This is a genomic window from Natrialba aegyptia DSM 13077 (assembly GCF_000337535.1).
GTDB lineage: Archaea > Halobacteriota > Halobacteria > Halobacteriales > Natrialbaceae > Natrialba > Natrialba aegyptia.
On record NZ_AOIP01000031.1, the window covers coordinates 168971 to 391675 of the forward strand.

The window sequence follows — 222705 nt, forward strand, 5'->3', positions numbered from 1 at the left end:
CGACGAGTTCGGGGACGCCGCCGCCGCGGTAGGCTTCGCCGATGCCGGTGACGCCGGCGTCGGTTTCGATCTTGACGAGGTTCCACTCGAAGTTGCCCTCGACGACGCAGGTGTCGATGGCGGTGATTTCGACGGTGCGGCTGTCGGCTCGGTTCGCGATCTGGTTGGAGAAGTCTTTCATGGTGTCTGTAAGTCGGTCGGCGACGGGGCGGAGTTCGGTTCGCCGGGAAGGTCGGGTGTCGATTCGGTCAGCTGTGTTCTCCGCGCGGTGTCGGTGCTTTCGGGCGGGCGCGTTCGTCTCATCGCTCGTATCGGAACCGCTCGATCGCATTCTCGTCCAATCGGATGCCGTGTCCCGGCTCGTCCGGCAGGGAAATCGTGCCGTCGTCGTCCGGGCGCAGCGGCGCTTCGACGATGTCGTCGAAGACCTTCACGTCCATGTCGCGGTAGAAGTACTCCACCCAGAGGGCGTTCTCGATCGAGCCGACCAGCGAGGCGTGGAGGTTCCAGTTGTAGTGAGGCGCGATCGGCACGTCGAGCGCCGCCGCGTAGTGGGCGATCTTGAGCCACTCCGTGATGCCGCCACAGACCGTCGCGTCCGGCTGGAGGATGGTCGCCGCGCCGTCGCTGTACAGGCGCTCGAAGTCGTAGCGTGGACCCTCGAGTTCACCCGTCGCGACCGGGTACGAGATCGCGTCGTTGACCGCGGTCATCGCCTCGGTGCTGTCGATCATGACCGGTTCTTCGATGAAGTACGGGTCGTAGGGTTCGAACGCGCGACAGTTGCGGACGGCTTCCGTCGCGCTCGACCAGGCCCCGTTGGCGTCGAGCAACAGGGTCCGCTTGTCGCCGATCTCCTCGCGGACGGCCGCGACGCGGTCGGCTTCCGCTTCGGGGGACCGCCGACCGACCTTCATCTTGACGACGTCGTGGCCCTCGTCGACGTAGCGGCGCATCTCCTCGCGCAGCCCCTCGTGACCCTTGTCGTCGCGGTAGTAGCCGCCGCTGGCGTAGGCGGGGACCGCGTCGGCGTGGCCGCCGAGGAGTTTGTACAGCGGCTGCTCGGCGATCTTCGCTTTCAGGTCCCACAGCGCGATGTCGACGGTCGAAATCGCCCGCAGGAGGAGTCCGGAGCGGCCGATCTGCACGGTCCCGTCGTACATCTCTCGCCACAGCCGTTCGGTGTCCCGGGGGTCCTCGCCGACGAGCATCGGCTCGAGGAGCGACTCCACCGCCCGCGAGATCAGGTGCGCGCCCTCGTACCCGAGCGAGTAGCCGACGCCCTCGCGGCCGTCCGCGGTGCGAACGAACGTGATCGCGTGGTCGCGGGCGGTCAGCGTCCGATTCGAGAAGGATACCGGCTCCGCCAGCGGGATCTCTACCGGAACGCTCTCGATTGCTGTGATCTCCACAGTCGGTGCACGTCAAACGGTACCAAAAACCATCCACCATCCGGCAAGTGTCGCCTGTGGTTACGGTTCAGATTCAACCCTCCCGGCACCGATCCCGTTTCACGACGCGAAACCCAGCATGTAGCCGATAGTATATATGCCAGGATCGAGACAAGCCGCTATGGAGTTCCCCGATCGGCGCGACCTCCAGGACCTGCTCGACCCGCAGCCGCTCCCGTCGTTCGCACGCGTTCGCTACGACCCGGCCACCGAGACGCTCGACGCACCGCTCGAAACGGTCCGCGACGAACTGGGGCGACTCCCGCTCGACGAACTCGAACCGGGCGCAACCGTGGCGGTCGGCCTCGGCAGTAGAGGGATTCACCGGATCGCGGACATCGCCGCCGAGACGGTTACCATGCTCGACGAGCGGGGATTCGAGCCGATAATTATCCCCGCGATGGGGAGCCACGGCGGCGCGACGCCCGAGGGCCAGCGCGAAATCCTCGCCGCGCTCGGGATCAGCGAGGAGCGCGTCGGTGCTCCCGTCGAAGCCACGATGGCCGTCGAGCAGGTCGACGAGGTCGCCGTCGGCGACACGGCCACACCGGTCTACTTCTCCGCCGCCGCACTCGAGGCGGACGCGGTGCTGGTGATCAACCGGATCAAACCGCACACGAACTTCACCGGTCGGATCGAAAGCGGATGCTGCAAGATGCTCGCCGTCGGCCTCGGAAAACAGCGAGGCGCGCAGGCGTTTCACTCGACGGCACTCGCGGAAGGCTACGTCCCCACCATCGAGGCGCTAACCGCCGCCATCCGTAACGCCACCCCGCTGCTCGGCGGCCTCGCGCTCGTCGAAAACTTCCGCGAGGAACTCGGTCACATCGAGGCGATTCCGGCGTCCGAACTCGAAACGCGCGAACCCGAACTGCTCGAGCGGGCGACCGCAGAGATGGCGACGCTTCCAGTCGACGACATCGACCTCCTCGTCGTCGACGAACTCGGGAAGGAGATCTCCGGCGCGGGCATGGACACGAACGTGATCGGCCGGTATCGCGTCATCAACGCGCCCGATCCCGACGAGCCCTCGATCGATCTCATCTACGCGCGCGGACTTACCGAGGAGACGAAGGGCAACGGCAACGGCATCGGCCTCGCGGACATCACGCGCCGGCGAGCGATCGAGCAACTCGACCTTCAGAAAGTGTACGCGAACGCCTTGACCAGCGGCTCGCTCGCCAAGGCGAAACTCCCGCCCGTCGCGCCGGACGACGAACTCGCGCTTCGAATCGCGCTGCCCGCCCTCGGCGGCTACGATCCCGCCACCGCCCGTATCGTCTGGATCGAGAACACGACCGACCTCGCCGAGTTCCGCGTCTCCGAGACGCTCGCCGCTGCACTCGAGAGCGATGACAACGTTACCGTGCTCGAACGGGAACGGTTGCGGTTCGAGGACGGCACCGCGACGTTCGAGGCTTGACAGGCTACTCTACAATGTGGTCAGTTGAACTCGCGTCCGAGGCGTAGGTCACGTTCAGTTCGAGTTCGTTCGCGGCGGCGAGCATCATGCTCGGGACCTCGTCTTCGAACCACTCGCCGGTGAGGCGGTGTGAGGGGCCGGCGACGGCGAGTGCGCCGACGGCCCGGCCGTCGCGTTTGACCGGGACCGCGGTGCCGTTGAGGCCGTCGACGTGTTCCTCGCGATTGAACGCGACGCCGCGCTCGCGAACGGTCTCGAGTTCGTCGTAGAGCGCGTCGCGGTCGGTGATCGTGTTCGTCGCGTGGGCAGGTAGGCCCCACTGATCGAGGATGTCGTCGACGCGCTCGCGGGGGGAGTGTGCGAGGATCGCCTTGCCGGCGGAGGAGGAGTGGAGGTGGATCTGTCGGCCGACGCCGAAGCCAACGCGGACGGCCCGGCTACCGGTTTCGACGTGCAGGTAGATACCGAGCCCGTGGTCTTCGACGACGAACTGGGCGCGTTCGCCGGTCTCCTCGGCGAGTTCCTGGACGTGGGGCTTGGCCATCTCGTAGGCCGGATCGCGCGTCTGGGCGGCCCGGCCCAACCGCGCAAAGCGCAGGCCGATCTGGTAGCGGTCGCCGTCGCGAGAGACGTATCGCAGGTCCGAAAGCGTCTGCAAGTGCCTGTGTGTCGTGCTTTCTGCCAGTCCGAGTCGATCCGCAATTTCGGAGAGGCGGGCGGGACCGAGCTCCTGCAGCGCGTGAATGATTTCGAAACTGGTGTTCGTGGTCTGGATCGCGTCGTTGTCGTTCCGGTCCGCCATAGTGACTGTCGGTCGGACCGCTACTTAGTAGTTCCGCTCTGTGGAATTCACCGCTACCGAGGCATACTGTTGCCAATTCACCCCGGCAGGAAAGATCCGTCGGCAGCGCGCCTGGTGCAGCAGTTATCCGGACCCGCGACCGCAGACAGCGTTCCGGAACGCTTCTACGGGCCGGAATTCAAGAAGCGGGCGAGGCGTTCCGGCCGTCGAACTACCCTGTCACATTACAGATGTACATGTGTAATCCATGGTCGGTGCCAAGCGAACGAAAACCGCACATACTGTGGAAAAGTCGGTCGCTAGACGTTGAAAATCCCGATACGTTCAGTCTCCGGATAATTCCGCAGTCCGGAATCCGGCGGTCGCCGACGGCATCTCGTCCGCCGTTGGGATTTCCGCAACGGCAACCTTTTTCGTGCTCTCCTTTGGCTTTACGGACGATATGGACCTACAGATCGACGGCAACACGGCGCTGGTGACGGCCTCCTCGAGCGGCCTCGGAAAGGCGTCTGCGCGGGCGCTCGCCCGGGAGGGCGCAAACGTCGTCATCAACGGCCGCGACGCGGACCGACTCGCGGACGCGAAAGCCGACATCGAAGCGGACGCGACCGGCGAGGTCGTCACCCAGCAGGGCGATCTGACCGACGAGGACGACATCGAAGCGCTGGTCGAGACGACCGTCGACGAGTTCGGCGGCGTCGACCACCTCGTGACGAGCGCCGGCGGCCCGCCGTCCGGTCCGTTCCTCGACACCGACGACGAGGACTGGTACCAGGCCTACGACCTGCTCGTCATGAGCGTCGTTCGCCTCGCGCGCGAGGCGGAACCGCACCTGCGCGAGAGCGACGCGGGGACCATCGTCAATATCACCTCCCGGAGCGTCAAGGAGGCGATCGACAGCCTCGTCCTGTCGAACTCGGTTCGGATGAGCGTCATCGGCCTGGAGAAGACCCTCTCGCAGGAGTTCGCGCCCGACGTGCGGACGAACGCGGTGCTTCCCGGGCCCCACGAGACCGAGCGCATCGAAGAACTCGTCAATCAGGCCGTCGACCGCGGCGAGTACGACTCCTACGAAGCGGGGCTCGACGACTGGGCGAGTAACCCGCTCGAGCGCGTCGGCGATCCGATGGAACTGGGCAACACCGTCGCGTTCCTCTCTTCGCCGCTGTCGGGCTACATCAACGGCGAGAGCGTCCTCATCGACGGGGGGTCGACCGGAGCGAACCTATGAAGCCGGTCCCGTTCGACGAGGCCGAGACCTACGAGCCCGATGAGGGCTGGCGGCGGGTCTCGATGGCCGGCAGCGACGCGTTCTCCTTCGAGTGGTTCGAAAAGCCGCCGGGCCACAGCTCGCCGATGCACGACCACGAGAACGAGCAGGTCTGCCTCTGTCTCGAGGGCGAGTTGACGGTCGCGACCGAGGACGACGAAATCACGCTCGAACGGTACGACTCCGCCTGGCTCGACGCCTGGGAGTCCCACCGCGTCGAGAACACCGGCGACGAACTCGCGGTCGGGCTGGACGTGTTCGCGCCCGGGCGCTCGTTCGACTTCTGGACGGATCGGGACGACTGACGGCCTGCCGCGATACCACGTCTTCATACTCATACCCACCACCAATGAAGTACCTCGCACGCACCACCGACGGGACGCCGCTTCTCGGCGACGACGCCGGCTACGTACCACTGGCGTCGGCGACGCCCGAACTGGCGATCGTCAGGGACGCCCTGGCGCGCGCCGCCGACGGCACGCTGCCCGCCCTCGATACCGTTCCGACCGCGCGAATCGACCCGGCGCACATCCAGTTCGGCCCGCCGCTCGACGAGTTCGGCAAACTCTGGGGGATCGGCCTCAACTACGCCGACCACGCCGGCGACCTGGACGAACAGCGACCCGACGAACCGGCGAGTTTCATGAAACCAGAAAGCGCGCTTACCGGCCCCGGCGGCCCGATCAAACTGCCGCCGGTCGAGCGGACGGACGGCGTCACCGCCGAAGCCGAACTCGCCGTGCTCATCGGCCGCGGGTGTCGAGCCGTCGACGAGGACACGGTCGAGGACGTAATCGCGGGCTACCTCCCGGTCATCGACATGACCGCGGAGGACATCCTCCGGCGCAACCCGCGATTTCTCACCCGCGCCAAGAGCTTCGACTCGTTCCTCGTCGTCGGCCCGGCGATCGCCGTCCCCGAGGAACCGCTCGCACTCGAGGAACTGACAGTCCGCACCATCGTCAACGACGAGGTTGCAGCCGAAAACGAGATCCGAAACATGCTGTTCCCGCCGGCTGAACTCGTCTCGTTCCACAGCGACGTGATGACGCTCGAACCGGGCGATCTGATCAGCACGGGGACGCCCGGCGCGGAGCCGATCTCGCCCGGCGACCACGTCAGCGCCACAGTAGAATCGATTGGCACCGTCGATGCCCCAGTCGTTCGCTGACGGCGGCGGGGAATCCGAACACCGGACGCTCGTCTGCCGTCAGAAACTGCGGGTGCGGAGCCGCTGAGGACTCAGTCTTCGGTCTGCATCTGGGTGATGACGGGTCGATCCGCCGAAAGCAGGACCGACTGTGTGACGCTGCCGAACAGTACCTTCCCGGTCGGACTCCGCTCGCGGCCGCACAGCACGATACTGTCGGCGTCGATCTCCGAGGCGACCTCGAGGATCGTCTCGGCCGGATCGCCGTGTTCTCGCCGCATTTCGACCGACATTCCCTCCTCTTCGAGTTCAGCGAGTGCGGTCTCGGCGTGCTGTGGGAAGGCCGTTTCGTCGTAGAGGTTTTCCGAATTGACGCGGCCGCTGACGCCGGTCACGTCGAATTTCTCGAAGACGTTCAGGGCGACGACCTCGATGTCCGATGGATCGCCGGGGAGCGAGCGAACAATCGAAATCGCCTGGTCCGTTCGTCGTTCGTTCCGGTTGACCGACAGTAAGACGCGATACATATCGTATCCCTCTTCGAGCGGCCCCTTAAGTGTCCTGGCGAGCGGTCGTTTCTCCTCGGCGACTGATCGGTATCGGGACTGGTGGCGATAGTGGTAGCAACATGGTGGGCAGCGACGGCGGAACCGGGTCCCGTCCGACGCAAGGGTATCGATATCGAGACCACGATGAACGTTTCACGATCAATGAGTACACCAAATTTGATGTGTTTTGAGTCAGGGGTGTACTTAAATACCCCATATATCTTACTGGTATGCCTCTTCTATCGTCTTCCTTCCGGAAATCAGAATATTCGCCGTTTTAGGTCCAGAAAGCCCTCATTGGTGTATCTGCATTCTGTTTCGACGAATATCAGCCCACTATTGCGAAGCGGAGTATGTGGGCATACGAGCCCCTCTAAATTGGATTCGGAGTTTATATTCCTAATCGCTATTCGAGTATTGTCTGAGTATTGTCTATTATTCTATTTTGGTAGTTCTCGCCGATCTCGAATACACAACCAGTCACTCGTCGGGACCGAGTTCACCGGAGCCGAACTCGTGGTCGTGGGCGGTGAGTTCGAGCGTCGCCGGATCGAGCGTGTAGTAGCGTTCCCAGGCGGGTGCGAGACTCACGACCCTGGTGCCCGCAATTTCGGCTTCGCGGTGAGTATGGTGGTGGCCGACTAGACAGAGGGTCGGCGAGAGCGCCTCGAGCAGGTCGGTCACGTGCTCACAGCCCGGATCGTAGCCGTAGTACAGCAGGCCAGTCGGGGCCTCGTGAGTGAGCAGCACGTCGATATCCGACAGGTCGGCAGCCCGTTCGATATCTTCGTGGGTGAAGTGACGGCGGCGGTCGTCCTCGAGTTCAGCCCGTGAACAGTCGTACTTCGTCGGCGCGTAGTTGCCCGAAAGGCCGGCGACACGGCGACCCTCGAGCGCCGCGGCTGAACTCGCGAGGAGGTTGACGTTGGTCGTCTCAGCCGGTCGATTTTCGGTCCGGAGCGCCTCGATCACGTCGAAGTCCTCGTTGTTGCCGGCGACGAACCAGGTCGGTGCCGGCAGGTCGTAGTGTTCGAGGTCGCCGACCTGCAGGACGCGGTCGGGGTTGACGGTCCGATAGCATTCGAGCAGGATCTCGCGGCGGGCCGGGTCGGACGCGTGGGCGTCACCGAGGACGAGCATGGTGGAGCGACGACCGCTGGGACTATAGTGTCCGCGACGGCAGTCGTCTGGGGGTTCTCGGGGTGTCGGTCGTTCAAGTCACCGACGAGAGCGATTCGTCGCGGGCCGTCATCGGACGGCCGTGGCCGCTTCGAGCCCCTAGTCGTCTTCTAGCTGAACGAGTTCGTCGACGGCCGGAATGTCGGCTGCGGCGTCCGTGATCTGTTGCATTCGATCCGTGTGCTTCTCGAGTGCGTAGGCGGCCAGCCTTCCGTTTTCGAGACCCATCTGCTCGCTCTCGTCGTCGGGCTGGAACCGCTCGTCCTCGGTGATCCCCTGGACGAGCGGCACGAGTTCGTCGACCGTCTCCTGGATGAGCGACGGGTCGACGCCGTCGGCGATGAGTTTCTTGAGCTGGTTCATCCCGAAGCCGACGTGTCGGCCCTCGTCGCTACGGATCTTGCTGAATCCTTTGACCAGTCCCGGAAGGTGCGGCAGCGCGTCGAACTCGCCGCCGTAGGACGTTTGCATCCCGTAGTAGCCCGTCTGGGCGAGAATCCCCTCGACGGTGAGGTGGTAGTGACAGTACGCCTTCGCACGGTTTTCGGGCGTGTCGTCCTCGAGTAGCCGGTACTGGGCCGCCCGGTTGCGGTCGAACAGTTCGACGTAGGGGTCGTTGAACCACTTGTCCGCGCGGGGATTCGACCGGTCCCAGCCGAGTTCGTCTTCGACGGTCCAGAGGACCTCGCGCCAGTAGCGGTCGAAGAAGTCGGCGTGTTTGGCCTCCTCGTACAACTGCGTCGTCAGAAACAGCTGTTCGTCGAGGTCGTCGAGTACCGTTGCAAGCGGCGCGAGATCCTCCGTGACGGCGTCCTCGCCCGCCCCGAACTTCGCGATGCCGTTTAGCGTTCGCTCCCAGTCCGCCCGAGTGAACTCGTCTGCAGCGTCGACGTATGCGAGGAGATTGTCGACGTCTTCCTCGAGTTCGATTTCGCCGGGGTCCCAGTGGCGTTCGACCGCGTTCCGATAGTAGCGGTTCGCTCGGGAATCTCGATCCATCAGCTCGGTAGGTGTGTACTCAGTTGCCATAGGACACGGTATTCCGTACAACTATTAAAGACGAGTTCACGAGAAACTGATACCAACTGACTGGGTGTGGTTCGCGGTGTGCGGTGGGAGAAACGGTCCGGTGAGACGAGCGGGGAGCGGACGGCGGCTACGCGCGCCGGGATGGCGAGCCGATTTCGAAGATTTCCTCGTAGAGGCTGGCTGCGAGTTGGTCCATGTTCGCCGCCGCCTCGCTGGCGTCCATCGTATCGCCGACGCCCTGCCATTCAATCGAGAGGCGAGAGAGCGGGACGAGTGCGATACCGCCGATCGTGATGGTGCCGTCGGAGGTGTGAACGGTCCACTCGGTTCGCATGCCGGTAGCGGATTTCGTGACGGTTTCGATCTCGCCGCCGGCGTCGGCCCAGCGTTCGACGAGGCCGTCGGTGATCCGTCGCAGTTTTCGTTCGCCGAGGACGTGCACGACGACACCGGTGCCTGCGAGAAGGACGAACGCGACAGCTGCGAACGGGATGCCGCCGTAGGGGACGTTCACCGACGCTGCGAGCCCCGCCGTCACGACGACGAGGCCGAGTACGCGAGCGTCGAGTGCGCTGGGGACCGTCCCGCTCCAGGCGGTCTCCTGAGTCGGCTGATCGAGTTGCATCTGTCGGGATTGGGAACGACGAACGGGTAGCCGTTCCCCTGTTCTATTGCTCTCTTTAAAGGCTGTGCCGGACAACGGATCGCTGTTCCAGCACTAGAGCAGCAACCGGTGAACCGATACGACTGGTTGAGACACGTATCGTGACATACGCGTCCGACCGGTATCGTCGAACTACTCGCTGCGAACGGTCTGGTGGCCCCCATAATCGACAGCTATCGTCGCTACTGCAAGTCAATACATGCCCGATCGTATGACGACTAGACGGTCGGTATGCAAATCGTTGCAGCCGTTACTAGAGACGGGCCAAGTCCCGAACGCTTGGCAGAAAATAACATGATTTAATATACAGTAGAAATGCATACATTGGTGCATCATATGTGTACCTATTGGCGAGTATTAGAATGGAATTGGGCCAAATATGGGTCAAGAGGAGACTTATTAAAGAACAGGATCTCACTCTCCGTTCTGAGGACGATCCAACGCCGAGAGCCGGCATCTCGACCGAATCACACTCGCGTGGTTCACTCCGTAACCCGACGATCGCAGCGGAGGGACGATGATGAACTCGAACGATCTCGTTGAAGCGTTCGTTCGCCGACCGGTGCTGCGGCAGTTGCTACGGCCTGTGGTCGCATTTATTGCCGTCATTGTCGCCGGAATCGTGGGCTTTCGTACGGTTGATGGGATCGGAATCATCGATTCGCTCTTCTGGTTGATCGACCCCACGAGCATCGAACTCCACTTCCAGACTCACGAGGGCCCTGCAACGCTCGTCAAAGCATACGCTATCGTCGTGCTTTCCGGCTTGGTCGTCGCTAGTTTATGGATCGGTGAAACGCTGTTTTCAGCGGCGTTTGGCGGACAAATACAGGAAGAGTTCAAACATATGAAGATCGAACAAGACATCAGCGCCCTTTCAGACCACGTCGTTATCTGTGGCTACGGGACGTTCGGAAAGACCATCGCGGCGCGGCTCCGGGAGGCAGACCGCGAGGTGGTAGTTATCGAACAACAGGACGCACAGTACCAGCAGGCAATCGAAGACGGAATTCTCGCGGTAAACGGTGATGCGCGCCGTGAGGAGACGCTCGCTGATTCGGGTGTCAAGCGGGCGGCTACTGTCGTCGGAGCGATCGACGATTCGAACGCGAACATCCAAATCGCTATCGCGGCGAGTCAGCTCGCGCCGACGGTGACGCTCGTCGTCCGCGCTGGCGACCAACGCGATGAAGCGCTCGCCCGTCGTGCCGGTGCGGACGAGGTCGTGATTCCGGAAGTCGTGAGTGGCGAACACGTTTGTACGTCGCTGTAACGCCAGCGCACTGCGCGGTCGCTACACTGTTTGGGGTTGTGAGCCGATGCTGCGGTCTCCGCACTCTATCTCTCCCTCTCTTTCTCGCTCGAAACGTCATATCCGGGGACGCAAACGATGGATAAAACAGAAACCAGTGCAGTCGAGTTCTTATCCGGCCGGCGGCCCTGTTCCGTATCGAGCGTATGTCACGGTCACGAGAGTTCGCCGCCGATACGCGGTGGGGATGGTGCTGTCCGCGCTGCGAGTCTGACGTGTCGGTGTGCAAGGATCCACGGTCAGAGACGTTCCGGTGGGAGTGTCCGGACGAGTCGTGTCCGGCCGTCGGGTTCGGGTTCACGTCGCGACGACGGGCGCGGATCGCACTCCGAGAGTATCGAGAGCGGTATCAAGGGATCTATCGGTAATCGGTTCGGTCTTAGCCGACGAGCGTCGCCCTCGCACCGTGGTTCGAATCGGCAGTGATCGCAGCCGACGGTTCGGCGGGTTCGGTATCGGCTTCGGTCCCACCACCCCCGTCGTCCGCCGATTCCTCGATCACGTACCGCTGTCCCAGCATCGGGTCGAGCAGGCTATCGACCTCGCCGCGGTCGTCGCGGAGGACCGGCGCGTCGTCCGTGTTCGGCTCGTCCAGCCTGTTATCGATCGCACTGCCGAGATCGACCCCCATCGTCTCGGCTCGCGCGTCGTTCCTGGCTTCGAGTTCAGCCTCGTCGAACGCGGTGTCGTCGTTCGTCGCCACGATTTCGATGTTCTGGACGTTGTTCGAGTCCGATGTGCGGAAACTGTAGGCGTCGGGGAAGGCTTCCTGTACCGTTCGGTACTGGGCGCGATAGAACTCGGCGGCCGGTCCGTTCGGAGCCGAAATGACGTTCGCGTGGAAGCGGCCGTCGTCGGCCAGCCGATCCGAAACGAGTTCCATGAACTCGACGGTGGTCAGGTGGAAGGGGACCTGTTCTTTCTTGTAGGCGTCGAGGACGATCACGTCGTAGGTTTCGTCGGTTCGCTGGAGGAACTGTCGCCCGTCGGTCGCGTGGACGTTGATATCGTCGGACTGCTCGGGGTCTTCGAGGCCGAAGTACTCCTCCGCGGCGTCGGTGACGGACGGATCGATTTCGACCACGTCGACCGTCGCGTTGTACTGGTCGGCGAAGTCCTGCGGCCCGGTGTAGCCGCCACCGCCGATGAACAGGACGCGGTCGACGTCCTCGATATCGTCGCTCATGAGCATCGGCAGGTGGAAGTACTTCGTGTAGGTGAAGACGTGTCGGTCCGGTTGGTCGAGATCGAGCGCGCTGTGTTGTGCGCCGTCGAGGTACATCGTCCGTTCGCCGCCGTTATCGATGACCTCGAGTTGTTGGTACGGCGTCTGGGTCTCGTAGACGACCTCGCCCCGGTGGTCGATGTCGAAGAGGGCGGGGCCGCCGGCGGCAGCGCCGACGAGCGCGAGCGCGACGAGTACGCTGGCGGCGGTCGGCCTGCGCGGCAGTTCCGGAACGATGAGGATGAGTGCGGTGCCAACGAGCATGAGTCCGAACAGGAGACCGATCCCGTCGATGCTCAGTGCCGGAATGAAAACGAACGTCGTCGCCCCCGAACCGACGATGCTGCCGATCGTGCCGAGGGCGTAGACGTGGCCGGAAGCTTCCCCGGTGCCCTCCTTCTTCGAGAGTTCAGCCGCGTAGGGGCTGATGAATCCGAGGAGGTAGGTCGGGGGGCCGAAGAGGACGATGACGGCCGGCAGGGACGCGTATCGCGCCGGGAGCGCGAGCGTCGAGGTGTACGTGAGCAGAATGTCGCTCGCGAAGACGACGACGCCGACGTACGCCGCAGTCGCGAGCATGAGCCAACTCATCTGGCGGTTCGTCGCGACCGCCGCGCGCTTGCCGCCCTGCCAGTAGCCGAGGCTCAACGCGGCGAGCAAGACGGTCAGGATTCCACCAACCGTGTAGATGTGATTTCCGAACTCGGGCGCGAGCGTCCGCATGGCGAGCATCTCGAGACCCATGCTGGTGACGCCCGAGATGAAGACGGCGAGGTCGGGTTTGCTCGGCCGAACCGAGGCGAACGCGGGGACAGCCATTGCTGGGATTGTCGCGGTCGATCCGTGAGTACCTGTTGGCTTCGGCAGATCGATACGGCGGTCCAGTCGCTCGATTTCAGCGCCGATCGACCGCCCCGATGCGATCGCTCACTCTCGCTCGTTTCGCTGGGAGCCGTCACCGGCGAGTTCAGACGCCCCACAAGTGAAACAGAAGTGATGTGTAAGTGCGCCCCTCCGTTGGTTCTGTTATCCGTCTCTACCTACTTAACACGAATTTCACGAATTCATACCAAAAAGGACTAACTAGTGTAGCCGTGTTGCATCGGTATGACCAATTCGGGTGAACTGCCGCCGGTTGACGATCTCGATAACGTGATCCTCCTTTCGGCGGACTCACTGCGCGCCGACCGCGTGCACGCGACCCGCAACGGCGAGTCGCTCACACCGACGCTGGACGAACTCGCGGCCGAGGCGCTCGAGTTCGAACCCGGCATCGCGCCCGGTCCGTCGACGCGCGACACGATTCCGTCGATGCTCACCGGGAAGTATCCGTCCCAGTTCGACGAATACGGGTTGCCAACGGGCGGTTCACCGACGACGATCGCGGAGGAACTGTCGGACCGCGGCTTTGCGACCGCCGGACTCAGCCAGAACAACTTCACGGGGCGACGGTACAATATCGACCGCGGGTTCGATTACTTCGACGACGTGAGTGCGGAAGCACGAAAGGAAAACGACAGCGGCGCGTGGCGGCTATACGTCCGTGATCTGATCGAAGACACGCCGCTCATGGAGGCCGCTTCGCACGCGAACAATCTCGCGATGGAACACCTCGGAAAAAGTCTCTTTCACAGGGACGACGGCGCTGACGTCATCACCGATAGAGCGCTCGATTGGATGAGGGAAACGGACGGCAAACGGTTCCTGTGGGTCCATTATATGGACACCCATCATCCGTACCTCTCGCCGGAACGGATCCAGAAACGGTACGGACGCGTCTTTCCGCCGAAGAAGATCAAACAACTCTCGCAGAAAACACGGAGTGCGCAGGACGAAATCACCGACGCGGACGTACCCGATATGGAGTACGTCTACGACTGCTCGGTCCGCTACGTCGACGAGCAAATCGGCCGTCTTTTCGACCACCTTCGTTCGGAAGGCGAGTTCGAGAACTCGCTTATCATCGTCACCGGCGATCACGGCGAAGGGTTCGGCGAGTTCGGGAAATTCGGTCACGCTCACGAACTGTGGGACACGCTCGTTGCTGTCCCACTCATCGTCCGTCACCCCCACGGACCGACCCGAACCGTCGATGGCCAAGCACCACTTCGGCTACTGAAAGAATCTATCGTGGACGGAAGCGGACTGTTCGAACTTTCGGACGGGGGTGTCGACTACGTCTACACGGAAGTGCCGAATTACCGGGAAGATATCAAGGGCGTCCGCGGAACGGAGTACAAGTTGATCGATACCGGGGACGAGCGGATCGCGACTCGGATCACCGACGGCGACGAAGAGGTGATTCCCGTCTCGGAAATACCCGAGTCGAAACGCGAGCAGTTAGCCGCGGAATTGGATCGCGAGTTCGAATCCGTCCAGGTCGCGTCGGACGTTGAACGGCGCGAGTTCAAGAAGGACCTGGCCGCGTTAGGCTATCTCGACGAGTGAGACGATCTGTTGTACCGATTTCTCGGCGAATCCGCAGGATGGGTCGCGGGTGCGCCGGCACTGACTTCCAGCGATTCGTCTGAGGCGACGCTCGTCGCTGCATTCAGTACTCTTGTCGTACTCGTACTGCTGTTCTCTCGAGATGAACCAATTTCGGGCATCGCTTCGACTGTCGGCAGCAGACGGACGGGTTGCAGCCTACGGGCGCGTCATCACGTGCGTGAGAACGAACAGTCCGACCGCGACGACGGCAACAGTAGTGAGACTGAACTCGATCATCCCGACCGCGTCTGCACCCCAGACGAGCCACCAGGCGAACAGACCCGAGAGGACGGCGTTCAACACAACGAGCAGGCGCGGATCGCCGCTCGAGGATTTGAGTCCGTCGCGGAATCCGTCACGCCTGTTCTCCGAGTCGGGATCGCTACCCATAGCGCGATAGGGGGACGACACTCACTTAGCCGTTTCCGTGCCGACGATTCGGATTCGGGTCCGAGTCCGGGTCCGCCGCGTTCGGACGGGGTGTCCGATCACTGACTTCGCCGACGGTCGGTGGCCTGTTGAATCGCAAGCGGGTGGTCGGCACACGCAACGGTGGTCAGGACGAACAGGGCCGTGACGATGGTGCCGAGAGCGAGTCCGGAGATCGGGAGGAAGCCGAACGCGGCCGCAAGTAACAGGCCAACGCTCGCCGTCGCGGTGGCGACGTAGTACGTTTCGTCAGTTATGGCCGGACTGCCGAAACGACCGAGCAGCGATTGGTCGGTTTCGTCATCGGCAGCCATCGGATCGGGTGTCGTGACTTCGAGGTACGGTCTGAATATCTCGAGGTGGTCCCCGGGGCTGACGATACCGCGTGACTTGTTGTAGTCGATAACGCCGGCCTTATCGAGTTTCGGCAGGTGCGACTGGTAAAGCGGGATGTAGACCCGTTGGCGCTGTGTCGAGGACAGTTTGGCAACCGTTGTCTCGTGCTCGCGAGCGGCGACGTGCTCCGCAAGATTCCCCATCTTGACGGATCCGTTCGCAGCGAGCATATACCGAATCGCCTCGCGTCTTCGCGAGGTTTGAAGGATATGAAAGACATCGTCATCGGAGAGTGTCGTCGATTCGTCGCGCGAGCGGTCGCTCGCTGATGCATTCGCTGTGGCCGCGGAGGGGGTCGGGCGGTCGGTGGTGCTCATACTACTCACTCAGGTGAGTGAACTACGCCCTCCTAAACGTTATTGTATATCGTGTCGGCATAAACAGTAAAATAGCCATTACGTTTCAATTCGGGAACTGTCTCCATTAAGCACTCATTAGGCAGTTAGTAGCCTTTTACCGGATGATCTCGGCATCTAATAACCACATAATAGCGTTCTAATACGCCACTATATATCGCGCAAAATATTACATTCGTCATAAAATGAAAGTCAGTTTCTGGAGTCTTTCTGCTCTCTCTAGGAGATCGGCTATTCCCGCCTGAAAACGGTTTCTTCGCCGGGTTCTACTGGAAACGAGTTCGTGGGCGCGAATGCGTCACGGTCCCACTCGGTCTCGGTGACGAGACCGTCCGTTAGCCGCGCGCGCAGTCGCGACTCGACGCCGTCGATTTCAGTGTCGAAATCGTTGTGCTCACCGGTATCGTCGCGCGCCGTCGCGATAACCACGAGTTCGGTCCGCCGGTCGCCGAACTCGTCGTGCCACTCGAGGTCGGGACGGTTAGAACGGTAGAGGTCGCGTTCGAGTGCCGGAAGGGTGGCGACCCAGGGGCCGGTTGCAGTCAGCCGAACGGACGGGCCGGCCTGGGAGAGTGAGAGTTGCATGTCAGTGCCGGCGACCCAGGCGGTGCCTTTGGAGCGAACGACAGCGGCGGGCAGATCGCGGAGGATGTCGGCGAATCGGTCGGGGTGGAAGGGCCGGCGTGCGCGGAAGACGAACGAGTCGACGCCGTAGGCTTCGGATGGATGGCGATGGGTGTGGTCGGCCTCATGGTCGTGATCGGAGTTCTGATCGGACGGTTGACCCTGTCCTCGATCCTGGTCCCGACGGCCCCGACTCTGCTGTGCATCAGTTGCCGGATCGAATCGGTCCACGCCGAGCACTCGATCGGGATCGACCGCGCTGAACTCGGTGTGAATCGTCTCGGCGGTCGGCCGAAGCGCATCGAGGAGCGCATCCGTTTCGGCGAGTTCAGCCGGTTCACAGCGGTCGGTCTTGTTGCAAAGAATCAGGTCGGCGGCCTCGAGTTGCTCGATCAGGAGGTCCGAGAGCGGGCGATCGGATTCTGCGGCCGGATCGGTCCGGCGTTCCGGTACCGCTTCCCCCGCGAAGGTGTCGATGAACAGCGGCGTATCGAGGACGGTAACGATCGCATCGACGTCGTAGCGAGCGGCGACGCGCGAGGTCGTGGTAAAGAGGCGAGCAACGGGTTCCGGCTCGGAGATGCCGGAGGACTCGACGACGAGGTGATCGAACTCGTAGGAACGGGCCAGCCGGACGACGGCGGTTTCGAGGTCGTCTTGCAGTTCACAGCAGAGACAGCCGTTCGAGAGTTCGGCGATGCCGTCGTCGACGTCGAGTTCGGATCCCTCGGCGACGAGTTCGGCGTCGACGTTCACCTCGCCCATATCGTTGATCAGGACGGCGAGATCGCGGCCGTCGGCGTGTTGGAGCAGGTGATTGAGCAGCGTCGTCTTGCCGGCTCCGAGGCTGCCGGCGAGAATCGTGACGGGAATCGTCGCGGTCATATCGAAAGTGAGTGTCTTGCACGGATTAAGCCTCGTCGCCTCGGGCCGTCTTTGACCGTGAAAGTCTGCGAATAGATCGTTTTCGGTGAAAGTAATGATAACCTACTTGTATGTGAAGAATCAAATCGAGCCTGTATGCAACAACGTCCCCGCCGCGCAGTTCTTGGTGGAATCGGTGCGACGATGATTACTGCCCTCTCCGGTTCGACCGTTGCGACGACGGAGTCCGAACGCACGCCCGTTGCCTCCACGACGACCGAGTCGTCGTTCGACGACGTGCTCGCGTACCTTCCAGCAGCGGTCGCGGACGACTCGATGGTCGTAACCGCGGTCGACTACGACCGCCTGCTCGAGGCCGACCAGCCCCACGATCCCCGTCCGTCTATTGGCTCGCTCGATATCGATGCGGAGTCGGTCTCAAAGAGCGCCTTCGTGACCTCCTACACCGACGAGTTCTCCCAGCCGCTCAGGGTCCTCGTCACCGATAGTGAACTCGAAGCCGAGACCGAGACCCGCGAGAGCGACGCCGGTATTGAGTACGAGTTCACCGCACACGACAGCCGGGAAGAGACCGTCGTCGGAACGGACGGCGACGTTCTCGTCGTCGCAACGGACGCCGAGACAGTCGACGCGGCGTTCGACGCGAAGGCGGGCGAGGGAGATCGACTTCTCGAATCGGCGTCGACGGTCGAGGACGGATTGACGGTCTTCGACGGCAGCGACGCACGAACCGTTCAGGTCGGCGACGAGCAAATGGCGCCACGCGATGTCGAGGACGCAGCCGTTGAGTACGTCGTCCGCGCACAGACCGTTCTCGATCGAGACACGATGGAAGTCTCGATTGGCATCCAGTTCGAGGACGAGTCGGCTGTTACCGACGAACTGATCGAAACCCTCGAAGCGGAGTTCGCCTACACTGCAACGGCGGACGAACCCGCGGTCGAGGTTGATGGGGCGTTCGTCAGCACCACGGTCGAACGCGACCTCGCCGCCGAACGAGCCGTTCGGGAACACGACAGTCCCGGTAGCCTTCACGTCGACCGTGAGATAGATCTCGACGACGAGTACCTCGAGATCGAACTCCTCCGCGGCGATCCGACGCCGATCGAGGACGTTACCTTCGAGGTCGACGGTGAAGAGTACGACCGCGACATCTGGACCAACGGCCACGGCAAACTCGAGGCCGGCGATACGATCGTCATGGACATGGACGACGTCGAACCGAACCTGTCGATCAGCCTCAGTCACGATCACGCCCTCGGCAGTTCCTCGAGCGGAACGTCGATCCTCTCTCACTTCCGTTTCGAGTCCGAGTTCGACGTCGATACCGGCGAACTCGTCGTCACGTACGACGACGACTTCCCGCTCGACGGCGATCGAGTTCACCTCGCGGTTTACGAGGACCGGCCGTATTACCGGCCCGACGAGGAGGCACCTGAACCGCGAACGTCCGCCCAGCCGTGGACGGGTGAGACGCTGTCCGAAGGAGACAGAGCGACGCTCGACGGTGTCGAATCCGGTGATACGGTCCTCGTCGGCTGGGACGGTACCGCGTACGACGACAGCATCAGCCGAGTGCAGGCTCGTCCTCCGGGACACGTCTCCTTCGAGTACGACTACGACAGCGAGCGGCTCGAGGCGGTTCTCGAGTTCGACAGTCGCCGACCCGCCTCGGAGACGGATGAAGCCGAGGCGAGCGACATCGAGCGATCGGCGTCGGAGTACGAACTCCTGATCGACGGCGAGCCCGCCGACACGCAGTGGACGGACGAGTTCGAGACGGTCAGTTCGGGTGCCACGATCGAACTCACGGACGTGCCGATCGGTGTGGATGTCGAGGCCGTCTGGGCCGCCACGGAGACACAAATCGGCTGGACCCAGCCGCAGCCGTCGGTCGAACTCGAGTACGATGCTGGGACGATCGAACACGTCGGCGGCGACGAACTGTCCGCCGCCGAACTGACGGCTGAGGTCTGGACGGACGAGGACAGATTTGAAATCGAACTCGGCGACGAGATCGACGGCGATTTCGAGGAGGGAGAAACGTTCACGGTCGACGCCGGTACCGAAGCCGATAGCGACGACGAGCTCGGCGAGGTCTACCACGTGTCGATTCGCTATGCCGGCGAGTATCAGGTTGGATACGCGTATCCGAACCGATAATCGATCGTTTCGCTCTCTGGTCTTCGCTCTTCGTCGCTCTCCGTTCTTCACGCGACCGCCGGCGCGCTGGTCTCTGCGACCAGAGCGTCATCAGCGTCCTGCCCTCGAACGCGCCGGTGATCGAAGCTGTAGTCGCTAACGGGGGCAGTGGACGCGCGATCGCGCGACAGGTATTCGGTGTGTAACCTGGGTGCGACTATAGCGCGCATGTTTCTGTTCTGTTCTGTTTAGGCGCGGCGGCTGCCACCGAATAACGCCGCAGGCGAGGGCGGCGAAAGGGTGATACCTTTTAGTCTCCGGCCTCGAGTATGACCGACGATGACACTTGCCGATCGAATCGCGTCGTACCAGGCAACGCTCGAGGAGTGGCTTCGCGGGCTCTTTCACGGACTGTTCACGCATCCGGCCTACGAGAAGATCGAGCAGGAGGCCGAGGACACGGAGGATGCGTTCATGTTGGCGTGTTTCCCCGACGCCTTCGGCATCCCGAGTCCGGTCTCGTACTACACCGCTGAACTCCTCCCGTACCTGGAAGACGAGTTCAGCGCGTGGGAGCGTCGGATGTGGGATCGGCAGTCGGTTATCGAACGAAAGGGACACCAGTATCACTTCTGAGAGCAGACAACGCAATGCATTCCACGACGGTGATTCCACGTCCGCGCCCGCATTCGCGTTCACTGGTAGCGCCGACGCTGCCCCGTGGGACGACCCTGCTGATTGATGTGGTGATTCGATTCAACCGATGACCGAGTTCGTCTTTTTCGGCGGCAAGGGAGGGGTCGGCAAGACGACGGTTTCGTGCGCACACGCACTCGAGTGCGCCAGTTCGAGTCACGAGACGCTCGTCGTGTCGACCGATCCGGCCCACAGCACGACCGACGTGTTCGAGCAGGACTTCGGTGATGAGCCCCGGGAAGTCGAGGGGTATACCGGCCTCTCGGCGATGGAAATCGACCCGGAGCGAGAGGTACAGGACCATCTGCAGGATCTCAAGCGGCAGTTAAATGCGCAGCTCTCTGCGGCGATGGTCAACGAGGTGGACATCCAACTGGAGATGGCACATCAGACGCCGGGTGCCTACGAGGCGGCCCTGTTCGATCGATTCGTCGATGTGATGCAGACCGCCGAGGACTACGACACGGTGATCTTCGATACCTCGCCGACCGGATCGACGCTGCGACTGCTCGCGCTACCGGATCTCCTCGAACAGTGGATCGATCGACTGGTGGCCAAACGCAAGCGGAGTATCGACCGCTACGAGAAGGCTGCGATCGGCAACCGGGAGCCCCGACGGGTGATGGATGGCGACCCCGTCCTCGCTCGCCTCCAGCAACGCAAGGAGCGATTCGAGTTCGCCGGCGAGGTGCTGCGGGAAAGCGCCTCGTTTTACCTCGTGTTGAACCCGGACGAACTCTCGATCCGGGAGACGCGCCGCTCGGTCGAGACGCTTTCCGAGGCGGAGCTCCCTGTTCGCGGGCTCGTCGTCAATCGATTGACGCCGGAACCCGACCCCGACGAGGACGGCCGGGGCGCACGCTATCTCCGCGAGCGGGTCGCAACTGAGCGTGACCGCCTCGACCAAATCGAGCGCGAGTTCGACGTGCCGGTCGTCGCAACCATCGAAACGCGCGTCGAGGAGGTTCGCGGCAGTCTCCTCGAAGACGTCGCAGCTGAACTCGATATGGGGAGCACAGACGAACAGTCGCGGCTGGAGTAGATTGAACTCGCGAGGTTTTGAGGTGCCCATTTGTTTCCGACTTGTCGCATAACCACTGATTTCTTCCATTTGATAGCGAAAAGAGGTGTTTTCTCGAAGGGAATGCGGACCTCAATAAATAATATTTATAGTGTCTCCGTCCAACAACCGGCACGTGATATAATACCATGGCTGGTGTAATCTGGATCGTCGCACTGGTACTGGCGACGTTTAGCGTGGCATACGTCACGTATGGGCGGTATCTCTCGCGGTTCGTCAATTTGGACGATAGTCGAGAGACGCCGGCCCACAAGTATCAGGATGGGCAGGAGTACGTCCCGGCGAAGAAGTCGGTCTTGCTGGGGCATCACTATTCGAGTATCGCGGGGGGCGCACCCGTCGTCGGGCCGATCACGGCCGCGCTGGTCTGGGGATGGTTGCCGGCCGCGCTGTGGGTTGCGATCGGGAACCCGCTGATCGGGGCGGTCCACGACTTCGTGTCGCTGTCGAGCAGCGTTCGACACGAGGGGAAGTCGATCGGCTACATCATCGGGGAGTACGTCGGCGAGCGCGGCAAGAACATGCTGCTGTGGTTCGCGTTCTTGCTGACGATCCTCGTCGTGGCGGTGTTCGCGCTCGTCATCGGGGTCGTTTTCAACGCGTATCCGCAGGCGGCGACCGCGAGTTTGATCTACGTCACGCTCGCGTTCCTGTTCGGGTTCTGGCTCTACCAGCTCGGACTCCCCTTCTCTCTCGGGACGGTCGTCTTCGTCGCTGGGGTATTCGGCTCGGTCTGGGCCGGTATCCAGTACCCGCTCGCGCTCGTTCCGGCCGCCGAAGGCGCCACGTACCCCGCGGGAACGATCGTGTTGCTCGACTCGGCACCGTGGTTCATTCCCGCGCTGCTCGAGAGCGTCAACATCGGAGCGTGGGTGCTCGTCATCCTCCTCTACGGAGCGCTTGCGAGCGTGCTGCCGGTGTGGATGCTTCTCCAACCGCGCGACTACCTCTCGTCGTTCCTCCTGTACACGGGCGTCGGCGGGGGCCTCCTTGCAGTTATCGTCGGTACGTTCATCACCGGGATGGGGAGCGACGCGGTCCACCCGGAAACCGGCGAGGCGCTGAATCTCGACATCGCGACCGGCGCCTGGTACGGCTTCTTCGGCCAAAGCGGGCCGCTCGCGGACCTCATCCCGCTCATGCCGCTGTTCCCGCTCCTGTTCGTCACCATCGCCTGCGGGACCGTCAGCGGCTTCCACGCGCTGGTGTCCTCGGGGACGACGGCGAAGCAACTGAACAAGGAGAGCGACGCCCAGCTCATCGGGTACGGCGGCATGCTCGCCGAAGGACTGCTCGCGGCGGTCGCGCTCTGTTCCGTGACGATCATCGCGATCACACCGGCAGATACCTCCGGCGGTATCGGGCTCGCACTGCCGAACTTCGCGACCGGTGGCGGTGCAATCCTCACTACCCTCGGTATTCCGATGGATTACGCAGCGCCGTTCATGGCGCTCGTGCTCGCGAGCTTCCTGCTGACCAGCATGGACACGGCCGTTCGGCTCGGTCGCTACATGCTCGAGGAACTCGTCGGCACTCCCGAAACGACCGTTCAAGGGTACGCAGCCAATCGCTATGTCAACACCTCGATCATCGCTGCCGTTGCGTTCTTCCTGCTCGGGAGCGGCCGGTGGGAGGATCTCTGGACGCTGTTCGGCGGCGCGAACCAGTTGCTAGCGTCGCTCGCGCTGCTCACCGGAACGGTCTGGCTGGCCAACTGGAGCAAGACGAAACAGCTCGTCTCCACCGGTGCTCCGACGGTCCTGATGGCCGTCATCACGCTCTGCGGACTGACGTGGGTCGGCGGCTATCAGATCGTCGGGGGTCGACTCCTCGGAATCACCGCGGAGGCGGAGACCTCGTTTATCGGACTGGCCTCGGCTATCGTTCAGGTCATCATTATCGCGACGCTGCTCGGGTTGGCGCTTTCGCTGTTCAAGATCGGCTACGACAACATGCAGATGGCCCGCGACAGTAGCTCGGGAGTCTCCGCCGAGGTCGGACAGGACGACGACTAACCCGGCGTTACTCCGAGTTCAGCGATTTCTTCGTGGCACTACAACTGTAATCGACGCGAAAGCAATCCGAGCAGTCCCGGTTCCTCCCGCTCGATCGGCTCCCAGAGGCGAAACGCCGACGCCACGTCAGCATTCTCGCTCGCGACCAGCGCCTCCGACGCCGGCGCGACGACGACGATATTGATCTCGTAGTGACCGTGATAGCCGTACTTCAATAGCGTCCGCCCGTCGACGGCCTCGATGCGACGCCGCACGTCCGTTGGGTCCGGAATCGACGGCGTAACGAGGACGAACGTGAACTCCGTGGCAAAGTGCTCTTCGTCCGCCTCGATCCACTCGTCCGCGAGTTCGGAGCCGAGGTCGGCAAAGCGCCCCAGCGTTCGGTCGTCAACAGCGTCGACGTGCGTGACGAACAGGTGCTCGGTCGACTCGTGTTCGGCGAACGAGAGCGCGGGATGGAAGACGTGCTTCTGGTTGACGACCGAAAGCGTCCCGTAGAGCGTGAACTCCTCGCCGGCGACCCGGTAGTCTTTCTCGAGATCGTAGTTGTGCATGAGCCGATCGCTGACTCGGTCGATGAACTCGTCGTCCCAGTCGGGGACGGCAAGGTCGCGGTCGCCGGCTGCATCCTCGCCGGCCGGATCGAGACCCGTTTCGGTTGGCCTGTCCGCTGGACGTTCCATGTGAAGTGATGCCACGTCGACCTCAAAAGTCCGTCGGGTACCCGTCCGGGGGCGAGCGGCTGGCAACGGCGGTCAGCGCTCGACCGGTGAAGTCCCCCGGCGAACCATGTGTTTACATACCACGGTAGCGAACGGTGGACACGAGAACAACGCATGGCACGAGATCGGGAAGCGTGCGGACGGTGTTCGACCTCCATCGTCGTTGATACCGCACAGAGCGACCAGCACGACGACGAGCGTGGAGCCCGCAATCCCTACGCCGAAGCGCGTATCGAAGTCGACGACACACAACTGCGGCGGTTCTCCCCCGACGGCTGGATCACCCGCGTCGCGAGTGAACTCGATGCCGTCGTGCGTCGATTTACCTGGGGCGAGTAAACGGTTCACACCATCCGAGACCATCGTCGCCAGTACCGCCCCCACCGTATACGTACCGGCGATTTTGCTATCGACGGTGAACTCGTCGAGGCGTCCGCGGCGATGCGTATCCGGTTACGTTTCGGTAGTGTCGACCGAGCGGTAGATCTCCGAGCGGAGTTCGGCCGCCCGTTCTTCGTCGATGACGGCTTCGTCCTCGAGTTCGTCGAGAATCCCGAGGATCGCGTCGCAGAGTCGCTCCGGGTGGTCGATACGGACCTCTGAGTCGTCCATACGACCTCAACCACGCCGAGGGTATTCAACGACCGGGGCAGAAACCAGCGGTTCTCGTCCGGTTTCGATAGTCGGAAAGAGCCTTGTTTAGACGCGGAGCAACAGCCCGTTCCTTTCGTTAATGACGCTACAAATCAGCCGCTCAGTTAAACTGCGGATGTAACCCCCTACAAAAGGATACAAGTGGCTGATAGTGCTACAAAATGGCATGGTTTCTGAGCAATTCGACGCGTTCTTGCTTGACCTTGACGGGGTAGTGTATCTCGGGGACGAGGCCCTACCGGAGGCGGTCGAGTCGGTGAATCGCCTCGATGAGAGGGACAAGGAACTACGATTCCTGACGAACGACCCACGCCCTCAGCGTCAGACTGTCGCGAACAATCTTCGCAAACTGGGGATCGACGCGGAAGAAGACGAGATCATCACGTCGGGCTGGGCGACCGCCCACTACCTCTCCCAACAGGATGTGACCACCGCTGCTGTCGTCGGTAGCGAAGGGCTGGAAATCGAACTCCAAGAGGAGGGCATCGAGGTCACGGACGACGATCCCAATGCGATGGTCGTCGGCGCGGACGAGAAGACGTCATATCAAGACATCCAGCGGGCGGCGAGACACATCCACCGGGGAGCGACGTTCGTGGGGACGAACCCGGATGGGTCGTTCCCGACCCCAGACGGGCCCGCACCCGGGGCTGGAGCCATTGTCCGAGCAGTCGAAGCTGCGGCGGGGACAGAGCCGACGGTCGTTGGCAAACCCGAGCCGCTTATGTTCGAGATGGCTCTCGACGGGCTGGCCGACGACGTGCAAGCGGTTGTGATTGGCGATAATCCTGCCACGGACGTTCTCGGCGCCCACCGTGCGGGGCTCACCGGGATTCTGGTAGCCGAGGACGAACCGACTGCCGCATCCGCTCGTGATCTTCAGCAACCAGATTTGACGATCTCGACGCTTGCAAACCTCTTCACAGACACAACCGACACGTGGGAGGCACCTCCCTATTCGTGGCCGGATGAGATACGTCCAGGTGTCGCTGCTGTCGTAGTAAATGACGCAGATGAGGTGCTGTTGCTGAAACGCGCCGACAAAGAGCAGTGGGCCCTCCCGACTGGCACGGTCGAACGGTGCGAACCAGTCGGGGACGCTATCACACGGGAGGTTGAGGAGGAAACGGGACTGCAAATAGCGGTTGAGCGGTTGATGGGCGTCTATTCATACCCGGAACAGCAGGTGTTTTCGTATCCCTCAGGCAAGGCAGTTCACTTCGTCACGAGTTGCTTTCGGTGTACCATCGAGGGGGGGACACCCGAGGCCGACGAAGAGGAAGCCCTCGAGGTCGGATTCTTCGACATGAACGATTTGCCGTCGGACATTCTCCCGATGCAACCGCAGTGGATAGCCGATGCAAATGATACGGATGGCTCTCCTGCAATTCGATAAATACACATGCTGTACTGACCGAAATTACGGGGAAAGTTCGACATTTCTCACAGCCGCTTTCAGAACGAGTTCACGGAACTTCCCGAACCACGTCCGCGCCCGAAGCATGTCGCCGTACCGCTGCTTGAGCGCGAAAAACACAGCCTCGACGATTGACCGTCGATGATAGGTATCGTCGTCATGGCGAGCGTTATGCGCCATATCTAGCGGGGAGAACTCTCGGTGTTTGATCACTGGCCGAACGTCGGCCTCCCGAAGTTCTTCGCGGAGGTCGTCCCAATCATAGCCCTTGTCAGCGGTCACGGTCTGTAGCCGGTCGAGGTTCCGTGTGAGTACCTGCCGCCCAACACGGGTGTCATGTGTGCTTCATCGAACAATGAATGTCTAACACGGTGCTGGTTTCGCAGTCGACCAACGCTGTCGCCTTTACCGATCTGAAGGTGTAGTCTGTCCGATTTTCGTAGTGGCGACTAGCAGAGTGTCGGTCGAAGCCAGTCGCGTCGATAGCCTGTACGTCACCGGTATCGTGGAGATCAGCGGAGAGTCGAAGGAGGGTTCGCCAGACTGCCATCTTGAGCTGCTGCTTCCGTGCGTAGACGGTCGTAAAGTCTGGCAGCTCGCTCATTTCGAGATTCAGTTTCTCGACGATGCCATGCATCTCGTGAAGGACATCGAGGAGCCGTCGATACGGCAGATCAAGGTATTCGCGGAGACCGTGGATCACAACGATCACCCAGTCAGCGTAGCCACCGTCGCCCTTCTTGACCGGTGGTGAAGCATCGCCAGAGACAGCGCGTTTTGCCAACGTTACGAGGCGATCCGTAAATTGAGAGAGACGAGAGGGCACATTGCTCAGTTCTGGCTTTGAAATAGGTTAGTTTGCCGAAGTAAGTCGTCTCTTTGGCGTCTAAACAAGGCCGTCGGAAAGTAATACGTCGATTCGTGAGTTCAGGTGCGGGTCTCGCCCGGTAATCGGAGCGACCTCCTGCCCACTCAGTTCGTCGTGATGACCTCGATCACGTCCCGCGACTCGACCGTGTAATCCTTGCCGAGTTGGCGGTTCGTCCGGCAGTCGATCGCGTGGAGGAAGCCGTCGCCGATGTCGGAGTGGAGGCTGTAGGCGAAGTCCTCGGCGGTCGAGTTCGGCGGGATGAGATAGCAATCGGGCAGGACCTCGCCGCGTTCGTTGCCAAGGCCGTTCGCGCCGCCGGGGAAGACGGGCGTGACGCCGAGCACGTCGAACAGGGCGGTTTCGATCGCGGCCTGCACGCCGGTCGCGCCGAACTCGGTGAGGAACTCGCGGATCTGCTCGAGGCCCTGTTCTTGCTCGCCGGAGACCTCACCTGTAATCTCGAACTCGGCGTCGCCGGGCCGGTAGTCGACGACGCCGGCCTTGTCGGCGGACTTCAGGGCCTTTTCGGCGTGGGCGCTGCAGGGGACGATCGTCAGGTGTTCGTAGTCAGGATCGGTCGTGATTTCCTCGTAGTTGTCCTGCGCTTCGGGGGTGTCCATCTTGTTCGCCGCGATGACCATCGGCTTGGTCTCCTTGCGGATTTCGCGGGCGAGTTCGAGTTCGTCGTCGGCGTCCCAGTCTTCGGGCTCGAAGCCGACGTCGACGCGGCGGATGAGCCGCTTGATCTCGTCCGCGTTGGTCTTGAACGCGCTCATCTGCTCGGCGAGTTCGTCCTCGATGGCGTCGTCCTCTGTGGTGTAGCCGGACTCGTAGCGCTCGATGCCTTTCTCGAGGACGCCGAGATACCACTGGTCGAGTTCTTCCTCCAGGAAGGCGATGTCCTCGCGAGGGTCGTGGCCCTCGGTCGGTTCGCCTTCAAGGTCGGTTTCGCCGGAGAAGTCGACGACGTGGACGAGTACGTCCGTCTCGTTCAAGTCGGTGAGGAACTGGTTGCCGAGGCCGTTGCCCTCGTGTGCGCCGGGGATCAGGCCGGCGACGTCGACGAGTTTCGTCGGCACGAAGCGGGTGCCGTGGTCGCAGTAGCCGACGTTCGGGGTGCACTCCTCGTCGAACTCGGGGGCGGCGCAGTCGACGCGGACGTAGGCCTCGCCGACGCTCGGGTCGATGGTCGTGAACGGGTAGGCCCCTTCGGGCACGTCGTTCATCGTCGCGGCATTGAAGAAGGATGACTTGCCGACGGAGGGTTTGCCGACGAGTCCGATCCGGTAACTCCTACTCATTACCTGTCCCTGACGCGGCCGACCTAAACGGGTTTCTGTCTCGGCGGCGGGTGATATGGTTATTCCTGGCACGCGGACGGGAGACGGGGAAATACGAGAGGACGAAACGGAGAAACAGAACAGAATAGAACAGAACAGAACAACTGAACTCGAAGGGATCGCAGCGCGGAGAGGACTGTCACCGGACCAGCGTCGTCCAACTCCAGCCGGCGAGCGCGACGACGATCAGCGCGAGAACGGCGAAGACGGCCCACTGCTGCGTCTGGGTCTCCGCGATCGGCCCGAACACGTCGACGAGCCCGGTCGCCTGCATCAGTCCGACGACGATCAACAGGAGCAAGAAGATCGACACGACGCCGACTGCGATCCAGTTGCGAGCCATCTGCTCTCCCTCTTGCTTTGCCTCCTCGGCGTCCCGAGTCGGTTTCTCCGTCGGATCCCGATCGGTCCCGGCGTCGGGATCGAGGTTGGAGTCGCGATCGGACATATCAATCGGTAGACCGGGAGCACGGGAAACGGTTCTACCTGCAGATTCCGGTGGCGTTTGAAGTACGTGACCGCCGCTCCCGACGCCGTCGCTCGCTATTCGAGCACCGCCGCCAGCGCGTCCATCGTCCGCTCGACGCGTTCCGGCCGTGCGTTGTGGCCCATGTGACCGATCCGGACGATATCGTCTTCGAGTTCACCGAGACCGGTCGCGACGACGATGTCGTGCTCGGTCCGCAGCCGCTCCTGCAGGTCGGTCGCACTGCCGCTGAACTCGAGTGCGGTCACGGTTGGCGAACAGTCCGCGGGGGAGGCGGGGTACGGATCGAGCCCGAGTTCAGTTGCACGGTTGCGACAGCGGGCTGCGGCCTCGCGATGGCGTTCGAAGACCGATTCGAGGCCCTCCTCAAGCAGCAGGTCGGCGGCGGCGTCCAGTCCCAGGACGTTCGAGGCGAGGTGGGTGTAGGGGAACCACTCTTCGTCCTCGTCGGCGGCGGTGCGCCAGGGTTCGAGATCGGTGTACAGCGAGGCGGTCTCGACGCGCTCGATGCGCTCCCAGGCTCGATCGCTGATCGTGCAGGTGGCGAGCCCCGGCGGGGCGCTGAAGCACTTCTGGCTCGCGCCGAGACAGACGTCGATCCGATCGGTCGGAACGGGCGCGCCGCCGAGCGAGGAGACGGCGTCGACGACGCTGATGATGTCGCGGGCCTCGAGCACGTCGAGGATCGGCTCGAGGTCGTTCAGCGTGCCGGTGGGAGTTTCGCAGTGGACCATGGTCGCCACGTCGAACGGCTCGTCCGCGCTCTCGATCGCCGCCTCGACGGGGTCCGGGTCGAGCGTTTCGTCCCAGGGGACCCCACAGCGGACCGGCTCGCCGCCGTACTGCTCGACGAAATCGGCGAAGCCGTCGCCGTACAGGCCGTTGGAGAGGCAGAGCACGCGGTCCCCGGGAGAGACGAGCGAGGCGATCGCGGCTTCGAGTCCCAGGATTCCCTCGCCGCCGAGAACGACGGTGTCCCGATCTGTCGCGGCGTCGGCCGAACCTGCCGGTCCCGCCGTGTGAATCCGCGTGAGTTTGTCCGTCAGGTTTCGGTAGCACGCGAAGAACTCGGGTTCGAGGTCGGGATTCGGCGCTGGCTCGGCCAGCCGCTCTCTAACCGGGGCCGGAATCTCGGTCGGGCCGGGAGTCATCCGCAGTCGATCTGCGGCGAGACAATCGGTAGTGTCGGTCATGGATGCGTGAGACTATCGCTGGCGAGGACTAAAGTCGTCGGTATCGTCGGTATCGTCGGTGGCGAGGGCTTCTCACACCGCTGTCCCGACGGAACGCTCGACTGGAAGGGGCTATCCTTATCGGTCGGGCCGCCACACTGTCGCGTATGCACGTCACGTTTCTCGGCACCGGTAGCGCGATGCCGACCGGCGAGCGCTTTCAGGCTGGTATCCTCGTTCAGAACGACGACCGAACGCTCCTGGTCGACTGCGGCTCCGGCGTCCTCCACCGCCTGCAGCAGTCGGGCGTCGGCTACGAGAGCGTCTCGACGGTCCTGCTGACCCACCACCACCTGGACCACGTCGCCGACCTCCTGCCGCTGATGAAAGCCCGCTGGCTCGCCGGCGAGGAACACCTGGAGGTCGTCGGCCCCCAGGGAACCAAAGCGCTGCTGGACGACCTCCTCTCGGTCCACGAGTACATGCAGGACAAACTCGACTTGCAGGTTCGCGAGGTCGTCCCCGGCGAGTTCAGCGTCGCCGGCTTCGACGTGACGGCCTACGAAACGCGCCACTCCCTGCCGTGTCTGGCCTACCGCTTCGGCGATCTGTTCACCTTCAGCGGCGACACCGAGGCGTTCGCGGGACTGGCGAACTTCGCCGAGGGCTCAGCGATCCTGGCCCACGACTGTTCGTTCCCCGACGACGTCGACGTCTCGAATCACCCGACGCCCGAGGCCCTCGGTCGTGAACTCGCGGGCCGTGACATTGGCCGCGTCTACCTGACACATCTCTATCCGCATACGGAGGGCCGCCACGAGGAAATGCTCGAATCGATCGGCACGCACTACGACGGCGACGTGCGGTTCGCGGAGGACTTGATGACGATTTCGGTCGAGTAAGCGCTTCTCCCTGCCCGTTTCCATCCGATCGAGGAGACAACTGGACAGCGTTGCATATCCAAATACGTATAACCGATCCGTTTGTAGGATCATAACAACAGTATGATTCAGGACGAACGGGAGCAACGGCTAGTCCCCGGGAGGGGAACCGAATGAGCGCGCCCGAACGGCTCGCAGCGATCGTCACGCAACACTCGCGCGTCGTGCTCGTCGTCCTCCTGCTCACGACCGCGGTCGTCGGTGCAGGCGCGACGATGGTCGACGACGACTCGTCGCTCGACCAGTTCGAGACGGACTCGGACGAGGCACAGGCGCTCGAAGATATCGAGGGTAACTTTACGAGCGACCAACAGGAGAACACGACGAGTTTGCAGGTGATAACCCGCACCGGCGAGGGCGGTGACGGCGGGGACAACGTGCTGACGAAATCGTCGCTCATCTCGTCGCTCGAGTTTCAGCAGGACATTCGAGCGAACGAATCGATAAACGAGACGCTGGCCGAGGAACAGCCGATCACCGGCGTCGAGAACATCATCGCCATCTCGGCGATCCGAAGCGAGGAGGCGGACGCGCTGAACGAGACCAGCGCACGGCTCGAACGCGGGCTCAACGAGACGGTCGCGATTCAGCGCCAGTACGAGCAACTAAACGCGACGTACGACGAATCCGATCCGGAGTACGAGACCCGCGCGGCCGAACTCGACGCTGAACTCGATGCCACCGTCGAGAACGCGACGGCACCGCTGACCGACGCACAGACCGCCGAGTACGAATCGGCCGTCCAGCAGGCTCGCGAGATCGAATCCCAGCGCTACCAACTCGAGCAGACCACGGACGATCCCAGCGAATCCCCCGAGTACCAGGAACTCACCGAGCAACTCGAGGGCGTCTATCAGGCCGGAACCATGGGCGTGCTCGAAGAAGAGTACGCCGCGCTCGAAGGCGGCGGAGATGGGGAGACCGGCGGCGACCAGCCGTCGCTCGACGAACAGATCGACGCGCTCGAAGACCTCGACGACGACGAGTTCAGCGAACTCGTTGCGGAGACGCTCTCGGACGGCGAGGGCGAGGACAACCCGGCGATTTCGCTGATGCCGACGTCGTACGATCCGGGGAGTACGGAGGCCGACGCGCGATTGACATCGATCACGCAGTCGGCCGGCAGTGACGGCATGTCCGAGATGGGCGGGGTCGACGATTCGGTCGTCGACAGCCAACTCGAGATTCGCGACATGGCGAACGCACACGATGGCGACTACCTCGTCTTCGGGTCCGGCCTCATCACCGACGAGATCGACCGGTCGATGGGCGATAGCCTCGCGATCGTCGGACCGCTCGCCTTGCTGTTCGTCGTCGTGGCGCTGTTGGTCGCCTACCGCGACCTGCTCGATATCGTCCTCGGTATCGTCGGGATCGGCGCGGTCCTCGTCTGGACGTTCGGCTTCATGGGCTGGGCCGGAATCGCGTTCAACCAGATGTTCGTCGCGGTGCCCGTGCTCTTGATCGGGTTATCGATCGACTACGCGATCCACGTCTTCATGCGCCACCGGGAGCAACGCGAGACCGAGCGGTCCGCGGACGCCGACGATCACGCCGGCTCGGTTCGCGGCTCGATGTCGGTCGCGCTCGCCGGCGTCGGCGTCGCGCTCGTCTGGGTGACGGCGACGACCGTCATCGGCTTCCTCTCGAACCTCGTCAGCCCGATCGGCCCGATCCGCGAGTTCGGCATCGTCAGTTCGGTCGGCATCGTCGCCGCGCTGATCGTCTTCGGCGCGCTGATCCCGGCCGCCAAAGTCGAACTCGACGCGTTCCTCGAGGGTCGCGGCCTCGATCGACACAAGCGCGCGTTCGGGACCGGCGGCGGCCGCTTCAGCGAGGTGCTGACACTCGGGTCGATCGCAGCCCGAAAGATCCCGCTGGTCGTCCTCGTCCTCGTGCTGGTCCTCTCCGCCGGGGGCGTCTACGGCGCGACGCAGGTCGACACCAGCTTCCAGGAGGAGGACTTCCTCGCGGAGGATCCGCCGGCCTGGACCGAGAGCCTGCCCGGCGGGATGAGCCCCGGCGAGTACCAGGCGAAAGACGACCTCGACTACGTCAACCAGGAGTTCCAGCGCGCGGACAGCCAGGCGCAGCTCCTCGTCGAAGGTAACGTCGCCGATCCGGCCCTGTTGGAACAGATCAATGCGACCCGCGAAGAGGCCGCATCGAGCGATGTCGCCTACGAGTTGGCGACGGGCGAGGCGGACGTACAGGACCCGCTCTCGACCATGGAATCCGTCGCCGCGCAGAACGAGTCGTTCAACGAGTCGTTCACCGCGGCCGATACGAACGGCGATGGCGTGCCCGACGAGAACGTCTCGGCGCTCTACGACGAACTCTTCGAGGTCGACGAGGAGACAGCGGGGCAGGTGCTCCACCAAACCGACGACGGGGAGTACAATATGACGCGACTGGTCATCGGCACCGACGGCGGTGCAACGACGAGCGAGACGACCGACGAGATGCGCGCCATCGCAGGAACCCTCGAAGACGACGGTGATGGCGACTGGACCGTCACCGCAACCGGCGATCCGATCGTGAGCTACATCGTCGAGCAGGACCTGCTCGACACGGTCCTCGAGAGCCTGCTGATCACGCTCGTGGCGGTGTTCGTCTTCCTCACGGCGGCCTACTGGCTGACCGGAAACAGCGCGATGCTCGGCACCGTCACGCTGTTGCCCGTCGCGTTCTCCGTCAGCTGGATTCTGGGGACGATGTACCTCCTCGGTATGCCGTTCAACGTGCTGACGGGGATGATTACGAGCCTCACGATCGGGCTCGGCGTCGCCTACAGTATCCACGTTAGCGCCCGCTACTCGCTCGAGTTAGAACGCCAGGGGAACGTCTGGTCGGCGCTTCGGACGACGGTGACCGGCACCGGCGGCGCACTGCTTGGCAGCGCGGCGACGACCGTCGGCGGCTTCGGCGTCCTCGCGTTCGCCATCCTGCCCGCCCTTCAGCAGTTCGGGATCATCACCGCGCTGACGATCACGTACGCGTTCCTCGCGAGCGTCGTCGTCCTGCCGACGCTGCTGGTCCTCTGGACGCGGTACTTCGGCCCGGACGTGTCGTTCGACTTCGATCCGACCGCCGAACCGACCCCCGCGAGTGACGGCGGCGCACCGGCGGAGGCTGGAACCGACGAGGACGGTGACGACCGATGACCACCGACGAATCCGAGGCGCTCGACGCCTTCGAACACCTCGGACTCACCAGCTACGAGGCCAAGGTCTTCATCGCCCTCCAGCGACTCGGCTCCGGCACCGCCCGCGACGTCGCCCGAACCACCGACGTTCCCCGCTCGCAGGTCTACAGCGTCGCCGAAAGCCTCGCCGAGCACGGCCTCCTCGACGTCCAACAGGCCAGCCCGATCCGGTACCGGCCGGTCGACATCGAGGACGCCCGCACGATCCTCCGCGACCGATTCGAACGCGAACAGGACCGCGCCTTCGAGTTCGTCGATCAGGTCTCGCAAGAAGTCGCCGACGAGGAGACACAGGAGGACATCTGGACCGTCCGCGGTCGCGACCGGATCGACGACCGCACCGTCGACCTGCTCTCGAGCGCCGACGAGCGTCTCGTCTTCGCGACGCGCCTCCCCGAACTCTTCACGGACGCGATCGGACACGTCCTCGAAGAGCAGGCGCGCGCCGGCGTCGAGACGATCGCAGTTAGCCGCACCGAAACCGTCTGCGATCGCTTCGCTGAACTCGAGGGCGTCTCCGTCGAGTCCCCGACGAGGCCCCATACGGATGACCACCGATCCGGGCGGATCGCCATCGTCGACGACGACGGAATCCTGCTCAGCGTCGTCGACGACGCCGGCGAAGAGACCGCCATCTGGAGTTCGGAATCGCTGTTTGCCACCGTCCTCATCCAGCTCATCGAGGCGAATCAACACGTTCGCTGACGGCCCGGGCGGACGAGTTCGTCCGGGTTCGGTTTCAGGCTCCGTCTGGCTGCAACACCGATCAGCGGATACGTTGAATCGCACGCAGGTTGTTGCCCACCGCAACGATTCCGATACCGGTGATCACGGCCGGGATAAGAATCCGAACGGGGTATCCGTCGAGAACGAGATAGCCGCCGTAGAACGCCGCAAACAACACGACCTTGAACGCCCCGAACCGGACGAGTCCGCCCGGCGTCGGCGGCTCGCCGAGCAGTCTGCGGACGAACGCCGACCCCTCCTCGAGTTCAGCGTACCGGAGTCCGGCGGCGGTTGTAACGAGGTCACCGAGCCCGTACGAGCACACTGCGAGGAGCCACAGCGTGGCGTGTTCGATCATGTGCGGGCGAGTCAGCCGTGACGGACGGCGCGAGCCGTCATTCGAGCCGGTAGCGCAACAGCGCCGCGATACCGCCGAGGTTCGAGAGCTGCTGTCCCGGCGGGAACTCGCTCGAGAAGACGGTTACGTCGCCGCCTTTCTGTTCGGTCGTGCGGACGATATCGTCAACGTCGATGGCCCACTCGCCTTCCGGACCGCGCTCCTTGCGGAGCCGGTCGTCGAGAATCAGGAGTCGCTCGATCGCGCCGAACTCGGCCGCTTGCTTGACTTCTTCGGGACCGTAGGCCGCCTTCGCACCCTGGGCGATGCGCTCGGTGAGTTCGTCGATGAACTCGGCCTCGCGCTCGATGCGAGTCTCCTGTTGGACGTCCGCGACCGCGCCGCGCTTTAGCACCTCGTGGACGCCCCGATCGCCGACGCTCGCCGTATCGACCATCGTGAGCCGCTCTGCGACTTCGGGCTCGTTGTCCTCGATGTACTTTCGGGCGTCCTGTTTCGTAAAGCCGGGGCCGGCGAGGATGATCGCGTCCGCGTCCTGGCGTTTGAGTACGTCGCCGAGTTCGGCGAACAGTTCCGAGCGCTCGCGTGCGTACTCGCCTTTGCCGGTGGGACCGGTGATCGCCGCTCGCTCTTCGGTGCCGTACTGGGCGACGGTGTGGACGTGGGCCTGTCCCTCCTCGACGGTGGCGATGGCCACGTCGGGATTCTCGGTGGCTTCCTCGGCCTCTTCGAGGCGGGCCTCCTGATCCGGCTTGAAACGTTTCTCGATCGAGATCTCTTCGCGCCCCTCGACGTTCAGGGTGTGGTGAAACCCGAGTTGGTCCTCGCGCGAGCAGGCGACGATTTCGCCGCCGACGCGAAGCCGGTTCGCGAACTTGTGGAACTCGATGTCCTCGACGGCGATGGCGACCCACATGGGTTCGCGCTCGCCGCCGGTATCGCGCATCTGATCGTCGTTGCGCTGGATGCGGCGGGTCGTATCGCCCGCGACGCGGTCGCCGGGCTCTAGGACGTACTGGAGATGCCAGAGGTCGTCGACGCTCTCGGGGACGACGGTAACCCGCTCGCGCCCGCCGTCGAGCGGTTCCCGGTCTTTGATCTGCATACCCGTCAGTCCGGGCGGACCGGTAAAAGGTGCTGTTGTTCGCGACCCGCCGACAGGAGGCGGGTGGCGGTCTCAGGCGTGGACCAGGTAGTTCTCCGAGCACCAGACCCACTCGTTGTACGCCGGGACGTGCAGTCCCCACCAGGTGATGCCGTCGCAGTCCTCGGGGCCGTTCATGACCTCTCCCTGGGTTCCCTCCGGCAGCGTCAACACGACGTCGTCGTTGAGACACGGCTGCTCGCGGCCGTTGAGAGCCGTCGTCGTGACGACCTGATCGCCGTCCTGGAACTTGTCACCGCCTCCGCCTCCCCCACCGCCGCCGTCTCGAACCAGACTCGCGAAGTGATCCATATCCCAGTCCGGATACGGGCAGGTCCGCCCGCCGTGAGAGAAACTGCTACAGTCGCCGTCCGGCACGTGCGTATGCCCGATAATTCCGCCCGGTTCGTTCTGGATGCAGGTGTTGCTCGTGTAGAACTCGAGCGGGATGTCGTGCATGTCGGCGATACAGCGAACGAGTTCAGCCGAGGATTCATAGCAGGCGTCGGTGATGCCGTTGTCGTTGAACCACTCGTGTTCGATGCCGATCGAGCGGTGGTTGGCGATGTACCTGGCGTGCCAGGCCGCCCGATCGTGGTGGACCAGTTGGTCGACGTGGCCCGCCGACGGCCCCTCGGTCCAATCGTAGTTCTTCACGAGGTAGTGCGAACTCACGCCCGAACTCGAACTCGTCAGCGTACTGAGCGCGCCCTGGTACGCACCCGCCGTGACGTGGATGACGATCCAGTTGATCCCGTAGTTTCGCGCGCTGTGATTCGCCGCTTCGACCCAGCGATCCGCCGCGCTACACTCGGTATGCGAGGCCGCGACGCGCTCACCTTGCGCGGCGAGCACCGTTCCCGAGCCGGCGGCGACACCCGTCGCCCGGAGAAACGACCGGCGGTTCCAGTCGCCCCCATCGCGTTCCGTCTCGTCGGACTCGTCGGCTGAACTCGAATCCCGCTCCGATCCGTGGCTTGTGCACTCAAGACACATGGAACAACAGTACACTGCGAGACACAATAATAGTTATTGGAAATTATCGGTAGAGGAAACATCAAACACGATATTTTGAGGGCGGTCGCAATCATCGGGTGGCGGATAGATTTAAGTAGGTGTGTAAAGCATGTTTTACTGTAAAGGCTGCTTTACAGAACTCGGGTGCCATCGATCCATGACAGAAACGACGCTCCCGTTGATTCGGAACGATAGTCCAGCGACGTACAAACGACTGATGGGAATCTGCGGCGTCGCCGCCGGTCTCGCCCTCGGTGTCGGGACGGCGTTGAACCGCCCCGTTATCGCAGTTGTGCTCTACGCCGTCGGGCTGACCGCAGCGGCGGTGATTCCGTACGGGGCGGCGAGGCCGCTGTTCGACGAGCGCGACGACGCGATCCACCAGCGGGCCAGCGGAACCACGCTGGCGCTGTTCGGCTGGCTATCGGCGCTCGTGTACCCGTCGCTGGTCGTCCTCTCGGGGACGGAACTCTTTTCGTGGGGGCCGGCCAGCGCGGCAATTGCGTGGACGACCGTCGTCGTCTACGGAACCTACGCCGTCGCACTCGGGTACTTTCGGCATACCTCGGGGTGACACCGACGAACGCGGCGTCGCGAGAAAAGCGGTGACGGCGTGAACGCGGCGTCGAATCTGCTCTCCGGATCAGCGACGGGGCCGACCGCCCCTAATGGACTGTTGTCAGCCATTTCCGGCGCAACCGCGATCGTCCTGCGATTGCATCGAGAAACCGGGACAGCAGACCGCCTCAGTCCTCGGAAATCCGGCTGCCGCCCGGCGGCATGAAGTGTTGAATGCGGTCCGGGCTGGCGATCTTCCGGACGAACGTCTCGTCTTCGAATCGCTCGCGGAAGCGCCGGTAGAGTCGCTTCGCCGCGTCGGCCTGGGCGTACCGGCCGGGCTCGAGTTCAATTGTCGTCTCCGCGGTCCCTTCGATGGCCGCCGGTGGGCCGCCGATGACGCGGGTGTACGGCTCACACTGGATCCCGACGGCGGCACCGACCGGGGTGTCGCGGTAGTAGGTTCGGTCGCCGCGGACGGCGAAGCCGCCTTTTTCCAGATATTCCCCGCTTTCGGGGGTCTTCGTCACCTGGTCGGAGTCGACGGCGTAGACGTCGCCGGCGTAGCGGCCGTCCTTCCAGACCGAGGCGTAGGAAACGGCGAACTGGGCGGCTTCCTCGATGCTCGACTCCGGGAGTTCGATGTCCGACGAGGAGGCCTCGCTCGGGTCGGTCGCCTTTAGGACCGTGACGGGGCCGCCGTGGGCCTGGGTGTGCAGGACTTTGTCGCCCGGTTCCAGGTACTTCTTTACCAGTTCCTCGTTCTGGTCGGCGTCGCGGCCGCCGATCACGAGGTAGCCGTCGCTGGTGTGGAACCAGCGGAACCGGTCGAACCAGGGTTCGTTCTCGCGGATCGGGATCGACGGATCCGCGAGCCAGTCGTGGTCTTCGCCCTCATCCTCGGCAGCCTCGTCGTCCGCCTCCTCGCCGTCGGCGGCCTCCCACTCGTCGCGGCGGCGCTTTGCCTCTTCGAGGTCCTCGCGGGTGTTCTCGATCGCGGCCAGCGCGCCCTCTTTCTTCTCCGCGACGCGCTTTGCCTCGGTGTAGAGGCGATCCGCGTTCTGCTCGACGCCGTCGTGAGCCACGAGTTCGATGTACTCCCCGTCGACGTCGACCGTGACGAGGCCCTCACTGCCGTCGACGGCGACGACCGCCTCGGCGGCGTCGATGCCCTGCTCGGCACCTTCCTCGAACCGGGCCTCGATCTCGTCCCAGGGGCGGTCCTGTTCGCGGGCCTCCTGAATCGTCGAGAGGATCTCGTCGACGAGGCCGTACTCGGCGTACAGCGACTCGGCGTTCTCGCGGAGGTTCTGGGCTTCCTGTTCGAATCCCTCGATCGCGCCCTGTTGCTGTTCGATGATCCGCTCGTGTTTGGCGATCTCCTCCTCGAAATCGGGACGCTGATCCGTCGGATCCGGCTCCTCCTCGTCCTCGAGTTCGAGCCGGAAGAAGTAGTCGTCGAGCGCTTCGAGGAAGGTATCGTAGGGTTCGCCGTCGAGGTCGTCCCGTTCGTGCTCCTCGAGCGGGAAGGGCGTCACGTCGACGACGCGGGCGGCGCTCCCGTCGTCCCCGTCTCTGTCGCCGTCCCCGGCTCGGTCCTCGTCGCCGGTGTCGAGATACAGTCGCGAGTCGAAATTCCCGTTTCGGATATCGAGCGCGAGCCGTTCGATCGCCTCGTAGAGCCCGTCGTAGGTCTCCTCGTCGGCGTCCGCGATGTCCATCGCCTTCTCGACGCCCGCGCGGGTGCAGAGTTCTTCCGCGTAGAGGCCGCCGAAGTTGAGCTGCGTCGCGAGCGTGCGGACCACGTCGGTATCCGAGTCCTCCATCTCGTGGCCGAAGGCCTCGCGCGAGATCGTCAGCGGGTTCGTCCGCGTGTCGGGGAACTCGTAGCGCGAGCCCGGCACCACGGTTCGGGACTTCAGGCGAACCGTCTCGAGACAGTCGATCACCTCGTACTCGCCGTCCGTCACCGCGACGTTGCCCTGGCCGAACAGTTCGACGATGATCCGGGTCGTCCCGTCGTCGCGCTCGAAGACGAACTCGAGGATGCGGTCGAACTCGTACTGCTCGACGCCGGCGAAGTCCGCGCCGGAGAGTCGATTGCGCAGCATCATCGCGAACTGCGGCGGCCGACCGGGGGCGTCGGGCACCCGCTCTGGGGTAACTGTGTGGGCGCGTTTCACCTCGCCGACCTCGAGCAGCAATTCGATGCGCCCGCGGTCGAAGTCGCGCAGCTTGAGGCGGACGAGATCGTCCCCGTAGAGATAGGCTTTGTCGAGCTTCGCGCCCTCGTAGGCTCCGAACTCGCGGACGAGGGCGGCGAGGTCGACGCTCGTAAGCTCCCGCTTTGGATCCATACAACAGAGTGCCCGGCGCGGTCAAAAAGGCGTGTCGCTCCGTTCGCGGGGCCGGTTGGCGTCCACGTCGAGAACCCGACCGACAGTCGGAAAGGCTAATCCCGCCCGACCCACTGGTACCTGGTATGAACGCCGCGCTCGACCCCCTCACCGGCGTCGAACCGCCGTCCGTCGGAAACCGGAGGCGTACCGCCACCTGCGGCACGCGCAGGGCAACTACCGTCGCGTCCGTCGATTCCATCCCACCCGAAACCGGAGGCAGCCCGCAGCTATGAGCGCGCCGGAAGACCAGCGCACCTGGCAGGCCATCCTCGAACTCCCGCCGGTTCTCGACCGGCTCGAGGACGCCGGCGGCATCCCCGTCCTCGAACTCGTCGACGAACTCGCCGAGCGCAACGACCTCGCCGTCGAGGCCGACGGCGTCGTCTACCACGACCGCGGCATTCGCGTTCCCGGACACGACGCAACCTTCGTCCACGAACCGACCGGCTCGCGGGGCCGGCCCGCCTTCAGCGTCGAGGTGAACTCCGTCGGGCCGCGAAACACCTGGGCCGTCTTCGACAAGACGCTCTCCTGGGACGTGTATCTCCTCCAGACGCCCGAAGTCGCCGCTCTCGCCTGGCTCAGCGACGAGGAGTACCGCGTCGAGGACGCGGAACACTTCGAGACGAAACAAGACGCTGTGGCCGCCGGGAGGTTCTCCTTTGGCATCTTCCTGCACAGCGGCGAGGACTGGCAGGAACAGGTCGAGTACATTCGCCAGACGGACGCGCCGGCGTTCCTCCAGCGCGAAGACGGCTCGACGATGCACCCCGCGACCCAAACCGAGTTCTACCAGCTCGTCGACTCGACGCCCACCGAGTTCAGAACGAGCGGGAACGCGCCCTCGTATCTGGGCCTGCTCGAACTCGAGATCACGATCGATTGACACAGACGCCGACGCCTATCGTCTCGCTCGCTCTCTCAGCTCACGCGACCGCCGGTCACAGCTCCCACCCTTCCCGCGTATAGGCCATCTCCCAGAACCGGTACTCCAACTTCGCGCTCGTCAGGAACGCCTCGCACATTGCCTCGCGTTCGCCGGGATAACGCTCGCCGCAGCGATCGACGAACTCGCGACACCACGCCGTCGCCTCGCGGAACTCCTCGCCGGTGTACATCTCGATGAACGGGGTGTAGCGGTGCTCCTCGTCGGCGAGCTCGGCCATGTGCTCGGCCACGTCGAGGTAGCCCTGCATGCACGGATAGAGTGCACCTGCGATTTCCGCGAGCGAGCCCTCGTAGGCCGTCCGAACGAGGAAGTTCGTGTAGGCGACGCAGGTCGGGGCCTTCTCGACCGACTCGAGTTCGGCGCTCGAAATCCCGTAGTCCGCGGCGAACTCGCGGTGGAGGTCGAGTTCGTGCTCCAGCACGTTGTGAGCGACGCCGAGAAGGTGGGTCATCGTCGCCTCGTCGCGCGCTTTCGTCCCGGCGATCGAGAACAGGCGCGCGTAATCGAGCAGGTACCGGTAGTCCTGTTTCACCCAGTGGCGAAACGAGGCTTCCTCGAGCGTGCCGGCGGCGAGTTCGGTGACGAACGGATGGCGCTTCTGTGCGTCCCAGATGTCCGCGCCGGCGTCGAGGAGGTGGTCGCTGAATGCCATAGACGAGTTCGGTGGTTGCGCGGTATTATATGTTGGTGGTACAATCGAGTTATCCAACGCCGGACGCCCCCGTGTCATCTGCCGCTGTCCGCGGCCGAAGTCGGGCGGTACACGCCGGCGACCCGGATAGTCATTTTTGCCTCGACGGCGAACGAACGGTATGGTCTCGCTCGCGGAAGTCGTTCTCGTCGCTGCCGTTGCGGGCGGACTCACCGGCGTCGGGGCGCTCCCGCTGTTACTAACAGAGCGGGTGAGCCACCGGCTCTACGACGGCGCGCTGGGACTCGCCGCCGGGATCATGGTCGGCGCGGCCGTCTTCGCGCTCGTCCTCCCCGGTCTCGAGTTCGGAACGCCGCTCGAGGTCGTCGTCGGAATCGTCGCCGGGGGCGCGTTCCTGCTCGTCGGGAACGCCGCGCTCCCGCACCTCCATCTGCGATTTCGAGGCAGCAAGCGTCTCGAGGGGACCGCACTGCTGGCTCGCTCGCTCGACGCCGAGCCGGCGGTGAACGCGCCGGGAGCGGGCGAACGCGGTCCCGTCGAGTTCACGGGCGACGGGTTGCGCCGGGCGACGCTCGTCGGCGGGGCCGTGACGATCCACAACGTCCCCGAGGGTCTCGCGGTCGGCATCGCGTTCGCGAGCGGCGAGTCCGCCGTCGGCTTCGCCATCGCGGCCGCCATCGCCGTCCAGAACGTTCCCGACGGGTTCGCGATGGCGGTTCCCGCAGTCCGGGCGGGCGTCTCTCGCGGTCGAACGATCCTCTATACGACCCTTTCCGGCGGAATCCCGGAACCGATCGCTGCGGCCGTCGGTTTCTCGCTCGTCACGGTCGTCTCCGGGCTCTTCCCGGTCTCCGCCGGCTTCGCCGCGGGCGCGATGATCGCCGTCGTCTTCCGCGAACTCGTGCCCTCGAGCCACGGCCACGGCTACGCCGACACCGCGACGGCGGCGTTCATCCTCGGCTTCGCGCTGATGCTGATCGTGGATACAGTACTCGCGGTCTGAGAGGGGGCTGTGCACAGTCTGAGAGGGATCTGAGCGCGGTCAGAAGTGCGGAGCCGGCGCGGCCATCCCGCAGGCCGTAGTCGTATTCAGGCCGGGCGTTGATCCGGATCGACTCCCAACCGTTGTCACGTCACCGACCATGGCCTCTGACTATCACACGAAAGACGACTTCGACGACGAACTCGACATCGACGAGGAGCGGTTCGACGACCGACCGGACGAGGAGACGCTCGAAACGGTCGTCTCGAACGTCGAGGATCGAAACATTGCGGTCGACGTATTCGATGACGGGGACGCAGCCCGGGAGTTCCTCGCCGATCAAATCCCCGACGGTGCGGCGGTAATGGACGGCCACTCGACGACCCTAGAAGAGATCGGCTTCGCCGATACCCTCGAGGAAGCCGACGGCTTCGACTACGTCGGCAACGCACTCGCCGAAATCGAGGACGACGACGAGCGCTCGACCCGCCGCCGCGAGGCGACCACCGCCGACGTCTTCTTCGACGGCGTCAACGCTGTCGCGGAAAGCGGCGAACTCGTCGGCGCGAACGCGCTCGGGAACGCCGTCGGGGCCTGGCCGTTCGGGGCCGAATCGCTCGTCCTCGTCGCGGGGACGAACAAGATCGAACCGGACTGGGAGACGGCCGTCGAGCGCGTCCGCGAGTTCGCGCTCCCGCTCGAGGACGCCCGCGCACGGGAGGTCTACGACCAGGGCAGCCTCGTCGGCAAACTCGTCTCCCTCGAGTACGAGCGGGTCGACGACCGCACGCAACTCGTGTTGATCGACGACGAACTCGGGTTCTAAGCGGCCGCGGTCGAACCGCCCGTTTCCGCCACCGGTGACCTTTTCTCGCTGATCGGCCAACGCTTCGCCATGACGTTCGTCTCGAACCTCCGCAATCGCGAGCGACTCGTCGGTACCTGGGTCGCACTGAGCGATCCGGCGATCGGCGAGATCAGCGCCCACCTCGAGTTCGACGCCGTCGTCATCGACGGCGAGCACTCGACGAACTCGATCGAGACGGTCACGGAAATCGCGCGTGCGGTCGACGCGGCAGACGCCGCGGGGGCCGACGAATCCGAGACCCAAACCGATACCGGAACCATCGTCCGACTCTCGGAGAACGATTCGACGGAGATCAAGCGCGTCCTCGACGCGGGCGTCGACGGCGTGATGGCACCGATGATCGACACGCCCGAGGACGCGCGCGCACTCGTCGAGGCGACCCGCTACCCGCCCGACGGCGTCCGCGGCGTCGGCTTCGGCCGCGCCAACGAGTTCGGACTGGCGTTTCCCGAGTACGTCGACCGGGCGAACGATGAACTCGTCACGATCGCCCAGACCGAGACCGAATCCGGCCTCGAAAACGTAGAGGAAATCGTCGCCGTCGACGGCCTCGACGGGCTGTTCGTCGGCCCGGCGGATCTCTCGGCCGCGCTCGGGCGCTTCGGCGAGACCGAGAGCGACGAGTTCCTCGCGGCCGTCGATCGGATCCTCGAAGCGGGCCACGAAGTCGACAAGCCGGTCGCGACGCTGGCGTTCGAGGACGAGGAGATCGAACGGTGGGTCGATCGCGGCTTCGACTTCGTCTTGGCCGGCGTCGACATCGATTACGTGAAATCGGGCGGGCGGCGGGCGAAGGCGGCGTTCGACGATGCGATAGCGGAGCGAGACGAGTAATCCGCACGTCTCGGTCCATACTGCCGGAGAAAACCTTTGACTCATCGAACGTACTCGAACGACTCCCACGAGCGACGGTTCGCGGGACGCGATCGAGCGTTCGCCGATTTTCGTCCAGTAGTCTCGGGAGCACCGATCGTAGCGCGGGTTCCGTTCTTTTTCGCGACGTTACCCTCCGCCCGTGTCGGCGTCCGTATTCGTTGGCGCATCCCCGGTGTCGCCAGCCGAGGCAACGGCCGGGTCGACGAGCACGACTTCCGGCGGCGCGCGACAGCCGCAGGGAGCGGCAACTGCCGTCGTCGGACCGAGGATCGTCACGGTCACGACCGCCTGGCCGCAGAGCGGACAGTCGGGCAACGAGGGACCGGTCGGTTCGTCGATCGACTTCGGGTTCTCATCCCTCATCGTCGCCTCCGGCGGGCAGTCGCGATGGTGACTGTCTCCGTGAGCGATGGCGATGAGACTCGAAGCGAGCGATACGTCGGTCGTGCGGGATGTTTATGTCCCGGTAGAATGAATCCGAACATGGCTGCAAACCCTCCACGGGGTTTGGAAGCCACGTCTCGGGTGTGTCCGCACCCGGGGCATTTTGCGTCTGCCCGTTGTGGCTTCCGTTCTAATCGTTGATGTGTGGTGTCTTATATCTACTGTTACTTGACGCGAACGGAGGGGTGAGTACCGGCGTTCTTGCGGGATGCTGCTGCGACGTGCCGTGTCCTCACTGGTGCGAAACGAAGCAGTAACCGGACGGTCTCGGACACCGGTACCAAACCGATGAGTCAGTCAAAATAGCGTTCGCAGCGGCCGTTATAGGCGCTTGCTTACGTACGGGCCGTCCTGGTGATAACCCAGCTTGTTCCGGTAGTACTCCCGCGCGCCGATACCCGAGATGACGCTGACCTTGTCGTAGCCCGCGTCGGCCGCGAGTTCTTCCGCGCGGTTCATCAGGCGGCGACCGTAGCCCTGGTGTTGGTGCTGGTCCGACTCGCCTGCCTCACCCATCGTAACTTCGGAGCCGTAGACGTGGAGTTCGCGAATGAGGGCAGTGTTTTCGAGTTCCGGCCGAACGGGGTCGTTCGGGAACCGGAGCCGACAGAAGCCGATCAGCAGATCCTGGTCGAAGTCCTCGAAGGAGATGAAGTGCTCCGTGCCGCCGCAGGCGTCGTAGGTCATCACGTCGAGGTCGACCTCGTTCGGCTCGGCGTCGTTCATGCCGACCTCCCGACAGCGGATGCACTCGCAGTTCCAGTCGTGGTCGTCCATTCGCTTTCGGGCTAACTGGCGGAGGTTCGACTTCCAGACGCCCGCGTCGATGTAGTCCGCCGGGATATCCCGCTGGACGCGCTGGAGCCGCGTGTAGCGCGGGATCATGTCCTTGATCTCGGCGACCAGTTCGGCGGCCTCGTCGTTGTCGAGCGGCTCGTACTCGCCCTCGTGCCACCAGTCGTAGGTCGCCGTGCCGCGGACGATCAGCGTCGGGTAGATCTTCAGGTAGTCGGGTTTCCATTGGTCCTGCTCGAAGAGCCGGCGGAAGTCCTCCAGACACATCTCCTTGCTCATGCCCGGCTGGCCGGGCATCATGTGGAAGCCGACCTTGAACGCCGAATCGCGCAGGCGCTGGTTGGCCTCGATCGAGGCCTGCACGCCGTGGCCGCGGTGCATCTCGCGGTTGATCCGCTCGTAGGTCGTCTGCACCCCGACCTCGACTTTCGTGCCGCCCAGATCGAGCATCCGGTCGATCTGCTCGGGATCGCACCAGTCGGGCTTGGTCTCGAACGTCGTCCCGATGTTCCGAACGTCTCCCGTCTCGTTCTCGGCGATCACGTCTTCTAAATACTTGAACTCGTACTCGGCGGGGTCCTCGGCGAAGCTTTCGCCCTCCGCGGGTTCGGGCTCCTTGTCGACGTCGTAGTCGTTCATCGCTTCCAGGGCGCGCTTGACGAACCACTCCTGGTAATCGTGGCTCCGGGCGGTCATCGTCCCGCCCATCAGGATGAGTTCGACCTTGTCGATCGGGTGGCCGATTTCGCGGAGCTGTTCGAGGCGCAGCGTCACCTGGCCGTAGGGATCGTAGTCGTTCTGCACGCCGCGGGCGGCGGCGGGTTCGTTGCCGGTGTAGCTCTGGGACGAAGAGAACTCCGAGTCGGGGCCGCCGGGGCAGTAGAGACACTTCCCGTGCGGGCAGCGCTCGGGAGAGGTCATGATCGCGACCGGCGAGACGCCAGAGGCGGTGCGGACGGGTTTGCGCTGAAGCACCGTTTCGAGGTCCTCGCGGTGCTCTTTTGGCGCGTAATCGAGGAGTTCCGAGTTCTTCGGAACCTTCGGTGCGGAGTGCTCCGAACAGGCCTCGAGTTTGGCCTTCTCGACTTCGTCGCGTTCGACGTCGCCTGCGAGAATCCGCTCGACGAGCGTCTCGCAGACTCGCTCGAACGCCTCGGTTTCGGTCGGCTCGCGGTCGGGCGTCTCGGTACTCACTATCCACCGTTCATCGGGCGGCGCGAATAAGCGTGTCGGACTCGCTACCGCTCGCTCGCGGCCGTCACTCTGCGTTCGGCTGTGGCGGAAATTCCTCGTCTTCGTCGTCGAGTTCGACGAACGATGTCGCGCCGCACTGACAGCCGGTCCGCTGCCCGATCAGAAGAATCTTGCCGTCGGGCCATTTTTCGGCCGCGTAGGCCGTTCCGCATTCCGAACAGACGGCAGCAACCTTCTGTGTTCCTGATTCGTGGTCCTCGGCATCACCCGACGAGTTCGGTGACGACTCCTTCGACATAGCAGTACTATCGGTTAGAACGTGGAAACGAATACCGCTGTGAGTTCGAGGCTGCTTATAACGGGGCGCTCAGTCTGCGTCGTCGATTTCGCGTTTTGCTTGCTCCGAGGAGACGACCAGCGTGTTTTCCGTCAAGTTCTTGGTTGCTCGGCGAAGGCGTTCCGAAACCGCGTTCGTGGAGATGTCGAGTTCGACTGCGAGATCGCCGATCTGGGCGTCGCGGGGCACGTCGAAGTACCCCATTTCGAGCGCCGTAACGAGAACTGCGCGTTGGGCGCTCGTCAGGTCGTACTCGCGTTCTTTCGGTGCGGACCCGTCGTAGATCCGTTGCAGTTCGAACGCGTACTCCTTGCGCTGAAAGTACTGGTGGAACTCCTCGAGAGACGCCTGATCCACGAACTTGAGTTTGAAAAACCAGTGGCCATCCACCGCGGTCGCCTCCTGAACGATGCCGTGTTGATCGACGATCTCGTCGACCCGCTCTTGGACCGCCTCGTCCCAGTGAACGTTGAAATAGCCGATGCCGTCCTCGCTGTCGAGGAACTCGTACCCGACGATGCTCTGGTCAGCTGCCAGTGCCGTCGTGATGGGGTCGATTTCGGCGTTCGTGAACCACAGAAACGGCATGACCCACTCTCGGCTGTGCGTCGCGAGCCGTTCGACCTCGATCGTCACGTCGGGAACCCGGTCGAACGTTTCCCCGAGCGCGAACGCACCCGCTGGGATCGTGAACTCGGCGATGACACTCATGGGAGAGCAAGCGGACGATGCGGGATAAGCCGCGTGGTTGAGATGGCAATAGCTCCCTCGGGTGCGGGATGCTCCGATTGGTGTGGGTCAATCCGGATCGAATCGTTCGCGAGCGCGCCCCTGACGTCGGTCGAAAACCGCGAATTCCGGGTGAATCGTTAAGTTGGCGCTGCTGGTAGTCAAAACAGACTGAATGCCCCCGGAGCTGTCGGTCGTGCTCGCCGTAGTCACAGCGCCGTTTGCAGTTGCGGGTGTGACGCCGCTGCTGATCCGATCGCTCGGCGAGAAGACGGGCTATGCCGGGGCGGCGGTCGCCGCGTTCTGTTTCGCCCTCCTCGGAACGCAGTACGGCTCCGAGGGAACCGTCGAACTGGCCTGGATTCCGTCGCTCGAGGTCGCGCTCCGGTTTTACGTCGACGGCTGGGCGTTGTTGTTCGCACTCCTCGCGAGCGGCATCGGCGCGCTCGTATTCTTGTACTCGCCGGCGTACATGCACGGCGAGTCCGGACTCGCCAGATACTACGCTGCACTGCTCGCGTTCATGGGCTCGATCATCGGAATCGCACTCGCCGCCGACCTCATCGCAATCTTCCTCTTCTGGGAACTCACCAGCCTCTGTTCGTTCGTGCTGATCGGCTTTCACACCGACGACGCGTCCTCGCAGTACGCCGCCCGAATGGCGATGCTCGTGACGGTCGGCGGCGGGCTGTTCGTGCTCGTCGGCTTTCTCCTGCTCGCGTTCGTCGCGGGTGACATCGTCGGTCCCGGAACGTCCGCCTTCGACCTCGCCGCGATGCTCGACCGACCCGACGAGATGCAGACCGCGCTGCGGGAGGCGGGCCTGTTCGTTCCGGTGCTGGGGCTACTCGCAGTCGGCGCGGCAACCAAATCCGCACAGGTGCCGCTTCACTTCTGGCTCCCCAACGCGATGGCCGCGCCCACGCCCGTTTCGGCCTTTCTCCACTCCGCGACGATGGTCAAAGTCGGCGTCTACTTCGTCGGCCGCGTTCGCCCGCTGTTTGCGAGCCTCGAGTGGGTGGTGCTGTTCGCAACGCTCGGCTTAGCGACGATGACGATCTGCGCCCTTCTCGCCGTCGCCGCGACGGACATCAAAGAACTGCTCGCCTACTCGACGGCGAGTCACCTCGGGCTCATGATCGCCGGCTTCGGATTCACCTCGATCCTCGGCGCGGAAACCGGCGTCTTCCACCTGTTCAACCACGCGCTCTTCAAGGCCGCCCTGTTCCTGATCGCCGGTATCATCGCTCACGAGACGGGGACGCGGCGTCTCGATGAACTCGGCGGACTCCGACACGACCTCCCCGTGACGGCATTTCTCACCGCTATCGTCGCCCTCAGTATGGGCGGTATCCCGCCGTTCAGCGGCTTCTACTCGAAGGAACTCCTCTTCGAGGCGACCGTCGAAGCGAGCCACCACCACGACCTCGGCCCGCTCGACTGGCTCTACCCGGCCGTCGCCGTCTTCGGAAGCATCTTCACCGTCCTGTACTCGCTTCGATTCCTCGCGCTCTTCTTCGGCCGCCAACCCGACTCGCTCGACCACGTTCATCGGCCGCCGGTTATACTGCTCGTCTCCCCCGCCGTCCTGGCCGCACTGACGGCCGTCGTCAGCATCGATCCCGAACTCGCGGTTCGGGCGATCGTGCAGGCCGGCGTCGACGCGACCGCCGTCGATCCCGGGGCCCACGAGATGCACGTCGGGCTCCCGACGTCATATTCGCCGGCCGTCGGGATGAGCGCCGTCGCGATCGGTAGCGGCGTCCTCGCGTACCCGTTCTACGACTCCATTCACCGCAGCATCCGATCGATCCCCCGAGCGGTCCCGCCGATCGGCGCGAACTGGTGGTACGACGCGATCACCGAGCGTCTCACCGACGACGGCGCGTGGCTCGCATCACGCGTTCACAACGGCCTGCTCCGGACGTACGCGACCTGGACGCTCACCGCCACCTGCGTTCTCGCACTTGCCGGCTTCGTCGCGACCGATGCCGCCGTCCCTCCCGTCGGGTTCGACCCCGCTTCCCTCACCGGTCTCGACGTTCCGATTGCGGCCGCACTCGTCCTCTCCCTCGCAGTCGTCGCGGGCCTCGCGGTCGTCACCGCCGACTCGCACGTCGCCGGCATCCTCACGCTCTCGATCCTCGGATTCATGATCGCCATCTTCTACATCCTCGCCAGCGCGCCCGACCTCGCACTGACCCAACTCGTCGTCGAAACGCTCGTGCTGGTGATCTTCCTGCTCGTCGTCGAAGAGATCCCGGAGTACTACGAAGTCAGTCTCGGCAGGGTCGCTCGGGACGCCGCCCTCTCCGTCCTGGTCGGCGCAACCGCGTTCATCACCGTCCTCCTCACGACCGACGCCCGACCCGCCGGCGAGAGCGCGATCGCGCGCTACTACACCGAACACGCCGTTCCCGAGGGCGGCGGACAGAACATCGTCAACGTGATCCTGGTCGACTTTCGCAGCTTCGACACGCTCGGTGAACTCGTCGTGATCGCCGTCGCCGCGATTTCGATCCTCACGCTCATCGTCATGCGCTCACGCGGTGACGAGAGTTCAGTCGCAATCGAGGATGCGGAGGGCGGGAGTGCGAACGAATCGCACGAAAGCCACGAGACCCGAGGTGAATCCGAATGACGACCGTCATCATGCGAACGACAGCTCGCATCGTCGTCCCAATCGTTCTGATCGTCGCCATCTCGCTGCTTATCGAGGGGCACAACCTCCCCGGTGGCGGCTTCATCGCCGGCGTCCTCACGTCGACCGCGTTCGTGATCGTCTACATCGCGTTCGGCCTCGATTTCTTGGAACGGGGCGTCCTCGGCCGCGATGTCGATCCCGGAAAGACACCCTCGCGCGATCGCGTCGTCGTCGCCTACCGCCGGCTGTTTACGGTCGGCCTCGCGATCGCCGTCGTCAGCGGGCTAGTCCCGCTTGCGCTCGATCACCCCTTCCTGTCGCAGTCGTACATCGTTCTCGAGGGCGTGCCGCTCTACCATCACCTCGAAATCGCGAGCGCGCTGGCGTTCGATCTGGGGGTCTACTGCGTCGTCGTCGGCGGCCTGCTGACGATTATTTCGGTGGTGGGTGCCGAATGAGTGCGTTCGTCCTCGCGCTCGTCGTCGGCGCACTGTTTGCACTCGGGACGTTCCTCCTCCTTCGACGCGACCTGATCCGCGTCGTCTGGGGACTCGCCATCGTCAGCCAGGCGGCAAACGTCTACCTGCTGGCGATGGGTGGGATCGAACTCGGCGGCTTCGAGACCGTCCCGATCCTCGCCGGCCACGGCGAGGGCGTCCCCGAGACGACCGATCCGGTCGTGCAAGCACTCGTCCTCACGGCCATCGTCATCGGCTTTGGCATGACCGCCTTCGCGCTCGTGCTCTCCTACCGCGTCTACGAGGAACACGACACGCTCGACGCCTCCGAACTGGGTGATCGCGAGTGAACGGGATGGCGCTACAGACGCTGTCTCCCGGCGCGGAATCGACGCTGGTGATCGCTCCCATGCTGATCGTCCTCGTCGCAGCCGTCGGCACGTTGCTCCTCGGAACTCGCCCCCGCGCCCGAGCGGGCGTCAGCCTCGCGGGCGGCGCGGCCTACCTCGTCGCCGTCGCAGCGATCGACTGGTACGTCGTTCTCGCGCCCGACGCACCGGGCGCTGCAACCTATCAGGTCGGCGGGCTTCCGGCCCCCTTCGGAATCACGCTCGTCGCCGACGGACTCTCGGCGTTTATGCTGACGATGGTCGGCGTGATCGGCGTCGCCTCGCTCGTCTTCTCGATCCGAGTCCTCCCTGAACTCGACCGGCGCAGCTACTACTTTCCGCTGTTTCACTTCCTGGCGCTCGGCGTCACCGGCGCGTTCCTTACGGGCGATCTGTTCAACCTGTTCGTCTGGTTCGAGGTGATGTTGATGGTGAGTTACATTTTCGTCGCCTACTACGGCGGCCCCCAGCACACCCGCGCCGCGTTCTGGTACGTCGCGCTCAACCTGCTCGCCAGCGCCGTCTTCCTGCTCGGCGTCGGCGGCATCTACGCGACGACGGGGACGCTCAACATGGCCGATCTCGCGCGTCGACTCGCCGCGCCCGCGGCGTACGGAATCGATCCTGGCCCGGTCGTCGGCCTCCTCGGCCTCCTCCTGTCGGTGTTCGCGATCAAAGCGGGGCTCGTCCCCTTCCAGTTCTGGATCCCGACCGCCTATCGGGCCGCTCCGCCTCCGATCACCGCACTACTCGCGGGCGCGACCAAGAAGGTCGGCATCTATGCTATCATTCGGCTCTCGTTCACCGTCTTCGCGGACGCCCAGATCGGTGTCGACCTCGCCATTCCGGCCGTCGGCACGATACTCGCGGGCGACTCGCCGCTCGCGTTCATCGGTGCCGTCCTGTTCGTCATGGGCACCGCAAGCATCCTCGTCGGCGGACTCGGTGCCGTCGGCCGAGACTCCCTCGAGGGCGTCCTCGCGTACTCGAGCATCGGCCAGGTCGGCTTCATCGCGGTTCCGGTCGCGATCGCCGCAACGACGACAGTTCCAGACGTTCGCCACATTGCGATCGTCGCCGCACTGGTGTACGCCCTCAATCACGCCCTGGCGAAGGGCATGCTCTTTCTCGCGGTCGGGGCGGTCCGAACGGCGACCGGAACGAGCCGTCTCGCCGACCTCGGCGGCCTGGCAAGCCGTTCGCCACCCCTCGCCGGGGCGTTTTTCATCGGCTCGCTCGCGCTCGTCGGCATCCCCCCGCTATCGGGCTTTTTCGGTAAATTCCTCGTCTTCGACGCCGCCGCCCAGGCGGGATCGATGTCGGTGCTCGTGCTCCTCCTCGCCGGCTCGCTGTTGACGATCGCGTACGTAACGCGGGCCTGGAACCGAAGCTTCTGGGGACAACGAACACCCGCGGTCGACGACGCGGTTACCGACCCGGTTCAGGTGGCCGTTCTCCTCGCGCTCGCCGTGACGATCGTCGCCGTCGGCATCGGATTCGAGCCGATCTACCGATTCGCGGACGCCGCCGCGACGGCCGCCCTCGATACCGACGGCTATATCGACGCCGTCGATCCGAACCAGACGGTCTCCGGCGCGGACGGCGGCAATGTGGACGCGGGTGCAGGCGCAGGCGAAGGTGGAGGCGGAGGCGAAACTGGAATGGGTACTGAACCTGAAACGGAACCCGGAACTGGAACGATCAACACCAGTAATGGAGGTGACACCCCATGACCGTCCGCACCTGGCCCGTCGCCGGCATCGTCTTCGCCGTGCTCTGGATCTTCGTCCGCGGCATCGAACTCGCACCCGCAGCGCTCGTCGGACAGTTCCTCGCCGGCATCGTCGTCGGCCTCCCGATCGCGTTCCTCTTCCGGCGTCTGTACGGAAAGTACACCGATCTCGGTCGGCTGGGCCACGCCTCACCGTACGCCGGCCGCTACCTCGCGGCCTTCTCGTGGGAACTCGTCCGTGCAAACCTCGATGTCGCCTACCGAGTTCTCTCTCCCCGGGTGAAGATCGAACCCGAAGTAATCCTGGTCCCGCTTCGCGTCCAGACCGTCGCCGGAATCACGCTCATCGCCAACAGTATCACCCTCACGCCAGGCACCGTCGCCCTGGATCACGACCCGGACGAAAACGCGCTGTACGTCCACGCGATCGACGGTCGCGATCCCGAATCGATCGCCGCCCCCATCAGAACCTGGGAAACCTATGCACTGGAGATGTTCGACGAGGAACTGTCTCCGTCCGATCCGCCACCCGCAATCATCACCGGACGCGAGGACGACGACACGAACGCTGCACGCGAACGAACCCACCACGACCGAGGCGAAGACGACCATCACAACGGAATGCCCAACGGAGAGCCGAACTCCGACGACCAGCACAGCCAGACGGAGGCCGACGAGGATGAGTGACGATCCAGCCGTCCTCGAATGGACCGTTCGTACAGCACTGATCCTCGTCAGCGGACTCTGTCTGCTCTGTGGCTATCGCGTCGTTCAGGGACCGACGACGCCCGACCGCGTCGTCGCACTGGACGCTATCGCCACGAACGTCGTCGCAATTGCCGTCCTGTTCGCACTTCAAACCGGCCGCGGGCTCTTCATTACGGTGAGTCTCGTCCTCGCCATCATCGGCTTTATCGCCACGGTCGCCGTCGCCAAATTCGTCACGGAGGGCGAGATCATCGAATGATCCGATCCGCACTCATCATCGCCCTGATCGTCGTCGGCGTCTTCTTCCTCACCGTCGGCACGATCGGACTGCTCCGCCTCCCGAACGTCTACAACCGCATGCACGCAACGAGCAAGCCCACGACGCTCGGCACCGCCGCAATCTTCCTCGCCGGCTTCGTCTCCTTCGGCCCCGGAAACGAAGGCCTCACCTCGCTCATCGGCATCGCATTCCTCTTCCTGACCGTCCCGACCGGCGCACACATGATCGCCCGCTCCGCACACCGCAGCGGCGTTCCCTTCGAGGACAGCGTCGTCTGGCCCGACGAGTCGACGAGTGAAGACGACGGTGAACAGAGAGGTGAACTCGAGCAGTCCGAAACCGCCGACGACTCGAGTTCAGATGCGTAACGCTGTGCCGTTCTGTTGCGTGCGGGTCCGCTCGCCGTCGGTCCGATTCGTCGCCGAACGGCACCGCGACGCCGTCGCTATCGGCCGATAGTGTCCGGAGGACGAGACTGCGTTGTGACGCGCCGTCTGGCGGTCGACGTAGTGTTACGCGAGCGTTGCGTCGAGTGCGTCGAGTGCCGCCTGGCGAACGGCGTCGCGCTCGCCGGGGAGGAACTCGATATGACCGTCCTGGCCGCCGACGACGTGGACGCCGGCGTCGGGGGCTGCTTCGGCGATGGCGTCGCCGAGGTCGCGAACGTTCAGCGACTCGGTTGCGCGGACGTGGAGTTCGTCGTCGCCGAGACCGAGGGTGACGAACGAGTCGTCCTCGCGTTCGCGTCGGTGCAGCGCATCGAGCAGGAGCGTTGTCGTCGGGAAGTTGTAGCGGTGGGTGAACGCCGCCGTATCGAGGACGGCGACGCTGATCCCGTCGACGGATTCGGTCGTCAGGTTCTCCCGGGCGGTTTCGAGACCGGTATCGAGTTTCGCGCGGAACTGTTCGGAGACGTGGGCAGCGAGGTCGCCGTCGACCGGCCGGTCGGTCTCCTCGTCGTCGCCGAAGAGGAGGTCGGCGACGAGTTCGCGTTTGTCCTTGTAGGACTGGTAGTAGGCCTCGAGCGCGATGGCTTCGCGGCGCTCGGAGATGCCGGTCTCGTCGTAGCCGGCGTCGGCGGCGAGTTCGCGGTAGGCCTCGGGGGTGTTCTCCCAGTAGCTGACGGCGGGGAGGTGTTCGAGGTCGGCGCGAACGTCGTCGTTGACGTGGGCGGCGACGGTTGCGGAGAGTGCGGTCGAGGTCACGTCCGAAACGTCCGCGTCCGCGAGCGACGGTGCGACGGCGATCGAGACGGCGTCGGTGATCGCCGCGTCAGCGTTGCTGTCGTCGATGACGAGTGCGTCGGCGTCGTACAGCGAGAGCAGGTCGTAACCGTCGACGGATTCGACGGTCGAACCGGCATCGACGAGGACGACGAGCGGGAGTTGCTCGCCGTGGCGTTCGCGGGCCTCGAGCATCGAGGTGACGTCGTCGGTTGCAGCGTCCATGTCGTAGACGCGACCGTCGAGCGGTCGGCGCTCGAAGTAGTGGTATTCGGCGTCGTCGCGGGTGTGCTTCTCGCGGATAAGCGGGAGCACGGCGCGCTCGATGGCGGCACCGGCAACGTAGCCGTCGGCGGTGGCGGCGTGGCGAACGACGATCGGTCGGGCCTCCATGACGGCGCGACGGATCGCGGTCGCGGCGTCGACGAGCCCGTCTTCGACGGCGGCGACTGCGTCGTGGTCGGCAAGCAGCGAGACATCGTCGGGGCTCGCCTCGCGTTCGAGTGCGGTTTCGAGGCGCTCCGTGACGGTCGCGCGCTCGTCGCCGTCGAGTCGGTCGAGGGTTTCGGTCTCGACCTGCAGGTCGCCGTGGTGGCGCTCGATTTCGCCTTCCAGTGCGACGACGTCGTCGACCGTCACGTCGGGGTAGGCACGAACGCCAGCTTCTTCGAAGGCGGCGCACTCGACGGTGCCGGTCTCGTCGCGCAGTTCGAAGACCGTCGGGCCGCTGGTCTGGCGGGCACCCGTGATTTCACCCTCGAGTCGGACGACGCTGCCGACCTGGTTCTCGATGGCGTCGACGGTGGTTCGCTTGAGCGCCGGTTCCTCGTCGACATCGCTCTCTTCGTCTGCAGACTCCGCAGCGAGCGTCTCGTCCGTCTCTTCGGCTTCAGTTTCCGCATCGGCGTCGGTCGCGGGAGCCGAGGCCGCCGCGGACTCGGTCGCAACGGAGCCGCTGCCGCCGGCGACGGTATCCGTCGCGTTCGGCGTCCCCGGCGTCGGCTGGTCATCGCTCGACTCAGCCGAGTCGTCGGTGGTCTCGGCGGCGTCCGCGCCGGTATCGGTCTGCGTGCCGCTCCCGGTCTCGTCCTCGAACTCCTCGGGACGGAACTCGTCGTCGGCCGTCTCGATCAGTTTGCCGCGGAACTCGCGTTCGCGCTGGCGGATCGACCAGCCCAGATCGACGTTGCCGTTGTCCCGCACGTCGAGCACTTGGACATAGACATCGTCGCCGGGGTCCCAGTCGAGGCTTTCGAGTCGTTGGTCGAGTTCGCTTCTGTGCAACAGGCCAGTAACGTGTGATCCGATGTCGATGAAGACACCGAAGTCGGCGTAGCCGTCGACGGTGCCCCGGTAGTACCGACCGGGGGAGAGCTGGGAGGCGGCTGTGCCTTCGAATTCGAAGACAGCATCCTCCTCGTGACTCTCGCAGATTTCACCGTCAACGGGTACACCACAGATGATACAGTTACCCATCTACTCGTATCAAGCAGTTTCGTCCTAAAACGGTTGTCGAAATGAGTCCGGGTTGTCAGGGTGACCAGCAGCGGTTTCGTCCACTCCTGTTCCCGCCTGCCCGCCGGGGACAGTACAGTTGCTCATCCTCCGGAGAACGGCCAGTACCGACCGATCGTGGTGATTCCTGATTCTGAACTCGTCCCGTCGTTCGGCCGCTGCTCTCGCTGGAGGGACACAGGGACAGGCAGAAATGGCACAACACGCGACAATGCGTCCGACCCGGACGAGTTCAAGCGTGACATCGAGGCCGAAAACGAACTTCGTCCGATCGACGGCCCGGAACCGGTCGAATGACTCCGTTGGTTGTAGAATGCGAGCAGTAGCGTTCGAGTCGCAGTTACGGCCCGGATTCCGGTCGATGCGGGGTTTCGAATGGTGGTAGATGGTGGTGGTCGGTGAGGGCTCCGATGGCGATCGTCTCCGCTCACCGGGCACACCGACCGGAACCCGATATCCCGCCGCGACCCGACGACGGGCGTGCAACGGCCACGGGACGTTGCACGCGGCGCTCGCGTTACGCCTCGTCGGATCGGTCGGGTACGGGCGGCGCAACGCGACACCCACACGGCCCCGCAACCGCGTCCGTCGGCCCGATCATCGTCGTTCGCGTGATCGGCTCCCCGCATCGCGGGCACGTTCTGAACTCGTGGTCGGTCTCGCGATCGGGATTTTCGTGTGCGTCACCGGGGTGTTCGTGCGTTTCGCCCGGATTCTTGTGTGCGTTACCGGGGTTCTCGTGTGCGTCGGTCCGGGTTTCGGTCGGTTCGGTATCCGGTTCGCCGACTCCGTCGTCGTCACTCCGGGTCATTCCTGATACCTCGTGACTCCGCCGAATTCGGACGGTAGAGACGGCAGTACGCGGACGATTCGACTCGTCAATCGTGCGGGATGTTTATATCCCGTGAGAATGTACGCAAACATGGCTTCAAACCGCACGGGTTGGAAGCCACGCCTTGGGTGTTGGTGCACCCGGGGCACTTTCGTACCCCACGTTGTGGCTTCCGTTCTAATTGGTAACTGGTAGTGACTTATATCTATCGCTGACTGTCGGGAAGGATCGCTGCGATCACTCTCGCCGACGAGATAGAACTCGAACCACAATTCCGTAATACAAGAGGGTGTCATAGAACAGTTTTCATCCCCTCTCTCTGTGACTACCCGACAAACGGTAAGTCCAGGGCAAGCAGTTACCGAAGCGGCTATCGATCTATCCGAACTATGCCAAAAGCTACCTGCTGAATATAGAGGTTGTAGGCAGCAGCCGATTAGCGTTTGTTTCCATGCTGATCAAGTGAATGTACCGGTCACGCGAACTGCTCACTGGTTGATAAGCTCAGCCTGTTCGTCAAGTATATCTTTGTGTTCCTCAGTCGCATCTTCGTGAGCATCCACATCGCCTTCGGCACGGTCAGAGAGTTCCTGCAACCTGCCTTCCTTTCCGTATAGGACGACAGTGTCGCCAGGATGTATCTCCGTATCTGATCCTGGGGCACCGATGTAGTCGCCATTTCGCCGAAGGCCGAGCAAGAGCACACCCTCTTCAGCGAGGTTCATTTCGTCGGCGCTATTGTTCGAAAGCCAGTCGTCCTGGTTCACGTCTACTTCAGCGACCTGATACTCGCTTTGGAGTCCGAGCATCCGGGTATAGTCGTTGATCGCCAGGTCTGTCGTCCTCTCGAGAACCCGTTCAATGAGTGGTGTAACGGCTTCATTAAGCAACTGACTCTTCGCGGTGGCAATAATCAGAAGCAAGCCACCAAGAACGTAGACGAGCGTAAGCGAATTTTCGCCACCAGAGTTGATGAACGACAGGAGAAGCGACGTGAGTGCACCCACGACACCGATACTCCCGATGCGAATTAACCATAAGATAGTGGATCGTCTGATGGGTTCGGAAACCGCGAATTCGGCCTCTTCAGTTGTAAAACCGGCCCCAGAGAACGCCGATGCGGCCTGAAATGTGGAGACATCGGGCGACAGTCCGGTCATCCGAAGCGCGACTGAGCCGATCCGGATGACTAGTAGAGAGAGTGCGAAGATGATGAAGACCGAGAAAATTTGGGTTGTTGCAACCATGTGCGTCACCACCATGGTGCTGTAAAAGAGTCCTCGTACGTTTCACAGTGCACTGATAGTACCCTATACTGAGCGACTACCACCTTCTCAAACCGAACTGAATCTTGTGCTGCGTTTGCGCTGTGTATTCAGCACGGATCTGCCAACATCACCAATAGATGATAGAAGTACTAGCGTTCGATTCACAAATGTAGTGAACGGATAGTTCGCTCCAGATTGGGTGAAAAGAACGCCATGCGGATCGTTCTATGACACCCTCTAATACAATGCTATTCGCTCGGCAGAGATTTTTATATACTGATAAATAAAATACTTATATTTTCTCCTGTATGTGATTGTTATGGTGACTCGCCGGTCCTTGCTCGCCTCGACGACAGCCCCGCCAGCGCAACCGTCGCCGGCTGTTCGGCCGTCCTCGGTGAAGAAACCGATCACCACTACGTGGATATGCTCAACGGAAGCGAGGAATCCCACGTCTTTGCGGTCACCATAACCAACGACGCCGGTGAGACGCTCTTCCATCGGACATACGATCTTCCAGCCTGGAACGGCGACGAAAACAGGGTCATCGACGGTTCCCCTGCGTCGGTTGCCGTCGCCGTTGACGACGGTGAACCCACACAATTCCCGTGGGCTCCCCGAGAGGGTCGTCATGCTAATTCAGAAGAGTGCTCCCAGGGAACGTCTGCAAGTCTGAGCATCTACTATGATCCACAGTCGGGCGACGGAGTAACCCCGATCTACGGGTGCGAAATCGCTCAAGATCAGTAGTTCGTCATTAGTACGACTACGAGTACGAGTACGAGCACAAGCACTGTTCGGATGAGACAAGAGTCACCCCGAAGTAGCGCACCGAACTCGGATACTACGTCCGGGCGATTCCGCCGAAAATCAATTTTTGTCGTCGATTCCGCACACCGAGCGCACTACTCGAAGACCGCCGAGTTCTCCTCGAGTTCGTCGAGATCGGCGAGGAGTTCTTCGATGTCTTCGGGGAACAGCGAGACCTGAATCTCGTTGCCGTCGGCGTCGTCGAAGACGAGTTTGACGCGCTTGTCGCCGAACTCGCGGGCCTCGGCGGATTCGACGTCGAACAGTTTGATCGTGGCTTCCTTGTTGTTGGGGCCGACGTTCTTGATCGCGCCGTCGTTGAGCTCTACCATGAAGTCCTCGAGCGTCAGTGAGAGCATACCCTCCGTACGGGGGCCGGATAAAAAACGCCACGGCATTGCGGTCGCCCGGTGAACTCGTCCCAGTCTGTTCATCTCGTGGGATAAAACGCGGTCAGCCCCGTGCAATCGTGGGACACAAACCGGAACCGAGGCCGCCCCAAAATGGGGCCACCACGGACAGTTCCCGCCGGATCGGTTCCGGATGCCGGATCGCATCGGCCCGCTTCGAGTCGTGGTCCGCACCGTGCGGAGCACTCCGAGGGCCGAACCGCATGCAGGGTGTGTCAGCGTGCGTGCGGCCGGTTATAATTTCGATCGGTGACGAATAAATACTGGTGATCGTTCACAGCATCGAACCGCGGCCCGGCACCGGGCCACAATTCGTTCGGGTATCCGTCGCCTTCGGGCACTCGCTCGAACCCGTTCCGGCGACCACTCGCCGCCGGCGGGCCCTGCCCCACCCAACTTTAAGTCGCTCACGACGAACCAACCGAACGCTATGGAACTCATCTGGCACGGTCACTCGACCTGGCACGTCACCGTCGGTGAGACCGACCTACTGATCGATCCGTTCTTCGACAACCCGAAGACCGATCTTGAGCCGTCGGACGTCGAGACGCCCGACTACGTGCTTCTCACCCACGGCCACGCCGACCACATCGCCCACGCCGGCGAGTTCAGCGAGGCGACGCTCGTCGCGACACCTGAACTCGTCTCCTACTGCGAGGACGAGTTCGGCTTCGAGGACGCGGTCGGCGGGATGGGGATGAACCTCGGGGGCACCGTCGAGTGCGGAGACGCGTTCGTGACGATGGTCCGTGCCGATCACACGAACGGGATCATGACCGAAAATGATGCGAGCGGCGGGATGCCGGCCGGATTCGTTATTTCGGATACGAAGCCGACGCAGGTCTCGGATGCAGAATCGACGACGTTCTACCACGCCGGCGACACCTCGCTCATGACCGAGATGCGCGAGGTCATCGGCCCCTATCTCGAACCGGACGCCGCCGCCGTACCGATCGGCGATCACTTCACGATGGGGCCGTGGCAGGCCGCCGTCGCCGTCGACTGGCTCGACGTCGACCACGCCTTCCCGCAGCACTACGATACCTTCCCGCCGATCGAACAGGACACGGACGACTTCGAGCGCGAAGTCCGGGCGACGGGCAGCGACGCGGACGTTCACGCGCTCGAGGCCGGCGAGCCGTTCGAACTCGAAGGGTAACCGCGTTCTTCTTTCTTCGCGCTCCTTTTGTCACGCTATCGAACGCTACTGCGTACGAGAACAACGTTTACAGCGCCGGCTGTGGATGGCACGAGTGCTATGTCGAAACAGGCGACGACGATCTCCGAAGAGGGCTACAGCGCGACGAACGAGGTCCGCGAGTTCGAGACGACGATCGATTCGAACGGCGAGGAGGCTCCCGACACGCTCGAATCGCTGCTCGCGGCCTACGGGTCCTGTTACGTCCCCGCACTGCGAGTCGGCGGCCAACAGCGCGGGGTGGAGGACCTCGGACGGATCGAGATCGATTCGGAGGGCGAACTCAACGACGACGACAAACTCGAGTCAATCACGTTCGATATTCGCGTCGAGGCCGAGGTCGACGACGAGACGGGCGAGGAGATCATCGAGCGCGCGTTCGAACTCTGCAAGGTCCACGACGCCCTGAAAGAGAGCCTGCACGCGGACGCGAGTCTCGAGGGCGACGCGTTCTGAGCACGGATCGACTTGTGAGCCGAGTCTGTCCTTGTCGATCGGCGGGTCCGAAGTGAACGGTGGGAACTGGCCGCCGGTCGTCACCCGTCGTTGCTCGTTGCACGGCGTTTCAGGCACCGATACTCGAATTCGCAGCCCGCGTGACTTCCCCAAATACCCATGTCACTGGATCTCATTGGGTGGCCCGTGAAACGAGTGGTGGTAGTGATCGCCGTGGCTACGATCGTCACGCTCGCAGGCTGTGGCGGTGGCTTCGGTCTCGGCGACACCGACCAAGAGCAGGACGACGGCGAGCGCGATTCGGACACCGCTCCGACGGCCGTCGAGGGTGAACTCGAGATCCATCACATCGATGTCGGGCAGGGGGATTCGACGCTGCTGGTCACTCCCGAAAACGAGACCGTGCTGATCGATACGGGCGACTGGCCGGCGGACGGTCGGGACGTCATCGATTACCTCGATGAACGCGGAATCGACCGTATCGACCACCTCGTCGCGACGCACGCCCATTCCGACCACATCGGCGGTCACGCGGGCGTCATCGAACACCTCGAGGAAAACGGCGACGGCGTCGGCGCGGCCTACGACTCCGGAGTCGCTCACACGAGCGCGACGTACGACAACTATCTCGACGCGATCGAGGAATACGATGTCGACCTGTTCGAGGTCGTCGAAGGCGACACGCTCCCGCTCGAAAACGGGACGACCGAGATAACCGTGTTGAACCCGCCGGCGGGTGACTCTGGTGACGATCTCGACCGAAATGCGGTCGTCCTCGCCGTCGAGTTCGGCGAGTTCAGCTATCTGACGACCGGCGATATCGGGGAGGCGACGGAAGCGCGGTTGATCGACGCACACGGTGGTGTTCTCGACGCCGACGTTTACCAGGCGGGCCATCACGGATCGTCGACCTCCTCGACCGATCCGTTCCTCGACGCCGTCGACCCCGACACGGCGATCGTCTCGAGCGCGCTCGACTCGCAGTACGGGCACCCGCACGACGAGGTGCTCGAAGCCTTCGCCGACCGGGGTATCGAAACCTACTGGACGGGCGTCCACGACTCGGTCGTACTCAGGACCGACGGCGAGGAGCAGTCGGTCACGCCGGAGACGGAAGCCTCGACCGATCCGTTGGTGTTGCTCGATCGGAAGCACGAGGCGAACGAGCAGGCGGCCCTCGAACGCCGGCCTGATGCGGCCTCGACGCGAGTTCAGTCCGCCGCGGCGGGACCCGGTGCGATCGGGTCGACCGCGGCCGGGTTCCAGCCGACACCGCCGATTGATAGGCTCTCGGTTCCTACGTCACACCAGCCATGAACTCTCGAGCGACCTACACCGCCGTCCTTGACCGACTCGTCGACGGCGGAACGGCCGTCCTGCTGCTCGAAGACGGCGGCGATCCCGTCGCCGAAGTCACACTTCCCGTCGACCGGATTCCGGCGGCCGGTCGGCACGAGGGGGCCGTTTTCGAGGCGACCGTCGACGAGACGGCCAACGAGGAGACGACCAATGAGGTGAACTCGGTAGTCGATCTCGAGTACCGCGAGGACGAGGAGGACGTTCGACGCGAGCGGACACAGGATCGGTTCGATCGGCTGTCGGAGCGCCTTTCGGAGGAGTAGCTGCGTGCAGATGGGCGGACGCTGAATCGACGATAGTATCAAAGCCGACGCTCTACGGGACGCGGACATCGGTTACAGCCATCGAAAAGCCGGGTAGGGGTAGAGTGGGTGTGGTGGGTGGTGGGTGCCGGGTGCCGGGTATGCGGGAGTCGTGAATCCACTTGGCCCGTAACGGGAGGGCAGGGATCTCACAGCAGCGGTGCACTGGCAGTGGGGGCCAGTTCGCCCGCTGTATTTCATACATCTCGTGCCGCCATCTTAGCCGTGATGCCAAACTACATTGGAGCGGATACCGTCACCAAGACACACATTCAAGACCGTTCGCGAGACACCCTCGCACATGTTACGCTCGTTCAACGGGATGGCCCCGCGCGTTGCTGACTCGGCCTACGTCGATGACACCGCGGTCGTCATCGGCGATGTCGTCATCAAAGCCGACGCGAGCGTCTGGCCGAACACCACGCTTCGCGGCGATCACGGCACGATCGTCGTCGGCGAACGCGCGAACGTGCAGGATAACGCCGTCCTTCACGAGGAAGCCGAACTCGAACCCGCCGTCACGGTCGGCCACAGCGCGATCGTCCACGACGCCACCGTCGCCGAGGGCGCACTGATCGGCATGAATGCGGTCGTTCTCGATGACGCACACGTCGGCGAGGGAGCTGTCGTTGCCGCCGGTAGCGTCGTCACCGAAGGAACCGACGTTCCCCCAGCCACGCTCGTCGCCGGAACGCCCGCCGAACCGAAGGGCGAGGTCGACGATCCTGAACTCGAGGCCACGGCGACCCACTACGCAACGCTCGCGACGCAGTACGCCGACACCGCCGAGCGAATCGACTGAACGCCCTCGAAATCGGAGGGAAACGCTGATACAACTACCGTCCGAACCCTCGCGCATGAGCAATACGTCCTGGACCGACCGCATCGTCGGCGAGCGGATGGCCGTCGATCAGGAGTTCTCCTCGCAGATCGCGAGTTCGCGATTCTCGAACCAGCAGTGGAGTCTGATCATGACCGCGACGGAGTTCGAGATCGAACACCCCGACGACCCAGACCGGGCGCAGATCGTCGCAGATACGGACAAGCTCGAACAGATCATTCCCGAACTCGAAAACGTCCAGTCGGGGATGGGGGCGATGGCTGGGGCGGGTGGCTCCGGTGCCGGCGGTAGCGGCGGTTCGGGTTCCGGGGGACTCGTCGACTCGATCAAGGGCGCACTCGGGATGGGTGGCGGAGGCGCGAACGATCACGCCGAGAAACGCGAGGCGGCCGAACGGTTGACCCAGACCTACGCCGACGAGTTGCAGTCCCACCTCGAATCGAAGGGGCGCTGGGAGTCCGTTCGTGAGGCCGCTGTCGTAACGAGCGAGGACGATACCGAAACGAATAGCTAACGGCCCGTTCACTGCTCGCTCAGTCGTTTTTCTGATCCCGTCGTCGTTCCACCGCCCGTCCGGACGTGCACCGTCCGCCGATACCGTCGCGCCCGAACGTTCATACGGACATACGGACTGCTGTCAGCCGTTCCGGCGCAACCGCTAACCGCCTCGCGGCGGTTGCGTCGGGAAATCGGTACAGCGGACCGTCTCAGTCGCCCGCGTGGAACAGCGTATACTCGCTCGTCTCGTAGATGTTGATGAGTTCCATGATCAACTCGTCGTTCGACTCGTCCTCGATGCGCAGTTCGTCCAACCGTTCGATCGTTTCCTCGTCGAGTTCAATCTGTGGCATATGTCCACGCACGGCATCAGCGGGCAAAAACATCGCGGGCTACTGGATGAACGCTCGGCAAACGCACCAGAATCCCACAGCACCTTTACGGACGCTCCTCGACGTATGAGTATGGCAGATACAACCGACGTGGAGACGACGACCATCTCGATCAGCGCCGACGACGACACCACGGACGAGGTCACAGTCCCCGCCGGACTCCTCGATCTCGTCGCGGAGGGCGACCAGACCGCAGCCGAAACGGTCGGCGACGTAACGCTGCTCTCGTTCGCCAGCCGCGCCCACCACATCGTCCACCACGGCGAGGAAACCGATCCCGAACTCGACGCCCAGGAAGAACGCATCATGGAACTCTTCGAGGAGCGCTTCGGCGTGACCTTCGGGGAGGCGACCGGCCACCAGCACTAACTCGGCGCGATTTCGTTGCGCTTCGAACCGTTGTGAGGTAATATCACCAGTAGCTAGGTCCCCGTCTCGTTCGGAGCAGCACCGTTCGTCTCCTGCTGAGCACCGGGCTCGATCGATTCGGAATCGGGAATGGCCGTGTCGGCTATCGCGTTATCTTCCGTCGTGTCGTCCCCCGGTGAAGCTTCAGCAGCCGACTCGTCGGCGGACTCCGCCTCAGTTCCGTTCGTCGGCGGCGATCCATCGGTAGCGTCCTCGGTGGTCGACTCGTCCGGCGACGCTCCGGCGGGCGATCCGCCGTCGCCGTTCTCCGTCGGGGCCTCTTCGATCGGCTCGTCAGCCGGCGACTCGTCGGCCGGGACCGCAATGCCTTCGATCGTCACCGACGCCTGTTCGTCCGCCGTCGCGACGGTGTGCGTCGACTCACCCTCCGGAATCGTCGACGAGAACGTCAGCACCGTCGTTTCACCCGGATCGAGTTCAGTTTCGTCCTCGGCGATCGTCGTTCCGTCGACGCTGTAGGTAACCGGCTGGCTACCCGGTCGATCACCCGTGTTCGTGATCGTCGCGGCGACGGTCACGTCCTGCCCGGCGACGAAGGACGAGGGTGCCGAGAGATCGACGATACTGAACTCGGCGGGATCGGCCGGCTCCGCGACGGTGACGGTCGTCTCAGCGGTTTCGTTCTCGGTCGCGACCGTCGCCGCGTACTCGCCGGGCTCGAGTTCACTCGTCTCCGCACTCAGCGAGACCGTTTCGGTGGCAGCGGGGTCGAGCGCGACGCTCGTCGAATCGACGACGGTGCCGTCGAGCGCGAGTTCCACGTCCTGCTCGCCAGCTTCGTCCCCGACGTTTTCGATCAGCGCGTCGACCTCGAGCGGATCGCCTTGCTCGACCGGCGAGTTCGTCCCGTCGATTTCGACGGCGAACGCGGCGGGATCGGGCGGCTCTTCGATCGTCACCGTCGTCTCTGCGGTCTCGTTCTCGGTTGCGACCGTCGCCGTGTACTCGCCGGGCTCGATCTCGGATGTCTCCGCACTCAGCGAGACCGTTTCAGAGCTATTGGCATCGAGTTCGAGAGCGGTTGCATTGACGACGGTACCGTCGAGAGCGAATTCCACGTCCTGCTCGCCGGTTTCGCCGCCGACGTTCTCGACGAGCGCCTCGACCTCGAGCGGGTCGCCCTGCTCGACCGGCGAGTTCGTCTCGGTGATCTCGACCGCGAACGCGGCGGGGTCGGTCTCCCCGAGGATCTCTCCTGCCGTCGGCGTCTCGGCGATCAGCGGCTCCTCGTACCCGAAGTGAGCGAGGTCGAACTGCCAGACCAGCCGTTCGTCCTCGTCCGCGGGCGTCCACTCGACGGTGAACTCGTCCTCGCCGGGCTCGAGCGCGTCGATCGGTTCCTCGTCGGTCGTCCCGTCGATGAACTCGCTGATTCCCGGCAGCGCGACGTCGTTCGGGTTCTCGGAACCGAACGTCACATCGATGACGGGCGCATCCGGATCGGCGTCGACGACGGTCGTCTCCTCGACGGCGATTGCGGGCTCCGCCGGCCGAACCTCCTCGTTGCACGCCTGCGCCTGCGGATTCGGATGGTCGATGCCGGCGAACGGAATCGCCTCCGGCGAGCTGATGCCGGAGATGTAGGTGCCGAAGGTGCCGTACTCGGGCACGCCGACGGTGACGGTCTCGCCGTCGAACTCGTCTTCCGCGCCGACCTCGAAGACGATCGTTCCCGTGAACGGCGCTTCGGTGTCCTCGCCGATCCTGACGAAGTCCTCGATGATCGTGTTCCCGAACCCGCCGGCGGCGTAAAAGCCCGTGCTCGCGGCGATCCGCTCGCCCTCCTCGAACGTCCCCGTCACCTCGGCCCGCGTGCAGTTGGTGAACTCGACCTGGAACGACTCGTCGACCGTGTACTCGAGCAGCTCCGTTTCCAGCGTCCGGTTCTCCTCGACGGCGACGAGCGACACCTCGAGCAGCGAACTCGATTCGAGCGGCGTCTCGAGGTCGATCGTTTCGTTCTCGATCGCCTCGCCGGCGTCGAACGGTTCCGTCTCAGCGAGTTGCGTCCCGTTCTCGTCGGCGACCGTCAGCGCGTAGTCGACCGACGCGTTGGCCGTCTCGATCGTCAGCGACTCGCCGTCGCCGGTCTGGTCGCCGACGGACAGGACGGCCTCGGGATCGATCGGCTCGTCGATCGTGAACTCGATCGTCTCGTTCGCGAGCGCCTCGTCGTCGTCCGCCGCTCGAACCGAGACCGCGATGGGGCTATCCTCCGTGATCGGCGGCTCGAGTTCGAGTTCGAACGCCGAGACGGCGTCGCCCGCATCGATGGTGTCGCTGTCGACGCGCTCGCCGTCGTAGGTGGCGCTCACCAGGTAGTCGACGGAGGCGTTCGCCTCGTCGACGAGTAGCGTCTCTCCGTCGCCGGTTTGGTCGCTCACCGAGAGGGAGGCCTCGCGCCCGTCGGGAGCGTCGGATTCATCGACGGTGACGAACGCCGTATCGAGTACCGGCGCGCCGCCCTCGGTGACGTACGGGTCGTCGTCGCCGCCGGCTCGCTCGACGTAGCGGAACGTCTCGTCGCCGGTCGTATCATGGTGGACGGCCGCGGTGAGCGCCTGGTCGGCCTCGAGCGGTTCCTCGAGTTCGATTGCGACGTTTTCGTGGTCGCCGGGCTCGAGGTATGATGAGACGCCGATCACGTCGTCGGGGTCGAGAGCCGCGGTCGTATCGTTGTAGATCGCGACGAAGCCGCCTTCCGAAAGGGACACCGCGTCGATTTCGACGGTCTCGCCCGTCGTGTTCTGGTTCGAGAACGAGATCGAGGCGTTGCCCTCGAGTTCGTCGATCTCCTCGATACGCTGGGTGACCTCGATCTCGACGTACTGGACGAGCCGAGTCTCGTCGTCGATCCCTTGCTGGACGGCGTAACTCGTCGTCTCGGCTGCGGTTTCGGCGGTCAGCGTCTGAAGTTGCGTGAGGGAGATCCGCTGGGACTGGATCGCCCGTGCCGTCTCCTGACTCGCGCTCGTGGCCGCCACCTGTAGCTGGGTGACGGTCGCCTCCTGGTACTGGGTCAGTGCTCCCTGCGCACTCCCCGCGGCGAGGCGCTGGACCTGCGTAACGGTGACGACCTGCGTCTGAATCACGGCCCCCTCGCCGGCACCGCGGGCGACGGCCTGAATTTGCTCGATCTCGACGACCTGGTACTGGATCGCCGACTCGACCGCCCCCTTCGACGCACCCGTCGCGGCGGCCTGGATCTGCGTGATCGACACCTCCTGGTGCTGGACGAGCACGCCCTGCGCACCGCCGTCAGCCGCCGCCTGAATCTGCTCGACGGTGGCCTCCTGCGACTGGGTGATCGCCCCCGTCGCCGCGCCGTGTGCGGCCTCTTCGATCTTCGCCGTCGACAGCCGCTGGACCTGCTCGACGCGGACCGACTGCACCTGCTTGATCGCACCCGCACCCGCACCCCGCGCTGCGGATTGGGTCTGCTCGACCGAGACGGTCTGTTGCTGGACGAGCGCGCCCGCAGCCGCCCCCTTCGCCGCCGTCTGGATCTCCTTGATCGTCGCCCGCTGGCGCTGGTCGGCCTCGATCTGCTGGTCTTGCTCGAGCGCCGTCTCCGTGCTCCCCTCGAGCGTCCCCGCCGCAGCACCCGCCGCCGCGTGCTGTGCGTGCTCGACCGGTATCGCCTGGCGCTGCTCCGCGGTGAGTTGCTGGTACTGTGCCAGCGCACCATAGGCAGCCCCCTGTGCCGCCTCCTGAACCGTCGGCTGGTCGTCCACCTCGTGCTCGCCGGCCGAACTCGCGGCACCCGTCGCAGCTCCGTACGTTGCGACCTGGAGCTGTTCGACCGTCACGCGCTGTCCCTGGGCGAGCGCTCCGTGTGTCGCGCCCCAGGCCGCACTCTGCAACTGACTCGCAGTCGCCGTCTGGTGCTGTGCGAGCGCACCGTCCGTCGCCCCGGCGATGGCGGCCTGAATCTGCGTCGCGTTCACTCGCTGTTCCTGAATCAGCGTCCCGTGTACCGCACCCGTTGTCGCCGCCTGTACCTGCTGCGCGTCGGCTTCCTGGTACTGTGCGGCGGTTGCGTTGGCAGCGTCCATCGCAGCCACGCGCTGGTCCTGTGTCACCTCGACGCCCTGAGCCTGTACGAGTTCAACCCCGCGATCGACACCCTCCTCGACGGCGGTTTCGAGCTCCTGAGTGAGGATGGCCTGGTCCGGTTGCGGGTGCGTGCCATCGGCGGTGACGCCGTCACGATCCGTCGCCGTCGAATCGACCGTCGCAAGCGGTGTCGGCGACGATTCCGCGCCGCCTCCGTCGCTAGCAACGCCGGGCGTCGAAGCGGAGGGCGAAGACGCGGGTGCGTCGCCGAACTCGGTGTTCGGCTCGTCGCTCCCCACGCCGGGACGGTCAGTTCCGAGCAGCGCGACTGCGGCCATGCTCGTGATCAGCAGACCCGCGACCGCGACGACTGTGACTGTTCGTGTGCGCGCCCGCGTCATCGCCGACCACCGCGACGCCGGCCGCCATCACCGTCGCATCCGCCATCCCGCCGTGACCGCCGCGAGTACCTGTCCCTCGAACGCGAACGCCGACAGGATACGCCCCGTCTCGCGCCTCGAGTAGAGCACCGGTATCGCCGTCCCGCTGTGCGATTCTCCCGATCCAAATGGTATGCAGTACCACCCCACATCGTTTTCCATCACCCGACCGAATCCGCGCATAAGCTCGCCGGTCGTTTCAGCACCCGCGCTGACACAATCACTTGTTACGCTATGGCAGAGACAAGCGAGATGCGACTCGCCGGCGGACAACGCGAGTTCAGCGGCGACTGGCAGCACTACGCAGCGACGGTGACGGTAACGGACTGCGACAGGAAGCGACCGCTTTCGAACCCGCGCTGTCTCGAAGCGGGCGAGAATGAGGCTATGAGTGGGTGTAAACCGGCTTCCGCTCCCGCCGATCGTCGCGGTCGGTCCCACCTCGAAAACCGAAGTTTTGATCACGGTTTACGAACGAGGCGGTGGCATGGAAACAGATCAGCGTGAGGTTGAACTCGTCGGCGACGCCGCCGTGCATCGATTCGCTCGCGCGGCGTTGCTCGCGGCGCTTCTCGGTGCGGTTGCACCGGTTGCGATTCCGCTGCCGTTCTCGCCGGCTCCGATCACGCTGCAAGTTCTGTTCGTCTTCCTCGCCGGACTCGTTCTCGGACCGGTCTGGAGCGCGTTTTCGATGGTCCTCTATCTTATCGCCGGTGCCGTCGGAGTACCTGTCTTTGCCGGGTTTAACGCGGGCCTCGGCGTTCTGTTCGGCCAGAGCGGCGGCTACCTCTGGTCGTACCCGTTCGCGGCGGCGCTTATCGGGCTCTTCGTTCATCGCGGAACCGACGTTCGAGACCCGGCGAACGTCTCGCTGCCCGTCGTCGTCACCGCACTCGTTGCCGCAACGACTCTCATCTACGGGATGGGGTCGGCGTACATGAGCCTGATACTGGAACTGAACGCCTGGGAGGCGGTTACCGCCGGTGCACTGCCGTTCATCCCCGGTGAAATCGTAAAGATCGCCGCCGCGATCGCCATCGTCAGAAGCGGCCGCCTCTCGCCGACCCGAGTTCGATGATCGAGTTCAGATCCGTCACGTACGGCTTCGACGACGTGTCCGTCCTCGAGGACCTGTCGCTGACGATCGAAAACGGAGAGTTCGTCGTTCTCGTCGGCCCGAACGGCAGCGGGAAGACGACCCTGCTGCGCCACTGCAACGGGCTTCTCACGCCCGACAGCGGCACCGTGCTGGTCGACGGCACGCGGGTCGAAGCGGACCTGATCGCCGCACGCTCGACCGTCGGCATGGTCTTTCAGCACCCGCGCGACCAGTTCGTCGCCGCGACCGTCGGCGCGGACGTGGCGTTCGGCCCGGAGAACCTTGGACTCGATCGCCCGGAGATCGACAGCCGCGTCACGGCCGCCCTCGAGGCGGTGAACATGGCCGACCGAGAGGACGACCGCATCGAAACCCTCTCGGGCGGCGAGCAGGCCCGCGTCGCCATCGCGGGCGCGCTCGCGATGAAACCATCGTACCTCGTCCTCGACGAACCCTTCACCGGTCTCGATACGCCCGCCCGCCGCTCCGTCCGCTCGCGACTCGAATCGCTCTCCGACCGCGGGACGGGCGTTCTGCTGGCGACCCACGACCTGCGCGAGATCCGCGACCTCGCAGACCGCGTGATCGGTATGCAGGACGGCCAGATCATCATCGACGAGCCACCCGAACAGGCACTCGACGACTGTGCTGAACTCGCGATCCTGTGATCCGTCGCCTCCGTCCAGAGTATGCTCACCTACGTTCCCGACGATACGCTCGCCCACCGACTCGACCCGCGGTCGAAGCTCGCCGTCCAGCTCGGATTCGCCGCGGCTGCACTGACACACACCGGTCCGCGTGCAATCCTCGTACTCTCGGCGCTCGCAATCGGAATGCTGGCCGCTGCCGGCGTCTCACCGATCCGGGCGGTCATCGCCGCCCGCTACGCGCTCGTCATCCTGTCACTGGCACCGCTGCTCGCCGCCCTCACGCTCGGCCCACCATGGATCGAGACCGACGCCGGACTCACCACCGCTCTCGCGAGCTATCGAGTGTTGCTCGTGCTCCTCGTCAGCACGGCTGCCGTCCGCTCGACGCGCGTCCGCGACTCCCGAGCCGCCATCCAGCGGACGATCCCCGGCCGTCCCGGCCACCTTCTCGGTATCGGCGTCGCGCTTCTCTTTCGATTCCTCCCCGTTCTTCGGGCGGACATCCAAACGATTCGAGACGCCATGGCCGCCCGACTCGGCGCCCAGCGACACGCCCACGAACGCGCCGGAACGATCGCACTGCTCGGACTCTCGCGCGCGTTCGATCGAGCCGACCGCCTCTCGCTCGCTCTCCGAGCGCGCTGTTTCGCCTGGAACCCGACGCTGCCTCCACTCTCGTTCTCTCGCCTCGATATACCCGCATTACTACTCGCGACGACACTGTTGTGCTCGACGCTACTGACAACGATTCCGTTGTAAGACGACCAGAAGGGGGAGCGGCGAGCGCACGGCGAAGTTCGCCGCGCTCGCAGGCCGCAAACCCAGCCGCGTGCTTGCTCACTGGATGGGGGGGATGGATTGACAAGCGGATGGGGGGGATGCCTCCAGACGAACTCGCCTGGATGGGCATTCGATTATTATTGGTGATTACTAATAACTGTTTGGCAGACGGGCGTCTGACGATCCCGGGCCAGTGTCGAACGAACTGATTGGTCGGCTTGTGAATAGGACCGGATCTTTGTTTCCCGATATCTCTCCTGAACTCTTCAGCGCCGATTATGAACTCGAGGTTCAGAACAGGGTCTAAGCACCTGTATAGCTGGTATACGCCATCGAAATAAGCGGTAAAGACAGTAACGGCTAGTGGTGTAGTATACTCACAGATCAGTCACTGAGAAAGATTGTCGAGAAGAAACTTGTTACAGATCCTCTAAAATTCTCGGCTATCCCTACCCGGAGGCTGAGTGAACGCAGTATGCGATTGTGCCGGGCGATTCCGCGCTGCTGAACGAAGGCTTACCTCTCCATGAGAGTGTACGATGAAACAAAACATATTTATATCCTAATAGAGATTGAATTTATAGACAGAAAAGATTATATTATTTGAGTAGTCGGAATAGTTTCATCACGTCATCATTGCTATTGGCCAGAGTGTCATAGAACTGTTCCCATACTCTCTCTGTGACTACCCGACAAACGGTAAGTACAGAGGATCCACTTTCTAGAAAACCCATCACATATGTGGCTGTAATCAGCCTCCGCACCGTGGAGGATTTCTATGACATCCTCCGCTTAACGAATCACCGCCTTCACTTGCTTCGGAACGTTTTTACCAATGGTTATTGTCGTCTGACTACATGAAGAGAGTGACATATATTGTCACTCCACGGGAGAGGTACTTCGATCCGACGGAACTTCGGTTTCGGGCGAACGGGGTGACACTCGAGGCGATCCACGAGGTAGACATCCTTACGGACGGGACGATAACGGTGTTTCTCGAGGTGACGGGCGAAGTACCGGCAGTTCGGCGGTCCTTCGACGAGGACCTGCCGCGCCTGGTGGACTGCGAGATTCTCGACACCGATCAAACGACGATGGTCCAGCTTCGCTACCACCCGACCGAGTTCAACCGAGCGATTCTCGAAATCCATCGGAGTTACGGGGTGTTGGTGCAGTATCCCATGGTGTTCGTCGACCCTGCACAGTCGTCCCTGCGGGTGACGGTCGCGGGGCCGAGCAAGGACATCCAGCAACTCGTCGCCGAGACGCGCGATCTCGCCGAGCTCACCGTCGAAGCCGTTATGGAGTACGATCACACCGCCAGTCGGCAGTTTCACGAACTCACGACCCGCCAGCGCGAGGTCTTGCTCACCGCCTACGAGTGCGGCTATTACGAGGTTCCACGAGAGGCGACCTACGAAGATATCGCGGCGGAACTGGACTGTTCTGCGAGTTCAGTCGGGCAGACGCTGCGGCGGATCGAATCTAGACTTGTCACCGTGACCGTCTCGAATCGAACGGGGGCTCGGACGGAAACCTGAGACGTGTGATAGCAGTAACAAAACCGCCCCTAGGGCCACAATGTGGCTCGAATCCGCAACGTTATACTCCCCGAGTCGCAAGGGTCGCCAATGCGCGAGGAGGCGACGGCGTTCGTACCAGGGCACATAACGGGCTTTTTCAGCGCGCACCCGGCGGACGATCCGACGAAAGCGGGATCGCGCGGTGCCGGACTGACGCTGACCGATGGCGTTACGGTCACGGTCGAATCGGTATCCGACGAGGCATCAGAGTCGATCGTCATCCTCGACGGCGAAATGATCGATATCGAACCGGTCGAGACCGTTCTCGAGACGCTCGGCGTCGTCGCTCGCATCGAAGCCGAGTCCGACCTCCCGCTGGGTGCCGGCTTCGGCGTCTCGGGTGCGATGGCGCTTGGCACCGCACTCGCAGCGAATCGCGTTTTCGAGTGCAAACTCTCGCGAAACGAACTCGTGGCGGTCGCCCACGGTGCGGAGGTCCAGGCCGGCACCGGGTTGGGCGATGTCGTCGCACAGGCTCACGGCGGCATTCCGATCCGTCTCGAACCGGGGAGCCCGCAGGAGAACGAACTCGACGCCATCCCCACGCGAGCGCGCGTCGAATACGTGTCGTTCGGTGAACTCTCGACGGCGGACGTGCTCGCGGGCGAAACGGAGCAGCTGACAACGGCCGGCAAGGAGGCGCTTTCGCGGGTCGTCGAGGAACCGACGCTCCTCTCGTTTATGTACGCCTCGCGGCTGTTCGCCCGCGAAGCGGAGTTGCTGACCGACCAGGTCGCAAAGACGATCGGCGACGTGACCGACGAGAACGGCCAGGCGTCGATGGCGATGCTCGGCGAGACGGTCTTTGCGCTCGGGACGGGGCTCTCGGCGGCGGGGTACGAGCCGTCAGTTTGTGCGACCCATCCCGCGGGAGCGTTACTGAAGTAGCGCGTCGCTGCCGGGGCGCGACGAGCCCTCGTCGCTGGCCGGTCATACGCAGTTCGAAGCCTGAAACCTCGCCCGCTCGTTGCCGGCCCCAACCGGCGATCGACCGTCTGCGGATCCGTTCTCGACGCTTTCGTAAGCGTGTCGACAGTCTCGCTGCCGCGCCCGCCACGAGTTCATCCTCGAAACAGGGTCGAGTACTGCCGTCGATGCACGGCGAAGACGAGTCGTCTCATTGACAGTCGTTCCAGAAGAATGCAGGGTGTTAACACGATAGTGGTGACTATCATAGTCACAAAGTTGGGGTGTTCGAGGGCAAGCCGGAGTGGGAGTGTTTCAAGCGGCCCATTCGAATCACAGACGCGGCTAAAAACGCCGATAATCGGGGGTCTGGTGTCCCGTTCTAAAAATCAAAGTTGAAACCGTTGTCGGCCAAACAGTATCTGATGTTATATGTCTAAAATATGTCTGATGGCCAGAGGTTTATTATGGTGGGTTTCCGTGTTCCGGTCACATTTCGAATGTCTTCGATCAGTGACCTTCACCACAAACTGTATCGGTTGTACGAACGCTACGTCGGGGAGCCCGACTCGACGAAGGACGTGTACGGCTACTGGGTATTCATCGTCGGCTACGTCGTCGCGATTGCGGGCGTCACGACGTTTATCGCCGGCTACGCGGCCGAGATCGATGCGTACGGGATTATCCGCGCCTCCGGCGTCATCGCCGCGACGGGGCTTGCCCTCTGTCTCTTCGGCATCGTCCTGATGCTTCCCGTTCGAAAACGGGGGATTCAGGCGAGCGGTGTCGGACTGATTATCGCGTTCATCGGCGTCGGATTCTTCGGTTGGGCGTATCCCTACAACTGGCGGAATCTCGGCACTGACTACAGCGTGCAGGTCATTCTGGTTTACACGCTCGGTATCGGGATCATCGCGGGCGTCACCGCGCTCGTTCCGGTGCTGACCGGTCGCAAGGGCATGTTCGTCACGGAGGAAGGCGAAACGGAGGAACCGCCGATACTCACCGGCGACGCGCTCGAAGGTGCACAGTTCGCGGTTTTCCGCGACGAAAACGGGGACTGGAAGTGGCACGTGCTCCACCTCGAAGCGCTGGCGAAGAGCAACGAGAGCGCCGTCACCCGACCAAAGGCGACGGAGGGAATCGAACGCGTTCAGTCCCAGATCAGCTCGGCCGGGCTGATGGAACTGACGACCTCCGCGTTCCGACTGTACGAGGACCGCGACGGCTCCTGGCAGTGGACGCTCGCTCGCGACGACGGCAGCGTCGTCGGCACCTGCGCCGGCGAGTTCAGCGAGCGCGACGGTGCCGAGGAGTCGGTGAGTTTCCTCAAGGATCGCGGTCCGGCGGCGGACGTGATCGAGATCGAAGGGGCGGCGTTTACCTACGCCGAAGAGCGCGATCAGTGGTACTGGCAACTGGTCGACGACGAGCGCGCGCCGCTTGCCGCCGGCGAGGACGGCTACGGCACCCAGGAGCGCGCCGAACAGGCCGCACGGACGTTCGCCGAGCAGTTCGACCAGGCGCGACTGCTCGACATCGAACACGTCGGCGCCGAACTCTACGAGCGAAACGGCGACTGGACGTGGCGGTTCGTCGACGACCAGGATACGGCGCTGGCCGCCTGCACCGACGAGTTCGACGCGCGGCGGGATGCGGAGGAGGCGGCCGGTGCGTTGCTCTCGACGCTCGATTCGGCGTCGGTAACGGTGGCCGGCGAGCCGACTTACGAACGCTACCAGACGGGCGAGCAGTGGCGCTGGCGGCTCGTCGACGAGGCCGAACACATCGTCGCACAGAGTCCGGCGGCCTCCGAGACGGAGGCGGACGCCGCACACGAGACCGATACGTTCGGCGAGCACGCCCGCGACGCCGACGTCGTCGAGATCGACGACGCGGAGTACGAAATCTACCCCGCTCCCGACCGCGAGCTCACGTACGACGAGGACGACAGTCTGCCCGCGACGGCGAGCGAGGGGAGTACACTCGTATCCACGGATGGCGGAACGACGACAGCCGACGGCGAGACCGACGCCGACGCGGATCCGACCGACGGTCCGGACTGGAACTGGCGGCTCGTCACCGAGGATCGCGACGTGATCGCCGCAAGCACCGAACGCCACCGCGACACCGAAACGGCGACCGAGGCGATCGAGCGCGTTCGCGATCAAGCGAGCGAAGCCGATCTCATCGAGTTCGACGAGGCGGCGTTCCAGGTCTACGAAGCGGACTCCGGTGAGTGGCGCTGGCGGCTGATCGACGAGGACGGGAACGTGCTCGCCGACAGCGGCGCGGAACACACCTCGCGCGGCGAGGCCGCCGAGGCGATGATGACGCTCAAAGAACAGGCTCCCGACGCCGAACTCTTAGAGATCGAAACCGCCGCGTTCGAACTCTTCGTCAACGAGGACGACGAGTGGGGCTGGCGGCTGATCGACGAGGCCGGTAAACTCGTCGCCGAGGACCCGGAAACCCATCCGACCCGTGCCGCCGCCCGAGAGGCGATGAACCGCCTGCTCGAGCACCTCGATTCGGACGTGCGGACGATGGACGAGGCCATCTTCCAGACCTACGCATCCGAGGACTGGCACTGGCGATTCGTGCTTCCGTCCGGCGAAACCGTCGCCGTCGCCGGCGACACCGCCGCGACGCGAGACGAACTCGTCGACACGCTTCCCGACGTTCGCGAGTCGGCGGCATCCGCACAGGCCTACACGATCGGCGACGTGACGGTCCAGCTCTACGAGAACGGCGACTGGAGCTTCCGGCTGCTCGATCGCGACCGCAACGAAATCGCCGACGCGACGGGTACCTACGCGAAGCGCGAGGCCGTGCTTGCGACCGTCGACACGCTCACGGCCAACGCCGCCGATGCGCCGATCTTTACGATCGAGGACGCGGCGATCCGACTCACCGACGAGGACGGCTGGTCCTGGGAGCTGGTCGACCGCGAGCGCACCGTCTTCGCGAGTTCGACCGACACCGCGTCGAGTCGGGACGAGCTTTACTCCCAGGTCGAGACGGTGCGCCAGCTCGCGCCGATGGCCGGCCGCGTCGACTTCGACGTCGCGTCGTTCGAACTCGTCGCGGACGAGGACGACCGCTGGCAGTGGCGGCTGATCGACGAGGACGGGCGCACGGTTGCGACCGGCTCCGAAATGCACGAATCGAGCGAGTTGGCGCGCGAGGCGCTCGAGAACGTACGCGAGCTGATCGAGGCGGCGAGCATCCTCGAGATCGACAGCGTTTCCTTCGAGTTGCACACGGCGGACGACGAAGACGGAGAAACGGACGGGTGGGTCTGGCGGCTGGTCGACGAGTTCGGGTCGACGATGGCCGAGAGCACCCAGACCTACGAGTCTCGGACCGACGCTCGCGAGGCGATGAACGACGTGAAAGCGGAGGCTCCGGAGGGCTGGATCACCTTCACGGAGTAGCGAGCGAGAGCGACGCGGGGAAGAATCGGTCGGTGCGGACGGATCGGGCCGCTTTTTATCGATGCAATCGGATGGTCGATCGTGAGCGATTACGATACCGTTTCGGCTGATGTCGAACACGAGGAGGAGATCCCGGCGGACCATCCCAGATACCAGGATCTACTCACTCGCCACCGGATCGAAACCGGCATCGAGAAGGGCATCACCCACCTCCAGGGGATGCACGCCGAGGGTCGTGGCAGCGCCTTCGATTACCTGCTCGGCGAGGAGACGATTCCGAGCGCCGATGGGGCAGAGCGGGCGGCGGCCGCACACCTCCTGCTCGCCGACCAGCCCGTCCTCTCGATCAACGGGAACGTCGCCGCGCTCGTCCCCGAGGAGATGGTCGACCTCGCGTCGGCGGTCGACGCCGATCTCGAGGTGAACCTCTTCAATCGAACCCCGGAGCGAGTCGAGGCCATCGCCGAGCACCTGCGCGAGCACGGGGCTGACGAGGTGAAAGGACTGACGGCGGACGCTCGCATCCCGAAGCTCGACCACCAGCGCGCGAAGGTGGACGCCGACGGTATCCACGCTGCTGACGTGGTTCTCGTTCCCCTCGAAGACGGCGACCGCGCGGAAGCCCTGCAGGAGATGGACAAAACCGAGATCGTGATCGACCTCAACCCCCTCTCGCGCTCGCCCCAGGTCGCGGCGGTGCCGATCGTCGACAACATCATCAGAGCCGTGCCGAACATGACCGAGCACGCGCGTGACCTGGCAGACGCTGACGAGGCCGAACTCCGGTCGATCGTCGACGAGTTCGACCGCGAACAGGCACTCGAGGACGCCGAAGCTCGCATTCGAAACGGGCTCTGACCCGTCGGTTGGATCGGGCTACTCTGGCTGTCTCCGAGACCGGCATCGAGCGGGAGCGAGAATACGACGGACACCGCACGAACGCGAGAAGAGCGCGAAAGTGTCGCCTCAACTGGACATGCAATGGCCAGTCAAACGGTTACAGTCGCGGCCCAAAATGGCACGGGTACCGATGACCGAAATTATCGGGTCCCCGGGAAACTCCGACGAGATACTCACGAGACGAACGCTCGACACCGAGCAGGACGCCCCCGCAACCCAGATCGTTGAAACGATCGCTGAACTCGAAAATACCGGCCCGACTGAGCTCTCGCCGATATACAACTGTATCGACGACCTGATCGCGAACCTCTTTTCATCGCCACCGCCCGGAGAAGCCGACGCAAACATCACGTTCACGTACCGAGGGTACCGGATCCATGTACAACAAAACGGGAGAATGACGATTTTGCAGTCAACATCGTAATTCGGTTCCGCGGGGTTGTTGGTCGAACAATACTGGCTCCAGCAGGCGTCACCATGCGAATCACGGGAGACGGTATCGGTGACAGTCACCACAACGATTATTATTGGAAATGATGAACGGTTTCTGGGATTCAACCGATGACGAACGACCAGCCCTCACGCGGAGTCGAGACCGGCGAAGATCGAGACAGCGCCACAGCGGACGGTATCGACCGACAGGCGACGCGGCGCGGCTCGCTCAGTCGCCGGTCGCTACTGGCCCAGACCGGTATCGCTGCCGGAGCGCTCGCGGCCGGTCCGGCGGCGATCCCGGCGGCCGCCGACACGCAGCAAGTTACCGACGTTCCGGGATTCAGCTGCGACAAGCGCCACTTCCGGTGCGGACAGCAGGTCACCGCGGCGGGCGGCATGGTCTCGAGCGTCGATCCGATCGCCTCGGGCGTTGCAGCGACGATCCTCCGGGAGGGCGGGAACGCGGTCGACGCGGCCATCGCGCTGCAGTACGTACTGACTGTCACGCAGCCACATGGATCAGGAATCGGCGGCGGCGGATTCATGGTCATCTACGACGCGGCGGACGACGAGTTCAGCGTCGTCAACAGTCGCGAGCGCGCGCCACACGGCGCGACATCGGACATGTTCCTCGACGAGGACGGCGATCCGATCCCGTTCGACACGCGGATTCAGATGGGAGAGGCAGTCGGCGTGCCGGGGACCGTGTCGGGGCTCGAGACGGCGCGCGAACGACACGGCTCGCGCCCGCGCCAGCGGCTGATCACGCCCGCGATCAAGTTGGCGTGGAACGGGTTTTCCATAGACGAGTTCCTGGCGGCGCAGATCCAGTCGAACTGGGAGAAGTTCAACGACGCGGCGCGGGAGGCCTACTCGGACGAGAACGGAGAGCCGCTTTCGGCGGGCGACACGTACGTCAATAAGGATCTAGCGGAGACGCTCCTCTGGATCAAGCACCTCGGTACGGCGGGCTTCTACAGTGGCCCCGTCGCGGCCGATCTCGCGGCGACGGTGCAGGAAGCGGGCGGGAGTATGACGACGGACGACCTCGCCGCGTACGACGCCGTGGTCGACGACCCGGTGCGAGCGGAGTGGGGCGACGTGGAGATCGTCGGCCAGCCCCTCCCGAGTTCGGGGCCAAGCGCGGTGATCATGATACTCAAACTGCTCGAAGAACTCGATTTCGAGGCGTACGACCGGGATTCACCCGAGGCGTACCATCTCGTCGCCGAGGCGATACGGTTGGCCTGGGCCGATCGGAACGAGTACATGGGCGATCCGGAGTTCGTCGACGTTCCGATCGACGGACTACTCGACGACGACTACCTGTCGGGGCGCGCCGCGCAGGTGTCGATCGGGGAGACGCTCGCGGACTACGGGGCCGGCGAGTGCGTCGAACCCGGCGTTCCGCCGGGAGCGGGAGACCAGCCCGCCGCACCCGCCTCCCCCTATTTCCCGGGGTCGACGACGCACTTCTCGGTCGTCGACGCGGACGGAAACGCCGTCTCGTACACGTCGACGATCGAGCAGTTCATGGGCTCCGGGATGATGGTGCCGGGTCGGGGATTCATGCTCAACAACGAACTGACGGACTTCGATGCCGTCCCCGGCGGCCCGAACGAGGTCGAGCCCTGGAAGCGGCCGCTGAGCAGCATGAGTCCGACGATGGTGGTCCGCGACGGCGTCCCCGAGTTCACCGTCGGCTCGCCGGGCGGGTGGACGATCGTCTCCGCGACGGTGCAGACGATCCTGCACCGCTACGTCTACGGGCTCGACCCGCTCGAGTCGATCACCGAGCCGACGATCTACACCGGCGAGTGTCTCGACATCTCGTGGGACGCGGGCGTGCCGGATCACGTCCGCGAGACGACCGCGGACTGGGGACAGGTCTGGGAGAACTCGTCCGAGGCGCTGGGGAACGTCCAGGCGATCGATATCGACGCCGATAGCGACGACCTGACGGGCGCGGCCGATCCGAACCGCAACGGGCAGGCGGTCGGGCTCGTGGAGATGGGGCCCTGGAATGGCGCTGCGGGTGGGAAGGACGAAGGCGGGAAGCCGGAGTAGCGACTGCCCGTCCGAACAGGCGCCCGCGTTCTGCGCTCTTTTCGGTGCTGTCTGCTCCGCATTCCATCTCCCCTCCGTATCCTACACTCTCCCCCACCGTCTCCTCTACTCTTCCCCGCCCCACACCTCACACTCCGCTCCACCCACCCCGCGCACCGACCGCCGTGCGAACATCGTTCAAGAACGCATAAATCCGTCCGTTGATTCCACTGAGACAAGCCATGGAGACGTACGATCTGATCACGCGAAACGCCGAGGAAGTCGTGACCGACGAGGAGGTGCGCGAACTCGCCGCAGACCCCGACGGAAAGCGCGCCTACGTCGGCTACGAGCCCTCGGGCGTGCTCCACCTCGGGCACCTGCTCACCGCGAACAAACTCATCGACCTCCAGGAGGCCGGCATGGAGGTCGTCATCCTCCTCGCCGACGTTCACGCCTACTTGAACGGGAAGGGCACCTTCGAGGAGATCCGCGAGACCGCAGAGCAAATGAAAGCCCAGTTCGTCGCCTACGGGCTCGACGAGGACAACACCGAGTTCGTCTACGGCTCCGCGTTCCAACTCGACGAGGAGTACACCCTCGACCTGCACGAACTCGAACTCTCGACGACGCTCAACCGCTCCCAGCGCGCGATGGCCGAGATTCAGGGCGGCGAGACCGCGAAAGTGAGCCACGTCGTCTACCCGCTGATGCAGACGCTCGACATCGAGTACCTCGACTTAGACCTCGCCGTCGGCGGCTTAGACCAGCGCAAGGTCCACATGCTCGCCCGCGAGGAACTGCCCGAACTCGGCTACGACGTGCGACCGGCCCTGCACACCCCCATCGTCGCCGACCTCACCAGCGGCGAGGGCAAGATGTCCTCGAGCGACGGCGTGACCATCTCGATGGAGGACTCGACCGACGATCTCGAAGAGAAGGTGAACTCGGCGTTCTGCCCGCCGACGCGCGATCCCGAGGGCGACCTCGAGAACCCCGTGCTCGAACTGTTCGAGTACCACGTCTTCCCGCGGTTCGACGAAATCGTCGTCGAGCGCCCCGACGAGTACGGCGGCGACCTGACCTACGACGACTACGAGTCGCTGGCCGCCGATCTCGAATCCGGCGAACTCCACCCCGCCGACGCGAAGGGGACGCTCGCGACGTACCTCGACGAACTCATCGCGCCGGGCCGCGAGAAGCTTCGCGAAATCCGGAACTGAAACCCGCTGCTAACACCGTTTCGCGCGCACCCGCTGTCGATCCCGCCGATTGAAGTACAAGCGCCACCCGCTTGCGTTCATGAACGAAACGCGACGCGCAATCGTCGACGCCCTCGCCGACGGCCCCGTCTCCGGTCCCGAACTGGCGGACTCGCTCGCCGTCTCGCGGGCCGCCGTCTGGAAGCACGTCGACGCCCTCCGCGAGGCCGGCTTCGACATCGAGAGCGGCCCGTCCGGCTACGAACTCGTCGACGTCGACGCCTACAGCGGCCCGGCCGTCGAGTTCGGTCTCGACGCGCCGTTCACCGTCGAGTTCCACGACGCGGTCGAGAGCACGAACGCGGTGGCGCGAGAGCGGGCGACCGACGGCGCGTCGGATCTGGTCGTCCTCGCTGACGAACAGACCGGCGGCCGCGGTCGTCTGGACCGCGAGTGGTCTTCGCCGTCGGGTGGTATCTGGCTGAGTATCGTCACCCGGCCGTCGATTACGCCGGCTCGGGCTCCGCTCTACACACTCGCGGCCGCGGTCGCGACAGCCCGAACGGCTCGCGAGGCCGGCGTCGACGCGCGGATCAAGTGGCCGAACGATGTCGTCGTCCCCGCCGGAGAAAACGGCGACTACCGAAAGCTCGCGGGCATCCTCACCGAGATGGAGGGGGAGACGGACCGCGTCGCGTGGCTCACCGTCGGCATCGGCGTCAACGCGAACATAGACGCCGACACCCTCCCGGCGGGAGCCACGGCGGTTCGCGACGAGGCTGCCGACGTGGATCGACGGCGATTCGTCCAGCGACTCCTGGAAGCGTTCGACGACGCCAGAACCGATCTCGAAGCGGTCGTGCCGGCCTGGCGCGAACTCGCGCTGACGCTCGGCCAGCGCGTGCGGGTCGAGCGCCCGGCGGGCGAAGTCGTCGGCGAAGCGATCGACATCACGGCGGCGGGGGCGCTCGTCATCGAAACGGACGCCGGAGAAGAACGGACGACGGTGACGGTCTCGGCGGGCGACTGCGAGCACCTCCGTCCCGTCTAAGGTCTGGGGTCCTCGTTACTCGACGATAGCGCGCGATTCGTTCGGTTGCTCCGGAACGTCGGACGGGTCGACCTGTACCGTCAGCACGGGAACGGGGGCCTGCCGGACGACGCGTTCGGTGACGCTACCGAGCAGTAGCCGGTCGATACCGCCGCGCCCGTGGGTTCCCATCACGATCAGGTCGCAATCCTCGGTCGCCGCCTGCTCGACGATGACGCGACTCGGCGACCCCTCGAAGATCGCCGTTTCGACCTCGATATCGTCGGGTGCGAGTTCTTCGACGCGATCGACGGCCGTCTCTCCCTCGCCGCGCAGTGCGTTGTTGATCCCTTCCCAGGCAGTTTCCATCGGCAGTCCCCCGTAGCCACTGATGTTGACGACGTAGAGCGCTCTGATCGTCGCGTCGTGCGTGCGTGCGAGGTCGAACGCGTACTCGAGCGCGCGCTCGACCTCGGGCGAGCCGTCGGTCGGAACGAGGATGCAGTCGTACATTGGTTGTGTTACACAATGGCACGGATGCTATAAGAACGTTTTCGTGACCATCGTGACCGTCAATCCGTCTTACGTCGGAACAGGACTCACCCGTCGGGCTCCGGAGCCGCGATGACTTCGCGGACGTCGTCGACGCCCGCCCGACGAACGACGGCACGGACGAGTTCGCGCGCGCCGTCGAGATTGGCCGATCCGCCGTCGAGGACGAGCAGTCGGGCCTCCCGTCCCGGTTCGATCACGCCGTAATCGAGGCCGGCGAGTTCGGCCCCGTTGATCGTCGCCATCCGCAGAATTTCGGTCGCGGAGAGTTCCGAAAGTTTGGCCAGAAACTCCATCTCCCGGAACATCGACGGCGAGTTCAGCATGACGTTGTCGGTGCCGAGCGCGAGCGTCGTTCGCTCGGCGAGTTCGGCGTAGGGGGAGAGTCCGACGCCGGTGACGAGGTTCGAGCGCGGGCAGACCGCGACGGGGACGTTCCGGTCGTCGATGCGCTCCAGGTGGTCCGGTTCGGGATGGACCATGTGAACGAGGAAGTCCGGTTCGAGATCGAGCGCGGGGTCGATGTCGCTCGCGTCGACCTCGCCGGCGTGGATACCGAAGGGTTTGCCCGCCTCGCGGGTCGCCTGGCGTTCCTTACCGAACTCGGCGTCGTTGGCCCCGCTCGCGCCGAAGCCGTCGCCCGCGTCCATCGCGTCGACGGAGCCGCGGGCGAACGAAAGCGCGTCGACAGCGCCGTCCGCGGCGGCGACAGCCGCTTCGAGCATCTCCACGCCGGCAACGTCGCCCTCGCGGAAGTCGAGACAGGCCGCGGTGCCGCTCCGATGCATGAACTCGAGCGAGGTCGCCATCGCCGCGACGAGTTCGTCCCGCGAGGCGGCCCGGAGCAATCGGTGTTTCAGCCCGTCCGGCGGCGCGACGAGTTCCTCGAGCGAGAGGCCGCCGCCGGCCTCCTTGGCAATTGAGTCGCCGATGTGGGTGTGGGCGTTGACGAACGCCGGGAGGATGATGTCGTCGGAGTCGACCGACTCCTCTTCGATCGCCTCGATCCGTCCCTCGTCGTCGATAACGACGCGACCCTCGACCGGAGTGAACTCGCGGCCGCGAAGGATGATCCCTGTACGTTCCATACGCGTGTGTTCGCGGGCAGTTCCATCAACGGTTCGCCTCGGGACCGTCGCTACGCCTGGTCCGTGAACTGATCGAGCGTCGCGTCGAGTCCGTTTCGCACCTCGCTGACCAGCGCGCCGTCGATATCCAGCCCGAGGACCGAAACCGCCGCGTGGCCGACCGCTTCCCGAACCGTCGACGGCGAGTACACGCCGAGTCGCCACTGGGAGTACTGGGCACCGCGCAGCGCCTCGACCAGCGGCGACTGCTGCCCGAGCCGCCGCATATCCCCGTTTACCATCACGCGCGAGGAGGACTCGGTCATCGACGGCCGGCTCGGCACGTCGAGAATCACGTGTTCCGGATCGACACCCGCTCGGTCGGCGATCTCTCGCTCGAACTCGCGGATCGACTCGTGGTCGGCCTCGATGACGCCGCCGGGAACGTCGTCGATCTCCGCCCAGACGGCCCGCTTGAACAGGTCGCGCTCGTCGAGTCGGCAAGAGAACTCGCTGGTGGCCGCACACGAGCGCAGGGCGACGATCAGGTCGTAGTCGTCCATGCGCTGGAGCGCCGCGGCGTCGGTGTCGGTCGTTGGCGTGTCGAGCAACCGTTCGGCCGCGCGGCGAAGCATCGCCTTGCCGATTCGGGCCACGCTGTGGCTGTAGACGGTCGGGTTCATCAGCGCACGGGCGACGAGCAGGCTCTCTGCGGTCTGGACGTTGCCCTCGTCGAGAACGAGTTCGTCGTCGACGAAGACGAGTTCGCGGATCAGTCGACCGTGGTCGATGGTGCCGTAGGGGACGCCGGTGTGGTGGGCGTCGCGCACGAGGTAGTCCATGCGATCGACGTCGAGTTCGCCGGAGACGAGTTGGCCGAAGCGGCCGTCGCCGGCGACGAGGTCGGCGATCGTGTCGGGATCGAGGTCGTGGCCGCGGAGTACGTCGCCGACTGCGCCGTCGGTAAGGAGATCGTGGACGTCGTCGTGGTAGCGGCCGGTACGGCGGTGGGTCAGCGATTCGAGGTTGTGGCTGAACGGACCGTGACCGACGTCGTGGAGGAGGGCCGCGGCCTGGACGCGCTGGCTCTGTACGCCCTCGATGCCGAGGTGGTCGAGGGCTTCGCAGGCGATGTGGTAGACGCCGAGGCTGTGCTCGAAACGAGTGTGGTTTGCGGAGGGGTAGACGAGCGAGACCGTGCCGAGTTGGGAGATGCGCCGCAGTCGTTGCACTGCCGGCGTATCGACGAGATCGCGGGCGACGCCGTCCACGGCGATGTGATCGTGGACGCTGTCCTTGATGATCTTCATAGCCGTCATTCCGGCGCTATGGTAGAAAAACTGTCGCGACAACCGGGAAATGAGATTGAAACGGGCGTGGAGGGGCGCGTACGGGGCAGCGGAATGGATTACAGCGGCTAGTTCCTACAGTTCTACAGGAGGTATCGCAGCGCGAGGAGTCCGAGCAACGCGAGCGGAGTGAGGATGTCGGTGACGAGAATCCCGCCCGCGTTCGCGGGATTGAGATTCCCCCGCTCGCGGATATCGCGGATGTGGACGGACGCGGCACCGAGCAGAAAGATCGAGATGCCGATCGCGGTTGCAATCCAGAACTCGCCGCGATAGACCACACAGAGGAGACCAAGGATCCCGAACGCGAGGTTCGCGAACGCGATTTCGGTCTGGAACGGATTGCCGGCCGGCCAGCCGATGAGTGCAGCGACCATGTCGGCTTTGAAGTAGTGGCCGAGAAACGCCCAGATTCCCTGGAGCCCGACCGTGACGACCAGAAACGAGAGCAAGAACGCGTCGACGGGAGCCATGTTCCAGACGGTACTCAGGGCGAGTGCAAGTACGATCGCACCAGCGGGAAACGCAAGCGGTTGGATGTAGTCCTGAACTCGATAGTCGCGGTCCTGTTCTACTGGTTTCTGATCGCCGCTCCCGGAAGCCGCATCATCGGACGGAGATCGAGTCGAATGTGCAGTCATCGTGTGGTTCACCGTACACGTGTTGTCCTACCGTACGCCTCACACGGAGATAAAGCAGTTACCGGCTGCCGCTGAGTGTCGCGCCGAGAGACACATTCCGGCCGTTCCGGACACACGAAAGACGGCGACAAATCGGACGGACACAGCACGGTCGTTCATCGAGGTCGTCGTGCAATCTCCGCCGACGAGTTCGTAACTATCCCTCGGGCCGCATCAGTGCGTACACACCAACAGTTTCTCGTCGGTCCGTGCGAGACAGAACGGCCGCTCTACCGGCGTCTCGAACGACGCCGTTTGCTCCTCGGTGACGAACAGTCGATCGAACTCGCGTTCGCAGGCCGGACACAGCAACCCCTCGCGGTTTTCGAGCGTTCGGGTCGTGCCGGAGTCCTTCAAGAGCTTCAGTTTCGTCCGGTAGTCGTGGATGCTAAAGCCGCCCGCGAGTTCAATTGTCGAACCCTGTTGTGTACGCGTCCGGTCCTGCTCGCCCGCTCCGTTTTGTGGCCCCGTCATGGCGACAGTACTGTACCGACTCGCGTCCTCGCACATAACGATTCTCGCCGGCGCGTCGCGGTCCTGCGAGAGCGAACTCGATCGACACGAGTACAAAAGCTCCCGTCGCTTGACGTGTGTGCGTTTACCCGTCTCGCCGCCGGAGTACTCATACCCATTCATGACCGAACTTACGATTCCGCGGGACGCCAGCACCGAGGAAGCGTCTCGACTCGTCGAGGAACACGTTACGGTCGGTGACTCCGTCGAAGTTCGAGAGGCCGATCGGACGGGGGCTGATGACGTCTCGGCCACGGGAGAGGTGACCGGCATCGAACCCGGCTACCTCGAACTCGACGGCCGGTCGCCCGGTGAGGGAAGTCCCCGGTACGATCAGATTCGGACCGTGATCAGGATCGAGGCTGGGACTGAGACCGAGACGGACGCTGGGACTCCCACTGACACTGGTGCTCACTCTGGCGCTGATACCGATACTGATACTGATACTGATACCGATTCCAATACTTGATCGACGCGTCCCCAGTACCGTCCGTGAGGCGATTCTCTCACTATCCGAACCGTCTCTACTGGCGGTATAGAGCTATATCCGCCCGTAGCACCTGTTCTCAACTGGTGGTGAACTCCATGGTAGAAGCGTACGTCCTGCTTATGACCGCCGCCGGAACCGCCCGCCCCGTCCTCGCGTCGCTCCGCGAACTCGACGCGGTCACTCGGGCGAGTATCATCGCCGGCGAGTTCGACATCATCGCCGAAGTCGAAGCCGACTCGAATCAGGAACTCCTGTCGCTGGTCACCGAGCAGATTCAGTCCGACGAGAACGTGGGCCGAACGCGAACCTGCATCGTTCTCGAATAGGCGGATTTCGACGGGCTACCGAACAGCACTTTCGTTCTTCGGACCGTGTGACGCCGTATGTCGGCCGACGAAACGACGATTCCATGGCGTTCGCCCACGCTACAGGCGATTCTCGTCAGTACGCTCGTCCTGCCGCTTGGCGTCCCGCTGCTCAGTCCAGTGCTCCCCGCCATTCGAGACTCGTTCGGGATTACGGACGCCCGGACGAGCCTCCTCATCACGGCGTACTTCGTGCCGGGAATCGTGCTGTCGCCCGTCATCGGCATGCTCGCCGACCAGGTCGGTCGCAAGCGAGTCATGATCCCGAGCCTGCTCGCGTTCGGCGTCACCGGCGTCCTCGCCGCGTTCGTGAACTCGTTTTCGATCGTGCTCGCACTTCGCTTGCTGCAGGGGACCGCCTCGGCCGGCGTGTTCATCCTGACGGTGACGTTCATCAGCGACGTCTTCGACGGCGTCCAGCGAAACGCCGTCCTCGGTGTCAACGCCGCCGCGTTGTTTGCGGGTGCGGCGATCTATCCGTTCGTCGGCGGTGCGCTCGGCTCGATCGACTGGCACGTTCCGTTTTTGGTGTACGCGGTCGCGATTCCGGCCGGTCTCTTCGCGATTCGGGCACTCGAAGAGCCGCCAACCGGCGAGCCGCGGACCGGCCTGCGATACCTTCGCGGGGCAGTCGACGCCTTACCCGCCGGCGAGGCGAGCGCCCTCTACGGCGCGACCTTCCTGCTCGAATCGGTCGCGTTCGGGACGATTTTGACCGCGCTCCCGTTCATCCTGACGGCCGACTTCGACGCATCGTCGGTCGTCATCGGTGCCGTGCTAACGATTCAAACGATCGCGTCGGCCGCCGTCGCGCTGAAGAACGGCGACCTCGCCAAACGCTGGTCGAACCACCGGCTGGTGGCGTGTAGCTTCCTCTGTTACGGTATCGGGTTGCTCGTCGTCTGGGTGGGACAGTCGGTACGCTTGCTCACCGTCGGTGCCGTCGTCGTCGGCGTGGGGTTTGGACTCGCGCTTCCGTCGATCGACGCCGCGATCGGCCGGATCGCCCTCCCGGAATACCGGGCCGGCGCGCTGAGCATTCGAAATGCAACGACCTTCCTCGGTCGCTCCGCCGGCCCCGTCGTCTACACCGGGTTGACGGTGCTCGCCAGTTACGCCGCACTCATCGCTCTCTCGGGAATCGCCATGCTCCTCCTCGGAATCGGCGCACTCCTGGTTACGAGTTCGGAGCCGCGAGTGCAGTCCTCCGAGAGTCCCCGCTCCCAGTGACGGGCACGCGCCCGCGTTCCGTTACAGCGCTGAACGCCCCGTTCTCGTCGCGCGAGCCACAACTCAGCCGAGAGTCACCCACTCGCCGCGCTCGTCGCTCTCCTCGATCGCCGCCAGGACCCGCTGGGCGGCCAGTCCGTCGTCGAAGTTCGGCGCGAACGATCGCCCGTCTGCGACCGCGCTCAGGAACTCGTAGTTCTCGTGGACGAACGTGTGCTCCCAGCCGAGGACGTGGCCCGGCGGCCACCAGTGGTCGAGGTACGGATCGTCCTCGTCGGTCACGAGAATCGTCTCGTAGCCCCGGTCGCCGTCGCGCAGGACCTCGAGTTCGTTCAGTCGCTCGAGGGAGAAGCGCAGGCTCCCCTCGGAGCCGTGAATCTCGATCGTGTGGTCGTTCTTGTGCCCCGTCGCGTACCGGGTTGCTTCGAGCGCCCCCATCGCGCCGTTTGTGAACTCGAGTTGGGCGGAGTAGGCGTCGTCGACGGTGACGGGTCTCGTTTCGTCGCCGTCGTCGACGGGGCGCTCGTCGATGAACGTCTGTAAGTGCCCGCTGAGGCGTTCGATGTCGCCGGCGAGGTCGTCGCCGCCGACGAGGAATCGCACGAGGTCGACCGTGTGCGCGCCCAGATCGCCCAGTACGCCGGCACCCGCGAGATCTTCGTCGAGTCGCCACTCCCAGGGTGCCTCGGGATCGACGAGCCAGTCCTGGAGGTAGCGACCACGAACGTGACGGATTTCGCCGAGTTCACCCGCGTCGAGCAGCCCCTTCGCGTACTGGATGGCGGGCACGAACCGGTAGTTGAAGGCGGCGCCGGCGGGCACGTCGTCGCCGGCGTCGGCCGCCGCCTCGGCCATCCGTTCTGCCTCTTCGAGCGTCGGCGCGAGGGGTTTCTCGCAGAAGACGGGCGTGCCGGCTTCGAGCGCGGCGATCGAGGGCTCGGGGTGGACGTGGTTCGGGCCGAGGTTGTAGAAGACGTCGACGTCGTCGACGACGGCTTCCCAGTCCGTCGAGATCGAGTCGAATCCGAGTCGGTCGGCGGCCTCGCGCAGCGTCTCTTCGTTGCGGCCGACCAGGACGGAGCGCTCGATCGACGGCGCGTCCGGGAAGAACATCGGCAGCCGCGCCATGGCGTTTGCGTGTGCTTTGCCCATGAATCGATAGCCGAGAACGCCGACGTCGAGGGTCATGGTTACCCTTTCAGCGGTGTCCGGGTTAGATGTTTGTATCGCAGAAGCGCGCCGGCGTACCGAGGCGGATCGTCACGTCGCGCTCGCAGCCGATTCGTCGCCGACGAAACCGGATCTCACCGGTTCAGTCGTCACAGCGATCGCCGGCGGAACCGTCCCGACCGGGGGCCGGCTTCGGATCGGTGATCGACGCCGTCTTCCCGATCGTCAACGTCGCCGTCTCCTCGCCGACCGAGAGTTCGTACTCGCCGGCCTCGACGACCGTCGGCTTCCAGCCGGGCACGTCACCGGGGACGACCTCGAGCGCCGAGAGATCGAGTTCAACTGCGACGGTCTCGCTCTCGCCGGCCGCGACGTGAACTCGTTCGAAGCCGAGCAGCCGGCGGTGGGGCTGGAGGACCGACCCGTAGGATTCGGTGTTGTACACCTCGACGATGTGCTCGCCGTCCATCTCGCCCGCGTTTTCGACGGTGACCTGAGCTGTAATCGTCGGATTTGATGCGGGGTTCTCGATGGTCGACGACGACAGTGTCAGATCGGCGTACGACCAGTCGGTGTAGGAGAGCCCGTGGCCGAACTCGAACTGGACCGTCTGCGCGCCCGCGTCGACGGATTGTCGGGGCGGATAGTCGTCGTAGCACTGGGGGACGTGGCCGACGTTGGCCTCCCACGTGAACGGGAGTCTCCCCGACGGGTTGTAGTCGCCGAACAGCGCGTCGGCGATCGCGACGCCGGCGTCACTGCCGGGTTGACCGGCGAACAGGACGCCGTCGAGGCGGTCGAACGTCTCCGCGGTCCCGCGCGGACTGCCGGCGAGGACGACGCCGATGAGCGGAACGTCGTCACCGGTCGCCGCGTCGACGAGCGCTACGAGTTCGCGCTGGGCCTCGGGGAAGCGCATCTTGTCGCGATCGCCGAAGCCCTCGTTGTGCGGGCCTTCGCCGAGGACGACGACGACCGCATCTGTAGCGGACGCCGCCTCGCGGATTGCGCGCTCCTGCTCGTCGGTCACGTCGAAAAAGCCGTTGTCGAAGTTCTCGTAGATGCTCTCGTAGGGCGCGGCCTCGAATTCGGTCGGGACGTGCGTCAGTCGGTCGCCGAGTCGCTCTTTCATCGCACCCTCGACAGTTGTCTGGCGCGGGCGCGGGCCGTCCGCGGTCAGGTCGCCGTCTTCGACGCCCTGCCAGCCGAGCGTCCAGCCGCCGTGTTGCATCAGGAACCGGTTCGGCGTTCCGTCCTCGACTCCCGGTCCGGTCAGCAACACCCGTTCGGTCCCCTCGAGCGGCAGTACATCGCCCTCGTTCTTGAGGAGCACCAGCGATTCCTTCGCCAGTTTCGCGGACACGTCCCGTGCGCCGCCGACGAGGGGGCCGATCCGATCCTCCGGAACGAGCGGCCGCTCGAACAGTCCGAGCTCCCGCTTGAGTTCGAGGATGCGACGCACCGACTCGTCGATGCGGTCCTCGGGGATCTCGCCGCTCTCGACGAGGTCGACCGCCGTCTCGATGAACTCGGCCGGCGACACCTCGCCGCCGCACATGTGCATGTCGACGCCGGCCGTGATGCCCTCCTTGACCGCCCGTCGCCACCCCTCGTCCGTGTTCGGACGGTACTCGTGATTGGTGAGCAAGCGGAGGAAGTCGTCCCAGTCGCTGACGATCACGCCGTCGAATTCGTATCGCTCGCGCAACACCGTCGTCAGGAGCCATTCGGAGACGTGTGCCGGTTTCCCGTTGACCGCGCCGCTGTTGACCATCACCGTCTTGGCTTCCTCGAGCGCCCGCGCGTACGCCGGTAACTGCCTGGTCCGGAGGTCTCGCATCGACGTACGAGCGTGTGCACGGTCGCTACCCGTGTTCGGCGTTCCGTAGCCGGCGAAGTGTTTGACCGTCGCCGCGACGCGACCGTTTCGTTCGAACCCGCGCGCACGTGCCCTGGCCAACTTCCCGAGAAGCATCGGATCTTCGCTGTGCCCTTCGAAGTACCGACCCCAGCGCATGTCCCGCAGGACGTCGACCGTCGGTCCGAAGTTCCAGTGACCGCCCATCGCCGCGATCTCCGACCCGGTCTGGACCGCTGCCGCTTCGACCAGGTCGATGTCGCGCGTCGCACCCATGTTGAGCCGCTGGGGAAAACTCGTACAGCCGTCGAGCAGGCCGTTCCCGTGGAGCGCATCGCCGCCCCAGAGGAACGGAACGCCGTGCTCCGTCTGCTCGATGGCGTACCGCTGTAACCCGTTCAGTCCCGCGACGAACTCCTCGCCGTCGAACGTCGGCCCCGACGCGCCGCCGCTGAGGATCGACCCGACGTGCAGGTCCGTAAACAGGGCTCCGACCGTCTCGGGTTCGTCGTGCGTTTCGAACGGATCGTCCGGGTCGAACCCTTCGCCCGCTTCGCCGAGTGCAACCTGGGTCATCTGTCCGACCTTCTGTCTGACCGTCATCGACTCGAGAAGACGCCCGATATCGTCCGTCGTCTCCGGATCGGCGTCCGTCTTCGACTCACCCGCACCGACCACGGCACTGTTCGCGCCGGTTCCGATTGCCATCGCGCTCGTCGCCTTGACGAACGTCCGTCGTGATGCACCACTGCCACTGCGATCGAATGCTCGTTCCGGTGGCATGCTCGGAGACGGCAACTCTCTCCCGAATAACTATTTCCGGACTATCGGCGCTGTATCAGTAGCGTTCTTCGAGCAATAGCAACGTATTTCGGGAATTACCAACCCTAACTAAAGCGGCGTCTGGGCTACCAGTCGAACACCGACGGGTCGATCCCAGTTACAATCGAAGGGAACGGACGACACACGGCACACAGCACCCGGCAACGGACTCGTCTGCGTGTTTCGACTCTCGTGCGAGTTCAGCTGTCGGCGCGACTTACTCGAACTCGCCGCGGAAGGCGATCTCGTCGACCGGCTTGCGGTCGCTCGGCTGTTCGCGCTCCTGGTAGTCCTCGGGAAGCGTCTCGACCGGTGCCCGCTCGCCGACGGCGAACATCGCTTCGACGGCGAACTCCTCGGGTACGTCGAGTTCGGTCGCGGCGCGTTCGTAGTCGAAGCCGGCCATGCCGTGGACGGCGAGGTCGCGGCGCGCGCCTTCGAGCGCGAGGTTCTGCCAGGCGGCACCGGTGTCGAAGGAGTGGACCGGCGCGGGTTCGCCGTTGTGGTCGAAGGTCGTCTTCGAGACGATGACGGCGAGAACGGCGGCGTCGCTCGCCCAGGCTCGGTTGCCCTCGCTCAGCAGGTCGACGAACGTGTCCCACTCGTCGTCCTCGCGGGTGGCGTAGACGAATCGCCAGTGCTGGTTGTTGAACGCGGAGGGGGCCCAGCGGGCGGCCTCGAACAGCGGGAGGAACTCCGATTCGTCGAGCGACTCGCCGGTCATCGCGCGCGGCGACCAGCGGTTGACGAACAGCGGGTCGATCTCGTGATCCGGATCGCGGTATTCGGCGACTTCGTCGTCGAGTTCGTGAGAGACTGAAAGAGACTCTTGCATCGATTCGACCTTGGAACGCCACACACGTATACATTTCCTGATATACGGGTTACCAGGTGACGACCGTGTCGTCGGTTCGTGGTTCCATCCCGCATACGCGCTTCGATACCCGAGGTCCGAAGACGGCTCCCTCGGAAACCCGCCGTCCACACGTTTGCCAATTGAGGCACGTATATGCGTCCCCTCCGCCAGTGTTCCGTATGGAGTTACCCCCCTTCGAACTAGAGCGATGGCTCGACGAGTACGAATCCGATGCCGACGTGATGCTCGCCGAAAGCGGCGTTCGAAGCCTTCCCGCCGATCGGTTCGACCTCGACGTGGGTGAACTCGGCTACGTCATCCCGACCGACGGATCGCCGGCGTTCCGCGCCGAGATCGCCGAGCGCTACGGACGCGACGCCGAGGAAGTCGTCCTCACCTGCGGCACGCAGGAGGCGGACTACCTCACGTTCATGGCGCTCTTGGACGAGGGGGATCACAGCGTCGTCGTCTCGCCGACCTACCAGTCGCTCGCGAGCGTGCCGGCCGCCGTCGGCGACGTGACCGAAGTCCGAACCGAGCCGCCGAACTGGGACCTCTCCGTCGACGCAGTCGCGGACGCGATACGCCCCGATACCCGGCTCGTCGTCCTCACGAATCCGAGCAATCCGACCGGCAAGTACCTCGGACCGGAGACGTTGCAGGCGCTGTACGACCTCGTCGAGGAGAACGACGCACATCTCCTGGTCGACGAGGTGTACCGGATGCTCGCCGACGATCCGCATCCCCCGGCCGCGGCGCTCGGGCCGCGAGCGATCTCGACCGCCGGCGTCTCGAAATCCTACGGCCTCGCCGGCGCGCGTCTCGGCTGGGTCGTCGCGAACACTGAACTCGCGGACGCGGTCCGAAAGTGGAAGGACTACACGACGATTTCGCCCCCGATTCTGGGACAGCACATCGCTCAGCAGGCACTCGGCGCGGCGGAGGACGACATCCTCGATGCGAACCGCGCCCACGCGAACGCCAACCGGGACCGCGTCGCCGAGTTCGTCTCCCGCTACGATCTAGAGTGGTTCGAACCGACGGGCGTCAACGGGTTCCCGACCGTTCCGGACGGGTTCGAGAACGGAACCGAGTTCTGCCGGTCGCTGTTCGAGGCCGAGCACGTCGTCCTCGCCCCCGGCGACGTCTTCGGCTACCCCGGTCGATTCCGAATCGGCTTCGGCCTCCACACCGACGAACTCGAGGCGGGACTCGAGCGGGTCGGACGGCACATCGAAACCCACGGCTGACGAGTCGTGCACACGTCGGATTCGCGTCGTGCTGGGGCCGCCGCGGTCACCGCCGAGGAACAGCTGAGGAACAGCTGAGGAACAGCCGAGAAATAGCCGGAAAACGCCGTGAAACCGCCGGCTCAGTCGTCGGCGGGCGTCGGCGCGCCGCGCTCGATATCGAGTTCACCCGCGTCGAGGGCGGCTTCGACGTTGCGCGCGGCCTCGACCATGTTCGCCATCTTGCCGTAGGCGACCTCGCGGGGCAGCAGTTTCACGCCGCAGTCCGGCGAGACGACCAGTTGTTCCGGCGGGACGACCTCCAGTCCCTTCTTGATATTCTCCTCGATCTGCTCGACCGACTCGACCTCGGCGACGTGGGCGTCGGTGACGCCGAGTGCAAGATCCTTCGTGAACGCGGGATCTTTGAAGACGTCGAGCTGTTCGTAGTCGCCGTTCGCGAGTTCGAGGTCGAACTCGTCGACGGGGAACTCGAGAATTTCGGGGTAGATGCGCGAGTAATCGCCGTAACAGACGTGCAGGCCGATCCGGACCTCCTCCGGGATGTCGGCGACGATACGCTCTAGGGCTTCGCCGACGATGGCGTGATCGTCCGGCGTCGTCGCGAGCGCCGGCTCGTCGATCTGGATGTAGCGCGCGCCGGCTTCGACGAGCTTTTCGATCTCTTCGTTCACGAGGTCCGCCAGATCGTAGGCGAGTTCCTCGTCGTCGTCGTAGGCCTCGTTGAACGACCAGTTGGCGAGGGTGTACGGACCGGTGATCGGAACCTTCACCGGACGGTCGCTTGCCGCCGCGGTGAACTCGTACTCGTCGACCAGCCAAGAATCGTCGTACTCGACTTCCGAGACGACGGAGGGCTTGTCGAAGTAGTTGTGTCCCCAGACCTTGACCGGGCCGTTGAACTCGTAGCCCTCGATCCGGTGGGCGAAGAACTCGACCATCTCGTTCCGGCGCATCTCGCCGTCGACGACGGCATCGAGACCCGCGCGCTCGTGTTCGGCGGTGATGAGTCGGGCGGCGTCGTCCTTAGCTTCCTGCCAGTCCTCGGCGTCGAACTCGTGGTCGTCGTCCTGGTAGAGTTCTTTCGCGCGGTTGAGCCACTTGGGCTTTGGATAGCTGCCGACGACGGTCGTCAGCAGGAAGTGGTCGGTGTCGTGGTCGTCCGGTCGGAACTGGTCTTTGTTTTCGTTGACGGGCGTGTCTGGGCTCATGCGGCTTTCACCTCGGCGAGTTCGGCGGCTTCGGCAAGGGCGGCGAGTTTCTCCTCGAATTTGGCGTAGGGAAGGTAGAACGTCTCGGTGTTCGTCGTCAGGTAGACCGTCTCGAACGCGGAGACGGGCAGTTGGTCGTAGATCCAGTCGACGCGCTCGCGGATCGCTTCGGGGTCCTCGACGAGCGTGTTCTGGCCGTCGACCAGCCCGAGAGAAATGTCGTCGGTCGTGTCGTACTCCTGGATGTTGTACAGATTGTCCTCCCGGTTCGCGACGAAGTCGAAGCCGACTGCATCGATATCGGCGTCGAGGAGGTGGGCGTAGACCTTCTCCTCGAGTGCGCCCCAGTAGGGTTGAACGACGACGTCGGCGTCGACCGCGCCGGCAACCCGATCGATCGCCTGGCTCGCGCGCTCGTCGACCCCGTCTTCGGGTGCGTGTTCGACCAGCGAGGGTTCGAGCAGAAACAGCGTCTCGTGCTCGGGAAAGGCCGACGCCTCGGCTTCGAGGAAGTCCGCGATCGCATCCAGGAACGCGGCCTCGTCGCCGTAGTGTTCGTCGGTCGCCAGATCGGCGAGCGAGTAGGGGCCGGGCAGGACGGCCTGCAGGTCGTCGCCGTCCGCGAGTTCAGCGGCCGTTTCGAGTTCGGTTGCCACGTCGCCGGAGAAGTCCAGGTCGTCGGTGACGACGGGTTCGCGGTAGAAGTTGTTGTTGTCGTAGTAGCGGACGATGCCGCGGGTTTCGACGGCGTCGTGGACGGCGAGGGGGTGGGCGAGCATGTCGTCCCAGCGGAGTTGGCCCTCGACGGTGCGGTCGAGGTCCGCGTCTTGCTGTCCCTCGACCACCTCTTTGCGAGCGTCCTCGTAGGTGGCGGCGATCTCGCCGCTTTCGTCACCGCTGATGAGGTCGTGCTTCTGGTGGCCCTTGAGATCCGAGAGGTCGTCTTTCGCCCAATCCGGGAGCGGAAAGAGCCCCGGTGTGGTCGAAACGTACTCAGTCATCGTGATGCTGGATAGGCTATACCGACGCTTAATATTTTCCATCCACATTAATACACGGTAGTAATTGTCCGGATGCACGTGGGGGAGTTTACATGGGTGACGAGACGGGCAGGGACGGGGTGGCTGGTAACGAGGTGAGAGAAGAAAGAGATTCAGACGAATTCAAGTAGCAGTACTCCACACCCGACGATGAGCGCTGCGCCGAACGCGCCGGCGAACGGCACGTCCTCGTTTGCTGCATCGACACCCTGCGTGAGGATATACACACTCCAGAGGACGACGGTAAGCGGGAGAACCACGTTGATGAGCGTCGACGATGTCTGTGAGAGGAACTCGGTTCCGGTTGCGAGTTCAGCGGGTTCGAGGTTCGTAAACGTATTCGTCGTGGCTCCCTCAGCGGTGACGAGTGCGAGGGTCACCAACTGTGCGATCGCGTTTGGGGCGTACGACCAGCAGGCAACTGCGAAGGTCGCCACGATGTTTCCGTTCTTCCAGAGCGCGCCACTCAGAACGTAGAGCACGGCGGCGACGATGAACAGTCGACTGCCGAGGTTGATGACGATGGTGAACAATACGTGGATGACGGCTTCGAACAGGACGAACGGATCGGATGCGTACTGCCAGCGTGTTCCGATCAAGGCGATGACGGAACTTGCCACAATGATGCTCGTCAGGAGAGATAGGGCAAAGACGCCCAGCGCAAGCGGCAGCGGGTCGTCAGTTTCGGCGAAGTATTGACCGGGAAACAGGAGGGGTGTTCTCGGTGGCACGGGTTCCAATCGTTAGTGACACGACAAGTGAATTTCGAATGACTACAACCTGTAACCAATCTCATATATTATAGTTTCGGTGTTTAGAGGATGACCCGACTCGGAACAGTAGTGCCATCCAGTGGCGATCCGGGCGGTCGGCTACTGGAGTAATGTGAGAACCGTCAGCGTCTCGAAGGGGAACGACTCGTCGGCGATCGCAACGGCGCTGAATCCCGCTTCGCCCGCGTGCTCGACCACCTCGTCGACGCCGGTGAGGCTGCTGACGAGCAGGTAGACGACACCGTCCGGGTCGAGTACCCGTCCGACCGAGGCGAGAAACGGATCGATGACAGCCCGGCCGTCCTCCCCGCCCGAGAGCGCGTATTCCATCCAGTCGTCCCACTCGTTGTCGGGGTCCGTCGGCAGGTACGGCGGGTTGAACAACACGGCGTCGAACGCGCCGTCGGCGAACGGCGAGACGAGGTCGGCTCGGACCGCCTCGACGCCCTCGCGTCGCGCCTGTCCCACGGCGTGGGGGTTCAGATCCGATGCGATTACGCGCGCGTTGGTCTCGTCGGCGACGCGGCTGGCAACGTACCCCGATCCGGTCCCGACCTCGAGCACGGTCGTGTCGGGTCGATCCCGCGTCCGCTTCCCGAGGTGATCACACGCCGATTCAGCGAGGAGTTCGGAATCCTCGGCGGGCTGATAGACGTCAGTTTCGACGCCTCGTTGGTCTTTCAAATCCATGGTCACTGCTCCTCCGGCGAGGTCATCTGATACTCCCGCGATGCCGTGTCGGTCGTATTCGCCGTGTTATCGCCGCTTTCGCCTTCGCCGATCCGAACGGCGGTCTGTTCGCGACTCGAGAGTTCGCGCTGGGGGTACGGAATCCCGATGTCTTCGTCGTCGAAGGCTTGCTTGATGGCGTTGATTGCGGCCGTCTGTGCCTGCCAGCGGCGTCTGGCACTCGGCTTGTCGATCCAGAAGCGAACGCCGAGGACGATCGACGAGTCGCCGAATCGCTTGGTGACGACCTGCGGGCCGGGTGCAGAGAGGGTCAACTCGAGTTCGTCGACGGTCGATTCGGCGAGTTCGGTGGCGCGTTCGATGTCGGTTTCGTAGTCGACGCCGACCTCGACCTCGATGCGGAGGCGGCCGCGTCGCGAGCGGTTCGTCACCGTCCCCGCGGAGATGACGTCGTTAGGGATCATGATGTACTCGCCGTCGAACGACCGAATGCGGGTGTTGACGATGGAGATATCGGTGACGATCCCTTCCTCGTTCTCGACTTCGATCCAGTCGCCGATCTCGAAGGGGCGGGCGAACATCAGGACGAATCCGGCCAGGACGGTCCCGAGGGTCTGTCTGGCGGCCATACCGACGACGATGCCGAGGAAGCCGGCACCGACGAGGAGGCTGCCGAGATCGTCGACCCAGACGCCGAGGATCACGATGAGCGCGATCGACCAGACGATCACCTGCGTGAGTCGGCGGGTGATCTCCCGCTGGTGGTCGGTCACGGCCGAAGCGGAGTCGAGGACCTCCTCCAGGACGCGTCTGAGAAACCGGACGACGATGAACGTGCTGACGAGGAGGATAAACGACACGATGAGCTGTGCGACGACTTCGCCGCCGATATCGAGTTCGCTGTAGAGTCTGTGGACCTCGCTCGTCTGGCCCCAGACGCCGAGGACGACCGATAGCGACAACACACAGGTCCCTGTCAGGACGACGGTTGACGCAATATCCCCGTAGAGCGGCCGACTCCGCTCGCAGATCCACTGCTGGAGTCGCCGGTAGGAGAGTAACACGGACAGCAACAGGCCGGCCGCGACGACCGTCACGAGGACCTTGAGTTCGGTCGCCTCGAACGTGTCCGCGAGCCAGTCGAATCCAGGCCCCGATCCGATTCCGAGAAGCCCCACATCTACAACCATAGGATGCTCGTCTCTGATCCTCTCGTCACCGAAGGTTTGAGTATCCGTCGGTCAGTTCGTTTCGCGCCCGATTCGGACACAACTCGTGACTATCCGTTCGGCCTACTCGTCCCCGCCCTCGGGCGCGCCAACGTCGCTCGCGAGTTCGGCGAGCGCCGCGAACTCGGCGGGTGCCATCGCGTCGGCGCGTTTTTGCAGCAGGTCCTCGTCGGCCGCGTCGACGACCGCCTCGGGGGCGTCGAGTCCGGAGATGTGGGCCGTGTTCCGGATCGCGTTTCGAATCGTCTTTCGGCGCTGGGTGAACAGCGCCTTGACGAACCGGAGGAAGAAGTCCTCGTCGGCGACTTCGTAGTCGGGCTCACGGGGACACAATCGCACGACTGCACTTTGGACCGCCGGCGGCGGCGAGAACGCCTCCTTCGGAATCGACTCGACGAGTTCGGCGTCGGCGTAGTGTTGAGTCGATACCGAGAGTCGACCGTACTCGGACGTGCCGGGCTCGGCCACCATCCGTTCGGCGAACTCCTGTTGGAACATCAAAACGAGCGGCCGTCCCTCCGGAAGCAAGCGAAACGTGATCTCGCTCGAGACGCCGTAGGGCAGATTCGACACCGACGCCGTGAACTCGGGGAGGTCGACCTCGAGCGCGTCGCCTTCGATCACGGTCAGTCGCCCGGCGTCGATCTCGTCGCTGAACTCGGTGCGGAGGAAGGATGCGAGTTCGCTGTCGCGTTCGACGACGGTGACCCGGTCGGTTTCGGTGCCGAGTTCGAGGAGGCGGTCGGTGAGTGCGCCGGTGCCGCCGCCGATTTCGAGGAGGTGGCTGGTGTCGATGGTGTCGGGGGCGGTCTCGGTGTCGGGGGCGGTCTCGGTCTCGGGAGCGGTCGTGGTTTCAGTGGGAGTTGTGTCGGCCTCGGTACCGGTGGTTTTCTCGGGATCACAGTCCGTCAGATAGGTTGGCAGTCGGTCGAGGACGCGGTCGTCGACGAGAAAGTGTTGATCGCGGTCCGGATCGCCGCGGACGCCTGCGCGGGCGATCAGTCCGTCTGGATCTCTCATTGCTGGCGCTATGGGGAGAGATGGTGTAAACGCACCGTCTCGAGGTCGGGTCGGTTTCCGTTCGCCGATGTGATCGGCAGTGAGAATGAATCCTCGTTGTTTTACCCTCCCGCGAAAATGTAGGTGTATGAGTTTGGATGTGGAGGATGAGCCGATCGAAATTTTACTCGTTGAGCCCAGTCCTGGTGACACTCGGCTCTTCACGGAATCGTTCAAGGACGCGAGCCTGACGAACAGCGTGCATACGGTTTCGGACGGAGAAGAGGCATTGGATTTCGTTCATCAGCGCAATGCCTACAGCGACAAGCCACAACCCGATCTTATTCTACTCGAACCGCAATTACCCGGGACGAGCGGGTTCGATGTTTTGTCGGAACTGAAAAACGAGGAGGCGTTGTGCGACATTCCGGTCGTCGTTCTGACGAGTTCAGATGTGGGGGAGAAGATCGTCAAGTCACACGATCTCGACGCGGAACACTATCTCCAGAAGCCGGTCGAGTCGGACGACTTCATCGAGTTCGTTCAGTCGGTCGAGAATTTCTGGTTGACAATCGTACAGCAGACGACGCCGACGCAGGAGCAGGGGTGAGATGACGTCCCGAGAGGTTGCTTTCAGGGTGAGAGAGGGTGAGTGGGGAAGGTGAAGGGTGGAGAGGTCGTCAGTGGTTCGTCAATGGTCCTGTTCCTGTTCGTGGCGACCGACGAACGTCTGGTATTTGAGGTCCTCGTCGCGCAGTTCCTGGATGATGCGTTCGACGATGATCTCGTCGGGGTCGTGGAGGCCGGAGACGCGTTCTGAAAGTTCTTCGAAGCTCTCGAAGGGTTTGCGCTTTCGTTCGTCGAGGATGCCGTTGCGGAGTTTCTTCCCGATCCCGGGCAACAGGTTGAGTTGGTGGAGTCGGAGCGTAATCGGTTGGGCGTCGTTGTAGAAATCGACGAAGCGCTGTTCGTCTTCCTCGACGAGGTCGGCGACGACGTATTCGAGTTCGGACTGTGCGCCGGAGGAGAGGGCATCGTACTCGACGCGGTTGGCTTCGGTGACGATATCGCGTTCGGCCGGGGGTTCGATGGCGACTTCGCTGCCGATGGTGAGGCGTTCGTCCTCGTCGAAGGCGACTTCGTAGAGGCGAAAGTCAGTGGTGTCGAGTGCGTACCCGGCGGGTGACTTCGCGTACTGCGGTCGGCCGTCATCGGAGAGCCCGTGTGCGAGGTAGTCCAACACGACTGCGCGCCGAACGTCCGTCCCGTCGCTATCGACTTCGCTCATTGTCATGTGATACGGGGACGGCGTACTTAAAGAGTCGGCCCGCTTTCAGGCGTATTGTGCGACGACATTCAGAATGTCGTCGAGTTCGTCTCCGGACAGCGAGTATCGTTGCTGTGCGTACACCGATCGGAGTTCGTCCCGGTTGCGCGGGAGGAGGTTGGCGATTTTGTACGCCGTGGCTTCGTCGACTTTCTCCAGGTCCTGGAGGTCGTCGACGAGGGTCTGTGCCTCCTCTGGTTCGAGGACGGTGAACTGGTTGACGTGGTCGATCGCCCGAGCGAGTTCGTAGGGCAGTTCGCGGTCCTCGTCCAGTGCGCGGTCGGCTTCGATGTCGGCGAGCAGCTCCTTCGTTTCCGAAACCGTCAGGAACTCCTCGTCGACGATCTCTTTGAAGATCGTCATTGTACGTGTACGTTGTACCGACGGTTCAGACGCGCTCTTCGGAGCGATCCTGGGCGCGCATGTGCGCTGCGGTGACGATGAGCGTCTTGTTCTTGCCACCGTCGTTGATCTCGACTTTGAAGGCGTCGCCCTGCGTCCCGACGACTTCGCCGGTGTGACCGTCGAAGCGCGGGTGGAAACGACCCTTGTGGATGCTTGGGTCGATCTTCAGGTGGACTTTCTCGCCGACCTCGTAGTCCTGAATCGCTCGCTGTGGCGGCGACGCACCGCGGTCTCGCGGATCGTTGGATAATTTGTTCCGGGTTCCCTGACGAGGGCCATTAGATTTCGGCATAGTCGTACGACCGTCTTGACCGGTGATGGTTATAAAACGCACGTCTTCCGCTCCGCTCGGTCGTCACTGACACGGGCCACCGATGGCGGCGCGAACCGGTCGTCACCGGCGCGGGTCCGCAACAATAATCCGCGCAGGCAACACGTACCGCAGTATGGATACCGACGACGATCAGTTCCGGATCGAAACGCGGTCGATTCACGCCGGCCAGGACCCCGACGAGGAGACGGGCGCGCTGATGACGCCCATCCACGCGAACTCGACGTACGAGCAGGACGCGCCCGGCGACCACCGGGGCTACGAGTACTCCCGGACCGGCAACCCGACGCGAACCGATCTCGAAGCCAACCTCGCGAGCCTCGAAAACGCCGAGTACGGCCGCGCGTTCGCGAGCGGAATGGCCTCGATCAACACCGTCCTCAACCTGCTTTCGGCGGGCGACCACGTCGTGACGGGCAACGACGTCTACGGTGGTACCCACCGCATCTTCACGCAGGTGTACGAGGACTACGACATCGAGTTCAGCTTCGTCGATATGACTGACCTGGACGCGATCGACGCTGCGTTCCGGGACGAGACGGAACTACTGTGGCTCGAGACGCCGACGAACCCGCTCCTGTCGATCGTCGATATCGAGGGCGCGGCCGAGATCGCCCACGACCACGACGCGCTCTGTGCGATCGACAACACCTTCGCCACGCCGTATCTCCAGCAGCCGCTCGACCTCGGGGCGGATATCGTTTCGCACTCGCTGACCAAGTATCTCGGCGGCCACTCGGACGTGGTCGGCGGCGCGCTGCTGACCGACGACGAAGCACTCGACGAGCGCTTTGGCTTCTACCAGAACTCCGTGGGCGCGACGCCCGGCCCCTTCGAATCGTTCCTCGTCCTCCGAGGGACCAAGACGCTCCCCGTCCGGATGGAACGCCACTGCGAGAACGCCCGTGCCGTCGCCGAGTGGCTCGACGAGCAGCCGGCTGTCGAACGCGTCTACTACCCGGGTCTCGAATCCCATCCCGGCCACGAAATCGCCAGCGAACAGATGCGCGACTTCGGCGGCATGCTGAGCTTCGAACTCGACGCGAGCTTAGAGGAGACGAGCGAAGTCGTCTCGAACACCGAGGTGTTCACGCTCGCGGAGAGCTTAGGCGGCGTCGAGAGCCTGATCGAACAGCCCGCCCCGATGACCCACGCCACCATTCCGCGCGAGGAGCGCATCGAGGCCGGACTCACTGATGGACTCGTCCGCGTTTCGGTCGGAATCGAACACGTCGACGATCTGATCGCCGATCTCGACCAGGCGATCGAGTCGGCGCTCCGATAACTCGCGGTCGACGCAGGTGCATTCGCCTCAGGTCGCGTTTCGAGTCGCGATATGTGACCGCAGGATCGTCTCGAATCCATCGAGATAGCCAGCCAGATCAACGCTTTCGAGTGACTTCTCGAACCGCGCTGCGTCGGCACACTCCACGCGCCACTGATCGAGGAAATACTCTTCGACGGTCGAGCTCTCGATTGCGCGAACGACCGCGCGGAGCGCGTCGGGATTCGGATCGGTACCGAGAGCCCGCAGTTCGGTCGCGGGGACGACGTTCGTTTCGACGGCGCGAACGACGACACCGGAGCTGTAGTCGCCCTCGCCCAGTTCGCGTTTCCAGGTGGCCAACCAGTTGCCGATCCGGGCCATCCGCTGGGTTCTGTCGAGGGCCTGCCGGAGCGCAGACAACTCCTGGACATCGAACGCCGGCGCGTTCGCGAGATCGGTGTCGGCGTGGACGAACACCATCATGTTGTAGGCATCGTACCGCCAGAGTTCGTGTTCCGAGACGAGTTCAGGGCTGTGGTTTGTGAGGGCGGAGTACTCGATCGCGGCGAGAACCTGGCGCACGTCGAAACGGAGTTGCTCGCTGAACTCGTGTGCGCGCGGGCTGTCATCGTATACCCCCCGAAAGCAATTCCAGACATCGATTCCGAACCGGACGATATCTCCGTCGACATCGGGGTGGGACGGGTCCGCGTGCTGGTGATCGAAGGGGACGTTCGCCAGTTCGGCGAACGTTTCGCGGTCGCCGTGGCGTTCGGCGACGTCGTCTGCGACGGTGATGAACAGCGTCGAGAGGAGTTTTGCGATCCGAACCTGTCGCGTCCGATCGGTGTCGACACAGGAGAGCCGAAAGGCCGGGAAAGCGTTGTAGAGCCAGTCCCACTGTGCTTGGTCACGATCTGCGACGACGTCGTCGTATCGCTCGAGTAACTCGGAAAGGGAGTCGGGAAGCGACTGCCGAGCGACGTCGATGGGGTCAGTTTCGATATCGAGTGTCGGGAACTCGTGGTCGTCGTCACGGTCGGGTTTGGTTCCGATGGCAGCTGTGTAGCGCTCGCCGTCCTGATCGCCCATGGTATCTCCACTAAGAATACCCGTAAATTGGTTGTGTTTCTGTCGTTTCGTTCGCCGCCCCGACCCCGTATCCATATCATCTGGGAGCGAGTAGTTCCGCGAACGATGACGAACGATCCCGGGTTGCATGCACTCCCGAGCACGGTCGAGTTCGGCGGACGCGAACTGACGATTACCCCTGCGGTCGTCGAGACCGAACGCGGGTTGGTCCTGTTCGATGTCGGTCCTGCCGATTCCGGGGCTGTGAACGCGCTCGAAACGCATTTGCGGTCGCTCGAGTACGATCTGGCGGATATCTGGCTGGTCGTCCTCACGCACCACGACGGGGACCACGCCGGCGCGCTCGCGACGCTGCTCGACCGAACCGATGCGGTCGTTGCGGCCCACCGCGAGGAAGTCCCCTACATCACCGGTGATCGGGCTCCGATCAAGAGCAGCGGCGACCGGTATCCACCGGTTACGGTCGACATCGCGCTCTCTGACGGCGTCCGGATCCCGACGCTCGCCGGGCCGATGGACGTGCTCGAGACGCCAGGTCACACGCCCGGCCACATCTCGCTTTACTTCCCCGAAAGCGCATTGCTCGTTGCCGGTGACGCCCTCGTCGCAGACCGCGAGGCTCCCCTTTCGGGTCCCAAGCCGCGGTTCACGGCCGACATGGACCGGGCGCTCGAGTCAGTCGCTGAACTCGGGACACTCGAAATCGACCACACGCTGTGCTATCACGGCGGCTACGTCGAACGGGGTGCCGAACGCATTCGAGAAATCGCAGCTGCGGCGCGCGAGTAGTCAGTAGTCGCTGCTACAGCGCTGCACTTCGTTACTCCGTGACGACGTGGCCCTCGAGATAGTTCCGAGCCGTGTCGTTCGTCGCGGGCGTTCGCTTGCGAAACGTCAGTACTCGATCCCCGTCCTCGCGACGGTCGTCCTCGATGTCTATCTCGAGTCCCTGGCCGCGAAGGTGGGCGAGAAGGACGTCGATCGTCTCGGTACTGGCACGAACCGTGTGGCGCTCACCCACCGTCCCGCCCGCATCGATCGTCGTGATGGTTTCTCGCATCGATAGCAGTATCGCCTCCCCGAGTTCGTGTGCGCGTTTCCGGGCGGCCTCGTCCGACTCGTCCCGCTCGACGGTCTGGAACCCCTCCCGGATGAGTCGTCGGAACATGAACGGCCGCCCGTAATCGAACGGCAGCGAGAACGCGTACGCGAGGTCAGATTTCGTCGACGCCGAGGTCGTGTACTTCAACTGGGTCCGCCCGTCGGGCGATTTCATCACGACGCCCTCGCGGTGCTCGGCATCCAAATTGCGGATACACGCATCGACCGTCTCGGCCGCATCGTCGACCGCGACGAACTCGAACAGCGGCGTCTGCGGGATTTCGAAGCGCTCGTAGCGCGTCCGCCGTTCCTGGACCGGTAGCGGGTCACCCGTTTCGCGGTCGCGCCAGTCGAACGCGCGAAACGCGATGGAGTCGACGCCCGGGTAATTGTGTGCGGTGTAGGGGTTTTCGGGGCCGATCATCTCGCCACAGACCATCGCCATCGGGTACGCATCGAACAGGTCGGCGAGATCGACCAGTCGGTCGAGCATTCGCGTCGTGAACGGACAGACCATCCCGCTCCTGGAGAACGCGAGCACGTCGCCGTCGATTCGTGCGACGCGGACGTTATAGCCGTTTAACTTCTCTTCGACTGCGATCCGATCGTACTCGTCGAACTGCGTCGGAACTCCGCTCGAGAGGACGAGCGCTCGCGGCACCTTCGGAAACCCGCGGACGATTTCGCCGTCGATCAACACCGTCCCGCGTTCGATCCCGCGACGGGCATCCGGGAGGTGACGGTACTCCCAGCCGTCGTAGTTTCGCTCCTCGAGGTGCGGTTCGAGGCCCTCGAAGGCGGCTTCACCGATCCCGAGCGCTCGATGATACTGAGACGCGAACTCGTCCATCGGTACTGCTACGTGGCGAACCCAAATAGAAGCGTGCGAACCGTTCGGATCGGCCGAACTACCACTGTGGTAGAAAATCACTCACGAACGACGGCGTCGAACCGGCGACCCGTTGCAGTTCTCTTTTCACCCTCGTTTCGTTCGTTCCCGCTCCACCTCTCCAGAAGCGACGAGTTCAGGTGGTGTCGATGAGAGTGTGACCAGCGTCCGACGAAAGACTGATTAGAGGAACCGGAACGTCTCCAGATTCTTCGGTGCGAAGGTCCGCATGTTGTAGTCGTGGTAGAGCGCCGAGGAGAGATCCTGTGCCGACCGTTCGTCGCCGTGGACACACAGCACCTTCTCGGGGCGCGGATTCATCGTCTTGACGAAGTTCTCGAGCCCCGCGCGGTCGGCGTGGCCGGAGAACCCGTCAACGGTGTCGACGTCCATGTTCAGCGTGAGCGTCCCGCGACTGTTGTCAGAGCCCATCGCGCCGACTTCGCTGGTCGGGATCTCGTCCCAGCCGTTCTGGATGCGTCGGCCGAGCGTTCCCTGTGCCTGGTAGCCGACGAAGACGAGCGTCGAATCCGGATCGGGACCGATGTGGCCGAGCCAGGACATGATCGGCCCGCCGGTGACCATCCCCGACGTCGAGAGGATGATACAGGAGTCGCCGTCGGCGACGTCCTGGCGCTCCTCCTCGCCGCCGTCGATGTGGTTGAACTCGTCGGCGAGGAAGGGATTCTCGTCGTCGTGGAAGATGCGGTCCCGAAGATCGTCTCGCAGGTATTCGGGATAGGTCGTGTGGATCGCCGTCGCCTCCCAGATCATGCCGTCGAGGTGGACCGGCATGGAGGGGATGTCGCCCTCGCGCATGGCCTCTTCGAGGACGAGCATGAGCTCCTGGGACCGGCCCACCGCGAAGGCGGGGATGACGACCTTGCCGCCCTGCTCGTAGGTCTCGTTGATGACCTCCTTGAGTTTCTCCTCGGAGTCCGCCTGGTCGGTCTGGTAGTCGTTCCGACCGCCGTAGGTCGACTCGAGGACGAGCGTTTCGACGCGCGGGAAGTCGTTGACCGCGCCGTTGAACAGGCGGGTGTCCTCGTAGTGAATGTCGCCGGAGAACGCGACGTTGTACAGTCCGTCGCCGATGTGGAAGTGCGAGACGGCGGAGCCGAGAATGTGGCCGGCGTTGTGCAGCGTGAGTTTGATGTCCGGCGCGATGTCGGTCACGTCTCCGTATTCGAGAGGGATACAGTGTTTGATCGCCTCGCGAACCATCTCGGAGTCGTACGGCGGCGTGCGCCCCTCTTTTGCGGCGACATCGAGGTAGTCGAGAGTGAGCAGCCCCATCATATCCCGCGTGGGTTCGGTACAGTAGATCGGGCCGTCGTAGCCGTACTTGAACAACAGCGGGATGAACGCGGAGTGGTCGAGGTGGGCGTGCGTGAGCACGACTGCGTCGATCGTCTCCGGACCAGCGCCGAACGCCTCGGGCGCGTGCAGGTACGGTACCTCGCCTTCCGCACCCGGCTTGTCACCGCAGTCGACGAGGATGCGCGTCTCCGGCGTCGAGAGAATAAAGGACGCGCGACCGACCTCGCGACAGCAACCGAGCGTCGAGATGCGGACGTACTCGTCGTCGGACATCTCCTCGCGGTGGATCTGTCGGCCGACCTTCTCTAAGATGTCCCGGCGCTCGTCGCGCTCCTGCTTGAGGAAGCTTCGAACGTTCGAGACCGTCGAGGACTCGATCGGCGGCGTCCGAACGACCTCGGGCGTCCAGCCGACGTTTTTCGTAATGTCGCGCAACGTCGACCCGTGGCGGCCGATCACCATCCCCGGCTTTTCGGCCTCGATGACGACCTCGCCGGTATCGGCGTGGAAGTCGAGATCCGTGACGCCCGCGTCCTCCGGGATAACCTGCATGATCTCCTCGCGGGCCTCGTCCGGCCGCGAGAGGACGCTCGGGTCCGGTCGAACGGTGATCCGCTTGCGAAGCTTGCTCGCAAGCTTCCGGATGAGATCACCCTGCTGGGCGAACTTCTTCGGATCGCGCGTATAGACGACCAGTTCCGGTCCTTCGTACTTCACCGAGGAGACCGAGATATCACTCGGTAACTCGCTCGTGATCTCTGCTTGCAAATCGTCGAGTTGCTGCTCTACAGTACTCATAATCGCCAGATGTGGCTTGCGTGAACTCGTCGCCCGGGAGTATGAGCCGGGAAATCGCTGTCACAGCCGTCCGATCCACCCCACGCCACTGTCGAACTCGTGTGGGTGAGTAGTGAGACCGATACCGACAGAGACGTCGACGACGGAACCGCCGACACCGCCGCCGTCGATACCGACACCACGGTCCGCTCCCGTGAGACAACGCAGTCTGCGTCGTATCTCGGATCATTCGCTGTGACATCGTCCCATGACGAACATACTCCCAGGTCGGTTATCCTGGTCACTGCGGGAAGATTCCAGGGAGAACCCGCTTACCCGAGGCTATTCTTTGCGTGGTATAAAAGCCTTCGCAAAATCCAGGATGACGCCACCCGTAGTGGGCGTATGCGCCTGACACCGGCCCGCGTCGCCGACGAACGAGACTGGATTCGCACCCGCGCCGATACCGTCGTCCCGCTCATCAACGACATCCGCGACGACCTCGGTACCCACTTTGACACCGATGTCGATCACGTCACGACGGCCCAGTACCAGCAGGCCGTCGACACCGTCTTCGCCGACGGCGACCTCGCTGTCAACGTCGCCGCCATGGTCGCACTGCTTCGTGAACTCGACGTTCAGGACGACTACCCCGGCTTCGTCGTCGACGAACTCCTCGGTCGCGAACTCGCTGCAACCATCGCCGGCACGCAGCCCTTGCGGACGCTCGGCGAGGCGACCTTCCACTACGCGGATATTCACGTTCACGGCGACCCGGACCAAAACGCGGGCCTCGACGACCTCGACGCTGCCCTCGCGGCCGGCTTTCAGGAGCGGCTCCCCGGTTGGGACTGGACCGACCGTGAGAGCCCGTTTCGCGTCGAGTGAGGCGACTTACTCGCTCGAGTTCGTCTCGCCGTCCGAGTCGGACCCCTCGTCCGTCTCCGATTCCGCGTCCGTCGTCGATTCGTTCTCGCCGCCGCTTTCGCCGTCGTTCCCGCTCTCGCCGTCCGAGTCGCCATCGGACGCGGACTCGTTTCCAGTCCCGTTCGCGCCCTGTCCCTGGGCCTGCTGGAGGACGAGTTCGTATTCCGAGCCGGGAAGCAGCGCGTCAACCTCCTCGGCGCGGAGCAACTCGACGAGGCGGTCGTCGGGGCCGTCGACGAGGAACGCGCCCTGTTCGGCGACGGCCGCCTCGAGCGAGACGTCGTCGTCTTCGAGCATCGCCGACTCGAACTCGGCGGAGCGTTCCTGAAACAGCTCGGTTTGTCGCTCTTCGTACATCGTCGCCAGCTCCTGTCGGGTCGCGTCCTCGCCGGCTTCGTCCCTGACCTCCTGCTCGAGCGCTACGAGGTCCTCTCGGGCGGGCTGAACGGAGGCGGTGATTCCGTCGGCCGGATCGATAGCAGGCTCCACGTCGGTTTCGAGTTCGAACTCGTCGCCGCCGTCGGACTCGTTTTGTAGCATATCGAACTGGCTACAGCCCGCGAGCGATGTCGTCGCGCCGACGCCGGTCAGTTGCAGGACACGGCGTCGCGTTGTGAAATCGGTCACGGGTCAGTAATGGGCGAACGAACGGAAGAACCCCTCGCAACTGTCCGGCGTTGTGCGGGTGCCGCTCGGTTGAACTGCACCTAGCGCTCGCCTCGGAGTCGGTCGCGGCGCTTTTATCCGCCGCTTCGCTAGATATCGGCAGTGACCCACAGCCAGCAGGACCAGGAGTTACACGCTGTGACGCTCGAACAGCCCACGCTCGCGGCCGCTTGCGACGCCATCGCGGACGGAATCGACCGCGAGGCGCTCGTGACGGTCTTCGGTCGCTGCACCGTCGAATACGACGGCCGGGCCTCGAGCACGCTCGACGCCGGCGACCGCCACGTCATGCTCAAACCGGACGGTGCGGCGCTCGTCCACACCGACGAGGGCCAACAGCCGGTCAACTGGCAGCCGCCGGGCTGCGACCACGAGGTCTTCTGCGAGCGGCGAGACGCCGATGCCGACCGGAGCGACGCCGCCGAGACTGCGGGAGGGACAGCGACGGAGACGGAGACGGAAACCGAGACAGAAACGACGGAGACGCTCACCCTCGAAAGCGTCCGTTCCACGCCCGGCGAACGCCTCCTCGTGCGCTTTCGGAACGTCCTGCAGGTGTCCGCGTTTTCGGGCACCGACGAAACCGAACTCGCCCTCTCTGGAACGGAAGAGGATCTCCGCCAGCGGCTCCTCGACGAGCCCGACCTCCTCGAGCCCGGGTTCACGCCGCTTGCGACCGAGCGCGATACGGCCGCCGGTGCGATCGACATCTACGGCGAGGACGACGCGGGCCGCACGGTCGTCGTCGAACTCAAGCGCCGCCGCGTCGGTCCCGATGCGGTGAGCCAACTCCGCCGGTACGTCGACGCGTTGGGCCGAGACCTCCACGCCGATGCCACCGTCCGGGGCATTCTCGTCGCCCCGTCCGTTACCGACCGCGCCAAGCGACTGCTGACCGAGCACGGACTCGAGTTCATCTCGCTGGAGCCGACCGCCGCGTAGTGCCACAGCCGTGACTCGGGTTCGTGTCCCGTGTCCTGTATCCCGAACTCGTGACCTGAACCCGTGATCCGCCGCCTCGACTCACACGGGAATCTGTTCAGACCGGGTACGTCCCTTCGAGCGTCGTCGTCTCGATGACGCGACCCGCCGCCGCTGATTCGAGGGCGTCGGCGTCCGCCTCCGGCCCGAGGTCGAGCGGCGACTCGAGCGCGAAGAGCCTAAACCGGTAGGTGTGTTCCCGGTCGGGCGGGTTCGGCCCGCCGTAGCCGCGCTCGCCGAAGTCGTTCGTTCCTTCCCTGACATCGGTGTCGGGGTTCCAGTCCTCCGGAATCGACTCCCGATCGGGCGGGATATTCCAGACGATCCAGTGGTCCCAGACCTTGCCCGCGGGGTCGACCGCGTCCGGATCGTCCACGACGAGCGCGAGGGCCTCGGCCTCGTCGGGGACGCCCCCGAACTCGAGCGGCGGGTTAACGTTCGATTCGCCGTAGCCGTACTGCTCGGGGATCCGGTCGCCGTCCGCGAACGCTGAACTCGTAAGCGTGAGCGTTGTCATCCTGATCACCGCCTGCCTCGCGTGTACAGGCCCGTAGGCGGTCCTTCGACGGCGTCCGGGAAAACGTTACAGGGGCGGTTGGCGGAACGACGGGACGGACGACGGCGGGAGCGGTCGCCTGCCATTGCTACGTCGAGTTCTAACCGTCCGCGCCCGTCCGTTCGAGACATGACTCTTCAATCGTGGTTCCAGTCGAGCGGGGACGGTGACGGAGAGGCCCCGGCCGAGCCCGTCGATGTCGAGCCGTCGGCCGAGACGAGTTGGGTGTTCCGCCTCGGTCGCGCGCTCTTCGGCGGCATTCTCGCGTTTAACGCGCTCGACAACCTCTGGAATCTGGACGAACGGATCGCGTACGCCGAGGCCAAGAACACGCCGATGCCCGAGTACGCGGTGCCGGCCACGAGCGGTGGGTTGCTCCTCGGCGGCATCGGCATCGCGCTGTGGCGACGACCGTCCGCGGCCGCGGCGCTGATCGCCGGCTTTCTGGTCAGCGTCACCCCGGTGATGCACGACTTCTGGAACCTCGACGATCCCGAGGAGAAACAACAGCAACTGATCCACTTCCTCAAAAACACGGCGCTGTTCGGGGCGGCGCTCGCGTTCCTCAGGTTCGGCCGCCGGAACGGCTCATCCAGCTAATCGTTTCCCACCATCCGCGGAAGCCGGACGGTGAGCGATAGCTTCATTTGGCGTAAACCGTATTGCATGTTGATTCAATAACTAATCCGTTTTCAGGTGTCAGATATACACCAATACCGCCAGCCGATCTCTTACCCTGCTCCTCGCAACTCATCTTCGGCCAGGAATGTTCTGTTGGACTATCATTATCCACTGCTATGGAGATTATTGTCGGGTCCCCAGTAAACGATTCAGTGTCCTCCTCAGACTCTTCGTCTTCTAAGTTAAATTCCTGCTGATAAAGCACGTTTTCCCTTTCGTTTTTAACGGTCACAGAGATCGTATGCGCCATATCTTCCCTATTATAAACTTCCGCTTCATGTGCGAGTTCCCTTGAACTGGGTGTACTATTTGAACTAAGTACACCTGTACATCCAGCGGACGTAATAGTCGATGCTATTCCACTTGTTATAAGGAGTTTTCGACGAGTCATGGAGGCTTGCATACTAAATAATGATTGGTCATAGCTATATAATAGTCGCCAACGTATCGGCGTATCCACAATCGATTTGGAACGGCGCACTCATCGTCACCGCATGGCACAGCCGCTGACGATTCGTCGCTACCAAGCCGGTGACGGGCCGCGAGTTCAGGCTGTCCACGAGGCGGCCATGCGGGCTGCCGGCGCGTACGTCGAGGGCGTTCCGGACGACGATCTCGAGACGATACCGGAGACGTACCTCGACATGGCGGGGACGTTTCTCGTCGGCACGGTCGACGGACGGATCGTTGCCACGGGTGCCTTGCGCCCCGTCTCGGAGGCGACCATCGCTGCGAAATACAGCGCCACGTCGCCGGACTCGACGGTCGAACTGACTCGGCTACGCGTCGCGCCCGACCACCAGCGATGTGGCTACGGCGGTCGCCTCTGCGATGAACTCGAGCGCCGAGCGCGAACGCGCGGAGCGACGGCCATCGTTCTCGATACGCTGTCGATCCAGTCCGCCGCGCAAGGACTGTACGAGACGCAGGGATTCGAACTCGTCCACCGCGAACCGATCGAGCAGTCCGCCGAGGAGGTCGATCTCCTCGTCTATCGAAAAGAACTCGTCGAGAGCGGATAGGTGGGTCGGAGGATAGACCGTCGCTCACTCTTCGAGTAGCCGCTGGAGGCGATCGAGTTCAGTGAGCGCGTCGACGGGGGTGAGGTGACCGACGTCAAGGGCGCGGAGTTCGGCGGCGATGTCGGCGGGGAGTTCGCCGCCGTCGGCGTACTGATCCTGTTGCTGGGCGCCCGAGGGGACCGAGGATGCTGGTTGGTCGACGAGTTCGCGCGAGCGGTCGACGACGGCCTCGGGGACGCCGGCGGCGGTCGCGACTTCGACGCCGTAGGAGCCGGTCGCCGCGCCGGGTTCGATCTCGTGATGGAAGACGACCTCGCCGTCGGTCTGGTCGACCGCGAAGTGGAGGGTGAACGCGGCGGGGAGGTCGTCGGCGAGTTCGGTCAGCGGGTGGTGGTGGGTCGCGAAGAGGGTGGTTGCGCCGACCTCGTCGTGGAGGTGTTCGGTGATCGCCTGCGCGATGGCGAGGCCGTCGGCGGTCGAGGTGCCGCGGCCGACCTCGTCGAGCAGGACGAGCGAGCGTTCGTCGGCGTCCCGGAGGATGGTCGCGAGTTCGTCCATCTCGACCATGAACGTCGAGCGCCCGCCGGCGATGTCGTCGCTCGCGCCGACGCGGGTGAAGATGCGGTCGACGGGTGTGAGCCGCGCTGCTCTCGCGGGGACGAAACTGCCGACTTGCGCGAGCAGGACGATCTGGGCGACCTGGCGCATGTACGTCGATTTCCCGGACATGTTCGGTCCCGTGATTACCGCCAGTCGCCGCTCGGGGGAGAGACGAGCCCCGTTCGGGACGAACGATTCCTGGGTTCGTTCGACGACGGGGTGGCGGCCGCCCTCGATATCGATTTCGAGGCCGCCGTCGGCCGCCTCGCGGTCGAGGATTTCCGGCCGGCAGTAGTCGTACTGGGCGGCGACGGTCGCGAGCGAGACGAGGGCGTCGAGGATCGCGAGCGCGTCGGCCAGTCGCTGGACGCGTTCGACTTCGTCGGCGACGGTACGGCGAACGTCGCAGAAGAGTTCGTACTCGCGTTCGTCCGCGCGTTCCTCCGCGCCGACGATTTCGTCCTCGCGCTCCTTGAGTTCGGGCGTGACGAACCGTTCGGAGTTTTTCAGGGTTTGGCGGCGCTGGTAGTTTTCGGGCACCGCATCGAGGTTGGGGTTCGTCACCTCGATGTAGTAGCCGTGGACGGAGTTGTAGCCGACCTTGAGCGAGTCGACGCCGGTGCGCTCGCGCTCGCGAGCCTCCAGGTCGTCGATCCACTGCTTGCCGTCACGGGCGGTGCCGCGGAGGTCGTCCAAGTCCGCATCGTAGCCCTCGGCGACGATGCCGCCCTCGGTGATCTCGATCGGCGGATCGGCGACGACGGCGTCGTCGATCAGATTCCGCACGTCGGCAAGCGGATCGAGTTCGTCGCGGAGGGCGGTCAGCCGGTCGCAGTCGGCGTCGGCCAGTTGATCGCGGAGTTCGGGGACGACGGCGAGGGTGTCCCGAAGCGACCGCAAGTCCCGCGCGTTCGCTCGCTCGCGGGAGATGCGCCCGATCAGCCGTTCGAGGTCGTACACGTCGCGAAGCAGTTCGTGGCAGTGCTCGCGCGTCTGAACGGAGCCGGTCAGCTCTTCGACGGCGTCGTGGCGCGCCTCGATTCGGCGGGGTTCGAGCAGCGGTCGGCGGAGCCAGTCCCGGAGTTTGCGGCCGCCGAGCGCGCAGGCGGTCTCGTCGAGGACGCCGACGAGCGTGGCGTCCTCGCGGCCCCGGACGGCCCGCGGCTCGAAGAGTTCGAGGCTGCGAAGGGCGACGGCATCGAGCAGGAGATACTCGCGGGGATCGTAGCGCGTGAGGTGGGTGAGGTACTCGAGGCGGTCGCCCTCGTTTTTGCCGGCCGCGACCGGCGAGTGCTCCGCGTCGTCGCGCTCCGTCCCGTCGCCGCGCTCGCCCTCGTGTTCGCCGCCGCGGGCGTACTCCGCGTAGGCGAGCAGGGCTCCGCAGGCTCGGATCTCGGCGTCGCTCGCGAGTAACGCGTCCGGATCGCCGAAGTAGCTCGAGACGGTCTCGCCCGCACGGTCGCGGTCGAACGCGCGCTCGTCGAACGGCGTCACCATGCATTCCTCCGGCAGCACGTCGGCCGGCGCGTCCGGTCCGACGACCGCCTCCGCGGGCCCAAAGCGGCTGACTTCGTCCGCGATGGCCTCGTCCGAAGCTGAACTCGTGGCGAGGAAGTCGCCGGTCGAGACGTCGAGGAGGGCGAGCGCGAGTTCGTCGGCGGCGGGTCGCGTGTCGGTGCCGCGGCCGCGGGCGATCGCTGCGACGAAGTTGTTGTCGTCGCTCGCGAGCAGTTCGTCTTCGGTGAGCGTGCCGGGCGTGACGATTCGCGTGACCGCGCGTTCGACGACGCCGGAGGTTTCGCCGGGTTCCTCGACCTGATCCGCGACGGCGACGCGGTAGCCGGCCTCCAGTAGCTCTTCGATGTACGATTCGGCGTTGTCGATCGGGATGCCGGCCATCGGGTACTCGCCGGTGGAGTCCTCGCGGCTGGTCAGCGCGATTTCGAGCAGCCGCGCGCTGCGTTCGGCGGCCCCGCAGAAGGTCTCGTAGAAGTCGCCGACCTGAAAGAGGACGATCGCCTCGTCGTAACGGGCACAGAGATCGTGGTACTGACGCATCATCGGCGTCAGCTCGTCGCGTTTCTCGGCCATCGCGTCGGGCGGGCCAAGCGCCGGGTCCATACTGTGAGGTCGGCCGCCGGACGCTGAAATAGCTTGCTGGACGCGTCGATCTCTTCCCCTCGGCGATCAGCCATCGGTGTCCCCGGTGTCAGCCTTCCCGGTGTCACACTCTCGGGTCGCCGTCTCGAAGTACCGATCTGCGTGCGCCTCACAGCCGGGATTGAACGGGGCGTCACAGTTCGGACAGCGATACGCACACGCGAGATACGCCGGGACGGTAAACGCGGAGTCACAGGCCCCACAGCGGACTGACGGCTCGTTGAATCGATTTCGTGGCCAGGGAATCGCCTCGTGGTCTTCGACGGCCGCGTGGCACCGAAAACAGGGGTAGTACGCGTCGCAGCAGTCGAATCGGAACGAGACGATATCGCGGTCGGTGTGGTAGTGTCCACACCGCGTTTCGGGACCGACATCGACGCCGCGGACGGGGAGCGAAGACACGAGTTCAGTCGAGCGAACGGCCGGGCAGCACTTCGAAATTGTGGTTCGTGGTCCGAGAGCGGCCTCCGGGAGCCGGATCCGGGGGCTGGATTCTGGATTGAGGTGGGTCGAGAGATTCTGGGTCCGGGTGTCTTGGGAGCGAGTGTAGTGACGTAGCAGTCGCTACTCGGCAGCGTGGGCGGCCGTCAGGTACCGGGTTAGCATCGGCTCCCGACTGCCGGGGGTTACTCGAACACGGTCGTATCGCCTCGCCGGTATCGGTCGAGGCGCCGATAGCCCTGGACGACGCCGTCCGTATCGAGGTCGATCTCGTACCGACCGAGCACGTCCTGCGTGTCCGGGACCGCCGAGCGCTCGACGACTTCGACGACGGCACACCAGCCCTCGTCGGTCGGCGAGATTTCGCTGACTCCGTCGAACTCGTGGCCGATGAGTTCGCCGGCGGTCGAGACGACGGTTCGGCGGATCGCGAGGATGCCCTCGATCTGGTCGGTGTCGACATCCGATTCGGTATCGGCGTCGAGTTCGTCGGTATCGACGGCGTCGGGGTCGGTTGTTTCGTCGCTGGCCATCTCAGAGGTGGGTTGTGAGGTGTCGGTTTGGTTCGATTGTGCTTGTTCGTCTTCCTGTTCCTGTTCCTGTTCCTCGGCTGCGTCGTCGGCCTCGCTCACGGTGGGATCGCTCTCGTCGTGCTGGAAGCAAAAGCCGTCGTCCTGGGCCGGCCGCGAGCAGCGCTCGCCGTCCGCGGTGAGCGCCTTGCACTGGGTCGTCGCGTTCGCTGTCTCGGCGTTGGCCATTGGTCTCAGAGTGTGTCGGTAATCCGTTCTCGGAGCGTCGACACGTCGTCTATCTCCGTGCCGGCGAGCTTCGAGCCGAGAACGTCCGTGAAGACATCTGCCAGTAACTCATCGTCGAGGGTGTGACCGCCGTCCGTCCGTTGCTGTGCCGACTCGGTACCGGCCTGGGTTCCGAAGACAGCGATCCCTTTCGCCGCCGTAATCGCCGCTCGCGTCCCGACGACGAACGGCAGTTCCTCGCGCAACGTGCGCGTCGTCTCGACGACGGTCCCGATCGCTTCCGGATCGAGTGCGCCGCGCTCGTCGTTGTTCGAGTCACCGGAGTCGCTCGGCTCTGCGTCGTCGCGAGTATCCGCCACGTCCACGTGCGTGCGGACGATCTCGCGCTCGGTTTCCGCGTCGTAGTGGCCGACGTGGACGCCGACGACGCGATCGAGCAGCGCATCCTGTTGGCGGTGGACGCCGGCGTACTCCGCATCGTTCGACGTGAGGATCGCCCGGAACTCGGGATGCACGTCGATCGTTCTCTCCCGCCCGCGCTTGCCCGGCCGTTCCAGGACGCCCTCCTCGAAGACCGAGAGCAAGACGTTGTGGGCGGCGGGATCGCTTCGGGAGAACTCGTTGTAGACGAGCGTGGCACCCTCCCGTACCGCCGCCGAGAGCGGGTTGTCGACCCAGCGGTCGCGAACGATCTGCGTCTTCTTGCTCACGCCGCTGACGAACTCGTCGCGTTCCTCGTAGCGTTCGCCGCCGGCGTAGGTTCCGACGAGCGTCGCCGTATCGACGGCCTCGTCGCCGTTGATGTGGACGACCGGTCGGCCGCGCGCTGCGGCCGCCGAAAGTGCGAGTGCGGTCTTTCCACAGCCCGTCGGCCCGATCAGGTGTACGGGTTGATCGGCGGCGAGCCAGCCGGTGATCCGTTCGCGAAGCGACTCGACGGCGTCGGTTTCGACGAACGGCTCGGGAGCGACGGTCTCAGGGGATTCGAGATGGCCGCCGCCCTCGTCACCGGTCGATTCGCTCGTCGCGGCTGTGCCGGCCTCGTCGTGATTGCCGTTTCGCGATGCCTTCCGCGCCAGTTCCTTTCGCGCTCGCCGTCGCTTTTTCTGTTCTCGATCGCCGCGAATCTTCCTGCCGCGGACCTTGCGCTTTCGCGAGGTGTCCTCGGCCATCGTCGATTACTCGGTGGCCGATTGCGGCGACGATTCGGGCCGCGGCTCGACCTCGAGTTCTTCGAGATCCTCGAGATCGCCGTCCGCGGTCGCTTGCTCAATTTTTGCGATCTCCTCCGCGTAGTGGAGGAACGTGTCGACGGAGGCGACGACGACGCGGGCCTCGACGGTGAGGAGTTCGATCCCGACGACGGAGACGCGCGCCCAGACGTCGATGACGACGCCCTTGTCGAGAACGCGGTCCAGTACCTCCGCGAGACTCGAGGAGTTTGGCCGCTGTTGTGGTTGTGCCATTACGTCTCCGGGTTCACTCCGATTTCCTAACACGGCTTGCTTTGCGACTGCAAGCCGACTCGGCTGGTCCGGTTCCCGAGTTCAGGTGACAACGAGGCTGCGATTGCAAGCACCACGGTAAGGCAAGCGGCTGTCGAACTACCCGTGACGATTACGATCACGTTCTCTATGAGACCCGTGCTACCGACCGAGCAGCGATCCACGACCGCCCTGCAGCCGGAGTGACCCAGAATGAGCAACAGCAACCGGTACGTCTACGGTATCGTCAACACCGCCGACACGGGAAACATCGAGTTCGAGACTGACGCCGTCGCCGGTGCGGACCGCGTCTACACCGTCACCCACCGACGGCTCGGGGCCGTCGTCTCGAACATCGACACCACGGACCCCGAAGAGACCGACGAGGACGCCCAACGCCACGACGACGTCCTTCGGGAGATCATGGACTACGACGGCGGCAAAACCATCGTCCCGATGCAGTTCGGCATGGCCTTCGAGAACGACCGCACGCTGAAGAACGTCCTCCGCGGCGCTCGGCCGGCGTTTCGACGGGCGATGAGCGACATCGAGGGCCGGATCGAACTCGGGCTCAAACTCGTCACCCAGGAGGACGGCTCGGTCGACCGCGACGAGGTCGAGGACGCCGTCAGCGACGAACTCGACCCGATCGCGGCCCAAGCGGTCCAGAACGATCGCTTCAGCGACCGACTCGTGTTGAACCGATCGTACCTCGTCGACGAGGACGAACGAGAGTCTTTCGACGAGGCGATTTCCCGGCTCGAGGACCGCTACGGCGACGAGCTTCTCGTCCAGTACACCGGTCCGTTCGCACCGTATAGCTTCGTCAACGTCGAAATCGGGGCCCAATCCCAGTGATCGCATGTTCGTTCTCGACGACCTTCTGTTCCGGCCGCTCATCGGCATCGTCGACACGCTGCACTCGCTCGCGCTGCAGGAACTGTACGACGTGGAGGCACTCGAGGACGAGCGCAAGGAAAACCGGCTGCTGTACGAACTCGGCGAACGATCCGAGGAGGAATACCTGGACCGAAAGGAAACGATCGAAGCCGAACTCGAACTCGCCCGAGAGGTCCGCGAACAATTCGCGAGCGGCCGCGTCGAGGTGAAACGCTGATGACCCGAGACGACCCACACGATAGGAACGATCCGCACGACGGAACCGATCGCAACGACGGAGACGACCCGGCTGAGCGGCGGGCTCAGGAAACGGGGTGGCTCGCGACGGTACGGGCACTGCTCGATCGCCTGGATCGGAGTCCGAACTCGAACACGCTGTCACCCGCGGGACGAGGCGGGCACAATCGGTCCGTATTCGACTACAGTATCTCGATACGGACGGGTGACGACCTGCTCGACGATTCCCGGTTTGGGGAGTCCTTCGCCGACGAATGGGTCGACAGACTTCGGCAGGACGAACGCGGTGAGACGGATTCGGATCGGACGTGGGACCGTGATCCGGACCACGATCGGGCGGGCCGTCCGCGAACGCGACGAAGTCGGGCGTCATCCTCGACGGGGCCGCCATCGAATCCGTCGGCCCGCTCGTCTTCCGCGGCGGACACCCCGTCAGCTTCGCGGGCCGACCCCCACCACATCACCACCCGCACCCACGACGACGAACTCCTCGTCATCGCCGACATCTCCGGTACCGACACCGACGTCGACGCCGACGATGTCACCGTCGGCTTCAGCGACACCGCGCTGGTCGTCGCGGTCGCCGGCACCGAACTCGACCGCATCGACGTTCCCTGGGCCGACCCGACCGGACAGGCGGCGATCAACAACGGCGTCTTGACCGTTCGAGTTCAGCCTGCGGACCCTCAAGAGGAGGCGACGGAGACGAGTTCGGACGGCGATACGGATACTGAGACGGAACCCGAGGGTGATCGATGAGCGACGCCGCTTCCGCCGACTTCGACCTCGGCACGATACTCGACGACGCCGAAGACGCGCTCGATGAACTCGAGCACACGCTGGAGACTGCCGGCGACGGGGGCGAAGGTGGAGACAGCGACGACAGTGCCGACACCGGCCTCGACAGCCTCGACGACGAAACGCTGTCCGCACTCGTCGACGACGTCGAGACGCTCAGCAAACTCGCCACCGCGGTCGCGGACCTCCTCGAAACGCTCGACCTGTCGGACCTCCCGGAGGCCGTCGACGCCGACGAGTTCATCGCGGCGATCGACGCGGGCGAGATTCCAACCGCTCTGGCCGACGACGACACCGGCGTCGGCGATGTCGTCGATTTCACCCACCTCTTCCGGGCCATCGACCTGCTCGACGCCTGGGACGCGACGGACATCGGCGAAATCTGGGAGACGAAACGCGAACTCGAGGAGTTGACCGACGATGGCGGTGACGGTGACGATGACCTCCTCGATGGACTGGACCTGGGCGGCGATGACGGCGGTGATGACGATCTCCTCGACGTCGATGCCGATCCAGCGGAACTCCTCGGCGATATCGACGTGATGGACGATCCCGAGGCCTACCAGGTCGCGATTCAGCAAACCGCGATGGAGGGCATCGATAGCTTTCGCGAGGCCCTGCTCGAAACCCACGCCAAATTCGCGACGCTCCACGAGTTCAACCGCGAGAAGATGCGCCGCCAGGACACGAGTGTGAACTCGCGGAATCCGACGGCGGCGTCGACGATGCCGGCGGCGCGCGCGGACGTCGCAAGCGGCGTCAATCACTCGACGGTGCCACAGCAGGTTCGACTCTCGACGGCTCCGAGCCGAAAGCGGATCTACGGGAAGCGATTCGAGCGCGAACGGAAGAAGCGCCAGCAGCAGAACCAGCAGGAGACCGGAGGTGACGGCGGAGACTGATCGGACAGCGCTACTAGCGGTCGATAGCGGACCCCGAACGGAGAGACAGGCTGCGATCGAACATCGAAAACCGAGCCCGCGAGCGATTCACGACGCGACTGCCACTGATCGAACCTACCATGACCCAGAATCAGAACCAGACACCACCCTCGACCCGTCGGCAACAGCGCGAGTTGGACGGACACTGGCGACGCCCGCACGGAGGTGAGTCGGATGGTCGATAGCGTCCAGCCGAGCCGCCAGCAAACCGATCTCGCCGAAGTCATCGAGATGCTCCTCGACAAGGGTATCGTCATCAACGCCGACATCGCCGTCTCGATCGGCGACACCCAACTGCTCGGAATCCAGCTTCGGGCCGCGATCGCCTCCTTCGAAACCGCGGCGAAGTACGGCCTCGAGTTCCCCGAGGGGACCGACATGCAACGCGTCGCCGAGGCGGTCGGCGATCCCGAACTCGCGTCGCCGGATCAGGAACGGCCGAATCCGGCGATCGATCCGACTCGCGGCGTCAACGTGACCGCCGAGAACGAAGACGAGGACGAAAGCGAGGACAAGAACGGGGCCAATGCCGACGAAGCACCGGACGCCGACAACGATGCCGAGACGGAGAAAGCCGAGGCGAGCGAGAGCGAAACGACAGCGACCGAAACAGAAACGGAAACGGAAACGGAGACTGAGGCGGAGGCGGATTCGCCATGAGCACGATCGACGTCGGCGACGGCGACGACGCGCGCCAGGGACTGGTCACGCTCGTCATCACCGTCGTCGAACTCCTGATCGACGCGCTCGAGCGCGAGGCGGTCAGGCGCATGGAATCCGGAAACCTCTCCGACGAGGAAATCGACCGTCTCGGACAGCAACTCGCGACGATCGAAGCCGAGATCGAACAACTCAAAGCCGACGAGGGAATCGAGGACGGCGTCGACGACCTTCGCGGCGATCTGGACGGGCTCGTTTCCGACGCGATCGAACAACTCGATGCCGACTCGACGCCGCGCCACGCTCCCGGCTACTCCGTATTCGGCGGTGAGAACTCGTGACGACGGACGAACAACGCCGCGACGTGTCGGCGAACGCAGCGGAGACGCCCGACATCGAAACGGGTCGCTACCTCTACTGCGTCGTCCAGGCCGACGACGACGCCACGCTCGACACGACCGGTATCGACGGCGAATCCGTCTCCGTCGTCACCGAAGACGGCATCGGTGCCGTCGTCCACGACTGCGACAGCCTCTACGATTCGGCCGACCTCACGCAGATCCAACACTGGCTCGTCCGCCACCAGACCGTCGTCGATGCGGCCGGTCAGACGTTCGGCACGCCGGTCCCGTTCCAGTTCGACACCATCCTCCGCGGCGACGACACCCGCCTGCGCGAGTGGCTTCGCGAGGAATCAGCGACGCTGCGGCCCGTGCTCTCCGAACTCGCCGATCACTGGGAGTACCGCATCGAAGTCGTCGAGTTCGACACGCCGGACGACCGAACGCTGGTCGAACAGGACGACCGCCTGGCTGAACTCGACGAACAGATAGCCGACGCGAGCGAGGGTCAGGCGTTCTTGCTCGAAAAGCAGTTCGAACAGCGATTGACGGAGTTGCGAACGGCGCGTCGTGAAACGATGGCGGCCGAGTTGGAGGCGGATCTGGCAGAGACGGTTCGCGAGGTGCATACGCTCGAGCGATCGCCAGCGTCGGATATTGCGGACGTCGCGAGAGCCGAGGACGAGACCAGGACCGAAGACGGCGACGATGTCGAAACGCTCTGTCGGCTCACCGTGCTCGCACGCGAGGACGACGAGGATGCGGTCGGTTCGATACTCGACGGCGTTGCGGCCGAGGACGGACTCGAAGTCAGGTTTACCGGGCCGTGGCCGCCGTATACGTTCGCACCGGAACTGGGAACCGACCCGGACGGTCAGAACGGCGATCCAACTGGTGCTGGAACCGATACGAACCCGCTATGATCGCACTGCAGCATGCACCGATTCGAGAGGTGAAACCCGTATGAAGCCGCAAAAGGATGACGAAGCGCTGGTTGATCTCCTCGACGTGATTCTCAGAGACGGCGTGATCTTGCGCGCCGACGTCATCATCTCGGTCGCGGAGATCCCCCTCGTCGGGCTCAAACTCACGGCGGCGCTCGCCGGGATGGAGACGATGACCGAGTATGGCCTCTTCGAGGAGTGGGATGCAAGACATCGGCTCCGGGCGACGGAAGACCACACCGGAATCGACGGCGCGGACGGGACGAGAACGACCGCCCCCTCAGTACCCGGACCGCGACCCAGCGAAACGATAGATGGGCGAATCGAGGGGGCAAGCAATGCGGGGACGCCAGAGCCAGATAGCGACGGTTCCGATTGAGAGTTCGGCTCTGGCACGGGGCCAGACGAGGGCACAACCTGATAGTGTGCGCATCGAAACCGCACGTAAACAGCCGTTTAGAAGTGTATTGCCCGAGTACTATCGACGGTCTCCGTCCGTCGCCCCTCGCGGGGCGACCGGTCAGGCAAACTTCGGGCGTTCGGTCGTGAGTTCGACGTCTCCCGAGACGGTTTCTTCGTCGCATTCCTCGTCGTAAACGTACTGCCCGGTCGACCCGCAGAGCGTACACTCGTACGTCTCGGAGAGTTCGTTGATCATTTCTCCGTCCTCGAAGTAGACGCGGCTCTGGGTGATCTGCAAGAACTGTGGGGTCTCACAGTTTGTACAGGTGATCATATCCGTCGGATCACGTGCACCGGTTGTAGTTATCCGGCTTGTAACCGCTTGCCACGGTGTGCTATCGGGTTCTTACTCCCGCGGTGGACGATGGCCGAGAGCGTGTCACTGTCGGTGCAGCCGTGCGAGACGGCAGCCGAGAAGAAACCGCCGTAAACCGAGCATAACCGCACGACTGGGTCGAGTTCAGTGCGGGGGAGTCGGGACACTGTAACTGTCGAAAAACGATCGGTTAGCCACCGGTATCGAACCGTTAGTCATCGGCTTCTCCCGCAGGTAGCATCGGAAGTGACGACGCTCGAATCGAGCCGGCAAACGGCGTGTCACGTTTCCGTTGGGAACCGCCCAGTACAGCGTCGTGTAGCGCTTCGTTTCGTGCGGTCAAGACGCGACCAGAGAAGTCGTTCACGGTCGTCGCTCCGGTAGCAACCGAAACTCTTCACACACTGACCGCACTGTATTGTGCGTCCGATGCCCGCCGACTTTCAGCGGCTACCAGAGCGGCCCGCAGACTCGAGTTCGACCGGGATTCGGTCGCCGGTCCGAGCAGCCTCGTACGCCGCGTCGGTCAGCGCCGTCACGCGGAGGGCATCGCGAGCCGTCGCAGGGGGCTCGGTTCCGTCGCGAATACTGTCGACGAACGCGCCGGCGCGGGTCCGTTCCTGCCGGTGATCGATGTAGGGAACGTGTTCGCTTGCGTCCGTGTCGATCTCGAAGACCTCGCGGGAGCCCCACTGCGTTCCCTCGAGATAGAGCGCTCCTTGGTCGTCCCAGCAGTGGATGTGCTCGCGGGTCGACGGCAGGTCGCCGTGGAGCGAGACGGTTCCAGTCGCACCGTTTTCGAACCGAACGTCGAGGTGCGCACGGCGGTCGACCCGCTGCTCGTCGTCGTAGAAGTCCATACTCGCCGCGACGGAGGCGGGTTCGAGACCGGTCGTCCAGAGGATGCCATCGAGCAGGTGGCTACCGGTGTCGAAGAGAAACCCGCCGCCAGACAGGTCGGGATCGAGCCGCCACGTTCCGGCCGAATCCGCTATCCAGTCCTGCGTAATCGACGCCGTAACCCACCGCGGCGGGTCGGTCGCAAACCGCTCTCGCGCACGCTGGAACGCGGTCTGGAGGTGGCGCTGGTAGCCGACCATCAGCGTTCGATCCGTCCGGTCGACCCTGTCTACGAGTTCGCGTGCGCGGTCCAGGTCGGTCGTGAGCGGCTTGTCGCAGTAGACGTGCAGGTCGCGATCGAGCGCGGCGACGACCTGGTCGTAGTGAAGCGTATGCGGCGTCCCGACGAGGACGGCGTCGAGTTCACAGTCGGGATCGTCGAGCATCGTCTCGTACGCGGTGTACCTGGTGGTGGGTGGAACGCTGAACTCGGTGCCGACCGTCGCGAGGCGGTCCGTGTCCAGATCACAGACTGCGTGGACGGTGGCGTCCGCGTGGCGGTGGAACTGCCCGCCGACGGTCGTGCCGATGTAGCCGAGACCGACGATACCGATGCGGATCGGCGCGTCCGAACTCGGGGCTGGCGCGTGAGCACACATGGAACGAGGGACGATCCGCGGAAGCATGTCTTTGGCGGCGCTGGCGACCGTAAACACTCGCCTAGACGATCGTAGGCGGTGACAACTAACCGTGGCCCCCGCTTGTCGGCTCGAACAGCGGGTGCGTAGTGCGCCGGTACATCCGCAGTAGCGCCATCCTGTCGCTAGTTTGACGCCACTACGGGCGGGCAATTCGGTCCATAACAAAGGGGGACACCTGCAATTGTTCCACGTGCGGGGATACACGCCCCGCCGGGTACGCGCTTGGCCCAGACACGACGCGCTGATCGCCGATTGCGTGCGTTCGTGCCCGGATCGCTCGGAAGTGGACTCGCCCCCGCTTCGAGTTAGCTCATGTCTCTCACACCAGGGTGGGCTCCCGCCCCCGCCCAGGTTATGTGTGGGTGTGTCTCACCCCATTCCCCTGTCTTCGACCTGCCGCTCAGAACTCCGTAATGACCGGAATGCCGACCGTCTCGTAGTCGTCCATCGAGGCGAGCGTGTTGGGTACGTCCTCGAGCGACAGCGTTTCACCGATGATCTTGCTCGGATCGAGCGTTCCCTCGCCGATCAGTTTGAACAGTTCCTGGTAGCGAACGAGCGGCATGCCGTGGGAGCCGTGGACGTCGAGTTCTTTCATCGTTATCGCGTCGACGGGCAGTTCGATCTCGCCCTCCTCCTCGCCGGTCGTCAGGCCGACCTGGACGTGGGTCCCCCTCGTTCCCAGACTGGCGACGGAGTTCCGGCAGGTTTCGGCGATGCCGAGCGCGTCGATCGAGACGTCGGCACCGCCGTCGGCGAGCGATCTGACCGCCCGCGCCGGATGCTCCACCTCGGTCGAGTTCACCGTCGCGGACGCGCCGAGTTCGCGGGCGCGCTCGAGTTTGTCGTCGCGAACGTCGACCGCGATCGGATGCGCGCCCAGCGCGTCGGCGATGTGGATCGCCGAGAGGCCGACGCCGCCGCAGCCGTGGACGGCGACCCAGTCGCCGGGCCGGAGCTCTGCGCGGTCGGCGAGCGCGTGGTAGGCGGTCATGAACCGACAGCCGAGTCCGGCCATCTCGGTGAACTCGACGTCGTCGGGGAGTTTCACGCAGTTGAAGTCGGCCTCTCGAACGGGGAAGGCTTCGGCGAACGCGCCCGGTGCAGCGCCAGAAAGTCCGAGCGGGACGACGGTCTCGCAGTTGTTCGCCCGTCCCTCGCGGCAGTGAGAACAGGTTCCGTCGCCGAGGTGAAAGGGGACGGCGACCCGGTCGCCCTCCTGGAGCGTCTCGACGTTCTCGCCGACGGCCGAGACGATCCCCGCGGGCTCGTGCCCGAGGATCTGTCCCTCCGGAACCGACGCCCCGACCCAACTCCAGTCGCCCTGCCAGGCGTGCCAGTCGCTGCGACAGATGCCGCAGGCTTCGGTTTCGACGATAGCCTGATCGGGCTCCGGCTCCGGCTCCGGAACGTCCTCGATCTCGAGCGGTTCACCGTGTGTTTCGAGTACGGCAGCTCGCATGGTCCGGAGTTTTCTGATGGGCATATAAAAATATGATAGATAGGCGTGATACTGCCGCTATTCCGTCCCGGTGTCACGGCTGTCCGTTCGTCTCCGAGTCCCGGAAGCAACGACGGGCCAGCAATTATACCGCTCACCGGTGTAGCCGGGGGCGAGTGGCCCCGATGTCCGTGACCTGTGCAAACTGCGGCGAGGCCGACCTTCCGGTGCGCCGGTATCACGTCTATCTCACAACCGACGAGGTCGTCGAAGTCGATCTCTGCGAAGGCTGTCGCCACAAGTTCGTCACCGCACCCTGGGTCGAAGCCGTCGTGTGAACTGCTCCGGACCGATACGGACCGATCCGGACCGATCCGGACTGTTGGACGCCCGTTCCGGCGCAGTTGTGCCCCGTCCTGTCCTGGGTTCCGCGGAAAATCGTCCCGGTAGACTGTCTGAACCGACGTGAACCACAACACCTACGGTCGCCGTGCCGAACTCGTCTCTATGCTCGACGTTGGCGAAGACGCCCCCGCGTTCGAACTCTCCAATCAGTCCGGTGAGTCCGTCAAGCGGTCGGATTTCGATGGCCAGCGACTCGTCGTGTACTTCTATCCGCGCGCGAATACCGAAGGCTGTACCACCGAAGCCTGCGAGTTCAACGAGACGTTGTCGGCGTTCGACGACCACGACGTTGCGGTGGTCGGTATCAGCGACGACCCGGTTTCGGATCTGGCCGCCTTCGCGGACGAGTACGATCTTTCGTTCGATCTCCTCTCGGATGAGGACGGCGCGGTCGCGACGCAGTATGACTCCTACGGCGAGAAGCAAATGTTCGGCAACACGTTCGATGGCGTCTTTCGGAATACGTACGTCGTCGGACCTGACGGGACTGTTGAGGCGGTCTACGAGAACGTGAGTCCGGACGGACACGCCGAGACGGTGCTCGAGGATATCGCTAGTACCAACTGAAACGGTTTATAGGCTGATCGCCCAACCGTCGAGCGATCAAGTGTGCACTGACTTTCAGTGGCTACTAGAGGCCGCGGTGTACGTGAGCGGGGCCCGTTGCGTGCCCACCCTCTATCGCTCACTCGTCGTCACTTTCTCGCGCGGAGCACTCACTCTCTGGCCGCACACTTATCCACCGCGGGACGAAGGTGCTCGTATGAGTGTGATGGGCGAGTTCACCGTCGATTCTACCGATTTTGCGCTTCATCACGCGCTGTCGTCTGCGCCGAGCATCGTCATCGAGATCGAGCGCCTCGTCGCCACGACGCAGCATCGGCTCATGCCGTACTTCTGGGTCACCGGCGAGGAGCAAGAGCGGTTCGAACGGGCGTTCAGCGACGACCCGACCATCAGGCACGCGATGAGGGTCGATCGCGTCGACGACGCCGTCCTCTACCGCGCGGAATGGACGGAGAACATCGAGACGATCATCTACGCGTACGTCGAGATCGGCGCGACGATCCTCGAAGCGACGGGAACGAACGAATCCTGGGACCTGACGATGCGCTTCGACGACGAAAAGACGGTCTCGGCGTTTCACGAGTTCTGCCGAGAGAACGATGTCGAGTTCGAACTCGACCGACTCTACGAACAGAATCAGCCGATGGCGAGTTCACAGTACGGCTTAACGCCGATACAGCGGGAAACACTCGTAACCGCCTACGAGGAGGGACTCTTCGACGTTCCACAGCGGACGACCATGACCGAACTGGCGGAGCAGTTGGGGATCACACAGCAGGCGCTGTCCAAGCGCCTCCATCACGCGGAGAAGAACCTTATCGGTAACGTCTTGACGGTCGGACAGGTCGGCGAGGGTGATGACGCCGATTCCGGGTAACTACACTTAAATGACGATATATACAACCCCACCACTCTTTTCGCTAAGTCAAATATGAACACGTAATATGAGCGAACTCCGATCCGATCACGGAGACGTTGAAACGGTGTTTACGATGCTCGCAGACGACCGGTGTCGGTACGTTCTCCGGTGTCTTACCGAGCACGAGACGCCGATTTCGCTCGCTGAGCTGGCTACCGAGGTAGCCATCCGAGAACACGGGATAAGACCGGCCGACATTCCGGCGGCCGACACGAAACAGATCCACGTCACGCTGTATCACAAGTACGTCCCGAAACTGGCAGCGGCCGGCTTCGTCACCTACGACTCGGATCGAAACCGCGTCGACACGGTCGAGTCGTTCGACGCGGATATTCCAGCCATACTCGAGGCTGTCTCGCGCGCGACCGACGCTTAACGCACCCGCTCGGTACGACTGCCGACGTATACGCGACGGCGACCGTCCCACTGCACCGGTTGTCGAAGTGAAAATCCGCGTCGGCGGTGGCGGTCGGGTCGCGTTACTGGAACGTCCGTCCCAGTTGCTCCTCTTCCTGACCCGGTTCCGCCTGCTGGAACTGCTGTTCGATATCCTCGTAGCGCTCGCGCGTCTCGGGCGTCACGCTCGGCTGGACTTCATCGAGCGCGTGCTCGAAGTGCTCCTTGCTGATACGAACGTTCCCGACCGAATCGTCGATGTCCTCCGGCTCGACCGAGTTGATGAACTCGCGGCTGGCGGCCATCGAGGCTTCGCGGCAGACGGCTTCGATGTCGGCACCGACGTACCCTTCCGTCTCTTCGGCGAGCCAGTCGAGTTCAACGGCGTCGGCGAGCGGTTTGTCGCGCGTGTGGACCTCGAAGATGCGCTCGCGGGCCGCTTCGTCGGGGACGGGGACGTGGACGTGCCGGTCGAGACGTCCCGGCCGCAAGAGCGCCGAGTCGATGAGGTCCGGTCGGTTCGTCGTTGCGATGACGACGACGTCTTCGAGTTCTTCGAGGCCATCGAGTTCGGTCAGCAGTTGGGAGACGACGCGTTCGCCGACGCCGGAGTCGCCCTGTCGCTGGCCGCGTTCACCGGCGATGGAGTCGATTTCGTCGAAGAAGATCACGGTCGGAGCGTTCGACCGGGCCTTTTCGAAGATCTCGCGGACGCCCCGCTCGGATTCGCCGACGTACTTGTTCAGGAGTTCGGGGCCTTTGATCGAGATGAAGTTCGACTGGGCCTCGTTGGCGACGGCCTTTGCGAGCAGGGTTTTCCCGGTTCCGGGCGGGCCGTACATGAGGACGCCCTTCGCGGCCTGCATGTCCATCTGCTCGAAGACCTGCGGGTAGTCGAGGGGCCACTGGATCGTCTCGCGCAGGCGCTCTTTGGTGTTTTCGAGCCCGCCGACGTCGTTCCAGGTCACGTCGGGGACTTCGACGAAGACCTCGCGCATCGCCGAGGGCTGGATGCCCTTGAGCGCCTCCTTGAAGTCGCCTTCGGTGACCTGGAGCGTCTCGAGGACTTCGGCGTCGATCTCCTGTTCTTCGAGATCGAGGTCCGGCCGGATGCGCCGCAGCGCGTTCATCGCGCTCTCGCGGGTGAGCGACTCGATGTCGGCACCGACGAAGCCGTGGGTGTTCTCGGCGTAGCGGTCGAGGTCGATCTCGTCTTCTAAGGGCATCCCGCGGGTGTGGACCTGCAGGATCTCCTTGCGGCCGTCCTTGTCCGGGACGCCGATCTCGATCTCGCGGTCGAAGCGCCCGCCGCGTCGAAGCGCGGGATCGATGTCGTCGAGCCGGTTGGTCGCCGCGATGACGGTGACCCGGCCGCGCTCTTCGAGGCCGTCCATGAGCGAGAGGAGCTGTGCGACCACGCGCCGCTCGACGTCGCCGCCGGCTTCCTCGCGTTTGGCGGCGATGGAGTCGAGTTCGTCGATGAAGATGATGGCGGGGGAGTTCTCCTCCGCGTCTTCGAAGACTTCGCGGAGTTGCTCCTCGGACTCGCCGTAGTACTTCGACATGATCTCCGGGCCGGAGATGGTCTGGAAGTGGGCGTCGATTTCGTTGGCGACGGCTTTGGCCATGAGCGTCTTGCCGGTGCCCGGCGGGCCGTGGAGCAGGACGCCCTTCGGCGGTTCGATCCCGAGTTGCTGGAACAGCTCGGGGTGGCGCATCGGGAGTTCGATCATCTCCCGGACCTGGTCGAGTTCGTCGTCAAGGCCGCCGATGTCCTCGTAGGTGACGTTCGGGATGCCCTCGGAACCGGGCTCGCCGCCGGAGCTGACCTGTTCGGCCGGCGTCTCGGAGATGTCGATGGTCGTCGAGTCGGTGATGACGACGGTGCCCGAGGGCGAGGTGCTCGCGATCTTGAGCGGGACCGACTGGCCGGAGCTGGCCATCGGCCCGAACGAGAGCGAGAAGGGGACCGTCTGCCCCTCGGTGACGGCCTGGCCGCTCAGTTTATCGCGGACGAGTGGGCCGATGTCACCGCGGATGCGGAGGTTCTGCGGGAGTGCAACGGTGACAGAGGTTGCGGGATTGACGTCGGCGGGTTCGACCGAGACTCGGTCGTCGATACCGACATCGGCCTCCTGTCGAAGGCGGCCGTCGATTCGGACGATTCCCCGGCCCTCGTCTTCGGGATAGCCCGGCCAGACGCGAGCGACGGCCTGACTATCGTCGCTTCCCTCGATGAGGATGTAATCCCCGTTCTCGAGGTCCAGTTCGCGCATCGAGACGCGGTCGATGGCGGCCAGTCCGCGCCCTGCATCCTTCTGCTTGAGTGGTTTGACAGTGAGTTTCATCGGTCGCCCTCCACTTCGATAGTGAGCACCCCGTTTTTGATAAACGTATGCGCGTCGTCTGCACCGTCGGGGAGGTCAATCTCGTACTGTTCGCCGTCGATGACGGCGAGGACCGTGCTATCGACGACATCGACCGAGGCGTCGGCCGACGCCGCTCCGAAGTCGACGGCAAAGACCACGGCGTCGTCGTACTCGTATCGACGGGCGACCTGCTTTTCGCTGTTGGTAAATTGGTCGAGGTTCATTCGTTGACTAACCCAACGTAACCGCTACACCTATATAAGCATTGTTCCAATAAACCCGGGTACGTGAGGGTGATCACGGAAAGACCGTTGTTCGTAGTTCACACCGTTTCGACCCGCGAGAGGAAGCCGGTGACTTTTCCCGGTTCGCGCTCTCAGATCCGCGCATGATCGACGACGAGAACGACGAGCGGCCGGTTCTCGACAACCACCTCCACCTCGATCCGGACGCCCACCGCGGCATCGACGCCGTCCGAGACTTCGCCCGACTCGGCGGCACGCACCTCCTCGTGGTGAACAAACCCTCCTGGCACCTCGGCGTCGAGGCCGACACCGGCGAGGACTTCCGTCCCGTCTTCGAGCGCACCGTCGACATCGTCTCGGACGCCTCGGCTGAACTCCCCGGTCGCGCCTGGCCCGTCCTCGGCGTTCACCCCGGTCTGATCTCGCGACTGGTCGACGACCGCGGCTACAGTCCGGACGAAGCCCGCGAAATCATGCAAGGCGGGCTCGACGTGGCCGCCGAGTTCGTCGCGCGCGGTGAGGCCCTCGCGCTGAAATCCGGACGGCCGCACTACGACGTCTCCGAGGCCGTCTGGGACGCCTCGAACGCCGTCATGTGTCACGCCTTCGAGCGCGGCAGTGAACTCGACTGCGCGGTCCAGCTCCACGCGGAGGCGACCGAGGACATGACCGCGGTCGCGGAGTGGGCCGAAGACCGCGGGCTGCCCGCGCACAAGGTCGTGAAACACTACGCCGCCGGCCGGTTGGATGGGCCGACGCCGAGCGTCATGAGCGACAAGGACCGGCTCGAGCGCGCGGCCGAGCGCGCAGTCGAGCACGGCGCGCCGTTTCTGATGGAAACGGACTACGTCGACGACCCCGACCGTCCCGGAGCCGTCCTCGGACCGAAGACCGTCCCTCGCCGCGTCCGATGGCTACTCGAAGCGGGCCACGAGCAAGCGGTGCACACGGCACACGTCGACACACCTGCACTCGTTTACGGGATCGATACGGAAGGAACGCTCGAGCGGGCATAAACGCCGCTGCAGCGGTTCTGTCGCGACGACGTACAGGTAGAGAAAGGCATTTCAAGCGGCCGGTGTAGGTGTCTGTATGAGCAATCCCCCGACCGAGTACTACTCGGAGGAACGCTGGCAGAACTGGATCGATCGCATCAAAGACGAAGAGATCGATCCCGAGGACGAGTCATCGGCGCGACTCCTGCTCAATCTGCAGGATGATACGGCAATCGCCGTCGCGAAGATCGTCGCCGCCTACGACGACGGGGACCTCGGAGAAGAGGAAGCGCTCGAAGAGATCAACGACGTCCGCGAAATCGTCCTGAGCGAGGTCGACATCGAAGACGAGGAGAAACTGATCCTCGTCGACGGCGTCCAGACGAGCCTCGTCTGCGTCTTCTTCGCCGCCGAAGAGTTCATCGCAAACGGCCCCGCCGAAGACGGGAGCGTCGGCGACTACCTCGGCGCTGCTGCCGATGCCGAAGCCGAGGAAGACTTAGACGCCGCGCTCGGCTACGCCGCCCAGGCCGGCACCCTCATCATCGACGACGCTGAACTCGACATGACCGTCGCGGAGGACCTCGAGTACGGCCTCGTCACGGAGTGGATCAACGGTCTCGACAGCCTCCAGAGTGCGATGAGCGATCCCGAAGTCGTCGAAGAAGACGAATAACGCCGCGCTCGAAGCGAGTTTTCTGTTTCCGACATTCCAGGTCCGCTGGCCGAGTTCAGTTCGGCGAGCGCACCGAGTCCGCCGGGAGGGAAGTGCGGGTGTCAACACTGGCCGGCAGTCCGTCAATCGTCGAATCTTCGAACGACAATACCATATAGCTCGCTGTATAGTGTGGGGGTATGACAGCAGTCGGTATCGACGCCATCGAGATCTGGACCGGGAATCTCAAACTCGACTTGCCCGGGACGTTCGCGCCGGAAAAGGGCGAAGACCCCGAGAAGTACACGAAGGGACTCGGTCTGAACGCGAGTTCGTTTCCCGACAGTTACGAGGACATCGTCACGATGGGCGCGAACGCGGCCCATCGCCTGATGGAACGCAAGGGTCTCGAACCCGACGATATCGGCCGAATCGACGTTGCAACCGAGAGTTCGTTCGACAACTCGAAGCCGGTTTCGACGTACGTCGCTGGCTGTCTCGAAGACGTCTACGACGGCGATTTCCACCACGCGAACAAGGGCGAGCGGAAATTTGCCTGTATCGCGGGAACCCAGAGTCTGGACGACGCGTACAACTGGATCAGCGCGGGCCGAAACCGCGGCCGCGGCGCGCTCGTCATCGCGACGGACACCGCGCTGTACGCCCGCGGCGACGCCGGGGAGGCGACCCAGGGTGCAGGTGCGATCGCGATGTACATCGACGAGGACCCGGATCTGATCGAACTCTCCGCAGAACAGGGCTACGGCTCGGCCGACGAGACGGACTTTCTCAAGCCGAACCAGCAGTTCCCCTCCGTCGACGGGAAGCGCTCGGTGCAGGTGTATCTCGCCCGGATGCGCGAAGCCCTGGAAGACTACGAGAGCGCCGCGGGCGACGTCCATCCCGAGGACATCACCTTTGCGCCGTTCCACACGCCGTTCCCCGGCATGGTCCGCAAGGCCGCCTTGCTCGCCTACCGCCACGTCATCCGCGATACGAGCATCGAGGACGATCTGGCCGGCGAAATCGGTCGTCAGCCCCGTCCCGAGGCGTTCGATACCGACGATGACTATCGCGAGGCCCTGCGGGAGTACATGGACGAACTCAAGGAAACCGACCGCTACCAGGAGTGGTACGCGGAGATGATCGACCCGACGCTATCGATCTCCCGCGAGGTCGGCAACTGGTATACGGGTTCCGTTCACGTCGCCCGCGCGAGCGCGCTCAAGTCCGCACTCGAGGACGGCCGCGACCTGACCGGCGAAACGCTGCTCATCGGCTCGTACGGAAGCGGTGCGCAGGCCGAAATCCACACCGAAACCGTCCAGGACGGCTGGGAGGACGAGATCGAGGCGCTGAACGTGGACGAACAGCTTGCAGCCCGCTACGACCTGACCTGGGCGGATTACGAGGACGTTCACGACGCCCACAACCACGAGATGGACGTCGACGTCGAAGAGTTCACGACGCCCGACGAGGAGTTCGTCTTTGACGGCTGGGGCCGGATGGGCGAACGGCAGTATCGCTACGTCGAGTAACGAGGCGACTGACGAACGACGTACGACGAGCGACGAACGACGTACGACGAGCGTTCGACGACTGCTTTTGGCGGCATAATCCGAACTCGTTCGGGTGAGAGGCGGCGCGTACAGCCGTCTGCAGGGATCGAAGGCGAAACGCACTACCCGGTGGGGTGACTAGGTCGGCTAACGGCGAAAGCCCCGACCGATCATGGACCCACTCTCACTCCTCGGCGTCGACGTGGCCCTGTTGTTCGTTATCGGCCTGCTGGCCGGCGGACACTGTATCGGTATGTGCGGCCCGCTCGTGACGATCTATGCGAGCCGGATGGACGGAAACGGGAGTGAGAGCGGACGACAGTCGCGGGGGGCGACCAGTACGGACGGCGGACGCGCGTCCACTGCCGCCGGCAGCGCCCGCCCGAGCGGACACCTTACGATGTACGAAGTGCGCCAGCACGCGCTGTTCAATCTCGGACGAACGGCGAGTTACACGCTGCTCGGGGGACTCTTTGGTACGCTCGGCGGCATCCTGTTCGTGACGACGGCCCAACTCACGTCGCTCGTCGAGTTCGCCCGCGGCGGGGTCGGCCTGCTCGTTGGCGCGTTCGTCATGGTGACGGGACTCTACTACCTGCTCGGGCGGAGTACCGGCGGCGTCAGTCTGCCGGGCGGCGAGCGGCTCGTCGGCTGGCTGACGGGGTACGTCGATCGCCTGGCGAACGGGCCGGGCATCGTCGGCCTCGGCGCGTTACACGGCCTGCTGCCGTGTCCCATCCTCTACCCGGCGTTTCTGTACGCCTTCGCGACGGGATCGCCGACGCGGGGAGCGCTGGCCCTCGCCGCGCTGGGGCTGGGAACGGTCCCGGCCGTCTTCGCCTACGGGACCGTCATCGAGGCCGTCGACGTCGCCCACCGCCGGCGGGTACACCGCCTCCTCGGGGCGGCCTTCATCGTCCTCGGCTACGTCTTGCTCGCACACGGGTTGATGAGTCTGGGAATCCACGTTCCACACCCCGGATTGCCGTTCTACGACGGCTTCGACGTGGCGGGTATCGAAGCGGGCGGCCACGAGAACCACTGAGCGGACGATTCGATAGGTATGACGGAGACACCGAACTCTCACTCCGCGGTCGACGGCGATGCCGATAGCGGCTGTACCCTCTGTGATCTGCCGGTCGACGGCAGCGGCGTCGTCGCCGACGGCAACGCGTTCTGTTGTGTCGGTTGTCGCAACGTCTACGACGCGCTCGGCGACGTAGCGGACGTGGATGCAGCCGACGTTCGAAACGCGCGAGCGGCGGACGAGGCCCAAGACGGGACATCGCGGGACGTGCCGCCCGACCACGAAACCACGTTCCTCGAAGTCGACGGAATGTACTGTGCGACCTGCGAGGCGTTCATCGAGTCGGTCGCCGCGGAGACCGACGGCGTCAGCCACGCGAGTTCGAGTTACGTGACCGACACGGCGCGGATCGACCACGATCCGGACACCGTCTCGGTCGAGGACCTCAAAGCGGAGATCAGCAAACTCGGGTACAGCGCCTACGACCGCGCGGACGCGTTCAGCCGGCGGCGGGCCGACAACTGGCAGATGGCCCGCGTCGGCGTCGGCGTCCTCATGGGGATGATGGTGATGTTGCAGTACATCGTCATCATCTACCCGACCTACTTCGGCGGGCTGTTCTACGACGAGCGGACGACCGAGTTCTTCACGCAGACGCTCTCGAGCGAACTCGCGACCCCGTTTTACGTCGTCATCGCCGCACTCACGACGATCGTCCTTGCCGTGACCGGCAAACCGATCCTGCAGGGGGCCTACGTCGCCGTCAAGACGCGGTCGCCGAACATGGACCTGCTCGTCGCGATCGCGGCCGTTAGCGCGTACCTCTACAGCACGCTCTCGATCGCGACCGGCGGCGCTCACATCTACTACGACGTGACCGTCGCCATCGTCGTCATCGTCACCGTCGGCGGCTACTACGAGTCGACGATCAAACGCCAGGCGACCGAGCGCCTCTCGGATCTGACCGCCGTGCAGGTCGAGGAGGCCCGCCGCGTCGGCGACCAGGGCGACACCGAACCGATTTCCGTCGACGAACTCGACCCCGGCGACCGCGTGCTGGTCCGCACCGGCGAGCGCGTGCCAATCGACGGCACCGTCGTCGACGGCCGCGCCGCGGTCGACGAGGCCGTCGTCACCGGCGAATCGCTGCCCGTGACGAAAGAATCCGGCGACGAGGTCGTCGGCGGTTCCGTCGTCTCCGAAGGCTCGTTGACCGTCCGCGTCGGCGAGGACGCCACCAGCACCCTCGACCGGATCAGCGAACTCGTCTGGGACCTCCAGAGCGGCACCCACGGCATCCAGAAACTCGCCGACAAACTGGCGACGATCTTCGTCCCGTTCGTGCTCGTCCTCGCCGCCGTCGCCGCGGCCGCCCACCTCGCGCTCGGTGCCGATGTCACCGAAGCCCTGCTCACCGGGCTGACGGTCCTGATCGTCTCCTGTCCGTGCGCGCTCGGCCTCGCGACGCCACTCGCCGTCGCCGCCGGTATCCGGGACGCGCTCGAGCGTTCGATCGTCGTGTTCGACGACAGCGTCTTCGAACGCATCCGCAACGCGGACACCGTCGTCTTCGACAAGACCGGCACGCTCACGACCGGGGACATGACCGTCGTCGACACCGACCTTCCGGACGACCTGCTCGAACAGGCCGCCGCGCTCGAGGAGCGATCCGCCCACCCGGTCGGAAAAGCCATCGCCGCGGCGACACCGGTTGCAGACGGCGGTACGGTCGAGCCCGGGGCGTCGGCGGAAGGCAACGTGGCCGACGCAGGTGACGCGACTGCCGGCGACCCGATCGGTGACGACGAAAACGCGCCCGACCGCGTCGACACGTTCGACTCCCACCGCAACGGCGTCTCCGGCACCGTCGACGGCGACGAGTTCATCGTCGGCCATCCCGACCTCTTCCGGGACCGGGGCTGGGACGTGCCGACCGAACTCGCCGACCAAATCGGGGCTGCGCGCGAAACCGGACGCGTCCCCGTCGCCGTCGGCCGCAACGGCACCGCCTCGGGCGTCATCGTCGTCGGCGACGAACTCCGGGAGAACTGGGACGAGACGCTGACGGCGATCTCGGAGAGCGGCTCCGACATCGTCGTGCTTACCGGCGACGACGCGCGGGCTGCGACGCAGTTCCGCGAGCACGACGCAGTCGGTCAGGTTTTCGCCGGCGTCCCGCCCGAAGGGAAGGCCGAAACCGTCGATCGGCTCAAGCAGACCGGCCGAACCGTCATGATCGGCGACGGCACCAACGACGCCCCCGCGCTCGCGAGTTCGGATCTCGGCATCGCGCTCGGCGGCGGCACGGCGATGGCGGCCGACGCGGCCGACGTGGCGCTCGTCGACGACGACCTCTCGTCGGTCGAGACGGTCTTCGAACTCGCGCGGGCGACGGATCGGCGCGTAAAAGGAAACATCGGCTGGGCGTTCTGTTACAACGCGGTCGCGATTCCGCTCGCGGTGACGGGGCTACTCAACCCGCTGTTCGCCGCGCTCGCGATGGGCGCGAGCAGTCTCCTCGTCGTCACGAACTCCTCGCGGTCGTTGCTTTCGGAGTGATCGCGCTGCCCGATTGCGGGCCGTCGTTTCATCAATATAATACGTTCGGAGTGCGTACCGGCCCGTATTCATGGCCGATCGTCCGCCGTCAGGGGAGTGGTTTGCCAAGCGACCGGGGCTAACCGTCCTCGCTATCGTCGCCGCCGTTCTCGGACTTCTCGTTATTCTGCCCTATCTCCAGTACGTCCTCCTGGGGGTCGTGCTCGCGTACGTTCTCGTTCCGGCACAGCGCTGGCTCGAACAGTACGTGAGCGCGCTCATCGCGGCCCTCTCGCTCGTCGCGGTCACGATCCTCGCACTCTTGCTGCCGTTGGCGTACGTCCTCGCCGTCGCGTTCCGCGAGGCGCTCAACCTCGTCGACGTGATCCAGGACGGAAACGGCAACCTCGATGTCACGATCATCGAATCGCAACTCGAAAACGTGGGCTACTCGGTCGATCTCGTCGAGTTCTACCAGACCTATCAGGACCCGATCGCGACGGGACTGCAAGGGCTGGCCATGAGCGCGGTCGAGATCGCCGGCGGCGCACCGGGACTCTTCATCGGCCTCACCGTGACCGTGTTCGTCCTCTTTGCCCTGCTGCGCGACGGCGGCGAATTCGTCGTCTGGATGCAACGCGTGGTCCCCATCGAGGACGACCTGCTCGCGGAACTGCTCGCTGAACTCGACCAGCTCATGTGGGCTTCGGTCGTCGGGAACGTCGCCGTCGCGATTATTCAGGCGGTCCTGCTCGGGATTGGTCTCGCCGTCCTCGGCGTTCCGGCGGTCGTCCTCCTCTCGGTCGTCACGTTCATCTTCGCGTTACTCCCGCTCATCGGAGCCTTCGGCGTTTGGGTCCCGGTTTCGATCGGACTACTTGCCACCGGCCAATTCGTTTCGGCCGCGATCCTCATCGTCTACGGCTCGATTGTCAGCGCCTCGGACACCTACATCCGTCCCGCACTCATCGGCCGCACGAGCGCGTTCAACTCGGCGATTATCGTCGTCGGCATCTTCGGCGGCCTCGTCGTCTTCGGGGCCGTCGGCCTCTTTATCGGTCCCGTCGTCCTCGGCGGGGCGAAGATCACCCTCGATCTCTTCGCCCGCGAACGCGCCGACGCCCCGCAACCGGTTACCGGCACCGCTACCCCCGGTGCCGACAGTGCGGTTCAGACCGAACCCGAAACCGGACTCGCCGGCGAGCAACCCCCCGAGAGTGAACTCGACGTGGACGAAGGTGGCGATACCGAGACGAACGCGGATGAGACCGCGGCCGGCGTCGACGGCGACGAAGCGACGGAACGTGAGTACGACGGCTCTCCCGACGAGAGCGACGAGAGCGACGAGACCGATGGGGCCGATGAGACTGGCGAAACCGGCGATACCAACGAGACCGACGGAACTGACAGAACTGACAGAACTGACGAGAATCTCGATACCAACGACGAGACTGCAACCGATACCGACTCCGAACTCGACCGGTAGCCAGTCGTGGCCGACTGTCTCGCACCGAAACACGCTGCCCGCCCACGCGGAACGGGTGCGTTAATTAGCCCCTGGCCGCAACGAACTGCTATCGTGTCCCGAATGCCATCCTGTAATCGAGAGGGGGATCGAGAGAGATCGCGACAGCGACAGGACACCCATCGCACCACAGCCAGCACCCGAATCCGGAGCCAAATCACCGGGAGGAGGGTATGAACGGGGCAGAAACACGCGCCTCCGGGAGTCCGTACGCCCCCCACACGGCCGACGAGCGCGATGCGATGCTCGAGGCGGTCGATGCCGACTCTATCGCGGACCTGTTCGACATTCCCGATACCGTCCGATTTGCGGACGAGTTCGGTATCGACGCCCGGACCGAGCGCGAGACGAGACGACTCGTGCGCTCGATTCTCGGACGCAACGAGAATCTAACGGAACTGCTCGGGCGTGGCCACTACGGCTACTACGTGCCCTCGCTGGTCGATCACCTCGCGGACCGCTCCGAATTTCTCACCTCTTACACGCAGTACCAGCCCGAAATCTCGCAGGGGTTTCTGCAGGCGCTGTTCGAGTACCAGTCGCTGCTGGTCGAACTGACGGGACTCAAAATCGCCAACTGCTCGATGTACGACGCGGCGACCGCCCTCGGCGAAGCCGCGACGCTTGCGGATCGCGTCCGCGAGACGAGCGGCCACCGCGTCCTCGTGCCGGACCTCCTGCGCGAGGAGCGCCGGAGCACCCTCGAGAACTACGTCGCCGGCACCGATCTGGTCGTGGAGGCGTACCCAACCACAGACGGCGCTATCGACGCCGACGAACTCGCCGACGCGGTCGACGAAGATGTCGTCATGCTCTACGCCGAAAACCCGACTGTCCGCGGGACAATCGAGGAACGCCTCGACGCCGCGAGCGAACTCGCGACCGACGCTGACGCGCTGTTCGTCCTCGGTTCCGACCCGGTCGCGCTCTCCCTGCTCCAACGACCCGCCGACGTGGGAGCCGACGTAGTCATCGGCGACGCGAGCGTTCTCGGTCTGCCGACGAGTTACGGCATGGGCCTCGGGCTGTTCGCCTGTCGCGAGGACTACCTGCGGCAGGTCCCCGGCCGCCTGGTCGGCGTCAGCGAGGATGCAACCGATCGGCGGGCGTTCACGCTCACCCTGCAGACCCGCGAACAGCACATCCGCCGCGAACGCGCGACGAGCAACATCTGTACGAACCAGGCCTGGGTCGCCCTTCGAACCGCGATGCACGCCGCCGCACTCGGCCCCGACGGAATGGTCGACCTCGCGAAACGCGGCGTCACCCGCGCCGAAACTCTCGCCGAGCGACTCGACGAACTCGTCGGCGTGTCGGCTCCGGTCCACGATCGCCACCACATCCGCGAGTTCGTCGCGCACGTCGATCAGCCCGCGCCGGCGATCGCCGAGGACCTCGAAACGCGTGGCTTCGCGGTCCACGTCGTCGGCGAGCACGAACTCCAGTGTTGTGTCGCCGGCGTTCCGGACGCCGAACTCGACGCGTTCGTCGCGGCGTTTTCGGAGGTGGTTCGATGAGCGACGGAGACGAGTTGGCGTCCGACGCCGAACAGGTCCGCTACGACCAGGCCCGCTACGTCAACGACGGCCAGTACGAACCCCTGCTCTCGGAGAAAGACCGGACGCGCGTCGAGATCGGCGACGACTCGCCGCTTCCCGACGACCTCACGCGAGACGAACTCGAACTGCCCGCCCTCTCCGAACCCGAACTCGCCCGCCACTACACGCGCCTTTCGCAGATGATCTACGGGATCGACAGCGGTCCCTACCCGCTCGGCTCGTGTACGATGAAGTACAACCCGAAATTCACCGAAGACGTGGCGGCGCTGCCGGGCGCGAGCGTCCACCCCGATCGCTCGGCGGCGTCGGTGCAGGGCACGCTCGAACTCCTCTCTCGTCTGCAGGACTACCTCGGCCGAATCGGCGGCATGGACGCCGTGACGCTCCAGCCGCCAGCCGGCGCAGCGGGCGAGTTCGTCGGCATCCGCGTCGCCGCGGCCTACCACGAACACAACGGCGAGGGCCACCGCGACGAGGTCATCGTTCCCGAGAGCGCCCACGGGACCAACTTCGCCAGCGCCGCCCTCGGCGGCTACGACGTGGTGTCGCTGCCCAGCGACGACGAGGGACGGGTCGATCTCGACGCGCTCGACGCCGCCCTCTCGGAGCACACGGCGGCACTGATGCTCACCAACCCGAACACGCTCGGCCTGTTCGAGCGCGACATCGAGAAAATCGCCGACATGGTCCACGACGCCGGCGGCCTGCTCTACTACGACGGCGCGAACCTGAACGCCCTGCTCGGGCGCGCCCGCCCCGGAGACATGGGCTTCGACATCATGCACTACAACGTTCACAAGACGTTCGCGACGCCCCACGGCGGCGGCGGTCCGGGCGCGGGCCCCGTCGGCGTCGTGGACGAACTCGCGCCGTTCCTGCCCGCACCGCGGGTGCGAGCGGCCGACGACGCACGTACAGGAGACAGAGACGGTGGCAGTGCCGGTACTGGTGCCAGTACCAGCGAGCAGCGCTACGAACTGTTCGATCCCGAACACACCATCGGCAAGGTCCACGGGTTTCAGGGCAACTGGCTCGTCCTCGTAAAGGCCTTCGCCTACATCGCCAGACTCGGCGACGAGGGACTCGCAGATGCAAGCGCGAAGGCAGTGCTCAACGCGAACTACCTCGCGAGCCAGATCGAGTTCGGCGTTCCGTACGGCCCGTTCCACCACGAGTTCGTCGCGAGCGCGGGCGAGCAGGACGCGGCCGACGTGGCAAAGCGGATGCTCGACTACGGGGTGCATCCGCCGACGACGAAGTGGCCCGAAATCGTCCCCGAGGCGCTGATGACCGAACCGACGGAGGTCGAGAACAAGGACACGCTCGATCGGTTGGCAGCGGCGTTCAACGCTGTCGCGCGGGAGGACGACGAAACGCTTGCCGACGCGCCGGAGCGGACGACCGCGCGGCGGATCGACCAGACCAGCGCGGCGCGAAGCCCGCGCCTATCCTGGCACGAACTCGCTGGCGACGACTGAGAGCCACGAACGGACGCGATCGCGTCCCGCTGTCAGTCGCGGTTTCGCTCCCACTCCGAACGGGAGATGCTGTACCGGATGCTGTCTCGCGGCTCGTCGTCGATGATGATATCGTTGCGGATCCGTCCCTCTTTTTGGCCGCCGAATCGCTCGACGTACTTCTCGATGGCGCGGCGGGACTTCTCGTTCGCGGGATCGTGTGCGACCGTGACCACTTCGAGGTCGAGGCGGTCGAAGGCGAGTTCGAGCATCCGGGCGGCGCGCTCGCCGGAGTAGCCCCGGCCCCAGAACGGTTTCCGGAGCCACGCACCGAAGACCGCGAGCCGGCGGTCCCAGTCGGGGTGGATACCGGCGAAGCCGGCGAGTTCGTCGGCGCGGTCGCCTTCCGTCGGTCGGAGGGCGTAGGTGGCCGCCGCGCCGTCTTCGAACTGCTCGCCGCAGTGCTCGACCCAGTCGGACGCCTCCTTGGGGTGCTGGTGAGGATCCCAGGTGACGTACTTCGTGATCTCGTCGATGCCGGGTGCGCCGGCGTGAACGTATTCGTACAGTTCGTAGGCGTCGAACTCGTCCGGGTGGAGCCGCTCGTACCGGAGTCGTTCGCTTTCCATCTCCGTCGGGAAGAGTGACATGTTCCTACACCCACAGTGTGTAGCGGGGACGATAAACGTGTTCGAGGCGTGGAACCGACGCTCACACCACCGAAACAGACTTCAACGGGATCGGGTACGCGACAAGGCGAGTGTCGAACGGCGACCGACTCAGCGATCCGCTCTGCGGTCCGACAGCCCCGTCTTGAGATGCTCCACCAGCGCCGGGTGCAACGGGCCGTTCGAGCCGAGCAGCGCCGTGCGGTCGTCGGCCTCGAGTTCAAAGACGAACGGGTCGCCGCGTTCGTCGGTGATCGTCGCGCCGGCAGCTCGTGCGATGACGAGGCCGGCAGCGATGTCCCAGGGGTGGGTGTCGTGTTCCCAGGTCGCGTCGGCGCTGCCGCTCGCCAGGTAGCAGAGATTGAGCGCGGCCGACCCGAGACGACGGACGCCGCGAGATTCCTGGTAGAAGTGCGAGAGGAAGGTGCCGTCGGGGTCGTACCCCGAGATGAGCATGCTCTCGTCGAGGCGCTCGCGGTCCGTCGTCTCGATCGGATCGCCGTCTCGTCGGGCACCGACCTCGGCGATTGCGCTGAACAGTTCGTCCGTTTCGGGGACGTAGACGACGCCCATCACCGGCGTTCCACAATCGAGCAGCGCGATCGAAACCGAGTAGTTCGGATTGCCGTGTGCGAAGTTCCCGGTTCCGTCGAGCGGATCGATAACCCAGGTGTAGCCGTCGGCACGGTTTCGCCGCGGTTGCTCTTCGGAGACGATGCCGTGCTCGGGGAACTCGTTGTCGATAACGGTCGTGATGATCCGATTCGCCTGGTGGTCGGCCTCGGTGACGATATCCGATTTGTCGCTTTTGACGGTGATGGAATCGACCTGGCCGTGGAGTTCGCGCAGCGGCTCGCCGGCGGCCTCGGCAGCCTCTGTTGCAACCGTGCGGGCGTATTCGAGGGTCGTCCGGTCGTCACGTCCCGTCGACGGAACAGCGGGCGAATCGGAACGGCTTCCCGTCTCACCGGCATCCGCCGCTGAACTCGACTTCGCTGGGTCCGCTTTTGCTTCCGATGCCGTTTCCAGTTCCATCGGTGTCGCCGACGAGATCGCTCCAGCGTGCAATCCCGATCCGAGAGCGCGGTCCGTCTCCGAACGCGGTGTCGACGGCTGATCGTCGACGGCGCGAATTCCCCAGCCGAGTTTCTTCGCGATTGCGGTGAAGAAGTGGTCGTCGTAACTCGTTCGGACGACGTGCGCGAGCCTGTCAGCACCCGTCAACAGGACGCTTTCACCCGTTTCGAGGCGGGTGTGCGTCCGCCCGCCGTCGACCAGCAACGTCGCGGGGCCGCGGGTGACGATTCGGAGTTCGGTCGAGGGCGAGACGACGATCGGCCGAACGCCCAACTGGTGGGTGTGCAACGGGACGAGTTGCAGCGTGTGGTTGTCGACCGGGTAGTGGATCGGGCCGTTCGCGGACAGCGAAATCCCGGTCGACCCGGTCGGCGTCGAGACCGCGAGTCCCGTTCCCTCGAACTCGCCGATGTACTCGTCATCGGCGTAGACATCGAGTTGCGTCACCTTGCTGTCGACGGGGTTTTCCGGCGGAACGTGCTCGATAGTCACGTCGTTGATTCCCGTCGCATCGACGTTCGAGCCGGTGACGGCGACCTGTTGGCGGCTGTCGACCTTCGCACGTCCCCGAACGACTTCGTCGAGGGCGGCCTTGAGATCCTCGGGTTCGACGCGGGCCAGAAAGGAGAGGGTACCCGTATTGACTCCGAGTTGGGGAACGTTCCGCGGTGCAAAGGTCTTGATCCCCTCCAGAAAGGTGCCATCACCGCCGATCGTGATCCCGAGTGTCGCCCGGTTCGAATCGTATCGATCGCCGATCTCGTCGCCGACGTCGACCGTCGACAGCGCGATGTCACGCGCTGTGGTCCACGACTCGAGTCCGGCGACGACATCGTCACTGTCAGGACTGACGATCGCAATAATCTCGTCCGTCGTCGCGAGCCTGCGTCCTTGCATCGGGAGGTCCAGCGGAAACTGGTAGGTGTTCGGTTCGTGCTGACAGGTGGCGATTTCCGGTACTGGTACTGGTACTGGTACTAGTACTGGTGACTAGACATCCACACTCGAGTCGACAGCAGTTCCGTTGTCGCCAATCTGGACAAATCCGTAGTCACAGTCCGGACAGTGCCACTTGACTTTCTCACCGAGGTGCATCGTCGTACTCGCCGCGCGGTAGAACGTCCGTTCGTCGCCACAGTTTGGACACTCGTGGTCGAGTTCCATCGTCATACGCGGCGATTGCACACGGACCAAATTGAACGTACTGGTTCCCGATCGTACCTCCGAATTACCGCTCGGCCAGCAATTAAGTAATCTCCCTTCATCGGTTCGGCCATGTCGATCTACACCGGCCGCGGCGACGACGGCAAAACCGATCTCCGGGATATGACCCGCGTCTCGAAGACCAGCCCCCGAATCGAGGCCTACGGTACCGTCGACGAACTCAACGCCCTGCTCGGCACGATTCGACCCACCGGCCACGCCGACATCGACGATCAACTCCGCACCGTGCAGAACCACCTCCACATCGTCCAGGCCGACTTTGCGAATCCCGACCCCGATGAAGACGACCCGGCGATCACCGCCGCCCACGTCGACACCGTCGAAGACTGGATCGACTCGTTCGACGCTGAACTCGAGCCGTTGACCGCCTTTATCCTCCCCTCCGGGAGCAACCCCGGCGCGCAGTTACACCACGCTCGAACCGTCTGTCGCCGAGCCGAGCGACGAGCAGTTGCACTGGCCAGCGAAGAGGAGATCAACGAGCAAGCGGTGCAGTACCTCAACCGACTCTCCGACGGCCTGTTCACGTTCGCCCGCGTCGTCAACGCTCGGGAGGGTGAACCGGAGGAAACGCCGGAATACTAATCGTCTGGAGCAGCGAGAGAACGCTCCATGCGTGTCGGTATCGGTGTCGGTATCGGTTGCACGACAAAGCGGTTTGTAGCGTCGTCGACCGGACGGCTGGGAATCGCCAGAACGACAGCGGATACAGGGTATCGGCCTCGAACGTGAAAGGAAGTCTTAAGTCGAACGCACGGATACGACCCTATGCGGGTTGGTGATCTAGTCCGGTTATGATACCTCCTTCACACGGAGGAAGTCGGCAGTTCAAATCTGCCCCAACCCACTCGGATTCCTACTCTTGGCAAATTACGGGACGACGGAGAGGCGCTTGTATAACCCCTCAGACACCCGAGACGCGAATTCACCAAGTTCACTATGGCCGCCCTCCACCGTGGCGCGATTACACCCTAAGGAGGGGCTGCTTCTGACAAAAGGTTACTCGTCTCTCTCGTCAGCGCGCGTCAGATCTCGAGTTAGAGTTGACTCCCTGATATTCACTTGCTCATGAGGCATTCTCACTTGCCGCTCACTGCGATTCGCCATGGTACCCACTGCCCCTGATGCAGAACTCGCTCTCACGGAATTCTCATTCGTCTGATGAGATTCTGGACCTGACGCAGAGACGCGAATTCACTCGAACTTGGCGGACTCGGGGCAACCAAAAATGAGAATCGCTACTGCGAGATCAGAGCGTAGGGTTCGTAACCCTACTCGTCGGCGTCCTTCCTCTCCTTAACCTTCCCGGAGACGACGGAGTACCCCTCCTGCGTGAAGCGGTACTTGCTCGGGTCGGAGTAGGGATGGAGGACCACTCGACCGACAGCCCTGTTCACTTCGTCTTTGACCTCGTTGAAGTCGTACGGGTTGTCGACTTCGTCGAGGAGGTCGCGGGTGATCCCTTCCCGGTCGCAGATCTGGTCCACGAGCGTGTGGAGCGCGCTGGTGTCACCGTACGGAGCCGCGTTTCGAGTGTCGCGGCCCGGATCGTATTCGGTGTCCAGCATGATGGGGTTCGTCCCCCCTTGGAACTCCTTCACGAGGTAGCCGTCCTCGGTCAGGTCGTTCAGGAGCCGGGTGTAGTCGAGCGAAGTGAGGACCCGGTCCTTGTCGTCGATGACGTCCTCGACGTCGTCCGCTTCCTCCACGTCGTCGAGGAGGTCTGGACGGTTGAATGTCTGTGGCCCGTGAACGTGGGCGATGGTCAGTACTACTCGTCGTCGTGCCGCGGTGAGATCGTCCCACGGCGTGTGTTCGATGTCGTCTGCGGGAGGTTCCGAAATGGAACTCATTGTATTGTTGAGACTCTACGCCTGAGTGGAGGGTAAGGTATAAGACTAGGGCTGCCGAAAATTCGACTACGCCCCGACACCTGCCCACCACAAGGGCCCCGTGCCCCTCGACGCTAGAGTAATAGGGTGGCTGACGGGCGAAACGACTCGTCCCCCACTCCAGCCTGGCAGCATCGGTGGGGAACTGGGTCATTCTCTCGCTGATTTCCTTGTAGTAGGCTGGGGATTCCAGCGTCTAGTCACGACAACGTGCGTATATGACTTAAGTGTTATCCCACCTACTTCCGGAGATGGGTACCTCCGAGTATGTATTGGCACTCTTGCAGAAAGGTATGATTATGGAGGCAGAGGAGAGACGGAAGAGAAGATCACTGGAATAGGCGTTATACCCGCTATAGAAACTATAAGACGTTTACTTCTAGTTTAATTCGGCTCCTCTCAAATGAGGCATAGAACTGATATCGATCCAGATTATGATCTACTCCAGGTATAGAATCCAGTTCTGCGAAGAGCTTATGGTTGTACAGTTTGAGTATGTGAGCAAGATATGGAAACCACAGCCAAATTAGAATACGGACCGTTGGAAGTCGAGATTCACGCCTTTGACGACGAGAACTACCAGAAAGAGGTCCTCGATCTAATTCAGTTCATCGAAGATAACCAGGAGTCGTTGGAAGAATTAGAGGGGGGAGACGAGGATGCAAAAATGGAACGTCCCAAAGTTGAGGGAACGTCCCTGGAGGAGTTTACTGAAAACGGAAACGAAGACGACGAGGAAATCGAACAGGAATCTGGTCCCTTTAGCGACATTTCTTCTAAACTGAGGGTGCCCGAGATCGAGTTAGAGAGATGGTTTTACATCGATTCAGATCGAGATGAACCACCAGTTATCTATCTCGATGAGATAGGGAATATTGGAGAGCGGAAAACCGATCGACAGAGGGTCGCTTCACTTGCGCTTCTGTATATCTGGCACGAATGCTACGAAGTCGACCGCGTAAAGTCATCGGCTCTGAAGGATGCTCTCGAACTTTCAGACATCTCATCTAGTGGGATGGGGAACATGTATCAGGGTGATGGTGATCGCTACTTCGATCGCAGAGGGCGAGGCCCATCTGCTACTGTCGGACTAACCCCACCTGGGAGAAGACAGGCAAGGAAAGTCCTAAGGAGATTTGTTCAAGACGAAGAGTCTGATTGAGGGTTCCTATTGCCAGAGCGAGTAGGACGCGATTTGAGAGACGAAATATTGGCACTACAGGGTCTCCGATGCTTTCCGCTGCCCTCAGGTCGGGATTCGCTCTACGTGCATTCTCGAACCGTAGAAAGCAACTCGACGATTAGCGTCCTCCCGACCCGGCTCGAATCAGGAGAATAGCGACTGCAAGGAGTAGCGCCAGTACGGGCGCAGGACTGATTGCGTGTACGGTCAACTCGATTCCTGCGCTGAACGCAACGGTCATGTCGTACCCCGGGTTAGTCATGTTCCGGGTCATCGCAAGCACGATGAACGCTGCAGGGAGGAGTCCAATGAGTGTGATGATTGCGCGAGCGTCGTCAAATGCCTGTACGAAACTCATAGTTGATAGTACTAAGTGTCAGATAATAATTCATTCTCTCGAATAGATTCAATCTATCTCGAGTCCATCGTACAGGTGGTAATGATAGTCGGCAAGAAAGTATTTGCACCTGCACTGACCTGTTGATGATATGCCAAAGTCAAAATATCGATTTGGGGAGGTCGAAACCACGGAGGGGATTCCGCCGATGGACGCCATCGCGGAGGAGATTGATGGAATCTACGGATACGAGGGGGAGCAGCGGGGTGTTTCTGTTGAATCGTCTGAAGACGAGTACGTAGTTGGCGATGACTACATCTTCGCTCGGTTTGTTCAGGAGGTCACCGAGGAGCGACGGGAGATCGAAGAAGGGGAAGTCGTGATTGGCGAGGGTAACATCGCTCGGATTATGCGCTTCCTCCTTACTCGAGACGGTGACTATGCGTACGAGTCCACTTCTGGCGTCTATGATGATGACGCCCTCGAGTATTTCATCGGGGAGGATTCATTCGAGATCGGCTTCGAGTGTAACCGCTACAACCGATTCACGCGAGAGCAGATGTGGGACTTCTACGATGGCGCATTCCGTGTTCGAGGTCTGAAACTCGAAGAGATCGCCGAACTCGATAGGGATGGAGCAGACGTTGACTCGAACGTCGAGGAGCATGTCGAGGACGCTGGTGAAGATACGATCAGGGCCGAGTTCAGCACGGGCTCTCGGGATAATAATCTCAAATCGCCCGATATCGTCGATGGATTCGCGCAGCAGTCCGAGATTGACTATATCCGTATGAAGGATTCGGAGGGGCAGATCAACGAGGCGTATCAGAGCGGTCGATACGTCTACAGTTACCCTGCGGATCTTAGTCTGGAGGAGCAGGCAGAACGGACGAGGCAGGTGCTTTCGGACGTGAAGTCTGGACTCGTTCAGGAAGACGAGGATTAGTGACAATCTCGTGAGCGGCACTCAGCCGCTCGTCACGCCAATTAGTTAGCGATCAGACCATTCCCTCAGTGAATTCCGTCGACTCGCAGAGAACGGAAAAGAGCCCGCTTAGAATCGCAGTGGAAATGAGGGGGTCGTCTCGAGTCAGATATTCTCGAGATATCCCTTCCGAAGTTCGCGCTTCTCCGTCTCTGAACGGGCGTCGTAGTGTTTATCCAAGACGTCGACGCTGACATTGACTCGGTCAGCGGTGATCTCCTTCAGGACGTCTGCGTTCAGATGAGCGGTGATCGCACTCCGCCGAATCGGATGGGGACTGACGCTCGACGGGCACTTACTGGCGTGGTCGAATGTACTCGCCTCACACTCCTCCATATCTCGGTCATGGGGGCACTCGCTGGTATAATGGCAGGGTCGAGTTAGGGTATAGATGTGCTTCTGGATCTGGGACTTGAAGATACGACCACTCTTCGTCGTGAATAGCGGCTCGCGGCCATGGTCGTCCTCGACTCGACAGCGTTTCATCTGAATATAGTCGTCGAGTACTTCGCAGACCTCTGCTTTCAGATTGACCTCGCGCTCCCCGCTCTTCTTATTCTTGAGGCGAGTGCCCTGCTTGGGGCGATGGCGAACCCCGAGATATTGCTCATCGGGATGGTAGTCGTCGAGATCGAGCGAGTGAACGCTCCCAGTACGCATGCCAGTGTGCCAGACCACGTAGAATAGGGCATGACGGAGCGTCGCGTATTCGAACTTCATCAGGTAGTCGAGTATCTCATCGGCCGTCTCTGCGTCGATAGCGATGTCTCGGGCGTTCTCACCGGGATCGATATCCGGCATCATCACGCTCTCCGCTGTCCCCTTCTCGACGAAATCGAGTTTCTCACAGAAGCGTAAGAAGACTCGAAAGGTGCTGAGTTGGTTCGAGAGCGTGACTGAATTGACGTCTCCCTCGTCTCGACGGTAGACCTTGTACTCATAGATACGCCTCCCGGTCATCTCGCTCATATCGTCGAACTCGTACTCGTCGCACCACTCGAGGAAGCGCTTGAGATGGTACTTGTGATTTCTGTCGTCGACTTGGTGACCTCGGGTTTGCGGTCTTTCAGGTAGAGGTTGATCGCTTCATCTGGCGCGATTGATTCAGGCATGGTTTGATCTCCGAATCGCGCCACAGCGGGGCTCTCCGACTGAATCACGGGGGAATTCGGCAGTTCAAATCTGCCCCAACCCACTCGCTCCCTGAGTGATATCGTCGTCTCTGGTCACTACGCAATTGACTGTCCCGCTAGATCTTTGATTGCTGGGTGCTGTCCCAGCGGTCCTAACGCCACCAGATAATCCACAAAGTGCCGTCCAGCCTCACTCCTGCCTCGCACAATATTCAGCAAACTGCCCAAAACGACCGTTTCAGACAGTTTCGCTGACGGTCTCGATAGTAAACTAAATGGTTAAATATCCGTGCCGCTAATAGTTAACCAGATGGTTGACCAACGAACAGCGGCGGATTTGGACGCGATCTTCCAGGCGTTGTCCCATCCGACTCGGCGGGCCCTGATTGAGGACCTTGCCACCGGACCGGCGAGTGTCACTGAACTCGCAGAGCCCCATGACATCTCCCTGGCTGCCGTTTCGAAGCACCTGCAGGTACTCGAAGACGCGGGATTGATCGAGGTCGAACAGGACGGACGCGTCCGGCAGTGCCAGTTGGAGGCGGCTCCACTGAGCGTCGCGTTCGGCTGGCTGACGCAGTACCGCGTCTTCTGGGACGACCGGCTGGACGCGTTGGCTGACCATCTGGAGAACGAGGGCCAATGACAGACGAGAAGACGACAGCAACCGAGTTCGAACCGAGCGAGTACGACATGACGATCCGGCGGACGTTCGACGCCCCGCGCGAGCGCGTGTTCGAAGCGTGGACCGACCCCGAACGGGTCGAACAGTGGTGGGGGCCAGCCGAGTTCACCGTCCCCTACTGCGAACTGGATGTCAGACCGGATGGGGAATTCAGAATCGACATGGAGGGCCCTGACGGCACTATCTATCCCGGTACGGGGGTGTATCACGTCGTCGATGAGCCAGAGCGGCTCGAGGTCACCAGCCGGGCGCTCGAGGACGAAGACGGCACCCCGCAACTCGAAGTGTATCAAACGGTCACGTTCGCCGAGCGCGGTGAGCAGACCGAACTGACGATCCGGGCGGAAGTGATCCGGGCGAGCGAAGCGGTGGCTGACTCGCTCGAAGGAATGGAACTGGGGTGGAGCCAGAGCCTCGACAAACTCGAGGGGTTCATCGCCGACGAGTCGGCCGTTCCGTCGACAGGCGACTAACCGCTTCCAATCGCGTCACCGCTGTGCGAGATCCGGTCGCGGTCCGTGCAGCAGCAGACGGCGTGGCACGCGATCAGCGGGTCCGACTGTATGGCACCGCCACCGGGTCCCGAGTCGACTCCGGACGACACTCTCAAGAGCGTCGTTCTTTTGCAACCCCTGCGAAGCAGCCCTGTCCGTGACAGCGGACCACCGTTCCGAAACTGCAACCCAGCGGAACCACGACGAATGCTTAAGGCCGCCTATGTTCTTGGTATCATATGGCATACCAACTTCGCTGCGACAGTTGCGAACTCGATCGGGAATGTCGCGACTGGATCGAAGCCAGCGAGGTCGCCAGCGAACACGAAGCGGAATACGGTGACCACTGGGTGAGTATCTACGACGTTCCAGCGGCCTGAGACGAAATGCGTCGATAGCAGTCGCAGTTGTCGGTGTCGGCAGACTGCCACGGCCGTGAATTCCGAACGTCACTCGAGCGGTTCGGCCGCCTCGCGTTCGAGTAGTGGCGTCGCGTTCGCTTCGGGGAGCGTCACAATGTCATCGCTGACAAGCGTATATTCCCGGTCGTCGACGCCGAGGATAGAGCCGATGTCCTGCGTGATTTTGACCGTCATGCGGTCGACTTGCGATTCGGAGGTCGCCTCGTCCGTGTCCGCTTTCGCTTCGGAGGGCGAACGGGATCGTATTCCGTCGTAGTCGTCGCCCGTACCGCCCTCAGTACTACCACCCTCACGGTGTTGCTCGGGTATCCCGGTATCGGTCACTTCCCCTGGACCTTCGGTTGTCTCCGTCGCTGCTGCACTCGAGTTCACCTGCGGGGCGGACTCGGCGTGAGCCGTGTTGGCGGTGTCGGTTGTCTCGGCCGTCTCAACTGTGTCGGCCCCGGCACTCGAGGTGGCACTAGCAGCGTCACCGCCCATCACGTCCGCAGGGGAGACGCCCGCGGCGTCGGCGGGTTCCGAGTCGGGAGTGGCTGGCGTGGACTGCGAAGTCGGCGGCTGCTGCGTGTGGGGTGCGTTTTGTGAGTGCTGCTCGGACTGAGACTCGGGGACCTGGTCGTCTCCCCGGTTCGCTTCGCGGCGTTGCACGGGGTCTTCCGATGCGGGTTCTTGCGGTGGTGTCGGTGGGGCGGGCGAATTGGAGCGCTGGCGCTGGTCCTGGTCCTGACCCTGATCTTGACCGGCTTCTCTCGAGGTAGCGCTATCGGTATCGGTGGCCGTGTCCTGGGCCTGGGTACTGCCCTCAAGCACGTCGAGCACGCGTGCTTTGTTCCCCTTAATTCGGTCGACGAGATCGTCGAAGAGGGCGGCCTCTTCGGCGGTTAGCCCCTCGTCGTCCGCCGCCATGCCGGCCGCGGCGAGACTCGCTTGCTTGACGAGTTTTCCCATCCGGCGCTCGTAGATCGCTTCGACCACGTCGTTTGCGGTCTCGATTTCGTCCGTGAGCCGACCCACTTCGGGCGACGAAAAGGGGTCATCGGCGCGCTCGGCCGCGCGCTCGCGTTCGGCCTCGAGTTCGGCGATGTACTCGCCGACCTCCTGGTAGAACGAGGGGCGAAGGTTCTGGAGGCTGTCTTTCTTTCGCTCCTTGCTCTGGACCGAGCGTAGTTCGTTCAGGTTCATTCTTTCTCCTTTTCAGCCCGACCGCGTGCCATCAGGAAGACGGCAACGTACTCTGGGAGTGACTGGTCACCCTCGGAGACCGTAAAGCTATCTCCTCCGAGTTCGACCGTCCCGCCGTCGGTGACGTCGACGGCGATCTCCTGGCCCACGAACGTCTCGGGGACGGCGTCGACCAGCGGGTCGAACGCGTCGAGTTCATCGCGCTGGAGGCGAACCGTTTGCAGTCCGCTGCCGCCGTGGAGCGTGCCGGGCAGTCGGATGAGGCGGTTCGTGTCGGTCGTCACCGGTTCGTCGATCGGGGCGTTGTCCCGTTCGACGGCTTTCGAGGCGAATCGCTCCGCCAACTGCGCGACGGCGGTGTGGACGGTGACGTTGCCCGATTCGAGTTGCTCGCGGTTGTTCCGGGCGGCGTTTATCGTCGCCTGTGCCTTCCCCTCGCCGATACCGTCGAACTCCTGGAGGCGCTCGAGTGCGGCGTCTGCTTCGAGTTCGAGGAGGTCGTCGACAAAGGCCATGAAGTGATCGTGAGTTCGCTTTCCCCAGCCGCCCTCGACGCGGAGCGTTCGTCGCTCCGTCGGCGTCTTTCGACCGAGTCCGGCGACGGTTTCGGTTTCGATCAGTTCGTCGAAGTCGAGGCCGATCCCGCGAACGTAGTCGACGATTTCGCGGCGGTGCTCCCGGTCGAGGTGGCGGACGTTGTCGTCGCGGACGTGGACGTGGTAGCCGCGACCGCCCGAAAAGACGAGTTCCAGTTCTTCGAAGCCAAAGTCGTTTTCGAGAAAGTCGAGGAGCCGAAACAGGGCGTCCTTACACGTCGCGAGCATCTCGGCGTAGGTGTCCTCTCCGAGGGTGACGTTCGGCAGGTGGTCCGCGTCGAGGTCGAAGACGAGATCGGCGGACTGCCAGTCTTTCTCGCTCATCGAACTCGCGCTCGGATCGCGAAAGCGGCCCGCGGAGAAGTAGACGTGTCGCGGGCGCTTGCGGACGAGGAACTCGGAGAGGTCGCCGAGTTCGAGCAGTGATCGGTGGCGGACCATCGTCGTGCCGGGGCTTTCGGTCCAGGGGATAAAGCCCCACTCGCGTTCGTTCGCGGCGGGCGGTGGCGTTAGCTCCGTCCGTCGATAGTAGTCTCGAAATCGCCCCCGAAGATAGGCCCTCGTTCGCTCCTCCATGCGCTTGCGCTACTCGTCGTGGCGCGGGTATAATTGTATTGGACTGTCCGTGCGGGTGACCGTCGGTCCCAGACCACACTACCGGCGCATCAGGTCGGAGATCCGGTCCGCGATCCCGTCGCCGGAGCCGAGTTTCAGGTAGTAGGCGTCGCCGCTGTCCTCGTAGTAGTTGTCGATCCGACGTTTGATCTCGAAGCCGAGATGCTCGTAGAACTGCAGGGCGTTCTCGTTGCTCGTCCGGGCGTGACAGGTGATCGTCTCGTGGTCGTCGGCAACCCGGGCAACGAGGCGTTTTCCAAGGCCCTCTCCGCGGTGGGCCGGCGAAACTGCAAGAAAGAGAATGTAGCCGTCGCGCCGAACGGCGGCAAAACCGACGAGTTCGTTGTCGAGGACGTAGCAGTGAACGGTCGATCGGCGGTAGGCGTCAGTAAAGAAATCCCGCCGCTGCTTGAGGACGTCCTCCTGCTGGTTGATCTGCTCTTTGAGCTGCCAGGCCTGCTCGACGAACTCGTCGTTCCCTGGCGTAACGACGCGCCTGTCGATGTTGACGCTCACTACCACTGCCTTACATCGTCGCCAATATAATTCCACCGGCAACGAGGTCCCCGACCGAGATACTGTCGACCGGGTGACTATCAATCGCAGTACTGCGGGCTACTGCAGGACCCGCCGCGGACAACGGGGGTTCGAGGCCGACCGCTCGCTGACTCTCGTCCGAAAGTACCGGTGCTACGTCGGCGGAAGCGACGGACATACGACGGTGGTACGCAAACGTCGAGACGAGACGATGGGCTTCGAACTGCGCGATCACACTGCCGACGTTGCGGTCGCGGCGACGGGTGGGTCACTCGAAGCGGTCTTCGCCGCCGTCGCCGACGGCCTGGCGGCCTGCTCGACTGACGAGATCCCCGACGCAGGCGAGCGGTTTTCGCTCACCGTCGCCGCCGAGAGCCGCGAGGCACTGCTGTTCGACTACCTCGACGAACTCATCTATCTGCGGGACGTGCGCGCCGAACTCCCGGTCGACCACCGCGTCGAGTCGATCACCGGGCCGAGAGTCGAGGCAGCCGACAGCGACGCCGATGGCGACGATCCGACAGCCGATCCTCCGTGGGAATTGACCGCAACCGCCCGCGGCGTCCCGCTTACTGAACTCGACGCCCGGGAGGTGAAAGCCGTCACCTACTCCGAGATGCGACTCGAGAACGTCGCCGACGGGTGGGAGGCGTACGTCGTCTTCGACATTTGATCACACGGGTCGAGACTCGCATACCGAGCAACTCGAGAGACGAACACCTTTCATCGTCGGGGTCCGACTTCGCGTATGAGCAACACCACGTTCGAGGCCGGCGACATCACGCTCGAGCAGGTGCGCGAGTTCGTCTGGGAGATCCCTCAGGAGGGAGATATGCGCGCGCCCGCGAGAGTGCTCGCGAGCGAAGCCCTCCTCGAGGAGATTCGGGAGGACAAGACGCTCGAGCAGATCACGAACACGACTCACCTGCCGGGGATCACGAACTACGCGATTTGCATGCCCGACGGTCACCAGGGCTACGGGTTCCCGGTCGGTGGGGTCGGTGCACTCGACGCCGAGAACGGCTGTATTTCGCCGGGAGCGGTCGGCTACGACATCAATTGCGGCGTCAGGATGATGCGGACGAATCTGACCTACGACGAACTTCAGGGACGGGAAGAAGAACTCGTCGACTCCCTCTTTGCGAACATCCCGTCGGGGCTCGGCGGCGGCGGCGTCGTCGAAGCCGGCGTCGACACCGTCGAGGAGATACTCGAACGGGGCGTCGACTGGGCGCTCGAGAACGGTCACGCCGTCGAGGACGACCTGCTCCACTGCGAGGACGAGGGAATGCGTGAGGGCGCGGACCCGGGGAAGGTGAGCCAGAAGGCCAAAGACCGCGGGAAGAACCAGATCGGTTCGCTCGGCTCGGGCAACCACTTCCTCGAAGTCCAGCGCGTCACGGACGTCTTCGACGACGAGGTGGGTGAGGCCTACGGCCTTGAAACGGACCAGATCGTCGTCCTGATCCACTGCGGTTCGCGCGGCTTGGGCCACCAGACCTGCAACGACTACCTCCGGAAGATCGAGCAGCAACACCAGGGACTGCTGAATCAGTTGCCGGACAAAGAACTCGCGGCCGCACCCGCCGGCTCCCAACTCGCCGAAGACTACTACGGCGCGATGAACGCCGCGATCAACTTCGCGTGGGTCAACCGCCAACTCATCATGCACCGCACGCGGCGGGTCTTCGAGCGCGTCTTCGACCGCTCGTGGGAGGCCATGGACATGCACCTGCTGTACGACGTAGCCCACAACATCGCGAAGAAGGAAACGCACACCGTGGGGGGAGACGAACGCGAACTCTACGTCCACCGGAAGGGTGCCACGCGGGCGTTCCCCGCCGGCCACCCCGAAGTGCCCGCCGCGTATCGCGATGTCGGTCAGCCCGTCATCATCCCCGGCAGCATGGGAGCCGGCAGCTACGTCCTTCGAGGCGGCGAACACTCGATGGACCTCACCTTCGGCTCCACGGCCCACGGTGCGGGACGGCTGATGAGCCGTACCCAGGCCAAAAACGAGTTCTGGGGCGGCGACGTACAGGACGAACTCGAGGACCAGCAACAGATCTACGTGAAGGCCCAGTCCGGCGCGACGGTTGCCGAGGAAGCACCCGGCGTCTACAAGGACGTCGACGAGGTGGTTCGCGTCTCGGACGCGTTGGGTATCGGCGACAAGGTGGCGCGGACGTTCCCGGTGTGTAACATCAAGGGGTAATAACCGACTTCGATCGGAGTTCGAGAGGCCTATTTCAGTCGGAACGGGTTCTCGTCGTCGTCCTCACTGGCATCCCCGCTCGTCTCTGCGGTCTCGCTCTCGTACGGCTTGCGGGCGGTGATCGTCACCGTCGCCTCGGGATTGTCCTCGTCGGACCAGGGGCTGTCGTAGGCCGAGAGTTCGAGATCGGTCACGTCCCAACCGGCGGCTTCGATGCGTTCGACGAGTTCGCGCTGGTCGGAGAGCATGTCGTCGTCCATGGTCGGTGTTCGTGCGGGGGCGGTGTAGGTTTTCGGCCGGCGGGGGTTTTTTCGGCTGGCAGGGTTCTCGGTCGACGGAATGGAGTGGTGGACGAGTCACCACGGCCGTCCGTCGGTGGAACTGGAACGAGGGCGTACGAGGTCGCGTTAGTCGTCGGTCTGTAACTCGTCGACGCGGCGGACGAGTTGGTCGATCGTTCGCTCCTGCTGGCTCGTCGCCTCGACGATTCGCTCCGTCGCCGTCTCGCTTCGCTCCGAGCGGTCCCGGACCGTCTCGATCGTCGAGGTGAGTTCTTCGACGCTAGCAGTCTGGTCGTCGATCACGCGGGCGACCTCCGAGATACCGTGGGCGGCCTCGTCGACGGAGTCGGCAATTGCCTCGAGTTCGGTGATGACGGCGTCGATCTGGGTTTCGGCGTGGTCGATCCGGTCGTGGGAGCGGGAGACGGCGTCGGTCGTCGCGGTGAACTGGGCCTGCAACTCGTCGAGGTTCGCCGTGATTTCCTCGGTGTGGTCCTGCGTCTCGTTGGCGAGGGTTTTGACGTGGTCCGCGACGACGGCGAATCCGTCGCCGCTGTCGCCGGCGCGCGCGGCTTCGATGTTGGCGTTGAGCGCGAGGAGGTTCGTCTCGTCGGCGACGTCCGAGATGACCTCGACGACGGAGCCGATGTCGTCCATCTTGGCCGTGAGTGCGTCGATGTTTGCGGCGAGTTCGTCGCCGATTTCGACGACGTCTTCGGTCGCCTCGCGTGCATCCGCGCCGGCATCGAGTCCGTGTTCGACGGCGTCTTTGGCGGCCTGGGCGGCGGTGTCGACCTCTTCTGCCTGGGCGGCGACTTCCTCCATGCCGGCCGCGAACGTCTGCATCTCGCTTGCGGAGTCCTCGAGTAAGCGATGCTGTTCGGCGACGTTGTCCGCGATATCGTCGGCGGCCGCGCTCGCGTCGTCGACGGAGGCTTGCAGCTCGGTCGCCTGTTCGCTCACGCGGCCGGTGAGCGTTTCGAGGCTGGCGGCCATCTCGTTGAGGTCGTCGACGACGGCCACGAGTTCGGAATCGAGCAACTGGAACGAGTCGCGTCGCCGTGCGCGGGCGGTGAGGTCGCCGTGGCTGATTTCGGTTGCGGTCGTCTGGAGTTCGCGGACGAGCGCCGTCGTGGCGTCGCGCTCGGCGACGATGTCGGTTCGGTCGACGACGACTTCGATGACGCCGAGAAGGTCGCCGTCGCTTCCCCCGTCGGTGCCGTACAGCGGTGTCGCCGAGAAGTCGATGTGTTTCTCGTCGCCGTGGCGGTCGACCATGGTGCTGGTGTCGCCGTACCGGCGTTGCTCGGGGTCGCGCAGTTCGACGCCGAACCGTTCGTGGGCCCGCTCGGGGGCCTGTAACACCTTGTCCGCGAGCGTATCCCCCCGGCGGCCGTCAGGGTAGAACAGTTCCGACGCGTAGTCGTGGCCGAGCGCATCGGCTCGGTCGACGCCGGTCAACTCGGCCAGCGCCGCGTTCCACTCGACGACCGTTCCCTCGGCGTCCAGAATGAACGTGGGAATGCCGGTTCCATCGAACAGTTGCTGATAGCCGGCCCGGCGAATGACCGGCGCAGCAGCGCCCTCGAACCCGCCGACGGACTCCTCCTCGCGGTCGTCTTCGGTCGGTCGATTGGAGACCCGTGTAGCTGTCGACTCGGCGTCTCGAGACTCGTCTGAAATCTTACTGTCCATTGGTCACTACCCGCACGGTTAGACGGAACGTAGTTAAAGTCGACGGCAACAGAATGTTTAGTTGACAGTATCGGGGTAATGGAAATCAGTTACTGGATGTCGAAATACCCGGCGCGTTTAAGCGGATTCGACCACAACACAAAGCTATGCTCACCGACGAGTTCGGGCGCGAGGTGACCGGGGTCCGCGTCTCGCTCACCGATCGGTGTAACTTCGACTGCGTCTACTGTCACAACGAGGGTCTCGGCGACACACGGGGGCCGATGGATCCGCAGGACGACGAGATGGAGACGGACGACATCGTTCGCTTTCTCGAGGTCGCCGCCGAGTTCGACGTCGATGCGGTCAAGTTCACCGGCGGCGAGCCGATGCTCCGACAGGACTTAGCCGAAATCATCGAGCGCACGCCCGACGGGATGGAGGTTTCGCTGACGACCAACGGGACGTTCCTCCCCGACCGCGCCGATGAACTCGTCGACGCGGGGCTCGATCGCGTCAACGTCTCGCAGGATGCGCTCGATCCCGAGGATTTCGCGGCCGTGACCCAGAGCGGGGCCTACGAACGAGTGCTCGAGGGGGTCGAGGCAGCGCTCGATGCGGGGCTGGACCCGGTCAAACTCAACATGGTCGTCTTCGAGCAGACGGCGGGGTACGTGCCGGAGATGGTCGACCACGTCGCGCGAAACGACGGCCTGCAGCTCCAGTTGATCGAGTACATGCCCGAGTTGACCGGCCGACCCGAGTGGAACATCGACATCCAGCGCGTTCACGACTGGCTCGCCGAGCAAGCCGTCGAGATCGAACATCGGGAGATGCACGATCGAAAGCGCTACTGGGTGAGTCACGACGAGGCTCCCGAATCCGGCCGCGGCATGGTCGAAATCGTCGATCCCGTCGAGAATCCGACCTTCTGTGCGAACTGCCATCGCGTCCGCGTCACCCACGAAGGTTATCTCAAGGGCTGTCTCAACCGAAACGACGACCTCCGGTCGATGGGCGACATGACGAAACAAGAGATTCGCGAGACGTTCCGCGAAACCGTCGCGAACCGCGTCCCCTACTACGGCGAGTACATGGTGCAAAACGGCGACGGCGAGTGGGAAGTCAACGACGAGTACATCGAGGGCTACGCCGGCACCTGATCGTCACACTGCAGCGGAGTGATGTGACGATGGCACTGACGGTGACACTGAACTCGTCTCCGCGACGGGAAATCCCTATTCTCTCACATCCCGATTCGTCCGGAGTGGCTACCATCTACCGTGGCGGTCGCTTTTGCTTTCGTTTCCGACCGGGACTCCTGGATCGCTTCGTTCCGAGACTGACAATGATGAGCGTGACTGCGACCAGCAGCAGGACGATCGCCGAGGCTGGCAGGTTGCCCGTCCCGGCGGTGTACACCGCGTAGCCGATGGTTCCCGACAGCAGTCCGACCAGCAGGCTCGATCCGAGTTGGACGAGTTCGAGGCGGATGGTCCGAGTGTCGCGGCCGAGTTGGGTGCCGAGTGTGAGCCCGCTGTGACCGAGATCCCAGGCGAGGACGGTCGCGACCGTGCCGACGACGAGGGGTTCGACGAGGGGTGATCGGGCGCCGGCGACGATGAGGCCGACGAGGAGGACGAGTGCACCGATATCGATCGTCCGTGGGTGTGCCCAGTACAGTCCGGCGGCAAGGACGGCGACGCCGAGTGCGGTGACGCCGACGGCCGGGGTGGTGATGCCGGATGCGAGTGCGGCCATAACCGTTGTGACGAGTGCGGCGGCGAGCGCACACCCGCTCGAGAACAGCGTCGGTTTGCGCGTGAGGGTGACGGGACCGGCCGCTCCATCGCGGTCGTAGTCCCGCGACTCGGCCCGGTCTTGATCTTGGCCCTGGTCCTCGTTCTGCACCTGCTTGCGCTCGCCGGGGCCCGTTGTTCCGTCGGCTGTCGCTCGGTGCCGTGGCTGTGACTGTGGCTCCGATTCCGCGCGGGGACCGGTTCCCCTGCTGGCGCGTCGCTCCTGTTCTCGACCGTTCTGTTCCGGTGGCGGCGTCATCGAGAACCACCCGCAGCGTGGCGCGCGAAGACCGCGTCGATCGATTCGTCAGGTCCCCAGTCGACGACCGAAATCCCCGCCTGTTCGAGGTCGAACCGACGGACGCGTCGGGCGACGGCCGCGAGGCGATGGCCGACCGTTCGTTCCGCGGTCGGGTCCGGGCTCACGACCGTCACGGCGTGGCCGCCGGCGTCGAGTCGCCGGGCGATATCGGCCGCCATCGCATCGCACAGCGGCGAGAGGAGGACGATCTGCGTTTCGGCCGAGAGTCGGCGCTGAATCGTCCGAAACTGCGAGAACCAGCGACTGTTCTGGTCCGGCGGGAGCGTCTCGAACTGCGGATGCGTCGCGAGCAACTCCTGAAACTGGATCTCGTGGTCCCGGCCGGACGCCGGCGCGAGCCAGCATGGCTCCGTCCGTCGCCGTCCAGTTCTCGAACTTACCTGTTCGCGATCGGTCGGGCCGAGTCCGGCGAGCCCGACGGTATCGCCCCCATCGAGGAGCGAGGCGGCGATTCGACCCGCCGCAGTTACCGATCGATCGACCGCGTGCGCCCGATCCGGTGCCGGGGCGAGATACGACTGTCGCCGCGCATCGACGAGGACGACGACGCGAGCGGCCCGCTCCTCGTGGAACTGGAGCGTCGCGAGTTCGCCCGTCTTCGCGCGACGATTCCAGTCGATACGAGAGAGCGAGTCGTTCGGCCGATACTCCCGCACCGAGTGGAAGGTCGTTCCCGTTCCGCCCTCCGCCGTCGTCAGCCGCCCGGCAAAGGCGGCTGCGGTCGTCCGAAGCGGGACCGGCGCAGCCGTCGGCCGGAGTTCAGGTTCGCAGGTGACGGTCGTCTCCGTGCCGACGAGGTACTCGCGTTCCGTCGAACGCGAGAGGTCACGCACGATCGCGAGCGCGGGATCGAACCGGTGGTTTCCACGTTGGACGGTCACCGTATACTCGAGCGTGGCCGACTCGCCCGGCCGAAGTGCGGTCCCGAGCCGGCTCGAACCGTCCGTCACGGCGAGGCCCGCCGGAATGCCGTCGACGAACCGAAGGTCCGGGACGAAGCCCGAACCCGCGTTCGTAAGCGTGACGGTAACGTCGACGTCATCGCCGGGGTCAGGCGCGTCGTCTTCGATTGTACGCTCGAGTTCGAGTTCGAGTTCGGGCGGCTCGAGCGCCCGGGCGAAGCCGGCGTAGCCGATACCGATGACGCCGATGAGGACGACGCCGGCCGATTCGACGAGCGCGCCGATACCGACGGCGAGGAGAGCGACGACGCCGATACCGAGCCAGTAGTCGGTCGATCTGGTCCGTGCGTCTTGGAGGCCGTCGACGGATTCCGTCGTCGTCCGGCGCGGGGTTGGCGTCGAGTCGTCGGTCGTTCCGCGCTGGGAGTCGTATTCCGGGAGCGCAACGGTCTCGGTCTCGCCGGGGCTCGTTCCCGGAGCTGCGGAGTCAGCTTCAGTGTCGCTCCCAGCCCGGTCGTAACCGACCGACGCGATCGCGGCGGCGGTGTGTCGAACGCCCCGCTGGAAGGCAGTTTCCCCGTCGGTGATGCGCTGCAGTCGCGATCGAAGCGACCGCTTCGGCCGGTCGACCGAGTCCGAGAGGAACGCGGCGGCGATCGGATCGCCGGTCCAGGTCCCCGCTTCGATGCGGTCGGTCGCGGCCGCCACGGTGTCACCCTCGAACCGCGTGAGGACGGCCACGGCCGCCGCCCGGAGCCCGTCGACCGTCCGCCGCCCACGGGTCGTATACTCGGCGGTCGCTTGCCGAAAGTCAGCGACTGAACTCGAGAGCGACTGACCGGGAACGGGAACGTTGACTCGTCGTTCGGGCGCTGCCTCGGCGCTGTTCGGCCGGTCGCGCCGATTGGATCGCCGCCCGAGTGATCGGAGACCAACCAGGAGTGCGATCAGTGCGACGACACCGATCGCACTGTCGGTGAGGCTGAGCTCGAGAGTCCCGGTTGCGACGGCGAGACCGCACCCGAGTGCGAGAAAGCCGAGCAGCAGCGGGATTCGTCGGACGTTCACCGATTCTCACCGCCGTTCGGTCGTTCGGAGCGGTCCGAGTGCCCTTGCCCTGCTTGGTCCGATCCACGCTGTCCGGAAGTGTCCGGCCGGTCGGCGTCCGTCGCTGCCGACCGCTCCGAATCGGCGGCTGCCGACGCCGCCGTGTCGCCGTATTCGCGTTCGATCCGCCGAAGGATCGTGACCGCCCGGTCTTCGAGTTCGGGCGTCGACTCCGTCGAGCCGTATCGAACGTCCTCGAAGAGCCGGGTAAGTTCGTCGACGTGCTCGCGAGTCAGGCCGGCGTCGACGGCGGCGCTTGCGAACTCGCGCGGCGTGCTCGAGTCGGGGCGGTCGACATCGAGCGGCCGGGTCATCTCGCGCCAGGCGCGGTAGATTTCGTTGTCGAGGTCGGTCGACTCGTCGATTCGGTCGGCGGCGCGGCCGGCGGCGGTACCGACCGCAGCAGCGTCTGCGCTTCGGGTCGCATCCTCGTCCTGCACCGTGGCTGTTGCCGTGCCGTCGTCCGTCCCGGATCCGCGGGAGAGCAACACGCCGCCGACGAAAATCGTCGTAATGATAGCAAGCGCGGCAAATAACGGATTGGTCGGGAACACGTCGCTGGCCTCGCCGTCACCGCTTCCCGGAGCGGCGGGGGTCCCCGAGCCGGCGCTCCGATTCAGCATTTCGGCGGGACCGCTCGCCATATCGAACTCGAGAAAGGAGAGGAGGAGAATTCCGCCGAGTGCGGCGAGGAGGGCAACGGCGATCAACGAGACGGCCTCGCGTCGGTTGGCGAGGAGATACCAGACGAGTGCGATCACGACGATGATGAGGAGCGCGTAGAAGAGGTACTCGAGAAACGGCGGCACGCCGCCACCGCTCGGGACGTCGTTCGGGGAACCCGGTTGGTCGACGATACCCTCGGTGCCGGTTCCGGCACCGCTTCCGGCGGAGCTGCCGCCCGAGCCGCCGGTATCGATCGGCGTATCGATCGTCGCCGCTGCGAGTGCAATCGCGACGATACCGCCGAGTGCGGCGGCGACTCGGACGAGGAGGTCGTTTCGGGACACCAGTTTCGGGGACGTTGTGTCGCATCAGTAATAAGTGGGTCCATCGACCGCGGGATCGGTTCACAGGGAGGTCGGACCCCGATAGAACGTCGTCCGGCGGATAACGCGGGGCACACTCGCCTGCGTAACCGAGCGGTTGCCGGTGCCTTTCGTTGCCCTTAAGTACCAGACGGGGGTACGTTCGATTGCGATACGTGTAGGGGAGCAGTCCCCGAGTCCGAACGGGCGATGATAGAGACACGGTGTCGTGGTAGCCAAGCGGCCCAAGGCGCATGGTTGCTAACCATGTGGCGTCAAGCCTCCGGGGTTCAAATCCCCGCCACGACGTCGGATACCCGAGACTGGCACTCTTCGCCAGTCGATTGCACCGCTGCAGACCAGACACAGATACACGACATATGAGCGCGGAAGAACCCCAAGAGCAAGAGGACGAAGACCTTCAGTACTTCGTCCGTATCGGTCAAACCGACCTTGACGGGACGAAGTCCGTCGAGCGCTCGCTCTCGGAGATGAACGGGATCGGTCGCCGAACCGCCCGACTCATCGCCGAGAAAGCGGGCGTCGATCGAACGGCAACGTTCGGCCGACTCGACGACGACGTCATCGACGAGGTCGTTTCACTCGTAGAGAACTACGCCGACGAAGTCCCCGACTGGCTCAACAACCGCCAGCACGACTTCTACACCGGCGAAACAACCCACGAGATCGGCAACGATCTCCAGCTGAGTCGTCAACACGACATCAACCGGATGAAGATGATCGACTCCTACAAAGGCACGCGCCACAAGCGCGGCCAGAAGGTTCGCGGTCAGCGTACCAAGTCCACCGGTCGAACGGAGGGCACCATCGGAGTCAACGTCGAAGAGATCCGCGAAGAAGCGGCCGAAGAAGCCGCCGAAGAGGAGGGGGAGGACTAATGCCACTCGGCACCGACACCAAGCAGTACGAGACGCCGAATCACCCCTACCAGGGTGAACGCATCACCACCGAACACTCCCTGCTCGACCGCTACGGCCTGAAAAACAAAGAGGAACTCTGGCGCGCGCAGTCCCAGCTTCGCTCCTACCGGCGCGAGGCCCGCGACCTGCTCGGCCAGGCCCAGGGCGACGAAGCCGTTATCCGTCGCTCCGAGGAATTCCTCGGACGGCTCAAACGCGTCGGCATTCTGGACGAGGCGGACGAACTCGGTGACGTCCTCTCGCTCGAAATCGAGGACGTCCTCGAACGTCGCCTCCAGACGGTCGTCTACCGCAAGGGACTCGCAAACACGACCCAGCAGGCGCGACAGTTCGTCTCCCACGGCCACATCGTCGTCGGAGACCAGCGCCAGCGAATCCCATCGTACGTCGTCGACGTCGACGAGGAAGACCTCGTTGCCTTCGACGAGAACAGTCCACTCGCGGACGAACTCCACCCGGAGCGGGCGGAGGGTCAGTAACATGAGTCAGGACGACGAAAAGTGGGGCGTAGCCCACGTGCACGCATCGTTTAACAACACCATCATGACCGTGACGGACCTCACGGGCTCGGAGACCATCACCAAGTCCTCCGGCGGGACGGCCGTCAAGCAAAACCGCGACGAGGCCTCGCCCTACGCCGCGATGCAGATGGCCGAATCCGTCGCCGAGGAAGTCAAGGCCGCCGGTATCACGGGCCTGCACGTTCGCGTTCGCGGCCCCGGTGGCAACCTCCAGAAGTCCCCCGGTCCCGGCGCGCAGGCGACGATCCGTGCGCTCGCCCGCTCGGGCATCGAGATCGGGCGCATCGAGGACGTCACGCCGATCCCACACGACGGATCGCGCGCACCGAAAGGCAAGGGCGGCTACTAGACCATGAGTGTAGCGTACGACGTCGAGTTCGTCGAACGCGAGGACCGAGACGCCCGGTTCCTCGTCCGCGGCATCACGCCCGCGTTTGCCAACGGCATCCGTCGCGCGATGCTCGCCGACGTGCCGACGATGGCGATCGACACCGTTCGGTTCGTGGAGAACTCGTCGGTCATGTTCGACGAGCAACTCGCACTTCGGCTCGGGCTCGTCCCGCTTTCGACCCCGCCCGAAGGCGAGTTCGGTGAGGACGATACCGTCACGCTCTCGATCGACGTCGAAGGGCCAGCGACCGCCTACTCGGGCGATCTCATCTCGAGCGACGAACTCGTCCAGCCCGCAGACGAGAACGTGCCGATCATCGACCTCAAAGACGATCAGCGTCTCGAGGCCGAGGCAGACGCCGTTCTCGACCGCGGCAAGGACCACGCCAAACACCAGGGCGGTGTCGCAGTCGGCTACCGCCACCTGCAGCGTGTCGCCGCCGTCGAGGATCTCCCCGAGTTCGAAGACTCCGAGAGTCGGATCGTCCGCGGCGTGATCGAGGACGACGGCGAACTCGTTCCCACGAGCGAGTTCGACCACGACCTCTCGAACCGCTATCCGGGCAAGGACGTGACCGTCGAGGACGTGCCGAACGCCTTCGTCTTCCACGTCGAGACCGACGGCTCGTTCACGGTCGAAGACCTGGTCACCCGCGCCGCCGAGACCATCGAATCTCGCGCGACTGAACTCGAAGACGCAGTACAGCTATAGAGCAAATGATCCGACGCCCCCGATCCAACCGATACGAACGCGGACCGGCTGTCAGCGCCGCGAGCGACGAGACTGGCACCGGCTCGCGTATTCAAGCTGGAATCGAAAGGGGTTTGAAGGGGCGACGGATAGACGAGAGTGCGAGCAGGGATAGCCAAGTCAGGCCAACGGCGCAGCGTTCAGGGCGCTGTCTCGTAGGAGTCCGCAGGTTCAAATCCTGCTCCCTGCATCAGTTCTCGTCCGTCGACCGGTGTGTTGACGATCGCGATGCCAATGGCGATTACGATCGCTATCGTCATCGTCACCGTCACCGCAATCCCGGTCGACGATCTCTCGTATCGGAACTCGATTCCACTCGACACAGTACTCAATTCTGTGTCGATCTCGCAGATTTGGAGGAAACCAATGAGTAGCAAGACCAATCCGAGGCTCAACGATCTTATCGCCGAGCTGAAGTCGACGTCCCGAAAAGCGGACGCCGACGTCTGGCAGGACATTGCGGATCGTCTCGAAAAGCCCCGGCGCACCCACGCAGAGGTAAACCTGGGCCGTATCGAACGATACGCACGCGAAGAAGAGACCGTCGTCGTTCCCGGCAAGGTGCTGGGATCGGGCGCACTACAGAAGAACGTGACCGTCGCCGCCGTCGATTTCTCCTCGTCCGCAGAGACGAAGATCGACCAGGTCGGCGAGTCAGTACCGCTCGAGCACGTGCTCGAAGAAAACCCAGACGGCTCCGACGTACGGGTGATTCGATGAGTGCAAGTATCGCAGAGTTCGACGCAGATATCGTCGTCGACGCCCGCGACTGTATTCTCGGTCGTATCGCCAGCCAGGTCGCCCAGCGCGCCCTGGACGGCGACCGCGTCGCGATCGTCAACGCCGAAGACGCCGTGATCACCGGCGACAAGGAAGATATCTTCGGCACCTACCGCAAGCGGCTCCAGCTCAGCTCCGATAGCGGGCCGTACTACCCGAAACGGCCGGACACGATCTTCAAGCGCTCCGTTCGCGGCATGCTTCCGTACAAGAAGCCCCGCGGTCGCGAAGCGCTCGACAACGTCCGCGTCTACGTCGGCAATCCCTACGAAGACGATGACGAACTCGAGGCCGACATCCTCGAAGGAACGTCGCTGGACCGACTTTCGAACATTCGCTTCGTCCACCTGGGCGAAGTCTCAGACCAACTCGGTGCTAACGTTACATGGTAACCAATACGAGTGGCAAGAAGAAGACGGCCGTCGCCCGCGCAACCGTTCGCGAGGGCGAGGGTCGCGTCCGTATCAACTCGAAGCCAGTCGAACTGGTCGAACCCGAGATGTCCCGGCTCAAGATGCTAGAGCCGTTCCGCATCGCAGGCGACGACCTGCGTGACGGCGTGGACATCGAAGTCCACGTCGAGGGTGGCGGTATCAGCGGCCAGGCAGACGCCGTCCGCACCGCCATCGCACGCGGCATCGTCCAGCACGCGAACGACGCCGAACTCCGCGATGCGTTCATGGAGTTCGATCGCTCGCTGCTGGTCAACGACGTTCGACAGTCCGAACCAAAGAAGTGGGGCGGCCCGGGCGCTCGGGCGCGCTACCAGAAGTCCTACCGCTAAGGTGATTCAAGCATGATGGTACCGGTTCGGTGTTTCACCTGTGGCACGGTCGTCGGCGAACACTGGGAGGAGTTCGACGAACGAGCAAACGAGGGCGACGAGGACCCCGAGAAGGTCCTCGACGAACTCGGAGTCGACCGCTACTGCTGTCGGCGGATGCTCGTCAGTCACACTGACCTGGTTGACGTCGTCTCCCCCTATCAGTAACCATGCAACAACAGCACCACAATCGTTACGAGAAAGCCCGTATCCTCGGTGCGCGAGCGCTGCAGGTCTCCTACGGCGCGCCGGTGTTGATCGAGACCGAGCAGACCGAGCCGATCCTGATCGCCGCGGAGGAGTACGATGCCGGTGTCTTGCCGTTTACCGTCAAGCGAGGCGAGTAACCAATGACGCTCATCACCGACGTTCGACTCCGACGCGTGCTCGACTCGCGGGGCAATCCGACGGTCGAGGCGGACGTGCTCACCGAGAGCGGTGGGTTCGGTCGCGCTGCAGCGCCAAGCGGTGCCAGTACCGGCGAGTACGAAGCCGTCGAGCGACCGCCCGGCGAGGCAATCGCCGCTGCCCGTGAACACGCCGTTCCGCGGCTCGTGGGAGAGGCGTACGCCGGCAACCAGCGCGAGGTCGATGCACTGTTGCACGCCGCAGATGGCACTGACGACTTCTCGAAACTCGGCGCAAACAGCGCTGTCGCCATCTCGATGGCTGCTGCAAAGGCCGGGGCCGACGTGCTCGGTGCACCGCTGTTCCAGCATCTGGGTGGCACCTTCCGCGGCGAGAACTTCCCGATTCCACTCGGCAACGTCGTCGGCGGTGGCGAACACGCCGCCGACGCAACGGATATCCAGGAGTTCCTCGCGGCACCCGTCGGCGCACCGAGCGTCGAAGACGCCGTCTTCGCGAACGCAGCCGTCCACGCCGCTATCGCCGACCTACTCGCAGAACGCGATCACCCCTGCGGCAAGGGCGACGAAGGCGCGTGGGCCCCCTCGATCGACGATGAGGAGGCGTTCGAGATCGTCGACGAAGCGGTCTCGGCCGTCGAAGACGAAGTCGGTTTCGAGATCGGATTCGGGCTCGACGTCGCCGGCGCGGAGCTGTACGACGCCGACTCCGGAACCTACGAGTTCAGCGATACTACTCGCGACACGGACGAACAGATCGCGTACATCGCCGACCTCGTCGAAGAGTACGACCTCGTGTACGTCGAGGACCCGCTCGACGAGGACGACTACGAGGCCTTTGCCGACCTGACCGATCGAGTCGGCGACCAGACGCTGATCTGCGGCGACGATCTGTTCGTCACCAACACGGATCGCCTCCGCGAGGGAATCGAGCAGGACGCAGCCAACAGTATCCTGATCAAGCCGAACCAGATCGGCACGCTGACCGACGCCTTCGACGCGATCGAACTCGCGACCGCAAACGGCTACGATTCGGTCGTCTCGCACCGCTCGGGCGAAACGGAGGACACGACGATCGCACACCTCGCCGTCGCGACCGACGCTCCCTTCATCAAGACGGGTGCCGTCGGCGGCGAGCGAACCGCAAAGCTCAACGAGCTCATCAGAATCGCAGACGACGCGACATGACAGATAACGATACGACCCAGGAAGGGCTCGACGCTGCCGAAGAGGAGATCGAGGAGGAGCCAGCCGAGGGCGCTGGTCCCGCCGCAGATCCCGACGAGGAGGTCGAGCCAGTTGACGAACAGTCCGCCACCGCCGAGGCCGACGAGGCCGACGCCGCGGCAGAACCAACCGACGAGGAGGAAGCATCCGGCCCGACCCTCGACGACGACGTGATGTCCGACGAGGAGGCCGACCTGCTCATCCCCGTCGAGGACTACCTCGGCGCTGGCGTCCACATCGGGACCCAGCAAAAGACCAACGACATGGAGCGGTTCATCCACCGCGTCCGGACCGACGGACTCTACGTCCTCGACGTTTCGAAGACCGACAGCCGTATCCGCACGGCTGCGGACTTCCTCTCGAACTACAACCCGGAGCAGATCCTGGTCACGTCGAGCCGCCAGTACGGGCGCTTCCCGGCGGAGAAGTTCGCCGAAGCCGTGGGCGCTCGTGCTCGCACCGGCCGCTTCATCCCGGGCACGCTGACGAATCCGAAGTACGACGGCTACATCGAACCCGACGTTGTCGTTGTCACTGACCCGATCGGCGACGCCCAGGCCGTCAAGGAGGCCATCACGGTCGGTATTCCAGTCATCGCGATGTGTGACTCGAACAACCAAGTCAGCAACGTCGACCTCGTCGTTCCGACGAACAACAAGGGTCGAAAGGCCCTTTCGGTCGTCTACTGGCTGCTCGCAAACGAGGTTCTCGACCGCCGCGGTGCCGAGCCGTCCTACTCGCTCGAGGACTTCGAAAGCGGCGTCTAGATTCGGTTTTCGAATCGAACTGTTCCGTCTCAGTTTCCTTGCTTCTCACGCAGGTCGCGTCGAGTGTCTGTCTTCGAGCGAAGAAGTTAGGTGTGGCCCCCGACGAGTTCAGGTATACAGATGTCAGACTGGCTGTTTACCGCGGAAGAAGAGCGGCTTTCACCGGCCGTCGTGTTCGCAACGGCGGGGTTGATCGCGGTTTTCGCGCTGGGACTGGTCTATCGCGGGCTGGCGGTCGTGCTGTTCTGAGCACCCGGCAGTCGCAATTGCCGATCACGGACTGAGCCGGCAAGTGGCTGTACGCCAGTGATAGCGCCGAGATTCCACGAGTTCAGTTCGGTTACTGGGCGGGCTCCGTCTCGCGAAGACACTGCTCGTAGACGGTTCGAAGTCGAGAACCCATCGTCTCGACAGTGTAGTCCGTGAATGTCGTGCGGCCGTCGGCTGACTCGCCGGTTTCGAGGAGGGCTGCCAAGTGCGTTCGGAGGGCGGCGTCGTCGGAGGTGACGGCTGCGTTCGACACGTCTGTGAGGACTTCGCTTACTTCGCTTATTTCAATTATTTAGCTTTTTTCGTTCCAGAGCGCTTCCAGAGGCATAGCGGGCACGACAGAGACGACAGCGGTAGTCGCCAGTACTATGCCATCGCTTCGTCGAGCAGTTCCCCGATCAGAGCGGCCGCATCGTCGGCGCTCTCACCGAACACGTACGTCGCCGGTTCGATACCGAACGCGCCGCTGTGATAGGCGACTCGCGGCACGCCGCCTCGTTCCTCGAACCGCGTTCGGAGGTGCTCGCCGCGGTCCTCGTACTCCGCGCTGAACTCGAGCGGATCGAGTTCCATCTCGCGGGCAGCCTCGAGGATCGCATCGTCGGTCGCGATATTGATCGCGCCGCGAACGGCCGGGTCGATCGCACCCGCGGCGAGGACGGCGGTCGCGACGTGTTTCGACGCGCCGAACTCGGGATGTGCAGGGATTTCGATGCGCCCGCCCATGGCGTAGATACGTCCGGGGATGGCGGCGACATCGGTTTCGTCGCGCGCGTTCGGAAGCGCCATTCCGACGTTCGTGCCGACGTTCGGAATGCAGTCGACCATTCCCGGCGTTGCGGCGAGCGTTCGGGCGGCCGTTCGGACGGTTGCGAGCACGTCCCGCTCGGCGCTGACCTCGGGATCGAGGCCACGCACGCAGAGATCGCAGCCGAGGCCCCGGAGCGCGGGCATTTCCTCCTCGTGGAGTTCACAGATCGGGCCCCGGTCCTCGAGACTGCGGACGAGCGAGAGGAGTTCGGCGAGGGCGTCGTAGTCGTCCATCTCGCCGCTCGCGAGGCCGTCGGCGATGCGCTCGACCGTGGCGACGGTTTCCGGGTCGTCACGAAAGCGGTCGTCGCCGCCGCTCTCGCCGCTTACGTACTTGCTGACTGCGGCCTGGGTAACGCCGAGGTCGGCGGCGATTTCCTGTTGGGTCATCCCGCGCTCGGCGAGTTCGGCGGCGAGCATCGCCCGCACCGTCGGGAGGAATCGATCGACGACGAGTTCGCTGGGGAGCACGAGAGACATACGCCGGCGTTCGAACGACACCGGCTTAAGTCCGACTACAGGCGGCGACGTAGGGCTCGAACGATCTCGAGAGGATAGGTATTAATCGCCGTCGTACGAACGGCCGGATATGACAGTCTCGAGCGCCCCCGGGAAGGTCTATCTCTTCGGGGAGCACGCGGTCGTCTACGGCGAACCCGCCGTCCCGTGTGCGATCGAGGTGCGAGCACGGGTCGGCGTCGAACGCCGGGACGACAGCAAACTGCGAGTTCACGCCGAGGATCTCAGTCTGGACGGCTTTACGGTCGAGTACGGCGGCGGGGCCGACGAGCGGCCCGACGTCAACGCATCGGAGTCGCTGCTCATGGCCGCGACGCAGTACGTCGACAGCGCGATCGAGCAGGTTCGCGAGGTTACCGGCGAGGATGAAGTCGGCTTCGACGTGACGATCGAGAGCGACATCCCGCTCGGGGCGGGACTCGGCTCCTCCGCGGCGGTCGTCGTCGCGGCGATCGACGCCGGCACCCGCGCGCTCGGGACGACGCTCGAGCCGGCCGAGCTCGCCGAGCGCGCCTACCGAACCGAACACGAGGTCCAGGACGGCCAAGCGTCACGCGCGGACACGTTCTGTTCGGCGACGGGCGGCGCAGTCCGCGTCGAGGGCGACGACTGCCGATCGATCGACGCCCCCGATCTCCCCCTCGTGATCGGCTTCGACGGCGGCGCCGGCGAGACGGGTGAACTCGTTTCCGGCGTGCGCACCCTCCGCGAGGAGTACGAGTTCGCCGCGGACACGATCGGAGCGATCGGCGACATCGTTAGAAACGGAGAGGAGGCCCTCGCCGACGGCGACACCGCTGAACTCGGGCGACTCATGAACTTCAACCACGGGCTGCTCTCGGCGCTCGGCGTGTCCTCGCGCTCGCTCGAGACGATGGTCTGGGCGGCCCGCGACGCCGGGGCCCACGGCGCGAAGTTGACGGGTGCCGGCGGCGGCGGCTGTATCGTCGCCCTGGACCCGACCGAGGAAACCGAGACGGCCCTGTCGTTCACCCCGGGTTGCGAGGACGCCTTCCGCGCCGAACTCGCCGAGGAGGGGGTGCGCCGGATCGAATGATCGTCCTGAAACTCGGCGGCAGCGCGATCACCGACAAAGATCGGCCGGAAACGCTCGACGGGCAGTCGCTCGCAGCGGCGGCGGACGCGGTCGCGAGCGCGTTCGATTCGAACGGAGACAGCGCGGGCGACGAACTCGTCATCGTTCACGGCGGCGGCAGCTTCGGCCACCACAACGCGAGCGAACACGGCGTGACCACGACTGCGGGAAGCCGCGATCCGGCCGCCGTCCACGACATCCACGGCGCGATGACGACGCTGAACGAGTTCGTCCTGAGCCGCCTCCTCGAGCGCGACGTGCCGGCGGTGCCGGTGCATCCCTTCTCTGCGGCCCACCGCGATGCCGACGGCGAACTCGTGCTTCCGAGCGGGCAGGTCGAGGCGCTCGTCGGGGAGGGGTTCGTTCCGGTCCTCCACGGCGACCTCGTTGCCCACGTCGGCGAAGGCACGACCGTCGTCAGCGGCGACGAACTCGTCGCTGAACTCGCTTGCAGTCTCGATGCGGATCGGATCGGCCTCTGTTCGACGGTCCCCGGCGTTCTCGACGACGCGGATACGGTCGTCCCCGAAATCGGATCGTTCGACGCCGTCGCGGACGTGCTCGGCGAGAGCGAGTCGACCGACGTGACCGGTGGAATGGCCGCGAAGGTACGGGCGCTTCTCGAACTCGACGCCGAGGCGTCGATCTTCGGACTCGAGGGAATCGAGCGATTCCTCGCGGGTGAAAACCCGGGAACGACGGTTCAGTAAGGCTGTTCTGACCCGTCTTCTCGCCCCGATACCGGTGATGTGTAACCCACTGTGTTTTTAACACCCGGGCGTGTAGATGGGGATAGCGAAACCCGCGGGCAAGTGCGTCTCGGTGTGATTGGCCGGAGAACGCCGGCTAATCACGGGTTGCCGAGCGCATAGCGGGATGGCCGACGTGCTGTAAGACGCCGGGGCCGGATGAATCGAAGTCCGCGGACTGTTTCGATGAGAGTCATACGGACTTTCAGTGCTACGAACTATGGAAATCGAAATCGCAACAATTGGCGGCTACGAAGAAGTCGGACGGCAGATGACTGCCGTTCGCGCCGGTGACGACGTCGTTATCTTCGACATGGGACTGAACCTCTCGCAGGTTCTGATCCACGACAACGTCGAAACCGAGCGGATGCACAGTCTCGACCTGATCGACATGGGCGCAATCCCGGACGATCGGGTCATGAGCGACCTCGAAGGCGACGTTCAGGCCATCGTACCCACCCACGGCCACCTGGACCACATCGGTGCCATCTCGAAGTTGGCCCACCGGTACGACGCGCCGATCGTCGCCACGCCGTTTACGATCGAACTGGTCAAACAGCAGATCGAGAGCGAACAGAAATTCGGCGTTGAGAACGACCTGATCAAGATGGATCCGGGCGAGACGATGTCGATCGGCGACTCCGGCAAGGTCGATCTCGAGTTCGTCAACGTCACGCACTCGATCATCGACGCGATCAACCCGGTGCTTCACACGCCCGAAGGCGCGGTCGTCTACGGGCTGGACAAGCGCATGGACCACACGCCGGTGCTCGGCGATCCGATCGACATGGAACGGTTCCGCGAAATCGGTCGCGAGGGAGAAGGCGTTCTCTGTTACATCGAGGACTGTACGAACGCTGGCCGGAAGGGACGAACGCCCTCCGAGAACGTTGCGCGTGAACACCTTCGGGATACCCTCTACAGCATGGAGGACTACGACGGCGGGATCGTCGCGACGACGTTCTCGAGTCACATCGCCCGCGTGAAGAGCCTCGTCGAGTTCGCCGACGATATCGGTCGCCAGCCGGTCCTGCTCGGACGCTCGATGGAGAAGTACTCCGGCACCGCGGAGCGACTCGACTTCGTCGACTTCCCGACCGATCTGGGAATGTTCGGGCACCGCAAGTCCGTCGACCGCACCTTCAAGCGAATCATGAACGAGGGCAAGGAGAACTTCCTCCCCGTCGTCACCGGCCACCAGGGAGAGCCACGCGCGATGCTGACGCGAATGGCCCGCGGCGAGACGCCGTACGAACTGGACAACGGTGACAAGGTCGTCTTCTCGGCTCGCGTTATTCCGGAGCCGACCAACGAGGGCCAGCGCTACCAGGCCGAGAAGTTGCTCGGCATGCAGGGTGCCCGCATCTACGACGACATCCACGTCTCCGGCCACATGAACCAGGAAGGCCACTATCAGATGCTCGAGGCGCTCCAGCCGCAGAACATCATCCCTGCCCACCAGGACCTAGAGCACCTGGCAAAGTACATCGACCTCGCCGAGAACCAGGGATACCAGCTCGGTCGGGACCTCCACGCGACGCGCAACGGGAACCTTATCCAGCTTGTCGAGTGATATGACAACCCCCAAGGCACGTGAGGAGGCGGTACTCGAAGCGGTTCGAGAGCGCCGCGAACTGGTTAACGACGCGATTCCCGAGGAGTTGCCGATCCAGCGGCCAGAACGGCTCTACGAGGCCTCGCGATACCTCCTCGACGCGGGCGGGAAACGGTTGCGACCGACCGTCTTGCTCGCAACGGCCGAAGCGCTCGCGGATGTCGAGCCGTTGACGACTGATTATCGGACGTTCCCGACGCTGACCGGCGAGCCGATCGATCTCATGGACGCCGCCGTCAGCGTCGAGGTCATCCAGTCGTTTACGCTGATCCACGACGACATCATGGACGACGACGACCTCCGACGGGGCGTCCCCGCCGTCCACCGTGAGTACGACCTCGAGACGGCGATTCTGGCCGGCGACACGCTCTACTCGAAAGCCTTCGAGATCATGCTCGAGACGGGCGCGGACCCGTCCCGAATGGTCGACGCGCTCGACGTGCTCGCGACGACCTGTACGAAGATCTGCGAGGGCCAGGCGCTCGACGTAACCTTCGAAGAGCGCGACGCTATCGTCCCCGAGGAGTACCTCGAAATGGTCGAACAGAAGACCGCCGTCCTCTACGCCGCTTCCGCGTGTCTCCCGGCCATCCTCCAGGGTGCAGACCAGGAGACGATCGATGCCCTCTACGGCTACGGGCTCGACATCGGCCGCGCCTTCCAGATCCAGGACGACGTGCTCGATCTCACCGTCCCGAGCGACAAACTCGGCAAACAGCGCGGTAGCGACCTCGTCGAGGAGAAACAGACGCTCATCACCGTCCACGCCCGCGATCAGGGCGTCGCTATCGAGGACCTCGTCGACACCGAGGACGTCGACGCCGTCACCGAAGCCGAAATCGACGACGCCGTCGCCGAACTCGAGGCCGCCGGCTCGATCGACTACGCTAACACCACGGCACGCGACCTCGTCGATCAGGGGAAACGGCGACTCGAGGTTCTGCCGAACAACGAGGCCCGCGAGTTACTCTGTCAGCTCGCGGATTACCTGATCGAACGCGGCTACTGAACCGCCCGACCGGATCCGCGGCTTTTCGAACCGTCGGTACGCGACGATCAGCCGGCGGCGTAGATCGCGTAGTTGAGGGCGAACGCGAACGAGACCCAGCCGAGGTACGGCACGAGTAGCCCGGCCGCCAGCCGATCGAGGCGAGCGAACGCGACGAGCGTGCCGACCACCGCGATCCAGAGGGCGCCGATGACGACGAGGCCGAGGTCGGGTCGCCGGAGCCCGAAGAACACCGGCGTCCAGGCGAGATTCAACGCGAATTGGACGACGAAGGCCCCGAGCGCGAGGCCGAGGTCCCGACGGCGGTCGGACCCGAGTTCGCGGGTGCGGCGCCACGCGAGAAACAGGGCCACTCCCATCAGCGTGAACAGGAGCGTCCAGACGATCGGAAAGGCGATCTCCGGCGGATAGAACCACGGCCGATCAATCCAGCCCGTGTCGGAGCCGATGAACACCGCCGGTGACGCGCCGAGCGCGTTCACCCCCAGGACGAGTCCGAGCGCGACGAGGCCGTCCCGTATCGACGACGTTCCGGGTCGAGACATCGTGTCCATAGTTCTCGTTCGTCACGGACACGGGTAGCAGTTCCCCCGGATATTGAGCGGCCGCCAGTCGGCGGATCGACGATCCGCGGAACCGACGGCCGGTCCGACGGACCGACACCGCGAGGGTTTTGGTCCGGGCACCAATACCCCCGAGTAATGAACGACGATCTCCGCGAGCGCGTCGAGCGCGAAGCCGAGAAACACGCGCTGTTAAACGCCGTCAAACACGAAAGCGACGCCAACGTCGGTGCCGTGATGGGGCCGCTCATGGGCGACAACCCCGAGTTCAGAGCGCACGCAGACGACATCCCCGGCGTCATCGGCGGCGTCATCGGCCGGGTCAACGATCTCGCGTACGACGACAAACGCGAGCGCCTCGAAGAACTCGCGCCGGATGAACTCGCCGAACTCGAGGCGGAAGACGAGGAAGACGAACACGATCTGCCGTCCCTTCCTAACGTGGACGACGTTGACGAAGTCCGCATGCGGTGTGCGCCGAATCCGAACGGGCCCTGGCACGTCGGCCACGCGCGAATGCCGGCGGTCATCGGCACGTACCGCGATCGCTACGACGGCTGGTTCTGCGTCCGGTTCGACGACACGGACCCCGAGACGAAACGACCGGACCTCGACGCCTACGACGCGATTCTCGACGATCTCGACTACCTCGGGTTCGAACCCGACGACGTGTATCGAGCCAGCGACCGGCTCGAGACGTACTACCAGCACGCTCGCGACCTGATCGACATGGGCGGTGCCTACACCTGCTCCTGTTCGGGAGAGGCCTTCTCCGAACTGAAGAACGCGGGTGAGGCCTGTCCGCACCGCGACAAGGACGCCGACACCGTCCACGGGGAGTTCGAGGACATGGTCGCCGGCGAGTACGAGAGCGGCGAGATGGTGCTCCGGGTCAAAACCGATATCGAGCACAAAAACCCCGCCCTTCGCGACTGGGTCGCGTTCCGGATGATCGACACGCCACACCCCCGCGAGGAGGCAAGCGAGTACCGATGCTGGCCGATGCTCGACTTCCAGTCCGGAATCGACGATCACCTGCTCGGAATCACTCACATCATCCGTGGGATCGACCTGCAGGACTCCGCGAAACGCCAGCAGTTCGTCTACGACTACTTCGACTGGGAGTACCCCGAAGTCATCCACTGGGGCCACGTTCAGGTCGACGCCTACGACGTGAAGATGAGCACCTCGACGATTTCCGAACTGATCGACGAGGGCGAACTCGACGGCTGGGACGACCCGCGCGCGCCGACGCTCAAAAGCCTCCGCCGCCGGGGCATTCGCGGCGAGGCCATCGTCGACGCGATGGTCGAACTCGGCACCTCGACGAGCGACGTCGACCTCGCGATGAGCGCCATCTACGCGACCAACCGCGACCTCATCGACGACGAAACCGACCGTCGGTTCCTCGTCCGCAACGGCACTGAACTCGCACTCGGCGGCGAGCCGCCCGCAGAAGCCACTCCGCCGCTCCATCCGGATCACGAAGAGCGCGGCGTCCGAGAAATCCCCGTCGGCGACGCCGTCCTGCTCGAACCGGCTGACATCCCCGACGACGGAACGCGCGTCTGGCTCAAGGGACTCGGCTGCGTCGAGGCCACCGCGGACGGACTCGAGTTCACCGGCGCGGATATCGACGCGGTCCGCGAGGAGGGTGTCGATGTCGTCCACTGGGTCCCGGCGGCCGAGAGCGTCCCGGTTCGACTGCGAACGATTACGGGTGACGTGTCCGGGCAAGCGGAACCCGGCGTTGCTGAACTCGAATCGGACGAGATGGTGCAGTTCGAACGGGTTGGGTTCGCCCGAATCGATCACCGCGATGGCGACGAAACGGTAGCGTACTACACGCACGACTGATGTGACCGGACGGGTCACGATTCTCATCGAGACTGCGCCGGGGCGCTGGTGGATCGGAACGCCGGTCGAGCGCAGCTATCGACGAAAATGGTATCGCTTCGGTTGGGACGATCGTTCGGCGAGTTCGGGTGCAGGTACGGGTGCGACGGGAGCGTTATTCGTCGCTCTCGTTGCCGTTCCCCATGCTTTCGTTGCCGTTTTCGCTCTCGTTACCGTTCTCCATGCTTTCGTTGCCGTTCTCGGTTTCGTTACCGTTGCCGGTCTCGTTACCGTTTCCACCGCCGTTGCCGCCCGAACCCTGCTGTAAGTCGATCGTTCCGCGCATCTGGTTCTCGTGTGGGCGGCAGACGTATTCGGCCATCTCGCTCGTGACTTCCTCGATCTCGAGGGTCTGCGTTTCGCCTTCCTCGTTCATCTGCTCGGTGGAGAGGTCGTTGACGACCTCGTCGTTCTCGTCGACGATTTCGAGATTGTGATTGGCTCCGTCGCCGTTCTCCCAGGTGATCTCGTAGGACTCGCCTTCGAAGAGGACCAGCGAGGGGTTGGTCTCCCCCTCGATCGGGCTCGGCGAATTCCCTTCCCAACCGCTTGTCACACCGGTGAGTTCGATTTCGCTGACTCCTTCCCACTCGCTGACATCTGTGCCGCCGTTTCCGCCACCATTGCCGCCGCCGTTTCCGCCGCCGTTGCCGCCACCGTTTCCACCGCCGCCGCCGTTATCCGCACAACCCGCGAGAAGACCGGCCGCACCGACGGCACCGGATATCTTGAGGACCGTCCGCCGCGTCGTGGAATCGTTTTCTACCATGTCTCGCCCTACAACACCCACAAGTGTTAAATCAAATCCGGCACACTGATGACTATCTCAGTTTTTTAGACCATATATGGTTGTATTTTTGGACGTTCAATCACGTCTCGAAGAGTCTCAGAAACGACCGTCTGTCACTCACAGAACGACAACCGCGATGAGAAAGCCACAGAGAATCGACACCGTCAACAACACCTGGATCGCCGTCGAGGCCAGAATACCGACTGTCGCGTAGATCGCTGATTGCGTGCTCCGGTCTAGATCCCCGACTCGCAGATACTCCACGGCGAAGACAGTACCGAATAACCCGAGCAGTAAGCCGAGCGGACCAGTCACAACCATCAACACGACCCCGACCACAGCAGCGAGCCCGGTCGTCACCCAGGAGGCACCGCCCGCTCGCGCTGCGATCGACCCCGCAAAGAGTTCGACAAACAGCGTCACCAGTCCAAGGATCGTGAGGACGGCAAGCGCAATCGGTCCCGGCGCTGTGAATCCGGAGAGCCACCAGTAGAGATACACGCCAGACAGTGAGAGCGCCCCTCCCGGGACGAGCGGCATCACCGTTCCAAGGACACCGCCGAGGAGCACCGCGACCGCAAGCACGAGTCCCGCATCTACCATACGACACCCAACGGCAGCGAACGGCAAAGCCGTACCGCCATCAGTACTGTTACGGTTGCCGCGTGACCATCTCGTGACATGACAGCACAGACGGCCGATCCGCGCGGCGCGATCATCATCGGTGCCTCCTCCGGTATCGGTGCCGCCCTCGCGCGTGAACTCGCCGCCGACGGCTACGAAATCGGGCTGGCCGCACGACGGACGGACCGCCTCAAAGACCTCGGCGCGTCGCTCCCGACGAAAGCGTACGTCGCAACGATGGACGTCACAGAACCGGACGCTGCCCGCGACCGGTTTCGGTCGCTTGCCGACGCGATGAACTCGGTCGATCTCGTCGTCATCAGCGCCGGAGTTGGCGATACGAATTACGACCTCGACTGGGAAACCGAACGCCGGACGATCGATGTCAACGTACGCGGGTTCACCGCGCTCGCGACGGCCGCGATGGACCATTTCGAGCGCCGGTCGCCCACTCCGGGCGACTCGGACGGCCATCTCGTCGGCATTTCCTCCGTCGCCGCTCACTTCGGTAACGGTGGGACACAGGCCTATAACGCCTCGAAAGCGTACGTCTCGCGCTATCTCGAGGGGTTGCGAAGCCGACAGGCCGGTGCCGACACGAACGTGACGATCACGACTATCGAACCCGGGTTCGTCGACACTGAACTCTCTTACGGCTCGTTCTGGCAGAGTTCACCGGAGACGGCGGCGAGTCAAATCGCGGCTGCGATCCGTGCCGAGCGCGAGCACGCCTACGTGACGCGCCGCTGGCGGCTGGTCGCGTGGGCGTTACGGGCCCTCCCCGAATCGGTGCTCAGACGACTGTTCGCCTGAGTCGCTACTCGGTAGTGAACCGATCTCGGACCTCCAGCGCCGCCGCCGATCCGTATTCGTCCACCAGCGGCTGGAACGCCTCGCCGAGTGCCCGCATGCACTGCCCCGCTGAGTGGAACTCGAGCCGATCCGCAACCGTCGCCCAATCCGTTCCCTGAAGCACCCGCAAGACGAGCAGCCGCTCTTCGCGCGCGGAGAGATCGACAGCGTCCGGCTTCGTGAGGAAGTACCGACCCGCGAGTTCACGGAAGGGACCGGGATCGACATCGAACAGGCCGGGGCCGTAGGCCGCCCCGGCGACGATCCGCCACTCGTGATCGCTGAACTCGAGCGGCGGCGCGGCCTCGTCGGGGGTGCTCCGCAGTACTTCGCGGGCCACGTCGGGGTCCAAATCCGCGAGTGAATCGGTACAGAGCGCGGGGAATCGGCGGGCGAATCGCTCGGCGTGGCGGTCGTAAAGTGCACGGCCTGCGTCGCTCGTCGGATCGAGCATGAGCGCCGAGTACTCCCCGCTCGCGTCGTTGCGCGTCGTCGAGACGTGCAGTGTTCGAAAGCCGTTCTCGCGCCAGAACGACAGCAGGCCCGGCGTCGCGCCGAAGCCGGTGCCGAGCCAGTCAACGGTCGAACCGAACTCGCCGCGCACGCGTTCGAGCAGGCGCGATCCGAGGCCGCGAGCGCGCACCTCGTGGTGGGTCGCGATACGAACGACGCGCACGCCGGCCGGTTCGCCGGCCGCTTCGTCGCGAAGTTGGCTCGTGAGCACGTCCGGGAGCATGTTCCCGCGGATGCGCCCGCCCTCGTACACCATCGCTCGCGCCTCGGCGTCGAGGTCTCCCTCGCGGGCGAGCAGCGCGACGCTTACGACGTGGCCGCCGTGAACCAGCGCGCGGGCCTCGAGATTCGGCGCATCGAGCAGTCTGGCCAGGTCGTTCGGCTCGGTGCGGTAGTGGGCCAGGACGAGGAGTCCGAAGGCCTCCCGGAGCAAGCGTTCGTCTGCGAGCAGCTCGTCGGGGTCGAGCCGACGATACTCGACAGAATCAGGGGTCGCGTCGGCGACGAGCGGAGCCACGGGCGGCCGAGCGTCGAGCAGTAGCGCGCGGAAGGCCCACACCTCGACCGGATCGCCCGCTGCGTAGCGGATCGGGTCGGTAAGCGTCCGCTCGGTCACGTCGTGGTCGCTCTCGGCAAGGCGGTCGCGAAACCGCACGGAAAAGCCCCGCCCCGCCCCCTCGTAGCCGTGGATCGTCGTCGCGAACGCGATGCGGTCGGCGGCGAGGAACGACTCGAGCGTCGATACCGGAAGCGCGGCGGCTTCGTCGACGATGACGACGTCCGCCGCCTCGCACTCGCTCGCCGCAGCGGACGGGTCACGGAATCGGACGCGCCCGCCTGAACTCGTCTCGATCTCGCGAGGGACGCCCTGAGAATCCGCAGCGACGGACGCCTCGGCGTCGAGTTCAGCGACGAGTTCGTCGGCGCGGTCGAACAGTTCGGTCGCGTTAGCAACTGACGGCGCGGTGACGAGTACCGATTCACCTGCAAGCGCGAAGCAGCCGGCGGCCAGTCCCGCGGCGCTCGATTTGCCGCGGCCGCGGTCGGCGTCGAGGACGACGGCTCGGCCGGGTTCGGCGAGCGATTCGAGGGCGGCGAGCCCCTCGACCTGGTCACCGGTGAGACAGGCCTCGTAGGCGGCCGCTGGAAACGCGGCGTCGGGTGGGATACCTGCGGCGGGCGCAGTGTCCGGGGTCGATAGGATCGGCGCGGGGTTCGTCAGGCCATTTGCGACGAGTTCGTCCTCGGCGAGCGCCGCAGGCTCGGCGCTGCCCGTGTCCCCGTCGTCACTGAACTCGACGACTGCAATGCCGCGGTGCTCCCGGATCGTCTCGACCAGTCGGCGTCTGAACCGGCCGGTCACGTCGTCGATCGTGAAAGGCGGAACAGCCAGCGACTCGTCGAAGCCGTTTCGCCGATCGGACCACGTCTCGGCTGCAGGCGTGAGCAGGATCAGCAGACCGCCGCCGTCGACGGCACCGACGACCTGGCCGAGCGCATTCGGCTGCAGATCTTCGTGTGCGTCGACGATCACCACCTGCCGGGTCGTTCCGAGGAGTCTTCCCGCATGTGGCTGTTCGATCTGCTCGCAGCGAAGCCGATCCTCGGGGCCGACGAGCGTTGTGTCAGTGATGCCGACCGGCAGCGTCGAGAGGATCGCCTCGAGACAGGCATAGCCCCGCTCGCGGTCGCCGCCGAGGACGAGCGCCCGCCGCTCGTTCGTCTCCCGAGCCTCGCGGGAAAGTGAACTCGCGAGGGTGCCGACGTTCATACTCGCGGTTAGGACGCGGACCCGTAATACTGTGTGACTTCGCGCCCGGGCCGACTGTGCGTCGAGGTCACAACCGCCCAGCGTTTTGAACACGCTTTTAAGGGGGGCAACGCTACTGACGTAGTACACCCTACGCGGGGTTGATGATGCTCCTAGCCTTACAGGACCTCCGCCGGGCATCGCCCGGCCTGGGGTCTGGTTTCCGGAGCCGGAGTCGATGCCGAAACCCAAAATCGAACCCGGGACCGGAGTTCGAACCGGATCCTCGAGGGCAGGGGAGCGCGAGCCCACGCGTAGGAGAGGTGAACAACCAATGTCAGTCTACGTCACAACCGACATCCCAGCCGACCTCGCAGATGACGCCCTTGAGGCGCTCGAGGTCGCACGAGACACGGGCCGAGTAAAGAAAGGAACCAACGAAACCACCAAGGCGATCGAGCGCGGCAACGCCGATCTCGTCTACGTCGCCGAGGACGTCTCCCCCGAAGAAATCGTCATGCATCTCCCTGAACTCGCAGACGAGAAGGGTATTCCTGTCGTCTTCATCGAGACGCAGGACGACGTCGGCCACGCTGCCGGTCTCGAGGTCGGCTCGGCCGCCGCAGCGATCGTCGACACGGGCGAGGCCGAAGGCGACGTCGAAGACATCGCCGACAAGGTCGAGGACCTCGACTGAGGTGATCAGAGATGAGTGCTGAAGAGGAAGAAAGCGGCTCCACGCCCGCCGAGGTCATCGAGATCGTCGGCAAGACCGGCATGCACGGTGAAGCCATGCAGGTCAAGTGCCGGATCAAGGAGGGCGAGAACCAGGGACGCATCATTACCCGTAACTGTCTCGGGCCGGTCCGCGAAGGGGACGTGCTCCAACTTCGCGAGACCGCCCGCGAGGCGGACTCCATCGGAGGACAGTAACCAATGGTCGAGAAACGAACCTGCGACTACACAGGCGAAGAAATCGAACCCGGCACGGGCATCATGTACGTCAAGACCGACGGCACCGTGCTCCACTTCGTCGACTCGAAGGCAGAGAAGAACTACAAACTCGGTCGCGAACCGCGCGATCTCGAGTGGACCGAGGAAGGTCGTGCCGGTAAGGGCCCGGCCGACGCCGACACGCCCGCCGGCGAGGAGGCCGACCAGGACGAAGTCGTCGAAGCCAGCGAAGACGAGGACCTCGAGACCGAGTCCGAAGTCGCCGAGGATGACGAAGCGGACGTTCCCGCCGGGGACGAAACCGTCGACGAGACCGAAGCTGACGAAGCCGAGGAGAGTGAAGCCTGATGGGCGACCACGAACGCACCTTCGTGATGGTCAAGCCCGACGCCTTCGCGCGCGGACTCGTGGGCGAGGTCATCTCTCGACTCGAGGACCGCGGGCTGAAGCTCGTCGGTATCAAGGTCGAAAACATGCCTCGCGACCGGGCGGAAGAACACTACAGCGAACACGAAGACAAACCGTTCTACGACGACCTCGTCGACTTTATTACCGGCGGTCCGGTCGTCCCGATGGTCTGGGAAGGCCAGGACGCAACCCGACAGGTCCGCCAGATGATCGGCGAAACCGACCCGCTCGAAGCCGCGCCGGGAACGATTCGTGGCGACTACGCACTCGACCTCGGCCGCAACGTCGTCCACGCGGCCGACCACGAGGACGAGGGCGCAAACGAACGCGAGATTTCGATCCACTTCGACGACGCCGAACTGATCGACTACGATCAGCACGACGCTACGTGGCTCTACGAATAACGACGACGGCGACCCGTTCGAGTTCAGACGCAGTTTCAGAACTCGGCTGATTTTCGCGGCAACGCGGGTCCTTCGTCGATCAGGAACTATCAACGATCAACGCTGGTGAACATAGCCATCGGATCCGGGTTATGAGTCTAGCGGTCACCTGCGGGGGAAAGAGCGGTTCTACTCGGGGCGTTCGAACAGGAATTTAGTCCAACGTATGGTACAGGTAGACGTAACATCTAATGTGCCGGCTGCAGTATAGGCTCGTGGTGGTTTCGAATGGTAATATACGGTAGGTGGTCTGTGGATGCGTGAAACGAAGCGGGAGTCGACACAACGGGCGGTCGAAGCGACGCCATCGCTCGACCGCGTGTTCGACCTGCTGTCAAACCGGCGGCGGCGATACGCGCTGTATACGCTGTACGAGCAGTCGGACGATGTCGCAACGATCGACGAACTAACGGATTGCATCTGTGCGTTCGACCGACAGTTCGCACCGTCGGAGACGACAGCCACCGATGACTTGCAACAGCTCGTTCGAACAGAGCTGCAACACGTCCACCTTCCAAAGCTAGAGGATGCAGGTGTCCTTGAACAGGACCAGCGTACCGAGACGGTTCGTTACTGGTCTCAACCCACGTTGGAGGAGTGGCTCGAACACGCGTATCACAAAGAACAGCGATCGTAGTTGCGGGCGGCCTCACCCGGGAGATCCAGCGCCAGCACTGAACCGCTGAACGCTGCTGAAAGTTTTAACACGATACTCGGTGTCAACGCAACTGGACTCGGACGCAACAGTACGCGGACGAGAACTGTGCGCTATGATACCCCCTCATTCCGGTACGCGTTGGAATGAACTGCTATCATACACAGGTGTTATCCATGACTGATCACGAACTCCCCCCACTACCGTACGATTACGATGCACTGGAACCGTCGATTTCCGAGCAGGTCCTCACCTGGCACCACGACACGCACCACCAGGGTTACGTCAACGGCCTGAATTCGGCGGAAGAAGAACTCGAACAGAACCGCGAGGACGGCGATTTCGAGTCGACGCCCGCAGCGATGGAGAACGTGACCCACAACGGCTGTGGGCATTATCTGCACACGCTGTTCTGGGAGAACATGTCCCCGAATGGCGGTGGCGAGCCGGAAGGCGATCTCGCCACCCGCATCGAAGAGGACTTCGGGTCCTACGAAGCCTGGAAGGGCGAGTTCGAAGCCGCCGCGGGCGCTGCCGGCGGCTGGGCGCTACTGGTGTACGATCCGGTTGCGAAGCAACTGCGCAACCTGAAAGTCGATCGCCACGACCTCCACGCGCTCTGGGGTTCCCATCCGATCCTTGCACTGGACGTCTGGGAACACTCCTACTACTACGATTACGGTCCGGACCGTGGCAGTTTCATCGACGCGTTCTTCGACGTCATCAACTGGGAGTCGGTCGAAGACGAGTATCAGACGTGTCTTGATCAGTTCGAATAATCGCTGAACCGCCCAGCGACGGCGACGATTCCGACTTCTTTCGGCGACGTGACCCAGCGGTAGTCCGCTGTTTCGGCGCGAACTGGAGCCGGCCGGGTCAGGCCATGCAAGCGTAGTCCGAGAGCGAACGATTTAGGCGTCCGAGCGCGGTACCTTCGAGTATCATGCCCGTTTCGAAATCCGAGTTCGACAGCCTCCCTCCGTGTGACTTCTACACCCCCGCGGAACTGCTCGAAGCGGACCAGATGTACACCGTCTACGAAATCGCCCGCATGCTCCAGGGGCTCGAACCCGACGCGGAGATCGAACAGGAGACCGAATCCATCCTGCTCGACTGGGCCATCCCGTGGATCATGACCAACGCGTCCGAACTCGTGGTCGCCGAGCCCCGAAGCGACGACGAACCCGGCTACTACGGGCTGAAAACGGACGAGTAGATGATTCTCCTCGTCGTCGGGACCGACCGGGTCGACGCCGGCAAGACCACGTTCTCGGTCGGCCTGCTCGAACGAACCGGTGTCCGCGGCTACAAACCGCGCGCCGGCAACGACTTCTGGTTCGACCACGACGACTGTCGGCGCGCACTCGCCGAGGGTCGACTCTACGGCAAGGACGCGTATCGACTCGCAAGGGCGGAGGAACGCGGTCGCACGCCCGAACGGCTCAATCCAGTCCACCGCCTCTGGCGACCGACGCCCGGCGGCGGAACCGGGCTCTTCGGCCAGCGCGACCGCGAGTTCATCGTCGACCGTCTCGGACGGGGTGAGGACGCGACGTTCGTGCGCAACGCAACCGCCGACGTGCCGCCGGCGGTCGTCGAGGCGCTGCCGCTTGAGGATGCGATTCCCGTCGAGAGCGTCGACGAGTTCAACGACCTCGCCGAACGGCGCTACGTCCCGGCGTTCGCCGAACTCGCGGACGAACTCGAGGCCGCGGAGGTCGCCGTCGTCGAGTCTTACAGCGACATCGCCCAGCCGCTGCAGTCGCTCGATCCGGCGGCGGTCACCGCGGTTGCGGCCGTCGAACCGGGTCGCGCGCGGATCTACCCGGGCGATCGGTACTGTCGCGCCTGCGAAATAGCGAGTTCGAGTCCGAGAGACGGCGCGCTCGAAAAGCGGGTGCCGGACGTCCTCGAGTATCTCGACCCGATCGACCGGGTGCGACTCCCGCCGCTCGGGAGCGACGACCGGCGCGATCCTGCCCGAATCGAGGACGCGTACGCGGCGGCCTACGACGCGTTGCTCGCTGCGGCTCGGCGCGCGGGAACGCCGGACTAAGCGACTGCACCGTCCCGTTCGCTCGCCTACTGATGTCGAGGAAGCGAACGATGCGCTTAAAACCACGCAGTGGAACAACCAGGTAATGAAACGCCGACCGTTCGTTACGGCACTCGGTGGGGGACTCACGGCCGGACTCGCGGGCTGTCTCACGCGAGACGACACCGACGAGGAAAACGGGGGCGAAACGACCGACCCCGAACCCGACGACCCGGATCTCGAGGGCACGCTCGAGGTCGTCACCTACGAGTCGATGCTCGACGGCGAAACCCCCGCAGGACCGTGGCTCAAAGACGAGTTCGAATCGACCTATCCCGACGCTGAACTCGAGTGGACGCTCCTGCCGGACCAGGGAATCAACCACTACATCTCGCGGGCGTCCCGGGGTGGGACGATCGATCCCGACGTGTATCTCGGTCTGAACGTCGACGACCTGGTGACCGTCGACGACAACTTAGACGACGGCGGCCTCTTTCGCGAACTCAATCTCGACCGGATCGAGCGGTCGGATCGCATCCGCGATGGACTCGATATGGGAGACCCACACGGCCGCGTCCTCGCGTACGACACCGGCTACATCAGTCTCGTCTATGACGAAACCGCTGTCGACGAACCCGAGACGTTCGAAGACCTCCTCGATCCGGCCTACGAGGACGCGCTGATCGCCCAGAACGCCCAGACCTCCGACCCCGGCCAGGCATTTCTGCTGTGGACGATCGACGCCTTCGGCGAGGACGGCTACCTCGAGTACTGGGCGGACCTCGCGGACAACGGCGTTCGCGTGCTCGACGACTGGACCGAGTCCTACTACGGAGCGTACATGAACGAGGAGCGTCCGATGATCGTCTCGTACTCGACCGATCAGGTGTTCGCCTCGGCGGAGGGGAACGACCTCAGTCGACACCAGACTGCCTTCTTGAACGACCAGGGGTACGCGAATCCCGAAGGGATGGCGATCTTCGAGGGCGCGGACGAAGTCGACCTCGCCTACGAGTTCGTCGACTTCGCGCTCTCGAATGCGGCCCAGGCGGAGATCGCCGAGCGAAACGTCCAGTTCCCCGCGGTCGCGGACGAACACGTCGATCTGGACGACGAGTTCGATCAGTACGCCCACGAACCGCCGGAGGCGGTGACGATCGGCTACGAGGACCTTCGTGGCAACCTCGACGGGTGGGTCGACGACTGGGCGCGCGACTTCGCGAGTCAGTAGGTGGTCTGCGTGGGGTTTCGGGAACTGTTGGACCGATCGTCACGGGAGTCGGTGAACTCGGCGGAGTCAGCGGAGTCAGCAGCGGTGGTGGAGTCTGCGGATTCAGCGAGTTCAGCCGACCGGTCGACCGACGAACACCCCGCGACGAAGGGGCCACCAGACTCCGCGAGCCCGCTCAGTTCGCGGGTTCGAACCTGGCTCGAACGGCACGCGCTCGCGCTGACTGCGCTCTGTACGGCGGCGGTCCTCGTCGTGATGCTGTACGTGCCGACGGGGATCGTCTTCGTGAACGCCGTCCTCGAGAACGGACGGCCGACGCTCGCCCACATCGCCGGGGTTCTCACGGACCCGTTCTACGTCGGCGTGCTGGCCGACGTGTTCGCGGACCCGCTCGCGATCGGAGCGCACCTTCGGTCGCTTACGGGCTGGGTCAGCGCGATTTCGGTGTCGCTGACGGTCGCGTTCAGCGTTCCGATTCCAGCTGTAGACGTTACGGTCCCGATCCCCTGGTTCGCGCTTTCGGTCCCGCCCGTGCGGCAGGGACTGTTCGGATTCACGGCCGTTCAGGCGGCGCTTTCGACGGTCGCGAGCGTCGCGATCGGCCTTCCCGCGGCGTACATCCTTGCGAACTACGAGTTCTACGGGCGGCGGACGCTGCGCTCGCTGACGATTCTGCCGTTCGTCCTGCCGGGGATCATGGTCGCGGTCGGCTTCTACGCGATGTTCGGTCGGACGGGCACGCTGAACTCGGTGCTCGGCGCGGCGGGAATCGGTCCGTTCGCGTTCATCGAGACCAGTCCGCTCGCGGTCGTGATCCTGGCGCACGCGTTCTACAACGCGCCGCTGGTCGCGCGGGTTACCGTCGCCGCCTGGGAGTCCGTCGACGTTCGGGCCGTCGAAACCGCCCGCAGTCTCGGGGCGAGCAAGCGCCGCGCGTTCCGCGACATCGTCGTCCCGCAACTCGCGCCGGCCGTTCTCACGGGCGCGCTCCTGACGTTCATCTTTACGTTCATGACGTTTCCCATCGTGCTCGCACTCGGCGGGTTGCAACTGGCGACCGTCGAGGTCTGGATCTACGACCGGATTCAGAACCTCGATTACGCCGACGCCGCGACGCTCGCCGTCCTGGAGACGCTGCTCTCGCTCGGGCTCACCTACGCGTATTTGCGGTACGAGTCGGCCCGGTCGGGACTCTCGCAGGCGGCGTCCGCACCGCCGACCGAGCCCTTATTCCCCGATCTGCGGACGGCGCTGTCGCCGCGCCGGCTCGCGATCGCCGGCTACGGCCTCCTCGCGCTCGTCCTCTTCGTCGGCCCGATCGCGAGTCTGGTCGTCGGGAGCGTGACCGATGGCGGCGGGTTCACCCTTCGCAACTACGCGTTCCTGCTGGAGCGCCAACTCGCCGGCGAGCAGTACCAGGCGTTACCCTGGCCCGCGATCCGGAACTCGATTTTGTTCGGTCTCGCGACGCTCGCCATCGCAGTGCCGATGGGCGTCGTGATCTCGGTGCTGACCGTCCGTGCGGGCCGAAGCGGCACGCTCGTGGACACGCTCGCGATGCTTCCCCTCGCCGTCAGCGGCGTGGTGTTCGGTATCGGCCTCCTGCAGGGGCTCGTCTTCGGCCTCCCGCTGCCCGGCGGCTGGCGACTCCAGGTGACGGGACCGATCGCAATTATCGTCGCCCACGCCGTCGCGGCCTACCCGTTCGTCACCCGAAACGTCTCGCCGTTGCTCGTGAACCTGAACTCGGCGATGGTCGAATCCGCGCGCGCACTCGGCGCATCGCGATTCCGGGCGCTCCTCGATATCGAACTCCCGCTCGTCGCGAGCGGTATCGTCGCGGGCGCGGCGTTCGCCTTCGCCATCTCGATCGGCGAGTTCTCTTCGACGGTGATTTTGGCGTCCGGGAACGGCAGTTACACCATGCCCGTCGCCGTCGAACGCTATCTCGGCCGACGCTCCGGTCCGGCGATCGCGATGGGGACGCTTCTGTTAGCCGTGACGGCGGCGAGTTTCGTCGTCATCGACCGCGTCGGCGGGAGGTACGAACTGTGACGACGCTTCGGCTGTCCGGCGTCTCGAAGCGATACGGCGGGAGCGGGGGGAGCGCTGACACCGCTGCCGATGCGGGGGCGAAGGCGGAGGCGGGGACCGTTGCGCTGCAGGACGTCGACCTGACCGTGAACGACGGCGAGTTCTTCACGCTCGTCGGGCCGTCGGGCTGTGGCAAGACGACGACGCTGCGGATCATCGCGGGATTCGAGGAGCCCACGGCCGGCAGCGTCACCTTCGACGGGGAGTCGATGGCCGGCGTGCCGCCGGAGCGGCGAAACGTCGGCGTCGTCTTCCAGAGTTACGCCCTCTTTCCGCACATGACCGTCGCCGAGAACGTCGGCTACGGGCTGCGATTCCGAACCCCGCCGGCGGGGACGACGGTCGACGAACGCGTTACCGAACTGCTCGAACTCGTCGATCTCGCGGGGTACGGCGACCGCTCCCCCGACCAACTCTCGGGCGGTCAGCGCCAGCGGGTCGCGCTCGCTCGGGCACTCGCGCCCGCACCCGACCTGCTCCTGCTCGACGAACCCATGAGCGCGCTCGACGCCAGACTTCGGGAGACCCTGCGCCGACAACTCGCGCGGATTCAGACCGAACTCGACATTACGACGGTCTACGTCACCCACGACCAGGCCGAAGCGCTCGCGATTTCGGATCGACTCGCAGTCATGCGAAACGGCCGCGTCGAGCAGGTCGGGCGGCCACAGCGTCTCTATCGCGAACCCGAAACCCGGTTCGTCGCCGAGTTCGTCGGCGATAACAACGTCTTCGAGGGCGCGGTCGTCGACCGCATCGGAACCGGAGACGAAGGGGAAGGGCGAGCATCGGTCGCCGTTCCCGACGGAACGCGCGGGACGGCCGCCACGTTCGAACTCGCGGGCGTTCCCCCGAACGCGACGCGACTGGGGTTCTGCGTTCGGCCGGGCGAACTATCCCAGACTGCCTCGCAGAACCGCTTTCAAGTATCCGTGGAGACGACCGAGTTCCTCGGCGAGAGCGTGCGCGTCCACGGACGGTGGAACAAGATGCCGATCGTCTTACGGCTCCCGGCGGTTCCCGAAACCGGCACCGACATCACGGTCGGGTTCGATCCCGGTGATGCGCACCTTTTCGAGGCCGACTGAGAACGAGTTCGGCTGCCACCGCACTCACACCTGTCGTGCCATCCGCCCCGCGAGTTCGACGTGTTCGAACGGATCGGTCGTCACGCTCGGCCCGTGGCCGGCGTGTAACGCTTCGAGGTCCCCGTCGATCCACTCGCGAACGCGATCGATACTTTCGATCAGCGCCTCGCGATTCCCTTCCTCGAGATCCGTCCGGCCGAAACTCCCGTTCTGGAAGATCAGATCGCCCGCAAAGAGGATGCCCGGGTCCGCAGCGTAGAAACAGAGGTGGTCGTCCTTGTGGCCGGGCGTATGAAGCGCGGTGAACTCGTGATCGCCGAGTTCGACGGTTCCTTCGTCCGCGATGGCGTGGTCCACACCGTCGATGGTCGTATCGTACCCCCAGGTATCGACATCGAAGGTGCTCGTGACGGTATCGAGATTCCCGACGTGGTCGGGGTGAGTATGCGTGAGGACGACCGCATCGAGTCCGTCGACTCGGGAGCGGACCATCTCCACGACATCGAAGTTCGCCCCGGCATCGATCAGTACCGTTCGATCACCGGTGACGAGAAAGACGTTGCTCGTAAACGCCTGCACATCCTGTGCGAGGTTGACGACCATACGCGGGATACACCACCGAGGGGTTTGTGCGTATCGACAGGGACCGCATCGGCGAGTTCTGCTTGCGCGGTGATACGAACTCGTACTGTACGGTCCGATATTCACAAGCATTTTTAGCTCCGGCACGTAGTGACGGACGAATGAATCGGCCGGTTTCCGTCGGATTCGTCGTTATCATCGTTCTCTCCGTTATCAGTGTCAGCGGCGGCCTCGCGATGACTGGACTCCCGGCCGGACCCGTCGGAACCGGTACCGCTTCGGACACGACAGCCACCTCGCAGTTCGAGGGCTTCGACTACCAGAGTCAGATCCAGAGCCAGAGCCAGAGCCAGAACCAGATGTCCGGTTCGACAGCGACAGCACCCCAATCACAGCAGCATCAGTTCAACTCCCGGAACTTCGACGACACGACGTTCGAGGTTACGGTCCACGAAAACGGCAGCGCAACCTGGACGTTTCGCTACGAACAACAGCTCGAAGAGAGTTCGGATACCGAGAACGAGACCGGAACCGAAAATGAAAGCGAAAGCGAGACCGCTACCCGCGAAAACTTCGAAACGTTCGCCGACGAGTTCGAATCCGAGGAAACCGAGTTCTACCAGCGGTTCGTCAATCGATCGAACTCGCTAGTCGAAACGGGAACCACTGTCACCGATCGGGAAATGGACGCCTCGAATTTCGAGCGGCGGGCGTTCGTCCGGGACCAGATCAACCCGACGGGCGTCGTTGAACTCTCGTTTACCTGGCACGGGTTCGCTGCAGCCGATAACGGCACGCTCGTTGTCGGTGACGTCTTCCAGGGGATGAACATCATGGAGGACCAATCGCTCGTTATCCGCTCTGCCGATGGGCTGACCGTCCAGGAGGCCGAGCCCGAACCCGAGTATGTCGTCAACGGCTCACCGTCGTCGGGGACGTCCGTTCGCTGGAGCGGGGAACGAGAGTTCTATCCGGGCCAGCCGCGTGTCGTCTTCGACCAAGAGGGGCCCGGAGGCGGGGCTGGCACCTCGAACACCGGCTTTCTCGAGGGCGTTTTCGAGGACGGCACGGACGCGTTTGCCTCCCCGCTGGTCGTTCTCGTCCTCGCACTCGTTCTCACGCTCGTCGTCGGCTTCGGGCTCGGCCTTGCCAGCGTCCGATATCGGTCCCAAGATGATGGGATAGCCGGCGTGATCCCCTTTGTCGGGCGTGATAACACCGCCAGCTCACCGTCTACGGTGAACTCGCAGTCGGGGCCACAATCACGGTCACACGCCAACACAGCGACCCGATCCGAGACGCCTGCGGCCGGCGAGCAGAACTCGGAGAGACAATCAGCGGGTGGTGTGGGTGCCACGGAACCCGATACAGAGGCGGACCCGAACGCCACGCCGGTGGGACTCACGGAGGAGGAACTGCTCACCGACGAGGATCGCGTCGTCAAACTCATCCAGGAGAACGGTGGTCGCATGAAGCAGGTCAACATCGTCGACGAGACGGGATGGTCCAAATCAAAGGTAAGTATGCTCCTCTCCGAGATGGAAGACGACGGAACGATAAGCAAACTGCGTGTCGGGCGAGAGAACATTATCAGCCTCGATGGCTTCGAACCGGAGGCGACGAAGTCGCCGTTCGAGGAGTGAGCGACCGGCGTGAGACTGTGAGACATTCCTAATTCGAAACGGAATGCTTAAACATCGTACTGCGCTACGTCAGGATGCACTCGCGACGAACCGCGACGTGCTCCGATAGTGTAGTCCGGCCAATCATATTGCCCTCTCGAGGCAATGACCGGGGTTCGAATCCCCGTCGGAGCATCCCGACGCAGTTGCTTGGTTTTCCGTTACCGGTAGAGTAGTAGTGTAGTACAGTTCGACAGCCACACATCGGTCGAGTAACTGCGGAATCGCTTTCCGTTATGCCGTTCTGTGACAGCGTATGACAGCGCTTGCCGACCGCGAATGGCGGCTCATTACGGACGAGGTCCGCGACGGCCCGACCCAGATGGCTCTCGAGGAGATCGCTGCCCGGACGGCGATCGAAGACGGCGTTCGAACGGTGCGCGTTTACTCGTGGGAACCCAGCACGCTCTCGCTCGGATACCGACAGGAGGCGGAAACGGTCGACTGGGAGTTCTGCGAGCGCAACGGAATCGACGTGACTCGTCGGCAGACCGGCGGCGGCGGCATCTATCACGACCGGCACGCTGATATTTCCTATACGATCGTCGCGCCGGCTGACGAGGTCCCGGGGGACCTGATGGACTGCTACGCGCTGTTTTGCGAGCCGATCCTCGACGCCTTCGAGCGAATGGGCGTCGACGCCGATTTCGCCGGCACCGAGCAGTCGTCGATTTACAAACCGTCGTGCTATCTGCGAGATATCAATCCGGCACACGACATCGTCGCCCCAGCGAGCGACACCACACGGGCGCGAAAGATCAGCGGCAACGCCCAGTACCGCCAGCGCGACGTCGTCATCCAGCACGGGTCGCTGAGCTACGACCGCGAGCCCACCCGGCACGTCGGTGCGTTCGATACCGAACTCGAGACGGAGACGTTCACCGACCGGGTGACGAGTATCCGCCAAGAGAGTGGTATCGATCGCGAGGAGGCAGTCGAGACGCTTTCCGCAGCGCTCGGTGACTGGTGTGACGCCGCAAACGGCGGGTGGCGCAAGGGCGAACTCGAGGACGCTCGCGAACTCGCAGCGCGGAAGTACGGAGCCGACGCCTGGATTCGAAATCGGCAAGTTCCAGACGCGCCAGAGCGCTGAACGCGCCGATGAATCACCCGATACGGACCGCTTTCCAGACGGTTGCCTGCAGAGTTCAGCTGCGATCGTCGGACCCGGGGACGTGCTCCGAGACACAACCGGGCTTCGGTCGAGCCATCCGCCACTCGAGTCGCAACTCGAAAATCTTCGATCGCTGACTCCCGAGCGATGGCCCCGTCCGCACTGGTCCGGTATACATATCACGGACCGGTACTGACGAGAATCCATGACCATGAAGGTCGGCGCACACGTTTCGATCTCCGGCTCGCGCGTCTCCTCCGACGACGAAACACCGCCGTACGACGACGTTCGCAATGCCGTCCACCGACAGCTCGCCTTCGGTGGGAACTGCGGCCAGATCTTTACGACCTCGCCGCAGGTCTGGCAACAGCCAGAAATCAGCGACGAGGCTGCCGACGGATTCCGGGCGGAAAGCGACGACCGACTCGAGGGGCCGTGGGTCATCCACTCGGCCTACCTCGTCAACCTCTGTACCCCCAAGGACGACCTCCGCCGGAAATCGAAAGAGAGCATGCAGGCTGAACTCGACGCCGCTTCCCGATTGGGAATTCCGTACGTCAACGTCCACCTCGGTGCCCACACCGGAGCCGGCGTCGAGGGTGGCCTGGACAACGCCGCGAGCCTCATCGACGAACTCGACGTTCCCGACGGCGTGCGGATCCTCATCGAGTCCGACGCCGGCAGCGGTACCAAACTCGGCGGCGAGTTCGCTCATCTCGCGGGCATCATCGACCGGACCGAGACGGACATCGGCATCTGTATCGATACCGCCCACACGCTCGTCGCGGGGAACGATCTCACGACGCCCGAAGCCGTGGACGAAACGGTCTCCCGGTTCGACGACGAGGTCGGTCTCGAGTACCTGCAGTACATCCACCTGAACGACTCGAAGCACGACGTTGGCACGCACAAGGACGAGCACGCCCTCATCGGGGAGGGCTATATCGGCGAAGACGGGATGCGGGCGATCGTTAACCACCCCGACCTGCGCGACCTGCCCTTCGCGCTCGAAACTCCGACGGAGGACGGCCGCGGCTTCGCCTGGAACATCCAGAAAGTAAAAGAACTGCGCGACGACTGATACTGCCGGACAAAACTATTCGCACGTCGATCGCACTCGAACGGTCGTCGCCACAAGCGACGATCCGTGAGATGCGATCGAGTGTTCGCTGACTGTTATCCGACAGTGTGAGCCACGTTCCCGGCCCCGTCGCCGAAATCGACCTGCTTTTACCCCCGAGCGGCCTACCGGGGCTCGTGCGCGAGTTCTCCGAAGACTACCTGCGACGGACCCGGGCCGGCATGTGGGACGATTCCCGGGCGGCGCTTTCCCCGCTCGAACTCGACTCGCGCGAGCGGATCCTCGACGTCGGCTGTGGTACGGGGGAACTGAGCCGCGTTCTCGCGGCGGAGTCGCCTGGTGCGGTGATCGGCTGTGACGCCGATTCCGAACTGCTGCGGGCTGCCGGCGAGTTCGTTCCGGCGGTCGCTGGGGACGCCCATCGGTTGCCGTTCCCCGACGACGCCTTCGATCTCGTCGTCTGTCAGGCGCTGTTGATCAATCTGCCCGATCCCGCAGCTGCGCTCGATGAGTTCGCCCGCGTCTCGACGGACCTCGTCGCGGCCGTCGAACCGAACAACGAGGCCGTCGAGATCGAATCGAGCGTCCGTGCGGAGGGCGCACTCGAGCGACGCGCCAGGGACGCCTACCTCGACGGGATCGACACTGACGTTGCGCTCGGTGCCGACGCCCGCGAGGCCTTCGACGACGCGGCACTCGAGGTTCTCGAGACGCGCCGATACGATCACGTTCGGACGATCGAACCACCCTATAGCGACGGTGCAGTGCGTGCTGCGCGTCGGAAGGCGACTGGAGCGGGGTTAGCCGATGACCGGGAAACGATGCTCGATGGACCGTTGACGGCGGCGGAATACGACGAATTGCGAAGCGAATGGCGGTCGATGGGGCGGGACGTGATCGACCAGATGGAAGAGAGAGAGTATCGCCGAGCGGAAGCCGTCCCGTTCTTCGTGACGGTTGGACGGCTCTCCAACGGTGCCGACACCCGCACCCACAATCGGGGCTGAGACCGCGACCGCGATCCTGACCGTCACCGGGGCAGCAGCATCCGGAGCCCACCGCCGACAACGCCGCCAAGCACGCCGTCGGCGACGGTCAAGAGCGAGAAAAGGAGTGCAAGCAGGACGATACTCGCGAATCCGAGCCCCGAAACCATCGGACTCACGGGGCCGATCGAACCGAACACCAGCAGCGGCGGCTCGTTGTACAATCCAAGGACGGCACCGAGCGTTCCCGTCACCGTTCCTGCAGCAATGCCAACGAGTGAACTCGCGAGTATCGCGTGAATGAGTCCAGAGACGATCCGTCCGGTGGCGTATGCGGCGACGAATCCGGCGACGACGCCGCCACCGAGGTGGCCGAGCAACGGCACCAACAGCGCGGTGAGGTCGACGAGAACGCCGGCGATGACGGCTGCGAGCAGGATCTGTACGTCGAGTTCAGCGCGGAACGCCGAAGCCGTGGCGATGGACGAGTCGTCTTCACTCATGGTCGGTGTTTCCTACTCATCGTCGGTGGTCGTCACCGCCCTCGCAGTGTGGCGATTCGTGATCGATTCGGCGTGCACGCTCCGGATCACGGGGCGAGGATCCCGGTCGTTTCTTCGGTTGTTTCCCGGAGGAACTCGGTGCTGTTGGTGGCTGTTTCCTCGATGTGGTCGCCCGTCTCGTTGCCCGTCTCTTCGAGGTGCTCGCCGGTGCCCACGACCGTTTCGTTGATGTGATCTCCGGTTTCGGTTATCGTCTCTTCGAGGTGCGCACCGGTTTCTGCGAGGGATTCTTCGAGTTGTTCGTCCGTTTCGTTCGGGTTCTCGGCGATCGTCTGCGTTACGTCGGAAGTGGTGTTCTCGGTGTGGTCGAGCGTTCCCTCGACTGTTTCTTCGGTGTGATCGAGTGTGTTTTCGGTCGTTTCTTCGGTGTGGTTGAGGGTGCTCTCGACCGTTTCCTCGGTGTGATTGAGCGTGTCCGCTGCCGTCTCTTCGGTGTGGTTGAGCGTTTCGTTGGCGGGGCCGGTGACCGGATCGGTTTCGGTGTCGTTCTGGTCGTCGTTCTCGTGTTCGTTTTCGGTCTCGTCTTCACCCTCGTCTCCACTCTCGTCCTCGCCTTCGTTTTCGCCGGTGTCGTTCCCGTCACCGTCGTCTGACCCGGTTTCCTCGTCATCGGTCGGCGTATCGTCCCCGTCGTTCGATTCGTCTTCTTTGTCCGAGTCGTCGGTATCGTCTCCGGAATCGTTCCGGTTGTCAGTATCTCGGTCGTTGTCATCAGGCCGGGATTCGTCACTTTCGTCGTCGCTCTCGTTGGAGTCGTTGGAGTCGTCGCTCTCGTTGGAGTCGTTGGAGTCGTTCGAGGAGTTAGTGTCGTCGGTACCGTTCGAGTCGTCGTCCTGCTCGAGGGACCCGAGATCGAGTTCACCGAATCCGTCGGCTCCGGGCGTCTCGTTGTCCGGTCCGACTTCGATCGAGTAGCCGTTGACCGACAGGCCCTGCGTCGTAATCGACGTAGCGGTGATCGTCAGATTCGTCTCCTCGGTAGGGAGACAGTCGCCGGCCGCGGAGAGGTTGTCTAGCGCCTCGCTCTGGTGTTCGGTACGGAGCAGCATCGTTGCATCCGGCCGGGTCTGTTCGAGTTCGACGCGTCTGTTCTCGCCGAGGTAGACGGTGGTGTTGTCGTAACTCCCGTTCCGAACGAGGAGTTCGTTGGTGCCGGAGGTGAGTTGCTGGGCGCAAACGGTTGCGTCCTCGATCGATCCCAGTTCCACCGTGACGGTGCCGTCGTTCGTCTCCTGGGCGGCCACGGGAAGGGTACCGATTCCCGAGATGACGCTGGCGAGGACGACGAGTGCGACGACGAGGAGGGACGTCGTTCGAGTCATAGCATGTCAGCTCACGTCTCAGTGTTCTCTCGCGATGATCGTCTCGCGGGTTCGGTGCTCGGTGGCGCGTGTTGTGCCGCGGCGATGGCTCTCACTCATCGGTCGTTTCCGTGTTCTGCGGACCCGGACCCGGACCCGGTCTCGGTCGCGGCCGCGAGACGGTCACGGAGTCTGCGTACGATCGGACCGACGATAGCCCGGAGGCGCTTGCGAGCGCCCGCGACAGCGTTGTCGACGGGGCTCGGTTCAGTGACGCGATCGGGGACGCGGTCCTCGTCGGGTTTCCACGCGAGACAGAGGTTACCGCCGAGGATGCCGAATAGGAGCCCGAACAGTAATCCGCCGAGTGAACCGACCAGCGAGAGAATCGACAGGGCGATGCCAATGACGCCGATCACGTCGGAGTGGGCCGGTTTGTACAGCGCGAAGACGCCCGTCAGGAACACCAACACGCCGAACGCGACGCCGATGGCGAGAAAGCCGGTCAGCTCGCCGCCGACGAAGAGAAGGTCCGGCAGGATTTGCATCGGGACCCAGGTGATGATGATCCCGGCCAGACATAACAGGAGCCCACCCAGGAACGGTCGCCGGAGTCGCCAGGCGGTAAATCGATCCCAGCGCCGTTTGATCCGTCCAGTCGTATTCGTGGAGTCGTCGTAGCTAGATTTGGTTGCCATGAGTGATCACGTCTCTTCGTCCGTGTACTCGACATCGACATCGAGACCGGGCAGGCTGATCTCGTTCGACGCGAGATACACCATTTCGATCTCGACATCTTCTTGCACCATTCCGGGCGCGTCACCGCTTACGTCGGTGAGCAGCCCCTCTTCGGGTTCGGCGTTCTCCCCGGCTGCCTGCTGGAACTGCTGGTTCGGATCGTCGCTGTACTGGTCGTTGATCACCTGGCCGTTGAACGTCGCCTCCTCCGCGCTCAGTCCGGTCAACTTGATGTACTGTTCGTCCGCTTCGACGGTTTCATCCGTGGTAAAGGAGATCTCGATCGTCCCGTCAATCCCGGGCAGGTTATCGACGGACTGCTCTTTCGTCAGCACCAGGCCGTCGATTTCGACGCCTCGCTGTTCGACGACGACGACGGGCGTCGCCTGTGCCTCGCTACTCTCCCCGACGCCGGGGTAGAGGAGGAACTCGTCGGATCTGATCTCGTCGGCCTCGACGGTAAAGCCGCCGGCGGCCAACGGCGCGGCGTAGGCCGTCCCCGATGACAGCACGATGATCGCGACGAACGCAACGGCGAGAAACGACGCACCCGTGCCGGTCAGCAGCCGTTTCTTGTTGTACATGTTAGGCACCTCCTCCGGTGCTGTTCGGCCCCCCTTCGCCGTCGAGCAGGGACCGTCCCGTGCCGTCGTTTACAGTTCGCCCGAGTTGCCGGTGGTTGTTGGGTGTCACAAGCACACACCCAACATGATTTGTAATCATTTTTCCTCCTCGTATACGGTGTCATTTATATTCCGGGCGCAATAGGCCACAGTACTGTTCGTCTCGATACTGCCAGTGTGAGTGGTTCTGTCGGCGTTTTGACTACTGTTCGAAGACCGAGACAGTCAGCACGGGACACGTATAAAGACACGCGGAAACGCGGGAGAAATACTATCGGCCACACCGGTGCGTGTCGGGGTGTGCAACCGAAATCGTTCAGTACTACTGATATAGTCTCGTTCTACAACGAGACCGCGTGGGAGTATCGGTTTTTCTGGAGTGAGGTCAACCTGCACTACGGCTTCTACGACGACGCGCACACGAGCCATCGGGAAGCCATGACGAACTCGAACAGCGTCTACGCCGACAAACTCGACGCCGACGAGACGGATACGATACTGGACATCGGGACCGGGCGCGGCGGATTGCCGATCCACATCGCGGCCGAACGCGACGCCGACGTTCACGGCATCGATATCGACCCGTCTCACGTTCGCGACGCTCGGGCGAACGCTCGCGAACGCGACGTGGCGGCATCGACCGCGTTCAGCGTCGGTACCTATCACGACATTCCGTACCCCGACGACACGTTCGACGCGATCTCCGGTATCGAAACGGTCTGTCACTCCGCGCAAAAGGACCGCGTACTCGAGGAAATCCGCCGCGTCCTCGCGCCGGGCGGACGCGTGCTGCTCTCCGACGGCTACATGAGCCGAACGGCGCTGACGGCACCGGAAAAAGAGACGGTCCGAACGGTACTCGACGGGTGGGCCGTTCCCGAACTCGCACACGTCAGCGAGTTCAGAACTGAACTCGAAGCGGCCGGCTTTACGAACGTGACGTTCGACGACCACTACGACCGGATTATGCCGTCGTCACGCCGTCAACGGTGGCTCTCGCGCGCAGTCACGCCGCTTCTCAAGGCTGCTTCCGCGCTGGGTGTAAAAAGTGATTCGTCGGTCAAACAGGGGGTAACGCTTTACCACCAGTACGACGTTCTCGACCGCGGACTCGCAGTGCACGGTGACTTCACTGCGGAGTTGCCGGCGTGATGGCGGTGGTCTCGCCGATGCAAACCCGTCCAGTTCGGTACGGAAACCGCCGGCCGATGAGTGGTGTCCGTTCCGCTTCCAGTCCCGCGTTCGAGTCGTATTCGAAACCCTGGATGTCACCAACTCTGTCAGACGATACCAAGAAGTATGTTCACAGTGAGGTGATTCTCACGAGATGAGATACGCAAAGTGCATCGTTATCCCGGACAACGAGGGGTTACACCCCGTCGATCAGCAGATTGCAGATCATCCCGATATCGCGCGTGAACTCCTCCACAACGTCAATCTCCTCGCCGACGATACGATCGTCACGCTCTATCAACTGTCCGGTGATGCAGCGGCGCTCGAGTCGATTCTGACGGATTCAACGATGGTTCGCATGTACCATCTTTCGGAGGCGGACGACGCGATCCACGCCTACATCCACGTCGAAGCCCACGACAGGCTCGTCGGGCTCTTGAGCATGTTCCGCGAGTTCGAGTTCATCTTCGATACGCCCCTGGAGTACACGCGACGCGGGGGATTGCGCGTGACGATGATCGGCGACGTGGGGAGCTTTCAGCAGGCGATTCCGGACGTTCCCGACGGGATTCGGATCAAACTCCTCAAGACGGGGACCTACGAGCCGAACACGGATCGGCTGTTTTCACAGCTCACCGAGCGACAGCAGGAGATTCTCGAGACCGCAGTCGATATGGGCTACTACAACGTGCCGCGCGAGGTGACTCACGCGGATATCGGCGACGAACTCGGCTGTACTGGCGGAACGGTTGGGGGGCACCTGCGAAAGATCGAGGCGAAACTGCTGGCTCAGATCGTTCCGTGATGGCTGAACTCGACGCGACGCGGCGTCAACGCTCTCACTCACTCACTCTCACTCTCTCTCAGAACGTAAAGAGGTCGACACCGCCGGTGACGCCGACGACCTGTCCGGTGACGTAATCGGCCTGCTCCGAGCAGAGGTACGCGATCAGGTTCGCGACGTCTTCCTCCCGGCCGAGTCGTCGCATCGGGGTTGCCTCGGCGATTCGAGCGAAGTGTTCGTCGACCTGTTCGAGCTGCTCGAGGGGCAGATCTGCGAGCGCGCCGACGACGATACTCGGGGCGACGACATTACTCGTAATACCGTGCTGTGCGCCCTCTAAGGCAAGCGTCTTGCCGAAGCCGATCAGCGCCGACTTCGTCGCCGAGTACGACGCCTGTCCGAAGCCGCCGTGCCAGCCGGCGACCGAGGACATGGTGACGATGCGGCCCCATCCGCGCTCTTTCATCCCCGGATAGACGGCGCGGGTGACGTTGTAGGTTCCCGTCAGGTTGACCGCCACGTCGCGGTCCCAGATCTCGTCGTCGAAGTCCTCGACCTTGTCGCGGGCGTCGACCAGTCCCGCGTTGTTGATCAGCACGTCGATCCCGCCAGTGTCCTCGTCGACCGCCGAAATCGTCTCCGCGACCGCGTCGCGATCGGTCAGGTCGCACTCGAGCGTGCGCGCCGTCCCGCCGGCGTCTTCGATGTCGTCGACGACGGTCTGCGCCGCGTCGGTGTCGACGTCCAGCGCGATCACCTCTGCCCCTTCCGCGGCGAGTGTTTCGCAGTCGACGCTGCCGATGCGTCCGCCCGCTCCCGTCACGAGAGCGGTCTTCTCGTCCAGTCCGAAATCCATACGGTGAGCACCACCGGCAACGACGAAGGGCGTTTTTCGACGGATCGCAGGCGATTTATATCAGTGGAGAGGCCGGTACCGAGCAGTCGATCGGCTACGGATCCTCGCACGACTATCCGACCGCGGCCGTGTCCCGCTTCGGTCTTCAACGACCGCGTATCCCAGCGAGTACGCTTTAGCAACGCAGGGGTGATAGCGTGACCGAATGTCCCGAGACGCGACACCCTGGACGGCGGCGTACGAACGGTTCGGCATCCCCGAATCGCTCGAACCCTATCCCGACGAACCGGTTCATCAGTTCCTGTACGACGCTGCAGAGGAGCATCCAGCGCAGGGAATCGTCCAGTTAGGCCAACGATTCCCCTACCCCGACATCCGCGAGGACGTCGACCGACTGGCGACGGCGCTGCGCCAGCGCGGCATCGAGAAGGGTCACAGAGTCGCAACGATCCTCCCGACATCCGTCCAGTTCGTCGTCGCCACCAACGCCATCTCGCGGGCCGGCGGCGTCCACATCCCGAACGACTTCCTCGACGCCGAGGACGACCTCGTCTACCGACTCGAGCAAGGCGATCCCGACGTACTGATCGGCCACGACAAACACCTCGATCTCATCCGGTCGCTCCAAACTGAACTCGAACTCGAGCACGTGCTCCTCACGTCGCTCGAGGACTACTCGGCGGACCCGCCGGACGAGGGCGAGCGAGAGACGATCGACGGAGCCGAATGGCTCCGCCCGGTCATCGACGCGACGGAACCGGACCCGCCCACCGTCGAGTTCAGCGTCGAAACGGACGTGCACACGCTGTTGTTTACGGGCGGGACGACCGGCTTGCCGAAGGGGTGTCTGCTGACCCACCGGAATCTGGTGGCGAACGCGCTCCAGGGCGTCGCCGTGCAGTCCCAGTTAGCAGCGGCGATGCGCGGCAGCGAGGCGGCCGTGATGGCGCTGCCGATGTATCACGCCTACGGCTACTCGATCACGAACAGCCTGCTCGAACTCGGCCTCGACATGCTGGTCGTTCCCGACGCCAGGGATACGGTGCAGATGCGCGACCTGGTCGAGCGCCACGAACCGCTGCTCATGCTCGGCGTGCCGACCCAGTTCATGGAATTGGTCGACGAGGAGGTCGCCTCCTCGGTCGTCGGCATCTCCGGCTCCGCTCCCCTCGCGGTCGAGACGAAGTCGCAGTTCGAACGCGAGGCCGGCGGCGTGTCCCAGGGCTACGGCCTCTCGGAGATGTCCCCGATCACCCACTTCGACGTACACGGGCTCTACGAACTCCTCGCCGGCGGTGAGAGCGAGGACGGGTTGGACCATCCGACCATCGGAATTCCGGTCCCCGATACGAGCGTCAAACTCCGCGATATCGACTCCGGCGAGGCGATTCCGATCGACCGCGCCGTCGACGACGAACTCGAGGGCGAACTCCTCGTGAAGGGGCCACAACGGATGGCCGGATATCTCGACGAGGAGAGAGACCCGTTCGACGAGGAGGGATACGTCGCCACGGGAGACATCGCGAAAGTCGACGCAAGCGGTCGATTCTACGTCGTCGACCGCATCAAGAACATGATCAACGTCTCGGGGTTGAAGGTCTACTCCGAGGAAGTCGACGAGATCCTCTACGGTCTCGAGGGCGTCGAACGACCGGCCACGGTCGGCGTCCCCGATCCGGAGCGGCCGGGCAGCGAGCGCGTCCACATCTTCATCGAATCGGAACCGGATGCGGACGTAACCGAACAGGACGTTCGCGACCATCTCGAGGGTACGGTGCCACGACAGGCCCTCCCGTCGACGGTGACGTTCGTCGAGTCGATCCCGCTCACTGATATCGGAAAGACGGACAAGCAGGCGCTTCGGGAGGGCACAGCAGCCGAAGCAGACACCTGAGTCGTTTCAAGTCGATCTGCTGTCCCGGTTTCCCGACACAACCCAGGACCGGGTCGTGGATGTGCCGAAACTGATTGCCAGCAGTCCGTCTCAGCGACTGCTCTCGATTCGTGCTGAACTCGAGTCGAGTTCAGTAATCGGTTTGTCGCACGATGCAGCTGCCAGGGTGAATATCATATATCTTTAATATACACAGAATGATTCTATAGATGACAAAATTACAAGTCGACGAACCGTTTACCTGAGGCAAAAGGATCATAGGTAGAAATGTGGTTGGCCGGGTTATGGGCGAACGAATCCATAGTATCGATTCGATGCGGATAATTGCGATGCTGTTCGTTGTCGCCATTCACACAGATCTATTCAGGAATATTACTATATATGGAAATATGATAAATTTCGCAATCGACAGCTCGGCGAGATTCGCAGTCCCGTTTTTCTTCGTGACGTCGGGGTACTTTTTCGCCCGGAAGACGGCGAATCGCGATCCCGTCAGCTACTTCGTGAAACGAGCGACAACGATCGCCTCGATTTATGTGTTCGGGCTGTTGCTTTCCGCACCGGTTTTTCTCGCGGGAACCGCCGCGCGCGCCGGGATCCACGATCAGGCTGTCACGGCCAGCGTCGTCGGCAAGTTGGCCGAGTTCACGTCGCCGGTGGCGTTGTTCTACTACGGCAATTCCGTGTCGGAAATCCTGTGGTTTCTCCCGGCGCTCCTGGTTTCGCTCGGATTGATCTGTCTGTTCGTGCTCGCGGACAAAACGTCGTACCTGTTGCCGATCTCGGTCTCGTTCCACGTCGTCGGGCTGCTCGGGGCGAGCTACACGATGTTCGTGGACGTGCCGTTCGAGATCAGGGATGCGTTGTTCTTCGGGTTCTTTTATACGAGTCTCGGGTATTACATCGCCTCGCGGGACTGGCAGCCGGCCCCCGAGTGGAGCAGGCGCTATCTCGGAGCGACCGTCCTCTTCAGCGCGCTCCACGTCGGCGAACGCTACGTCCTGGGGTACGTCGTGGGCGACGAGACGTTCGCACACGGCGTCTACACAGCCAGTTACTCGGTCGTCACCGTACTGGTCACGCTCTCGCTGTTCGCGTTTCTCCTCTCGCGACCGTCCCTCGGGCGGTCGACCTCGTTACCGTCGTGGGGAAAGTACGCCGTCGGCGTCTACGTCGTCCACCCTGCGGTGTTGTTCGCACTGGAAACGATCGGCGAACTGCTCGTCGCAAACGGGTACGAGATCGAATCGTCGCTATGGTGGCATCTCGTGTTGACGCCGGCGACGTTCTTCGGAGCCCTGTTCGTCTACCTCCTCGCGACCAAACACGGGGTCGTCGAGGTCGGCGGGAGCCACCTGCCGGGGACGGACCGGCTTTGGAAGTACGATCTCCGACACCCGTCCGGCGACAGTCGCTCCCGAAACAACTGACCGCTCGCCGACCGTCGCACGGACCGTTATAAATGTCCGCGCATTCCACGGATCACACTGTTCGTCGGGTGTTCCCTATTCACTACCAGCGGGACTCATCCGCGCGGTGAGCCCGAATCGATACCCATGACCGACACCGACCTGATTCAGGACATCGACGAATCGCTCGAGCAATCCGACGACGAACTCGAAGACGATCTCCCGGAACTGCTCGGCCGAATGGAGGGCCAGACCGAGGATCTCGTCCGCGAGCACCCAGAGACGTTCGGCCGCGTGGTAGCGCGGATGGAGACGATGGACATCGCGTCGTTCGTCTCCGAGAACCCCGAGACCGCGGATCAGTTCCAGGAACTGCTCTGGGCCGGCATGAACGTCCTCGTCGAGAGTTCACCCGAGGTGAAAGAGAGCATCGACGACGACATCACCGTCACCTTCGAGGCCGACGACTGCCCGATGGCTGGCCACCTCGAGGTCGACGGAACCGAGCAGACGATGACCGGCGGGGCGGGCACGCTCGACGACCCGATGCTCGAGATCACCGGCCCGGCGGACACGCTCGTCGGGCTCATCGTCGGCCGTGTCGATCCGATTCAGGGGTTCATGCAACAGCAGTACCAGATGGACGGCCCGGTCCACAAGGGCACCCGCCTCGCACCGATCATGAACTCGCTGTCTGACCAGGTTCCCGCATCCGCGGAGTCATAAATGCGCCTGACCGACGACCAGACGACGTTTCGCGACGACCTCCGAACGTACCTCGAGACCGAAATCGAGCCGATCGTCGACGAGGCGGATCGCAACGGGCCGATGACCCGAGACGAACTCGTGGGCTACCTCGAGGATCTGGAAGAACTCGGGATCGGCTTTACACCGGATACGGTCCACCGATACTTCGGGGATGTCTGGCGGTTCGTCATCGCCTCGGAGGAGATCAGCCGCGTCTGGCCGAGTTTGAACGTCGCCCTGCAGATGTCGTTTCCGGCGCTGTTCGTCCGGTTTGCGGCCGACGAGACGCGACAGGCGATGCTCCCGAAACTCGAAGAGAATCGGTGTATCGGCTGTCTTGCGGTGACCGAACCCGAAGGCGGCAGCGATACGGCCCACCCGAACACCGTCGCGCGCAAGGACGGCGAGGAGTTCGTGCTGAACGGCGAGAAAGTCTGGGTCGGAAACGCCCAGATCGCCGACGTCGCGCTTGTTATCGCTCGCGACGCCTCCGAGGACGTCCAGGACATGTTCCTGGTCGACCGGGCAAACGCCGACTTCGAGACCGAGGAGATGAACAAACTGGGCTGGAAGGGCGTCCCGAACGGCCGCATGGTCTTCGACGACGTTCGCGTTCCGGTCGAGAACCGCTTTTCGACGATCTTCGGCGACGCCATCGCCGACGGCTACGACATCTCCGAAATCGTCCCGTTCCCGGAGAGCGTCAGTCAGCTCTTCTTCGAGCACAAGCCGTTGAACGTGATGTTCTCGTTCATGCGGACGGGAATGGCATTCATGGCCGTCGGGATCATGCAGGCCGCGTTCGACGACGCGCTCGCCTACGCCCAAGAACGGGAGACGTTCGGCGACCCGATCGCGCAGCACCAGTTGGTGCAGGAGAAACTCTACGACGTTCGGGCGGCGATCGAAGCCTCGAGAGGCATCTCGCGGCGCGCCGCCGAAGCGCTCGTCGATGGCGACTCCGACGCCCGACTGCTCTCGTCGCTCGCAAAGGGCTACGCCTGCGAGCAGTCGATCGAAGCGACGAGCGACGCGCTCCAGGTTCTCGGTGCCGCGGGGCTCGATCTCGAAAACCGGATGGAGCGGTACTACCGCGACGCCCGGGTAATGACGATCCCGGACGGAACGACCGAGATCCAGAAGCTCATCGTCGGCAAGGAACTGACCGGAATGAGCGCGTACTGATACTGCCGGACAAAAGTCAGTGAACACTCGATCGCGTCTCACGGATCGTCGCTTGTGGCGACGACCGTTCGAATGCGACCGACGTGNCACTCGATCGCGTCTCACGGATCGTCGCTTGTGGCGACGACCGTTCGAATGCGACCGACGTGTGAATAGTTTTGTCCGGCAGTATGATCGTCGTCAATCCCCCGTCACCGCCCGCGGTCGTCATCGGGGCGGACGACGATTTGGTCGCTCACTCGCTTGATCCGGCTGACGGGGATTCGCAGCCGGTCGTCGTCGGTGCGAGGCGTGATCGACGAGGGGGAGTGGTCGCCGGGATCGACGACGAGATCGCGGAGCGCGCCGGACTTGGGTTCGATCGTAATGGTGTGGAGCGTGCCGAACGCGGTGCCGTCGGTTCCGACGATGGTCTTTCCGCCGAGATCCTGTGCGAATAGTTCGTCCATACCTTCTCGGGCCCACATCCCGATAGTAAACGATTGCGGTCGTGGGCCGGCACTCGCGGCGGTCCGACGGTCGAAGCCGTCCGGCAAGCTATCGAACCAGTGCGGGCGACTCTGTGTGAGAATCGCCGATCGACACGTTTTGGGCCGATCCGGAACCGGACTGCACCGTATAAACGACCCCGGATACGCGGAACAATACTGAGGCGCGGTACCGTCGAACACGATAGCAGGGTATGGCAGATGGAGACACCAGTGCCGGTCACGACGCCGGATCGAGTTCTAACGCCGATACGACCGCCCCGACCGCCTCGACCGACGCTGTGGAGCCGCCGTATCGCATCGTCCTGAACTCGATCGACGAGTGGCTCGCGTCCCTCGAGTTCAGCGTACGGGAGATCGAGGCCGCCGTCGCGGGCGGTCTCGCGGGTGGATTTCAGGCGGCGCTGGTGCTCCAGCTGTACGATACTGACGCGATCAGACGGGTCGGCGGGGGCTTCGGCTCGCCGACGTTAGACGGCGGTTGGATCGCGATGTTCGCGCTGGGCGTGCTGTTCGCGCTTCCGTTTAGCCTGGTCGTCTCGCGGTCGATCGATTCGTTCGTCGGGACGGTGATGGCGCTCTCGAGCCGTAACGAGCCCCTGCGGCGGCTCCTCACGCCGCTTCTCAAGCGATCCGCACTCGCGACGACGACGTTCGCGCTCGGGAACGGATACGGGATCGTCGTGGGTGCGGTCGGTGTCCTGTTTCTCGTCCCGGGCTGGCTCCCGGTCGCGATGGGCGTCTCGACGCCGTTTTCGAACGCCACGGTCGCCGGCGTCGTCGGCGTCCTCGCGTGGGCGATTTACGGGGGGACGATCGGGCTGGTGTACGGGCTGATTCTCGAGTCCTAAACGCACGAGGCGCGTCTCCGGCTCAGAAGATGAATCGCGTGTCGACGTCGGCGGCAATCTCCGCGAGATCGACCGCCGCGTCGGAGTACTGCAGGATCTTCTGCATGTCGCCGTCGATCTCGAACTCGCCGGACATCAGCATGTTGATGACGTCGCCCTCGCCGCGGACGAGGTCAGTCCAGGTGTCGTAGTCGCCGATGAGCCGAAAGCCGTGCTCTCGGTCGTCGAGGTCGAGCATCGTGTCCACCGATTCGCACTCGCCGTCGTAGAGTTCGAGATACGCGTAGATCGTGCCGTCGTCGGCCACGTTCTCCTCGAGTTGGGTTATCAGTTCGTCGAGGATGGTCGGCAGTTCCGTCCGGAGCGCCGGCCAGGTACGGTCGGGAAGCCCCGCCATCGTCGTTTCCCGAACCTCGGCGGTAACGCGCTCCTCGATCGAACCGTTGCGGGACTCGATACGCTCGCGATCAGCTGCCGGCGCTTTCTCGAGAATCGCTTCGAATCGGTCGTCGGAGAGCGCGGAGAGGTCGTTCTCGACCGCCTCGACGAGTTCGGACGGGAGGTCGGCGACCGTCGTGGAGTCGAGCGGAACGGCCTCGATCTGGAAGACGAACGAGCCGTCGAAGTCGACGCCCCAGCCGGCCGAGTGGTCGGCGTAGGCGTCGTTTTCGTCGATCGCCGCGCGGTACTGCTCGAGCCACGGCTCCGTCGGGAAGTACTGTTCGATCGGTCGGCGTTGTTGCGTGCTCATCTGGGTTTCCGGGCCACGGTGGACCCGATCTAGAACTGTGCTCATTGTGAACTCTTGTTGTGATTTCTCCGGGGATGCGAGGGGGTTTATCACGGACGGTTTCCGGAGCTGTCGTTCGCTGCTTTCATTGCGAGTCTCGCACCTGGGAGACCATATATACCCCCTCGGATCCCCGGACGAACGCTGAAGCGATCGTCTGCAGTGCGTACACGCATGGTTGACTGGTTTCCGTCCGAAGAATGGCTCGAGAGCTACCGCAGGAACCTCGCCGAAGACGACGCGTACGCGGCGGCGAGCGAGGGCTGGGGCGTCGAGTTCGACGGCGACTTTTGCTTCGTCCTGACGCACCTTCCCCTCGAAGAGACGACGCTCGGCGACCTTCCCGACGCGTTGACAGCCGAGCTATTCGACCGGATCGACGCGCTCTCCGCCGACGAGTTCGATCGGTTACGGGAGACGGCGACGCCGGCGTTCGACGAGCGATTCGCCGCCGTCGACGGAACGGGCGAGAGCGAGGGTGCGGATGAAGAGGAAAACGAACGAGTTCGATTCCGACGGGCGCTCTCGACCGTCGCGCTCGCCGACGTGCCGACCGTCGTCTGGCCGGCGCTCGAGACGCATATCCGGGGCGACCTCGAGTCGCTGCTCGCACAACTGGAGGCGTACGTCGTCGACGGATCGACGGTGTACGCCCATCTCTCGCTCGAAGACGGCGACTGCGAGCGAGCGGAACTCGTCGCCGACCCGTCGGCCCGGGACCCGGGATTCGAACTCGAAGCGCCCTACGAGACCTGGACCGAACTCGTCGCGGGTGCCGACGTGATCGAGTCGGTGATGTCGAACGAGATGGAACTCGACGGGGACGTGACGCGAGTGCTTCACTACGGGGATGCGGCGGCGGCGATGGGCGATGTCGCCGGCGAGACCGACGCGCGATACCTGTTCTGAGGTGCTCTAAGCGGTGGGCCGTGGCGTATCACGCTGTCGTGTGTCCCGTCCGGGCTCTTCGTCCGCACAGCCCTCACCGCACGAGTGACAGCCCTCGCCCAGTCGAGCGAGGCGGAAGAGCCGCAGACGGGCGACTTCAACTCCCGCGTATTCGAGCGGGTACGCTCATTGACAACTGCGGCGAAGCGTTCCTGTGCCACAAGATACCACACAATCAGGATTCCAGGCCGAACGGATCGATACCTCGAGTAAGTGGTACGACCTCTTCCAGAAAGGGGTCGAACTCGGGACGTGGAACGTCGAAAAACTGTTCGACGAGGTCGGCTTCGAGGAGGACCGAGAGATCTGGTCGTCGCTCGAACCCGGCGAGCAAAAGCAGATCCGATACCTGTTGTCGGGCTTTCTCGACGGCGAGTTCGCCGTCGGCGAAGACGCGAGTCACCACCTCCAGCGCATCGCGGGCGCGCCGTGTTTCGACGACAACGAGGAGATGGAGATGTACATGACGATGTTCACCCTGACCGAGCACAAGCACACGCAGTTCCTCGACGTGTACATGCACGAGGTGATGGGCGAGCAGGACGTGTTCGCCGACCTCAACCCGAAGCGCGGCGGCGCTCGGATTCCGATCGTCCAGGCGACCGGCCTCGGCGAAATCTTCGATCGGCAGGGCCAACTCACGGCCAGGGCCGCCCACTCGAGGGATCCGGTGGACATCGCGAAGGCGCTGACGGTCTACCACATGATCGTCGAGGGGCTGCTCGCCCGCGGCGGCTTCTACTCGATCAACAAACTCTCACAGAACGCGCCGCTGCCGCTTTTGAACCACGGGTTCAAGTTCATCAGCACCGACGAGGGCCGACACATGACCCACGGCGTCGAAGCGCTCTCCGAACTGATCGCGAAGGAACGCGCCGGAGAACCCGAGTTCCAGGGTGTCAGCCAGGCGATCGTCGACGTGCTGTACGAGAACGTCCCGGCGGTCGCGGACTTCGGCTACATGTTCACGGACGCCGTCGACGATCCCCTCGAAATCAACTTTAACGACCTCCTGTTGCGGGTCGGCCACCTCATCGACGGCCAGTTCAACGAAGCGCTCGATCTCGACATGGACCACCGGACCGTCGTCGGCCGCGTCGCCGACCGCCACCAGGAGTGTCTCGAGAAAGACATCGACGACGCGGTTCGGACGTATCGCGACCTGTACCAGCGAAAGCGCGGCGTCGAAGCCGCGGCTGACGGAGGACGATAACATGACGGACGACACGAACCCGACGAACGCGACTGAAACGCCAGCCGACACCGCCACCGCGACCGACGCGGACACCGAACTCACCGAACTAACTGAACTCGCGCGCGGAGCCGAGTTCACCGCTACGGAGGAGGAGGTTGCTGAGGCGATCGAGGACGCCGCCGCCGAACTCGGTCAGAGCGCCGACGAGGTCCGCGAAAACGTCGCCTACATCATGGATTCGACGTTCGAGGACGAGGGCGTCAGCACCTCGTTCAACGAGAGTATCAGCGGCACCAGTCTCGAACACGACGAGGTGGGGACCGGCGATCCGCGCCTGGAGGCGCTGGAACTGTACAAGCTCCGCCAGCGGATCTAACCGGAGATGTACGAGATCACGTTTCGCTTCGAGGACGGGACGGAGACGATCCAGGTCGCCCCCGACGAGTTCGTCCTCGACGCGGCCGAGCGGGCCGGCCTCGAACTGCCCCACTCCTGTCGGAACGGCATGTGCACCTCGTGTGCCGGCGAACTGCTCGCGGGGGACCTCGACGGTAACGGGACGGCGCTCACGCCGGACCAGGAGGCCGACGGCTACGTGCTGCTGTGTTGTTCGTCCCCGCGAGCGGACTGCGAGATCCGGGTTGGTGAGCGCGTCCAGAACGAACTACTCGGTCTCGACGCGCTCTAACCCGTCTTTTGCTTTTCGAGAGATCGGATCGATGTGGTGCAGTGACACGGTCGACCGCCGTTTAAAGGTACCCGCGTTTCCGAGGGATCACGCTGACGAGCAGGAGCGACGATGGCTCGTCTATAGATGCATGTGATTCCCACACAGCCACCACGAACCGAACGCTGGGCGATCACCGCGCTCGAACCGGCACCGATCCGCGGCCGCCGCGCGCCGGAGGGCCGGTGATCGCCGATGCAGGAGCAGTTTTACGACCGGGCGCGCTACGAGGTGAGCGACGCCGTCCGCGAGCGCCACCGGGCCGCGGCCGAGACGGTCGTCTCGCGCGAGCGGTACGGGCACCTGATCGACGGCGAGTGGATCGACGCCGCGGCGGGCGAGGACGGCGTCGCCATCGACGCGACCACGGGCGCTGAACTCGCGACCGTACAGAGCGGCACCCCCGAGGACGTAGACCGGGCCGTCGAGGCCGCACGGGCAGCCGTCGAAGGAAGCTGGGGACAGCTCACGCCCCGACAACGGGCCGACCGCCTCGGGGAGATCGCGGACCGGCTTGCAGACCGGACGACGGACATCGCGAAACTCGACAGTCTCGAGACCGGGAAGCCGAACCTCCACGCGCTGTTCGTCGACTGCGAGGTGCTGGTCGAACAGTTCCGTCACTTCGCGGCGCTCGCGCGCTCGACCGACGACGGGCGCGTCGTGCCGACCGGCGACGAAAAACGCGTCTTCACGCACCGGGAGCCATACGGCGTCGTCGGCGCAATCTCCGCGTGGAACTTCCCAGCGATGTTCGTCGCGTGGAAGCTCGGTCCGGCGCTTGCGGCCGGCAACGCGGTCGTCTTCAAGCCCTCCGAGCGAGCCACGCTTTCCTCGCTCGCGGTCGCGCGAATCTGCGACCGGGTGCTGCCGCCGGGGACGGTCAACGTCGTCACCGGCACCGGCGAGGCGGTCGGGGAAGCGATGACCTCCCACGGGGGCATCGACAAACTGAGTCTGACCGGCTCGCGCGCGGCGGGCGTCGCAACCCTCGAGAACGCCGCACAGACGATCACGCCGACCTCGCTCGAACTCGGCGGCAAGAGTCCCAACATCGTCTTCCCCGACGCCGATCTCGAACAGGCGATCGAGGGGACGCTCGTGAGCATCTTCTTCAACTCCGGTCAGCAGTGTACCGCCGGCTCGCGGCTGTACCTCCACGAAGACATCGCCGCCGAGTTCATCGAACGCCTTCGCGATGCCGTCGACGGCCTCACCGTCGGCGATCCGCTCGCCCCCGCGACGGACGTCGGACCGATGATCGACCACGCCCACCGGGAGCGCGTTCGCGATTTCGTCGAGACGGCCGTCGCCGAGGGCGCAACGCTGGCCGCCGGCGGGACCGACGGGATCGAGGGTGAACTCGAGGGAGCGCCCTTCGTCCGGCCGACGGTGCTGACCGACGTCGGCGACGACGACCGCATCGGCTGCGAGGAGGTGTTCGGCCCCGTACTCTCCGTTTTCGAGTGGCGCGACCGCGAGGACGTCCTTCGCCGGGCGAACGACACGTCCTACGGCCTCGCCGCGGGCGTCTGGACCGAAGACCTCCGAACCGCCCACGAGTTCGCCGCCGAACTCGAGGCGGGGACGGTCTGGATCAACACCTACAACGACCTCTTCGATCCGGCACCCCACGGCGGCTACAAGGAAAGCGGGACGGGACGTGAACTCGCCGAAGAGGCGCTCGCGGAGTACTCGCAGGTGAAGACGGTGAAAGTGAATCTGGGCGGCGTTCCGAAGATGGGTTGACCGAGCGTAGCGGTCGGCGACCTGCCTCGGATGATGCGGTTACGATGCGTCGATAGCCCCGGCCATTACATAATTATAAATAATTAATTTTATGGGTGCGGGCCTCGTGTGACCGGCTATGAAAGCAGTCGTGTTCCAGGGCGTGGACGAACCGCTCGCGGTTGAGAACGTCGATCGGCCGGAGTGCGAGGCGGACGGCGTCGTCGTCGAGACCGAAGCCTGCGGCATCTGTCGCAGCGACTGGCACGCCTGGCAGGGCGACTGGGACTGGATCGGACTGGTTCCGACGCCGGGATTGATATTCGGCCACGAACCCGTCGGTCGCGTCGTCGAGGTCGGCGAGAACGTCGACCGCGTCAGCGAGGGCGACCGCGTGACGAATCCGTTCAACCTGAGCGACGGGACGTGTCCCCACTGTCGAGCGGGACGGGCGAACATCTGCGAGCGGTCCGTGCCGATGGGATTCGTCCCGTTCCAGCAGGGTGCCTTCGCCGAGGAGTACCCGGTTCGAAACGCCGACCAGAACCTCGTTCAGGTACCCGACGCGGTCGACCCCGCGGAGGTCGCGGGACTCGGCTGCCGGTTCGCCACCGCCTTCCACGGCGTCGTTCACCGCGTGGACGTCACCGCCGGCGACTGGGTTGCGGTCCACGGCTGCGGCGGCGTCGGACTCTCCGCGATCCACGTCGCGAGCGCGCTCGGCGCGAACGTGATCGCCGTCGACATCGCCGCCGACAAACTCGCCATGGCCGAGGAAGTCGGTGCCGTCGAGACCGTCGATGCGACGGCCGTCGACGACGTTCCGCAGGCCGTGAAAGCCTACACCGAGCGAAGTCGCGGCGTCGCCGTCTCGGTCGACGCGCTCGGCGTCGCGGAGACGGTTCAGAACTCGGTGAACTCGCTCGGGAAGGGCGGCCAGCACCTCCAGATCGGGATGACGACGTCTGACGAGGCCGGCGAAATCGCTGTGCCGATCGATACGATGGTCACCGACGAACGCGAGTTCTACGGCTCGTACGGTATGCCGCCGAACGAGTACGACGAAATCTTCCGGATGATGACGGCCGGGACGATCGATCCGGGAACGATCGTCACGGAAACCTGTTCGCTCGAGGACGTGCCCGACGTGATGGACCGCCTCGGCGAGTACGACACCCTGGGCATCCCGGTCTGTACCGAGTTCTAGATCGCGGACCGCCGGCGTACCGACGGACGAACGGCCGTCGAAGCGAGGCGATGGTGCGACCGAACCGCGAACCAACGCTGGTTGACCTGCTCCCGCGCCTAAAGACGCGGGAATCCCACCACGGGAATCAGACGGCGCGATATCTCCTACCGCCGTCCGTGTGTGGCGATTCGAATCGGGAATATAATCACAGCCACAGTCCCAGTCACGAACCTTCCCGCGTTCACGCTGCAGTGAACCGGCCGGCGATTACTGTCGGCAGACGGTCGGTTTCAGAACGTCATACAGAGAGACGTTCGGTCGCCGGTCCGGAGAATTGTAACGGTTTCTGGTTACGATCTCCCCATAGCTATTTGCACACCGGATGATAACGATATATCGATGTCGATACAACGCCGAGCGTTCATCGCGACAGTCGGGGGTGGCCTCGCCGTCGGCAGTGCGGGCTGTCTCGGGAACGGTGGATCGGACGAAGGCGACGGTATGCCGGACGTGAGCGGCACGTCGCTCACACTTACCACGACAACCAGCACCGAAGATTCTGGACTGCTCACCGAACTCAACCCGCCGTTCGAGGAGCACTACGGGGTTACGGTCGAGGCGGTTCCACAGGGGACCGGAAACGCCATCGAGACGGCGCGCCGCGGCGATTCCGACGTGGTGATGGTCCATGCCCGCTCGCTCGAGGACGAGTTCATGGAGGACGGTTACGGCGTGAACCGGCGCGATCTGATGTTCAACGATTTCGTCGTCGTCGGGCCGTCCGACGATCCGGCCGAAATCAACGGCAGCGAGTCGGTCGTCGAGGCGTTCGAAGCGATCGCCGACACCGATTCGACGTTCGTGTCCCGCGGCGATAATTCGGGGACGTACACGAAAGAACAGGAACTCTGGGGCGAAACGTCGCTCGGGGAGCCCTCGGGCGAGTGGTATCGCAGTATCGGATCCGGCATGGGTGATGCGTTGAACCAGGCGAACCTGGATGGGACCTATACGCTGTCGGACAGAGGGACCTTCCTCTCGATGCGCAGTGATCTCGATCTCGAGATTCACGTGCAGGGGCCGATCGAGGGCGGGCCGGAACTGCTCTCGAACCCGTACGGGATCGTCGCGGTCAATCCCGAG

227 protein-coding genes, 4 tRNA genes and 2 pseudogenes (2 of these 233 only partly in view) are annotated in these 222705 nt (G+C 63.8%); 138 read left to right on the plus strand and 95 right to left on the minus strand.

Annotated features, from left to right (window positions below):
• Together C480_RS11960 and C480_RS11965 are read right to left on the minus strand one after the other, a co-directional pair.
• Window positions 1-181, minus strand: partial view of an enolase C-terminal domain-like protein gene (locus C480_RS11960; RefSeq protein ID WP_049903696.1) — the 5' portion only. The gene continues 1037 nt to the left of window position 1, outside the view; 181 of the gene's 1218 nt are visible here — the first part of the coding sequence; the start codon lies at window positions 179-181; the stop codon falls past the left edge of the window.
• Window positions 182-299: 118 nt separating this feature from the next.
• Window positions 300-1412 (minus strand): mandelate racemase/muconate lactonizing enzyme family protein, encoded by a 1113-nt coding sequence (locus C480_RS11965; protein ID WP_006665874.1) that lies wholly within the window; start codon window positions 1410-1412, stop codon window positions 300-302.
• Window positions 1413-1572: 160 nt separating this feature from the next.
• Between C480_RS11965 and C480_RS11970 the strand changes: the two genes are divergently transcribed.
• On the plus strand, window positions 1573-2874 hold the full coding sequence (locus C480_RS11970; RefSeq protein ID WP_006665875.1) for a nickel pincer cofactor-dependent isomerase, group 22: 1302 nt from the start codon (window positions 1573-1575) through the stop codon (window positions 2872-2874).
• A gap of 4 nt (window positions 2875-2878) precedes the next feature.
• Here the strand turns inward: C480_RS11970 and C480_RS11975 are convergent, their stop codons facing one another.
• A complete protein-coding gene (locus C480_RS11975) occupies window positions 2879-3676 on the minus strand; it encodes an IclR family transcriptional regulator (protein WP_006665876.1) in 798 nt (265 codons plus the stop codon).
• Window positions 3677-4118: 442 nt separating this feature from the next.
• On the opposite strand from C480_RS11975, the gene C480_RS11980 reads away from it, so the two are divergent.
• Genes C480_RS11980 through C480_RS11990 form a run of 3 tightly spaced genes read left to right on the plus strand, consistent with a single transcriptional unit; the run spans window position 4119 to window position 6117 of the window.
• Window positions 4119-4907, plus strand: a complete 789-nt coding sequence (locus C480_RS11980) for an SDR family oxidoreductase (RefSeq protein ID WP_006665877.1) — start codon at window positions 4119-4121, stop codon at window positions 4905-4907.
• On the plus strand, window positions 4904-5251 hold the full coding sequence (locus tag C480_RS11985) for a cupin domain-containing protein (RefSeq protein WP_006665878.1): 348 nt from the start codon (window positions 4904-4906) through the stop codon (window positions 5249-5251). Before C480_RS11980 ends, C480_RS11985 begins: the two co-directional genes overlap by 4 nt.
• Window positions 5252-5295: 44 nt before the next feature.
• The gene (locus C480_RS11990; protein ID WP_006665879.1) at window positions 5296-6117 is read left to right on the plus strand and encodes a fumarylacetoacetate hydrolase family protein; all 822 of its coding nucleotides are present in this window, start codon (window positions 5296-5298) and stop codon (window positions 6115-6117) included.
• 71 nt (window positions 6118-6188) lie between these two features.
• Here the strand turns inward: C480_RS11990 and C480_RS11995 are convergent, their stop codons facing one another.
• The 4 genes from C480_RS11995 to C480_RS12010 form a co-directional block, all read right to left on the minus strand.
• A complete protein-coding gene (locus tag C480_RS11995; RefSeq protein ID WP_006665880.1) occupies window positions 6189-6623 on the minus strand; it encodes a universal stress protein in 435 nt (144 codons plus the stop codon).
• Window positions 6624-7124: 501 nt separating this feature from the next.
• On the minus strand, window positions 7125-7784 hold the full coding sequence (locus C480_RS12000) for a metallophosphoesterase family protein (protein ID WP_006665881.1): 660 nt from the start codon (window positions 7782-7784) through the stop codon (window positions 7125-7127).
• Between the two features lie 138 nt (window positions 7785-7922).
• Window positions 7923-8852 (minus strand): ferritin family protein, encoded by a 930-nt coding sequence (locus C480_RS12005; protein ID WP_049903626.1) that lies wholly within the window; start codon window positions 8850-8852, stop codon window positions 7923-7925.
• Between the two features lie 127 nt (window positions 8853-8979).
• Entirely contained in the window at window positions 8980-9477 is a 498-nt protein-coding gene (locus C480_RS12010; RefSeq protein WP_006665883.1) for a hypothetical protein, read from the minus strand.
• 556 nt (window positions 9478-10033) lie between these two features.
• Here C480_RS12010 and C480_RS12015 point away from each other — a divergent pair.
• Window positions 10034-10789: a potassium channel family protein gene (locus C480_RS12015; protein ID WP_006665884.1), complete on the plus strand. Its 756-nt coding sequence runs from the start codon at window positions 10034-10036 to the stop codon at window positions 10787-10789.
• Window positions 10790-10974: 185 nt separating this feature from the next.
• Window positions 10975-11196: a hypothetical protein gene (locus tag C480_RS24235; protein WP_083873374.1), complete on the plus strand. Its 222-nt coding sequence runs from the start codon at window positions 10975-10977 to the stop codon at window positions 11194-11196.
• A gap of 11 nt (window positions 11197-11207) precedes the next feature.
• On the opposite strand, the gene C480_RS12020 is transcribed toward C480_RS24235, so the two are convergent.
• Window positions 11208-12872, minus strand: coding sequence for a spermidine synthase (locus tag C480_RS12020; protein WP_006665885.1), 1665 nt, complete (start codon window positions 12870-12872; stop codon window positions 11208-11210).
• Window positions 12873-13160: 288 nt separating this feature from the next.
• Between C480_RS12020 and C480_RS12025 the strand changes: the two genes are divergently transcribed.
• Complete coding sequence (locus C480_RS12025) at window positions 13161-14501, plus strand: sulfatase (RefSeq protein WP_006665886.1); 1341 nt, start codon at window positions 13161-13163, stop codon at window positions 14499-14501.
• A 198-nt stretch (window positions 14502-14699) separates the two neighbouring features.
• Here C480_RS12025 and C480_RS12030 read toward each other — a convergent pair whose 3' ends face one another.
• The 3 genes from C480_RS12030 to C480_RS12040 form a co-directional block, all read right to left on the minus strand.
• Window positions 14700-14933 carry a hypothetical protein gene (locus C480_RS12030; RefSeq protein WP_006665887.1) on the minus strand — a complete coding sequence of 78 codons (234 nt, stop codon included), beginning with the start codon at window positions 14931-14933 and terminating at the stop codon, window positions 14700-14702.
• A gap of 98 nt (window positions 14934-15031) precedes the next feature.
• Complete coding sequence (locus C480_RS12035) at window positions 15032-15685, minus strand: DUF7344 domain-containing protein (protein WP_006665888.1); 654 nt, start codon at window positions 15683-15685, stop codon at window positions 15032-15034.
• A 270-nt stretch (window positions 15686-15955) separates the two neighbouring features.
• A complete protein-coding gene (locus C480_RS12040; RefSeq protein WP_006665889.1) occupies window positions 15956-17233 on the minus strand; it encodes a CobW family GTP-binding protein in 1278 nt (425 codons plus the stop codon).
• Between the two features lie 135 nt (window positions 17234-17368).
• Here C480_RS12040 and C480_RS12045 point away from each other — a divergent pair, with 135 nt between their 5' ends.
• From C480_RS12045 to C480_RS12060, 4 genes are all read left to right on the plus strand, one after another.
• Complete coding sequence (locus C480_RS12045; protein ID WP_049903628.1) at window positions 17369-19396, plus strand: hypothetical protein; 2028 nt, start codon at window positions 17369-17371, stop codon at window positions 19394-19396.
• A 318-nt stretch (window positions 19397-19714) separates the two neighbouring features.
• Window positions 19715-20011: a hypothetical protein gene (locus C480_RS12050; RefSeq protein WP_006665891.1), complete on the plus strand. Its 297-nt coding sequence runs from the start codon at window positions 19715-19717 to the stop codon at window positions 20009-20011.
• A gap of 127 nt (window positions 20012-20138) precedes the next feature.
• Window positions 20139-21113 (plus strand): ArsA family ATPase, encoded by a 975-nt coding sequence (locus C480_RS12055; RefSeq protein ID WP_006665892.1) that lies wholly within the window; start codon window positions 20139-20141, stop codon window positions 21111-21113.
• 167 nt (window positions 21114-21280) lie between these two features.
• A complete protein-coding gene (locus tag C480_RS12060) occupies window positions 21281-23167 on the plus strand; it encodes a carbon starvation CstA family protein (protein WP_006665893.1) in 1887 nt (628 codons plus the stop codon).
• Between the two features lie 38 nt (window positions 23168-23205).
• On the opposite strand, the gene C480_RS12065 is transcribed toward C480_RS12060, so the two are convergent.
• A complete protein-coding gene (locus tag C480_RS12065; protein WP_006665894.1) occupies window positions 23206-23850 on the minus strand; it encodes a hypothetical protein in 645 nt (214 codons plus the stop codon).
• 153 nt (window positions 23851-24003) lie between these two features.
• Between C480_RS12065 and C480_RS12070 the strand changes: the two genes are divergently transcribed.
• Window positions 24004-24228, plus strand: coding sequence for a hypothetical protein (locus C480_RS12070; RefSeq protein ID WP_006665895.1), 225 nt, complete (start codon window positions 24004-24006; stop codon window positions 24226-24228).
• A gap of 114 nt (window positions 24229-24342) precedes the next feature.
• Here the strand turns inward: C480_RS12070 and C480_RS23825 are convergent, their stop codons facing one another.
• On the minus strand, window positions 24343-24501 hold the full coding sequence (locus C480_RS23825) for a hypothetical protein (protein ID WP_006665896.1): 159 nt from the start codon (window positions 24499-24501) through the stop codon (window positions 24343-24345).
• A 208-nt stretch (window positions 24502-24709) separates the two neighbouring features.
• On the opposite strand from C480_RS23825, the gene C480_RS12075 reads away from it, so the two are divergent.
• Window positions 24710-25939: an HAD-IIA family hydrolase gene (locus tag C480_RS12075; RefSeq protein ID WP_006665897.1), complete on the plus strand. Its 1230-nt coding sequence runs from the start codon at window positions 24710-24712 to the stop codon at window positions 25937-25939.
• Window positions 25940-25963: 24 nt separating this feature from the next.
• On the opposite strand, the pseudogene C480_RS12080 reads toward C480_RS12075, so the two are convergent.
• The 4 genes and pseudogenes from C480_RS12080 to C480_RS12095 all read right to left on the minus strand — a co-directional run bounded on the left by C480_RS12080 (window position 25964) and on the right by C480_RS12095 (window position 29851).
• A pseudogene (locus C480_RS12080) lies at window positions 25964-26786 on the minus strand (IS5 family transposase).
• A gap of 146 nt (window positions 26787-26932) precedes the next feature.
• Window positions 26933-28132, minus strand: coding sequence for a redox-regulated ATPase YchF (locus C480_RS12085; protein ID WP_006665898.1), 1200 nt, complete (start codon window positions 28130-28132; stop codon window positions 26933-26935).
• Window positions 28133-28310: 178 nt separating this feature from the next.
• Window positions 28311-28619 carry a hypothetical protein gene (locus C480_RS12090; protein ID WP_006665899.1) on the minus strand — a complete coding sequence of 103 codons (309 nt, stop codon included), beginning with the start codon at window positions 28617-28619 and terminating at the stop codon, window positions 28311-28313.
• Window positions 28620-28714: 95 nt separating this feature from the next.
• Window positions 28715-29851 carry a pyridoxal-phosphate-dependent aminotransferase family protein gene (locus C480_RS12095; RefSeq protein ID WP_006665900.1) on the minus strand — a complete coding sequence of 379 codons (1137 nt, stop codon included), beginning with the start codon at window positions 29849-29851 and terminating at the stop codon, window positions 28715-28717.
• Window positions 29852-29997: 146 nt separating this feature from the next.
• Here C480_RS12095 and C480_RS12100 point away from each other — a divergent pair, with 146 nt between their 5' ends.
• From C480_RS12100 to C480_RS12110, 3 genes are all read left to right on the plus strand, one after another.
• On the plus strand, window positions 29998-30732 hold the full coding sequence (locus C480_RS12100) for an MBL fold metallo-hydrolase (RefSeq protein WP_006665901.1): 735 nt from the start codon (window positions 29998-30000) through the stop codon (window positions 30730-30732).
• Between the two features lie 152 nt (window positions 30733-30884).
• Window positions 30885-33935, plus strand: a complete 3051-nt coding sequence (locus C480_RS12105; protein WP_006665902.1) for an MMPL family transporter — start codon at window positions 30885-30887, stop codon at window positions 33933-33935.
• Window positions 33932-34681, plus strand: coding sequence for a TrmB family transcriptional regulator (locus tag C480_RS12110; protein WP_006665903.1), 750 nt, complete (start codon window positions 33932-33934; stop codon window positions 34679-34681). The genes C480_RS12105 and C480_RS12110 overlap by 4 nt, the downstream gene beginning before the upstream one ends.
• Window positions 34682-34742: 61 nt before the next feature.
• On the opposite strand, the gene C480_RS12115 is transcribed toward C480_RS12110, so the two are convergent.
• From C480_RS12115 to C480_RS12125, 3 genes are all read right to left on the minus strand, one after another.
• Window positions 34743-35060: a hypothetical protein gene (locus tag C480_RS12115; protein WP_006665904.1), complete on the minus strand. Its 318-nt coding sequence runs from the start codon at window positions 35058-35060 to the stop codon at window positions 34743-34745.
• A gap of 37 nt (window positions 35061-35097) precedes the next feature.
• The gene (locus C480_RS12120) at window positions 35098-36165 is read right to left on the minus strand and encodes an mRNA surveillance protein pelota (RefSeq protein WP_006665905.1); all 1068 of its coding nucleotides are present in this window, start codon (window positions 36163-36165) and stop codon (window positions 35098-35100) included.
• A 72-nt stretch (window positions 36166-36237) separates the two neighbouring features.
• The gene (locus tag C480_RS12125) at window positions 36238-37200 is read right to left on the minus strand and encodes an N-acetylmuramoyl-L-alanine amidase (protein WP_006665906.1); all 963 of its coding nucleotides are present in this window, start codon (window positions 37198-37200) and stop codon (window positions 36238-36240) included.
• Between the two features lie 178 nt (window positions 37201-37378).
• Between C480_RS12125 and C480_RS12130 the strand changes: the two genes are divergently transcribed.
• Window positions 37379-37795, plus strand: coding sequence for a DUF2178 domain-containing protein (locus tag C480_RS12130; RefSeq protein WP_006665907.1), 417 nt, complete (start codon window positions 37379-37381; stop codon window positions 37793-37795).
• A gap of 172 nt (window positions 37796-37967) precedes the next feature.
• On the opposite strand, the gene rqcH is transcribed toward C480_RS12130, so the two are convergent.
• The gene (rqcH, locus tag C480_RS12135; protein ID WP_006665908.1) at window positions 37968-40136 is read right to left on the minus strand and encodes a ribosome rescue protein RqcH; all 2169 of its coding nucleotides are present in this window, start codon (window positions 40134-40136) and stop codon (window positions 37968-37970) included.
• Between the two features lie 271 nt (window positions 40137-40407).
• Here rqcH and C480_RS12140 point away from each other — a divergent pair, with 271 nt between their 5' ends.
• The gene (locus tag C480_RS12140; RefSeq protein ID WP_006665909.1) at window positions 40408-41064 is read left to right on the plus strand and encodes a hypothetical protein; all 657 of its coding nucleotides are present in this window, start codon (window positions 40408-40410) and stop codon (window positions 41062-41064) included.
• Window positions 41065-41119: 55 nt separating this feature from the next.
• Here the strand turns inward: C480_RS12140 and tenA are convergent, their stop codons facing one another.
• Window positions 41120-41779 carry a thiaminase II gene (tenA, locus tag C480_RS12145; RefSeq protein WP_006665910.1) on the minus strand — a complete coding sequence of 220 codons (660 nt, stop codon included), beginning with the start codon at window positions 41777-41779 and terminating at the stop codon, window positions 41120-41122.
• Between the two features lie 160 nt (window positions 41780-41939).
• Here tenA and C480_RS12150 point away from each other — a divergent pair, with 160 nt between their 5' ends.
• From C480_RS12150 to C480_RS12160, 3 genes are all read left to right on the plus strand, one after another.
• Window positions 41940-42782, plus strand: a complete 843-nt coding sequence (locus C480_RS12150; protein ID WP_006665911.1) for a ZIP family metal transporter — start codon at window positions 41940-41942, stop codon at window positions 42780-42782.
• 139 nt (window positions 42783-42921) lie between these two features.
• Window positions 42922-43587, plus strand: coding sequence for a lactate utilization protein (locus C480_RS12155; protein ID WP_006665912.1), 666 nt, complete (start codon window positions 42922-42924; stop codon window positions 43585-43587).
• Between the two features lie 69 nt (window positions 43588-43656).
• Window positions 43657-44463: an HpcH/HpaI aldolase family protein gene (locus tag C480_RS12160; RefSeq protein ID WP_006665913.1), complete on the plus strand. Its 807-nt coding sequence runs from the start codon at window positions 43657-43659 to the stop codon at window positions 44461-44463.
• Between the two features lie 168 nt (window positions 44464-44631).
• On the opposite strand, the gene C480_RS23645 is transcribed toward C480_RS12160, so the two are convergent.
• The 4 genes from C480_RS23645 to C480_RS12180 all read right to left on the minus strand — a co-directional run bounded on the left by C480_RS23645 (window position 44632) and on the right by C480_RS12180 (window position 47986).
• On the minus strand, window positions 44632-44868 hold the full coding sequence (locus C480_RS23645) for a hypothetical protein (protein WP_006665914.1): 237 nt from the start codon (window positions 44866-44868) through the stop codon (window positions 44632-44634).
• A 402-nt stretch (window positions 44869-45270) separates the two neighbouring features.
• Complete coding sequence (locus C480_RS12170; RefSeq protein ID WP_006665915.1) at window positions 45271-46938, minus strand: tRNA uridine(34) 5-carboxymethylaminomethyl modification radical SAM/GNAT enzyme Elp3; 1668 nt, start codon at window positions 46936-46938, stop codon at window positions 45271-45273.
• A 64-nt stretch (window positions 46939-47002) separates the two neighbouring features.
• Window positions 47003-47236 (minus strand): hypothetical protein, encoded by a 234-nt coding sequence (locus tag C480_RS12175; protein ID WP_006665916.1) that lies wholly within the window; start codon window positions 47234-47236, stop codon window positions 47003-47005.
• 69 nt (window positions 47237-47305) lie between these two features.
• Window positions 47306-47986 carry a helix-turn-helix domain-containing protein gene (locus C480_RS12180; protein ID WP_006665917.1) on the minus strand — a complete coding sequence of 227 codons (681 nt, stop codon included), beginning with the start codon at window positions 47984-47986 and terminating at the stop codon, window positions 47306-47308.
• A 193-nt stretch (window positions 47987-48179) separates the two neighbouring features.
• Between C480_RS12180 and mbhE the strand changes: the two genes are divergently transcribed.
• The 7 genes from mbhE to mnhG are packed head-to-tail and all read left to right on the plus strand — an operon-like array spanning window position 48180 to window position 54583.
• Window positions 48180-50645 carry a hydrogen gas-evolving membrane-bound hydrogenase subunit E gene (gene mbhE / locus C480_RS12185; RefSeq protein WP_006665918.1) on the plus strand — a complete coding sequence of 822 codons (2466 nt, stop codon included), beginning with the start codon at window positions 48180-48182 and terminating at the stop codon, window positions 50643-50645.
• The gene (locus C480_RS12190; RefSeq protein ID WP_006665919.1) at window positions 50642-51106 is read left to right on the plus strand and encodes an MnhB domain-containing protein; all 465 of its coding nucleotides are present in this window, start codon (window positions 50642-50644) and stop codon (window positions 51104-51106) included. Before mbhE ends, C480_RS12190 begins: the two co-directional genes overlap by 4 nt.
• A complete protein-coding gene (locus C480_RS12195; protein ID WP_006665920.1) occupies window positions 51103-51456 on the plus strand; it encodes a sodium:proton antiporter in 354 nt (117 codons plus the stop codon). The genes C480_RS12190 and C480_RS12195 overlap by 4 nt, the downstream gene beginning before the upstream one ends.
• 5 nt (window positions 51457-51461) lie before the next feature.
• Complete coding sequence (locus C480_RS12200) at window positions 51462-53228, plus strand: Na+/H+ antiporter subunit D (RefSeq protein ID WP_006665921.1); 1767 nt, start codon at window positions 51462-51464, stop codon at window positions 53226-53228.
• Complete coding sequence (locus C480_RS12205) at window positions 53225-53914, plus strand: Na+/H+ antiporter subunit E (RefSeq protein WP_006665922.1); 690 nt, start codon at window positions 53225-53227, stop codon at window positions 53912-53914. The genes C480_RS12200 and C480_RS12205 overlap by 4 nt, the downstream gene beginning before the upstream one ends.
• Window positions 53907-54194 (plus strand): monovalent cation/H+ antiporter complex subunit F, encoded by a 288-nt coding sequence (locus tag C480_RS12210; protein WP_006108165.1) that lies wholly within the window; start codon window positions 53907-53909, stop codon window positions 54192-54194. The genes C480_RS12205 and C480_RS12210 overlap by 8 nt, the downstream gene beginning before the upstream one ends.
• The gene (gene mnhG / locus C480_RS12215) at window positions 54191-54583 is read left to right on the plus strand and encodes a monovalent cation/H(+) antiporter subunit G (RefSeq protein ID WP_006665923.1); all 393 of its coding nucleotides are present in this window, start codon (window positions 54191-54193) and stop codon (window positions 54581-54583) included. Before C480_RS12210 ends, mnhG begins: the two co-directional genes overlap by 4 nt.
• Before the next feature lie 144 nt (window positions 54584-54727).
• On the opposite strand, the gene C480_RS12220 is transcribed toward mnhG, so the two are convergent.
• The 5 genes from C480_RS12220 to C480_RS12240 form a co-directional block, all read right to left on the minus strand.
• Entirely contained in the window at window positions 54728-56914 is a 2187-nt protein-coding gene (locus C480_RS12220) for a DHH family phosphoesterase (protein ID WP_006665924.1), read from the minus strand.
• Between the two features lie 556 nt (window positions 56915-57470).
• A complete protein-coding gene (locus C480_RS12225) occupies window positions 57471-57764 on the minus strand; it encodes a hypothetical protein (RefSeq protein WP_006665925.1) in 294 nt (97 codons plus the stop codon).
• A gap of 509 nt (window positions 57765-58273) precedes the next feature.
• On the minus strand, window positions 58274-59032 hold the full coding sequence (locus tag C480_RS12230) for a TrkA C-terminal domain-containing protein (RefSeq protein ID WP_049903699.1): 759 nt from the start codon (window positions 59030-59032) through the stop codon (window positions 58274-58276).
• A 258-nt stretch (window positions 59033-59290) separates the two neighbouring features.
• On the minus strand, window positions 59291-59686 hold the full coding sequence (locus tag C480_RS12235) for a hypothetical protein (RefSeq protein ID WP_049903631.1): 396 nt from the start codon (window positions 59684-59686) through the stop codon (window positions 59291-59293).
• 272 nt (window positions 59687-59958) lie between these two features.
• Entirely contained in the window at window positions 59959-60222 is a 264-nt protein-coding gene (locus C480_RS12240) for a hypothetical protein (RefSeq protein WP_006665928.1), read from the minus strand.
• Between the two features lie 481 nt (window positions 60223-60703).
• Here C480_RS12240 and C480_RS12245 point away from each other — a divergent pair, with 481 nt between their 5' ends.
• The 6 genes from C480_RS12245 (at window position 60704) to C480_RS12270 (ending at window position 64943) form a co-directional block, all read left to right on the plus strand.
• On the plus strand, window positions 60704-61432 hold the full coding sequence (locus C480_RS12245; RefSeq protein WP_006665929.1) for a metal-dependent hydrolase: 729 nt from the start codon (window positions 60704-60706) through the stop codon (window positions 61430-61432).
• Window positions 61433-61531: 99 nt separating this feature from the next.
• Complete coding sequence (locus C480_RS12250) at window positions 61532-61927, plus strand: OsmC family protein (protein ID WP_006665930.1); 396 nt, start codon at window positions 61532-61534, stop codon at window positions 61925-61927.
• Between the two features lie 159 nt (window positions 61928-62086).
• A complete protein-coding gene (locus C480_RS12255; protein WP_083873376.1) occupies window positions 62087-63244 on the plus strand; it encodes a ComEC/Rec2 family competence protein in 1158 nt (385 codons plus the stop codon).
• Window positions 63241-63549: a DUF3006 domain-containing protein gene (locus C480_RS12260; RefSeq protein ID WP_006665932.1), complete on the plus strand. Its 309-nt coding sequence runs from the start codon at window positions 63241-63243 to the stop codon at window positions 63547-63549. Before C480_RS12255 ends, C480_RS12260 begins: the two co-directional genes overlap by 4 nt.
• Before the next feature lie 340 nt (window positions 63550-63889).
• Window positions 63890-64390, plus strand: a complete 501-nt coding sequence (locus tag C480_RS12265) for a gamma carbonic anhydrase family protein (protein WP_006665933.1) — start codon at window positions 63890-63892, stop codon at window positions 64388-64390.
• Between the two features lie 55 nt (window positions 64391-64445).
• Complete coding sequence (locus C480_RS12270) at window positions 64446-64943, plus strand: DUF5799 family protein (RefSeq protein ID WP_006665934.1); 498 nt, start codon at window positions 64446-64448, stop codon at window positions 64941-64943.
• 193 nt (window positions 64944-65136) lie between these two features.
• Here the strand turns inward: C480_RS12270 and C480_RS23830 are convergent, their stop codons facing one another.
• The gene (locus C480_RS23830) at window positions 65137-65280 is read right to left on the minus strand and encodes a DUF7557 family protein (protein ID WP_006665935.1); all 144 of its coding nucleotides are present in this window, start codon (window positions 65278-65280) and stop codon (window positions 65137-65139) included.
• 111 nt (window positions 65281-65391) lie between these two features.
• On the opposite strand from C480_RS23830, the gene C480_RS12275 reads away from it, so the two are divergent.
• The gene (locus tag C480_RS12275) at window positions 65392-65688 is read left to right on the plus strand and encodes a DUF7545 family protein (protein WP_006665936.1); all 297 of its coding nucleotides are present in this window, start codon (window positions 65392-65394) and stop codon (window positions 65686-65688) included.
• 53 nt (window positions 65689-65741) lie between these two features.
• Here the strand turns inward: C480_RS12275 and C480_RS12280 are convergent, their stop codons facing one another.
• Window positions 65742-70205: a DUF7282 domain-containing protein gene (locus C480_RS12280; RefSeq protein WP_049903633.1), complete on the minus strand. Its 4464-nt coding sequence runs from the start codon at window positions 70203-70205 to the stop codon at window positions 65742-65744.
• On the opposite strand from C480_RS12280, the gene C480_RS23485 reads away from it, so the two are divergent.
• The 12 genes from C480_RS23485 to C480_RS12335 all read left to right on the plus strand — a co-directional run bounded on the left by C480_RS23485 (window position 70189) and on the right by C480_RS12335 (window position 84333).
• Window positions 70189-70329 carry a hypothetical protein gene (locus C480_RS23485; RefSeq protein WP_161607006.1) on the plus strand — a complete coding sequence of 47 codons (141 nt, stop codon included), beginning with the start codon at window positions 70189-70191 and terminating at the stop codon, window positions 70327-70329. The two genes, C480_RS12280 and C480_RS23485, sit on opposite strands and share 17 nt — an antisense overlap.
• Window positions 70330-70731: 402 nt before the next feature.
• Complete coding sequence (locus C480_RS12285) at window positions 70732-71322, plus strand: biotin transporter BioY (RefSeq protein WP_049903701.1); 591 nt, start codon at window positions 70732-70734, stop codon at window positions 71320-71322.
• Window positions 71319-72011, plus strand: coding sequence for an energy-coupling factor ABC transporter ATP-binding protein (locus C480_RS12290; protein ID WP_006665940.1), 693 nt, complete (start codon window positions 71319-71321; stop codon window positions 72009-72011). Before C480_RS12285 ends, C480_RS12290 begins: the two co-directional genes overlap by 4 nt.
• A gap of 21 nt (window positions 72012-72032) precedes the next feature.
• On the plus strand, window positions 72033-72752 hold the full coding sequence (locus C480_RS12295; RefSeq protein ID WP_006665941.1) for an energy-coupling factor transporter transmembrane component T family protein: 720 nt from the start codon (window positions 72033-72035) through the stop codon (window positions 72750-72752).
• A gap of 878 nt (window positions 72753-73630) precedes the next feature.
• Window positions 73631-74314, plus strand: a complete 684-nt coding sequence (locus tag C480_RS12300) for a helix-turn-helix domain-containing protein (protein ID WP_152424052.1) — start codon at window positions 73631-73633, stop codon at window positions 74312-74314.
• A gap of 90 nt (window positions 74315-74404) precedes the next feature.
• Window positions 74405-75244, plus strand: a complete 840-nt coding sequence (locus C480_RS12305; protein ID WP_006665943.1) for a pantoate kinase — start codon at window positions 74405-74407, stop codon at window positions 75242-75244.
• Between the two features lie 518 nt (window positions 75245-75762).
• Window positions 75763-78699, plus strand: a complete 2937-nt coding sequence (locus C480_RS12310) for a YegP family protein (protein WP_006665944.1) — start codon at window positions 75763-75765, stop codon at window positions 78697-78699.
• Between the two features lie 81 nt (window positions 78700-78780).
• The gene (locus C480_RS12315) at window positions 78781-79557 is read left to right on the plus strand and encodes a 4-phosphopantoate--beta-alanine ligase (RefSeq protein ID WP_006665945.1); all 777 of its coding nucleotides are present in this window, start codon (window positions 78781-78783) and stop codon (window positions 79555-79557) included.
• 172 nt (window positions 79558-79729) lie between these two features.
• Window positions 79730-80023 carry a HalOD1 output domain-containing protein gene (locus tag C480_RS12320; protein ID WP_049903635.1) on the plus strand — a complete coding sequence of 98 codons (294 nt, stop codon included), beginning with the start codon at window positions 79730-79732 and terminating at the stop codon, window positions 80021-80023.
• 137 nt (window positions 80024-80160) lie between these two features.
• The gene (gene ggt / locus C480_RS12325; protein ID WP_006665947.1) at window positions 80161-82101 is read left to right on the plus strand and encodes a gamma-glutamyltransferase; all 1941 of its coding nucleotides are present in this window, start codon (window positions 80161-80163) and stop codon (window positions 82099-82101) included.
• A gap of 221 nt (window positions 82102-82322) precedes the next feature.
• Window positions 82323-83303 (plus strand): tyrosine--tRNA ligase, encoded by a 981-nt coding sequence (locus C480_RS12330; RefSeq protein WP_006665948.1) that lies wholly within the window; start codon window positions 82323-82325, stop codon window positions 83301-83303.
• A 79-nt stretch (window positions 83304-83382) separates the two neighbouring features.
• Window positions 83383-84333 carry a biotin--[acetyl-CoA-carboxylase] ligase gene (locus tag C480_RS12335; protein WP_006665949.1) on the plus strand — a complete coding sequence of 317 codons (951 nt, stop codon included), beginning with the start codon at window positions 83383-83385 and terminating at the stop codon, window positions 84331-84333.
• Window positions 84334-84348: 15 nt separating this feature from the next.
• Here the strand turns inward: C480_RS12335 and C480_RS12340 are convergent, their stop codons facing one another.
• The 5 genes from C480_RS12340 to C480_RS12365 form a co-directional block, all read right to left on the minus strand.
• Window positions 84349-84825, minus strand: coding sequence for a universal stress protein (locus C480_RS12340; RefSeq protein WP_006665950.1), 477 nt, complete (start codon window positions 84823-84825; stop codon window positions 84349-84351).
• A gap of 86 nt (window positions 84826-84911) precedes the next feature.
• The gene (locus tag C480_RS12345; RefSeq protein WP_006665951.1) at window positions 84912-85952 is read right to left on the minus strand and encodes an amidohydrolase family protein; all 1041 of its coding nucleotides are present in this window, start codon (window positions 85950-85952) and stop codon (window positions 84912-84914) included.
• A gap of 50 nt (window positions 85953-86002) precedes the next feature.
• On the minus strand, window positions 86003-87241 hold the full coding sequence (locus C480_RS12350; protein WP_006665952.1) for an HD domain-containing protein: 1239 nt from the start codon (window positions 87239-87241) through the stop codon (window positions 86003-86005).
• 122 nt (window positions 87242-87363) lie between these two features.
• On the minus strand, window positions 87364-87921 hold the full coding sequence (locus tag C480_RS12355; protein ID WP_006665953.1) for a DUF6790 family protein: 558 nt from the start codon (window positions 87919-87921) through the stop codon (window positions 87364-87366).
• A gap of 213 nt (window positions 87922-88134) precedes the next feature.
• Window positions 88135-88434: a DUF7385 family protein gene (locus C480_RS12365; protein ID WP_083873384.1), complete on the minus strand. Its 300-nt coding sequence runs from the start codon at window positions 88432-88434 to the stop codon at window positions 88135-88137.
• Window positions 88435-88594: 160 nt separating this feature from the next.
• Between C480_RS12365 and C480_RS12370 the strand changes: the two genes are divergently transcribed.
• The 3 genes from C480_RS12370 to C480_RS12380 all read left to right on the plus strand — a co-directional run bounded on the left by C480_RS12370 (window position 88595) and on the right by C480_RS12380 (window position 90558).
• Window positions 88595-88942: a hypothetical protein gene (locus tag C480_RS12370; RefSeq protein WP_006665955.1), complete on the plus strand. Its 348-nt coding sequence runs from the start codon at window positions 88595-88597 to the stop codon at window positions 88940-88942.
• 116 nt (window positions 88943-89058) lie between these two features.
• The gene (locus tag C480_RS12375; protein WP_006665956.1) at window positions 89059-89289 is read left to right on the plus strand and encodes an Lrp/AsnC ligand binding domain-containing protein; all 231 of its coding nucleotides are present in this window, start codon (window positions 89059-89061) and stop codon (window positions 89287-89289) included.
• A gap of 57 nt (window positions 89290-89346) precedes the next feature.
• Complete coding sequence (locus C480_RS12380; RefSeq protein ID WP_006665957.1) at window positions 89347-90558, plus strand: MFS transporter; 1212 nt, start codon at window positions 89347-89349, stop codon at window positions 90556-90558.
• A 63-nt stretch (window positions 90559-90621) separates the two neighbouring features.
• Here the strand turns inward: C480_RS12380 and C480_RS12385 are convergent, their stop codons facing one another.
• The 3 genes from C480_RS12385 to C480_RS12395 all read right to left on the minus strand — a co-directional run bounded on the left by C480_RS12385 (window position 90622) and on the right by C480_RS12395 (window position 95243).
• Window positions 90622-91746 (minus strand): Gfo/Idh/MocA family protein, encoded by a 1125-nt coding sequence (locus C480_RS12385; protein ID WP_006665958.1) that lies wholly within the window; start codon window positions 91744-91746, stop codon window positions 90622-90624.
• A 124-nt stretch (window positions 91747-91870) separates the two neighbouring features.
• Window positions 91871-94369 (minus strand): glycoside hydrolase family 3 protein, encoded by a 2499-nt coding sequence (locus C480_RS12390; RefSeq protein ID WP_006665959.1) that lies wholly within the window; start codon window positions 94367-94369, stop codon window positions 91871-91873.
• A gap of 256 nt (window positions 94370-94625) precedes the next feature.
• On the minus strand, window positions 94626-95243 hold the full coding sequence (locus C480_RS12395) for a nitroreductase family protein (protein WP_006665960.1): 618 nt from the start codon (window positions 95241-95243) through the stop codon (window positions 94626-94628).
• A gap of 200 nt (window positions 95244-95443) precedes the next feature.
• On the opposite strand from C480_RS12395, the gene C480_RS12400 reads away from it, so the two are divergent.
• Complete coding sequence (locus C480_RS12400) at window positions 95444-96514, plus strand: pyridoxal phosphate-dependent aminotransferase (RefSeq protein WP_006665961.1); 1071 nt, start codon at window positions 95444-95446, stop codon at window positions 96512-96514.
• A 122-nt stretch (window positions 96515-96636) separates the two neighbouring features.
• Here C480_RS12400 and C480_RS12405 read toward each other — a convergent pair whose 3' ends face one another.
• The 6 genes from C480_RS12405 to rsmA all read right to left on the minus strand — a co-directional run bounded on the left by C480_RS12405 (window position 96637) and on the right by rsmA (window position 102477).
• On the minus strand, window positions 96637-97725 hold the full coding sequence (locus C480_RS12405; protein WP_006665962.1) for a methionine synthase: 1089 nt from the start codon (window positions 97723-97725) through the stop codon (window positions 96637-96639).
• Window positions 97722-98726, minus strand: coding sequence for a cobalamin-independent synthase MetE (locus C480_RS12410; protein ID WP_006665963.1), 1005 nt, complete (start codon window positions 98724-98726; stop codon window positions 97722-97724). The genes C480_RS12405 and C480_RS12410 overlap by 4 nt, the downstream gene beginning before the upstream one ends.
• 152 nt (window positions 98727-98878) lie before the next feature.
• Complete coding sequence (locus tag C480_RS12415) at window positions 98879-99496, minus strand: YIP1 family protein (protein ID WP_049903640.1); 618 nt, start codon at window positions 99494-99496, stop codon at window positions 98879-98881.
• A 141-nt stretch (window positions 99497-99637) separates the two neighbouring features.
• Complete coding sequence (locus C480_RS12420) at window positions 99638-100228, minus strand: HemK2/MTQ2 family protein methyltransferase (protein ID WP_006665965.1); 591 nt, start codon at window positions 100226-100228, stop codon at window positions 99638-99640.
• 2 nt (window positions 100229-100230) lie between these two features.
• On the minus strand, window positions 100231-101418 hold the full coding sequence (locus C480_RS12425; protein WP_049903642.1) for a mechanosensitive ion channel family protein: 1188 nt from the start codon (window positions 101416-101418) through the stop codon (window positions 100231-100233).
• Between the two features lie 102 nt (window positions 101419-101520).
• Entirely contained in the window at window positions 101521-102477 is a 957-nt protein-coding gene (gene rsmA, locus C480_RS12430; RefSeq protein WP_006665967.1) for a 16S rRNA (adenine(1518)-N(6)/adenine(1519)-N(6))-dimethyltransferase RsmA, read from the minus strand.
• Between the two features lie 127 nt (window positions 102478-102604).
• Here rsmA and C480_RS12435 point away from each other — a divergent pair, with 127 nt between their 5' ends.
• Entirely contained in the window at window positions 102605-103066 is a 462-nt protein-coding gene (locus C480_RS12435) for a response regulator (protein ID WP_049903644.1), read from the plus strand.
• Between the two features lie 81 nt (window positions 103067-103147).
• Here the strand turns inward: C480_RS12435 and C480_RS12440 are convergent, their stop codons facing one another.
• From C480_RS12440 to C480_RS12450, 3 genes are read right to left on the minus strand one after another with little or no spacing between them, the layout of a single operon-like run.
• The gene (locus C480_RS12440) at window positions 103148-103744 is read right to left on the minus strand and encodes a DUF655 domain-containing protein (RefSeq protein WP_006665969.1); all 597 of its coding nucleotides are present in this window, start codon (window positions 103742-103744) and stop codon (window positions 103148-103150) included.
• Window positions 103745-103789: 45 nt separating this feature from the next.
• The gene (locus tag C480_RS12445) at window positions 103790-104146 is read right to left on the minus strand and encodes an RNA polymerase Rpb4 family protein (protein ID WP_006108447.1); all 357 of its coding nucleotides are present in this window, start codon (window positions 104144-104146) and stop codon (window positions 103790-103792) included.
• A gap of 25 nt (window positions 104147-104171) precedes the next feature.
• Window positions 104172-104480: a 50S ribosomal protein L21e gene (locus C480_RS12450; RefSeq protein WP_006108446.1), complete on the minus strand. Its 309-nt coding sequence runs from the start codon at window positions 104478-104480 to the stop codon at window positions 104172-104174.
• 154 nt (window positions 104481-104634) lie between these two features.
• Here C480_RS12450 and C480_RS12455 point away from each other — a divergent pair, with 154 nt between their 5' ends.
• Complete coding sequence (locus C480_RS12455; RefSeq protein ID WP_006665970.1) at window positions 104635-105804, plus strand: cystathionine gamma-synthase; 1170 nt, start codon at window positions 104635-104637, stop codon at window positions 105802-105804.
• Window positions 105805-105831: 27 nt separating this feature from the next.
• On the opposite strand, the gene C480_RS12460 is transcribed toward C480_RS12455, so the two are convergent.
• A complete protein-coding gene (locus C480_RS12460) occupies window positions 105832-106878 on the minus strand; it encodes a terpene synthase family protein (RefSeq protein ID WP_006665971.1) in 1047 nt (348 codons plus the stop codon).
• Window positions 106879-106983: 105 nt separating this feature from the next.
• On the opposite strand from C480_RS12460, the gene C480_RS12465 reads away from it, so the two are divergent.
• Window positions 106984-107667: an MBL fold metallo-hydrolase gene (locus C480_RS12465; protein ID WP_006665972.1), complete on the plus strand. Its 684-nt coding sequence runs from the start codon at window positions 106984-106986 to the stop codon at window positions 107665-107667.
• 31 nt (window positions 107668-107698) lie between these two features.
• On the opposite strand, the gene C480_RS12470 is transcribed toward C480_RS12465, so the two are convergent.
• Together C480_RS12470 and C480_RS12475 are read right to left on the minus strand one after the other, a co-directional pair.
• Window positions 107699-108829: an RNA ligase gene (locus C480_RS12470; protein ID WP_006665973.1), complete on the minus strand. Its 1131-nt coding sequence runs from the start codon at window positions 108827-108829 to the stop codon at window positions 107699-107701.
• Between the two features lie 222 nt (window positions 108830-109051).
• Entirely contained in the window at window positions 109052-110986 is a 1935-nt protein-coding gene (locus C480_RS12475; RefSeq protein WP_006665974.1) for a beta-CASP ribonuclease aCPSF1, read from the minus strand.
• Window positions 110987-111370: 384 nt separating this feature from the next.
• On the opposite strand from C480_RS12475, the gene C480_RS12480 reads away from it, so the two are divergent.
• Complete coding sequence (locus C480_RS12480) at window positions 111371-111853, plus strand: hypothetical protein (RefSeq protein ID WP_006665975.1); 483 nt, start codon at window positions 111371-111373, stop codon at window positions 111851-111853.
• A 6-nt stretch (window positions 111854-111859) separates the two neighbouring features.
• On the opposite strand, the gene C480_RS12485 is transcribed toward C480_RS12480, so the two are convergent.
• Window positions 111860-112519 (minus strand): hypothetical protein, encoded by a 660-nt coding sequence (locus C480_RS12485; protein ID WP_006665976.1) that lies wholly within the window; start codon window positions 112517-112519, stop codon window positions 111860-111862.
• 141 nt (window positions 112520-112660) lie between these two features.
• Here C480_RS12485 and nucS point away from each other — a divergent pair, with 141 nt between their 5' ends.
• A complete protein-coding gene (gene nucS / locus C480_RS12490; protein WP_006665977.1) occupies window positions 112661-113500 on the plus strand; it encodes an endonuclease NucS in 840 nt (279 codons plus the stop codon).
• A 97-nt stretch (window positions 113501-113597) separates the two neighbouring features.
• On the opposite strand, the gene C480_RS12495 is transcribed toward nucS, so the two are convergent.
• On the minus strand, window positions 113598-114056 hold the full coding sequence (locus C480_RS12495) for a YbhB/YbcL family Raf kinase inhibitor-like protein (RefSeq protein WP_006665978.1): 459 nt from the start codon (window positions 114054-114056) through the stop codon (window positions 113598-113600).
• Between the two features lie 168 nt (window positions 114057-114224).
• Between C480_RS12495 and C480_RS12500 the strand changes: the two genes are divergently transcribed.
• Window positions 114225-114695 (plus strand): DoxX family membrane protein, encoded by a 471-nt coding sequence (locus C480_RS12500; RefSeq protein WP_006665979.1) that lies wholly within the window; start codon window positions 114225-114227, stop codon window positions 114693-114695.
• A gap of 43 nt (window positions 114696-114738) precedes the next feature.
• Here the strand turns inward: C480_RS12500 and C480_RS22230 are convergent, their stop codons facing one another.
• Window positions 114739-115179, minus strand: a complete 441-nt coding sequence (locus tag C480_RS22230; RefSeq protein WP_206537310.1) for a hypothetical protein — start codon at window positions 115177-115179, stop codon at window positions 114739-114741.
• A gap of 91 nt (window positions 115180-115270) precedes the next feature.
• Between C480_RS22230 and C480_RS12505 the strand changes: the two genes are divergently transcribed.
• The gene (locus tag C480_RS12505; protein ID WP_006665980.1) at window positions 115271-115798 is read left to right on the plus strand and encodes a GNAT family N-acetyltransferase; all 528 of its coding nucleotides are present in this window, start codon (window positions 115271-115273) and stop codon (window positions 115796-115798) included.
• A 24-nt stretch (window positions 115799-115822) separates the two neighbouring features.
• On the opposite strand, the gene mutS is transcribed toward C480_RS12505, so the two are convergent.
• The 5 genes from mutS to gvpA all read right to left on the minus strand — a co-directional run bounded on the left by mutS (window position 115823) and on the right by gvpA (window position 121223).
• On the minus strand, window positions 115823-118519 hold the full coding sequence (mutS, locus tag C480_RS12510; RefSeq protein WP_006665981.1) for a DNA mismatch repair protein MutS: 2697 nt from the start codon (window positions 118517-118519) through the stop codon (window positions 115823-115825).
• A 66-nt stretch (window positions 118520-118585) separates the two neighbouring features.
• On the minus strand, window positions 118586-118960 hold the full coding sequence (locus C480_RS12515; protein ID WP_006665982.1) for a CHY zinc finger protein: 375 nt from the start codon (window positions 118958-118960) through the stop codon (window positions 118586-118588).
• A 224-nt stretch (window positions 118961-119184) separates the two neighbouring features.
• Window positions 119185-119757, minus strand: coding sequence for a gas vesicle protein GvpO, halophile-type (gvpO, locus tag C480_RS12520; RefSeq protein ID WP_006665983.1), 573 nt, complete (start codon window positions 119755-119757; stop codon window positions 119185-119187).
• 5 nt (window positions 119758-119762) lie between these two features.
• A complete protein-coding gene (gvpN, locus tag C480_RS12525) occupies window positions 119763-120929 on the minus strand; it encodes a gas vesicle protein GvpN (RefSeq protein WP_006665984.1) in 1167 nt (388 codons plus the stop codon).
• A gap of 6 nt (window positions 120930-120935) precedes the next feature.
• Complete coding sequence (gvpA, locus tag C480_RS12530) at window positions 120936-121223, minus strand: gas vesicle protein GvpA (protein ID WP_006108429.1); 288 nt, start codon at window positions 121221-121223, stop codon at window positions 120936-120938.
• A gap of 231 nt (window positions 121224-121454) precedes the next feature.
• Here gvpA and C480_RS12535 point away from each other — a divergent pair, with 231 nt between their 5' ends.
• The 8 genes from C480_RS12535 (at window position 121455) to gvpM (ending at window position 126441) form a co-directional block, all read left to right on the plus strand.
• The gene (locus C480_RS12535; RefSeq protein ID WP_006665985.1) at window positions 121455-122099 is read left to right on the plus strand and encodes a GvpL/GvpF family gas vesicle protein; all 645 of its coding nucleotides are present in this window, start codon (window positions 121455-121457) and stop codon (window positions 122097-122099) included.
• 4 nt (window positions 122100-122103) lie between these two features.
• Window positions 122104-122358 carry a gas vesicle protein GvpF gene (gvpF, locus tag C480_RS12540; protein WP_006665986.1) on the plus strand — a complete coding sequence of 85 codons (255 nt, stop codon included), beginning with the start codon at window positions 122104-122106 and terminating at the stop codon, window positions 122356-122358.
• The gene (locus C480_RS12545; RefSeq protein ID WP_006665987.1) at window positions 122358-123137 is read left to right on the plus strand and encodes a hypothetical protein; all 780 of its coding nucleotides are present in this window, start codon (window positions 122358-122360) and stop codon (window positions 123135-123137) included. The genes gvpF and C480_RS12545 overlap by 1 nt, the downstream gene beginning before the upstream one ends.
• Window positions 123134-124078, plus strand: a complete 945-nt coding sequence (locus C480_RS12550) for a hypothetical protein (protein WP_006665988.1) — start codon at window positions 123134-123136, stop codon at window positions 124076-124078. The genes C480_RS12545 and C480_RS12550 overlap by 4 nt, the downstream gene beginning before the upstream one ends.
• A gap of 213 nt (window positions 124079-124291) precedes the next feature.
• A complete protein-coding gene (gene gvpJ / locus C480_RS12555) occupies window positions 124292-124777 on the plus strand; it encodes a gas vesicle protein GvpJ (protein WP_006665989.1) in 486 nt (161 codons plus the stop codon).
• A complete protein-coding gene (locus C480_RS12560; protein ID WP_006665990.1) occupies window positions 124774-125118 on the plus strand; it encodes a gas vesicle protein K in 345 nt (114 codons plus the stop codon). The genes gvpJ and C480_RS12560 overlap by 4 nt, the downstream gene beginning before the upstream one ends.
• Entirely contained in the window at window positions 125115-126041 is a 927-nt protein-coding gene (gene gvpL / locus C480_RS12565; RefSeq protein ID WP_006665991.1) for a gas vesicle protein GvpL, read from the plus strand. Before C480_RS12560 ends, gvpL begins: the two co-directional genes overlap by 4 nt.
• A gap of 40 nt (window positions 126042-126081) precedes the next feature.
• The gene (gene gvpM / locus C480_RS12570) at window positions 126082-126441 is read left to right on the plus strand and encodes a gas vesicle protein GvpM (RefSeq protein WP_006665992.1); all 360 of its coding nucleotides are present in this window, start codon (window positions 126082-126084) and stop codon (window positions 126439-126441) included.
• 141 nt (window positions 126442-126582) lie between these two features.
• On the opposite strand, the gene C480_RS12575 is transcribed toward gvpM, so the two are convergent.
• The 3 genes from C480_RS12575 to C480_RS12585 form a co-directional block, all read right to left on the minus strand.
• Window positions 126583-126798, minus strand: a complete 216-nt coding sequence (locus C480_RS12575) for a hypothetical protein (RefSeq protein WP_006665993.1) — start codon at window positions 126796-126798, stop codon at window positions 126583-126585.
• Between the two features lie 485 nt (window positions 126799-127283).
• Complete coding sequence (locus C480_RS12580) at window positions 127284-128339, minus strand: Gfo/Idh/MocA family protein (protein ID WP_006665994.1); 1056 nt, start codon at window positions 128337-128339, stop codon at window positions 127284-127286.
• A gap of 442 nt (window positions 128340-128781) precedes the next feature.
• On the minus strand, window positions 128782-129843 hold the full coding sequence (locus C480_RS12585) for a zinc-dependent alcohol dehydrogenase family protein (RefSeq protein WP_049903647.1): 1062 nt from the start codon (window positions 129841-129843) through the stop codon (window positions 128782-128784).
• Window positions 129844-130007: 164 nt separating this feature from the next.
• On the opposite strand from C480_RS12585, the gene C480_RS23835 reads away from it, so the two are divergent.
• From C480_RS23835 to C480_RS12600, 4 genes are all read left to right on the plus strand, one after another.
• Complete coding sequence (locus tag C480_RS23835) at window positions 130008-130160, plus strand: hypothetical protein (protein ID WP_006665996.1); 153 nt, start codon at window positions 130008-130010, stop codon at window positions 130158-130160.
• A 169-nt stretch (window positions 130161-130329) separates the two neighbouring features.
• Entirely contained in the window at window positions 130330-130794 is a 465-nt protein-coding gene (gene bcp, locus C480_RS12590) for a thioredoxin-dependent thiol peroxidase (protein WP_049903706.1), read from the plus strand.
• A gap of 196 nt (window positions 130795-130990) precedes the next feature.
• Window positions 130991-131671, plus strand: a complete 681-nt coding sequence (locus tag C480_RS12595; RefSeq protein WP_049903649.1) for a helix-turn-helix domain-containing protein — start codon at window positions 130991-130993, stop codon at window positions 131669-131671.
• Window positions 131672-131738: 67 nt separating this feature from the next.
• Window positions 131739-132089 (plus strand): DUF7344 domain-containing protein, encoded by a 351-nt coding sequence (locus C480_RS12600; RefSeq protein ID WP_006665999.1) that lies wholly within the window; start codon window positions 131739-131741, stop codon window positions 132087-132089.
• Between the two features lie 103 nt (window positions 132090-132192).
• Here the strand turns inward: C480_RS12600 and C480_RS12605 are convergent, their stop codons facing one another.
• Together C480_RS12605 and C480_RS12610 are read right to left on the minus strand one after the other, a co-directional pair.
• The gene (locus tag C480_RS12605) at window positions 132193-134457 is read right to left on the minus strand and encodes a CDC48 family AAA ATPase (RefSeq protein WP_006666000.1); all 2265 of its coding nucleotides are present in this window, start codon (window positions 134455-134457) and stop codon (window positions 132193-132195) included.
• A complete protein-coding gene (locus C480_RS12610; protein ID WP_006666001.1) occupies window positions 134454-134702 on the minus strand; it encodes a DUF7127 family protein in 249 nt (82 codons plus the stop codon). Before C480_RS12610 ends, C480_RS12605 begins: the two co-directional genes overlap by 4 nt.
• 164 nt (window positions 134703-134866) lie before the next feature.
• On the opposite strand from C480_RS12610, the gene C480_RS12615 reads away from it, so the two are divergent.
• The 8 genes from C480_RS12615 to gcvPB all read left to right on the plus strand — a co-directional run bounded on the left by C480_RS12615 (window position 134867) and on the right by gcvPB (window position 146059).
• Window positions 134867-135739 carry a TatD family hydrolase gene (locus C480_RS12615; RefSeq protein ID WP_006666002.1) on the plus strand — a complete coding sequence of 291 codons (873 nt, stop codon included), beginning with the start codon at window positions 134867-134869 and terminating at the stop codon, window positions 135737-135739.
• Between the two features lie 76 nt (window positions 135740-135815).
• A complete protein-coding gene (locus C480_RS12620) occupies window positions 135816-136394 on the plus strand; it encodes a DUF2150 family protein (protein ID WP_006666003.1) in 579 nt (192 codons plus the stop codon).
• Window positions 136395-136573: 179 nt separating this feature from the next.
• Entirely contained in the window at window positions 136574-137911 is a 1338-nt protein-coding gene (hmgB, locus tag C480_RS12625; RefSeq protein ID WP_006666004.1) for a hydroxymethylglutaryl-CoA synthase, read from the plus strand.
• A 193-nt stretch (window positions 137912-138104) separates the two neighbouring features.
• On the plus strand, window positions 138105-138977 hold the full coding sequence (locus C480_RS12630; protein WP_006666005.1) for a sulfite exporter TauE/SafE family protein: 873 nt from the start codon (window positions 138105-138107) through the stop codon (window positions 138975-138977).
• An 18-nt stretch (window positions 138978-138995) separates the two neighbouring features.
• Window positions 138996-141518, plus strand: coding sequence for a heavy metal translocating P-type ATPase (locus tag C480_RS12635; RefSeq protein ID WP_006666006.1), 2523 nt, complete (start codon window positions 138996-138998; stop codon window positions 141516-141518).
• Between the two features lie 70 nt (window positions 141519-141588).
• Entirely contained in the window at window positions 141589-142983 is a 1395-nt protein-coding gene (locus C480_RS12640; RefSeq protein WP_006666007.1) for an AI-2E family transporter, read from the plus strand.
• A 212-nt stretch (window positions 142984-143195) separates the two neighbouring features.
• Window positions 143196-144539: an aminomethyl-transferring glycine dehydrogenase subunit GcvPA gene (gene gcvPA, locus C480_RS12645; RefSeq protein WP_006666008.1), complete on the plus strand. Its 1344-nt coding sequence runs from the start codon at window positions 143196-143198 to the stop codon at window positions 144537-144539.
• The gene (gene gcvPB, locus C480_RS12650) at window positions 144536-146059 is read left to right on the plus strand and encodes an aminomethyl-transferring glycine dehydrogenase subunit GcvPB (RefSeq protein WP_006666009.1); all 1524 of its coding nucleotides are present in this window, start codon (window positions 144536-144538) and stop codon (window positions 146057-146059) included. The genes gcvPA and gcvPB overlap by 4 nt, the downstream gene beginning before the upstream one ends.
• Window positions 146060-146091: 32 nt before the next feature.
• Here gcvPB and C480_RS12655 read toward each other — a convergent pair whose 3' ends face one another.
• From C480_RS12655 to C480_RS12665, 3 genes are all read right to left on the minus strand, one after another.
• Entirely contained in the window at window positions 146092-146688 is a 597-nt protein-coding gene (locus C480_RS12655) for a GNAT family N-acetyltransferase (RefSeq protein WP_006666010.1), read from the minus strand.
• A 129-nt stretch (window positions 146689-146817) separates the two neighbouring features.
• The gene (locus C480_RS12660) at window positions 146818-148680 is read right to left on the minus strand and encodes an NAD(+)/NADH kinase (RefSeq protein ID WP_006666011.1); all 1863 of its coding nucleotides are present in this window, start codon (window positions 148678-148680) and stop codon (window positions 146818-146820) included.
• A 93-nt stretch (window positions 148681-148773) separates the two neighbouring features.
• Window positions 148774-148953 carry a DUF7838 family putative zinc beta-ribbon protein gene (locus C480_RS12665; RefSeq protein ID WP_006666012.1) on the minus strand — a complete coding sequence of 60 codons (180 nt, stop codon included), beginning with the start codon at window positions 148951-148953 and terminating at the stop codon, window positions 148774-148776.
• A gap of 105 nt (window positions 148954-149058) precedes the next feature.
• Between C480_RS12665 and C480_RS12670 the strand changes: the two genes are divergently transcribed.
• Window positions 149059-149592 (plus strand): cob(I)yrinic acid a,c-diamide adenosyltransferase, encoded by a 534-nt coding sequence (locus tag C480_RS12670; protein ID WP_006666013.1) that lies wholly within the window; start codon window positions 149059-149061, stop codon window positions 149590-149592.
• Between the two features lie 187 nt (window positions 149593-149779).
• Window positions 149780-149854: transfer RNA gene (locus C480_RS12675), tRNA-Val, on the plus strand.
• A gap of 424 nt (window positions 149855-150278) precedes the next feature.
• Here C480_RS12675 and C480_RS12680 read toward each other — a convergent pair.
• On the minus strand, window positions 150279-150860 hold the full coding sequence (locus C480_RS12680; protein WP_006666014.1) for a hypothetical protein: 582 nt from the start codon (window positions 150858-150860) through the stop codon (window positions 150279-150281).
• Between the two features lie 547 nt (window positions 150861-151407).
• On the opposite strand from C480_RS12680, the gene C480_RS12685 reads away from it, so the two are divergent.
• On the plus strand, window positions 151408-152061 hold the full coding sequence (locus tag C480_RS12685) for a hypothetical protein (RefSeq protein ID WP_006666015.1): 654 nt from the start codon (window positions 151408-151410) through the stop codon (window positions 152059-152061).
• A gap of 139 nt (window positions 152062-152200) precedes the next feature.
• Here C480_RS12685 and C480_RS12690 read toward each other — a convergent pair whose 3' ends face one another.
• Complete coding sequence (locus tag C480_RS12690) at window positions 152201-152440, minus strand: hypothetical protein (protein ID WP_006666016.1); 240 nt, start codon at window positions 152438-152440, stop codon at window positions 152201-152203.
• Window positions 152441-152627: 187 nt separating this feature from the next.
• Here C480_RS12690 and C480_RS12695 point away from each other — a divergent pair, with 187 nt between their 5' ends.
• Window positions 152628-153365 (plus strand): hypothetical protein, encoded by a 738-nt coding sequence (locus C480_RS12695; protein ID WP_006666017.1) that lies wholly within the window; start codon window positions 152628-152630, stop codon window positions 153363-153365.
• Window positions 153366-153509: 144 nt separating this feature from the next.
• On the opposite strand, the gene C480_RS12700 is transcribed toward C480_RS12695, so the two are convergent.
• Window positions 153510-154373, minus strand: coding sequence for a tyrosine-type recombinase/integrase (locus C480_RS12700; protein WP_006666018.1), 864 nt, complete (start codon window positions 154371-154373; stop codon window positions 153510-153512).
• Window positions 154370-154516, minus strand: a complete 147-nt coding sequence (locus tag C480_RS24080; protein ID WP_206537311.1) for a hypothetical protein — start codon at window positions 154514-154516, stop codon at window positions 154370-154372. The genes C480_RS12700 and C480_RS24080 overlap by 4 nt, the downstream gene beginning before the upstream one ends.
• 331 nt (window positions 154517-154847) lie before the next feature.
• Here C480_RS24080 and C480_RS12705 point away from each other — a divergent pair, with 331 nt between their 5' ends.
• The 3 genes from C480_RS12705 to C480_RS23840 all read left to right on the plus strand — a co-directional run bounded on the left by C480_RS12705 (window position 154848) and on the right by C480_RS23840 (window position 156096).
• Window positions 154848-155183, plus strand: a complete 336-nt coding sequence (locus tag C480_RS12705) for an ArsR/SmtB family transcription factor (protein WP_006666019.1) — start codon at window positions 154848-154850, stop codon at window positions 155181-155183.
• Entirely contained in the window at window positions 155180-155695 is a 516-nt protein-coding gene (locus C480_RS12710; protein ID WP_006666020.1) for an SRPBCC family protein, read from the plus strand. Before C480_RS12705 ends, C480_RS12710 begins: the two co-directional genes overlap by 4 nt.
• A gap of 260 nt (window positions 155696-155955) precedes the next feature.
• A complete protein-coding gene (locus C480_RS23840; RefSeq protein ID WP_006666021.1) occupies window positions 155956-156096 on the plus strand; it encodes a hypothetical protein in 141 nt (46 codons plus the stop codon).
• Between the two features lie 69 nt (window positions 156097-156165).
• Here C480_RS23840 and C480_RS12715 read toward each other — a convergent pair whose 3' ends face one another.
• The 3 genes from C480_RS12715 to C480_RS12725 form a co-directional block, all read right to left on the minus strand.
• Window positions 156166-157320 (minus strand): hypothetical protein, encoded by a 1155-nt coding sequence (locus C480_RS12715; protein WP_006666022.1) that lies wholly within the window; start codon window positions 157318-157320, stop codon window positions 156166-156168.
• Window positions 157317-158492, minus strand: coding sequence for a DNA primase small subunit PriS (gene priS, locus C480_RS12720; protein ID WP_006666023.1), 1176 nt, complete (start codon window positions 158490-158492; stop codon window positions 157317-157319). Before priS ends, C480_RS12715 begins: the two co-directional genes overlap by 4 nt.
• A 78-nt stretch (window positions 158493-158570) precedes the next feature.
• A complete protein-coding gene (locus C480_RS12725) occupies window positions 158571-159047 on the minus strand; it encodes a GNAT family N-acetyltransferase (protein ID WP_006666024.1) in 477 nt (158 codons plus the stop codon).
• A 232-nt stretch (window positions 159048-159279) separates the two neighbouring features.
• Between C480_RS12725 and C480_RS12730 the strand changes: the two genes are divergently transcribed.
• Together C480_RS12730 and C480_RS12735 are read left to right on the plus strand one after the other, a co-directional pair.
• Entirely contained in the window at window positions 159280-159741 is a 462-nt protein-coding gene (locus C480_RS12730) for an archease (RefSeq protein ID WP_049903707.1), read from the plus strand.
• Between the two features lie 75 nt (window positions 159742-159816).
• On the plus strand, window positions 159817-161283 hold the full coding sequence (locus tag C480_RS12735) for an RtcB family protein (RefSeq protein WP_006666026.1): 1467 nt from the start codon (window positions 159817-159819) through the stop codon (window positions 161281-161283).
• A gap of 29 nt (window positions 161284-161312) precedes the next feature.
• Here C480_RS12735 and C480_RS12740 read toward each other — a convergent pair whose 3' ends face one another.
• Complete coding sequence (locus C480_RS12740) at window positions 161313-161543, minus strand: hypothetical protein (protein WP_006666027.1); 231 nt, start codon at window positions 161541-161543, stop codon at window positions 161313-161315.
• Between the two features lie 147 nt (window positions 161544-161690).
• The gene (locus tag C480_RS12745) at window positions 161691-163259 is read right to left on the minus strand and encodes a methyl-accepting chemotaxis protein (protein ID WP_006666028.1); all 1569 of its coding nucleotides are present in this window, start codon (window positions 163257-163259) and stop codon (window positions 161691-161693) included.
• Between the two features lie 146 nt (window positions 163260-163405).
• Between C480_RS12745 and moaA the strand changes: the two genes are divergently transcribed.
• Complete coding sequence (moaA, locus tag C480_RS12750; protein ID WP_006666029.1) at window positions 163406-164401, plus strand: GTP 3',8-cyclase MoaA; 996 nt, start codon at window positions 163406-163408, stop codon at window positions 164399-164401.
• Window positions 164402-164516: 115 nt separating this feature from the next.
• On the opposite strand, the gene C480_RS12755 is transcribed toward moaA, so the two are convergent.
• The 3 genes from C480_RS12755 to C480_RS12765 are packed head-to-tail and all read right to left on the minus strand — an operon-like array spanning window position 164517 to window position 168378.
• Entirely contained in the window at window positions 164517-165296 is a 780-nt protein-coding gene (locus C480_RS12755) for a DUF7519 family protein (RefSeq protein WP_006666030.1), read from the minus strand.
• Complete coding sequence (locus tag C480_RS12760; RefSeq protein ID WP_006666031.1) at window positions 165293-167329, minus strand: DUF58 domain-containing protein; 2037 nt, start codon at window positions 167327-167329, stop codon at window positions 165293-165295. Before C480_RS12760 ends, C480_RS12755 begins: the two co-directional genes overlap by 4 nt.
• Window positions 167326-168378, minus strand: coding sequence for a DUF4129 domain-containing protein (locus C480_RS12765; protein ID WP_006666032.1), 1053 nt, complete (start codon window positions 168376-168378; stop codon window positions 167326-167328). Before C480_RS12765 ends, C480_RS12760 begins: the two co-directional genes overlap by 4 nt.
• Window positions 168379-168622: 244 nt before the next feature.
• On the opposite strand from C480_RS12765, the gene C480_RS12770 reads away from it, so the two are divergent.
• From C480_RS12770 to C480_RS24550, 14 genes are all read left to right on the plus strand, one after another.
• A tRNA-Ser gene (locus tag C480_RS12770) sits at window positions 168623-168705 on the plus strand.
• Window positions 168706-168776: 71 nt separating this feature from the next.
• Window positions 168777-169295, plus strand: coding sequence for a 30S ribosomal protein S13 (locus C480_RS12775; RefSeq protein WP_006108387.1), 519 nt, complete (start codon window positions 168777-168779; stop codon window positions 169293-169295).
• Window positions 169295-169816, plus strand: coding sequence for a 30S ribosomal protein S4 (locus C480_RS12780; RefSeq protein ID WP_006666033.1), 522 nt, complete (start codon window positions 169295-169297; stop codon window positions 169814-169816). The genes C480_RS12775 and C480_RS12780 overlap by 1 nt, the downstream gene beginning before the upstream one ends.
• 1 nt (window position 169817) lies before the next feature.
• Window positions 169818-170207, plus strand: coding sequence for a 30S ribosomal protein S11 (locus C480_RS12785; protein ID WP_004213955.1), 390 nt, complete (start codon window positions 169818-169820; stop codon window positions 170205-170207).
• A 3-nt stretch (window positions 170208-170210) separates the two neighbouring features.
• Window positions 170211-170960, plus strand: a complete 750-nt coding sequence (locus C480_RS12790) for a DNA-directed RNA polymerase subunit D (RefSeq protein WP_006666034.1) — start codon at window positions 170211-170213, stop codon at window positions 170958-170960.
• A gap of 144 nt (window positions 170961-171104) precedes the next feature.
• Window positions 171105-171189 (plus strand) — tRNA-Leu (locus C480_RS12795).
• A gap of 176 nt (window positions 171190-171365) precedes the next feature.
• Window positions 171366-171719, plus strand: a complete 354-nt coding sequence (locus C480_RS12800; RefSeq protein ID WP_006666035.1) for a 50S ribosomal protein L18e — start codon at window positions 171366-171368, stop codon at window positions 171717-171719.
• Window positions 171716-172171, plus strand: coding sequence for a 50S ribosomal protein L13 (locus C480_RS12805; protein ID WP_006666036.1), 456 nt, complete (start codon window positions 171716-171718; stop codon window positions 172169-172171). Before C480_RS12800 ends, C480_RS12805 begins: the two co-directional genes overlap by 4 nt.
• On the plus strand, window positions 172165-172563 hold the full coding sequence (locus C480_RS12810; protein WP_006666037.1) for a 30S ribosomal protein S9: 399 nt from the start codon (window positions 172165-172167) through the stop codon (window positions 172561-172563). Before C480_RS12805 ends, C480_RS12810 begins: the two co-directional genes overlap by 7 nt.
• Window positions 172564-172575: 12 nt before the next feature.
• Window positions 172576-172770: a DNA-directed RNA polymerase subunit N gene (locus C480_RS12815; protein ID WP_004213962.1), complete on the plus strand. Its 195-nt coding sequence runs from the start codon at window positions 172576-172578 to the stop codon at window positions 172768-172770.
• 2 nt (window positions 172771-172772) lie between these two features.
• A complete protein-coding gene (locus C480_RS12820; RefSeq protein WP_006666038.1) occupies window positions 172773-172949 on the plus strand; it encodes a DNA-directed RNA polymerase subunit K in 177 nt (58 codons plus the stop codon).
• A gap of 3 nt (window positions 172950-172952) precedes the next feature.
• Window positions 172953-174158, plus strand: a complete 1206-nt coding sequence (eno, locus tag C480_RS12825) for a phosphopyruvate hydratase (RefSeq protein WP_006666039.1) — start codon at window positions 172953-172955, stop codon at window positions 174156-174158.
• A complete protein-coding gene (gene rpsB, locus C480_RS12830; protein WP_006666040.1) occupies window positions 174155-174964 on the plus strand; it encodes a 30S ribosomal protein S2 in 810 nt (269 codons plus the stop codon). Before eno ends, rpsB begins: the two co-directional genes overlap by 4 nt.
• A 120-nt stretch (window positions 174965-175084) precedes the next feature.
• Window positions 175085-175213 carry a hypothetical protein gene (locus C480_RS24550; protein WP_006666041.1) on the plus strand — a complete coding sequence of 43 codons (129 nt, stop codon included), beginning with the start codon at window positions 175085-175087 and terminating at the stop codon, window positions 175211-175213.
• 91 nt (window positions 175214-175304) lie between these two features.
• Here C480_RS24550 and C480_RS12835 read toward each other — a convergent pair whose 3' ends face one another.
• Together C480_RS12835 and C480_RS12840 are read right to left on the minus strand one after the other, a co-directional pair.
• Entirely contained in the window at window positions 175305-175487 is a 183-nt protein-coding gene (locus C480_RS12835) for a hypothetical protein (RefSeq protein WP_006666042.1), read from the minus strand.
• 113 nt (window positions 175488-175600) lie between these two features.
• Window positions 175601-176524, minus strand: coding sequence for a thiamine-phosphate synthase family protein (locus C480_RS12840; protein WP_006666043.1), 924 nt, complete (start codon window positions 176522-176524; stop codon window positions 175601-175603).
• A 106-nt stretch (window positions 176525-176630) separates the two neighbouring features.
• On the opposite strand from C480_RS12840, the pseudogene mvk reads away from it, so the two are divergent.
• The 4 genes and pseudogenes from mvk to idsA3 form a co-directional block, all read left to right on the plus strand.
• A pseudogene (mvk, locus tag C480_RS12845) lies at window positions 176631-177620 on the plus strand (mevalonate kinase); the annotation flags it as partial.
• Entirely contained in the window at window positions 177617-178369 is a 753-nt protein-coding gene (locus tag C480_RS12850; RefSeq protein WP_006666045.1) for an isopentenyl phosphate kinase, read from the plus strand. The pseudogene mvk and the gene C480_RS12850, both read left to right, overlap by 4 nt.
• A 259-nt stretch (window positions 178370-178628) precedes the next feature.
• On the plus strand, window positions 178629-179981 hold the full coding sequence (locus C480_RS12855; RefSeq protein ID WP_006666046.1) for a ribonuclease J: 1353 nt from the start codon (window positions 178629-178631) through the stop codon (window positions 179979-179981).
• 1 nt (window position 179982) lies between these two features.
• Window positions 179983-181032 carry a geranylfarnesyl diphosphate synthase gene (idsA3, locus tag C480_RS12860; protein ID WP_006666047.1) on the plus strand — a complete coding sequence of 350 codons (1050 nt, stop codon included), beginning with the start codon at window positions 179983-179985 and terminating at the stop codon, window positions 181030-181032.
• 47 nt (window positions 181033-181079) lie between these two features.
• Here idsA3 and C480_RS12865 read toward each other — a convergent pair whose 3' ends face one another.
• Window positions 181080-181586 carry a TspO/MBR family protein gene (locus tag C480_RS12865; RefSeq protein WP_006666048.1) on the minus strand — a complete coding sequence of 169 codons (507 nt, stop codon included), beginning with the start codon at window positions 181584-181586 and terminating at the stop codon, window positions 181080-181082.
• Between the two features lie 147 nt (window positions 181587-181733).
• Between C480_RS12865 and C480_RS12870 the strand changes: the two genes are divergently transcribed.
• Complete coding sequence (locus tag C480_RS12870) at window positions 181734-183452, plus strand: glutamate--tRNA ligase (RefSeq protein WP_006666049.1); 1719 nt, start codon at window positions 181734-181736, stop codon at window positions 183450-183452.
• Window positions 183453-183606: 154 nt separating this feature from the next.
• Here C480_RS12870 and C480_RS12875 read toward each other — a convergent pair whose 3' ends face one another.
• Window positions 183607-184260: a plastocyanin/azurin family copper-binding protein gene (locus C480_RS12875; protein ID WP_006666050.1), complete on the minus strand. Its 654-nt coding sequence runs from the start codon at window positions 184258-184260 to the stop codon at window positions 183607-183609.
• Between the two features lie 138 nt (window positions 184261-184398).
• Entirely contained in the window at window positions 184399-184884 is a 486-nt protein-coding gene (locus tag C480_RS12880; protein ID WP_006666051.1) for a DUF456 domain-containing protein, read from the minus strand.
• A gap of 78 nt (window positions 184885-184962) precedes the next feature.
• Between C480_RS12880 and C480_RS12885 the strand changes: the two genes are divergently transcribed.
• Window positions 184963-185718 carry an SDR family NAD(P)-dependent oxidoreductase gene (locus tag C480_RS12885; protein WP_006666052.1) on the plus strand — a complete coding sequence of 252 codons (756 nt, stop codon included), beginning with the start codon at window positions 184963-184965 and terminating at the stop codon, window positions 185716-185718.
• A gap of 4 nt (window positions 185719-185722) precedes the next feature.
• Here C480_RS12885 and tmcA read toward each other — a convergent pair whose 3' ends face one another.
• A complete protein-coding gene (gene tmcA / locus C480_RS12890) occupies window positions 185723-188041 on the minus strand; it encodes a tRNA(Met) cytidine acetyltransferase TmcA (protein WP_006666053.1) in 2319 nt (772 codons plus the stop codon).
• Window positions 188042-188354: 313 nt separating this feature from the next.
• Here tmcA and rpl7ae point away from each other — a divergent pair, with 313 nt between their 5' ends.
• The 11 genes from rpl7ae to C480_RS12945 all read left to right on the plus strand — a co-directional run bounded on the left by rpl7ae (window position 188355) and on the right by C480_RS12945 (window position 196928).
• Entirely contained in the window at window positions 188355-188717 is a 363-nt protein-coding gene (gene rpl7ae / locus C480_RS12895; protein WP_006108361.1) for a 50S ribosomal protein L7Ae, read from the plus strand.
• Between the two features lie 11 nt (window positions 188718-188728).
• Window positions 188729-188953 carry a 30S ribosomal protein S28e gene (locus C480_RS12900; protein WP_006064297.1) on the plus strand — a complete coding sequence of 75 codons (225 nt, stop codon included), beginning with the start codon at window positions 188729-188731 and terminating at the stop codon, window positions 188951-188953.
• Window positions 188954-188956: 3 nt separating this feature from the next.
• On the plus strand, window positions 188957-189322 hold the full coding sequence (locus C480_RS12905) for a 50S ribosomal protein L24e (protein ID WP_006666054.1): 366 nt from the start codon (window positions 188957-188959) through the stop codon (window positions 189320-189322).
• A complete protein-coding gene (gene ndk, locus C480_RS12910; protein WP_006666055.1) occupies window positions 189322-189786 on the plus strand; it encodes a nucleoside-diphosphate kinase in 465 nt (154 codons plus the stop codon). Before C480_RS12905 ends, ndk begins: the two co-directional genes overlap by 1 nt.
• A 295-nt stretch (window positions 189787-190081) precedes the next feature.
• On the plus strand, window positions 190082-190462 hold the full coding sequence (locus C480_RS12915; protein WP_006666056.1) for a DUF7344 domain-containing protein: 381 nt from the start codon (window positions 190082-190084) through the stop codon (window positions 190460-190462).
• Window positions 190463-190656: 194 nt separating this feature from the next.
• Window positions 190657-191259 carry a superoxide dismutase gene (gene sod, locus C480_RS12920; RefSeq protein ID WP_006666057.1) on the plus strand — a complete coding sequence of 201 codons (603 nt, stop codon included), beginning with the start codon at window positions 190657-190659 and terminating at the stop codon, window positions 191257-191259.
• Between the two features lie 164 nt (window positions 191260-191423).
• Complete coding sequence (locus C480_RS12925; RefSeq protein WP_006666058.1) at window positions 191424-191696, plus strand: DUF5827 family protein; 273 nt, start codon at window positions 191424-191426, stop codon at window positions 191694-191696.
• Window positions 191697-192536, plus strand: coding sequence for a hypothetical protein (locus tag C480_RS12930; protein WP_006666059.1), 840 nt, complete (start codon window positions 191697-191699; stop codon window positions 192534-192536).
• 85 nt (window positions 192537-192621) lie between these two features.
• Complete coding sequence (locus tag C480_RS12935; RefSeq protein WP_006666060.1) at window positions 192622-193746, plus strand: thiamine ABC transporter substrate-binding protein; 1125 nt, start codon at window positions 192622-192624, stop codon at window positions 193744-193746.
• Window positions 193747-195801, plus strand: coding sequence for an ABC transporter permease (locus C480_RS12940; protein WP_006666061.1), 2055 nt, complete (start codon window positions 193747-193749; stop codon window positions 195799-195801).
• The gene (locus tag C480_RS12945; protein WP_006666062.1) at window positions 195798-196928 is read left to right on the plus strand and encodes an ABC transporter ATP-binding protein; all 1131 of its coding nucleotides are present in this window, start codon (window positions 195798-195800) and stop codon (window positions 196926-196928) included. The genes C480_RS12940 and C480_RS12945 overlap by 4 nt, the downstream gene beginning before the upstream one ends.
• Window positions 196929-196952: 24 nt before the next feature.
• Here the strand turns inward: C480_RS12945 and C480_RS12950 are convergent, their stop codons facing one another.
• Window positions 196953-197531: an MBL fold metallo-hydrolase gene (locus C480_RS12950; protein ID WP_006666063.1), complete on the minus strand. Its 579-nt coding sequence runs from the start codon at window positions 197529-197531 to the stop codon at window positions 196953-196955.
• 140 nt (window positions 197532-197671) lie between these two features.
• Between C480_RS12950 and C480_RS12955 the strand changes: the two genes are divergently transcribed.
• The 5 genes from C480_RS12955 to C480_RS12975 all read left to right on the plus strand — a co-directional run bounded on the left by C480_RS12955 (window position 197672) and on the right by C480_RS12975 (window position 202394).
• A complete protein-coding gene (locus C480_RS12955) occupies window positions 197672-199153 on the plus strand; it encodes a helix-turn-helix transcriptional regulator (RefSeq protein ID WP_006666064.1) in 1482 nt (493 codons plus the stop codon).
• 99 nt (window positions 199154-199252) lie between these two features.
• Window positions 199253-199327 (plus strand) — tRNA-Glu (locus C480_RS12960).
• Window positions 199328-199448: 121 nt separating this feature from the next.
• Window positions 199449-200285 (plus strand): lipoate--protein ligase family protein, encoded by an 837-nt coding sequence (locus tag C480_RS12965; RefSeq protein ID WP_006666065.1) that lies wholly within the window; start codon window positions 199449-199451, stop codon window positions 200283-200285.
• A 232-nt stretch (window positions 200286-200517) separates the two neighbouring features.
• Window positions 200518-201387, plus strand: a complete 870-nt coding sequence (locus tag C480_RS12970; RefSeq protein ID WP_006666066.1) for a deoxyribonuclease IV — start codon at window positions 200518-200520, stop codon at window positions 201385-201387.
• Window positions 201388-201563: 176 nt separating this feature from the next.
• Window positions 201564-202394: a class I SAM-dependent methyltransferase gene (locus C480_RS12975; protein WP_049903653.1), complete on the plus strand. Its 831-nt coding sequence runs from the start codon at window positions 201564-201566 to the stop codon at window positions 202392-202394.
• Between the two features lie 23 nt (window positions 202395-202417).
• Here the strand turns inward: C480_RS12975 and C480_RS12980 are convergent, their stop codons facing one another.
• From C480_RS12980 to C480_RS12995, 4 genes are all read right to left on the minus strand, one after another.
• Window positions 202418-202876, minus strand: coding sequence for a hypothetical protein (locus tag C480_RS12980; protein WP_006666068.1), 459 nt, complete (start codon window positions 202874-202876; stop codon window positions 202418-202420).
• Window positions 202877-202962: 86 nt separating this feature from the next.
• The gene (locus C480_RS12985; RefSeq protein ID WP_006666069.1) at window positions 202963-204258 is read right to left on the minus strand and encodes a hypothetical protein; all 1296 of its coding nucleotides are present in this window, start codon (window positions 204256-204258) and stop codon (window positions 202963-202965) included.
• Window positions 204259-204353: 95 nt separating this feature from the next.
• Complete coding sequence (locus C480_RS12990) at window positions 204354-204935, minus strand: DUF6114 domain-containing protein (RefSeq protein WP_006666070.1); 582 nt, start codon at window positions 204933-204935, stop codon at window positions 204354-204356.
• A 6-nt stretch (window positions 204936-204941) separates the two neighbouring features.
• Window positions 204942-205559, minus strand: a complete 618-nt coding sequence (locus C480_RS12995) for a DUF6230 family protein (RefSeq protein WP_006666071.1) — start codon at window positions 205557-205559, stop codon at window positions 204942-204944.
• Between the two features lie 339 nt (window positions 205560-205898).
• Here C480_RS12995 and C480_RS13000 point away from each other — a divergent pair, with 339 nt between their 5' ends.
• Window positions 205899-206750 (plus strand): methyltransferase domain-containing protein, encoded by an 852-nt coding sequence (locus C480_RS13000; RefSeq protein ID WP_006666072.1) that lies wholly within the window; start codon window positions 205899-205901, stop codon window positions 206748-206750.
• A 175-nt stretch (window positions 206751-206925) separates the two neighbouring features.
• Window positions 206926-207576, plus strand: a complete 651-nt coding sequence (locus C480_RS13005; RefSeq protein ID WP_006666073.1) for a helix-turn-helix domain-containing protein — start codon at window positions 206926-206928, stop codon at window positions 207574-207576.
• Between the two features lie 58 nt (window positions 207577-207634).
• Here the strand turns inward: C480_RS13005 and C480_RS13010 are convergent, their stop codons facing one another.
• The gene (locus tag C480_RS13010; protein WP_006666074.1) at window positions 207635-208411 is read right to left on the minus strand and encodes an SDR family NAD(P)-dependent oxidoreductase; all 777 of its coding nucleotides are present in this window, start codon (window positions 208409-208411) and stop codon (window positions 207635-207637) included.
• 205 nt (window positions 208412-208616) lie between these two features.
• Here C480_RS13010 and C480_RS13015 point away from each other — a divergent pair, with 205 nt between their 5' ends.
• From C480_RS13015 to C480_RS13030, 4 genes are all read left to right on the plus strand, one after another.
• Window positions 208617-210305, plus strand: a complete 1689-nt coding sequence (locus C480_RS13015) for an AMP-binding protein (RefSeq protein WP_006666075.1) — start codon at window positions 208617-208619, stop codon at window positions 210303-210305.
• Between the two features lie 284 nt (window positions 210306-210589).
• Entirely contained in the window at window positions 210590-211735 is a 1146-nt protein-coding gene (locus C480_RS13020; protein WP_083873378.1) for an acyltransferase, read from the plus strand.
• Window positions 211736-211861: 126 nt separating this feature from the next.
• Complete coding sequence (locus tag C480_RS13025; protein WP_006666077.1) at window positions 211862-212440, plus strand: SCP2 sterol-binding domain-containing protein; 579 nt, start codon at window positions 211862-211864, stop codon at window positions 212438-212440.
• Complete coding sequence (locus C480_RS13030; protein WP_006666078.1) at window positions 212441-213646, plus strand: acyl-CoA dehydrogenase family protein; 1206 nt, start codon at window positions 212441-212443, stop codon at window positions 213644-213646.
• Between the two features lie 191 nt (window positions 213647-213837).
• Here the strand turns inward: C480_RS13030 and C480_RS13040 are convergent, their stop codons facing one another.
• Window positions 213838-214095 (minus strand): PRC-barrel domain-containing protein, encoded by a 258-nt coding sequence (locus C480_RS13040; RefSeq protein WP_006666080.1) that lies wholly within the window; start codon window positions 214093-214095, stop codon window positions 213838-213840.
• 233 nt (window positions 214096-214328) lie between these two features.
• Here C480_RS13040 and C480_RS13045 point away from each other — a divergent pair, with 233 nt between their 5' ends.
• Entirely contained in the window at window positions 214329-214985 is a 657-nt protein-coding gene (locus tag C480_RS13045) for a hypothetical protein (protein WP_006666081.1), read from the plus strand.
• Window positions 214986-215007: 22 nt separating this feature from the next.
• Here C480_RS13045 and C480_RS13050 read toward each other — a convergent pair whose 3' ends face one another.
• On the minus strand, window positions 215008-215736 hold the full coding sequence (locus C480_RS13050) for an SCP2 sterol-binding domain-containing protein (RefSeq protein ID WP_006666082.1): 729 nt from the start codon (window positions 215734-215736) through the stop codon (window positions 215008-215010).
• A gap of 213 nt (window positions 215737-215949) precedes the next feature.
• Here C480_RS13050 and C480_RS13055 point away from each other — a divergent pair, with 213 nt between their 5' ends.
• The 7 genes from C480_RS13055 to C480_RS13085 all read left to right on the plus strand — a co-directional run.
• Window positions 215950-216684 carry a hypothetical protein gene (locus tag C480_RS13055; protein WP_006666083.1) on the plus strand — a complete coding sequence of 245 codons (735 nt, stop codon included), beginning with the start codon at window positions 215950-215952 and terminating at the stop codon, window positions 216682-216684.
• 193 nt (window positions 216685-216877) lie between these two features.
• On the plus strand, window positions 216878-217936 hold the full coding sequence (locus tag C480_RS13060; RefSeq protein WP_006666084.1) for a ribonucleotide-diphosphate reductase subunit beta: 1059 nt from the start codon (window positions 216878-216880) through the stop codon (window positions 217934-217936).
• A gap of 1 nt (window position 217937) precedes the next feature.
• Entirely contained in the window at window positions 217938-218294 is a 357-nt protein-coding gene (locus tag C480_RS13065) for a hypothetical protein (RefSeq protein WP_006666085.1), read from the plus strand.
• A 6-nt stretch (window positions 218295-218300) separates the two neighbouring features.
• Window positions 218301-218606 carry a 2Fe-2S iron-sulfur cluster-binding protein gene (locus C480_RS13070; protein ID WP_006666086.1) on the plus strand — a complete coding sequence of 102 codons (306 nt, stop codon included), beginning with the start codon at window positions 218301-218303 and terminating at the stop codon, window positions 218604-218606.
• A gap of 234 nt (window positions 218607-218840) precedes the next feature.
• Window positions 218841-220394: an aldehyde dehydrogenase family protein gene (locus C480_RS13075; RefSeq protein WP_006666087.1), complete on the plus strand. Its 1554-nt coding sequence runs from the start codon at window positions 218841-218843 to the stop codon at window positions 220392-220394.
• A gap of 118 nt (window positions 220395-220512) precedes the next feature.
• Window positions 220513-221580 (plus strand): zinc-dependent alcohol dehydrogenase family protein, encoded by a 1068-nt coding sequence (locus C480_RS13080; protein WP_006666088.1) that lies wholly within the window; start codon window positions 220513-220515, stop codon window positions 221578-221580.
• Between the two features lie 381 nt (window positions 221581-221961).
• A protein-coding gene (locus C480_RS13085) for a substrate-binding domain-containing protein (protein ID WP_006666089.1) crosses the window boundary here: on the plus strand, window positions 221962-222705 show its 5' portion. The gene runs 189 nt beyond the window's last position; only the first 744 of its 933 coding nucleotides appear in the window; the start codon lies at window positions 221962-221964; the stop codon falls past the right edge of the window.

What these genes read in the sequence shown, in the direction of transcription:
- C480_RS12200 (WP_006665921.1), top strand. Translation starts at nt 51,462, where the DNA reads ATGGCGCTACAGACGCTGTCTCCCGGCGCGGAATCGACGCTGGTGATC.
- C480_RS12005 (WP_049903626.1), bottom strand. Translation starts at nt 8,852, where the DNA reads ATGGCAACTGAGTACACACCTACCGAGCTGATGGATCGAGATTCCCGA.
- C480_RS12380 (WP_006665957.1), top strand. Translation starts at nt 89,347, where the DNA reads ATGTCGGCCGACGAAACGACGATTCCATGGCGTTCGCCCACGCTACAG.
- C480_RS12425 (WP_049903642.1), bottom strand. Translation starts at nt 101,418, where the DNA reads ATGGTTGTAGATGTGGGGCTTCTCGGAATCGGATCGGGGCCTGGATTC.
- C480_RS12465 (WP_006665972.1), top strand. Translation starts at nt 106,984, where the DNA reads ATGACGAACGATCCCGGGTTGCATGCACTCCCGAGCACGGTCGAGTTC.
- C480_RS12455 (WP_006665970.1), top strand. Translation starts at nt 104,635, where the DNA reads ATGGATACCGACGACGATCAGTTCCGGATCGAAACGCGGTCGATTCAC.
- priS (WP_006666023.1), bottom strand. Translation starts at nt 158,492, where the DNA reads ATGGAGGAGCGAACGAGGGCCTATCTTCGGGGGCGATTTCGAGACTAC.
- C480_RS12815 (WP_004213962.1), top strand. Translation starts at nt 172,576, where the DNA reads ATGATGGTACCGGTTCGGTGTTTCACCTGTGGCACGGTCGTCGGCGAA.
- C480_RS12340 (WP_006665950.1), bottom strand. Translation starts at nt 84,825, where the DNA reads ATGTACGACTGCATCCTCGTTCCGACCGACGGCTCGCCCGAGGTCGAG.
- C480_RS12225 (WP_006665925.1), bottom strand. Translation starts at nt 57,764, where the DNA reads ATGACCCGGAGTGACGACGACGGAGTCGGCGAACCGGATACCGAACCG.
- C480_RS13055 (WP_006666083.1), top strand. Translation starts at nt 215,950, where the DNA reads ATGGTTGACTGGTTTCCGTCCGAAGAATGGCTCGAGAGCTACCGCAGG.
- C480_RS12930 (WP_006666059.1), top strand. Translation starts at nt 191,697, where the DNA reads ATGATTCTCCTCGTCGTCGGGACCGACCGGGTCGACGCCGGCAAGACC.
- C480_RS12730 (WP_049903707.1), top strand. Translation starts at nt 159,280, where the DNA reads ATGGGCTTCGAACTGCGCGATCACACTGCCGACGTTGCGGTCGCGGCG.
- C480_RS12840 (WP_006666043.1), bottom strand. Translation starts at nt 176,524, where the DNA reads ATGTCTCTCGTGCTCCCCAGCGAACTCGTCGTCGATCGATTCCTCCCG.
- tmcA (WP_006666053.1), bottom strand. Translation starts at nt 188,041, where the DNA reads ATGAACGTCGGCACCCTCGCGAGTTCACTTTCCCGCGAGGCTCGGGAG.
- C480_RS13025 (WP_006666077.1), top strand. Translation starts at nt 211,862, where the DNA reads ATGACCGACACCGACCTGATTCAGGACATCGACGAATCGCTCGAGCAA.
- C480_RS12035 (WP_006665888.1), bottom strand. Translation starts at nt 15,685, where the DNA reads ATGAGCACCACCGACCGCCCGACCCCCTCCGCGGCCACAGCGAATGCA.
- C480_RS12705 (WP_006666019.1), top strand. Translation starts at nt 154,848, where the DNA reads ATGGTTGACCAACGAACAGCGGCGGATTTGGACGCGATCTTCCAGGCG.
- C480_RS23830 (WP_006665935.1), bottom strand. Translation starts at nt 65,280, where the DNA reads ATGCCACAGATTGAACTCGACGAGGAAACGATCGAACGGTTGGACGAA.
- gvpN (WP_006665984.1), bottom strand. Translation starts at nt 120,929, where the DNA reads ATGGCCGAGGACACCTCGCGAAAGCGCAAGGTCCGCGGCAGGAAGATT.
- C480_RS12240 (WP_006665928.1), bottom strand. Translation starts at nt 60,222, where the DNA reads ATGCTCTCACTGACGCTCGAGGACTTCATGGTAGAGCTCAACGACGGC.
- C480_RS11985 (WP_006665878.1), top strand. Translation starts at nt 4,904, where the DNA reads ATGAAGCCGGTCCCGTTCGACGAGGCCGAGACCTACGAGCCCGATGAG.
- C480_RS12065 (WP_006665894.1), bottom strand. Translation starts at nt 23,850, where the DNA reads ATGGAACGTCCAGCGGACAGGCCAACCGAAACGGGTCTCGATCCGGCC.
- C480_RS12395 (WP_006665960.1), bottom strand. Translation starts at nt 95,243, where the DNA reads ATGCAAGAGTCTCTTTCAGTCTCTCACGAACTCGACGACGAAGTCGCC.
- gcvPA (WP_006666008.1), top strand. Translation starts at nt 143,196, where the DNA reads ATGAACGGGGCAGAAACACGCGCCTCCGGGAGTCCGTACGCCCCCCAC.
- C480_RS12085 (WP_006665898.1), bottom strand. Translation starts at nt 28,132, where the DNA reads ATGAGTAGGAGTTACCGGATCGGACTCGTCGGCAAACCCTCCGTCGGC.
- C480_RS12595 (WP_049903649.1), top strand. Translation starts at nt 130,991, where the DNA reads ATGAGTGTGATGGGCGAGTTCACCGTCGATTCTACCGATTTTGCGCTT.
- C480_RS12110 (WP_006665903.1), top strand. Translation starts at nt 33,932, where the DNA reads ATGACCACCGACGAATCCGAGGCGCTCGACGCCTTCGAACACCTCGGA.
- C480_RS13065 (WP_006666085.1), top strand. Translation starts at nt 217,938, where the DNA reads ATGACGGACGACACGAACCCGACGAACGCGACTGAAACGCCAGCCGAC.
- C480_RS12800 (WP_006666035.1), top strand. Translation starts at nt 171,366, where the DNA reads ATGAGTAGCAAGACCAATCCGAGGCTCAACGATCTTATCGCCGAGCTG.
- C480_RS12665 (WP_006666012.1), bottom strand. Translation starts at nt 148,953, where the DNA reads ATGACGATGGAACTCGACCACGAGTGTCCAAACTGTGGCGACGAACGG.
- C480_RS11970 (WP_006665875.1), top strand. Translation starts at nt 1,573, where the DNA reads ATGGAGTTCCCCGATCGGCGCGACCTCCAGGACCTGCTCGACCCGCAG.
- C480_RS12265 (WP_006665933.1), top strand. Translation starts at nt 63,890, where the DNA reads ATGTTACGCTCGTTCAACGGGATGGCCCCGCGCGTTGCTGACTCGGCC.
- gvpJ (WP_006665989.1), top strand. Translation starts at nt 124,292, where the DNA reads ATGGTCGATAGCGTCCAGCCGAGCCGCCAGCAAACCGATCTCGCCGAA.
- C480_RS24080 (WP_206537311.1), bottom strand. Translation starts at nt 154,516, where the DNA reads ATGCCTGAATCAATCGCGCCAGATGAAGCGATCAACCTCTACCTGAAA.
- C480_RS13030 (WP_006666078.1), top strand. Translation starts at nt 212,441, where the DNA reads ATGCGCCTGACCGACGACCAGACGACGTTTCGCGACGACCTCCGAACG.
- C480_RS12500 (WP_006665979.1), top strand. Translation starts at nt 114,225, where the DNA reads ATGACTCTTCAATCGTGGTTCCAGTCGAGCGGGGACGGTGACGGAGAG.
- C480_RS12925 (WP_006666058.1), top strand. Translation starts at nt 191,424, where the DNA reads ATGCCCGTTTCGAAATCCGAGTTCGACAGCCTCCCTCCGTGTGACTTC.
- C480_RS12715 (WP_006666022.1), bottom strand. Translation starts at nt 157,320, where the DNA reads ATGAACCTGAACGAACTACGCTCGGTCCAGAGCAAGGAGCGAAAGAAA.
- C480_RS12810 (WP_006666037.1), top strand. Translation starts at nt 172,165, where the DNA reads ATGGTAACCAATACGAGTGGCAAGAAGAAGACGGCCGTCGCCCGCGCA.
- C480_RS12900 (WP_006064297.1), top strand. Translation starts at nt 188,729, where the DNA reads ATGAGTGCTGAAGAGGAAGAAAGCGGCTCCACGCCCGCCGAGGTCATC.
- C480_RS12870 (WP_006666049.1), top strand. Translation starts at nt 181,734, where the DNA reads ATGAACGACGATCTCCGCGAGCGCGTCGAGCGCGAAGCCGAGAAACAC.
- C480_RS12615 (WP_006666002.1), top strand. Translation starts at nt 134,867, where the DNA reads ATGATCGACGACGAGAACGACGAGCGGCCGGTTCTCGACAACCACCTC.
- C480_RS12070 (WP_006665895.1), top strand. Translation starts at nt 24,004, where the DNA reads ATGGCACGAGATCGGGAAGCGTGCGGACGGTGTTCGACCTCCATCGTC.
- C480_RS12260 (WP_006665932.1), top strand. Translation starts at nt 63,241, where the DNA reads ATGAACTCTCGAGCGACCTACACCGCCGTCCTTGACCGACTCGTCGAC.
- C480_RS12195 (WP_006665920.1), top strand. Translation starts at nt 51,103, where the DNA reads ATGAGTGCGTTCGTCCTCGCGCTCGTCGTCGGCGCACTGTTTGCACTC.
- C480_RS12090 (WP_006665899.1), bottom strand. Translation starts at nt 28,619, where the DNA reads ATGTCCGATCGCGACTCCAACCTCGATCCCGACGCCGGGACCGATCGG.
- C480_RS12050 (WP_006665891.1), top strand. Translation starts at nt 19,715, where the DNA reads ATGACACTTGCCGATCGAATCGCGTCGTACCAGGCAACGCTCGAGGAG.
- C480_RS13005 (WP_006666073.1), top strand. Translation starts at nt 206,926, where the DNA reads ATGAGATACGCAAAGTGCATCGTTATCCCGGACAACGAGGGGTTACAC.
- C480_RS12270 (WP_006665934.1), top strand. Translation starts at nt 64,446, where the DNA reads ATGAGCAATACGTCCTGGACCGACCGCATCGTCGGCGAGCGGATGGCC.
- C480_RS12635 (WP_006666006.1), top strand. Translation starts at nt 138,996, where the DNA reads ATGACGGAGACACCGAACTCTCACTCCGCGGTCGACGGCGATGCCGAT.
- C480_RS12075 (WP_006665897.1), top strand. Translation starts at nt 24,710, where the DNA reads ATGGTTTCTGAGCAATTCGACGCGTTCTTGCTTGACCTTGACGGGGTA.
- C480_RS12950 (WP_006666063.1), bottom strand. Translation starts at nt 197,531, where the DNA reads ATGGTCGTCAACCTCGCACAGGATGTGCAGGCGTTTACGAGCAACGTC.
- tenA (WP_006665910.1), bottom strand. Translation starts at nt 41,779, where the DNA reads ATGGCATTCAGCGACCACCTCCTCGACGCCGGCGCGGACATCTGGGAC.
- C480_RS12345 (WP_006665951.1), bottom strand. Translation starts at nt 85,952, where the DNA reads ATGGAACGTACAGGGATCATCCTTCGCGGCCGCGAGTTCACTCCGGTC.
- C480_RS12190 (WP_006665919.1), top strand. Translation starts at nt 50,642, where the DNA reads ATGACGACCGTCATCATGCGAACGACAGCTCGCATCGTCGTCCCAATC.
- C480_RS12470 (WP_006665973.1), bottom strand. Translation starts at nt 108,829, where the DNA reads ATGGACGAGTTCGCGTCTCAGTATCATCGAGCGCTCGGGATCGGTGAA.
- C480_RS12400 (WP_006665961.1), top strand. Translation starts at nt 95,444, where the DNA reads ATGGAGTTACCCCCCTTCGAACTAGAGCGATGGCTCGACGAGTACGAA.
- C480_RS12120 (WP_006665905.1), bottom strand. Translation starts at nt 36,165, where the DNA reads ATGCAGATCAAAGACCGGGAACCGCTCGACGGCGGGCGCGAGCGGGTT.
- C480_RS12560 (WP_006665990.1), top strand. Translation starts at nt 124,774, where the DNA reads ATGAGCACGATCGACGTCGGCGACGGCGACGACGCGCGCCAGGGACTG.
- C480_RS12875 (WP_006666050.1), bottom strand. Translation starts at nt 184,260, where the DNA reads ATGGTAGAAAACGATTCCACGACGCGGCGGACGGTCCTCAAGATATCC.
- C480_RS12330 (WP_006665948.1), top strand. Translation starts at nt 82,323, where the DNA reads ATGGAGACGTACGATCTGATCACGCGAAACGCCGAGGAAGTCGTGACC.
- C480_RS13045 (WP_006666081.1), top strand. Translation starts at nt 214,329, where the DNA reads ATGGCAGATGGAGACACCAGTGCCGGTCACGACGCCGGATCGAGTTCT.
- C480_RS11975 (WP_006665876.1), bottom strand. Translation starts at nt 3,676, where the DNA reads ATGGCGGACCGGAACGACAACGACGCGATCCAGACCACGAACACCAGT.
- gvpA (WP_006108429.1), bottom strand. Translation starts at nt 121,223, where the DNA reads ATGGCACAACCACAACAGCGGCCAAACTCCTCGAGTCTCGCGGAGGTA.
- C480_RS12630 (WP_006666005.1), top strand. Translation starts at nt 138,105, where the DNA reads ATGGACCCACTCTCACTCCTCGGCGTCGACGTGGCCCTGTTGTTCGTT.
- C480_RS23835 (WP_006665996.1), top strand. Translation starts at nt 130,008, where the DNA reads ATGTCCGTGACCTGTGCAAACTGCGGCGAGGCCGACCTTCCGGTGCGC.
- C480_RS12990 (WP_006666070.1), bottom strand. Translation starts at nt 204,935, where the DNA reads ATGGCAACCAAATCTAGCTACGACGACTCCACGAATACGACTGGACGG.
- C480_RS12115 (WP_006665904.1), bottom strand. Translation starts at nt 35,060, where the DNA reads ATGATCGAACACGCCACGCTGTGGCTCCTCGCAGTGTGCTCGTACGGG.
- C480_RS12535 (WP_006665985.1), top strand. Translation starts at nt 121,455, where the DNA reads ATGAGCAACAGCAACCGGTACGTCTACGGTATCGTCAACACCGCCGAC.
- C480_RS12390 (WP_006665959.1), bottom strand. Translation starts at nt 94,369, where the DNA reads ATGCCACCGGAACGAGCATTCGATCGCAGTGGCAGTGGTGCATCACGA.
- C480_RS12585 (WP_049903647.1), bottom strand. Translation starts at nt 129,843, where the DNA reads ATGCGAGCTGCCGTACTCGAAACACACGGTGAACCGCTCGAGATCGAG.
- rpsB (WP_006666040.1), top strand. Translation starts at nt 174,155, where the DNA reads ATGACAGATAACGATACGACCCAGGAAGGGCTCGACGCTGCCGAAGAG.
- C480_RS11990 (WP_006665879.1), top strand. Translation starts at nt 5,296, where the DNA reads ATGAAGTACCTCGCACGCACCACCGACGGGACGCCGCTTCTCGGCGAC.
- C480_RS12420 (WP_006665965.1), bottom strand. Translation starts at nt 100,228, where the DNA reads ATGGATTTGAAAGACCAACGAGGCGTCGAAACTGACGTCTATCAGCCC.
- C480_RS12010 (WP_006665883.1), bottom strand. Translation starts at nt 9,477, where the DNA reads ATGCAACTCGATCAGCCGACTCAGGAGACCGCCTGGAGCGGGACGGTC.
- mbhE (WP_006665918.1), top strand. Translation starts at nt 48,180, where the DNA reads ATGCCCCCGGAGCTGTCGGTCGTGCTCGCCGTAGTCACAGCGCCGTTT.
- C480_RS12610 (WP_006666001.1), bottom strand. Translation starts at nt 134,702, where the DNA reads ATGAACCTCGACCAATTTACCAACAGCGAAAAGCAGGTCGCCCGTCGA.
- C480_RS12410 (WP_006665963.1), bottom strand. Translation starts at nt 98,726, where the DNA reads ATGACTGAGTACGTTTCGACCACACCGGGGCTCTTTCCGCTCCCGGAT.
- C480_RS12285 (WP_049903701.1), top strand. Translation starts at nt 70,732, where the DNA reads ATGGAAACAGATCAGCGTGAGGTTGAACTCGTCGGCGACGCCGCCGTG.
- C480_RS13075 (WP_006666087.1), top strand. Translation starts at nt 218,841, where the DNA reads ATGCAGGAGCAGTTTTACGACCGGGCGCGCTACGAGGTGAGCGACGCC.
- C480_RS12620 (WP_006666003.1), top strand. Translation starts at nt 135,816, where the DNA reads ATGAGCAATCCCCCGACCGAGTACTACTCGGAGGAACGCTGGCAGAAC.
- C480_RS12245 (WP_006665929.1), top strand. Translation starts at nt 60,704, where the DNA reads ATGGAACTCATCTGGCACGGTCACTCGACCTGGCACGTCACCGTCGGT.
- C480_RS12905 (WP_006666054.1), top strand. Translation starts at nt 188,957, where the DNA reads ATGGTCGAGAAACGAACCTGCGACTACACAGGCGAAGAAATCGAACCC.
- C480_RS12680 (WP_006666014.1), bottom strand. Translation starts at nt 150,860, where the DNA reads ATGAGTTCCATTTCGGAACCTCCCGCAGACGACATCGAACACACGCCG.
- C480_RS23825 (WP_006665896.1), bottom strand. Translation starts at nt 24,501, where the DNA reads ATGGACGACTCAGAGGTCCGTATCGACCACCCGGAGCGACTCTGCGAC.
- C480_RS12045 (WP_049903628.1), top strand. Translation starts at nt 17,369, where the DNA reads ATGCAACAACGTCCCCGCCGCGCAGTTCTTGGTGGAATCGGTGCGACG.
- C480_RS12305 (WP_006665943.1), top strand. Translation starts at nt 74,405, where the DNA reads ATGCGCGAGGAGGCGACGGCGTTCGTACCAGGGCACATAACGGGCTTT.
- C480_RS12335 (WP_006665949.1), top strand. Translation starts at nt 83,383, where the DNA reads ATGAACGAAACGCGACGCGCAATCGTCGACGCCCTCGCCGACGGCCCC.
- C480_RS12105 (WP_006665902.1), top strand. Translation starts at nt 30,885, where the DNA reads ATGAGCGCGCCCGAACGGCTCGCAGCGATCGTCACGCAACACTCGCGC.
- C480_RS12025 (WP_006665886.1), top strand. Translation starts at nt 13,161, where the DNA reads ATGACCAATTCGGGTGAACTGCCGCCGGTTGACGATCTCGATAACGTG.
- C480_RS12125 (WP_006665906.1), bottom strand. Translation starts at nt 37,200, where the DNA reads ATGTGTCTTGAGTGCACAAGCCACGGATCGGAGCGGGATTCGAGTTCA.
- C480_RS12060 (WP_006665893.1), top strand. Translation starts at nt 21,281, where the DNA reads ATGGCTGGTGTAATCTGGATCGTCGCACTGGTACTGGCGACGTTTAGC.
- idsA3 (WP_006666047.1), top strand. Translation starts at nt 179,983, where the DNA reads ATGACAACCCCCAAGGCACGTGAGGAGGCGGTACTCGAAGCGGTTCGA.
- gvpM (WP_006665992.1), top strand. Translation starts at nt 126,082, where the DNA reads ATGAAGCCGCAAAAGGATGACGAAGCGCTGGTTGATCTCCTCGACGTG.
- C480_RS12015 (WP_006665884.1), top strand. Translation starts at nt 10,034, where the DNA reads ATGATGAACTCGAACGATCTCGTTGAAGCGTTCGTTCGCCGACCGGTG.
- C480_RS12300 (WP_152424052.1), top strand. Translation starts at nt 73,631, where the DNA reads ATGAAGAGAGTGACATATATTGTCACTCCACGGGAGAGGTACTTCGAT.
- C480_RS12710 (WP_006666020.1), top strand. Translation starts at nt 155,180, where the DNA reads ATGACAGACGAGAAGACGACAGCAACCGAGTTCGAACCGAGCGAGTAC.
- C480_RS12985 (WP_006666069.1), bottom strand. Translation starts at nt 204,258, where the DNA reads ATGACTCGAACGACGTCCCTCCTCGTCGTCGCACTCGTCGTCCTCGCC.
- C480_RS12655 (WP_006666010.1), bottom strand. Translation starts at nt 146,688, where the DNA reads ATGTCACTCTTCCCGACGGAGATGGAAAGCGAACGACTCCGGTACGAG.
- C480_RS13050 (WP_006666082.1), bottom strand. Translation starts at nt 215,736, where the DNA reads ATGAGCACGCAACAACGCCGACCGATCGAACAGTACTTCCCGACGGAG.
- C480_RS12140 (WP_006665909.1), top strand. Translation starts at nt 40,408, where the DNA reads ATGAGCGCGCCGGAAGACCAGCGCACCTGGCAGGCCATCCTCGAACTC.
- C480_RS12970 (WP_006666066.1), top strand. Translation starts at nt 200,518, where the DNA reads ATGAAGGTCGGCGCACACGTTTCGATCTCCGGCTCGCGCGTCTCCTCC.
- C480_RS24550 (WP_006666041.1), top strand. Translation starts at nt 175,085, where the DNA reads ATGTCAGACTGGCTGTTTACCGCGGAAGAAGAGCGGCTTTCACCGGCC.
- C480_RS13015 (WP_006666075.1), top strand. Translation starts at nt 208,617, where the DNA reads ATGTCCCGAGACGCGACACCCTGGACGGCGGCGTACGAACGGTTCGGC.
- C480_RS12980 (WP_006666068.1), bottom strand. Translation starts at nt 202,876, where the DNA reads ATGAGTGAAGACGACTCGTCCATCGCCACGGCTTCGGCGTTCCGCGCT.
- C480_RS12175 (WP_006665916.1), bottom strand. Translation starts at nt 47,236, where the DNA reads ATGTCGAAGGAGTCGTCACCGAACTCGTCGGGTGATGCCGAGGACCAC.
- C480_RS12160 (WP_006665913.1), top strand. Translation starts at nt 43,657, where the DNA reads ATGACGTTCGTCTCGAACCTCCGCAATCGCGAGCGACTCGTCGGTACC.
- sod (WP_006666057.1), top strand. Translation starts at nt 190,657, where the DNA reads ATGACTGATCACGAACTCCCCCCACTACCGTACGATTACGATGCACTG.
- C480_RS13070 (WP_006666086.1), top strand. Translation starts at nt 218,301, where the DNA reads ATGTACGAGATCACGTTTCGCTTCGAGGACGGGACGGAGACGATCCAG.
- C480_RS12995 (WP_006666071.1), bottom strand. Translation starts at nt 205,559, where the DNA reads ATGTACAACAAGAAACGGCTGCTGACCGGCACGGGTGCGTCGTTTCTC.
- C480_RS12740 (WP_006666027.1), bottom strand. Translation starts at nt 161,543, where the DNA reads ATGGACGACGACATGCTCTCCGACCAGCGCGAACTCGTCGAACGCATC.
- C480_RS12370 (WP_006665955.1), top strand. Translation starts at nt 88,595, where the DNA reads ATGACCGAACTTACGATTCCGCGGGACGCCAGCACCGAGGAAGCGTCT.
- C480_RS12100 (WP_006665901.1), top strand. Translation starts at nt 29,998, where the DNA reads ATGCACGTCACGTTTCTCGGCACCGGTAGCGCGATGCCGACCGGCGAG.
- C480_RS12460 (WP_006665971.1), bottom strand. Translation starts at nt 106,878, where the DNA reads ATGGGCGATCAGGACGGCGAGCGCTACACAGCTGCCATCGGAACCAAA.
- C480_RS12545 (WP_006665987.1), top strand. Translation starts at nt 122,358, where the DNA reads ATGACCCGAGACGACCCACACGATAGGAACGATCCGCACGACGGAACC.
- C480_RS12865 (WP_006666048.1), bottom strand. Translation starts at nt 181,586, where the DNA reads ATGGACACGATGTCTCGACCCGGAACGTCGTCGATACGGGACGGCCTC.
- C480_RS12495 (WP_006665978.1), bottom strand. Translation starts at nt 114,056, where the DNA reads ATGACAACGCTCACGCTTACGAGTTCAGCGTTCGCGGACGGCGACCGG.
- C480_RS12180 (WP_006665917.1), bottom strand. Translation starts at nt 47,986, where the DNA reads ATGAGTGTCATCGCCGAGTTCACGATCCCAGCGGGTGCGTTCGCGCTC.
- C480_RS12660 (WP_006666011.1), bottom strand. Translation starts at nt 148,680, where the DNA reads ATGCAAGGACGCAGGCTCGCGACGACGGACGAGATTATTGCGATCGTC.
- gvpF (WP_006665986.1), top strand. Translation starts at nt 122,104, where the DNA reads ATGTTCGTTCTCGACGACCTTCTGTTCCGGCCGCTCATCGGCATCGTC.
- C480_RS12350 (WP_006665952.1), bottom strand. Translation starts at nt 87,241, where the DNA reads ATGAAGATCATCAAGGACAGCGTCCACGATCACATCGCCGTGGACGGC.
- C480_RS12255 (WP_083873376.1), top strand. Translation starts at nt 62,087, where the DNA reads ATGTCACTGGATCTCATTGGGTGGCCCGTGAAACGAGTGGTGGTAGTG.
- C480_RS12450 (WP_006108446.1), bottom strand. Translation starts at nt 104,480, where the DNA reads ATGCCGAAATCTAATGGCCCTCGTCAGGGAACCCGGAACAAATTATCC.
- C480_RS12445 (WP_006108447.1), bottom strand. Translation starts at nt 104,146, where the DNA reads ATGACGATCTTCAAAGAGATCGTCGACGAGGAGTTCCTGACGGTTTCG.
- C480_RS12310 (WP_006665944.1), top strand. Translation starts at nt 75,763, where the DNA reads ATGTCTTCGATCAGTGACCTTCACCACAAACTGTATCGGTTGTACGAA.
- C480_RS12790 (WP_006666034.1), top strand. Translation starts at nt 170,211, where the DNA reads ATGAGTGTAGCGTACGACGTCGAGTTCGTCGAACGCGAGGACCGAGAC.
- C480_RS12320 (WP_049903635.1), top strand. Translation starts at nt 79,730, where the DNA reads ATGACCGAAATTATCGGGTCCCCGGGAAACTCCGACGAGATACTCACG.
- bcp (WP_049903706.1), top strand. Translation starts at nt 130,330, where the DNA reads ATGCTCGACGTTGGCGAAGACGCCCCCGCGTTCGAACTCTCCAATCAG.
- rpl7ae (WP_006108361.1), top strand. Translation starts at nt 188,355, where the DNA reads ATGTCAGTCTACGTCACAACCGACATCCCAGCCGACCTCGCAGATGAC.
- ggt (WP_006665947.1), top strand. Translation starts at nt 80,161, where the DNA reads ATGACGAACGACCAGCCCTCACGCGGAGTCGAGACCGGCGAAGATCGA.
- C480_RS12150 (WP_006665911.1), top strand. Translation starts at nt 41,940, where the DNA reads ATGGTCTCGCTCGCGGAAGTCGTTCTCGTCGCTGCCGTTGCGGGCGGA.
- C480_RS12685 (WP_006666015.1), top strand. Translation starts at nt 151,408, where the DNA reads ATGGAAACCACAGCCAAATTAGAATACGGACCGTTGGAAGTCGAGATT.
- C480_RS12095 (WP_006665900.1), bottom strand. Translation starts at nt 29,851, where the DNA reads ATGACCGACACTACCGATTGTCTCGCCGCAGATCGACTGCGGATGACT.
- C480_RS12235 (WP_049903631.1), bottom strand. Translation starts at nt 59,686, where the DNA reads ATGACGACCCTCTCGGGGAGCCCACGGGAATTGTGTGGGTTCACCGTC.
- C480_RS12355 (WP_006665953.1), bottom strand. Translation starts at nt 87,921, where the DNA reads ATGACTGCACATTCGACTCGATCTCCGTCCGATGATGCGGCTTCCGGG.
- C480_RS12130 (WP_006665907.1), top strand. Translation starts at nt 37,379, where the DNA reads ATGACAGAAACGACGCTCCCGTTGATTCGGAACGATAGTCCAGCGACG.
- C480_RS12550 (WP_006665988.1), top strand. Translation starts at nt 123,134, where the DNA reads ATGAGCGACGCCGCTTCCGCCGACTTCGACCTCGGCACGATACTCGAC.
- C480_RS12155 (WP_006665912.1), top strand. Translation starts at nt 42,922, where the DNA reads ATGGCCTCTGACTATCACACGAAAGACGACTTCGACGACGAACTCGAC.
- C480_RS23645 (WP_006665914.1), bottom strand. Translation starts at nt 44,868, where the DNA reads ATGAGGGATGAGAACCCGAAGTCGATCGACGAACCGACCGGTCCCTCG.
- C480_RS12000 (WP_006665881.1), bottom strand. Translation starts at nt 7,784, where the DNA reads ATGCTCGTCCTCGGTGACGCCCACGCGTCCGACCCGGCCCGCCGCGAG.
- C480_RS12935 (WP_006666060.1), top strand. Translation starts at nt 192,622, where the DNA reads ATGAAACGCCGACCGTTCGTTACGGCACTCGGTGGGGGACTCACGGCC.
- C480_RS12210 (WP_006108165.1), top strand. Translation starts at nt 53,907, where the DNA reads ATGAGTGACGATCCAGCCGTCCTCGAATGGACCGTTCGTACAGCACTG.
- C480_RS12700 (WP_006666018.1), bottom strand. Translation starts at nt 154,373, where the DNA reads ATGAGCGAGATGACCGGGAGGCGTATCTATGAGTACAAGGTCTACCGT.
- mutS (WP_006665981.1), bottom strand. Translation starts at nt 118,519, where the DNA reads ATGGACCCGGCGCTTGGCCCGCCCGACGCGATGGCCGAGAAACGCGAC.
- C480_RS12600 (WP_006665999.1), top strand. Translation starts at nt 131,739, where the DNA reads ATGAGCGAACTCCGATCCGATCACGGAGACGTTGAAACGGTGTTTACG.
- C480_RS12040 (WP_006665889.1), bottom strand. Translation starts at nt 17,233, where the DNA reads ATGACCGCGACGATTCCCGTCACGATTCTCGCCGGCAGCCTCGGAGCC.
- C480_RS12965 (WP_006666065.1), top strand. Translation starts at nt 199,449, where the DNA reads ATGACAGCGCTTGCCGACCGCGAATGGCGGCTCATTACGGACGAGGTC.
- C480_RS13040 (WP_006666080.1), bottom strand. Translation starts at nt 214,095, where the DNA reads ATGGACGAACTATTCGCACAGGATCTCGGCGGAAAGACCATCGTCGGA.
- C480_RS23840 (WP_006666021.1), top strand. Translation starts at nt 155,956, where the DNA reads ATGGCATACCAACTTCGCTGCGACAGTTGCGAACTCGATCGGGAATGT.
- C480_RS12385 (WP_006665958.1), bottom strand. Translation starts at nt 91,746, where the DNA reads ATGACCCTCGACGTCGGCGTTCTCGGCTATCGATTCATGGGCAAAGCA.
- C480_RS12575 (WP_006665993.1), bottom strand. Translation starts at nt 126,798, where the DNA reads ATGATCACCTGTACAAACTGTGAGACCCCACAGTTCTTGCAGATCACC.
- ndk (WP_006666055.1), top strand. Translation starts at nt 189,322, where the DNA reads ATGGGCGACCACGAACGCACCTTCGTGATGGTCAAGCCCGACGCCTTC.
- C480_RS12290 (WP_006665940.1), top strand. Translation starts at nt 71,319, where the DNA reads ATGATCGAGTTCAGATCCGTCACGTACGGCTTCGACGACGTGTCCGTC.
- C480_RS12735 (WP_006666026.1), top strand. Translation starts at nt 159,817, where the DNA reads ATGAGCAACACCACGTTCGAGGCCGGCGACATCACGCTCGAGCAGGTG.
- C480_RS12480 (WP_006665975.1), top strand. Translation starts at nt 111,371, where the DNA reads ATGCGCCTGACACCGGCCCGCGTCGCCGACGAACGAGACTGGATTCGC.
- C480_RS12375 (WP_006665956.1), top strand. Translation starts at nt 89,059, where the DNA reads ATGGTAGAAGCGTACGTCCTGCTTATGACCGCCGCCGGAACCGCCCGC.
- gcvPB (WP_006666009.1), top strand. Translation starts at nt 144,536, where the DNA reads ATGAGCGACGGAGACGAGTTGGCGTCCGACGCCGAACAGGTCCGCTAC.
- C480_RS12505 (WP_006665980.1), top strand. Translation starts at nt 115,271, where the DNA reads ATGGCACAGCCGCTGACGATTCGTCGCTACCAAGCCGGTGACGGGCCG.
- C480_RS12205 (WP_006665922.1), top strand. Translation starts at nt 53,225, where the DNA reads ATGACCGTCCGCACCTGGCCCGTCGCCGGCATCGTCTTCGCCGTGCTC.
- C480_RS12605 (WP_006666000.1), bottom strand. Translation starts at nt 134,457, where the DNA reads ATGAAACTCACTGTCAAACCACTCAAGCAGAAGGATGCAGGGCGCGGA.
- C480_RS12775 (WP_006108387.1), top strand. Translation starts at nt 168,777, where the DNA reads ATGAGCGCGGAAGAACCCCAAGAGCAAGAGGACGAAGACCTTCAGTAC.
- C480_RS22230 (WP_206537310.1), bottom strand. Translation starts at nt 115,179, where the DNA reads ATGCAAGCCTCCATGACTCGTCGAAAACTCCTTATAACAAGTGGAATA.
- C480_RS13020 (WP_083873378.1), top strand. Translation starts at nt 210,590, where the DNA reads ATGGGCGAACGAATCCATAGTATCGATTCGATGCGGATAATTGCGATG.
- C480_RS12280 (WP_049903633.1), bottom strand. Translation starts at nt 70,205, where the DNA reads ATGACGCGGGCGCGCACACGAACAGTCACAGTCGTCGCGGTCGCGGGT.
- C480_RS12670 (WP_006666013.1), top strand. Translation starts at nt 149,059, where the DNA reads ATGTCGATCTACACCGGCCGCGGCGACGACGGCAAAACCGATCTCCGG.
- C480_RS12690 (WP_006666016.1), bottom strand. Translation starts at nt 152,440, where the DNA reads ATGAGTTTCGTACAGGCATTTGACGACGCTCGCGCAATCATCACACTC.
- gvpO (WP_006665983.1), bottom strand. Translation starts at nt 119,757, where the DNA reads ATGGCCAACGCCGAGACAGCGAACGCGACGACCCAGTGCAAGGCGCTC.
- C480_RS12295 (WP_006665941.1), top strand. Translation starts at nt 72,033, where the DNA reads ATGCTCACCTACGTTCCCGACGATACGCTCGCCCACCGACTCGACCCG.
- C480_RS12880 (WP_006666051.1), bottom strand. Translation starts at nt 184,884, where the DNA reads ATGGTAGATGCGGGACTCGTGCTTGCGGTCGCGGTGCTCCTCGGCGGT.
- C480_RS12745 (WP_006666028.1), bottom strand. Translation starts at nt 163,259, where the DNA reads ATGGACAGTAAGATTTCAGACGAGTCTCGAGACGCCGAGTCGACAGCT.
- C480_RS12855 (WP_006666046.1), top strand. Translation starts at nt 178,629, where the DNA reads ATGGAAATCGAAATCGCAACAATTGGCGGCTACGAAGAAGTCGGACGG.
- C480_RS12055 (WP_006665892.1), top strand. Translation starts at nt 20,139, where the DNA reads ATGACCGAGTTCGTCTTTTTCGGCGGCAAGGGAGGGGTCGGCAAGACG.
- mnhG (WP_006665923.1), top strand. Translation starts at nt 54,191, where the DNA reads ATGATCCGATCCGCACTCATCATCGCCCTGATCGTCGTCGGCGTCTTC.
- C480_RS11995 (WP_006665880.1), bottom strand. Translation starts at nt 6,623, where the DNA reads ATGTATCGCGTCTTACTGTCGGTCAACCGGAACGAACGACGAACGGAC.
- C480_RS12020 (WP_006665885.1), bottom strand. Translation starts at nt 12,872, where the DNA reads ATGGCTGTCCCCGCGTTCGCCTCGGTTCGGCCGAGCAAACCCGACCTC.
- C480_RS12820 (WP_006666038.1), top strand. Translation starts at nt 172,773, where the DNA reads ATGCAACAACAGCACCACAATCGTTACGAGAAAGCCCGTATCCTCGGT.
- C480_RS13080 (WP_006666088.1), top strand. Translation starts at nt 220,513, where the DNA reads ATGAAAGCAGTCGTGTTCCAGGGCGTGGACGAACCGCTCGCGGTTGAG.
- C480_RS13010 (WP_006666074.1), bottom strand. Translation starts at nt 208,411, where the DNA reads ATGGATTTCGGACTGGACGAGAAGACCGCTCTCGTGACGGGAGCGGGC.
- C480_RS12915 (WP_006666056.1), top strand. Translation starts at nt 190,082, where the DNA reads ATGCGTGAAACGAAGCGGGAGTCGACACAACGGGCGGTCGAAGCGACG.
- moaA (WP_006666029.1), top strand. Translation starts at nt 163,406, where the DNA reads ATGCTCACCGACGAGTTCGGGCGCGAGGTGACCGGGGTCCGCGTCTCG.
- hmgB (WP_006666004.1), top strand. Translation starts at nt 136,574, where the DNA reads ATGACAGCAGTCGGTATCGACGCCATCGAGATCTGGACCGGGAATCTC.
- C480_RS12640 (WP_006666007.1), top strand. Translation starts at nt 141,589, where the DNA reads ATGGCCGATCGTCCGCCGTCAGGGGAGTGGTTTGCCAAGCGACCGGGG.
- C480_RS24235 (WP_083873374.1), top strand. Translation starts at nt 10,975, where the DNA reads ATGTCACGGTCACGAGAGTTCGCCGCCGATACGCGGTGGGGATGGTGC.
- C480_RS12785 (WP_004213955.1), top strand. Translation starts at nt 169,818, where the DNA reads ATGAGTCAGGACGACGAAAAGTGGGGCGTAGCCCACGTGCACGCATCG.
- C480_RS12885 (WP_006666052.1), top strand. Translation starts at nt 184,963, where the DNA reads ATGACAGCACAGACGGCCGATCCGCGCGGCGCGATCATCATCGGTGCC.
- rsmA (WP_006665967.1), bottom strand. Translation starts at nt 102,477, where the DNA reads ATGAGAGATCCAGACGGACTGATCGCCCGCGCAGGCGTCCGCGGCGAT.
- C480_RS12475 (WP_006665974.1), bottom strand. Translation starts at nt 110,986, where the DNA reads ATGAGTACTGTAGAGCAGCAACTCGACGATTTGCAAGCAGAGATCACG.
- C480_RS12440 (WP_006665969.1), bottom strand. Translation starts at nt 103,744, where the DNA reads ATGAGCGAAGTCGATAGCGACGGGACGGACGTTCGGCGCGCAGTCGTG.
- C480_RS12275 (WP_006665936.1), top strand. Translation starts at nt 65,392, where the DNA reads ATGGCAGATACAACCGACGTGGAGACGACGACCATCTCGATCAGCGCC.
- C480_RS12220 (WP_006665924.1), bottom strand. Translation starts at nt 56,914, where the DNA reads ATGGGTAACTGTATCATCTGTGGTGTACCCGTTGACGGTGAAATCTGC.
- C480_RS12365 (WP_083873384.1), bottom strand. Translation starts at nt 88,434, where the DNA reads ATGACGGGGCCACAAAACGGAGCGGGCGAGCAGGACCGGACGCGTACA.
- C480_RS12780 (WP_006666033.1), top strand. Translation starts at nt 169,295, where the DNA reads ATGCCACTCGGCACCGACACCAAGCAGTACGAGACGCCGAATCACCCC.
- eno (WP_006666039.1), top strand. Translation starts at nt 172,953, where the DNA reads ATGACGCTCATCACCGACGTTCGACTCCGACGCGTGCTCGACTCGCGG.
- C480_RS12250 (WP_006665930.1), top strand. Translation starts at nt 61,532, where the DNA reads ATGTCGAAACAGGCGACGACGATCTCCGAAGAGGGCTACAGCGCGACG.
- C480_RS12755 (WP_006666030.1), bottom strand. Translation starts at nt 165,296, where the DNA reads ATGACGCCGCCACCGGAACAGAACGGTCGAGAACAGGAGCGACGCGCC.
- C480_RS12435 (WP_049903644.1), top strand. Translation starts at nt 102,605, where the DNA reads ATGAGTTTGGATGTGGAGGATGAGCCGATCGAAATTTTACTCGTTGAG.
- C480_RS12695 (WP_006666017.1), top strand. Translation starts at nt 152,628, where the DNA reads ATGGACGCCATCGCGGAGGAGATTGATGGAATCTACGGATACGAGGGG.
- C480_RS12030 (WP_006665887.1), bottom strand. Translation starts at nt 14,933, where the DNA reads ATGGGTAGCGATCCCGACTCGGAGAACAGGCGTGACGGATTCCGCGAC.
- C480_RS12405 (WP_006665962.1), bottom strand. Translation starts at nt 97,725, where the DNA reads ATGAGCCCAGACACGCCCGTCAACGAAAACAAAGACCAGTTCCGACCG.
- C480_RS12230 (WP_049903699.1), bottom strand. Translation starts at nt 59,032, where the DNA reads ATGGTTGCAACAACCCAAATTTTCTCGGTCTTCATCATCTTCGCACTC.
- C480_RS12580 (WP_006665994.1), bottom strand. Translation starts at nt 128,339, where the DNA reads ATGTGTGCTCACGCGCCAGCCCCGAGTTCGGACGCGCCGATCCGCATC.
- C480_RS12805 (WP_006666036.1), top strand. Translation starts at nt 171,716, where the DNA reads ATGAGTGCAAGTATCGCAGAGTTCGACGCAGATATCGTCGTCGACGCC.
- C480_RS11980 (WP_006665877.1), top strand. Translation starts at nt 4,119, where the DNA reads ATGGACCTACAGATCGACGGCAACACGGCGCTGGTGACGGCCTCCTCG.
- C480_RS12850 (WP_006666045.1), top strand. Translation starts at nt 177,617, where the DNA reads ATGATCGTCCTGAAACTCGGCGGCAGCGCGATCACCGACAAAGATCGG.
- rqcH (WP_006665908.1), bottom strand. Translation starts at nt 40,136, where the DNA reads ATGGATCCAAAGCGGGAGCTTACGAGCGTCGACCTCGCCGCCCTCGTC.
- C480_RS12955 (WP_006666064.1), top strand. Translation starts at nt 197,672, where the DNA reads ATGAATCGGCCGGTTTCCGTCGGATTCGTCGTTATCATCGTTCTCTCC.